Annotated in this window: 181 protein-coding genes, 3 tRNA genes and 4 pseudogenes (1 of these 188 running past the window's edge); 78 read left to right on the top strand and 110 right to left on the bottom strand. The window is 42.6% G+C overall.

Features of this window, described 5'->3' with window-relative positions; genetic code table 11:
• The 4 genes from ACYQ0C_RS19165 to ACYQ0C_RS19180 form a co-directional block, all read right to left on the bottom strand.
• On the bottom strand, positions 1-1,076 hold the 5' portion of the coding sequence (locus ACYQ0C_RS19165; protein ID WP_016277412.1) for a SusC/RagA family TonB-linked outer membrane protein. The gene continues 2,047 nt to the left of window position 1, outside the view; the window shows 1,076 of its 3,123 coding nt (coding positions 1-1,076); the start codon lies at positions 1,074-1,076; the stop codon falls past the left edge of the window.
• A gap of 43 nt (positions 1,077-1,119) precedes the next feature.
• Entirely contained in the window at positions 1,120-2,688 is a 1,569-nt protein-coding gene (locus ACYQ0C_RS19170; protein ID WP_016277411.1) for a BACON domain-containing protein, read from the bottom strand.
• Positions 2,689-3,086: 398 nt separating this feature from the next.
• A complete protein-coding gene (locus ACYQ0C_RS19175) occupies positions 3,087-4,553 on the bottom strand; it encodes a RagB/SusD family nutrient uptake outer membrane protein (protein WP_016277410.1) in 1,467 nt (488 codons plus the stop codon).
• A 16-nt stretch (positions 4,554-4,569) separates the two neighbouring features.
• The gene (locus ACYQ0C_RS19180) at positions 4,570-7,659 is read right to left on the bottom strand and encodes a SusC/RagA family TonB-linked outer membrane protein (protein ID WP_016277409.1); all 3,090 of its coding nucleotides are present in this window, start codon (positions 7,657-7,659) and stop codon (positions 4,570-4,572) included.
• 238 nt (positions 7,660-7,897) lie between these two features.
• Here ACYQ0C_RS19180 and ACYQ0C_RS19185 point away from each other — a divergent pair, with 238 nt between their 5' ends.
• The gene (locus ACYQ0C_RS19185; protein WP_016277408.1) at positions 7,898-8,896 is read left to right on the top strand and encodes a uroporphyrinogen decarboxylase family protein; all 999 of its coding nucleotides are present in this window, start codon (positions 7,898-7,900) and stop codon (positions 8,894-8,896) included.
• Between the two features lie 127 nt (positions 8,897-9,023).
• On the opposite strand, the gene ACYQ0C_RS19190 is transcribed toward ACYQ0C_RS19185, so the two are convergent.
• The 6 genes from ACYQ0C_RS19190 to ACYQ0C_RS19215 form a co-directional block, all read right to left on the bottom strand.
• Complete coding sequence (locus ACYQ0C_RS19190; protein ID WP_016277406.1) at positions 9,024-11,342, bottom strand: glycosyl hydrolase family 95 catalytic domain-containing protein; 2,319 nt, start codon at positions 11,340-11,342, stop codon at positions 9,024-9,026.
• A 10-nt stretch (positions 11,343-11,352) separates the two neighbouring features.
• Positions 11,353-11,565, bottom strand: coding sequence for a hypothetical protein (locus ACYQ0C_RS19195; protein WP_016277405.1), 213 nt, complete (start codon positions 11,563-11,565; stop codon positions 11,353-11,355).
• A 250-nt stretch (positions 11,566-11,815) separates the two neighbouring features.
• Positions 11,816-11,983: a hypothetical protein gene (locus ACYQ0C_RS19200; protein ID WP_016277404.1), complete on the bottom strand. Its 168-nt coding sequence runs from the start codon at positions 11,981-11,983 to the stop codon at positions 11,816-11,818.
• A gap of 43 nt (positions 11,984-12,026) precedes the next feature.
• Positions 12,027-12,146 (bottom strand): hypothetical protein, encoded by a 120-nt coding sequence (locus tag ACYQ0C_RS19205; protein ID WP_397428690.1) that lies wholly within the window; start codon positions 12,144-12,146, stop codon positions 12,027-12,029.
• A gap of 33 nt (positions 12,147-12,179) precedes the next feature.
• On the bottom strand, positions 12,180-13,250 hold the full coding sequence (locus ACYQ0C_RS19210; RefSeq protein ID WP_016277403.1) for an SMP-30/gluconolactonase/LRE family protein: 1,071 nt from the start codon (positions 13,248-13,250) through the stop codon (positions 12,180-12,182).
• A 171-nt stretch (positions 13,251-13,421) separates the two neighbouring features.
• Entirely contained in the window at positions 13,422-15,455 is a 2,034-nt protein-coding gene (locus tag ACYQ0C_RS19215) for a polysaccharide lyase family 8 super-sandwich domain-containing protein (protein ID WP_016277401.1), read from the bottom strand.
• Between the two features lie 405 nt (positions 15,456-15,860).
• Between ACYQ0C_RS19215 and ACYQ0C_RS19220 the strand changes: the two are divergent.
• Positions 15,861-16,170, top strand: a pseudogene (locus ACYQ0C_RS19220) (DUF2200 domain-containing protein).
• Between the two features lie 720 nt (positions 16,171-16,890).
• Positions 16,891-17,115, top strand: a complete 225-nt coding sequence (locus ACYQ0C_RS19225) for a winged helix-turn-helix domain-containing protein (protein WP_016277397.1) — start codon at positions 16,891-16,893, stop codon at positions 17,113-17,115.
• Between the two features lie 141 nt (positions 17,116-17,256).
• Here ACYQ0C_RS19225 and ACYQ0C_RS19230 read toward each other — a convergent pair whose 3' ends face one another.
• Both ACYQ0C_RS19230 and ACYQ0C_RS19235 read right to left on the bottom strand, forming a co-directional pair.
• Positions 17,257-17,445: a hypothetical protein gene (locus tag ACYQ0C_RS19230; RefSeq protein WP_016277396.1), complete on the bottom strand. Its 189-nt coding sequence runs from the start codon at positions 17,443-17,445 to the stop codon at positions 17,257-17,259.
• 316 nt (positions 17,446-17,761) lie between these two features.
• Positions 17,762-18,262 carry a hypothetical protein gene (locus tag ACYQ0C_RS19235; protein WP_016277395.1) on the bottom strand — a complete coding sequence of 167 codons (501 nt, stop codon included), beginning with the start codon at positions 18,260-18,262 and terminating at the stop codon, positions 17,762-17,764.
• A 285-nt stretch (positions 18,263-18,547) separates the two neighbouring features.
• Here ACYQ0C_RS19235 and ACYQ0C_RS19240 point away from each other — a divergent pair, with 285 nt between their 5' ends.
• On the top strand, positions 18,548-19,966 hold the full coding sequence (locus ACYQ0C_RS19240) for an alkaline phosphatase (RefSeq protein ID WP_016277394.1): 1,419 nt from the start codon (positions 18,548-18,550) through the stop codon (positions 19,964-19,966).
• Here the strand turns inward: ACYQ0C_RS19240 and ACYQ0C_RS19245 are convergent.
• Positions 19,963-20,868: a ComEA family DNA-binding protein gene (locus ACYQ0C_RS19245; protein WP_016277393.1), complete on the bottom strand. Its 906-nt coding sequence runs from the start codon at positions 20,866-20,868 to the stop codon at positions 19,963-19,965. The genes ACYQ0C_RS19240 and ACYQ0C_RS19245 overlap by 4 nt on opposite strands.
• Positions 20,869-20,875: 7 nt before the next feature.
• Entirely contained in the window at positions 20,876-22,240 is a 1,365-nt protein-coding gene (locus ACYQ0C_RS19250; RefSeq protein ID WP_016277392.1) for a sodium-dependent transporter, read from the bottom strand.
• A 95-nt stretch (positions 22,241-22,335) separates the two neighbouring features.
• On the opposite strand from ACYQ0C_RS19250, the gene ACYQ0C_RS19255 reads away from it, so the two are divergent.
• Positions 22,336-22,722 carry a VanZ family protein gene (locus tag ACYQ0C_RS19255; protein WP_016277391.1) on the top strand — a complete coding sequence of 129 codons (387 nt, stop codon included), beginning with the start codon at positions 22,336-22,338 and terminating at the stop codon, positions 22,720-22,722.
• A gap of 80 nt (positions 22,723-22,802) precedes the next feature.
• On the opposite strand, the gene ACYQ0C_RS19260 is transcribed toward ACYQ0C_RS19255, so the two are convergent.
• From ACYQ0C_RS19260 to ACYQ0C_RS19280, 5 genes are all read right to left on the bottom strand, one after another.
• Positions 22,803-23,306: an RNA polymerase sigma factor gene (locus ACYQ0C_RS19260; RefSeq protein ID WP_016277390.1), complete on the bottom strand. Its 504-nt coding sequence runs from the start codon at positions 23,304-23,306 to the stop codon at positions 22,803-22,805.
• A gap of 363 nt (positions 23,307-23,669) precedes the next feature.
• Positions 23,670-24,140 (bottom strand): CYTH domain-containing protein, encoded by a 471-nt coding sequence (locus ACYQ0C_RS19265; protein WP_016277389.1) that lies wholly within the window; start codon positions 24,138-24,140, stop codon positions 23,670-23,672.
• Between the two features lie 73 nt (positions 24,141-24,213).
• Positions 24,214-24,345 carry a hypothetical protein gene (locus ACYQ0C_RS19270; RefSeq protein WP_016277388.1) on the bottom strand — a complete coding sequence of 44 codons (132 nt, stop codon included), beginning with the start codon at positions 24,343-24,345 and terminating at the stop codon, positions 24,214-24,216.
• 92 nt (positions 24,346-24,437) lie between these two features.
• Positions 24,438-25,553: a peptide chain release factor 2 gene (gene prfB / locus ACYQ0C_RS19275; protein ID WP_016277387.1), complete on the bottom strand. Its 1,116-nt coding sequence runs from the start codon at positions 25,551-25,553 to the stop codon at positions 24,438-24,440.
• Positions 25,554-25,610: 57 nt separating this feature from the next.
• Positions 25,611-27,416 carry an AMP-dependent synthetase/ligase gene (locus ACYQ0C_RS19280; RefSeq protein WP_016277386.1) on the bottom strand — a complete coding sequence of 602 codons (1,806 nt, stop codon included), beginning with the start codon at positions 27,414-27,416 and terminating at the stop codon, positions 25,611-25,613.
• 213 nt (positions 27,417-27,629) lie between these two features.
• Here ACYQ0C_RS19280 and ACYQ0C_RS19285 point away from each other — a divergent pair, with 213 nt between their 5' ends.
• Positions 27,630-28,694 carry a M20 family metallo-hydrolase gene (locus ACYQ0C_RS19285; RefSeq protein WP_016277385.1) on the top strand — a complete coding sequence of 355 codons (1,065 nt, stop codon included), beginning with the start codon at positions 27,630-27,632 and terminating at the stop codon, positions 28,692-28,694.
• A gap of 12 nt (positions 28,695-28,706) precedes the next feature.
• Here the strand turns inward: ACYQ0C_RS19285 and ACYQ0C_RS19290 are convergent, their stop codons facing one another.
• The 7 genes from ACYQ0C_RS19290 to gltX form a co-directional block, all read right to left on the bottom strand.
• Positions 28,707-29,033, bottom strand: a complete 327-nt coding sequence (locus ACYQ0C_RS19290) for an RpnC/YadD family protein (protein WP_016277384.1) — start codon at positions 29,031-29,033, stop codon at positions 28,707-28,709.
• A 47-nt stretch (positions 29,034-29,080) separates the two neighbouring features.
• Positions 29,081-30,355: a radical SAM protein gene (locus tag ACYQ0C_RS19295; protein ID WP_016277383.1), complete on the bottom strand. Its 1,275-nt coding sequence runs from the start codon at positions 30,353-30,355 to the stop codon at positions 29,081-29,083.
• 6 nt (positions 30,356-30,361) lie between these two features.
• A complete protein-coding gene (locus ACYQ0C_RS19300; protein WP_016277382.1) occupies positions 30,362-31,270 on the bottom strand; it encodes a hypothetical protein in 909 nt (302 codons plus the stop codon).
• A gap of 176 nt (positions 31,271-31,446) precedes the next feature.
• Positions 31,447-34,575 carry a coiled-coil domain-containing protein gene (locus tag ACYQ0C_RS19305; RefSeq protein ID WP_175271080.1) on the bottom strand — a complete coding sequence of 1,043 codons (3,129 nt, stop codon included), beginning with the start codon at positions 34,573-34,575 and terminating at the stop codon, positions 31,447-31,449.
• Positions 34,576-34,652: 77 nt separating this feature from the next.
• Complete coding sequence (locus ACYQ0C_RS19310; protein WP_025077336.1) at positions 34,653-35,141, bottom strand: helix-turn-helix domain-containing protein; 489 nt, start codon at positions 35,139-35,141, stop codon at positions 34,653-34,655.
• Positions 35,142-35,994: 853 nt separating this feature from the next.
• Complete coding sequence (locus tag ACYQ0C_RS19315) at positions 35,995-37,215, bottom strand: 3-deoxy-D-manno-octulosonic acid transferase (RefSeq protein WP_016277379.1); 1,221 nt, start codon at positions 37,213-37,215, stop codon at positions 35,995-35,997.
• Positions 37,216-37,227: 12 nt separating this feature from the next.
• Positions 37,228-38,745, bottom strand: coding sequence for a glutamate--tRNA ligase (gene gltX, locus ACYQ0C_RS19320; protein ID WP_016277378.1), 1,518 nt, complete (start codon positions 38,743-38,745; stop codon positions 37,228-37,230).
• 82 nt (positions 38,746-38,827) lie between these two features.
• Between gltX and ACYQ0C_RS19325 the strand changes: the two genes are divergently transcribed.
• Entirely contained in the window at positions 38,828-40,885 is a 2,058-nt protein-coding gene (locus tag ACYQ0C_RS19325; protein ID WP_016277377.1) for an HD family phosphohydrolase, read from the top strand.
• On the opposite strand, the gene ACYQ0C_RS19330 is transcribed toward ACYQ0C_RS19325, so the two are convergent.
• The 7 genes from ACYQ0C_RS19330 to ACYQ0C_RS19360 form a co-directional block, all read right to left on the bottom strand.
• Positions 40,860-41,330: a low molecular weight protein-tyrosine-phosphatase gene (locus ACYQ0C_RS19330; RefSeq protein ID WP_025018736.1), complete on the bottom strand. Its 471-nt coding sequence runs from the start codon at positions 41,328-41,330 to the stop codon at positions 40,860-40,862. The two genes, ACYQ0C_RS19325 and ACYQ0C_RS19330, sit on opposite strands and share 26 nt — an antisense overlap.
• 7 nt (positions 41,331-41,337) lie before the next feature.
• A complete protein-coding gene (locus ACYQ0C_RS19335; RefSeq protein WP_016277375.1) occupies positions 41,338-42,048 on the bottom strand; it encodes a phosphatase in 711 nt (236 codons plus the stop codon).
• A 48-nt stretch (positions 42,049-42,096) separates the two neighbouring features.
• Positions 42,097-44,559, bottom strand: a complete 2,463-nt coding sequence (gene priA, locus ACYQ0C_RS19340) for a replication restart helicase PriA (protein WP_016277374.1) — start codon at positions 44,557-44,559, stop codon at positions 42,097-42,099.
• A gap of 72 nt (positions 44,560-44,631) precedes the next feature.
• A complete protein-coding gene (locus ACYQ0C_RS19345; protein WP_016277373.1) occupies positions 44,632-45,240 on the bottom strand; it encodes a porin family protein in 609 nt (202 codons plus the stop codon).
• Positions 45,241-45,405: 165 nt separating this feature from the next.
• Positions 45,406-45,627 carry a DUF2795 domain-containing protein gene (locus ACYQ0C_RS19350; RefSeq protein ID WP_002558131.1) on the bottom strand — a complete coding sequence of 74 codons (222 nt, stop codon included), beginning with the start codon at positions 45,625-45,627 and terminating at the stop codon, positions 45,406-45,408.
• Between the two features lie 71 nt (positions 45,628-45,698).
• Positions 45,699-46,262 (bottom strand): cob(I)yrinic acid a,c-diamide adenosyltransferase, encoded by a 564-nt coding sequence (locus ACYQ0C_RS19355; RefSeq protein ID WP_016277372.1) that lies wholly within the window; start codon positions 46,260-46,262, stop codon positions 45,699-45,701.
• Positions 46,263-46,270: 8 nt separating this feature from the next.
• Entirely contained in the window at positions 46,271-46,894 is a 624-nt protein-coding gene (locus tag ACYQ0C_RS19360; RefSeq protein WP_016277371.1) for a hypothetical protein, read from the bottom strand.
• A gap of 759 nt (positions 46,895-47,653) precedes the next feature.
• Between ACYQ0C_RS19360 and ACYQ0C_RS19365 the strand changes: the two genes are divergently transcribed.
• The 6 genes from ACYQ0C_RS19365 to ACYQ0C_RS19390 all read left to right on the top strand — a co-directional run bounded on the left by ACYQ0C_RS19365 (position 47,654) and on the right by ACYQ0C_RS19390 (position 57,332).
• Positions 47,654-50,590 (top strand): TonB-dependent receptor, encoded by a 2,937-nt coding sequence (locus ACYQ0C_RS19365; RefSeq protein ID WP_016277370.1) that lies wholly within the window; start codon positions 47,654-47,656, stop codon positions 50,588-50,590.
• Between the two features lie 27 nt (positions 50,591-50,617).
• The gene (locus ACYQ0C_RS19370; RefSeq protein WP_016277369.1) at positions 50,618-51,889 is read left to right on the top strand and encodes a hypothetical protein; all 1,272 of its coding nucleotides are present in this window, start codon (positions 50,618-50,620) and stop codon (positions 51,887-51,889) included.
• A gap of 12 nt (positions 51,890-51,901) precedes the next feature.
• The gene (locus ACYQ0C_RS19375; protein ID WP_016277368.1) at positions 51,902-53,776 is read left to right on the top strand and encodes a heparinase II/III domain-containing protein; all 1,875 of its coding nucleotides are present in this window, start codon (positions 51,902-51,904) and stop codon (positions 53,774-53,776) included.
• Positions 53,777-53,788: 12 nt separating this feature from the next.
• Positions 53,789-54,988: a glycoside hydrolase family 88 protein gene (locus ACYQ0C_RS19380; RefSeq protein ID WP_016277367.1), complete on the top strand. Its 1,200-nt coding sequence runs from the start codon at positions 53,789-53,791 to the stop codon at positions 54,986-54,988.
• A gap of 89 nt (positions 54,989-55,077) precedes the next feature.
• Complete coding sequence (locus ACYQ0C_RS19385) at positions 55,078-56,865, top strand: glycoside hydrolase family 2 protein (RefSeq protein WP_016277366.1); 1,788 nt, start codon at positions 55,078-55,080, stop codon at positions 56,863-56,865.
• 17 nt (positions 56,866-56,882) lie between these two features.
• Positions 56,883-57,332 (top strand): hypothetical protein, encoded by a 450-nt coding sequence (locus ACYQ0C_RS19390; protein ID WP_016277365.1) that lies wholly within the window; start codon positions 56,883-56,885, stop codon positions 57,330-57,332.
• Positions 57,333-57,466: 134 nt separating this feature from the next.
• Here the strand turns inward: ACYQ0C_RS19390 and ACYQ0C_RS19395 are convergent, their stop codons facing one another.
• The 3 genes from ACYQ0C_RS19395 to ahpC form a co-directional block, all read right to left on the bottom strand.
• Positions 57,467-61,408: a helix-turn-helix domain-containing protein gene (locus ACYQ0C_RS19395; RefSeq protein ID WP_016277364.1), complete on the bottom strand. Its 3,942-nt coding sequence runs from the start codon at positions 61,406-61,408 to the stop codon at positions 57,467-57,469.
• 566 nt (positions 61,409-61,974) lie between these two features.
• On the bottom strand, positions 61,975-62,997 hold the full coding sequence (locus ACYQ0C_RS19400; RefSeq protein ID WP_016277363.1) for a LacI family DNA-binding transcriptional regulator: 1,023 nt from the start codon (positions 62,995-62,997) through the stop codon (positions 61,975-61,977).
• 215 nt (positions 62,998-63,212) lie between these two features.
• Positions 63,213-63,779 carry an alkyl hydroperoxide reductase subunit C gene (ahpC, locus tag ACYQ0C_RS19405; protein ID WP_016277362.1) on the bottom strand — a complete coding sequence of 189 codons (567 nt, stop codon included), beginning with the start codon at positions 63,777-63,779 and terminating at the stop codon, positions 63,213-63,215.
• 556 nt (positions 63,780-64,335) lie between these two features.
• Here ahpC and ACYQ0C_RS19410 point away from each other — a divergent pair.
• Positions 64,336-65,259 carry a magnesium transporter CorA family protein gene (locus ACYQ0C_RS19410; RefSeq protein ID WP_016277361.1) on the top strand — a complete coding sequence of 308 codons (924 nt, stop codon included), beginning with the start codon at positions 64,336-64,338 and terminating at the stop codon, positions 65,257-65,259.
• A 78-nt stretch (positions 65,260-65,337) separates the two neighbouring features.
• Here the strand turns inward: ACYQ0C_RS19410 and ACYQ0C_RS19415 are convergent, their stop codons facing one another.
• The 23 genes from ACYQ0C_RS19415 to prmC form a co-directional block, all read right to left on the bottom strand.
• Positions 65,338-66,549 (bottom strand): PepSY-associated TM helix domain-containing protein, encoded by a 1,212-nt coding sequence (locus ACYQ0C_RS19415; protein ID WP_016277360.1) that lies wholly within the window; start codon positions 66,547-66,549, stop codon positions 65,338-65,340.
• A gap of 16 nt (positions 66,550-66,565) precedes the next feature.
• Positions 66,566-67,966 (bottom strand): DUF4374 domain-containing protein, encoded by a 1,401-nt coding sequence (locus ACYQ0C_RS19420; protein WP_016277359.1) that lies wholly within the window; start codon positions 67,964-67,966, stop codon positions 66,566-66,568.
• A 242-nt stretch (positions 67,967-68,208) separates the two neighbouring features.
• Complete coding sequence (locus ACYQ0C_RS19425) at positions 68,209-70,509, bottom strand: TonB-dependent receptor (RefSeq protein WP_089503723.1); 2,301 nt, start codon at positions 70,507-70,509, stop codon at positions 68,209-68,211.
• A 245-nt stretch (positions 70,510-70,754) separates the two neighbouring features.
• Positions 70,755-73,604, bottom strand: a complete 2,850-nt coding sequence (locus ACYQ0C_RS19430; RefSeq protein ID WP_016277357.1) for a glycoside hydrolase family 2 — start codon at positions 73,602-73,604, stop codon at positions 70,755-70,757.
• Between the two features lie 15 nt (positions 73,605-73,619).
• A complete protein-coding gene (locus ACYQ0C_RS19435; RefSeq protein WP_371327431.1) occupies positions 73,620-76,139 on the bottom strand; it encodes a glycosyl hydrolase 115 family protein in 2,520 nt (839 codons plus the stop codon).
• A gap of 135 nt (positions 76,140-76,274) precedes the next feature.
• Positions 76,275-78,050, bottom strand: coding sequence for a RagB/SusD family nutrient uptake outer membrane protein (locus ACYQ0C_RS19440; protein WP_016277355.1), 1,776 nt, complete (start codon positions 78,048-78,050; stop codon positions 76,275-76,277).
• Between the two features lie 20 nt (positions 78,051-78,070).
• A complete protein-coding gene (locus tag ACYQ0C_RS19445) occupies positions 78,071-81,343 on the bottom strand; it encodes a SusC/RagA family TonB-linked outer membrane protein (protein WP_016277354.1) in 3,273 nt (1,090 codons plus the stop codon).
• Between the two features lie 152 nt (positions 81,344-81,495).
• A complete protein-coding gene (locus tag ACYQ0C_RS19450) occupies positions 81,496-84,375 on the bottom strand; it encodes a two-component regulator propeller domain-containing protein (RefSeq protein WP_016277353.1) in 2,880 nt (959 codons plus the stop codon).
• Positions 84,376-84,702: 327 nt separating this feature from the next.
• Positions 84,703-86,376 (bottom strand): RagB/SusD family nutrient uptake outer membrane protein, encoded by a 1,674-nt coding sequence (locus tag ACYQ0C_RS19455; RefSeq protein ID WP_016277352.1) that lies wholly within the window; start codon positions 86,374-86,376, stop codon positions 84,703-84,705.
• 14 nt (positions 86,377-86,390) lie between these two features.
• A complete protein-coding gene (locus ACYQ0C_RS19460) occupies positions 86,391-89,360 on the bottom strand; it encodes a SusC/RagA family TonB-linked outer membrane protein (RefSeq protein ID WP_257205114.1) in 2,970 nt (989 codons plus the stop codon).
• A gap of 191 nt (positions 89,361-89,551) precedes the next feature.
• Positions 89,552-89,716 (bottom strand): hypothetical protein, encoded by a 165-nt coding sequence (locus tag ACYQ0C_RS19465; protein ID WP_159106263.1) that lies wholly within the window; start codon positions 89,714-89,716, stop codon positions 89,552-89,554.
• 75 nt (positions 89,717-89,791) lie between these two features.
• The gene (locus ACYQ0C_RS19470; protein ID WP_025077020.1) at positions 89,792-90,721 is read right to left on the bottom strand and encodes an alpha/beta hydrolase; all 930 of its coding nucleotides are present in this window, start codon (positions 90,719-90,721) and stop codon (positions 89,792-89,794) included.
• 4 nt (positions 90,722-90,725) lie between these two features.
• Positions 90,726-92,117, bottom strand: coding sequence for a glycoside hydrolase family 28 protein (locus tag ACYQ0C_RS19475; protein ID WP_016277349.1), 1,392 nt, complete (start codon positions 92,115-92,117; stop codon positions 90,726-90,728).
• A 79-nt stretch (positions 92,118-92,196) separates the two neighbouring features.
• Entirely contained in the window at positions 92,197-96,522 is a 4,326-nt protein-coding gene (locus tag ACYQ0C_RS19480; RefSeq protein WP_016277348.1) for a hybrid sensor histidine kinase/response regulator transcription factor, read from the bottom strand.
• Between the two features lie 402 nt (positions 96,523-96,924).
• Positions 96,925-97,009, bottom strand: a tRNA-Leu gene (locus tag ACYQ0C_RS19485).
• 16 nt (positions 97,010-97,025) lie between these two features.
• Positions 97,026-97,098 (bottom strand) — tRNA-Gly (locus ACYQ0C_RS19490).
• Positions 97,099-97,168: 70 nt separating this feature from the next.
• A complete protein-coding gene (locus tag ACYQ0C_RS19495; protein ID WP_016277347.1) occupies positions 97,169-98,161 on the bottom strand; it encodes an aldo/keto reductase in 993 nt (330 codons plus the stop codon).
• Positions 98,162-98,184: 23 nt separating this feature from the next.
• The gene (gene argH / locus ACYQ0C_RS19500) at positions 98,185-99,525 is read right to left on the bottom strand and encodes an argininosuccinate lyase (protein WP_016277346.1); all 1,341 of its coding nucleotides are present in this window, start codon (positions 99,523-99,525) and stop codon (positions 98,185-98,187) included.
• A 12-nt stretch (positions 99,526-99,537) separates the two neighbouring features.
• Entirely contained in the window at positions 99,538-99,942 is a 405-nt protein-coding gene (locus tag ACYQ0C_RS19505) for an SRPBCC family protein (RefSeq protein WP_025018714.1), read from the bottom strand.
• Between the two features lie 96 nt (positions 99,943-100,038).
• Positions 100,039-100,677, bottom strand: coding sequence for an orotate phosphoribosyltransferase (gene pyrE, locus ACYQ0C_RS19510; protein WP_016277344.1), 639 nt, complete (start codon positions 100,675-100,677; stop codon positions 100,039-100,041).
• A gap of 99 nt (positions 100,678-100,776) precedes the next feature.
• A complete protein-coding gene (locus ACYQ0C_RS19515) occupies positions 100,777-101,472 on the bottom strand; it encodes a ComF family protein (protein ID WP_016277343.1) in 696 nt (231 codons plus the stop codon).
• Positions 101,453-101,938, bottom strand: coding sequence for a regulatory protein RecX (locus ACYQ0C_RS19520; protein ID WP_016277342.1), 486 nt, complete (start codon positions 101,936-101,938; stop codon positions 101,453-101,455). Before ACYQ0C_RS19520 ends, ACYQ0C_RS19515 begins: the two co-directional genes overlap by 20 nt.
• Before the next feature lies 1 nt (position 101,939).
• Positions 101,940-102,776: a peptide chain release factor N(5)-glutamine methyltransferase gene (prmC, locus tag ACYQ0C_RS19525; RefSeq protein WP_016277341.1), complete on the bottom strand. Its 837-nt coding sequence runs from the start codon at positions 102,774-102,776 to the stop codon at positions 101,940-101,942.
• A 44-nt stretch (positions 102,777-102,820) separates the two neighbouring features.
• On the opposite strand from prmC, the gene ribD reads away from it, so the two are divergent.
• The 8 genes from ribD (at position 102,821) to ACYQ0C_RS19565 (ending at position 111,791) form a co-directional block, all read left to right on the top strand.
• Positions 102,821-103,888, top strand: a complete 1,068-nt coding sequence (gene ribD, locus ACYQ0C_RS19530) for a bifunctional diaminohydroxyphosphoribosylaminopyrimidine deaminase/5-amino-6-(5-phosphoribosylamino)uracil reductase RibD (RefSeq protein ID WP_016277340.1) — start codon at positions 102,821-102,823, stop codon at positions 103,886-103,888.
• Between the two features lie 112 nt (positions 103,889-104,000).
• A complete protein-coding gene (gene bamI, locus ACYQ0C_RS19535; protein ID WP_016277339.1) occupies positions 104,001-105,398 on the top strand; it encodes a BamI family beta-barrel-assembly machinery protein in 1,398 nt (465 codons plus the stop codon).
• Positions 105,399-105,431: 33 nt separating this feature from the next.
• A complete protein-coding gene (locus tag ACYQ0C_RS19540; protein ID WP_016277338.1) occupies positions 105,432-106,163 on the top strand; it encodes an isoprenyl transferase in 732 nt (243 codons plus the stop codon).
• 11 nt (positions 106,164-106,174) lie between these two features.
• A complete protein-coding gene (bamA, locus tag ACYQ0C_RS19545) occupies positions 106,175-108,817 on the top strand; it encodes an outer membrane protein assembly factor BamA (RefSeq protein WP_016277337.1) in 2,643 nt (880 codons plus the stop codon).
• A 20-nt stretch (positions 108,818-108,837) separates the two neighbouring features.
• On the top strand, positions 108,838-109,353 hold the full coding sequence (locus ACYQ0C_RS19550) for an OmpH/Skp family outer membrane protein (RefSeq protein WP_016277336.1): 516 nt from the start codon (positions 108,838-108,840) through the stop codon (positions 109,351-109,353).
• Between the two features lie 57 nt (positions 109,354-109,410).
• The gene (locus ACYQ0C_RS19555) at positions 109,411-109,914 is read left to right on the top strand and encodes an OmpH/Skp family outer membrane protein (RefSeq protein WP_016277335.1); all 504 of its coding nucleotides are present in this window, start codon (positions 109,411-109,413) and stop codon (positions 109,912-109,914) included.
• 102 nt (positions 109,915-110,016) lie between these two features.
• Entirely contained in the window at positions 110,017-110,862 is an 846-nt protein-coding gene (gene murI, locus ACYQ0C_RS19560) for a glutamate racemase (protein ID WP_016277334.1), read from the top strand.
• A gap of 56 nt (positions 110,863-110,918) precedes the next feature.
• Positions 110,919-111,791 carry a pyridoxamine kinase gene (locus ACYQ0C_RS19565; RefSeq protein WP_016277333.1) on the top strand — a complete coding sequence of 291 codons (873 nt, stop codon included), beginning with the start codon at positions 110,919-110,921 and terminating at the stop codon, positions 111,789-111,791.
• An 866-nt stretch (positions 111,792-112,657) separates the two neighbouring features.
• Here ACYQ0C_RS19565 and ACYQ0C_RS19570 read toward each other — a convergent pair.
• From ACYQ0C_RS19570 to aroQ, 5 genes are read right to left on the bottom strand one after another with little or no spacing between them, the layout of a single operon-like run.
• The gene (locus tag ACYQ0C_RS19570) at positions 112,658-113,896 is read right to left on the bottom strand and encodes an FtsX-like permease family protein (RefSeq protein WP_016277332.1); all 1,239 of its coding nucleotides are present in this window, start codon (positions 113,894-113,896) and stop codon (positions 112,658-112,660) included.
• Positions 113,897-113,905: 9 nt separating this feature from the next.
• A complete protein-coding gene (gene rbfA, locus ACYQ0C_RS19575) occupies positions 113,906-114,241 on the bottom strand; it encodes a 30S ribosome-binding factor RbfA (RefSeq protein ID WP_016277331.1) in 336 nt (111 codons plus the stop codon).
• Between the two features lie 17 nt (positions 114,242-114,258).
• The gene (locus tag ACYQ0C_RS19580) at positions 114,259-114,897 is read right to left on the bottom strand and encodes an O-methyltransferase (RefSeq protein WP_016277330.1); all 639 of its coding nucleotides are present in this window, start codon (positions 114,895-114,897) and stop codon (positions 114,259-114,261) included.
• Positions 114,898-114,915: 18 nt separating this feature from the next.
• Entirely contained in the window at positions 114,916-116,379 is a 1,464-nt protein-coding gene (gene pyk / locus ACYQ0C_RS19585) for a pyruvate kinase (protein ID WP_016277329.1), read from the bottom strand.
• A 32-nt stretch (positions 116,380-116,411) separates the two neighbouring features.
• On the bottom strand, positions 116,412-116,834 hold the full coding sequence (aroQ, locus tag ACYQ0C_RS19590; RefSeq protein ID WP_016277328.1) for a type II 3-dehydroquinate dehydratase: 423 nt from the start codon (positions 116,832-116,834) through the stop codon (positions 116,412-116,414).
• Between the two features lie 66 nt (positions 116,835-116,900).
• Between aroQ and xerD the strand changes: the two genes are divergently transcribed.
• Together xerD and ACYQ0C_RS19600 are read left to right on the top strand one after the other, a co-directional pair.
• A complete protein-coding gene (xerD, locus tag ACYQ0C_RS19595; RefSeq protein ID WP_016277327.1) occupies positions 116,901-117,827 on the top strand; it encodes a site-specific tyrosine recombinase XerD in 927 nt (308 codons plus the stop codon).
• A 158-nt stretch (positions 117,828-117,985) separates the two neighbouring features.
• The gene (locus tag ACYQ0C_RS19600; RefSeq protein WP_016277326.1) at positions 117,986-119,662 is read left to right on the top strand and encodes a tetratricopeptide repeat protein; all 1,677 of its coding nucleotides are present in this window, start codon (positions 117,986-117,988) and stop codon (positions 119,660-119,662) included.
• A gap of 87 nt (positions 119,663-119,749) precedes the next feature.
• Here ACYQ0C_RS19600 and ACYQ0C_RS19605 read toward each other — a convergent pair whose 3' ends face one another.
• The 8 genes from ACYQ0C_RS19605 to ACYQ0C_RS19640 all read right to left on the bottom strand — a co-directional run bounded on the left by ACYQ0C_RS19605 (position 119,750) and on the right by ACYQ0C_RS19640 (position 133,630).
• Positions 119,750-120,262 (bottom strand): DUF4488 domain-containing protein, encoded by a 513-nt coding sequence (locus tag ACYQ0C_RS19605; protein WP_016277325.1) that lies wholly within the window; start codon positions 120,260-120,262, stop codon positions 119,750-119,752.
• Positions 120,263-120,444: 182 nt separating this feature from the next.
• Complete coding sequence (locus tag ACYQ0C_RS19610; protein WP_016277324.1) at positions 120,445-123,306, bottom strand: M60 family metallopeptidase; 2,862 nt, start codon at positions 123,304-123,306, stop codon at positions 120,445-120,447.
• Between the two features lie 105 nt (positions 123,307-123,411).
• Positions 123,412-124,758 (bottom strand): BT_3987 domain-containing protein, encoded by a 1,347-nt coding sequence (locus ACYQ0C_RS19615; RefSeq protein WP_016277323.1) that lies wholly within the window; start codon positions 124,756-124,758, stop codon positions 123,412-123,414.
• A gap of 19 nt (positions 124,759-124,777) precedes the next feature.
• Positions 124,778-126,688 carry a RagB/SusD family nutrient uptake outer membrane protein gene (locus tag ACYQ0C_RS19620; protein ID WP_032942010.1) on the bottom strand — a complete coding sequence of 637 codons (1,911 nt, stop codon included), beginning with the start codon at positions 126,686-126,688 and terminating at the stop codon, positions 124,778-124,780.
• Positions 126,689-126,711: 23 nt separating this feature from the next.
• Positions 126,712-130,101 (bottom strand): TonB-dependent receptor, encoded by a 3,390-nt coding sequence (locus ACYQ0C_RS19625; protein ID WP_016277321.1) that lies wholly within the window; start codon positions 130,099-130,101, stop codon positions 126,712-126,714.
• A gap of 176 nt (positions 130,102-130,277) precedes the next feature.
• Positions 130,278-131,225, bottom strand: a complete 948-nt coding sequence (locus ACYQ0C_RS19630) for a FecR family protein (protein WP_016277320.1) — start codon at positions 131,223-131,225, stop codon at positions 130,278-130,280.
• Positions 131,226-131,692: 467 nt separating this feature from the next.
• The gene (locus ACYQ0C_RS19635; protein ID WP_016277318.1) at positions 131,693-132,760 is read right to left on the bottom strand and encodes a hypothetical protein; all 1,068 of its coding nucleotides are present in this window, start codon (positions 132,758-132,760) and stop codon (positions 131,693-131,695) included.
• A gap of 225 nt (positions 132,761-132,985) precedes the next feature.
• Complete coding sequence (locus tag ACYQ0C_RS19640; RefSeq protein WP_025077151.1) at positions 132,986-133,630, bottom strand: hypothetical protein; 645 nt, start codon at positions 133,628-133,630, stop codon at positions 132,986-132,988.
• A gap of 153 nt (positions 133,631-133,783) precedes the next feature.
• Here ACYQ0C_RS19640 and ACYQ0C_RS19645 point away from each other — a divergent pair, with 153 nt between their 5' ends.
• The 13 genes and pseudogenes from ACYQ0C_RS19645 to ACYQ0C_RS19705 all read left to right on the top strand — a co-directional run bounded on the left by ACYQ0C_RS19645 (position 133,784) and on the right by ACYQ0C_RS19705 (position 146,698).
• Positions 133,784-134,347 (top strand): RNA polymerase sigma-70 factor, encoded by a 564-nt coding sequence (locus tag ACYQ0C_RS19645; RefSeq protein ID WP_016277316.1) that lies wholly within the window; start codon positions 133,784-133,786, stop codon positions 134,345-134,347.
• Positions 134,348-134,453: 106 nt separating this feature from the next.
• Positions 134,454-135,518 (top strand): TlpA disulfide reductase family protein, encoded by a 1,065-nt coding sequence (locus ACYQ0C_RS19650; protein ID WP_016277315.1) that lies wholly within the window; start codon positions 134,454-134,456, stop codon positions 135,516-135,518.
• A gap of 4 nt (positions 135,519-135,522) precedes the next feature.
• A pseudogene (locus ACYQ0C_RS19655) lies at positions 135,523-136,365 on the top strand (YifB family Mg chelatase-like AAA ATPase); the annotation flags it as partial.
• A 77-nt stretch (positions 136,366-136,442) separates the two neighbouring features.
• Complete coding sequence (locus tag ACYQ0C_RS19660) at positions 136,443-138,086, top strand: recombinase family protein (protein ID WP_016277313.1); 1,644 nt, start codon at positions 136,443-136,445, stop codon at positions 138,084-138,086.
• Positions 138,087-138,093: 7 nt separating this feature from the next.
• On the top strand, positions 138,094-139,572 hold the full coding sequence (locus ACYQ0C_RS19665; RefSeq protein ID WP_016277312.1) for a hypothetical protein: 1,479 nt from the start codon (positions 138,094-138,096) through the stop codon (positions 139,570-139,572).
• A 537-nt stretch (positions 139,573-140,109) separates the two neighbouring features.
• Positions 140,110-140,301, top strand: a complete 192-nt coding sequence (locus tag ACYQ0C_RS19670) for a hypothetical protein (protein WP_016277311.1) — start codon at positions 140,110-140,112, stop codon at positions 140,299-140,301.
• Positions 140,282-141,382: a ParB N-terminal domain-containing protein gene (locus tag ACYQ0C_RS19675; protein ID WP_016277310.1), complete on the top strand. Its 1,101-nt coding sequence runs from the start codon at positions 140,282-140,284 to the stop codon at positions 141,380-141,382. Before ACYQ0C_RS19670 ends, ACYQ0C_RS19675 begins: the two co-directional genes overlap by 20 nt.
• Before the next feature lie 54 nt (positions 141,383-141,436).
• Complete coding sequence (locus tag ACYQ0C_RS19680) at positions 141,437-141,871, top strand: leucine-rich repeat protein (protein ID WP_016277309.1); 435 nt, start codon at positions 141,437-141,439, stop codon at positions 141,869-141,871.
• Between the two features lie 129 nt (positions 141,872-142,000).
• Positions 142,001-142,129, top strand: a complete 129-nt coding sequence (locus ACYQ0C_RS19685; RefSeq protein ID WP_016277308.1) for a hypothetical protein — start codon at positions 142,001-142,003, stop codon at positions 142,127-142,129.
• Positions 142,122-142,871, top strand: a pseudogene (locus ACYQ0C_RS19690) (phage Gp37/Gp68 family protein). The gene ACYQ0C_RS19685 and the pseudogene ACYQ0C_RS19690 overlap by 8 nt, the downstream one beginning before the upstream one ends.
• Before the next feature lie 66 nt (positions 142,872-142,937).
• Positions 142,938-144,395, top strand: coding sequence for a DNA primase family protein (locus ACYQ0C_RS19695; RefSeq protein WP_016277305.1), 1,458 nt, complete (start codon positions 142,938-142,940; stop codon positions 144,393-144,395).
• A 229-nt stretch (positions 144,396-144,624) separates the two neighbouring features.
• Positions 144,625-145,536, top strand: a complete 912-nt coding sequence (locus ACYQ0C_RS19700; protein ID WP_016277304.1) for a BT4734/BF3469 family protein — start codon at positions 144,625-144,627, stop codon at positions 145,534-145,536.
• A 4-nt stretch (positions 145,537-145,540) separates the two neighbouring features.
• Complete coding sequence (locus ACYQ0C_RS19705) at positions 145,541-146,698, top strand: DNA primase family protein (RefSeq protein WP_235783283.1); 1,158 nt, start codon at positions 145,541-145,543, stop codon at positions 146,696-146,698.
• A gap of 66 nt (positions 146,699-146,764) precedes the next feature.
• Here the strand turns inward: ACYQ0C_RS19705 and ACYQ0C_RS19710 are convergent, their stop codons facing one another.
• The 8 genes from ACYQ0C_RS19710 to ACYQ0C_RS19745 form a co-directional block, all read right to left on the bottom strand.
• Positions 146,765-147,613, bottom strand: coding sequence for a DNA-deoxyinosine glycosylase (locus ACYQ0C_RS19710; RefSeq protein WP_016277302.1), 849 nt, complete (start codon positions 147,611-147,613; stop codon positions 146,765-146,767).
• A 132-nt stretch (positions 147,614-147,745) separates the two neighbouring features.
• Positions 147,746-147,961, bottom strand: coding sequence for a hypothetical protein (locus tag ACYQ0C_RS19715; RefSeq protein WP_016277301.1), 216 nt, complete (start codon positions 147,959-147,961; stop codon positions 147,746-147,748).
• A 601-nt stretch (positions 147,962-148,562) separates the two neighbouring features.
• Complete coding sequence (locus ACYQ0C_RS19720) at positions 148,563-149,600, bottom strand: putative phage abortive infection protein (protein WP_016277300.1); 1,038 nt, start codon at positions 149,598-149,600, stop codon at positions 148,563-148,565.
• Between the two features lie 294 nt (positions 149,601-149,894).
• Positions 149,895-152,726: a PL29 family lyase N-terminal domain-containing protein gene (locus tag ACYQ0C_RS19725; protein WP_025077145.1), complete on the bottom strand. Its 2,832-nt coding sequence runs from the start codon at positions 152,724-152,726 to the stop codon at positions 149,895-149,897.
• A 66-nt stretch (positions 152,727-152,792) separates the two neighbouring features.
• Positions 152,793-153,263, bottom strand: a complete 471-nt coding sequence (locus tag ACYQ0C_RS19730; protein WP_025077144.1) for a helix-turn-helix domain-containing protein — start codon at positions 153,261-153,263, stop codon at positions 152,793-152,795.
• Between the two features lie 703 nt (positions 153,264-153,966).
• Entirely contained in the window at positions 153,967-154,683 is a 717-nt protein-coding gene (locus ACYQ0C_RS19735) for a hypothetical protein (protein ID WP_016277297.1), read from the bottom strand.
• A 4-nt stretch (positions 154,684-154,687) separates the two neighbouring features.
• Positions 154,688-155,119 carry a hypothetical protein gene (locus tag ACYQ0C_RS19740; RefSeq protein ID WP_016277296.1) on the bottom strand — a complete coding sequence of 144 codons (432 nt, stop codon included), beginning with the start codon at positions 155,117-155,119 and terminating at the stop codon, positions 154,688-154,690.
• The gene (locus ACYQ0C_RS19745; RefSeq protein ID WP_016277295.1) at positions 155,116-155,469 is read right to left on the bottom strand and encodes a hypothetical protein; all 354 of its coding nucleotides are present in this window, start codon (positions 155,467-155,469) and stop codon (positions 155,116-155,118) included. Before ACYQ0C_RS19745 ends, ACYQ0C_RS19740 begins: the two co-directional genes overlap by 4 nt.
• 469 nt (positions 155,470-155,938) lie before the next feature.
• Between ACYQ0C_RS19745 and ACYQ0C_RS19750 the strand changes: the two genes are divergently transcribed.
• Complete coding sequence (locus ACYQ0C_RS19750; protein WP_016277293.1) at positions 155,939-156,223, top strand: winged helix-turn-helix domain-containing protein; 285 nt, start codon at positions 155,939-155,941, stop codon at positions 156,221-156,223.
• A gap of 937 nt (positions 156,224-157,160) precedes the next feature.
• Here the strand turns inward: ACYQ0C_RS19750 and ACYQ0C_RS19755 are convergent.
• The 9 genes from ACYQ0C_RS19755 to ACYQ0C_RS19795 form a co-directional block, all read right to left on the bottom strand.
• On the bottom strand, positions 157,161-157,367 hold the full coding sequence (locus ACYQ0C_RS19755; protein ID WP_016277292.1) for a hypothetical protein: 207 nt from the start codon (positions 157,365-157,367) through the stop codon (positions 157,161-157,163).
• 4 nt (positions 157,368-157,371) lie between these two features.
• The gene (locus ACYQ0C_RS19760; protein WP_016277291.1) at positions 157,372-158,058 is read right to left on the bottom strand and encodes a recombinase family protein; all 687 of its coding nucleotides are present in this window, start codon (positions 158,056-158,058) and stop codon (positions 157,372-157,374) included.
• A gap of 168 nt (positions 158,059-158,226) precedes the next feature.
• Positions 158,227-158,580, bottom strand: coding sequence for a hypothetical protein (locus ACYQ0C_RS19765; RefSeq protein ID WP_016277290.1), 354 nt, complete (start codon positions 158,578-158,580; stop codon positions 158,227-158,229).
• Positions 158,567-159,538, bottom strand: a complete 972-nt coding sequence (locus ACYQ0C_RS19770; RefSeq protein WP_016277289.1) for a zinc-binding metallopeptidase family protein — start codon at positions 159,536-159,538, stop codon at positions 158,567-158,569. The genes ACYQ0C_RS19765 and ACYQ0C_RS19770 overlap by 14 nt, the downstream gene beginning before the upstream one ends.
• Positions 159,507-161,114, bottom strand: a complete 1,608-nt coding sequence (locus ACYQ0C_RS19775; RefSeq protein ID WP_016277288.1) for a hypothetical protein — start codon at positions 161,112-161,114, stop codon at positions 159,507-159,509. Before ACYQ0C_RS19775 ends, ACYQ0C_RS19770 begins: the two co-directional genes overlap by 32 nt.
• A 105-nt stretch (positions 161,115-161,219) precedes the next feature.
• Complete coding sequence (locus tag ACYQ0C_RS19780; protein ID WP_016277287.1) at positions 161,220-161,501, bottom strand: hypothetical protein; 282 nt, start codon at positions 161,499-161,501, stop codon at positions 161,220-161,222.
• Positions 161,502-161,529: 28 nt separating this feature from the next.
• Positions 161,530-161,682, bottom strand: coding sequence for a hypothetical protein (locus tag ACYQ0C_RS19785; RefSeq protein ID WP_159106282.1), 153 nt, complete (start codon positions 161,680-161,682; stop codon positions 161,530-161,532).
• Between the two features lie 96 nt (positions 161,683-161,778).
• Positions 161,779-162,825 (bottom strand): DUF3871 family protein, encoded by a 1,047-nt coding sequence (locus ACYQ0C_RS19790; protein WP_016277286.1) that lies wholly within the window; start codon positions 162,823-162,825, stop codon positions 161,779-161,781.
• Between the two features lie 160 nt (positions 162,826-162,985).
• Positions 162,986-163,168, bottom strand: coding sequence for a hypothetical protein (locus ACYQ0C_RS19795; RefSeq protein WP_016277284.1), 183 nt, complete (start codon positions 163,166-163,168; stop codon positions 162,986-162,988).
• Between the two features lie 452 nt (positions 163,169-163,620).
• Here ACYQ0C_RS19795 and ACYQ0C_RS19800 point away from each other — a divergent pair, with 452 nt between their 5' ends.
• From ACYQ0C_RS19800 to ACYQ0C_RS19810, 3 genes and pseudogenes are all read left to right on the top strand, one after another.
• The gene (locus ACYQ0C_RS19800) at positions 163,621-163,845 is read left to right on the top strand and encodes a hypothetical protein (protein WP_016277283.1); all 225 of its coding nucleotides are present in this window, start codon (positions 163,621-163,623) and stop codon (positions 163,843-163,845) included.
• Positions 163,846-163,980: 135 nt separating this feature from the next.
• Positions 163,981-164,871, top strand: coding sequence for an Rpn family recombination-promoting nuclease/putative transposase (locus tag ACYQ0C_RS19805; protein WP_016277281.1), 891 nt, complete (start codon positions 163,981-163,983; stop codon positions 164,869-164,871).
• 122 nt (positions 164,872-164,993) lie between these two features.
• Positions 164,994-165,701: pseudogene (locus ACYQ0C_RS19810) on the top strand (YifB family Mg chelatase-like AAA ATPase); the annotation flags it as partial.
• Here ACYQ0C_RS19810 and ACYQ0C_RS19815 read toward each other — a convergent pair.
• Genes ACYQ0C_RS19815 through ACYQ0C_RS19830 form a run of 4 tightly spaced genes read right to left on the bottom strand, consistent with a single transcriptional unit; the run spans position 165,698 to position 167,908 of the window.
• Positions 165,698-165,862, bottom strand: coding sequence for a hypothetical protein (locus tag ACYQ0C_RS19815; protein WP_016277279.1), 165 nt, complete (start codon positions 165,860-165,862; stop codon positions 165,698-165,700). The pseudogene ACYQ0C_RS19810 and the gene ACYQ0C_RS19815 sit on opposite strands and share 4 nt — an antisense overlap.
• Positions 165,863-165,916: 54 nt before the next feature.
• The gene (locus ACYQ0C_RS19820) at positions 165,917-166,387 is read right to left on the bottom strand and encodes a radical SAM-associated putative lipoprotein (RefSeq protein ID WP_016277278.1); all 471 of its coding nucleotides are present in this window, start codon (positions 166,385-166,387) and stop codon (positions 165,917-165,919) included.
• A gap of 11 nt (positions 166,388-166,398) precedes the next feature.
• Positions 166,399-167,475: a TIGR04133 family radical SAM/SPASM protein gene (locus tag ACYQ0C_RS19825; protein ID WP_016277277.1), complete on the bottom strand. Its 1,077-nt coding sequence runs from the start codon at positions 167,473-167,475 to the stop codon at positions 166,399-166,401.
• Positions 167,468-167,908: a radical SAM-associated putative lipoprotein gene (locus tag ACYQ0C_RS19830; RefSeq protein ID WP_016277276.1), complete on the bottom strand. Its 441-nt coding sequence runs from the start codon at positions 167,906-167,908 to the stop codon at positions 167,468-167,470. The genes ACYQ0C_RS19825 and ACYQ0C_RS19830 overlap by 8 nt, the downstream gene beginning before the upstream one ends.
• Before the next feature lie 1,420 nt (positions 167,909-169,328).
• On the opposite strand from ACYQ0C_RS19830, the gene ACYQ0C_RS19835 reads away from it, so the two are divergent.
• The 21 genes from ACYQ0C_RS19835 to ACYQ0C_RS19935 all read left to right on the top strand — a co-directional run bounded on the left by ACYQ0C_RS19835 (position 169,329) and on the right by ACYQ0C_RS19935 (position 187,724).
• Positions 169,329-169,883, top strand: a complete 555-nt coding sequence (locus tag ACYQ0C_RS19835) for a hypothetical protein (RefSeq protein ID WP_016277274.1) — start codon at positions 169,329-169,331, stop codon at positions 169,881-169,883.
• 62 nt (positions 169,884-169,945) lie between these two features.
• A complete protein-coding gene (locus ACYQ0C_RS19840) occupies positions 169,946-171,178 on the top strand; it encodes a DUF4934 domain-containing protein (RefSeq protein WP_016277273.1) in 1,233 nt (410 codons plus the stop codon).
• A 175-nt stretch (positions 171,179-171,353) separates the two neighbouring features.
• Complete coding sequence (locus ACYQ0C_RS19845; RefSeq protein WP_016277272.1) at positions 171,354-172,106, top strand: DUF4934 domain-containing protein; 753 nt, start codon at positions 171,354-171,356, stop codon at positions 172,104-172,106.
• Between the two features lie 25 nt (positions 172,107-172,131).
• Complete coding sequence (locus ACYQ0C_RS19850; protein ID WP_016277271.1) at positions 172,132-172,590, top strand: hypothetical protein; 459 nt, start codon at positions 172,132-172,134, stop codon at positions 172,588-172,590.
• A gap of 136 nt (positions 172,591-172,726) precedes the next feature.
• A complete protein-coding gene (locus ACYQ0C_RS19855; protein ID WP_352231736.1) occupies positions 172,727-172,906 on the top strand; it encodes a S26 family signal peptidase in 180 nt (59 codons plus the stop codon).
• Positions 172,907-172,929: 23 nt separating this feature from the next.
• On the top strand, positions 172,930-173,169 hold the full coding sequence (locus tag ACYQ0C_RS19860) for a hypothetical protein (RefSeq protein ID WP_128812199.1): 240 nt from the start codon (positions 172,930-172,932) through the stop codon (positions 173,167-173,169).
• A 426-nt stretch (positions 173,170-173,595) separates the two neighbouring features.
• On the top strand, positions 173,596-174,537 hold the full coding sequence (locus ACYQ0C_RS19865; RefSeq protein ID WP_128812211.1) for a glycosyltransferase family 2 protein: 942 nt from the start codon (positions 173,596-173,598) through the stop codon (positions 174,535-174,537).
• Between the two features lie 4 nt (positions 174,538-174,541).
• Positions 174,542-175,819, top strand: a complete 1,278-nt coding sequence (locus tag ACYQ0C_RS19870; protein WP_016277268.1) for a hypothetical protein — start codon at positions 174,542-174,544, stop codon at positions 175,817-175,819.
• Positions 175,820-175,836: 17 nt separating this feature from the next.
• Positions 175,837-176,247, top strand: a complete 411-nt coding sequence (locus ACYQ0C_RS19875; RefSeq protein WP_016277267.1) for a hypothetical protein — start codon at positions 175,837-175,839, stop codon at positions 176,245-176,247.
• A gap of 16 nt (positions 176,248-176,263) precedes the next feature.
• The gene (locus ACYQ0C_RS19880) at positions 176,264-177,508 is read left to right on the top strand and encodes a DUF4934 domain-containing protein (protein ID WP_016277266.1); all 1,245 of its coding nucleotides are present in this window, start codon (positions 176,264-176,266) and stop codon (positions 177,506-177,508) included.
• Positions 177,501-178,115: a hypothetical protein gene (locus ACYQ0C_RS19885; protein WP_016277265.1), complete on the top strand. Its 615-nt coding sequence runs from the start codon at positions 177,501-177,503 to the stop codon at positions 178,113-178,115. Before ACYQ0C_RS19880 ends, ACYQ0C_RS19885 begins: the two co-directional genes overlap by 8 nt.
• A 48-nt stretch (positions 178,116-178,163) precedes the next feature.
• Positions 178,164-178,580, top strand: a complete 417-nt coding sequence (lepB, locus tag ACYQ0C_RS19890; RefSeq protein ID WP_257463618.1) for a signal peptidase I — start codon at positions 178,164-178,166, stop codon at positions 178,578-178,580.
• Entirely contained in the window at positions 178,577-178,852 is a 276-nt protein-coding gene (locus tag ACYQ0C_RS19895; RefSeq protein ID WP_025077291.1) for a S26 family signal peptidase, read from the top strand. Before lepB ends, ACYQ0C_RS19895 begins: the two co-directional genes overlap by 4 nt.
• A 23-nt stretch (positions 178,853-178,875) precedes the next feature.
• Positions 178,876-179,346: a hypothetical protein gene (locus ACYQ0C_RS19900; protein WP_025077290.1), complete on the top strand. Its 471-nt coding sequence runs from the start codon at positions 178,876-178,878 to the stop codon at positions 179,344-179,346.
• Positions 179,347-179,600: 254 nt separating this feature from the next.
• Positions 179,601-181,643 (top strand): methionine--tRNA ligase, encoded by a 2,043-nt coding sequence (gene metG, locus ACYQ0C_RS19905; protein ID WP_016277261.1) that lies wholly within the window; start codon positions 179,601-179,603, stop codon positions 181,641-181,643.
• 108 nt (positions 181,644-181,751) lie between these two features.
• On the top strand, positions 181,752-182,468 hold the full coding sequence (locus tag ACYQ0C_RS19910; protein WP_081642420.1) for a DUF1016 N-terminal domain-containing protein: 717 nt from the start codon (positions 181,752-181,754) through the stop codon (positions 182,466-182,468).
• A 106-nt stretch (positions 182,469-182,574) separates the two neighbouring features.
• Positions 182,575-183,828, top strand: coding sequence for a site-specific integrase (locus ACYQ0C_RS19915; protein WP_008024682.1), 1,254 nt, complete (start codon positions 182,575-182,577; stop codon positions 183,826-183,828).
• Positions 183,821-184,774: a tyrosine-type recombinase/integrase gene (locus tag ACYQ0C_RS19920; RefSeq protein ID WP_229091420.1), complete on the top strand. Its 954-nt coding sequence runs from the start codon at positions 183,821-183,823 to the stop codon at positions 184,772-184,774. The genes ACYQ0C_RS19915 and ACYQ0C_RS19920 overlap by 8 nt, the downstream gene beginning before the upstream one ends.
• A gap of 5 nt (positions 184,775-184,779) precedes the next feature.
• Positions 184,780-185,796 carry a site-specific integrase gene (locus tag ACYQ0C_RS19925; protein ID WP_008024684.1) on the top strand — a complete coding sequence of 339 codons (1,017 nt, stop codon included), beginning with the start codon at positions 184,780-184,782 and terminating at the stop codon, positions 185,794-185,796.
• Positions 185,797-185,900: 104 nt separating this feature from the next.
• Positions 185,901-186,278, top strand: coding sequence for a PDDEXK nuclease domain-containing protein (locus ACYQ0C_RS19930; protein WP_016274506.1), 378 nt, complete (start codon positions 185,901-185,903; stop codon positions 186,276-186,278).
• Positions 186,279-186,287: 9 nt separating this feature from the next.
• Positions 186,288-187,724, top strand: a complete 1,437-nt coding sequence (locus ACYQ0C_RS19935; RefSeq protein ID WP_016274507.1) for a lipopolysaccharide biosynthesis protein — start codon at positions 186,288-186,290, stop codon at positions 187,722-187,724.
• 33 nt (positions 187,725-187,757) lie between these two features.
• Here the strand turns inward: ACYQ0C_RS19935 and ACYQ0C_RS19940 are convergent, their stop codons facing one another.
• A complete protein-coding gene (locus tag ACYQ0C_RS19940) occupies positions 187,758-188,588 on the bottom strand; it encodes an O-fucosyltransferase family protein (protein ID WP_016274508.1) in 831 nt (276 codons plus the stop codon).
• Between the two features lie 89 nt (positions 188,589-188,677).
• Here ACYQ0C_RS19940 and ACYQ0C_RS19945 point away from each other — a divergent pair, with 89 nt between their 5' ends.
• Genes ACYQ0C_RS19945 through ACYQ0C_RS19975 form a run of 7 tightly spaced genes read left to right on the top strand, consistent with a single transcriptional unit; the run spans position 188,678 to position 196,513 of the window.
• Complete coding sequence (locus tag ACYQ0C_RS19945) at positions 188,678-190,483, top strand: aminotransferase class I/II-fold pyridoxal phosphate-dependent enzyme (protein WP_016274509.1); 1,806 nt, start codon at positions 188,678-188,680, stop codon at positions 190,481-190,483.
• On the top strand, positions 190,480-191,580 hold the full coding sequence (locus tag ACYQ0C_RS19950) for an NAD/NADP octopine/nopaline dehydrogenase family protein (protein WP_016274510.1): 1,101 nt from the start codon (positions 190,480-190,482) through the stop codon (positions 191,578-191,580). The genes ACYQ0C_RS19945 and ACYQ0C_RS19950 overlap by 4 nt, the downstream gene beginning before the upstream one ends.
• Before the next feature lie 3 nt (positions 191,581-191,583).
• Positions 191,584-192,381: a LicD family protein gene (locus tag ACYQ0C_RS19955; RefSeq protein ID WP_016274511.1), complete on the top strand. Its 798-nt coding sequence runs from the start codon at positions 191,584-191,586 to the stop codon at positions 192,379-192,381.
• A gap of 13 nt (positions 192,382-192,394) precedes the next feature.
• On the top strand, positions 192,395-193,411 hold the full coding sequence (locus ACYQ0C_RS19960; RefSeq protein ID WP_016274512.1) for a hypothetical protein: 1,017 nt from the start codon (positions 192,395-192,397) through the stop codon (positions 193,409-193,411).
• Positions 193,384-194,499, top strand: a complete 1,116-nt coding sequence (locus tag ACYQ0C_RS19965; RefSeq protein ID WP_016274513.1) for a glycosyltransferase family 4 protein — start codon at positions 193,384-193,386, stop codon at positions 194,497-194,499. Before ACYQ0C_RS19960 ends, ACYQ0C_RS19965 begins: the two co-directional genes overlap by 28 nt.
• 12 nt (positions 194,500-194,511) lie before the next feature.
• Positions 194,512-195,774 carry a glycosyltransferase family 4 protein gene (locus ACYQ0C_RS19970; protein ID WP_016274514.1) on the top strand — a complete coding sequence of 421 codons (1,263 nt, stop codon included), beginning with the start codon at positions 194,512-194,514 and terminating at the stop codon, positions 195,772-195,774.
• Positions 195,767-196,513 carry a glycosyltransferase family 2 protein gene (locus ACYQ0C_RS19975; RefSeq protein ID WP_016274515.1) on the top strand — a complete coding sequence of 249 codons (747 nt, stop codon included), beginning with the start codon at positions 195,767-195,769 and terminating at the stop codon, positions 196,511-196,513. Before ACYQ0C_RS19970 ends, ACYQ0C_RS19975 begins: the two co-directional genes overlap by 8 nt.
• A gap of 27 nt (positions 196,514-196,540) precedes the next feature.
• Here the strand turns inward: ACYQ0C_RS19975 and ACYQ0C_RS19980 are convergent, their stop codons facing one another.
• Positions 196,541-199,033, bottom strand: a complete 2,493-nt coding sequence (locus ACYQ0C_RS19980) for a YfhO family protein (protein ID WP_016274516.1) — start codon at positions 199,031-199,033, stop codon at positions 196,541-196,543.
• A gap of 84 nt (positions 199,034-199,117) precedes the next feature.
• On the opposite strand from ACYQ0C_RS19980, the gene ACYQ0C_RS19985 reads away from it, so the two are divergent.
• Positions 199,118-199,813, top strand: a complete 696-nt coding sequence (locus ACYQ0C_RS19985; protein WP_016274517.1) for a 5'-methylthioadenosine/adenosylhomocysteine nucleosidase — start codon at positions 199,118-199,120, stop codon at positions 199,811-199,813.
• A 12-nt stretch (positions 199,814-199,825) separates the two neighbouring features.
• Positions 199,826-200,311 carry an S-ribosylhomocysteine lyase gene (locus tag ACYQ0C_RS19990; protein ID WP_016274518.1) on the top strand — a complete coding sequence of 162 codons (486 nt, stop codon included), beginning with the start codon at positions 199,826-199,828 and terminating at the stop codon, positions 200,309-200,311.
• Positions 200,312-200,412: 101 nt separating this feature from the next.
• On the opposite strand, the gene rpsO is transcribed toward ACYQ0C_RS19990, so the two are convergent.
• Both rpsO and ACYQ0C_RS20000 read right to left on the bottom strand, forming a co-directional pair.
• Positions 200,413-200,682, bottom strand: a complete 270-nt coding sequence (rpsO, locus tag ACYQ0C_RS19995) for a 30S ribosomal protein S15 (RefSeq protein WP_005943869.1) — start codon at positions 200,680-200,682, stop codon at positions 200,413-200,415.
• Positions 200,683-200,760: 78 nt separating this feature from the next.
• Positions 200,761-201,702, bottom strand: a complete 942-nt coding sequence (locus ACYQ0C_RS20000) for a DUF5106 domain-containing protein (protein WP_016274519.1) — start codon at positions 201,700-201,702, stop codon at positions 200,761-200,763.
• Positions 201,703-201,896: 194 nt separating this feature from the next.
• Between ACYQ0C_RS20000 and ACYQ0C_RS20005 the strand changes: the two genes are divergently transcribed.
• Positions 201,897-202,814 (top strand): Rpn family recombination-promoting nuclease/putative transposase, encoded by a 918-nt coding sequence (locus ACYQ0C_RS20005; protein WP_175271072.1) that lies wholly within the window; start codon positions 201,897-201,899, stop codon positions 202,812-202,814.
• A 75-nt stretch (positions 202,815-202,889) separates the two neighbouring features.
• Positions 202,890-203,771 (top strand): Rpn family recombination-promoting nuclease/putative transposase, encoded by an 882-nt coding sequence (locus ACYQ0C_RS20010; RefSeq protein ID WP_016274522.1) that lies wholly within the window; start codon positions 202,890-202,892, stop codon positions 203,769-203,771.
• 71 nt (positions 203,772-203,842) lie between these two features.
• On the opposite strand, the gene ACYQ0C_RS20015 is transcribed toward ACYQ0C_RS20010, so the two are convergent.
• From ACYQ0C_RS20015 to ACYQ0C_RS20050, 8 genes are all read right to left on the bottom strand, one after another.
• On the bottom strand, positions 203,843-204,142 hold the full coding sequence (locus tag ACYQ0C_RS20015) for a hypothetical protein (RefSeq protein ID WP_016274523.1): 300 nt from the start codon (positions 204,140-204,142) through the stop codon (positions 203,843-203,845).
• A gap of 11 nt (positions 204,143-204,153) precedes the next feature.
• On the bottom strand, positions 204,154-204,423 hold the full coding sequence (locus tag ACYQ0C_RS20020) for a hypothetical protein (protein WP_016274524.1): 270 nt from the start codon (positions 204,421-204,423) through the stop codon (positions 204,154-204,156).
• A gap of 15 nt (positions 204,424-204,438) precedes the next feature.
• A complete protein-coding gene (locus ACYQ0C_RS20025; protein ID WP_016274525.1) occupies positions 204,439-205,788 on the bottom strand; it encodes a hypothetical protein in 1,350 nt (449 codons plus the stop codon).
• Positions 205,789-205,816: 28 nt separating this feature from the next.
• Positions 205,817-209,248: a BACON domain-containing protein gene (locus ACYQ0C_RS20030; RefSeq protein WP_016274526.1), complete on the bottom strand. Its 3,432-nt coding sequence runs from the start codon at positions 209,246-209,248 to the stop codon at positions 205,817-205,819.
• A 23-nt stretch (positions 209,249-209,271) separates the two neighbouring features.
• The gene (locus ACYQ0C_RS20035) at positions 209,272-210,318 is read right to left on the bottom strand and encodes a FimB/Mfa2 family fimbrial subunit (protein ID WP_016274527.1); all 1,047 of its coding nucleotides are present in this window, start codon (positions 210,316-210,318) and stop codon (positions 209,272-209,274) included.
• 88 nt (positions 210,319-210,406) lie between these two features.
• Entirely contained in the window at positions 210,407-212,107 is a 1,701-nt protein-coding gene (locus ACYQ0C_RS20040) for an Mfa1 family fimbria major subunit (protein WP_016274528.1), read from the bottom strand.
• Between the two features lie 864 nt (positions 212,108-212,971).
• Positions 212,972-214,432, bottom strand: a complete 1,461-nt coding sequence (locus ACYQ0C_RS20045; protein ID WP_016274530.1) for a DUF3868 domain-containing protein — start codon at positions 214,430-214,432, stop codon at positions 212,972-212,974.
• Between the two features lie 12 nt (positions 214,433-214,444).
• Positions 214,445-215,014 (bottom strand): DUF3575 domain-containing protein, encoded by a 570-nt coding sequence (locus ACYQ0C_RS20050; RefSeq protein WP_016274531.1) that lies wholly within the window; start codon positions 215,012-215,014, stop codon positions 214,445-214,447.
• A 429-nt stretch (positions 215,015-215,443) separates the two neighbouring features.
• On the opposite strand from ACYQ0C_RS20050, the gene ACYQ0C_RS20055 reads away from it, so the two are divergent.
• The 3 genes from ACYQ0C_RS20055 to typA all read left to right on the top strand — a co-directional run bounded on the left by ACYQ0C_RS20055 (position 215,444) and on the right by typA (position 222,394).
• On the top strand, positions 215,444-216,049 hold the full coding sequence (locus ACYQ0C_RS20055; RefSeq protein ID WP_016274532.1) for a DUF5033 domain-containing protein: 606 nt from the start codon (positions 215,444-215,446) through the stop codon (positions 216,047-216,049).
• Positions 216,050-216,397: 348 nt separating this feature from the next.
• Positions 216,398-220,525, top strand: a complete 4,128-nt coding sequence (locus ACYQ0C_RS20060; protein ID WP_032941374.1) for a hybrid sensor histidine kinase/response regulator transcription factor — start codon at positions 216,398-216,400, stop codon at positions 220,523-220,525.
• A gap of 66 nt (positions 220,526-220,591) precedes the next feature.
• The gene (typA, locus tag ACYQ0C_RS20065; RefSeq protein WP_016274534.1) at positions 220,592-222,394 is read left to right on the top strand and encodes a translational GTPase TypA; all 1,803 of its coding nucleotides are present in this window, start codon (positions 220,592-220,594) and stop codon (positions 222,392-222,394) included.
• 61 nt (positions 222,395-222,455) lie between these two features.
• Here the strand turns inward: typA and ACYQ0C_RS20070 are convergent, their stop codons facing one another.
• Positions 222,456-223,106 (bottom strand): nitroreductase family protein, encoded by a 651-nt coding sequence (locus tag ACYQ0C_RS20070; RefSeq protein WP_025018853.1) that lies wholly within the window; start codon positions 223,104-223,106, stop codon positions 222,456-222,458.
• 105 nt (positions 223,107-223,211) lie between these two features.
• On the bottom strand, positions 223,212-224,819 hold the full coding sequence (gene pckA / locus ACYQ0C_RS20075; protein ID WP_016274536.1) for a phosphoenolpyruvate carboxykinase (ATP): 1,608 nt from the start codon (positions 224,817-224,819) through the stop codon (positions 223,212-223,214).
• A gap of 260 nt (positions 224,820-225,079) precedes the next feature.
• Here pckA and upp point away from each other — a divergent pair, with 260 nt between their 5' ends.
• Positions 225,080-225,739 (top strand): uracil phosphoribosyltransferase, encoded by a 660-nt coding sequence (upp, locus tag ACYQ0C_RS20080; protein WP_016274537.1) that lies wholly within the window; start codon positions 225,080-225,082, stop codon positions 225,737-225,739.
• A 164-nt stretch (positions 225,740-225,903) separates the two neighbouring features.
• On the opposite strand, the gene ACYQ0C_RS20085 is transcribed toward upp, so the two are convergent.
• Both ACYQ0C_RS20085 and ACYQ0C_RS20090 read right to left on the bottom strand, forming a co-directional pair.
• Positions 225,904-226,908 carry a 2-oxoacid:ferredoxin oxidoreductase subunit beta gene (locus ACYQ0C_RS20085; protein ID WP_016274538.1) on the bottom strand — a complete coding sequence of 335 codons (1,005 nt, stop codon included), beginning with the start codon at positions 226,906-226,908 and terminating at the stop codon, positions 225,904-225,906.
• 23 nt (positions 226,909-226,931) lie between these two features.
• On the bottom strand, positions 226,932-228,779 hold the full coding sequence (locus tag ACYQ0C_RS20090) for a 2-oxoacid:acceptor oxidoreductase subunit alpha (RefSeq protein ID WP_016274539.1): 1,848 nt from the start codon (positions 228,777-228,779) through the stop codon (positions 226,932-226,934).
• A 410-nt stretch (positions 228,780-229,189) separates the two neighbouring features.
• Here ACYQ0C_RS20090 and ACYQ0C_RS20095 point away from each other — a divergent pair.
• Positions 229,190-229,261, top strand: a tRNA-Arg gene (locus ACYQ0C_RS20095).
• A 72-nt stretch (positions 229,262-229,333) separates the two neighbouring features.
• Here ACYQ0C_RS20095 and kbl read toward each other — a convergent pair.
• Positions 229,334-230,524: a glycine C-acetyltransferase gene (gene kbl / locus ACYQ0C_RS20100; protein WP_016274612.1), complete on the bottom strand. Its 1,191-nt coding sequence runs from the start codon at positions 230,522-230,524 to the stop codon at positions 229,334-229,336.
• Positions 230,525-230,686: the final 162 nt, after the last annotated feature.

The following is a 230,686-nucleotide window of genomic DNA, read 5'->3' on the forward strand; positions in this document are numbered from 1 at the left end:
TCAGGACCATACTTCAACAAACCGTTTTTTGTATAATAATTGGCCGAGAACATATAATTAGTTGTCTTGTTTCCGCCACTCACCGACAACGAATGAGTCTGCTGTGTGGTAAAGTCTCTGGTACCTTCTTCCACCCAGTTGATGGCATCAAAGTAATCCCAACGTCCGTTGCTCAACGGTCGGGTATTAAAATTCGGGTTGCCTACCCAAGAAGCCTTTTCTTCCGACCATTCCCTCTTTCCGTCATAGTTCAGACGGCTCTGGTCTATAAAGGCCTGTTCCTCCCATGCGGGAAGACGCTCGGGCATATTGCCCGGTGTATGGAAAGTAAAGCTTCCGTTATATGAAATTTTTGGTTTCCCTTCCGTTCCCGCCTTCGTCGTCACCAATACAACACCGGCAGCAGCACGTGCACCATAAATGGCACAGGAAGCTGCATCTTTCAATACGGAGATAGAAGCAATATCATTGGGATTCACCAAGGTAAGATCTCCCTCCACGCCGTCAATCAAAACCAAAGTCGAAGTGCTGTTGACCGACGAGAAGCCACGGATACGCATACCGGAAGTCTCGCTACCCGGCTGTCCGCCACTACGCAGCACCGTTACTCCAGGCAACTCTCCCTGTAAGGCAGAGAGCACATCTGTAGAAGGCTTGGCAGCGATCTTGTCTCCTTCGATAGCCGACACTGATCCGGAAAGATTTACTTTCTTCTGCATTCCATATCCTACCACGACCACTTCCTGCAAGGTCTGGCTGTCTTCTTTCAATTTAATGACTCCATGGCATTCGGAAGCTTTCCGTTCTAAAGTTTCATAGCCGATATACGAAAAAACCAACGTAGCCTTAGGCGAAACCGTGATGACAAAGTTTCCGTCCATGTCCGTCACCACGCCGTTGGTTGTACCTTTTTCCTGAATAGACACACCAATCAACGGTTCATTGTTCGCCGCATCAATCACTTGTCCTTTGAGTTGAGAAGTCTGCTGGGCATATACACCTATATCCCAAAGGAGCAGAAAACAGCAGCAAAAGAACAATCGCCACCATTCCCAAGAACAATTCTTCTGTTTCATAATTTTAGTATTTTAATGTTTAACAAATTTAGAAAATTCCCCATCAGTCATCCACTGCCTGAGGGTTGTCATTTGATTTTTTTTCATATATCTTGAAGTCTGTCAGATAAAGTTCTTCATCTTTCAGCAAGGCATTGGAGCCAAAAGGATTCTTGCCCACATTGCGATAGATGCCATGCTTGCTGCGGACATTGGTTGTCCCCTTGTCACGCCACATATCAATATGCTCGTTGGTATAATCCATCAGCACCTTGCCGTCGCTGATACGGGTCAGCTTGATTCCATAATAACCGTCCCGGCAGAAATGTGATTCCGTACGCGCCTGTACCCATTCTCCTTCAAAGTCACTCATCGGAACATTATCCACCAATGTGCCTTGATGAGTAGCAGTGCTACGACCGTTATGAATAACCTGTACCCTACGATTACTTCCATCAGCATTAGAGCGCAGCGAAAGAGTAATGATCGGCGCCGAGATATTACTTCCATCATGTCCTTTCAACTGATAAATGTGCGTAAAGGAGGTAGAAGGCTGGAAACCTGCCGGAATCTTGAATTTCCATTCCACGATTTGCCACTCGTCATAGTTTCCATTCACATCCTTGTATTGCGCCTTGTTGCTGCTCACCACACGGGTTTTCATCTCATTGCGCTGGCGGTCCTTCTTTTCCCCACGGTCACCGTCAATCATCTGCTCGTTTTTGTGAACCATGAAGCGGAAAACCGGCTGCCCCAATACCAAGTCCTGAACCACTTCTATGTGCTTACCGTCCACATCTTCTCCTGTATCGGTACTCTTCGGTTGATTAGGATGTTCGGTATATTCCCAACCATACTTTTTCATGTAATCATTCACCACTTTCCATTCACTCCCCAATAATGTTTTATCAGGAGTCATGCTTCCAGTCTGCACATATCCTGCCGGAATCGGTTCTTCCGGAGTCCGATACTGTGCCTGAACGACCGGCACCCTTACTTCTTTCGCTTTTTTATTTTTATCTGTAAACAACAAGGTTGCCTGACGCGGCTTTCCCTCATTGGCAGCAAAGGCTATCGTTGCCCCGGCAGCCGTCTTGTTCTTTACAGTAATCCAGTCTGACTTCTTTCCGTCTTTATCAACAGCCGTACATTCCCAGTCCACTGTGACCGAAGCTGTAACCTGTACTGTCTGTTCTCCCCCATCATAAAATACTTCTATTTCTTTCAAACTGACAGTCAAGTCATGTACATTGGTTTCCTGCTGACTGACAGTCAGCTGCATACTTTCCGCCTTTCCTTCCTTATCTTTAAAGGTTACAATCGCCTTACGGGCAAATCCTTTATTAGGTGCTACCGTAAAAGTAATATCATAGAGACTCTTGGCCTTTTCTGTAATCCATCCGGTAACGCCCGTACCTTCATAAGCGATATCATACGCCCATTTTCCACCTTTAAACATATCAACAGAAACCGTATAGTCGGCACCAGCCGGAGACAACTGGTCAAAACTTCCCGGAGTCACCACCATGTCATAAATTTCTTTTTCATCATCCGATTCGCAAGCATTCAAACCCATAAGCCCCACAACAGCCAATGCGCCTGACACTAAAACATCTTTCACGAGTTTATTCATACTATTAAATTTTAATTATAAAAATATTCATATCATTTTATCGGCAAAGTAAGTATTTACCGCAGAAACAAAGTTCTATTATCACACCTAATAATATCATTATTGTCCCATTCTCTGATCGTGCAGCCTGCTTCACAATAAAGGACCTTCTTTATCCTAATTTTCCATCAAACAATCCTTTTTACAAAACCCATCCGCATTACCAATTTCCAGATGCCATTTGACTAAGGCTTTTCTACCCATTACTTTCTATCTCCAAGCCCTACGGAAATAACTCCAAAGGCCATGGAGATAGAACATATACCTATAAAAGGGATGTAAAGGGTTAATATAAAAGCCGGAGGGAATTAAAGAAAAAAGCCTTTATCACTACCATCCGGCAAAAGAACTATTATTCCTTAATTCCAAGGAGCATTCTGTTCCCAAATGTCACCCATGATATCCATCTGCTTCTGCGGAACAGGCCACAAGTTGCCATCAAATTTACGCATTTTTCCGCTTTCGTCATATTGCACGGTAGGAATCACATCCTTGGCAATATCCCATCGAATAATATCATAATAGCGAATTCCTTCGTACGCCAGCTCCACCCGACGTTCATTGCGGATATTCTCACGAGTCAGTTCTGTTTTGGGAGGCATATTCACACCCGGACGCTGCCGCACGGCATTTAAAGCGGCCAATGCCTTCGGATCACCGCCCTGTCCGCTTTCGAACATGGCTTCGGCATACATCAACAACAAATCGGCATAACGCATCTTCACAATGTGCTGGTCACTCAGTGTCGAAGCTTTGGGTGCCATGATGGTGGGATTCACATATTTCTTAAATGCCATTCCCGTAAAAGGCACCAATCCCTCGGCACGATTGCCGTCATCCTCAAATTTTCCGGTCTTGTCATTACTTACCCAAGGATCGCCTGCTTCGTACATGGTCATCTTGATACGGGGGTCACCTTCCTCGTAGGCGGCACGCAGATTATAACTGGGAAAGATTGTCATACGACTAGCCACCATCTGATCCAGTGCATGGAAATCGTCAGGAGCAGTAAACTGAATGGAAAACATGATTTCCGGATTGTTGATCTGTCCACCAAAAAAGATTCCCGCATAATCATCCGCCAACTTAAACGGATTGGCCGGATCGTGAATAAAATCACCTGCCAGTTTGGCTGCATCAGCATATCGTTGGTCGTTCAACAAAATACGGCATTTCAAGACCACAGCCGAACCTTTCACCGCATGACCATCAGTATAAGCCACATTAGGCAACCATTCGATGGCGAAATCAATATCATCCAACATTTGGCTGATCACCTCGGCACGTGGTGAACGGGGCAACTTCTCAAAGCCATCTCCCAGCTTGGCACTATGCAACATCATAGGTACCGCACCATAATGCACCACCAATTCATTATAATAAAACGTACGTATAAAAAGTGCCTCCGCCTTCAATTTATTAAAATCGACTTCCGAGTACAAATCCCTCACCTTATCAAAATTGTCCAGAAAATAATTGGCCGCGGCAATACCTTTGTACGAGTCATCCCACAAATCATTCAACAAACCTCCGGTAGAGGGATTAATACCTCCCTGCTGAATAGCCGAATGAGCACCACGGGTAACAGCGTTGTCCGACAAACATTCTTGTTCGGTACAGGGACCTCCAGCAGGAACTGCCGAGAAAGTTCCGTTACGGAAACTGGCATAAGCTGCAGTCAACGCCTTATCGGCATCTTTTGTGGTCTGCCAGAAAGTGGAAGTACTAACTTTGTCCAATGGCTGTTTGTCCAAAAAATCTTCGCATGAAGTGAAACCGGCCGCCAATGCCATAGCAATTGTGCTAATCAATATATGTCTTTTCATCTGTATATACTTTATATTATAAGGTTACTTTTAAGCCGAAAGATACCACCTTCGCCTGTGGATAGATAACTCCTCGTGAATTCTTTGCCGTACGTTCCGGATCCAGTCCTTGAAACATGTCGGTGAATGTCAATAAATTGTCACCTGAGAAATACACTCTCACATTTTGGAAACGAACTTTCTCCAACCAGGACTTAGGTAATGTATAACCAATCTGAAGATTCTTCATTCTCAAGTAAGAAGCGTCCTGCAGCCACCAAGTAGAGATGGCTGTGTTAGGCGCATAGTTATCATTAAAAATATGAGGAATCGTATTGGAAGTTCCTTCTCCATTCCAAGCGTCCCTCCAGTACACAGCCGGAACAGAGCCTTGACGGAAAGGAGCAATACCCCATTCTTTCACGTAAGTTTTCTTTCCTTGCACTCCCTGAAAGAAGACAGACAAATCGAATCCTTTCCACGCCGCATTCACCGTAAATCCATAATTGAACTTAGGGAAAGCGCCACCTACAACAACGCGGTCCTCAGGAGTAATCTTTCCGTCACCATTAATGTCTTTGTATTTCATATCGCCCGGTTTGGTCAAGTTACTCAATGGCTTCAGCGCATCAATCTCCGCCTGGTTCTGATAAATACCATCAAACACATACATATAGTAACTATCCCAAGGAAGACCTTCCTGGCGAATGGTTCCGTTGTTGTTGATTTCGCGGGCACCGAACTGTACCAGCTCATTCTTATAAGTTTCCAAGTTGGCGGAAATGCTATAAGTAAAGTCACCGATGCGGTTCTCGTGTCCCAGCACAAATTCCCAACCGGTATTTTCCATAATACCCCTATTCACTGTAGGAGCAGTCACACCAATATGAGAAGGGACCTGCAAAGTGCGGAGGATATCCTCTGTCCTCTTTTTGTAATAATCTACTGAACCATAGATTTTATTATTGAACATCCCGAAATCAAAGCCAAAGTCAGTAGCTGTCGTAGTTTCCCACATGATATCCATATTGGTCAGCGCATTTTGTGTAAGTCCCTGCGTTACAATTCCTCCAAAGTTGTATTTTACGGCACTCAACGCATCCTGATACGGATAATTACCGATGTTCTGATTACCCAACTGTCCCCATGAGCCGCGCACTTTCAAGTTGGAAAGCCATTCCACCTCTTTCAAAAAGCCTTCTTCTGAAGCACGCCAACCACCAGAGAACGACGGGAACAATCCCCAGCGTTTGTTGCTTGCCAGACGTGAGGTACCATCATAACGGAAACTGGCCTCAAACAAATATTTACCCGCGAAATCATAGTTCAAACGACCGAAATAAGACTGGATAGCCCATTCGTAAGCGCTGCCCTCATTGGTTTGCCCTGCTGTAGGAGCCACATCCAATTCCCAATGTACATTGGTAGGAACTCCTGTCCTGTATCCACCCAATTTATCATAACGGAAATTTTCCTGGTTATAACCCAACATAACATTCAGATTATGATTCTTGGCAAAAGTCTTCTTATAATTCAATGTTCCATATAGTGTATATTGCGTTTCAGTTTCTTGACGTACAGTCAATGTATTGACATCACTATTGTACACACTTTCTTGATGATCACCAAAAGCATTCGGGTGAAATGTATAGGCAGAAACCGAAACGGTAAGGCATTTGGCCTGTGTCTGATTATAGCGGACAGAAGCTTTCACCTCAGCATCCAGACCTTCCAAGATCTTTACCTTTGCAAATGCGCTGCCCAGTACATAGTTCTCATCAAACTTCTTTCCACCTCCACTGTAAGCCACCGCCAACGGAGCCTTGTTGTGACCACGACCCGCATAACCGCTGGAAGCGAAACGCCCGTCAGGCAAATAAGGAGTATAATACGGACCTTGGGTAAAGGTGCAAAGAATCAAGTCCTCCGTTTCGTTGTTGTCAATCTGATTGCCACCACTGGTATAAGAGGTAGAATGACGATTGGATTTGGAGAAGTTTATATTGGTACCAAAAGTTACCCGTCCGCCCAGATTTGTTTTCAAATTGACTTGCGCATCATAACGCTTGTATCCAGTTTGAATTACCATACCATCTTGATCCAGATATCCCAAGCCAAAATTATAAGTCGTTCCGTTCTTGCCACCATTCACACTCAAGAAATGCTGTTGCATGGGAGCTGTCTTGATTACATCACCATACCAGTCGTGATTGGGATATTGAGGATCGTTGGGAGCGGCATTCTTATAAGCATCAATCCATTCCTGTTCATAACCTTTAGTAGCAATATCACCACCTGTATGTTCCAATGCTTTATTGAACAAAGTCATGTATTCAGCTGAATTAATGATACGTTTCTGAATGGTAGTAGGCGACTGCCAGGCCATATTAAAACTGTAATCTATATTCAAACGTCCTTCAGAACCATTCTTGGTAGTAATCAAGATAACGCCATTGGCTGCACGCGAACCATAAATTGAAGCAGAAGCAGCATCCTTCAGTACCGTGATATTTTCAATCATGTTAGGATTTACCTTGTCCATATCACCTTCTACCCCATCAATCAAAATCAAAGGATTGCTACCCGCTCCAGAGAAAGTACCTTGACCACGAATCTGGATAGCCGCAGACTCCGCACCCGGATTGGCCGAGTTCTGTACAATTTGCAATCCCGGCACGCGTCCTTGCAACATAGAGGACGCATTGGGAGATACCCGTTTTGTCAGGTCTTCAGCATCCACACTACCTACAGCACCGGTCAAGTTCACCTTTTTCTGCACACCGTAACCCACTACAACCACTTCATCCAGTTGTTTGGTATCTTCCTGCATCACTACTTTCATTGTAGTTCCGATGACCTTCAACACTTGGTCTACATATCCTATATAGGAGAATCTCAATGTAGAACTTTTTTCAACATCAACTTGAAAATTACCCTCAAAATCCGTAATAGTTCCCGATGTAGGATTTTTCTCAGGAACTACCGAGACTCCAATCATAGGTTCGCCTGTAGCATCCACCACATGGCCACTTACTTTGATTGTCTGCGCTGAAAGAGGAATACCGGTCAACAAAGTAACCAAGATGAAAAGAAACCGCCGAAGCGACATGTTTTTTTGTTTTTCCATAATAGTAGTTTTTTATTTTTCCACTACAAAACAATAGAAGTTTCTGCAATTCCTCTTCTAGTATTTCCCCAACATCTATCAATATTAAACCAACTCACAAAAGGCTTTCCAAACGTTTATAATATTGTGTCATTCTTTTAAAGAAACGTTCCAAACCACTAATAATAAGCATCCTACAAATATTTTATTCATAAAAACATTTTATTTTTGCATATCAACAAACAAAAATGGAAGAACCATGAAAACAAATTATCTACTGGCCGCCTGCCTATGTATGACATTGGCAGGACAAGCACAAACCATTTCCAGCAAACGAGAAATAATGGAACGTTTTCTGAATGGAACATTAGAAAAGAACTATGCTCCAGCAGCTTTCTTCATGCATTTTGGTAAGGATGCGAAAACGGGAGAAGCTGCTGTCAACAGCCACATCAACTATTTTGTAGCCACAGGAATGGATATCGTAAAGATACAATTCGAACAAGGCTATGGACGCATTCGTATAGAAAAGCCGGAAGACTGGGAACAAATAAAACCACTACCCCGTAATTTCTTCGCGCCAACCCTAGAAGTGATTGACCGCATTGTGAATATTGCCGGACACGATGCCATGATTTTACCTACCATCTATTCCCCCTTTCAAATGCTGGTACAAACAGTAGGAGCTGCCAACCTGATGAAATATGCCAAAGAAAAACCGGAACAGGTGACGCGTGCCATGGAGATTTTCACCACAGCATTGATACAATTCGCCAAAGACTGTAAAGCCAGAGGTGTGGACGGGTTCTACACACCCTCGCAAGGTGGAGAAGAGAAATTCTACATTGTACCCCGATTCTTTGAACGATTTGTAAAGCCCTACGATTTGCAAGTGATGAAAGAATGCAATCAAGACACCCGGTGCAACATTTTGCATATCTGCGATTATGAAGGAAACTACGATGATTTGAGCCGCTTTGCCGACTATCCGGGGCAAATTGTAAACACCCCCAATATCGTAAATGGCAAGCCTTTCACCTTAAAGGACGGAGAACGACTGTTCAAACGTATTGTGATGGGTGGACTGGACCGGAAAAAGACCATTCACAATGGAACACCGGAAGAGGTGAAAGCCGCCGTGTTGAAGATTAAGAAAAACTATAAAGGACGGCTGATCATAGGAGCGGAATGTACTATCAAACCGGATACCCCTATGGAAAACATACGCACAGCCATTCGGACAGCACACGGGAAGTAACCCTCCACGGTCCTTTCGACTTCCAACAAACATAACATAAAAGCAAAAAAGTAATCGATGTTCGTAAACCAACACAGATTACTTTTTGCCAATATACCGAACAATTCCATCCGTTACATGAGCATTTTCAATCTTTCGGACAAAGAACGATACACTCGCCTTCCGAAGTTTTGAAAACAAAACGATTGCCCGAAACTGTTTCAGCCTTGTCTCCATTCCTCCACAACTGCACCGATTGGCCTTTCCAAGGATTTTCCATTGTACATGGCATCCCTTTTTCGCTAATCAATTCCACAGAGTCTATCACTCCCGACCTCAGACAGGCACTCACCAAGAATGCACCATAAGCACGAAGTTTTTGGAAAGAAGCATCCTGATCCATTATCCAATTGGGAAAGACACGCAACACGCCTTCATAGCTTTGCATCAACATTTCGTTAATGGTTAATGGAACGGCAGCTAACGTCTCAATACCCCCTCCACCTTGTGTTATCCACAAATTGGGATAAACGGTCAGAGAAATACGCTTCTTTAAACGCTTCAACAGATCTGCAGCATCATAGCCCACACGAACCGCTCCAGGAAAACAAGTCTCTATGCCATTATTAAATGTATTTCCCCAGTCATTGGGACGACGCATCTTGTCCTGCCAATGATTGACATCCTCCAACAAAATGGCATTGAATACAGAATCCGTTACAGGTCCTGCCACCCCTCCCGGCAAGACAAGCCCATGAATAGAAACACGATTCAATCCGGAAGGAATATCTTCCACTCCTTCCGGTCCACTCTCCATGTTCCGCAAACTCAAGCGTCCTGAAGCATTCACTGCAACAGGATAGTCACTCAAATGCTCCAATATATCATACCATTTTACCCGTCTGTCGGCATCCACCTGCAAAAAGGCACTCATATCCACCATTCCTTGAAACAACATTCGTACCAATCCCAGTGAAAGCGTGGAATTGAAATCACCCAAACGATGCCGCCACTGTCCTTTATTCCGATGATTGGGCATCACCTCGTTAAAATGGTCCATGTGAATGACATAACGTCCATTCTCCAATTTCAGGTAATCTTCCCAAAAATCGGCACATGCCAACAGATAGGGATAGACCCGAGAGGCATACGTTTTGTCATAAGTACTATAGTAACGCATCAGCATATTGCCTGCACTAAACACCGCATTAATTTTTTGCCCTAAAAACTTATACCCACCGTCAATTGTATTCTCACGAGTAGCATATTTTTCCATCATCTCTTCCGGAGTAAGTGGCCACATAGCGGTACACAATCCTTTAGGACCGATACCTACCGGATAATAAATGCCCCTACAACCCAATAAATCGGCAGCATGTTTCCGTCCTGCTTCCATATAGTCCAACAAGGGCTGGTCAAAATTATCGGTCAAATAAATATGATTGGAAGAGAAACAAGCCCAATAAGGAGCCTGATAATTGTAATTCAAATGATAATCACCACCCCAAGCAGCCTCATCACGCGTTATAAACGGTCCCCATATACCTGGAGCAAACTTTCCGGCACGGGAAGCACAGGCAAACAAGTACTGGGACATATAGTAATAACGCTCCAATTCCTGATCCCCAATGGAAACAGAAGATTCTTGCCAAAAGGCATTCCACCAGTCCTTATGCTCGACTTTCGCCTGCTCCAACCTATCGACTGTCAAGCCCTCCGCCTCAACTACAGCCTTTTCCTTCCATTGAACAGTATCATGGTTCGTATACGCCACAACAGCTATCCATTGCTTTTTTCCCGGCTGCAACACAATCTTTCCTGATTCCGGCAGCTGCATTTCCGGAGTACCCATAGCCAAAGCTATATGCGAAGACCAACGAAGCAATGGTTCTTTTTCAAATGATCGGGTAACCCAATTCACCGGTACTTTCCCTGATGAAGTCACCGAAGTATTTCCTTCCGCTGCCCACAAGCGTGATGACAATTCCAACGGTTCATTGGCCGTCAATTCTATAATCACCCAATTGCGGGTTGCTGCCACCCAGGCGGTCAATTCCAGAACTGTCTTTCCTTTAGTAAACTTCCCTTTTATCTCAGCACTACCCGGCAATTGCTCCACTTGGTAATCGGCACCCGCCAATGCTTCCGCATACAAATCTAATCCGCCCGGCAAAGCGATTCCTCCTGGATATACCGGATATGCCCTCCAAAAATCATTTTTTCCTATATAGAAGCAAAGACTGTCCGATGTACCTCCCAACGTAATACCCAAATCACCATTACCAGCCAAAGCTGCATCCGGTGTTTTGGTAGACGGCACCATTTTGGACGGTGCCGTCAATACCGCTTTGTAACGGTTCAAAGAAACAGCACTTACAAGTTCTACATCGGGAGCAGTTGCGCAAGCCACCAGCAGTCCTCCTACAAACAAGCTCCCTATAAAACGAATCCAATTCTTCCTGTTCATTTCCTCCGCTCTAATTTGTCATTCCGTTTCTTTGCATAAATTCTTCCACTATCTTCACTCCGGCCGATGTTCCGAGACGAGTAGCCCCTGCTTCAATCAAATTGTACCGACGGGCTTCCGCACACAATTTTTCAATATTGGCAACCCCGCCAAAAGGTTTCAAGAAAGTATGATCAATCATACCTGCCAATCGCTCTACTGTTAATGTATGAATATCAATCATTATTATCTATATTTTAAAGTTAAAAGGTTAATATTACTTTGATTGCCTCATTACGCCCTGCCACTGCAAAGGCTTCAGCAATGTGCTCAATCCTAAACCGATGACTCGCAAACTCATCAGCATGCAGCCGACCGGATTTTATCCATTCTGCCAACAGCGTCATGGCTGCTCTCTCTTCGGAACGGGTAGGCCATTGGGCATGTGCAAGGTAAAATGAAGAGGAGCACGAGAGATTTCCAACAAAGGATTTCTAGTCATCACGCCAAGTACAAGCCAATACCCCTTCTTCTGCTGGAACCTCCTTAGGTATCGCATTCTGTATCTCAAAACAATCGACCCGGTCATGCGCCTCATCAGCAAGCGTACCACTCCCCACGCCATACCGGCAGCACCAATACACCAGCTCTGATCCAGCCATATCCCATTAACAGGATTGTTGATAATTCCATTATAATGATTCATTATACCACATAATTCCTATCAGCAAGGCAGCAAGCAAGCCACCCTCCCATTATACCATAGGATTTCCACAATTCCGGCCATACACAGAAAGCAAAGCCTCCGCAAATCGCAGAACCTATAAATGTAGATAGAGTGTTTTCATAAGCCTGTTTTTATTGATTTTCCAGTTCCAGTTGTGCCAATGTGTAAGGTTTATCATGTCCGGCATTCACTTTATCGGGTCCTGTCACTATGTCAAAACAAGAAACTATCAGTTTCCCGTTCCATACAATTGGCTCCCCAGGCTGGTCCAGTCCACCATTACTTCCGTCACAGTCGGGACTTTGCGCTATTCGAGCCACCTTTCCGTCAGGAGTAATACGCGCTATGGCATTCACGGAAAAATCAGCTACATACATATTGCCTTCCTCATCCATACACATACCGTCTGTAGTAGTTAACTGCGTACTGTCCTGTGCCCATACCGTATTGGATACCACTTTTCCTTCCTCATCCAATACAATCTTATGAATGGCTCCATCACCAAAATTGCCTACATATAAATTCCCGGCTTTATCAAACACAATGCCATCCAATCCGTATTGCACCTGTGGATTACGGGTTGTTACTGTAACCAGCAGATTCTTATCCTCCAACGTATTGGTTATTGCTATACCGCAGTCGCCCTCGTTAAAACAATACACTCCACTTACCAAACAATCGGACGGGATGGCAGACAACAAACTTTGAGTGACATATACCTTTCCATTCCGTACACGCACTCCATTGGGATGTTCCATTTGACAAGCCACCGTTATGGTTTCCTGCAACATTCCCTGACTGTCAAATACCAATTTCAGCAAACGTCCTTTGCCACGTCCTTGCTCACTTCCTGACCACCCCTGATTATCACAAATATATAACTCGCCTTTCTCATTGAAAGCAATTCCCATAGGACATGCGACACCTGTTTCCGCCAACACCGGCACATCTATCCATTTAGAAATCTGTTTATCAGGCGTAATCCGCATCAAACAGGCAGGCGTAGCCGGATTGGCAAAATTAGGACAGGCCACTATCAGATTCCCGTCAGGGGCTATTGCCATACCATCAGGAGTGGGACAAATCTCCGGCAACTCCATAAACAATGTACTCACTTGCAATTTTTTACCTGTTTGCCCCTCAGAGCAGCAACCTATCAACAAACAAAGAAATAATCCAATTAACAGAAATGTTGTTTTCATCTTATTATCTATATTTTAGATTATATAGTTTCTTTTCCAGCAAAATTAGGGGAAGTCTTCGGGGTCCGGTTTCAAAATCATTCCAAACATTTGGAATTTTATTCCAAATAGGAAGATACATTCTCCTATTAGTGCATTAGCAATCAACAACATAACAAACCTTTTAAAAAGCTATTTCAACTTGAACGGAGCCTCCAGTTTCTTCTTCAAGCCCTGTACGGTATGCTCTACATAATAAACTCCAGGCTGTTCCGGAGTGAATATTTTTCCCGCCACTACTATTTCTTTCTTTTGGTAAACGGCCACCCAGTACCCTTTTCCGATGGAAGGAACCTGCACCACCTGGGCAGTCGCATCATTGCGAAGGACAATGACTTCTTTCTCCACATCAAACTTTTCCAGCTTTTCTTTCGAACTGCCCGGAAAGACAAGATATTGGTATCGGGCTTCCTTTGGACGAACCCCGTGACGAAGATGCAAAGAAACCACCTCGCCTTCCACTATGGAAGGCTTGTACATCTTCATAAAATCGCACCAACGACCAGTACGCTTTCCAACCTCCGTCACCAAGGTATCCTTACCTATTATTATATAGCCTGTATGGTCGTGGAAAAAGCGCAGCTCTTTCTGTGCGAAGGACTCCTTGCCAATGACCTCCCGCCATCCACTTTTTGTTCGGACAAGGAGTTCCCCCTCTTTCAAGCGTTGGTCCACCGAAGTGGTCACACACAAAGTGGTGTCCGCCTGAATGCCGGTACCCAGACAAACAACAAAATCATCCGCAAACAAGTATGATTTATAAGCCTTCAACCCATCACGGTTCAGTTCCATAACCGTCATACCTCTTTGGCCGTCGCTCAGTCCTCCGACCAGAGAGGTCTTGTTGTTCGTTTTCATTCCCTTTGCCATAGGAATCGGAGCTACATCCTCATAGGAGGTGACACCCGGAATCTTCCGCCAGTCCCAAAACGGAAATACGTCCAGGTATTCATCGCCACGGACATAGAAATAAGTGGCACCGTCACCCAAATAATATCCTTTCAGGTTGTCCTCATTAACTAATTCTGTACCGATGACCCGATTGGAAGACATTTTCACCGTTCCCATCCAATCTTTGCTGCGATGTACAGTATAGTCCGAATCGTCAAAATGCTTATGCCCTACCAACAGATTGCCCGCCTTCGGAAATCCTTTCAGCCCCAAGTCGGCAGCGGCAAATGCCAGTCCGTATGCCTTATGAACCTGCGCATGATGAAAGAACTGACGACCCAACGAGCTGACATCCATATAGCGGTTCCAAATAATCCACCGATAACCTTCGTTTACCAATGAATGAAGGATTGCCAGCTGCTGACGGTCAAACTGATACGATGTCCCTTGAAACAACCGGCTGAAAAAGCTCATACCAGAGATATATGCCAGCCCATAATTGCCAAACTGCTGCTGAGGACCGTGCTGGTGAAAGCTCCAATCGTCCTTGATACCTTCCTTCCTGCCTGTACATATCTCCGAGGCAATGGTATCCCGCGCTGCTTTTGCCAACTGACCGTCATTTTGCAAAAGGGCGCGAATCAGCACATTCCCTGCCAGCCAGACTTTATTCTGTCCGGTCATGCCAAACTTGGCATTCTCCATCACCTTTATGGCAGCCTGTTTCTCCTCTGCCGACAGCTGTTCTTCCAACAGGACGAAAGCCGCTCCCAACGTCTTGGGAAGTCCTATTTGGTTGTACCACCAATTCCGGCACTTTGGTTCTGTCGAAAACCAATAGGCCAGAGCCGAATGAATGACCCGACTTACAATTTCCGACCGATGATAGTCCGTTCCTTCAGCGTAATATAACTTTGCCAGTTCTAGAATACGTTCCGCATGCAGCTTGGGTTCCCAGCCGGAACGTTTCGTATCGGCATAGTTGATGTCCGACCACGAACCGTCCGCCACCTGCTTCTTCAAATAGCCTTTTATCTTGTCCAAATCGAAAGGATAACGCTGGTGAAGTTCCACCACCATCTGGTCGGACATTTCCGTTTCGGGTTTTATCCGGATAAAATCCGCCTGCAAAGAATCGGCCTTTCCAGCAGAAAGCATCAATATGTTTCTATAATTCTTTTTAATTATACCTAGTTCATCCGTCTCAGTCGCCCAAAGCGGAAGAACTGCCAACAAGCATCCGCCTAACAAAATACATCCAATAAATTTGTTCATTTTCATAATAAATTTAAGTAACACTGATATGCAAATATAAAAGGGAATTATCAATTTTGATAGCAATATCGAACCAAAAACTATTAATTTCCTCATCAACTCAGGAGATTGAAGTAAAAGCAGTATCGAAAAGCGTCAAAGAAATAATAAATGTTGAATTGATAAAGAAAAACGATGAATTTAGTGTAGAGCTAGTTCAATGGCTTTCATAAAAGATAAAGTAATAAATGTGCAGTCACTCAAGGAATTAGAATAAACCAAATCAGAAGGTCGATTTCTGATGGCATCGCTTTGAAGAAAAGCAAAAGATGGTAAAATCCCGATTTCGTTTGGAAATCAGGATTTTTTGTTTTTCCAAAGGGACACAAAAAGCAGCAGAATAAGGTATTTGAAATGAAAATCTCCATGATTTATCCATTATTGTCCGCAAAGGTGGAAAAAAAGAATCGGACAAAGCAGGGACTGGATGAAATTATTTGTTGGCTGATCGGATATGACAGGAAAGGATTACAGGAACAGCTGGATAAAGAAGCTTGCTACCTTTTTTAATGAAGCACCGCAAATGAATCCAAACAGCAGGCTTATCAAGGGAGTGGTTTGTGGTTGCCGTGTGGAGGAGATTGAAGATCCTCTGATGCAAAAAATCAGGCCTCTGGACAAACTGGTTGATGAACTGGCTAAAGGAAAGAGAATAGAAAAAAATTTGAGGAGGTAAATTATAACAAGAAGATTTCAGATACTGAATAATCGGAGATGATAATGAAGACATGGTTTCAAGCGCTGTTTTCTTATAATTGGAGAAGCATTTGCCGTTACATGTCGTTGAGACAGCAATAATGATGGGCTGTTTATATTATTCTGCTCAAAGAATACTTTCGGAAATATATTTTGAAAAAGATATCCCAAAATATACCGATAAATGTTTGTAGTCTAAAAAATATATGTATCTTTGAAACGTTCATCTTGATGAACAAAATAATAATAGATAAAAAAGCGTTTAGCTGGTTCTGTATAAGTGAAAAGTCGAAATTTCCTTCTAATGTACCCAAGGACAGCCATACGTTCAACCTGCGATATTTTGCGGGGGGCGTTTTTGTTTGTACCAAGGGCTTCGACTCCCTCACTTATAGACAAAGTTAATGCCCTTCCGCTTTTAATTTAGATGGGTTTGCATATAGGGCACAAGCCTGGAGGTATGATTATGATACAGATAAACAAGTGCAAATCCCTTTCCTTCTTGAAAAGTATTGCCAAACATTGGAACTCCACTGAGAAGAAATTCCTGATATATAATTGATATGTAGGCTTGTGGTGTGTCTATGTATCAGCGGAAATCGGTTTCCCTATGGGAACCTGATCTGTTTCCTATACCCTGATAAAGAGCACAGAATCTGATTGTTATCAACTGATATATAAACATTTAAATGTAAGAAGCATGGACAAAAGAATTGTAGGTGTCAATGCAGGTAATGTATGGCACGCCCTTAATGAAGTGAAAAGAATATCAATTCCGGAACTTGCCAGAAAATTGAACCTGAGTGTTGAAAGTACCGCACTTGCTATCGGATGGCTGGCTCGTGAAAATAAAGTTTGTATACACCGGGTAAATGGACTAATAGAAGTATGTGACGAAAGCCAGTTTGATTTTACTTTCGGATAATTATGTATCCGGAAGGTTAAACCTATCATGTTACTTTAATAGTGGAAGACCGGAATCAATGAATAAGGTTCCGGTTTTCTTTTTTCTATTGTTGGAAGCATACCAAAAAGAAGGAGGGATAAAAGCCCCTCCCTCATTAAGTCATTTTACCCATTCTGCGACCTTGTCCTTGGCATAGAAATAATAGAAAGCCAGTCCAAGCCAACTTGTGATGATGATCAAAACAATAAACAACAGTTTTTTCGCCATATCACCATTTGTTTTCCAGATCTCCATTCCGGCCTTTATGGTAAGTACAAGGCCAATAATCCATATAATAAATCCTATCATAGCTTTATATATTTATTTGTTATTCGGAACAAAGATAATATTTTTTAAAACAATGAACAACGATGCCGGAAAAAAGAAACTGAAATTATTACATCCGGCTTCCTAAAAACTAAATTCGTCTCTGTACTTTCCCAAATGATGGGGCTGGATAGTTACCGTTATTTTTCCGGTGAGCTAGTATGGAATACGTCCTTCTTCCCGTCCGCCCTGCCTTCTTCACGCCCGGTTTGGACCCTATCACAGAGAATGGCTTACCAAGATTATTGTCCGGTTGCCGTACTATACAAGAGACAAAGGAAAAGATTTAGGCATTTTATCATCGACGAACTGCAAAAAGTTCGGCTTCAGTCTCCCAAGTATCATCCGGACGCTTCACTATGCGCTGCCAACGGAATGAAGTAGTTGTAATTTCCGAAAACACCCACTGTATATTCTTCTCATTAACTTCCGTCTGCACGATCCTGTTTCCATCTCTTTTTCCTTCAAGCTGTGTAGCACCTCCCAACTCCGTATATAAGATATCCCATGTCCCGGTATCAGGATTATACATACGTACCGTAGTCGCATAAGCTGCGTCCGGCTGATAATCCTTAATCCGTGCCTTACGCGACGGACAAATAAACACATCCTGAACTGCGGTTCCCTCCAGTACCCAAGCAAATATCCACTCCCCCTGAATATGTCTTTCATCTGCCGTGCCTTGGTGGTCAACCCATTCAAAATCCCATTCACCGACAAACTGCCCATACAGATTATCTCTTTCCGGTATCAAATTACTTTTTCTTTTTGATACCAATACATTTATAAATTCTCCCATACTTTACTTGACTGACTCTAGATAAGACAAATATAAGATTTATAATTAACAATCGCTAATATTAAAACAATTATCTGTATGCGGTATCCATGGTGAAAAAACAGATTCCCCTACTTTCCAAGCAGTTCTTTATATATTACACTTCAAGAATATTTCATTTACATATTTATTGCAAAAGAACGTATTTGGTCATTAAACCTCAATTATTCAAGAAGGAATTGCCAATAAAAAGTCTTTTTTTCCTATATTTGCTAGGCTAAAAAAAACGTCATTAACTCAATTAATATGAAAAAACTATCGTTTATTACCGTATTTGTATTCCTGTCCATCCTTTTTGTACAGGCACAACAAGCGAAGTATGTATTTTATTTCATCGGAGATGGAATGGGTGTCAATCAAGTTTTAGGCACAGAAATGTATCGTGGAGAACTAGAAGGCAAAATTGGTGTGACCCCCTTATTATTCACTCAATTTCCCTATGCAACCATAGCCACGACCTTTTCGGCCACCAACGGAGTGACAGATTCAGCCGCCGCCGGCACCGCTCTTGCTACTGGGAACAAGACAAAAAATGGCGCGTTAGGTGTCAAAAAGGATCTGGAAACCCAAATCAACAGTGTTGCTTCCTGGGCAAAAGATAAAGGATGCCGTGTAGGTATCAGCACCAGTGTCAGTGTAGACCACGCCACTCCGGCCGCTTTTTACGCACACCAAGGACAAAGAAGCAGTTATTACAACGTAGGTCTGGACTTGATTGACGCTAACTTCGACTTTTATGCCGGATCAGACTTTTTAGATCCGACCAACCAAAAAGCCGCCGGTTCAAACTCAGAAAGTCTATATACACTGGTGGACAAAGCCGGCTATACCATAGCCCGTGGTTACAAGGACTATCAGAAAAAAGCAAAGAAATCGGATAAGCTGATTCTTTTGCAACCCGCTACCGCTACTGACAATAGTTCTATCCCCTACGCTATAGACCGCCAAAAAGGCGATATGACTTTAGCAGAAATCACTCGTGCCGGAATCAACTTCTTATCCAAAGACCTATCAAAAGGTTTCTTTTTAATGGTTGAAGGAGGCAAAATAGATTGGGCTTGCCATAGTAACGACGCCGCCACCGTATTTCATGAAGTCATGGACATGGACAACGCTATAAAAGTTGCCTACGAATTCTATGAACAACACCCCGATGAAACTTTGATTGTAGTAACAGCCGACCATGAAACAGGAGGAATCGTTTTAGGGAAAGGTCCGTACACCCTCAACCTGCAGGCTTTGAAATCACAAAAAGTAAGCGAAAGCGGATATACTAAAATAGTAAACGGACTAAGGAAAAAATACAAGAATCAAGTTTCCTGGGAAGTTATCAAACAGTCATTGAAAGATAATTTCGGCTTCTGGGACAGCATTCAACTGAATGAAAAACAAGAAGCGTCTCTGAAGAGAGTATACGATGAATCATTTAGTGGTAAAGAAATAGATTTAACAAAAAGTGAATATCAGCAAGACGAACCTTTGGCCTCTGAAGCTAAAAGAATCCTGGATGACATCGCCTTAGTAGGTTGGACCAGTGGAGGACACTCAGGAGGTTATGTTCCTGTTTTTGCTATCGGAGCGGGCGCCCAATTGTTCCAGGGCCGCATCGACAACACCGAAATCCCGGTAAAAATAGCAGAGGCAGCCGGTTATCCCAACAATTAATCGAAAGTAAGATAATACGATAAACGTTCCAAGTCTTTCTCAGTGAATTCCTCATACAGGGATAATTGGGAAAGACTTTTCAATTTTCCTTTTTTCCTCCTGTATTCCATTATCACCTTTGCCTTATAGAAATTCATATAGGGATGAGAACGAAGTTTGTCAAGCCCCGCCTTATTGGCATTTATCCGATGAATTGATGCGTTTTCCAGTTTAAACCATTTCAGCATATCCTCATTTACATAATCCACTTCTTTCAATTGTGCAGTATCATAAAAACCTCCCAGGCGATTCCGATAAGCCACAATCATGCGTGCAATGCCACTGCCTATCCCCGGAATTTTTTTCAACTCAGTTGTGTCCGCTTCATTCAAATCCACCAAAGTCCCTTCCGGATATTTATAAACCGCCAGCGTATCTTTCCTCATTTTTTTAACGGCATGCAATGTATCTTGTTTCCGCCGGAAGACCTCCGCTATCCGGATGTAGGGTTTTAATATTTTAAATTCCTCGGAAGACAAGCCATAAACACGAGAGAAATCATCCGCAGTTCTGAATTTGCCACCAGCCCTTCGATATTGCAATATAGTATGTGCAATAAAAGGAGGCAGTCCACGTTGCAAAAAGTCGATGGAATCGGCCGAATTTGGATCAAAAGCAGCCAATACCACCTTTCTTTTCTTTGGCTTATCATAGGAATATTGCAGAGATTGCCTTTCCTCCATCTCATGTACTCCGGCCAAAAAATTTTTTATTTCTTCTATTCCCTCTTGATCCTGTTCTAAAGTTTCCTCTTCCTTTACTGGAAAAAGAACCCACATACAGATAAACACAAAAAGCAATGTTAATAAAAAAAGGACAGCTCTGCGCTCACTTTTCGAGAAATAAAAGAAATCTTTCCACATTACAGTTCTAAATCAGACCCAATTCATTAATAAAGATCAAAATGATAGCCACAGGCGCCACATATCTCAACAGGAAAATATACAGATTAAAAAGGCCTGCTTTCAGCTTTCCTCCATTGGTCCATTCCTCATAAGAAACGGAACGTTTCAAGTACCATCCCACAAAGACACATACCAGCAATCCACCCAAAGGAAGCATTATTTTTGCAGTGACAAAATCAAGCAGATCAAAGAATCCTTTTTCAAACAGTGTATATTCCTGCAAGACTCCTAATGACAAGGAAGAGACAACTCCGATGGCAATACACCCGGCAGTTACCAATCTGGCAGCACGTCCACGAGTTAAATTGAATTCCTCATGCAGAAAAGCCGTCACCACCTCGTGCAGGGAAATAGTAGAAGTCAATGCAGCCAAGGCCAACAGGACATAGAACATCACCGAGAAAATATAAGCCAATACCGGCACACCGCTGAAAGCCTGTTGAAACACATTAGGCAACGTAATAAAGATCAGTGACGGTCCCGCATCCGGCTGGAGTCCTACAGAAAAGGCAGCCGGAAAAATAATCAATCCGGCTAAGACCGCCACAAAAGTATCAATAACACCGACACTGAGTGCCGTATTACCTAACTTGGTTTCTTTCCCAAAATAAGAAGCATAGGTAGAAAGGCATCCCATTCCCAAGCTTAAGGAAAAGAAAGCCTGCCCCATAGCCCCTAGAAAAACATCCCCGTTCACTTTACTGAAATCAGGCTTCAGCAAAAATTCCAGACCTTTTTCCGCATTGGGGAGCGACAATGAGCAGCCAACCAAAACCACGATCAGTATAAACAAAACCGGCATCAGCACCTTCGAAGATTTCTCTATTCCATCCTTCACCCCCTTTACTATAATAAAATGAGTAGCCAACAAGAAGATGAACAGCCAAACAAGCGGACGAACAGGATCTTGCGAAAAATTCTGGAAAGCAACAACAAAATCATCCGGCTTTTTATTGGCAAAGCCATCAACTCCCGCTTCCAGTATATATTCCAAAGTCCATCCTGCCACTACCGAATAATACCCTAAAATAAGGAAACCGGCCAAAACACCCAGATACCCCAACCACTTCCAATGAGTTCCCGGCGCCAAGACCTTATAAGCACGGCCTGTACTTGCCTTCGAATGGCGTCCTACCGTGAATTCGGCAATCATGATAGGCATCCCCAACAGAAGGACACACGCCAGATATATCAAGATAAACGCCGCTCCCCCATGATTTCCTGTCTCGTATGGGAATCTCCATATATTGCCAAGTCCTACGGCCGAACCTGCCGCCGCCAGAACAGCTCCAATCTTACTCCCAAAATTTACTCTTTCGCCTTTTTGCATAAAAAACTATCAAATTATTATAAATCAATCCCTATTGGCCTGCAAAAGTATAAAATTAATCGTACTTTTGCGATGAATCACAAAAAAATTAAAGTATGCTATATTATTTTAGAAGATATCCGGTATCATTAGTTATTGTGGCTATCATCTTTTATCTGTCCTTTTTCACTCCTCCCAAAACAAATATGGAGGAAATCCCCTACATAGACAAAGTGGTACATATCTGTATGTATGGAGGGCTTTGCCTCATTTTATGGATAGAATATCTGAGAAGCCATAAGACTATCCACTGGAGTCATGTAGTATGGGGAGGTATCATAGCTCCTATAATCATGAGCGGATGCATTGAACTGATGCAGGCCTATTGCACGGACACACGTAGCGGTGACTGGCTGGATTTCCTGGCAAACAGCACCGGAGCCGGACTGGCTGCACTAGTGGGATATTATATCCTCCGCCCTCTTATATGGCGTAAATTTTAAAAAGAAACGCCGACGATTCTTCGCGAACAGCCGGCGTGATGATAAAAGTCAAAGTTATATAATAAAGATAGAGAGTCAACTTAACGGAAATCTTTCAATTCATTCTGCAACCTCTGACGGGTGAAGAAGATGCGGCTTTTCACTGTTCCCAACGGGAGTCCCAGCTTCTCGGCAATTTCCCTGTATTTAAATCCTGATACATACATAGCAAACGGCACACGGTAATCTTTGGGCAACGCATTCACGATACGATGTATCTCCTTCAAATCATACGCACCTTCTGTAGAATCGAATCCCGATTCCTGCGGAAGATTCAAATGGAACAAGTTATCTGTATGATCGACAAAAGTCTGATCACGCACTGTTTTACGATAATTATTTATAAATATATTACGCATGATGGTGTACATCCATCCTTTAAAATTCGTATCCGGAGTAAACTTTCCTTCGTTGTCCAAAGCTTTAAGTGAAGTTTCCTGCAGCAAATCATTAGCCTCTTCTCTGTCAGCTGTCAATTTAAATGCAAAGCGAAATAATTCGGTTTGTATACTTAGTAAATGCTGTGTAAAGTCGACTGTCTTCATATTAATCTATTTTTAAATTGTTATTCTCTGTTTTTGTTTTCTGCTGCAATATTAACGACTTCTCATAAAAGTCATGACAGAAAAACTAACAACAAAGGGGGTACAAACTATCAAATAACAGTTTTTACCCCCTAAATTAACAGTTAACAGGTGGTTTCGTTTTAACTTTTAATTAGCCGGTTGCCCCCTACCGGTTCCAGCATTGCCTCTTCCACCTTCAGATCATCATTATTACTACTTCGCACCGCTTTTTCACTTCATTCTTCGCCCCCCATAATCAGTCTTCACCTCTCTGTTATCAAGAGAGATCCTTCCATTCCATGGCATATTCAGTTCTGTGTCCGATGGCAACTTCCATATCACCTACCAGCGGGTATAGGGATTCTTCATCAGAAAAGAATTATAATAACGTACATCTCCCGTCACCTCTTTTTCGATGAAATGGGGCTTTTCGAACATTTCATCCTCACTGTTCAATTCCACTTCCGCTACAGTCAAGCCTTCATTCTCACCATAAAACTCGTCCACTTCAAAGATATGCTCTCCGCTTTTCACCAAATACCGGGTTTTATCAATCACTCCGGGTTCACACAGCCTCATCAACTCTCCGGCCTCCTGCAGACTGATTTCCTTCTCCCACTCATAACGGCTGGTACCGGATTCGTTAGCAGCTCCTTTAATCGTAAGATAACCCTTGTCATCCCGAATACGCACCCGGACAGTTCTTCCACGAGCACTACAGATATAACCTTGTACAATATGACTATGCGCGTATGCTTCCTGTTTATAGCTATCGTCTTTTACTAAAAATTTCCGTTCTATTTCTTGTCCCATACCTTTTCAATACATAAAAAAAGTCCCGCACGAGAGCAATCTCAGCAGGACTTTACTATTTCTTTTTCTCTTCTTATCCGTATATGGCATAACCCACCATAATAACAAGGGCCAATACGATCAATCCGATGAACAGGCCTTTTACAATTCTATTTGCTTTCTCTTCTTCCTGCTTGCTATAAGCGGCTTTCTTATTCTTTCCCATAAGTATTTCATTTTTAAGATTAAACTTTCTCCTTTGAATATCCCAAAAGTACAAAGTTTCTAGAAGAAAACAAATAAATTACGAAGAAATTACTAATTCTCCGAACCGGAAAACTCCATCAGGTACGCCTTGATAAAGCCATCAATCTTTCCATCCATCACTCCGTTCACATCCGAAGTCTGGAAATTGGTCCGATGATCCTTCACACGACGGTCGTCAAAGACATAACTGCGTATCTGTGAGCCCCATTCAATTTTCTTCTTGCCCGCCTCCACTTTGGCCTGCTCCTCCATGCGGTGCTGCAATTCCTTATCATATAAGATTGAGCGCAACTGGCGCATCGCATTTTCCTTATTTTTCGGCTGGTCACGGGTTTCAGTATTCTCAATCAGGATCTCCTCCTCCTCACCAGTATATGGATCTTTATATTGATAACGCAGACGTACTCCTGACTCCACCTTGTTCACATTCTGTCCGCCGGCACCTCCCGAACGGAAAGTATCCCAAGACATGCGGGCAGGCTCAATTGTCACTTCAATACTATCATCCACCAATGGCGTGACAAACACAGACGCAAAAGAAGTCATACGCTTGCCCTGAGCATTATAAGGAGAGACACGCACCAAGCGGTGAACACCATTCTCACCTTTCAGATAGCCATAGGAGAAACTACCCTCAATGTTCATTGTCACTGTCTTGATTCCAGCCTCATCGCCATCCTGAAGATTAGCCACGCTCACTTTGTAGCCATTGGTCTCCGCCCAGCGCATATACATACGCATCAGCATGGAAGCCCAATCCTGACTCTCAGTACCACCGGCGCCACAATTGATTTTCAGCACACAGTCCATCTGGTCCGCTTCCTGACGAAGCATATTCTTCAGCTCCAATGATTCTACGGCAGTTATAGCTTTCTGGTAAGCAGCATCAATTTCTTCCTCCGTCACCAACTCATCTTTAAAAAAGTCAAAAGCCAGTTCCAGTTCATCTGCCATGGTCTTTACCTCACGGTAACCGTCAATCCATTTCTGCAGATCTTTCACCTTCTTCATTTGTGCTTCCGCTTTCTTGGCATCATCCCAAAAACCGGGCGCCTGCGTACGCAGCTGTTCTTCTTCCACCTGAACCTGTTTGTTTTCTATGTCCAGATATCTTTCAAGTGCCGCAGTACGCTCTTTTACGTCTTTCAGTTGCTCTATTGTTATCATCTTGAGGATTTTTGCATTTCAGAGTGCAAAGATAGTGGAAATCTATTCATTTTCCCATTATTCTTCGTACATCTTTTCTATTTCGACAGCATAGTTCTTGTTCAACACACTACGTTTTATTTTCAACGTATTGGTCAGTTCACCACGCTCCATACTGAAAGGTTGGGGCAACAAGGTAAATTTCTTGATCTGCTCATAATGTGCAAACTGCTGCTGCAACGTATCGATACGCTCTTTAAACAATTCTATAATTTCCGGTTTCCGCAACAAATCCTCCATACTCTCATAATGAATGCCTTTTTTGTCGGCATACTCTTTCACCAATTTATATTCAGGTATAATCAGAGCAGAGACAAATTTACGTTCATCGGCAATGATAGAAATCTGGTCGATATAACGGTCCACCACCAATTTGGCCTCAATAGCCTGAGGAGCAATATACTTACCGTTCGACGTTTTAAACAAATCCTTGATGCGTTCTGTAAGGAACAAATGTTCATCTTTTATATAACCCGCATCTCCCGTATGGAACCATCCGTCTTCGGTGAACGCAGCCTTTGTAGCAGCTTCTTTCTTATAATAACCATGAGTAATTCCTTCACCCCTGAGCATTATTTCGTTATTCTCCCCTATCTTGACCTGCACATGAGGCATAAGACGTCCCACGGAACCAACTACATGGTCATAATCATTTTCACAAGCCACAGTCGCCGTGGATTCCGTCAATCCATATCCGGCTACCATATTAATTCCTACAGACAGCACAAACTCCTGTACAGCCGGTGGTATAGCCGCTCCCGCCGTAGGAAAAAAACGCCCGTTTTCAATACCAATTGTTTTTTTCAGCAGGCTGTAGATCGTCTTCTCATAAAACTTATATTTCATGTGCAATACAGGCGGAGGGGTCAGCCCTTTGTACACGTATTCCAAATTATGCTCACGTCCTACTTTAATCGCATCCAGCATCAGTTTCTTTTTCAATCCGGTTGTCTCATTGATTTTTTCTTGCACACCGGCATATACTTTCTCCCAAAAACGAGGGACACTGCACATAGCTGTAGGACGAATTTCCTTTATTGTCTTCTGAATATCAGCAGGACGCAAGTTAATTGACAAAGTACACCCCATAGAAAGACACCAGCAAGTCCATGCACGTTCAAACACATGAGTAAAAGGCAGGAAATTCATAATCACATCCTGATCACCTAATTGTGGAAAGCGTTCATTGTGTGCCGGGATAGCCGCCTCATAACAAGAATGATGCAACATCACCCCCTTACTGTCTCCGGTTGTCCCACTGGTATAAAGAATATTGGCAAGATCACCATTGCCCGACTCTGAAATACGTTTGTCCACTTCGGCCTGATGCGGATGTCCCTCACCCAGTTTCAAGAAGTCATCAAAATAAATCGAAGTCTGGTCGCGCTCGTCACGCTTCACCTCTCTGTCGAAAATTATAATCCGTTTCAGTTGACTTCCCAGTTGCATAACTCGGAAAGCCACATCATACTGCAACTGCTCACCTACAAAGATATAACGTATTTCGGCATCGCCTACCATATAATGCACCTGTGCCTCGGAACTGGTAGCATAAAAAGGGACAGTCACCGCCCGAACTCCAAAAGCCCCGAAGTCCACATACAAACATTCCGGCTTGTTTTGAGAAAAGACTGCTATATTTTCCTGTATGCCTATACCTAATTCTATCAGTGCGTTTGAAACAGTTTTTACTGTTGCGGCAAACTGATTCCATGAAACCGGAATCCATGTTTCTGTTTTATAATCACGGTAACGCAGGACTACTCGGTCACCATATTTCCTGGCCTGGCGTTGTATCAGGACAGATAAGAAAGAACTGCTCATTCTAAAGATTTATTTTTAATTCATCGGCAAAGTTATCGTTTAATTTGGAATTATCCCCTATAAACAGGCATTAATTTTCCCAACCAATCAAAGAGTTAGAAGAAATCCGCCGAAAGTTTTAGTTGCATATCTAACTTAATTAACCACTTTTTTCATCACCATTTACCATTCAAAAATAGTATCTTTGCAACACATTAAATTATTAAAATCAAGATGATTGATATAGAATATTACACTTCCGAAGCGACTACATTGCTGAATTCGTTAATCGGTATCCCCTCACTGAGCCGGGAAGAAGAAGCTGCTGCCGACTTTCTGCAGAACTATATTGAAGAAACAGGTATCATGACCGGTCGTTCGGGCAACAACATTTGGTGCATCAGCCCGATGTTCGACCTCAACAAGCCGACCATTCTGCTAAATTCCCATATCGATACCGTAAAACCGGTAAACGGCTGGCGGAAACATCCTTTCACACCGAAAGCCGAAAATGGCAAGATTTACGGTTTGGGAAGCAATGATGCAGGCGCCAGTGTAGTATCCCTATTTCAGGTGTACCGTCATCTTTCCACCACCGAACAGGCATATAATCTGATTTTTCTTGCTTCTTGTGAAGAAGAGGTTTCCGGAAAAAACGGAATAGAAAGCGTATTGCCCCAACTGCCTCCTATCGCTTTGGGCATAGTGGGTGAACCGACAGAAATGCAGCCTGCTATTGCCGAGAAGGGATTAATGGTGCTGGATGTTACCGCATACGGCAAAGCCGGACATGCCGCACGCAATGAGGGAGTGAATGCCATCTACAAGGTGCTGGAAGACATTCAGTGGTTTCGCGATTATAAGTTTCCGAAGGAGTCATCCCTGCTGGGACCCGTCAAAATGAGTGTGACGCAGATAAATGCCGGCACACAGCATAATGTCATTCCCGATACCTGCACTTTCGTTGTGGATATCCGCAGTAATGAATGTTACTCAAATGAGGAATTATTCAAGGAAATAAGCACCCATATAAAAAGCGAAGCGAAAGCCCGTTCTTTCCGTTTGAACTCATCTCATATCAGTGCCGGGCATCCCTTTGTGAAACGCGCGGTAAAACTTGGACGTGTACCTTTCGGTTCTCCCACGTTGTCCGATCAGGCGCTGATGAAATTCCCGTCTGTCAAGATCGGACCGGGTAAGTCTTCACGCTCACATACGGCCGATGAATACATCATGGTTTCGGAGATTGAGGAAGCGATAGGGCTTTATATCGAGATACTGGACGGACTGGTGCTGTAAGCGGAAAGAGCCTTAAAGAGACGCTATTTCCTCCATAGACAGACTGGTAACATGTGCAATTATATCATATGCAATACCGGCCTGTTTCATTTTTGTAGCATTCTTGAAACATTCTTCCTTACGGCCTCTCTCAAGACCCTCTTCAGGACCTTCCTCACGCCCTTTTTTCAAGTGGGTGGACATCACGCTGTACCAGTCGCGGAAATTCTTCAAACTTTCCCAATACCCGCCTAATTCCTTTGAATTGAACTTAGCTATCTCGGCAGCCTCGAAAAGACGGTCGAAGCCGAAATCCGTATAAGGGTTAACGTATTTATCCTGTATGCCTTCTGTTCCCACATCTATCCGAGGTTTAATAAGTTATGATACAGGACAAAAGTTTCCGTTCAATTAAAAAACAGATCAAACTCTTTTTTATACTTTCCAAAAGAGGAAACATAAGGATTAAATTCAACAGATTCCGTGACATCAACCAATTGATTATAATCAGACAGAATCTTTTTCACATCATCTATATCATATCCGTCAGGCATATACACCGGATGTAAATGATCAAAGTCGGACAAATCATTCGTCAACAAGTTGGAGGCTATCCCCTTGCCGGGATCCAGTCCGGGATGAGGGGTAAAGAAAGAAAAAAAGACTTCAATATTGTTTGTTGGAGTCCAGTCCCTGATATAAGGCAATATGTTCTGTAAATAGTTTTTAGACATTCCCGGATACAACACCTGTAAAACCGGCCGTGCTGTTATATGATATCGGGCACATAAATCCATTGCTCTAAACACGGTTTTGGTCCAAATGCCCGAACGGCTTTTCAATGAAGATACAAGGTGTTCATTTTCAAAGCTCTCCACTCCCATAATCAGATGAGTAACCCCGAATTCTTTCAGAACAGATATGGACTGTTCATTCACCCTGTCAATCCTTGTTTCCGCTATCACCTTCTTGAAAGATGACCGGAAGTCACATGCTGCCAGGATATGTGGTGACTGCAAAATATCATCGTCTATGATTTTCAATACTTGCCGATTGGCAAGACGCTTCAAATCGGAACGGACTACCTCGACAGACCTGTGTGAACAAACTCCTGCATTCCAAATGCGGCGTAGTGAACAGAAACTACAATTGTACACGCACCCGAAAGTGATCTCATAACATACCGGATCGTTCCGATAACAATCAAACAAAGGCAAATCCAAAATATCGCCCACTTCGAAATCAATATCATACTGTCTTTTGCCTTCCACGATCCTGTCCAAAGGGAATTGGTCAAACATTCCGGCAGGAGGAGCCCCTTTGATAATTTTGTCAAAACAAAGATAATTCGTTGCTATTCTCTCTGCATTCATGCTGGCAAAGATTCCCCCAAGGATTACATAACATCCCTCGCTCTTGGCTATCTGCGCCAATTTCACGGCATGGGGGAAAGTTGCCGTATTGGATGTGATCAGCACAAAGTGAGGTTGCTCTGCCTGCAAATGCTTAGAGAAAGACTGCTCTGTCCTTCCCTCTACATACAATGAAAGACGGAATTTCTGGTCCAGTTCCAGAAATCTGATTAAATAGGGGAAAGTCAATGCCAACGCGTATTGATGAGAAGTGATTTGGTATTCGCTTGAAGGCTGAACCAGGCATAATCTGTCGGAAAAAACGAGCATAGCGCACTATCTTATATAAGGTGAAGTCTTGGAACTGACGAATTTCTGTATCTGGTCTAGTTCAATGTCAGTAATATTGACCGTCAGGTTCAGCAAGGCCAACAGCTGTCTGATGTGTTGCTTGCCAATGTCCTCACAGCGTTTCAAATCGTCTCCCCAATTTACCTGACGATCCAGGTGGGTATAAAGTTCCCGCCCCTGCTCCAGCTCCATCTTGTACGCATTGTAAAAATCAGAGCCTTTTGAATATACGACACCCGGTTTCGTCCGGTCCTCCCTGGTTACAAGAACCATATTATCAGAGAATTCTCTTTTGAAGATAGAGAAGTGATTTTTCAGATAGACATCAATGTTTAAGGTTCTTCCGTAAAAATAAGCCGCTACGATGGTTGCCAGCAAATCGCATTTTACATTCGTTTGGGTAACCATATTACCCGGAGTCACCAAATTACTGTATGCCGCGTACATCCGACAGACGTTCTGGTTCCGAGGGTCAAGAATATAGATGCAGACATGCATGGTCCGATGCTGTTCTTCACACAAATTCATCAAACTAGGCAGAGTGATGTCTCGGGTGTAGCGTCCGCTTCCCCCGTCATACCACCATTCGTGGGTATTTGTTCTGCATTCGCGGTGATGATTATTGATTTGATAGGGCTGCAATACTTTAAATTCACCTATTTTCATCTTTTTGGGAGATGCCCAAACCAGCAAGCCACCCAATATGACTGCGACAGACAAGGAAGAGAACAAGGTTTCGAGTATGGACTTCCACAGCAAGTATCTGGTCTCACCGGTAGCCAGATTCGGATAAATCACATAATGCAGGACTAAAAAAAGACCACCCAACAATCCAATGATTACTATCCCGAATTTTACCTTGTTGGATATCATTTCTAATTTCTCTAGTTCCATGATAAATCGTTTTTCATTGTTTTTACATTGTATGGTATCAAAGGCAATAAGAAAAGCGAGGAAAGAAACGTCCGTTGCCGGATGCGTATGCTTTCCTCGCTTGAAAATAGTTTGAAAGAGAGGAAGATGTTAACCCATCTTCCTTCTTTATTAATTATTCAGTCAATAGTTAAATACTATCTTTTCTTCACTAGAACATCTGAAATCTTAATCACAACATCATGACCGAAGTAGTCTTTTGCCTTGATTATCAATGTAGAATATACATTTCCTTCAGGATTCTGTGCTGCAGAGTTAGGAGTGAATGTAATACCCGCACCTTTCTTCTGATCTTTATCTTCACCTACAGTTACTTCTGCTGCATATTTAGGAGTAAAGTATTCATTCTTAGAACCGTCCTTGATAGCACCACCTTCTTTAACCTGACTCCAAAGTTCATAAGTAGCATTTTCCAAGTCTTGAATCATCTTGTCACATTTTTCTGTAATCAATTGGTCAAGAGTTGTAGAGTACTTACCGTCTCTCGTGTTTTCAGATTTAATGTATGCAAACAATGTCTGACCGTTTTCCTGTGCATAAGTCAATATCGGAGCCTTCTTATCCACCCAATTGTAATCATTGATTTCAGCCAGACAAGAGAAGATGATATTCTTAAATTCACCACCCTTAACAGTATAGTCTTTCTCACCAAGTTTAGAAGAGATCTGACCGAAATTGTAGGCAACAGTTACAGCATGAAGTTTTTCATTGTCAATGAAGTCTTCAGTAACATTGAACTTATAGTTAGTAGTTCCATCATATTTAACTTCCAGATCTTTTACTTTATCACCTACCTTAGCAGCATCTGCAAATGTGAAGATAAAGTTCTGATCGTAAGTATCAGTTGCGTCTTTCAAACCATTGAATGAAGATACCAGATCTTTTTCACCCTGAGCACCATTTCCAGTCGGAATCATGAACGCATTCAAAGTACCTTCTGCATTCAGCTGGTTAACCTTAGCCTGGAATGTAGACGGGAATGTAGGCAATACTTTCTTGAAGTTTACTGTCAAAGTCTTCAATACCTGACCTCTAGCGTTCTTGAATTCCAGTGTACGAGAGTAAGTCTTGGCATCATCATACCAGTAATCAGCAGTACCTTCAGTTGTGGCAATAGTGATGAACTTAACATCGGCAACTTGTGTGCTCTCAGTAAATTCTTTTTGTTCACCGTCTTTTTTAGCAGCATACTTGATTGTGAATGCCTTCTTGCTGTCAGAACCATAAGCTACAGTATCCACTTCGCTAGCTACATAATCTACAGTTGCTACATTCTTCAACCAGTCACCGAATACGCCGTCAGCTACAGGAGCCATAGAAATTCCAAATACACCGTTTGCAGTCCATGTCTTTTCTACGCTGTATGCGTTCAGTTCTTCAGCAGCGTCGCCTGTCAGTACATAGAATGCTTTACCATCGGGATCAACCAAAGAACCGTCATGATTTACAGCATATACACGGAAACCATATACATCCTTTACATTGCTGTCGATTAAGATTTCAGCCTTACCTTTGGTTGCTTCTACGTTATAAACGGTATTGATACCTTTTATATTCTTTTCAGCAGCATTCCAAGCTTCGATTTCTGAATCGTCAGAAGAAACAGCACGGTCTTTATCCAATACAATGTAGAATGCAGTAGCAGCTTCCATTGTTGCTTTATCCAACTGTACAGTGAACGCTTTCTTCAATGTAACAGGAAGAATGGCTTGATCTTGACGATTATCGCCTTCTACTGTATTGCATTTTTCATTCTTATCATCAAAGATAGGTTCAGAGAAATCCTCAGCATTTGTATTCCATACATATTCTGTCGGAGTCACTGTTTCAGTCTCTTCACTCTTCTCTGCACGGTTATGAATATTAGCAACATCTTTACCATCTACAGTGAAACCTAAGCTTCTTACAGCTTCAGCACCATCCTGTTCAAATGTAAGATTATACTCAGAAACTACATTTCTGGAATAAGTACCCTTTTCTGCATCCAAGGTAGTGTTCAGACTAACTGCATAAAGAATGTATTCAGGACGTTCTGGATAGTTTCCATTTTCATCTTTTGCCTGAGTAGCTGCTTTGAATGCTTCCGCATCGTATTCCTTGTTCATTTCAACAGAAACTTCCCAAAGACCGTTAGCAGAAATACCGCGAGTCAGCAATCCTGTATAAGGTTTCACGTCGCTGACAGAAACCATTCCTTCCATATCAGCACCCTGTGAATTAATCAGCTTAATGTTTTCAGCTGAAATTACAGCGTCTGTAGGAGACACACGGATCAGGAAGTTTTGTGTGAAAGTAGAACGAGCGCCTTTTTCAAAAGAAACAGCACCGGTCAGCTTGTCACCGAAAGTCCATGTTCTTACAGCTTCAGCAGAAAGAAGGTCTAAGCTCCAATTGAAAGCTCCCTCAGTACCAGAAAGGCCTGCCATCAATGAAACATGAGTCACACCTTTATAAATAGCGGCAGACAACACTTCCAACTTGTTATCAATAGTAGAAATTTTTTCAGACAGTTTTCCTGTTTCAGTCTGCAAATCTTCGATAGCCTGCTGAGTTTCAGCTACATCGAAAGCTTTCAGACCGTCTAAAATTTCTTGTTGCTTACCTAAAGCAACCAGAATATCTTCAATCTCACCCTTATTCGCTTCTACAGCAGCGTCATTTGACGCGATGTAGTCTTCCAAAGCCTTTTTCTGAGCCTCGATGGCAGCTTTGTTCTTACCGATTTCAACAGCGTTTGCTTTTACCTCAGCATCCAGTGTAGCCAAAGTACCCGCCAAAGCCTTGTCAGCCTCAGCCAAAGACTTCAATGTTTCTTCGGTAGTCGATTGGAAAGCCTGAAGGGCGATCACCTTACCGTCTACTTCAGCAATAGCGGCAACTGTTTTTTCCACGTCAGCCTTGATGGCAGCCATTTCTTCTTCAGTAGCTCCCTGCAATTTGGCGATAGAAGCTTCCAGTTCACCTTTTACAGTAGCCAATTCGGCAGAAGCAGCAGCGATAGCAGCCTTCTGAGCTTCCAAAGCAGCTTTCTCGGCAGCAGTCTTCGCTTCAGCAATCTTAGCATCCAATGCGGTCTGGGCAGTCTGCAAGCTGGCAATAGAAGCTTCAACAGCTGTTACCTTGGCTGTCAAATCAGTCTTCTGACCGTTTATTGCATCCCAAAGCTCGGTGACATCATCATCGTAGTCTTTACAAGACACAAATGTTCCTGTTGACGAAACCATTAAGGCTCCGAACAGGATTGCACTTAAAAACTTTTTGTTCATAATAGAAAAACTTTAAATTTATAAATTTAAAAAACTAAAATTGGTTATACATATTGAGTTTATTATTAACAGCTGGTCTAATTGGCTGCCGGCATTTGCCGCCGCCTCCTTTCTCTTGACTGGTACAACAGAGGCGACACACCCACCATACGGCTGAAAGCAGAATAGAAAGCGCTCTTCGAGGCGAAGCCACAGCGACGAGGCAGGTCACTCAACGCACAACGGTCCGAGGAGAGCAGCTCCTTGGCGTATTCCACACGGTAACCGTTCAAAAGCTCCTTCAAGTTGCACCCAAAGTATTTGTTCACCACATTGCTCAGATAAGTCTGGTTCGTCTCAAGCAGGTCGCTCAGTCCTTTCAGGGAGAGCGAGGGGTCCAGGAACACCTGACGGAGCTCAAGCTGGTACAATATACCTTTATATATATGGCAGTCCACTTTACGGATCTCAAATTCCTTTCCGGCAAACTCCTCCAGCCAGTGCCGCTCCGCGGCCTTGAGAAGCAAGGTCTTCTGCCGCTCGGAAAAGGCGGTCGTTCGTTTACGTCTTAGAAATAGGTATTCCATCTGCTCTATGTTGTTTTCATTCATGTTGCCGTTCCAAAGCCGCATTTTACCTTTTATAAAAGAGACTTAAAACGGAGTTTTTTGTAGATCTCTTACTAAGAGATCTATCAGATGGAAGTAATACACATTATATCAACGGATTACACAATACATCGGCAGGAATAAAAGGGGATATAAGCGGGGAGGAAATTGATTTTTTTATATAAATCCTTATTTTTTTCTCGAAAAATGTATTAGTTCTCAAAACTTTGCTTATTTTTGCACAGAAAATGTATATCTCTTAGTAAGAGATAGGTGAGTCAGGCAACTCCAGCCAACCGGTAAGTCGCTAAGAATCAACCGGATATTATCCTTCAAATTTATATTCCCCTTTTTTAAAGAAAGCATTCCTGTTTCTTATGCCGGTGATAGAGGAGTGGAGGAAAAGAAGTACCCGTAAAGTTGTGGGGAATATAGCGGACCGGTGTTTCATCCTGCATCAAAAAAACGCACACTTCCACACGTACATACGCATGGGCCTTTACATACGTATGTGTAGCTCTATACGGGCGTATGCGCAGGCCTACACGGACGTATGTGGTTTCCTGCGTGACCTGACGCATGAAATCCCACACGTCCGGCCAAAGAACAGGATGTTTTTTTTAAACATCAAGGGCTTTAAAATAAAGATAACGGCCTTTTAAAAAAAGAACAAGAGCTTTTTAGAAAAGACCACGGGCTTTCTTAAAAACGTCTTGATCTTTTTTACCACTGACAGAATGATAGTTTTTCCAATTGGATATATAAAAAAACAGGTTATAAAGAAGACTTTACTCTATAACCTGTTTTATATGTTCAAATCACGCTGACACAATCAGAAAGGAATGTCTTTCATTATCTTCTCCAATGCTCCGGCATGATGGTTCACATAATCTCCGGCAGCTTTCCCCGCTTGTTTCAAGCAAGTCTCATCCGACAGGAACTGATCCATCAACCGGCTGAAGTCATCATACCCGGTCACTTCGAAACCGCCTTTCTTCTCCAACAAATGTTGCGCTTCACGGAATTTCTTATTATTAGGCCCGAATATCACAGGAATGCCATATACGGCCGCCTCCAGCACATTATGGATTCCCACTCCGAAGCCACCACCGATGTACGAAATCTCACCATACCGATAAATGGATGACAGCAGTCCGTAACAGTCGATGATCAGACAATCGGCCTGTGCCACATTCTCCTCTGTAGCCTCAGTATAGCGGATGCACGAACGTTTCATTTTGTCCATAATCTCCTTCAAGTGGCTGTCGCTCACCACGTGCGGGGCAATAACCAGCTTCATTCCAGGATGCTCATTGAAGTACTTGATAAAGATATCCTCGTCCGGCCCCCACGAGCTGCCTGCGACAAATGTCAATGCCTCCCCCTTGAATTTCTCTACCAGCGGAAGCTGCTTTGCCTGATGGCAGATATCCAGCACACGGTCAAAACGGGTGTCGCCCACTACAGTCACATCGGTCACGCCTATCTTTGACAGCAGCTCCTTCGATACTTCATTCTGTACAAACAGATGGGCGAAAGTTTTCAGCACCTCACTGTATTTCTTTCCATACCAACGGAAGAATATCTGGTCGGGACGGAATATGGAAGACACACTATAAGCAGGGATACCCCTCCGATGCAACTCATTCAAGTAGTTCTGCCAGAATTCGTACTTGATAAAAAATGCCATACAGGGATTGGCCAGCTCCACAAACCGGCGCACATTGCGCGGCGTGTCGAAAGGCAGATAACAGACCAAGTCCGCCCCCTGATAGTTCTTTCTCACCTCATACCCCGAGGGAGAAAAGAAAGTCTGCAATATTTTATATCCGGGGTATTCCTTACGGATGCGTTCTATCAAAGGACGCCCCTGTTCGAACTCACCCAACGAGGCCGCATGAAACCAGATATAACGGGCATTCCGGTCTATCTTGTCACGCAGGGCGTCAAAGACCTCCCGGTGACCTTTCACCATTTTGGCGGGCTTGGCACTGAACAGGCCGGCTACCTTCACTCCGAATAGATAAATATAGATGACTAGGTTATAAATCATGACTACCGGCTATTACTTGAGCACTTCCACAGCCCGACGGATGCGTCGCAATGTTTCCTCTTTCCCTAAAACGGCTGAAATATCAAACATGTGCGGGCCTTTCCCCTCGCCTACCAGCGTCAAACGGAAAGCGTTCATAATATTACCCAAGTGATACCCTTTATCTTCGATCCATTTCATGACCACGGCTTCCTGATTCTCCAGTGAGAAGTCATCCAAAGCTTCCAATACGTCCGCCAGTTCCAGCATACGTTCAGGAGAATCTTCTTTCCAACGTTTCTTGCGGGTCTTCTCATCATATTCCGTAGGAGCGACAAAGAAGAATTTGCAAGTTTCCCACAAATCCTTGATAAAACTTACACGATCTTTCATCAAACCTACCACGGTCACCACTTTATCCATAGGAGCCTCAATGCCATGTTCTTTCAAGAGCGGCATGAAAAGCCCGGCCACGTCCTCATTGCTTTTCTTCAATATATATTCATGGTTAAACCATTTTCCCTTCTCAAAGTCGAATTTCGCTCCGGCTTTGCTGCAACGATGCAGATCAAAAAGCTTCACCAGTTCATCCATGGACATCAGTTCCTGGTCATTGCCCGGATTCCATCCCAGCAGGGCAAGGAAATTGATAACCGCCTCGGGCAGGTAGCCTGATTCACGATAACCTGAAGAAACCTCACCAGTCTTGGGATCATGCCATTCCAACGGGAACACGGGGAAGCCAAGACGGTCACCGTCACGCTTGCTCAGTTTACCGTTTCCATCCGGTTTCAACAACAATGGAAGGTGTGCGAACTGAGGCATGGTGTCTGCCCAGCCGAAAGCCCGGTACAGCAGGACATGCAACGGAGCGGAAGGCAACCATTCCTCACCACGGATTACATGGGAAACCTCCATCAGATGGTCGTCCACAATGTTTGCCAGATGGTAAGTAGGCAGTTCATCCGCCGATTTATATAAAACTTTATCATCCAAAATGGAAGAATTGATCACCACCTCGCCACGGATAATATCATGTACGTGTACATCCTCATCCGGTTCAATCTTGAAACGTACCACATATTGCTTTCCATCGGCAATCAGTGCATCCACTTCTTCTTTTGACAGCGTCAAAGAGTTGCGCATAGACATACGGGTAGAAGCATCGTACTGGAAATTAGAGATTTCCTGACGCTTGGCATCCAGTTCCGCCGGAGTATCGAAAGCAATATACGCCTTACCTCTGTCCAGCAACACCTGTACATACTTCTTATAAATATCACGACGTTCAGACTGACGGTAGGGACCGTAGTTACCACCAAAGCTGACTCCCTCATCGAAGTTTATTCCCAACCACTTAAACGACTCTATGATATATTCTTCCGCACCCGGAACAAAGCGATTTGAGTCGGTATCTTCTATACGGAAAATTAAATCTCCACCATGCTGGCGAGCAAACAGATAGTTATACAAGGCTGTGCGCACACCGCCGATATGCAACGCTCCCGTCGGGCTCGGAGCAAAACGAACTCTTACTTTTCTTTCTGACATTGTTGTTTTATATAAAATACGCTGCAAAATTAATCTAAATTTCCCGATTTTTTCGTATTTTGCGCGCAAAAATACTACGATTATGAGAAGTTTCAAGACCAGCAAACGGTTTTCATATAAAAATTTGATTTATAAAAGCCTTATTTTCATTGCAACCGTATCAGTGATAGTCTATTTTTTACCCAATGAAGGGAAGTTCAACTATCAATTTGATATAAGCAAGCCTTGGAAATACGGACTGTTACAGGCATCATTTGATTTCCCGATTTACAAAAACGACATACAAGTACAAAAGGAACAAGACAGCATCCTGGCGGACTATCAGCCTTATTTCCAGATAGACAAGGAAGCCGAGAAAAATGTCCTTTCCAAACTGAGAGAGGACTACAACAAGACGCTACGCCATTCATTGCCGGGCACGGACTATGTGCGCTATATTGAACGCACATTAAAGGCACTGTACGATAACGGGATCATTGCCGGAAATGACTTGAAGCGTATGGAGGAAGACAGTATCACCGCCATACGACTGGTAGACAAGAATGTAGCGACAAGCCGTTTTATCGATCAGCTGTACACCGTGAAGGAGGCGTATGAATATTTGCTGAACGCGGATACCGCCCACTATAAAAAGAACATATTGCAACAATGTAATCTGAATGATTACATTACACCTAATCTGGTTTACGATGAAGAGAAGTCCGAAGCGGCGCAAAAGGATCTGCTTTCCAATATTTCATGGGCAAACGGCTTTGTGATGAACGGACAAAAGATCATTGACCGTGGGGAAATTGTTGATGAGCAGACTTACAACATCTTGGAATCCTTGCGCAAGGAATGGGAAAAACGAAGCGACTCGGTACAAGAGAAAAGACTGACACTGGCCGGACAACTGCTGTATGTCGGTATCTTCCTGTTCTGCTTCATGGCCTATCTGGAGCTGTTCCGGGCAGATTATTATGAACGGAAAGGAACACTCACCCTGCTGTTTGCACTGATTGTGTTCTTCCCTGTCCTGTCTTCCGTTATGGTGGAACAGAACTTGTCAAGTATTTACGTGGTTCCGTTTGCCATGATTCCGATCATCGTGCGTGTTTTCCTCGACTCACGGACGGCATTCATGGCACATGTCACCATTATTTTGCTTTGCTCTATCACACTGCGTTTCCCGCATGAATTTATATTGTTGCAGGTAGTGGCAGGAATGGTGGCGGTCTATAGTTTGAGAGAATTGTCCCAACGGTCGCAATTGCTACGGACAGCTTTGGTTGTATTTATCAGTTACGCCTTACTGTATTTCGCTTTCGAGTTGATTCACGAAGATGATTTGACCAAACTGAATACGCGCATGTACATCTATTTTATGATCAACGGCATTCTGCTGCTGTTTGCCTATCCGTTGCTATTCCTTCTGGAGAAGACGTTCGGCTTCACTTCGGATGTGACTTTGGTGGAATTGTCAAATATCAACAACAGTTTGCTTCGGGAAATGTCCGAGGTGGCTCCGGGCACTTTCCAGCACTCATTGCAGATGGCCAATCTGGCTGCCGCGGCGGCAAACAAAATTGGAGGCAAAAGCCAGCTGGTACGTACAGGAGCGTTATATCATGATATCGGCAAAATGGTGAATCCGGCTTTCTTTACAGAGAATCAGTCGGGAGTCAACCCGCACAAAAGTTTAAGTTATGAACAAAGCGCCCAGGTTATCATCAGTCATATTACCGACGGGCTGAAACTGGCGGAGAAGCATAATCTGCCCAAAGTAATCAAAGACTTTATCAGTACCCACCATGGACGGGGACTGACAAAGTATTTCTACATCTCGTACAAGAATGAACATCCTGACGAAGAAGTGGATCAAGAGAAGTTCCGCTACCCCGGTCCGAACCCGTTCACCAAGGAACAGGCCATTCTGATGATGGCGGACTCTGTAGAAGCGGCTTCACGCAGCCTGCCGGAGTACACGGAAGAAAGCATCAGCACACTGGTAGACAAGATTATTGACACACAGGTATCTGAAGGGTATTTCAAAGAATGTCCCATCACGTTCAAGGATATAGCAACCGTGAAAGCGCTGTTTAAAGAAAAGCTGAAAACGATGTATCACACCCGTATCAGTTATCCGGAACTAAGGAAGTAAGCAAGCCTGCACAGGCATCTTCCAGTATATCAAGCACGTTCTCGAACCCTTGCGCACCGCCATAGTAAGGGTCGGGGACATAGTCTGCCACCTTGGTACGGCAATAGTCCGTCATGCGATGGATTTTCTTTTCCGTTTCCAGATCGGGGGCACGTTCCATCAAGTCTTCTATATTGCGGTCGTCCATGCCGATGATCCTATCAAAATGATAGAAATCCTCCGTGCAGACAGGACGGGAACGATGGGTCAGATGGTAACCGCGGCGGGAAGCGTGCATCCGCATACGGCTGTCGGGCAATTCCCCTTTGTGATAACTCAGAATTCCGGCAGAATCCACCTCTATCTCGTGTTCCAATCCTTTTTTCTTGATAAGGGTACGCATTATTTCTTCTGCCGAAGAAGACCTGCAAATGTTTCCGAGGCAGACAAAAAGTATTCTTTTCATATATCATCTATAAATGGAGGTATTCTTTAAATGATTTTACATCACGGTTCATGATCAGCTCCTCGGGGAAACCGGTGAGCTGCAACAACTCATACAAGTTATCGTAACGGGCTATATCAAACGAAATATGCGCGTCACTTCCCAAGATGACCGGCACTTCATATTTCTTGCACAAACGGAGAATGGTGAGATTGTTCTCACGGGCATCGGGCTTGTTACGGGTGGGCTTTAAAGAACTGTTATTTATCTCCAATAAAGTATGGTGTTCTTTGGCCGCCACTACCATCGGTTCAAAATGCAACGCCGCCGTACCGTCTCCGGGATGGCTGATAATATGAATAAAAGGATTACGGATAGCCTGCACCATGCCGTGGGTGTTCTCGTCTATCGTACCATGTTTATAACATAGAGAGTGGATGCCCGCAATACGGATATCGAGCATCTTCATATAGTCCTCGTCCAAATCGAGGTTTCCCTGTCCATCCAGAATATTGATCTCAGCCCCCAACAATAGTTCGAGGCCATACATCCGGCGGGGAACCACATGCAAGTTTCTAAAATAAATAGGATGGCAAGTACCGGGGATACCGGGCGAATGTTCCGTTATCCCTAAAACTTTCAATCCCTTGCCGGCAGCAGCTTGCGCCATTTCCTGCAAAGTACTGAATGCATGCCCGCTGGCAATGGTGTGAGTATGTACGTCTAATTCTATCTTCATCTTTGTTCTTGTTTATCTTTTCTATGATCACCCCCTGCATGGGGCCGCTTATTGTGGATCTACATCATAATACACCAGCAGCGAACGGAAGCGTTCATCTTCCAATATGGCACGTTGCACGGCAAGCAAGTAATCACGCACCTTCGCCATAGAGGCAGTCTGCTCCACTTTCACAATCATTTTCTTTATAAATAAGGTCTGGATACGGGCAACCGGTGGTTTGTCCGGCCCTAGCACCCTGTCGCCCAAGCCGGAACGAAGTTGTGCCGCCATGGTGTCCGCCGCCAAATCCAGCACATCCTCTTTGCGGTGTTTCAGATATACATAAATCAAGCGATAGTAAGGCGGATATTTGAACATCTGCCGTTCTGCCAATTGGTCATAATACAACTGCTCGTAGTCATTATACATCACTTGATGAATAACGGGCAAGTCCGGCGATTTGGTCTGAAGGATAACCAGCCCTTGCTTATTTTTACGCCCGGCACGCCCTGCCACCTGGGCCATCAGTTGGAAAGCACGCTCATAGCTCCGGAAATCCGGGTAATTCAGCATGGTATCCGCATTCAAAATCCCCACCACACTGACATGGTCAAAATCCAAGCCTTTGGACACCATCTGGGTGCCAATCAGTATATCGGTCTTTCCCTGTTCAAAATCTGCGATAATTTTCTCGTATGCGGTACGGGTACGGGTGGTATCCAAGTCCATCCGGGCAACTTTCGCCTCGGGGAATATCAGTTTTATATCATCTTCTATACGCTCCGTTCCGAAACCGCGATGCATCAATTCCACTCCGCCGCACGCCGGGCAGGAACGGGGAACTTGATAGGTATATCCGCAGTAATGGCAAGTCAGCTGGTTCAGCCCCTTATGATACGTCAGGCTCACATCACAGTTCTTGCATTTAGGCACCCAGCCGCAGGTATGACATTCTATCATCGGAGCGAAACCGCGACGGTTCTGGAACAGGATCACTTGCTCCTTACGCTCCAATGCCTCTTTTATCTGCTTGACCAATGCCGGTGAGAAAGGTCCCTGCATCCGCTTCTGATGCGCCAGTTCCTTGATGTCAACCCGTTCTATATGAGGAAGCCGGATATCTTTATATCTTTCTTTTAATTCCACCAAGCCATATTTGCCGGAAGTGGCATTGAAATAGGTTTCCACACTGGGCGTAGCTGTTCCCAACAAGACCTTTGCCTTGAACATAGACGCCAGCATGATGGCCGAACTACGGGCATGGTAACGTGGGGCAGGGTCTTGCTGTTTATACGTATTCTCGTGTTCCTCATCTATGATGACCAGCCCCAAGTTACGAAAAGGCAAAAAGATAGAGGAACGAACTCCGAGAATCACATCATAACTCTCCTCTCCCAACTGTTTCTGCCAGATCTCCACCCGCTCGGCATCCGGGAACTTGGAATGATAAATACCCAGCCGATGCCCGAACACCCTTTTCAAACGTTGGGTAATCTGAGTGGTCAATGCGATTTCAGGAAGCAGATACAAGACTTGTTTTCCTGTTTTCAGCACTTCCTGAATAAGGTGGATATAAATTTCCGTCTTGCCGCTGGACGTGACGCCATGCAGAAGACACACATTTTTCTCTCTGAAGCATTGAAGAATGTTACTATAGGCCTGTTGCTGTGCAATATTCAGCGGATTTATATCACCGGTATCCCAGATCCCTTTATCCAACCGCCCTATCTCCTGATAATAAACCTCAAAGATTTTCTTTTCAACCAATCCGTTAAAAACGGCCGCAGAACCTCCCGACTTTTCAAACAACTCTTTCTTTGTCACTTCCTTTAAAGCATACCCCTTGGTTACCCAGCTGGATAATTCCACATACTTCATCAACATCATCAATTGCCTGGGAGCCCGTGACAGTTCATTGAACAACCTTTGCAAGTAAGCCTCATCCGCCTCTTCGTTCGCCAATTTCACCCTTGCCTCAGTACGTGGTTTATAGTTACGTTTCAGTTCCTCTTTGACAAAGATGGCCTCCTTGTCCAACAAAGACTTGATAACAGTCAGCACATTTTTCAGTCCGCTGGCCTTTTCCAACTGGGTTACGCACTGCTCTGTATCCCGGCTCAACAAATCCAGAATTTTCTGCTCTTTCTCCGGCAACGGTGCGGCGGCCTCAAAATCGGGATTATATTCCACCAGCGTTTCACTTTCCAATTTCATGCCCGAGGGGATAGCCGCCTTGTACACATCGCCCAATGTACAAAGATAATACTCCGCCAGCCATTGCCAGAACTCATACTGTTTTGGCAACAATATCGGAGATGAGTCCAGCACTTCAGCTATATCCTTCGTCTCATACCCTTCCGGGGCTGCATAATGCACATGGGTCACTATTGCCGTATAGAACTTTTTCTTTCCAAACGGAACAACGACCCGACAACCAATCTGTACCCTCTCTTCCATCTCTTGGGGAAGGGAATAAGTGTATTGGCTGGCAATAGGCAAGGGCACTATGACATCTACGAACTTTTTCATGGTGCAAAATTACAAAAAAGGAGGCATTCAGTGAAGAATGCCTCCTTTTTATCTTTTATTAAATAAGGTTGTCTAGAACAAGTATGCCAAAGAAACTTGCCAAGTGTTGTTCTTTATCTTCACATCCTGAGTAAGTGGTTTACCATCAAGGATTATATTAGAGTCAGCATAAAGAGTGGCAGTATGTCCCAAAGCAAAATTATAATTCAAGCCAAGCTGTAAATGGCGGATCAGTTTCACACCTGCCCCCACATTGAAGCTGGTGTTGTTCTTCTTCAGATCATAATTCATAAATCCTTTCTTATTACCAATATTGAAACCGAACTGAGGCCCGGCAGCAATATAAGCACCCAACATGCTTCCAAGTCCGAAAGACCATTTCAAATTTACCGGAATCTCAATCGTTTTCAGTTTTGCATCGGTGGAATATCCCTTTGCAGCCAGTTCTGTCTGTGAATACAAAGCCGCAACATCCGCACCAATCCCAATAATGGGCAGAGTGAATTCAGCCATCGGACCAATGAACCAACCGGTTTTATTATCTCCTTTTAAATCTGATTTCGAGAAACTAACCTTTGACAGGTTCAAACCACCCTTTACACCAAAGTGCAACTGAGCCTGAGCAGGAGCAGCCATCATCAAACATACAGCTACCATGAATACACTAATAATCTTTTTCATGTTTGTCTATTTTTAGTTTACGCCACAAAGATAAACACTTTTTCTCTGCTAAATGTTCAATTTATCAGGAAAGTTACATATCAACCTTCTTGACGAACCCTCCCTATAGATAAATAATCAAAATAAAAACGGACAGAACCAAAGATTCTGTCCGCTATGTTTTTTCTAATATTCCTCTTCGTTGAAAAAGAAATCCTCCTTGCTCGGATAATCCGGCCAAATGTCTTCTATACTTTCATAGATTTCGCCTTCATCTTCCATTTCCTGCAAATTTTCGATCACTTCCAACGGAGCACCCGAACGCATTGCATAGTCAATCAACTCATCCTTCGTAGCAGGCCAGGGAGCATCCTCTAACTTCGAGGCCAATTCTAATGTCCAGTACATAGTTTCCTTATTTTTAAAGTAAATACTTTTCTTTCGTTCTCTAATTAGTCGCAAAAGTATAATAAATTATTTCATTTGCAACTTTTATCCCAATAAATTTCTTCTGTTTTAGTTAATTGATTTAACTTTCGGGCCAAAATGAATAAATAATCAGATAAACGGTTGACAAATGCTGTTACACGGACATCTATGTCACATTCCTCAGCCAGCGCAAGAATGCGTCGTTCGGCACGACGGCACACCGTCCGGCAAATGTGCCCAACGGCTGCTCCACGATCACCTCCCGGCAGAATAAAAGCATTCAAAGGAGGAAGCTCATTGTCTATTACGTCAATAGCCTGCTCCAACATCCGGATATCTTCATCCTCTATACGACTTTCCATACGCAACTTGGTCTGTGCCTGATCCGTTGCCAGATACGAACCGACTGAGAATAATTTATTTTGTACATGAAAAATGATTTTCTTATCCTCCTCGTCCGCCAGATACGTTTGCAACAGTCCCAAATGGGAATTCAGTTCATCTACTGTGCCATAGGCCTCAAGCCGTATATGCGTTTTCGGCACCCGGGTTCCACCTACCAATGATGTGGTTCCCTTATCACCTGTTTTGGTGTATATCATACTTTTCTTCATGATTCCAGTTATAAGAAATTTACAATATAATGCTGTTTATACCTTGCTTTATCAAAAAAGACCAATCCTATGTCATATAAATCAAAAGTGATACCCGTCGACTCACTGGCTACAATTTGCTCCCACCATTTCCGTTTTTCCCTCGACTCATGAATTCCTCCGACAATAAAGCAGCTGCGAGGTCCGGCATAAGGAAGTACCAGTTCAAAAACTTCTTTATAAAAAGGAGTATGCCCTATATGCAGACAATCTAATGTATGCACCTCCGACAGTTTCTCCTCCAGTTGGCGAGAGGTCTTTGTCCAATCCCTGCCTTTCAAGGTGACGGAGTCCATAGTATGACACGCAGCCCGCATATATCCTATGGATGCCCCATTACCAATCCCCACTTCAATCAATGACTTTGGTCTGAAATAATTAACCAACCGGAATAGTAAACGGTTCACTTTTCTTCGATAATGTGGTAAATAAGCAGGAAATCCCCTTTCTTTCAATACCCGATAAGCATAGTAGTGATATTTTTCATAAACGACAGAAGTAATCAGAAAAAAATCAGACGGAGAGTGTACTCCGTAACCACAACGATGACGGAAACGACTGCACCAATTCCATATACGATGAAGAAAAAACATATTTCTCAGCTTTATTAAGTGACACAAAGATAAAAGATTACCCGACAATACCGAAATAAAATACTATTTTTATTTTATATACTGAAGATCAAACTCTTACATTTAAATTATAACTCGGTTCATGACCTGTACGCTTTGTCGAACAGGACAAAGGTAGCGATTATTTTAATCTAGCATCACTCTTCCTCAATTTTTTCTCCTCTCCAAAACCGCCATGAACTTCGAGAACTGCGGGAAGGTCGGTTCGCCCATGTAAGCGACGTAGAACTCCTTCTTGCCGCAGTCCTTATCGCCGGACACAACCATCGGATAGACTTTGCGGATTTTTTCTCGGCCTTCAGCGCGGCCGCTTTCTCCTTAATCTGGGCTTCCTACTCCAGCGTAAGATTCTTATCTTCCATTTTTGCGTGATATTTGGTTACAAAAAAGAATTGTATGCTTCTGTGAGAAAAGTTTATAGTTTTATGACTGCAAAGATACAAGTTCAAGTCCGTTGACTCTATTTTCTCTAACAACCAGCTAATTTTCAAATATTTCAAAGAACTATTGCGATTTTTTTAGTGGACACTAATGATATGCAAAAGGTATTTTGAAAGCTTTAAGATATACTCTTGACCAGATATTCTACATTTTCTGACCAGTTTTTAGTCGTTTTTGCCAATAAAAGGACAGTAATATATATATATTGCTTTTATTTTCAACATCTCCCAATTAATTAACCATTAAATTTGCGATATAACCATTAAATTTTATATGCTTATGAAGACAAGATTGCTTATCTTATTATTATTCCTATATGTAGGAGGAAATCTAGTGGCCCAAAATGCTACAATTACGGGTGTTGTCACAGATAATGAGACTAAAGACTTCTTAATTGGCGCAACTGTCATGCTAAAAGGGTCGAATAAGGGAACAATAACAGATGCCAATGGGCAATATACCTTATTTATACCTAAAGGCAAGCAGACAATCCAATTCTCTTTCATTGGATATCAGACACAAGACTTTGATATAGATCTTAAATCTAATGAAGTGAAGACACTGAACCTCGTTATGCGTCCGGATAATCATATGTTGAAGGAAGTAGTGATCAGTGCTCAAGCCAAAGGGCAGACAGCGGCAATTAAAAGTCAGTTAAATGCAACTGGTATTATGAATGCTGTATCTGAAGAAAAGTTGCATGAACTTCCTGATGTAAATGTTGCTGATGCTATTGGTCGTCTTCCCGGTTTAATGATCCAGCGTGATGGAGGAGAGGGTCAAAAAATCATCATACGTGGTTTGGATCCTAAGTATAACTCGATAGCTATTAACGGTATGAATGCGCCATCAACAAGTAGCACCGATCGGAGTACTGACTTGAATATGATTTCACCGGACATGATTGCTGGGGCTGAAGTATTGAAAGCCAGTACGGCCGACAAGGATGCCGACGGATTGGGAGGAACAGTAAACCTAATAATGAAAGATGCCCCAAGAGACTTCAAACTTAATGTAACCGGAGAAACAGGCTACCATTCACAAATTAATGGAATGGGGCGATATAAAGGTGGTATCATGGCGAGCAATCGATTTTTTAACGAAAGATTAGGTGTCATATTTACCGCAAGTGCTGACCAGACAGACCGGAGCAATGATACATTTAATGCAGCTTATAAAGTAAATGGCAATACGCCTACTCCTGGGTTTGATTACACGAAACCATGGATTACAGGGGTTAGTCTGGAATCAAATTTAGAAAAGCGTCAACGCTTTAATGTAAACCTGAATATGGATTTCGACTTGGGAAAAGGGTCTAAACTCAAAATGTCTAATCTCTTTAGTAGAATGAACAGAGATCGTGATATTCGTCAAAAACGTTATGATTTAGAAGGAACCCGATTGAGATTTCAACAAACAGACCGTAATTCACATAATACCAATATTACCAATATGTTGCAAGGCGATTTCAATGTTTTGGGAGCAACTTTGAATCTCGGAGTGGGACGTAGTAGCTCGCGCACAAGAACCCCATACGATCACCAAATGCAATTCCGGCTGAATGCCCCCTTTACAGCCGATATCGATGCATTATCTTATCAACCTCCTTATTTAATAGCTAATTCTAAATTCGTTAAAGAAGATGATCTTACACAATACTATCTGTATGAAACTATTTTTAACACAGAGTTTGCCAAAGAAACAGAATACAGTGCATGGCTAGATTTAAAGAAGCCTTTTAGTTTCGGCGAAAAGGTCAATGGATACATTAAAATCGGTGGAAAATTCCGTCAAAAAGAGAGAAGTCTTGAAACTGCTCGTAGATATAGACGTATGGATTTGTCTGAAGGAGCTGATCCGGTATTCGAGAATATGCCTGATTTAACTCCATCATCTTTCAAAAATACCTATATAGGTATCACTGATTTCTTAGACGCTGATTATAAGCCTCATGATTTTTTAAACAATAAGTATAAGGACTTATGCATTAATTTTGCACTGGATCATAATGCCATGAGAAACTTTTATAATATAAACCAAGATATATATGGTAAGATCCTTACTACAAAAATCCTAAAAGACTATGATGGGAATGAGAATCTTTGGGCAGGATATATTATGGGTGAAATAAATTTTGGCAAGTATGTTACATTTATACCAGGTGTACGCTATGATTTTTCTCACCTGAAGTACAATGCATACAGTGGCTCTAATGTTCCTGACAATGAAGAAAAAGAACATGAGTTTGAATATGAAAAGAGTAATGATTCCGACAAATATGGATATTGGCTACCACAAATCCATTTGCGTGTAAAGCCAACAAATTGGATGGACATCAGGCTGGCATACACTGAAACACTATCAAGACCTGATTATAATCTTCTTGCTCCACGAACAATCATAAAACCGAATGTGAATGAAGTAACATGGAGCCGTACTAATTTAAAGCCTGCTTTATCTCGAAATTATGATGTTATATTGACGTTCTATCAACCGGATTATGGGCTGTTTACTATTAGTGGATTTTATAAAGATATTAAAAACTTTACTTATACTCGCTCTGCCTATATGTTGAATGGTACAGTGACGGATCCTGCTAATTTTGACTTACCTATGAGTTTGTCAGGTGGTAGCATTACCTATCCTTTAAATAGTCCATATAATGCAACGTTGAAAGGATTGGAATTTGATTTGCAACTGCAGTTCCGCAAAATGAGGAATTTCATGAAAGGTGTGGTATTCAGTGCTAATCTTACCCTTATGGATTCTAAAATGAACTACTTTGAAACGTTGAAGTCAAGAATTAAAAATCCGGATTTTACTCCTGGAGGTACTGAGAAGCCATTCCTTCCAACCAACTCTGACATTATATATACAGACCGGTTGTTAAAGCAACCTTCCCTACTATTCAACGTTTCTTTGGGATATGATTACAAAAAATTCTCAGGCAGAATATCTTGCAACTATCAAGACGGAGTGTTGATTGCAGAACAGCACCGCCAAGATGCAGCTGATGTGGAATCTACGCGTCCATTCGTGAAATGGGATATGCAGTTGAAATATAGTTTGACCAGACAATTCTCTCTGTATGCTACTTTATCCAACTTTACACAATCTTCCGATCGTAAACGTCGTGATATAACGAACTATCCGTCCAGAGTTGAATACTATGGTTCGGCTGCATACATCGGCTTTAAATACGACATCTTTAAATAAACATTACTCCACTAAAACACTAAAGTTATGAAACTATATAAAATATATTCTAGAGCTATAGGATTACTTTTCGCATTATCACTCTTATGTGTCGGCTGCGAGAATGAAGATATACTCGATATTAATGATTTGGAAATCTCTCCAAGTAATCCTGAGAGTGTAATTATTGTAGAACCGGATGATGGTATTACGTCGGTCAACGCTTTAACCAAAGCTATTAATGAAAATGGAGATGCAACATATATATTGCGTCGTGACGGAGTTTACTATATGGAAGGCAAGAATGTCTTCAAACATAATGTTGTAATTAAGGCCGAAAATGGTTCTGGCAAAATGCCTATCATACAACCTATTTGTGACGCGCAAGGAGCCTTAAATGCTGATATGATCCGTTTGGAAGGTAACGCCACTTTTGAGAATATCTATATCATAGGTAAAGATGCGGCAACTGGTAATCTCATGCAGCGTTTATTTCGTATTGACGAATCAAATGTGAGACTAAAATTTGACAATTGTTTTATTGACCATTGCAGGAACTTCTGTATTCGTACTGACAATGTCAATAATAAAATTTATCTGAATAACTCTACCATCCGTAATTTAGCTCTCACAAGTGATCCAGCCAATGGCAGATTGATAGATTCACGTGGAAACGAGCAAGATAGTATTGTTATCAATAATTGCTATGTTTATAATAACACTGCCCATATTGTACGATTTGACAATGTAGTCACAAACTATTTTGGAATTAAGCACAGTACATTCTATAATGTTGGGCACCATATACAAATAAACTATGCTATCAAAGTTGAAATAGAGAACAATATTTTCGCTAATGTAGGGTGGAAATCGAGTGCCGAAAGTAATGTGTTTTGGCAAATTTCAATACCCAAGAAAGATGAACGTGCTCAGGATATTAGTATGAGTATTTGCAATAACAATTTATTTTTCTCTGAGGAATTTGAAAGACTGTTTGCCAAATACCCACAGAATTTGAAGCGTACTACACTCTCTGACGATGGCTATCAACTGATAGAAGAAGGTAAACTGACTTTTAAAGATAATTTCTCGGAAGTACTGACTTTTGATTATCCGCCTGTTTTGCCAATGGAATATATTGACAAGTTTTTTGAGAATATGGGAAGTAATATGTCCAAATGGGCAGATCTTCCATTTTATGTTGACGAAGACGGAGTAGAAGGTATTGAAGCAGGAAAGACATTCACATTTCATTATTCAACCTCTTCCAAATCAGCAACAGCTTCCACAACCCAAGGACCTATTGGAGCATCGTTTTAAAACTAAAAGAAAATGAAGAATATACTATTTATATTTTTAGCAGTGTTATACTCTGCTTGCATATCGGCTCAAGAAGGAGATAGTAAGAAGGTTAAAGACAGAGTACATCCCTATCTGATAATGACAACAGAAGATGAATCTGTCATCCGTTCTGCTATACAAACAGATGGAGTGTGGAAGGAATATCATGCCATCATGCTAGAAGAGGCCGACAATATTCTTGGCAAGCCTAATTGCCAAAGAGTTATTCTCGGCAGAAGATTGCTTGAAGTGTCGCGTGAATGTTTGCGCAGGACGTTACTTTTAGGATATGCCTACAGAATGACTGGTGAAGTGAAATATGCCAAACGGGCAGAAAGTGAATTAGACAATGCCGCAGATTTTGTTGATTGGAATCCATCTCACTTTCTGGATGTAGCTGAAATGACTACAGCTATGGCTATCGGATATGACTGGCTTTACAATTTTATCAGTGATCAAACTAAACTTAAAATAGAAAAAGCTATAGAAACCAAAGGTTTGAATCCATCATTAGACAGCCAATATAATAGCTGGCTCTATCGAAATAATAATTGGAATCAGGTATGTAATGGAGGAATAACACTTGGTGCCTTGGCTATTTATGATAAAATTCCAACTCTTGCTGAAGAGTTGATCAATCGGGCTGTTCAGTCTGTTAAACGACCTATGTCCGTGTATGCGCCTGATGGTGCGTATGCCGAAGGCTATTCCTATTGGGGATATGGAACGACTTACAACCTCCTCTTAATTGATGCTTTGGAAAATGTTATGGGAACAGATTATAATCTTTCTCAGGAACCAGGTTTCTTGAATACTGGAAAGTTTATCCAGAACATGTTACTTTCTGATGGCAAATCCTTCAACTATGGAGACTGTTCATCATCTGGTCGCGTAAGTCCTGCTATGTTTTGGTTTGCTGATAGGACTGCCGATAAAGATATACTTTGGAGTGAGAAATACCAGTTTAGCCTGTCTTCTAAAAAGAGTATCAGGTCCTATCGATATGCTGTACTGGCTCTGATATGGGGCGCTTCCACTTCTATGGATAATCTGCCTAAACCAACTCAAAGAATGTGGGTATCGAGTAAAACAACCACTCCTGTTGCCCTTATGCGGACTACTTGGGATTATCAACATGGATTATCCATTGCGCTCAAGGGAGGGACAGCACAATCAGGACACACACATTTGGATGCCGGTTCTTTTATCTTTATCAGTAAGGACACTCGCTGGAGCACGGATTTAGGTCCTCAGGATTACAACTCATTAGAATCCAAAGGCATTGATTTGTGGAATAAGAGTCAGGAATCTGATCGTTGGAAAGTGTTTAGATACAATAACCTGGCTCATAATACACTTTCTTTTGACAATAAATATCAAAATGTGAATGGTTATGCAACGATTACAGATTTTTCGGATAATGAAAACTACATGTATGCTATTGCAGATCTTACAAAGATATACGAAGGTCAAGCAAAGGAAGTAAAAAGAGGAGTAGCTATCGTTGATTCTCACTACGCCGTTGTTAGGGATGAAGTAAAGACATTGGGACAGCCTACTGTTATTCGCTGGAATATGGTGACGGAAGCTCAACCTGCTATTATAGGAGAGCATACAATACAACTATCCCAGAATGGAGAAAAACTGTTATTGGAGGTGGAATCTCCGGCAAAGGTCAGAATGAAAACTTGGAGTGCGACATCACCCAACAGTTGGGATGCTAAAAATCCGGGGGTGACGTTCGTTGGGTTTGAAGCTGAACTGCGGCCCAATACAACAGAAGTATTACAAGTTAAACTCATACCGGAAGGTAATTTCGATTCCAGCAAAGAAATAATGCCGTTAACTGATTGGAAAAATAACTAACAATAAAACTATATGAAGAAAAAGATATTGATTTTGGCAGGACTAGTAATAGGACTACTCTTATCATCATGCAATAATAATAGTAATGATATGATGAGTTCTGTGATAGAAAAAGGATTAAAACGTAGCATTGAACAGTCTGAATTTATGGCTGCCAGTCTGATGGATCAGCCTGACAGGCTTCCAAAAACTACAGAGAAAGACGGAACTCTTGTTACGTCAGATACGCATTGGTGGTGTAGTGGTTTTTTTTCAGGAACTTTATGGATGCTTTATGAAGCTACCGGGAATGAGACACTGAAAAAATATGCAGAAAACTATACGATGCGTATTGAAAAGGAGCAATATGCTTTAGATACGCATGATTTAGGCTTTATGATGAACTGTAGTTTTGGAAATGGCTACAGAATAACAGGAAATGAAAACTATAAAAAAATCCTGTTACAAAGTGCCCGGTCATTGGCAACACGCTATAACGAAAATATAGGAGTTATTCGTTCATGGGATAATAAGCCTAAATGGATGTATCCTGTAATTATTGACAATTTAATGAATTTGGAACTATTAGAAAATGCATATAAATTATCACAGGACTCATTGTTTGATAAGATTGCAAACAGCCATGCTACGATAACTATAACAAATCATTTTCGTCCGGATTATAGTTCATGCCATGTTGTAGATTATGATACCATAACTAATAAAGCGCTCAAGATGGATACCCATCAAGGATATTCAAGTACTTCGGCATGGGCACGTGGACAAGCATGGGGATTGTATGGCTATACAATGATGTATAGAGAAACCCAGAACGAAAAATATCTTCAGCAAGCCATTAACATTGCGAAGTTTATCTTGCACCACCCAAACCTTCCGGAAGACAAGATACCTTATTGGGATTTTGATGCACCTAATATTCCGGACGAACCGCGGGATGCTTCTGCTGGAGCTATCATAGCATCCGCTCTGTTAGAATTGGGTCAATACGTCAATGATGATAAGCTTTCTAAAGAATATCAGTCTGTAGCCGCTCAACAACTGAGAACACTCTCGTCAGACGAGTACCTGGCGGCTCCCCGGACAAATGGTGGGTTTATTCTTAAGCATTCTGTGGGGAATAAACCTCGAAACAGTGAAGTTGATGCTCCACTTACGTATGCCGATTATTATTATGTAGAAGCGTTACTCAGATATAAGAAACTGTTGCAATAGGTATTCGGCCAATTATATAAGAATGCGGGTTAGGACGGTTAAGACAATCCAACCTGCATTTTATTTATAAACAACACTTAATAGCTACCATGAAAAAGAAATTGGTTTATTTGTTTTTACTATTATGGGTCTGCTGCAATCAAGTACAGATTGCACGTGCCCAGTTTGCTATGACAAACGTATATGGACGGAAATATGTACTATTAAATGGGAAATGGGATGTAATCATAGATCCTTATCTGCATGGGCATAAAGACTCTATCTATAAGGATAAACCTTTAAAAAGTAAGTCCGATTTCAAAGAATATGCTTTTGAAGGAGGAGTGCGGCTTAATGTACCGGGTGACTGGAATTCTCAATATCCGGAATTAAAATATTATGAAGGTACAGTATGGTACGCAAGGCATTTCAGTATAAAAAGGAATTCTGACGAAAATGTATTTCTATATTTCGGGGCAGTAAATTACCAATGCACTGTATATCTGAATGGAACCAAAGTGGGGGGACATGAAGGAGGATTTACTCCATTTCAGATAAATGTAACAGACTGTATTGTTTCTGGAGACAATTTTCTTGTATTGGAGGTTAATAACTATAGAAATAAAGATGCGATACCTGCTTTACTCTATGACTGGTGGAACTATGGTGGCATAACTCGGGATGTTATGATTGTGAAAACTCCCCAACTCTATATTGACCATTATTTTATACAGTTAGACAAATATAAGCCGGATCTGATTCATGTCAAAGTGCAACTTTCTGAAAAGCGTATAAATGAAAATATCCGAATTACTATTCCCGCTTTAAATGTACTTCGACAGTTGAGCACAGATAGTACAGGTATGGCGCAGGCTTCCATAAAAGTTAAGCGGTTACAACGTTGGTCACCGCAAACGCCCCAGCTATATCAGGTTCAACTGGCTACTCGCAGCGATACTATTAAAGAGGAACTCGGATTTAGAAATCTTTATGTCAAAGGGAAACAAATTTATCTGAATGGTAATCCTGTTTTTATGAAGGGTATCAGTTTTCATGAAGAAATAGCTCAGAGACAAGGTAGAGCTTTCTCTCAGCAAGACGCAGTAACTCTGTTATCCGAAGCAAAGGCATTGGGAGCAAATTTGATACGACTGGCACATTATCCTCAAAATGAATACATCGTAAGACTGGCTGAAAAAATGGGGTTCATGCTTTGGGAAGAAATACCACTTTGGCAAAATATAGATTTCACTAATAAAGCAACTTTGCAGAAAGCATTGACTATGCATACTGAAATGATAATGAGAGATAGAAACAGATGTGCTTTGACATTTTGGGGAATTGCTAATGAAACCAGTCCCTCCAAGTCGCGCAACAGTTTTCTAAAAGAAATTATAAATAATTGTCAAAAGATGGACACCACCCGTTTACTTACTGCTGCTTTTGATAAGGTGAAGTGGAATGGTGATACCCAAACATTTGAGTTGGAGGATACACTTACAGAATATCTGGACGTTATATCTATTAATAAATACATGGGATGGTATCATCCGTGGCCAATCAAGCCGTCTGAAATTAGCTGGAACATCTGTCCTGATAAACCGCTTTTTATTTCCGAATTTGGCGGAGAAGCATTATACGGCCAGTCTGGAGATGCTACAGTAGCGAGTTCTTGGAGTGAAGAATATCAGGAACAGCTGTATAAGGACAATTTAGAAATGTTTATCTCTATTCCTAATTTGACAGGTATAGCCCCTTGGATTTTGTTTGATTTTCGTTCTCCTTATCGTTTTCATCCGCTCAATCAAAATGGTTGGAATCGAAAAGGGTTAATTTCAGATCAAGGATATCGCAAAAAAGCATGGTATGTGATAAATGAATTCTATAAAAGACATTAACTTTTAAACATCTCACAATGAATATCCATATACTTTTTTTACTGAGTGTTGCAACTATTGCACAAGTATCAATTGTGACGGCACAGCCTACGCCTAGAGTCAATATTTTGTTTTGTGTAGCTGATGATGCAGGTCACATGAGTGCTTATGGAGTTCCATGGATAAATACACCAGCATTTGATACCGTGACTCGCAATGGACTTTTATTTAATAAAAAGGATCCTAATTGCATGGTCAATTTGATTCAAAAGAAGGAACATACTTGCATAAAAGATAGAATGGAAGAAGAAATGACCAGACGATTATTGGATCAAAAAGATCCGCGAATGTATAATAAGGGGGATATTTTTGATAAATATCCGGACACCAGCGAAGCCCATGACTTTTGGCACAGGATAAGGAACGGAGAACGAGTACCGACAGATTGGATTAATATTTCTGATTTTGAAGAAGACTTTCCACAATAAGAGCTTTTCTTGTAAAAAAAGAAAATAAAAGAGTATCTATATGATATTTCATCCGCAGATGACACAGATCTATAATAGTAAATAATTGCTATATCTGAAGAATATCTGCGGATATCAAACTGGTTATTCTGTTCCTATATCTTTTTCTGAATAGAATATTGTTTCGGAGTCATACCAAACTCTTTCTTAAAGCTTTGCCCGAAATAGCGTTGATCTGAATATCCAACCATATAACATATTTCTGAAACAGGATGGGAAGTTTGTTTTAGCAGCTCTGCTGCCCGTCGCATGCGCCTTTTTCTGATTAAATCACTTGGTGACAAATTTGTGATTTCCATAGTTCTTCGATATAAAGTAGAGCGGCTTATATTTAATAAACTAGCCAATTTATCAATATTAAACTCGACATCTGCTATGTTATCTTCTATAACGTTGATGATATTAGCAACGAATTTGTCGTCATCTGATGTGATAAGTACTTCTTTAGGATCCATAATCAACTCTTTCCGAATGTTCTCTTTGATTGCTGTACGTACATCAAGTAGCTGTCTTATTCTTGCATCCAGGCTAGCTACATTGAATGGTTTTGCAATAAACACATCAGCCCCTGCTTCATATACCTTCTGCTCCGTTATTTCAGAAGAAAGTGAGGAAATGAAAATGACGGGTATTGCTGATAATATCTGGTATTCCTTCATTTTGCGACATAACTCAAATTTATAATCGTCTTCTTTTACCACATCAAAAATAACTAGAGAAGGTGTTTTGTCGAGTATGTGCTTTATGCCGGTAGCAGCTGTGTTTAGTGATACGTTAAACTTATGTTGGAAAACAGACTTTATGAAGAGGTCTATGTCTTTGTCTCCCTCATACAGATAAATCACTGGCAAAGTTTTATCCGAATCAATATTCAATTCATCCACAGTTCTATCTTTTTGAACAGTTACAGGTAATAACAGTGATACAGATTGTGCTTTATCCAATGTTTTCATTTCTCTTACACTATAATGGGAGTCGCCTAATAACAAGTCGAAAGTATATTCCCTCATCCGGTTTTCTTCGATATTACGTATGGATAGTTCGCTATGATGCACTTTTAGATAATCGTATGCAATGAAAAAGCGAGTATTTAACTCTTGTACATTAGACTCGCCTTCTCCACTTCGGGATGCAATAATACTTACGTTCAGCCTGTAATCATGGGAGTCAAGCATATATTTCACCTCAAGCCTACCATTATCTATTATATAGGAAATAGCATCTTCCATAATATTATATAGAGCTACTTCTATCTTAGTAATGTCTATGATAGTTGTAACAGAAGTCACGTTTCCTTCTATTGAATAAGTTATATGTTTGGTGGCAAACTCATCTAGAAATAAATTACAAATTTCTTGGATAACAGGAATAACATCCACTTTTGATAACTGTACATCATATTCTCCCAAGGATACTTTTTTGAACTCCATCAACTTCGATACTTGTTCCGACAGTTTGAATACATTGCCTGACATCGTATGTAACATACGCTTAATATCTGTATTTGTCAGCTGATCATAATTTTTTAGTAAATATTGCAGAGGCGCATAAATCAGAGTTAAGGGTACCTTAAAACCATATGACAAACGAGTGTAATAGTCTAATTTCCACTTAGACAAAGCATCCTTGTGCCGCAATTTAGAACCTAAATTAAAGTTTCGGACAACTAATAGTAAAATGCCTGCAACTATGGTTACATATAAGGAGTAGGCCCACCAAGTTCTCCATGGTGCCTTTTCTACCACAATCTCAATAGTCCGTATATTGTCCATCCAGATACCCGAAGCATTAGTTGATTTTACTTTAAAAGTGTATGTGCCGGGAGTTAAATTGGAATAAGAAGCGTTATTTCTTGATGCGTCTGTAATAATCCAATCTTTATCAAAGTCCTCTAACATATAGGCATATTCTATTTTTAGCGGATCTTTATAATAAAGAGAACTGAAAGACAAGGAAAATTGAGTGTCTTTATACGATAGCACTAACTTGCCCGAATTATTAATCTCGTGCAAGCGATTTTTCTTCTCATCGGAAAAACTCTCTTTATTCAGCAGTTTTATGCCGGATATATAGACATTATGCGGATAAGTGTCTGGTGTCAATTGAGTAGGATTAAAAAAGTTGAGTCCATTTACTCCTCCTATGAATATTTCTCCATTGCGGTTGACGCATGTTCCCAAAATATACCATGTCTTTACAATATCTTGATTTACATTCAATTCATAATAGACAATCAAATCTTCTAGATTGATTTTATAAATACCGTGTAAACTAACCGCCCATACATTCTCCATATTATCCTGTATAATAGCCCCAATATAGGAACTCTTTCTTGAATATGGGAATTCTAATCTGGTAAACTTATCTTGCTCAATGTGGTATCTATATAATCCGTTTGCTGTTCCGGCCCATATTCTTTTTTGATGGTCTATATATATTGCCGTTATCCACGATCCACCAAACATATTTCTAGGGTATAATTTTGTACTTATAACTTTCAAATCATCGTCCAGTTGTAGGCGATATAACCCATCATTGTCTGATGAAAGCCAAATGTCTCCATTGCTGTCCCTACAAATGGCTCTGTGTTTGCCTTTCACCTTTTCCGGATAGTCTAATCTGGTGAATATGCCGGTTGAAGCATTGATGCTACCAGCCCCACCTTCGGAGAATGCAAGCCAGATATTATTGTAATAGTCTTTAAATATGGAACGTACATATCGCATTCCATATCGCTCTAATGCAACATTCAGTAATTGATCGTCATAAAAAAGGCATCTTCCCGAATCGAAAAATTTGATTGCGTTTTTTGTGCTGATCAAAAAGGTTTGATCTTTGAATTTGGTAATGCACTGTATTTTGTTACCAGCCATTATGTCATTTGTATTTCTCCGGTCAACATATCGCGTAATAGTATAGTCATTTTTATTGTTCCACTTTATCTTATTAATTCCATTGGATGTGGCCAACCATAAATAATCATCGTCACAGTATATGGAAGAAATAATATTGCTGGATGGAACATTCTTTCCATTTTTACTATGCTTGATGGCATGAAAGTTGGAGGACTCATCATTGTATAAATATACTCCCTCTAATGTACATATCCAAATTCTGGATTTCTTGTCTTTATAAATTTTACTAATCGTGTTTTTCAGTTCGCTATCTCCTGATTTATCTATTAATAATTTATTTTTCAAGACTGCCTTTCCGCTATGGTCATATTCGTATATGGAAATACCATATCCCCTGGTTCCCACCCACACTTGATTTGCATATTCGAAGAAAGAGATAACTTCATGATTATAGGCTATATGCTCAAATCCCGATATTCCCATAGAATCCAAAGTATCTATGTTACTATATAATATTTCTTCGCCACGGCATATCCATAGTTTATTACGGCTATCAATAAATAATTGAACAATTTTGTCTCCACTATATAAAGTATTGCTCTTCGTTTTACCGTCATTTTCAATATGAATGATCACCAAACCTGATTCTGTGCCCAATAAGGCTTCTTGATTGCCATAAATCACCATAGAGGTAATATGATTATTCAGTGATTCCTTATATATGGTTATTTTGTGGATGAAATTCCAGTGATAGTCAAAAAGGAAAACCTCTCTGTCTGTAGCTACAACTTGATAATCACTGTTACACTGATAAGCTATAATATTTTGGGATTTCAACAATGGAGAACAAAGATCACATTGGTTATTTATATAGTTGTAGGCATAAAGTCCTTCATTAGTTCCTATATACAATGTTGTTTTTCTGTGGCTTAAGAAATTAACATAACGGTCGCTTATCATTGAATGAATTAATGGCTGAAGAGAATAACCATCAAAAAGAAAAACGCCGTTATCCAAGCCTAACCACATAAAGCCTAACGTATCTTGTTCAATAGAAGTAATTGTATTATAGAAAAAGTTTCCTTTAAAATCAAAAGACTTTATGTTTTGTGCCATTCCATAAAATGGATAGGACAGCAAAATGCACAATAGTACCAAGATAACTTTACTAATATGTTTCATAGTATACTCAGCTAAAAAACTTTACATATAGGATAGTCGCCTTTATCACACCTATATCTCTTCAGGCTTCTACTAATATGCTATTTCCTATTAAGAAAACAAATCTACTAATTTATATTGTTTCATGTGCTATTCAGAATCTTAAAATGTAAAAAATGTATTTGGAGCTTGAAATAATTCAGGTTGTGATGTCTATTGAGTTTCCCGTTTGTTGGTAAAGAAAGGCTATATAATACCAAAGAAGAGTTTTCTTCCGATTGCGAGACGAATAAAGAGCAACTTGCGGATGTGGAGGATGTAGATTTCCACGAAGTGATCTCACAATTTGTGCCGCCTGTGTTGACGTTTTCGTTTCGGGTGCTTAAAAAGGCAGGGATTAGGGAATGCAAGATTTTTGGGAAAAACTTGTATGAGAAGAAAAAAATCAGGGAGACTCATTTCAAAATCTCCCGTTTTATTGTTGCTTTTGCATACGTTTCAATAATACTCCAATATATATAAAGAAATAAGGTTGGCTCTTTGTGAAGAGTTCAGCCTTATTCTCTTTTTAAAATACATTTCGGTTCTCAATCCTTCCTTTTTATACTACTTTCCCTCACCTGCAAACAAGTAGGAATAATGATTTGCCTGATTTTTTTATCTCCTTTAATCTTATCAATCAACATCTGACATGCGGCTTCCCCCATCTTATAAGTCTGATGCGAAACAGCCGAAAGGCGGGGTACCACATAATTGGCATGTTGCTCATCTGTATACCCGATAAGTGCTATATCTTGGGGAATACGAAGATTATGATTTCTAATCACTTCCATAGCAGCAAACGCCAACGTATCATTCATGGCAAGAATGGCATCGGGAGGTTCAGGAAGTGACAGTAAAGTCTCGGTAGCTATTTTCCCTTCCTCGAAATCAATTTTCCGGCACACAACCAGCTCCTTCTCAATAGGTATCTTATTTTCCCTCAACGCCTCAAGGTATCCATGTTTTCTCTTTCTTACTATATCCAGATGGTTTGCACCACCAATAAAAGCAATCCGTTTGCTTCCATGATCCAACAAATGCTGTGTCGCCATCTGAGCGGAATGTACCCCATCGGCCACCACCGTAGAAAAACGTTCGGGCATACAAACACGGTCAAATAGAACAAGCGGCATATTCATATCATCCAAACCCCGCCAATGGGCATAATCCGTTGTTTCTTGAGATAAACAGCCTATAATACCTTCCACATGCATATTGACCAAATTCTCGATATTTCTTTTCTCGTGCTCGTATGACTCATGGGAAGTGGTGATAATGACAAAATAACCGTTTGCTATGGCAGTATCTTCTATACCACTTAAAATAGACGCGAAGAAATGAGTAACAATATCAGGGACAATTACGCCAATCGTGCGGGGAGTATTTTTCCGAAGGCTCATGGCAAAGGGATTGGGATGATAATTCATCTCTTTTGCCAATTTCTGGGCTTTAGCACAAAGTGCCCGACTGATTTCAGGACTATTTTTCAAGGCACGGGATACTGTAGGTATGGATACCCCCAATATCTGTGCCAAATCTTTCAATGAAGTACGTCTCGATTCTGCCATATCAATGCTGTAAACGATGATTCAGCTACAAAGGAAACATATTCCCACCAATATACATGTAAAAAGTACATTTTTTTAGTGGTGAATCATTAGTGGCAACATTCCGCGCATCCGATCTTCGAATGCAGCGAAAGCAGCCTTGGCACTTTCCCCCATGACTATGACTATCTGCTTACAGAAAACACCGGTCACTATCCAACATCGTTTCTATGATGCTAGATCTTACCCACTAAATCAATGCCAGGTTTCAGTGTCTCAGCGCCTTTCTTCCACTTGGCAGGACAAACCTCACCATCATGAGTAGCTACAAACTGGGCAGCTTCTACCTTACGAAGAAGTTCATCAGCATTACGTCCGATACTGTTGTCCTGAATTTCAGCTAATTTAATTTTACCTTCAGGATTCACTACAAAAGTACCACGATAAGCCATACCGTCTTCCTCAATCATCACACCAAATGCACGTGACAAAGCACCTGTAGGATCTGCCAACATCGGATAAGTGATTTTCCGGATGCTTTCAGACGCATCATACCATGCTTTATGAACAAAATGCGAATCGGTACTTACCGAATAGACCTCCACTCCCATTGCCTTGAACTGATTATACTTTTCAGCAATGTCCACCAGTTCGGTAGGACATACAAAGGTAAAGTCAGCAGGATAGAAGAAGAAAATAGCCCATTTACCTTCAATGTCTTTGTTGGTTACGGTTTTAAACTCTCCATTATAGAATGCCTGAACCTTAAATTCAGGAACTTGTGAATTAATAATTGGTTCCATACTCTTTTTATTCTTAAATTAAAACTAGTCTTTAAATTATAATTATTACATTTACAAAGATAACCGGCTTCAGCACCTTCCACAATACCTAATTATTAGGATTATATAGAACAAGGTTCGCCATAAATAGGTATTGGACAAACGATTTTTTAAGCAAATTTTGCATGTAATCAAAAGAATGCCAAATGCTTTAACAACAACAGTTTCCGTCAGGAGCCTCAACCGACAAGACACAGAACATTAGAACTACGCTATGGTAACAAAACCCGCTATAATAAAAAGGCACCTTGAAAACTGCAATCAATATGAACACAATCATTGCTCCGGCACTGATTGCTTTCCGGTGACGTTCTTAAAAAAAAGTATAAAAGCCTCCTGTTTTCTGACTGTCCTTTAAAGGTTTTATGTACTTTTGCATCGCTTTAAACAAAAAACAATCAATAAAAAATGGACGATTCAATACCACGAACGTGCAATAGTATTAACTGATCTGACAGGGCAATCACTACTCTGAATGCCTCTGAACGGATATAAACGAACGAAAGGAGGCAATAAGATGAGAAAATATCTTTATTGTGAGAATGGCTTTGTAGAAAAGCCACAATGGATGCCAAACTGCTGGGTGAATGTAGAATGCCCCGACCAAAGTGATTTTGAGTTTCTGACTAAAGAATTAAAAGTTCCCGAAGCTTTTTTAGAGGACATCGCCGATATGGATGAACGTCCGCGAACGGATACGGAAGACAACTGGCTACTGACCATTATCCGAATCCCCCTGCAGCAACAGGGAAGCATCCCTTATATCACGATCCCCATCGGTATCATCACAAACAATGAAATCATTGTTACCGTGTGTTATCACTCCACTGAAATGATTCCTGATTTCATTGACCACACCCGACGCAAAGGAATCATTGTGCCTAATAAATTTGAATTGATTTTACGGTTAATTTACTCATCTGCCGTATGGTTCTTGAAATATCTGAAACAAATAAACAATGATGTAGCTGCCGCAGAAAAAGAATTAGAAAGAAGCATCCGTAATGAGGACCTGCTAAGATTGATGAAGCTACAAAAAACATTGGTTTATTTCAATACGTCCATTCGTGGAAACGAGGTGATGGTAGGTAAATTGCAAAGTATCTTCCAGGAAAAAGATTATCAAAACCGCGATTTGGTAGAAGATGTAGTCATTGAATTAAAACAGGCTTATAACACGGTAAATATCTACAGCGATATCTTAACCGGAACCATGGACGCATTTGCCTCCATCATATCCAACAATGTGAACACCATCATGAAACGCATGACCAGTATTTCCATCATTCTGATGGTACCCACATTAATAGCCAGTTTCTATGGAATGAACGTAGATGTACATGTAGATGCATTACCACATGCTTTCAGTTTTATTATTTTGGCTTCCATCATCTTGTCTGCATTGGCTTTCGTTATTTTCAGAAAGATAAAGTGGTTCTAAAAAATCCTGTAACAATATCATATGACCTGTCATTCACGGCAACAGGTCATATGATAAAACTCTTTTCGCCCCCCAATCTTATGACAAAGATATTCCACTTACTCTTAATTTCTTTCTCCAAATTCGTCTTATCCATAAATAGTATCCTGTTAATGGCAAGGTGGCTCCTATCAAAGCTGCTATAAACGTCAGTAAACGGGTAAGCATACCGCCCCAACTACCAACATGTACAGAATAGATCCATCCGCGAATCTTTCCAGCCTTCTCAGCATCTTTATATAAAACGACCTCATCAATCTTACCACTACGAGGATTGAATGTATAACGGTCGGAAGCACGTTGATTACCGAAAGTATTGAAAGAGACATTTGCCACCCCATTTGATAAGGTTATCTGCTTGTAGCCGGGATTATTTAGGGCTAATTGTTCATAAACTTGTTGCCAACAAACATAGGACGAAGAATGAGAAACATTCTTTCCGGATTGGCCGCTACCTCTCCCACCACGCCGGGCTGCCCCACCATGAGCACCTTCCTGCTGTACTTCCACGCCAAACACTTTATAGAAACCTGTCCGATACCATCCAAAAGACCATGTTAGTCCGGTAAGGGCCATAGCCAATAAAAACAACAGCGCATACATACCACCTGCCACATGCAGGTCATACCAAAATCTTCTGAAGCCCCTGCCGACAGATATGCTTAAACTATTTTTCAAGGCTTTTCGTGTACGAGGCCACCAGATAACGATACCCGATATCAAAACCACAACAAACAATAGGGTGCTGACACCTACAATCATTTTTCCCCAGAAAACTCCGTCCTCCGCTTTCATACTGTCCAACAGCCAGCGATGCAGCCTGAACATAGTCACAAAAAATGCAGGACGTTCATATTTACCTTTAATCTCACCAGTATATGGATCCACATACATGGAAGCACGATGAGGGCGTGACAGATTCACCTGCCAGGTACGTTCCGGGTCTGGGAATATACTGATTCCTGTCACAGACACACTGTCGGGCAACGTGAGTTCTACCTCTTCTAATAATCGATCAACAGAAAGTGGAACTGTCTCTACCTTTTTTACATAATAGAGCTCATGCCTGACCAGTTCCATCACTTCATTTTCAAAAACCAACATGGCTCCCGAGAAGCAAATCAAGGAAATGATTAACCCGAAAGGAACAGAAAGCCAAAGATGTATTTGGCGAAATATTTTCTTCATAATTTCTTCCATACGATTCATAAAAAGAGTCTGCATAAGCACATACTGCCCGCAGACTCCCACTATATTATTACAATACTCAGTTCTGAGGTTGCAGTTTACCGACGCCACTGATTTGTGTCGCTTCTATAGAAACACCCTTTGTCACTACCGCACCCACCGGATCTATTTTATAAATAGACGGATATCCTTCTGTTGTAGTTACAGCCATATAGGCATATCCATTCTCCACATACGGAGTATTACCAAAGCCGGAGATCAAATCGGCAGAAGGCAAACCGGTTACATAAGTCAGTTTTCCGGTTTCTCCTTTATATATTGCTAACTGATTAGCAGTGAAACCAGTTTCAGTCAAGGGACGATCATACATCAGCAACAGGAAATAATCTCCCGTAATATGCCAACAACGAATGAAAGATTTACCTCCGGTCTGCGCTTCGATACTATAATAATAATCAGGATCAAACTCTTCTGTTCCAGCCTTTATACGTACTACTCCGGCATCCAAGGTAGTCTGCTGGCGCTTATCCTTCATGGTCTTCGCATAGCTAGGAGAAAATACATAAATATCCCCATTATCTGCCGCCCAAATCGTTTGATAATACTGTGATTTAAAACGCCCGCAAGCATAACTGATCTTATCTGTTTCTATGATTTTTTTATTTGTCAGCGTTTCATCATCAAAAATAGCCACCCAGCATTTATTGGGATATTGCGTCCATTGCAATTCACCTTTTTTATAACTGCTGCTGTTGGAACCACCATCTTCTGTCTTTACCAAATCCTCATTGCCGGGAAGTATCCATTTTCCCCCGTCAGTGGCCGATCCATATTGACTTAACCCCATTGGAATAGCAGCGCTATACAGCTTATTATTTCGTTCCAATATGCCGGCCAATGTTACATATTCTCCATTTCCCAAGAAGTTTTCGGACATATAAGCCTTATTTTGAGTATCATTCGTTGTAAATGTTTCAGCAGATACGTCCAAATAAGAAAGCAAAAACATTTTTGGTAAATATCCATTCTCATCAGCATACGCAGTGGGTCCGTCACCGGTAGACGAGGTCATGATATATTTATCATAAATACCGTAAGTAGTAAACCTCTTTACGGCAAACTCCCCCGAACGAGCCTTTACTTCATTCTTTGAATCCATGATATAAGAACGGGTCGTACCTGCATTTCCTTGATTATAAGTCAGTGCATAAAGATATTGATTCTTGTAAAACACCCATTGAGTTGCGCCATCATTCACAAGACCATTATTCACTGTAGAAACAGTGCCTTTATCCAACGTCTCGGAAGTAAGCAGCACATTCGTGGTATTTCCAGACGCTGTGACCGACGATGCAATAACATACTCACCTTTAGCCTCGGTACCCGAACCGTAATCCGGCTCATGATCCGTACATGCACTCAACGCCATTCCTGCCATGGCAGTAGCAATAAATCCGTTCAATAAGAAATCTTTCTTCATTTTTATTCTTCCTGTTAATTTAAAATTCAATTAATTATAAACTCCTTTTTTCTAATCCTTCAGCAGCTACTAGATAACTCCTAATTATACCGCTGACGCTCCAATTCTGTGCCAGCAACCAGCCATTCAGTGACAGTAATTCGTGGATCAGTGGCAGTGATCGACTAATCAGCATCACTGATTAATAGACAAAGCAGGCTGAAGGGAGGTATGTTCTTATAAAAACCGTCACAAGTTCTTTTTTAATCGCCGAAACAAACACGCAGCTTGCCATAAAAAGCCCGGCCTGCCTTCTGGAGACTAAAATTATCATACAGTTTCTCGTCTGTGAAGTTACGGCATTCCAGTGATACGTTATACCGCCCTTTTTGCAAACTATAAGAAAGAGAGAGATTGTGTGAGAATTGACTCGGTACCACATAGTCCCCCTTATTCGAACCTATTCGGGAAGAATAATAAGTAAAGCTATGCAGATATTGATTATCATAAGATACTGTCAACCTATTGCCTTTCCTTCCTAAATCCCGCCAATAAAAAGTAACATCCGAATCAGCAAACATATAGGGCAGATTCGGCATCCGTTCTTTATAAGCCAGATTTTCCGCACTGCTGGAAATAGATGTTTTCATATTGTCGCGTACATCCATTTTGGTAAAATTACCTCCTACACTCACCCAATTGCCAAAACCGTAACGAGCAGAAACAGTATATCCTTTCGTCAATACTTTACCGTAATTAATATATTTCGCAGCATATTTACCACCACTCAAATCCGCAATATTACGCTGAATATAATCTTTCGTATTCCGATAAATCACTCCACCTTCCATATATACAGAATGCCTGCCAAATGTCCTGTTATAGCTCAAATTAAAATTCAAATTATCACTACTCTCCGGTTTTATACTGATATCTCCCATTTCCAAATCCTCATCTCCAAACATTTCTTCAATAGTAGGCAGACGATATGCTTTTTCGTAGGACAATTTCGCCTGCAAACCGGGTAGAATGAAATAAGTTCCCGCAGCTCCATACCCTATGGAATTCATGTTTCGGGTAGTACGGACATAATCATCTTGATTCGTAGTCGTAGCCATAGGACCTGCCACATACAAACGATAATATTTCCCAAACACTGAGAGGTTCCAATGATCAGACGGCATCAACCGATAGGACAATCCGGAGATATTCTTATGGGTTTCTTTAGCGATGGCATCCTCCGATTCCACCTTAGCCAATAAAGAAGTATTAGAACGGCGGAAAGTATTCAACACATGATTAAAGGTCAGCATGTGTATTTTCGCCAGACGGTAATGAACGGTTAATGTTCCATTCCAATTGTTATTATCCGCCCGTGAATATTGGTTGGATTGTTCACCGGGTGAGTTCATTAATTTCCTATCACCCAACCAATTGTACTTATAGGAAGCTGTATCTATATTTGTCGTTGCATTTTTATTATAATTGGCAGTCAATGCCACATCCAGACCTTTGATGAATAAGCCACGCCTATTATACTCCAATGACGGCATCAACGAATGTACTTTACGATGTTTTTCCCCATAGACTATTTCCTGGCGTACTCCGGTCTGTATCTCCTTATACATATGTGAATAAGTAAAGCCCAACATCAATCTGTCTGCCCATTTCTTATCCACCATGCCAATCTTACCTATAACCGCCTCATTATGATAGGTATCATTAAAGCGCTTCACACGTACCTTTTTATCTTTATCAATTCTTCCGGTTTCAAAGTCCTCTACCGGTGCGTCCACCTGATAATCATTATCCGAATAGTTTTGGAAAGCATTTATTTCGTATGTAAAGCCGTTTTTGAAAGTCTGTCCAAAATTCACATACGATTTATGCGTATGGAACGACCCGTATGAATAGGAGCCATCCAAAAACCAATTACGTTTCTTCTTATTGGTTACAATATTGATAACACCACCTATAGCATCCGTGCCAAATCCTACAGGAACCACCCCTTTATATACTTCAATCCTATCTGCAAAATTCACAGGGATATTATTTAAGCCAAAAGAGCTCCCTACTCCCTCCTGAGGTACACCGTCGATAAATATCTTCACATGTTTGCCACTGAAACCATCCAACATCAATTGCATATCCGAACCTACCCCACCCGACTCACGGAGTTTCATTCCCGGAGCTTTAGCCAAAGCATCACTCAGATTCTTGGTAGAATTCTGGAACTCTTTTGTATCTACAGCTATCGCATTGAATGCGGAACGTTTCACACGGGAAACCCCGTTAGATACCACTACCACTTCATCCAACTCAGTCACCGACGGGGCAATCATTACATTCATCTTAATCCTTTCTCCATGAACCAAAGTTACGGGCTTTTCTATAGTCTTATATCCTATAGCCGAAACAACCAGTGTGTATTTCCCTGCCGGTGCATGGAGATGATAGATACCTTCTTCATTCGTTGTACAGCCATAAGTTGTACCCTTCAAATATACGGTTGCAAAATCTACGACTTCCTGTTTTTCTTTGGATATCACTTTACCGGATACCATTGTCTTAGGTTGTGCAAAGATAGATATCGCTCCGATTATAAAAAAAAGAGAGCCTAAACTGATCCTTTGTAACTGTCTTCTTACCATGAATATCTATAATTCTAAATTCTTACTTTTCGAGAGTGCAAATTTCTATAAAAAGAAAAAAGGGAACAATCACCTGATTTAGGTAATTTGTCCCCTCTTTTTTACGGTATATGCATACCGTGCAATAGCTTTTTATAGGTATTTATGTCACAAACACACTATCGAATCCAGTTCCGGAAATCAAACCATAGCTTCATTCTGAAGCCCTCATCCCCTTTATTAATTTTAATATAAGAAGCTTCTCCTCCTGTTCCCTGAGAGTTGACAGCCGGAATTTCAAATAAGAACGAAATGTCTCCAGCAGGATATTCCTTTACTGATATTCCACGGCTTTCACGGTCACGCTGCTCCTCCGGAGTGAAGACGCGAAAGAAAATGCCGTCAGTTTCCGAATAAACCGTCATCGGTGTTGTCTTTGATTGGAGTGTCGCCCAATAGAGATCTGCATGATACCCTTTGAATTCCGGATAAATAAGCGGATGATAATATTCTCCCGTCACCGTATTGTTGTAGTCCTTCTGCCAGATACCATAATTCGTTCCTTCGATGCGGTTCTTCCATACCCGGTAAGGGCCTTTGCCTAACCAACGCATCCCACTGACGTTCTTTTCAGGAAAAGAGAATGAAAAACCGAAATTATGAACCGGACGGTCAAAGTATGCACCGTCAAACTTGTTCTTTGCTCTGTAGTTCAGCACCAATGCATCCATTCCAAGCAATCCGTCAGGTGCCATTCTCCAGACAATGGAGTCGGCCGCACCTTTATATTTTACGGTATAAATGGCAGTATCACCTTGCATTTTCAGGTTGGCAGAACAGAAAAGCATCTTCATCCCGACCGGGAGAGGACCGTCAGACAATGGTATGATCCTGCCACCATTCTTCACTTCCACTAAATTACCATTCGCCTTGTTGAATGTTGCTGCAACTCCATTCGCCATCAGGGTAACCCTGTTGTTGTCTGTCTGATAACTGGCAGCAGTTGTTGCCGCCGGTTGTAAGTGCCTGTATTCTGCAAAGTACTTACGGTTATTCTTAATAGGAAACGTCCAGTTACATACTGTGTCTCCCGTCGCATTGTAAGCTTCCAATTCCAAAACATCGCCATTGAAGAATTTCTCAGGCAGATCGAAGTGGGCTGTCCCCTTCTCACCAGGCTGGATCGCAGGTAACAGTACGCCGCCCTCCGCCAGGCAGACGGGGCTGTCGGCTACCTGCGGAACAGGTAAACGCATTACCTTCCACTTCATCCGGCATTCGCTTAAGTTGCTGAACAAGTAATCGTTAGTTACATAAAAATCTCCTTTGAAAGAAGAAGTTATTTTTAATGGATGTATTTGAATGGGTGACCATACCTCCCGAACAGTATAAAAGCTGCCTTCTTTTTCGCGATTTGCCCCCACAATACCATCGGGAGCATTAGGTCCGTAAGTGTCCATTTGTCCGGTATCTGTACGGCGGACAGCTTCATCCACATACGCCCAAAGGAAGCCACCGGCAAAAAGTGGATTTGCCTTAAACTTTGACCATAGTCCTTTGAGACCTGCACCCTGTCCACGGTCATAAAGGCCATGCAGGAACTCCGTCATCATAAAAACCTTATGCCCGCGTTCCAACCGATACATGTTATCCGTACCATTAGGGTAATGACGTGTATCCAAGCCATTGAAATCCGCCCACGGATGAATGACGTGACGTTTTTGCGGATCATAGTCGGCAAAACGATTGTCAACAGCAGCATTCCATCCTCCTTCGTTACCGTTTGCCCAAATAAAGATACACGGGTGATTCACATCACGAAACATCATCTCGGGCAGTAACTTTTCTGCTATTTCAGTGCTATAGCTATTCTGCCAGCCACATAATTCATTGAGATAAAGAAGACCTATGGAATCACACGCCTCTAAAAAATGAGTATCTGGTGGATAATGTGAACGCACGGCATTCATATTCATCTGCTTAATGAGCAAAGCATCCTTCAGACTGAGTTCCCGGCTGATTGTCCTACCTGTTTCCGGATCAAAGCAATGGCGGTTAGTCCCCTTCACTAAAAGACGAGTACCGTTCAGATAGATGCCATCTTCAGGACGGAATTCAATGGTACGGAATCCGATGCGCTCCGTAATCTCGTGCACAACATCTCCTGTTGTGGAAAGAAGACGCATCGTGAGCCGGTAAAGGTTGGGATGTTCCGGATCCCATCTCTTGATATTGTTCCAATGTGTGGTAAGTGTTTGTTTCTTTTCCGTCGAAAGTCCGCATACCTGCCGCCCTATAGGAAGCTGTGAATCACAAGAAATGAGTGACAGTTCCACTTGTTGTCCTTTGGAAATATTTTTCAGATATACATCTGTGCGCAACGTACCGTCAGCACGGGCATCCACCGCTATATGTTCTATTTGCGTGCGAGGTTTTGCCGTCAGATATACAGGGCGGTAGATACCTCCGAAAAGCCACCAGTCAGCCCGGCGTTCCGCTGCATTAACTGATTTATCAGCCGACTGCTTCTTCACCGTCACTTCCATCGAATTCTTTTTCCCGAATTTCAGTTTGTCCGTGATATCATAAGAGAAACGATAGAATGATCCCTGATGAACAGGGCCAGCGATAACATCGTTGATTTTCACTTCAGCATCAGTCATAACACCTTCAAATACAATGCTTATCAGTTTGCCTTTCCAAGTGTCCGGAACGTCAAAACGATGACGATAGATGCCGTATTCATCGCAAAAATCATGTTCCCTGTAGGCATCATATTGCTTTTCTTTCTCGCGTTCCTTATAAATATAGTAGCGCCCGTAGGTATAGCCTCCAAAACCTTGCTGTTCCCAGCAAGACGGAACATCTATCTTGCTCCACTTTTGGGAATTCATACCTGAAGAGCACCAGAAATCCCACTTCACGGTATGATCCGGTCCTGTACCGGAAAGATACCTCACTTCTGTCTGTTGAGCTTTTGCCGTGCAAAAGCATAATAAAACAATGAATAGTCCAATAATTTTCTTCATACAATTCATGCTACATTAATAGGTTGGTTGAACAGGAAATACATAGAACATTCTGTCTGGTTTGAAATCAATCATCCATTGATCTATCAGGACATGATCATCCAAAGCAGTAATGGATAAAGTATGCTTTCCTTTTGTCAATTGATGACCGGTTTCACGAACAGCCTGTCCACGGAGCACATTCTGTTTCCATCCTTCCGAACGAAACGGCTCTTTAATAGAGCATATCCGAGGCTTTTCACCATCTATGCTGACACTGAAACGAATGTCTCCTTTATCATTAGGTTGTGTCGGGATTACGGCAGTGCGCAGTATCGCCTCTCCATCCCATAAACAATCAAATTCAAAAGCAATTGACTCTCCCTTTGGTACGGAAACGGCATTCATACTATGTCCCAATGATTGAATCGTCACGACCTCTTTGGATGCGCTTGTATAATCGCAAGCATTAGAAACAATACAATGATCCTTAGCCACTTCTGCCAAAGGTAACGATTTGGGTCTTCTAAAAGAAGCATATTTCTCTATTTCCTTCTCTGTCAGCCATACGGGGACTTCAGGCGGATAGAACACATATAAATCCCGCGGATTATGGCACATGGAGTATTTCCATTTACCACCCGCCAGTTCATTGTTATAGTAATCTGTCAAATCGCGGATTTCCTGGTAAGCCTTGATGCTTTTGGCACAGGCAGCCATTAATTGACTTTCGCGGGTCCATAAAGTCGTGTCGCAGCTTCCCGAAGAGATGCAACGTGCTCTTTGTGCCTCCAGCATCTTTGTGCTCATCGCAGCAGCGCCAAATACAGGATACTTGATTTGGGCAAAGAAAGCATCTTTTCGTTCCTGAGGAATCATTGGTTCCACTTCCGATAAAATTTCTTTAATGGCTTCATAGGATTCCAGATAACGATCCAGTTCGCCGCCGAATTCGGTTAAGCTAAAGTCCGTATTTTTAACCGGAGACCAGCCTTTGGTATATTTCTTCTTGTCCAGTTCCACTTGGTTCCAACCCATAAATTCCGGTTTACGGATGCCACACAGGCGATAAAACTCTAACATGGCAGGCAATAATTTTTCTCCTGCTTCTTTACCAAATTCGCGGCAAAGCCAGTTCTTCTGATGCTCCACAAGAGTAGATGGAGATACGGAATTGATATTCCATGCCATATCCAGAAAGAGTTCCAAATCGTATGCCGCGGGTTTCAAATCGTGCACATTAACCACCCATAGGCGGCGGGCATTGCAATCGTATGCCTGTTTCATTTCACTATAAACCAATCCCGGCTGGGTAGTGCATAGCCACATATAGTCATGCGGACGCCCCCAATAACTGAGATGATAATACACCCCGGCACCTCCGCTACGCTTTTGCTGTTCCTTGTCACTTAAACGGGTCATATAGCCATAGTTGTCATCACACCATATCAACGTGATGTCTTCCGGCAGTTGCAAGCCATTCTCCATGATTTGAAGCACTTCTTTATAGGGGACAAAAGCCTGGGGAATCTTCTCCACATCTTTATTTACATATTTCGACAGCAGCTTGCGCTGGTCGTCAATAACCTGTTGCAGTGCATCGGTCTTTTCCTGAAGGGTCTTGACTCCTTCCATTCCACTGTCGTGAATACCTCGCATGCCCATGGTGTAGAAATTTTCATAAGGGCCTGCCTCTTTCAGCCGTTCTATCCAATAGGATTGTACCCCTTCACGGTTTGTCATGTAATTATAATCACCCCGTTCATTGACTTTCCATTCACCTACATTATTGCGCATCATCGGCTCGCAATGCGAAGTACCGATGAGAATACCGCAACTGTCAGCCGCTTCTTTAGCTCCCGGCACAAAGTAGAACGGAGTCGTAATTCCATGCATCCCCGGCCAAATAGCATTGGCACGAAGGCGCATCAGCAATTTGAAGATTTCTTTATAAGTACGGGCACCAATACGTCCTTTTATATCAGACGGTTCAAAGTTTTTCCAGCTCCAAGGCTGCAAGCTCCAGTCTTCATCATTTAAAAAGATTCCACGATACTCTACCGACGGACTCTGAAAAGTAGAATAATCAGCCGGAAGGGTCAACCGCTCTTTCCTCATCGGTGTCACATCTCCCCACCATACCCATGGAGACACTCCTGCCAAGCGGGAAAGTTCAAGTATGCCGTAAGCAGTTCCCCGACCGTCACTTCCTACAACCAACAACTGATTTCCTCTTATCTTTATAAAGAAAGCGTCTTTTCTGGCAGCAATACTATCCACCGGAATTCCGTCTTTACGGAGTTCTCTTAGGACAGACTTGTTTTTATCCAACTGAATAATATTAATAACCGCCGTTCCGGAAAGAGTTTTTTGAGGTAATACCCCCGTCACCTGTTGCATGTCACCCTTAAACATATCCAGTGCTACCGTCACTACTGGAGAAACAGATTCAGGCAAGGAATAAGTAATAGGACGTTTACCATTATACCAAACGAACTCTTTATTGGCAGCATACACTGTTTCAATACTAACCAACGAAATAATATACGCTATCATCACAGCCAATAGCTGGCATTTATTCTCTAATTTAAGACTCATCAATAATCCTTTCTTAATTAAAATTTAAAAGGGCAGGAATACCACATAAACCAGCATTCCTGCCTTTACACATCTCACGATCTCGTTATCCTACTAATACCCCGGATTCTGATCCTCCGTACTCAACAAATCATTTGCATCAATAACAGCCTGTGGAATGGGCCATAACAGTTTCTCTCCAATTGCAACCGCCGCACTCCCCTTCAATTTGGGATTATACAAATCATTATATTCCACCAGTTTCCCGGTACGCCGCAAATCCATACGCCTATAACCATTACCAAACATTTCGCAAGCCGACTCTTTCAATATAATATCAAGATCAATAGTCGTTACTTCAGGAACCCCGGCACGCTTACGGACTGTGTTCAGACGGGCAAGCGCAGTTGATATATCACCACTTTGCAGATATGCTTCCGCAGCAACAAAAAACAGTTCAGGCAATGTAATGACATGTATATCACGAAAACTTTTACCTGCCGCATATTGCGCTGTTTCACTATCATCAAATTTACGACAAGGATGTACCGCCCAACCCTTTTTCTGTGCATCCGTAAAATCATATTTAGCGATGACACCCGAAGGAAATTCTGCAAGATCCTTAACATAGTTTGACATAGGTTCCATTTCCGCTGTCAAATCATTCTGCGGAATGACGAATGTATTGGTTCTGTTTTCCGGATCTTCAGCACGCCATGCTGCAACAGAAGCCGCATCACACTCCCAATATGCAGGATAATATACGCCTACCATTTTCCCCATTGCCGTTTTTCCATTTGTATAAAACGAGAAGTAATCACCTAAGGGTAATCCATCCTCTTTAAACCCACCTTCAATCGTCCAAGCTTTCTTTACTAGCATTGTTTTCATAAATGTAGCATCATACCGTTTGTCACCCGGCTCAAAATATTTTAAAGTATGCATAAGCGGTCCGAAATTAGAAGTAACTCCTTTCATACCTTCTTCCTGACCACCATAGAATCCATTGTAGAACGATTGCCAACGATTACCGCTATTTTGATCATGCGTACTATCAAAGTCATATTCCACATCAAAGAGGAATTCGGCATTATCGTCACCCGAACGGTCGGCAGCCCACAAGTCTGCAAATTCTGTTGTCAATGAACGCCCGTTAATTACTTCATCGGCATATTTGGCCGCCTCTCTAAAATATTCAACTTTGTTCAAGTCCCAAGCAGCAGAAAGATACGTTTTAGCCAATAGAGCTTTGGCGGACTCTATACTAGCCTCACCTCCTCCTTTGGTAGCAGTAGAAGCCGCCAACTTATTATTGCTGATTACACCTTGAAGTTCATTTATAATGTAATTGTACACCTGTTCAGCCGTAGCACGCGGATATCCCTCGACCACCGTGCTGGCATATTCTGTTACCAACGGTACACCACCATAATTATTAACCAGCAAATAATAATACAACGCTTCAACAAAGCGTCCCTCATCAATTGCTTTTTGTTTGACATCATCACTGACATTCGCTACAGAAGCATAATATTGAATAGCCAAACAAGAACGGATACCCTTGTAGCAATCTGTATAGAATTCCTTGACAATGCTATTCTCCGGAGTAAAATTCTGCCAACGGTGCAAGGCGGCATTTATATCATTACGTCCATCATGATACAAATCCGTACCAGCATTAAAATAAACACACACATTGCTATTATTATAAATCGTTTTCAACCCCGAATAAGCATCATTAACCAGAGACTGAAAGCCGGATGCAGTTGCAAAATATTCAATATCTGTTACAGAACTTTTGTTTTCAGGTGTCAGAAAGTCATCACACCCCGCCAGTACAACTGTCCCTAACAAACATGCCGTATATACTATTTTCTTACATGTATTCATATTACCTAGATTTAATTTGATTAAAACTTAATATTTGCACCAATTTGATAAGTTATTGACGCAGGACCTCCATTTGTCAGATTTGCACTGGCCCATTCGGGATCAAAGCCTTTATAATTTGTGAAACAGAATGGATTAAGTACATTTATATACAAACGCAGATGTTTTACGAAAACCTTATTCATCCATTCTTTAGGAAAGGTATATCCTAATGTAACATTTTTCACTTTTACAAAAGAAGTCTTCTGATAACGTACCGAAGCACTGCCACTCTTAAAATAGCCTCCTCCCGTTTTATCCGAATTATTGGGATAAGGAGCCGAACCGACATGAGCCTCAGCCAACCAGGTTATATCCCCAGTTTCTTTATCTAATACAGGAGTGCCGGCCGGAATATAATAATCAAAACTCATTTTTTGACGTCCGCGGTCATTATAATCCATGTATTGTTCATGAAAATAACTGCGTGACCATTGTCCCTGTTTCGTATAAAGCATGAAAGAGAAATCAAAATCTTTGTATGTTATGGTAGAACTTAAACTTCCGGTCCATTTAGGATCTGTACATCCATAAATCTGCTTGTCGTCATCATTAATCTTACCATCGTCATTCCAGTCATTTACAGCCATCTGCCCTTCGTACCATTGTAATTTGTTAGCACTTTTAGGTCCAAACGTATCATATACTTCCTGCAATGTATAATGCCGGTCGCCATTTACGGTATGCATTGTAACACCATCCGCCGTAATAATACCGGCACTGGTATAGTCGCGCAGAACGTTGAGACGTTCTCCTATAAACCAATTATTGGTAACGTCATCGCCATTAGGCAGTTCCTTTATCTTGCTCCAATTGCGTGCGAAAGACAGATTCATGTCCCAGGTGAAATTCTTGTTGCGGAGAATTCCCAAACTTAAACCTATTTCAATTCCGGTATTTTGTATAGAACCGATATTGGTCGTGATTGAACTTTCACCAGTTTCCAAAGGAACCGTAGCCTTCATTATCTGACCATCCGACAGACGCCGATAGGCATCCGCAGTTACATTGATACGATTCTTAAGAACCGAAAGATCTATACCAAAATTCAATTCCTTAATTTTTTCCCAAATTAAATTTCGGTCAACCAGCCCATTGGCATAGTACCCTTGATATTCCTGACCACCGAGAACTGCATAAGAAGGTCCAGACGCAGAAGAGGAGGTAACATAATCATCCACATTATTATTACCGGTTACTCCGTATGACAAGCGTAACTTAAGATTATCTATCCAATCCACATTTCTCAGGAAATCTTCTTCGGAAGCACGCCAGGCAAACGCCGCAGAAGGGAACCAGCCCCAACGATTATCTTTGGCAAAGCGTGATGAACCATCTGTACGTACCGTTACAGTGGCCATATAGCGTTCTTTATATGCATAATTCAGACGAGCCGCAAAAGAAACCAATGAAGACTCCGTATAAGCAGATTCTACCGTCTTGGTACCGGAACCTTTATCCATTGCATTGTATGACAGCTTGTCATCTGAGATATCTGTAACAGACTGTTTGTAAGTCTCCTTATTCGTATAATACATGGAATACATCCCCATGGCATTCAGTCTATGCTCCCCCCATGTTTTGCTGAAATCCACCTGATTGTCCCAAGTCCAGTCCAAACGTTCTGTATTCACTACCTCTGCCTTATTATATTTCTGCTTTTGATAATAAGCCGTTCCTAAAGGATACTTTTCGGAAACACCGGTACCCATAAATATGCCTTGACGGCCATGATAATAGTTCGGAGAAAAAGTGGTTGTAAACTTTAAGTTATCCATAATATTAAAACGCAGATAAGCATTACCGAAAACATGAAATTTACGGGTTTCATTTTCGTATGCATCAATGTCAAAATCCACCAATGGAGAAGCTGTGGAAGTTAATGACAGTTTACCTACTTTAGCCGGAATGGCCAACAGATTGCCATTTTCATCCCATGGAGAAACAACAGGCGCAAACCAGAAAGCATTATTATAAGGAGAATAAGAATTTGAGGTTTCTGTTATCCAGTCATTTTGTATGCCATGCACCAAGTTTACAGACATTCCTGCTTCAACAACTTTAGACAATTTGCTGTCAAAAGAACCTTTTATATTATAACGCTTATAGTCATTCTTTTTAAAAACATTCTCTTCATTCTGATAGCCTGCACCTAAACGATAACTTGTCTTCTCTGTAGCACCACTTGCGCTAAGGAAATGATTTTGTTGAGAGGCAGTACGCAATACTTGATCAGCCCAATCATAAGTTTTATTGGTTCTCCAACAGTCATACAATGGAGACTCCTTCCACTCCGCACCATTCTGAAATGCAGTCTGCAAATCACCATCTGTAATTTTATAGACAGCATGACCTGTCTCATCCGGAGCACCAGTAGTAAAACGGGCAAAACGATAATCCATCCACTCTGTTGATTCCATAAATTCAGGCATACGGGCTACTTTGCGGATGCCATAATATCCGTCATAGGATATTTCGACAGGCTGTGCCTTATTTTGTCCGGCACCAGCACCTTTGGTAGAAATAATTATAACTCCCTCCGAAGCACGAGATCCGTAAATCGCTGTGGAAGAAGCATCTTTCAGGACATCAATGCGTTCTATATCCTCAGGGTTCAGAAAGTCGATAGATGAAACGACCATGCCATCGACAACATAAAGTGGCCCGCTCGTATTATTAATGGAAGCCTGACCACGAATTTGAATATCAAACTTACCATTGGCACGGCTGTTTGACTGAGTAATATTGACACCGGGAACAGAGCCCTGCAATGCGTCCTCCACACGAACAGTTCCACGTGCGGTCAATTTATCAGAAGAAACAGAAGCCATAGACCCTGTCACGTCCGTTTTCTTCATTGTGCCATAACCTACCACCACGACTTCATCCAGGACCTCTGTATCCTCTGTCAGAATCAAGCTGAAGTTTTTTTTGTCCTTTACTTGAACTTCCAATGTTTTATACCCGACAAAACTGACTTGCAGTATGTCATTCGTCGATACACCGGAGATAGTAAACATTCCATCAAAATCGGTTATTGTACCATTAGCAGTTCCTTTCACCACCACACTTGCACCGATTATAGCCTCACCATTTGCATCTTTCACCGTTCCTTTTATACCATTGACCTGTTGTGAGGAACGGATTGAGAGCGATTCGTTCACTGCATAAATCACAGGGGTTCCGGAAAGAAAAGCTACGCTGAACACAATCGCTACAAGCGATTTTCTGCTTCCATAGAAATTAGATTTCATTAGCCAACCTTTTTAAATTAGACATTAAAGTTTTAACGTCACAAAAGTAATCAGCTATTCATTTTACAGGGATGAAGCATCTCCCGATAAGGTTGAAACATGTTTTCTCCACCTTTTAGGAACATATTTCAACCTTGCCCACCTTGGCATGTTCAAGCGTTTTTGCCCGATTTCATCGAATATTCTGTAGGCTGCATACCAAATTCCTTCTTAAAACAGATAGAAAAATACTTGGGATCATTAAACCCGATCTTATAAGCCAGTTCGGAAATGCGGATATTCGGATTTTCATCCATCATCCTGCAAGCTGCCTTCAGACGGATACTACGTACAAAGCCAGTCGTATTCAATCCCGTCAAGGATTTCAATTTCTTATGCAACGTTGTACGGCTGGTTGCCATTTCATCTACAAACTGCGGAACATCAAAACCGGGATCATCCAAATGACGGTTCACACAGGCGACAGCATCCTGCAAAAACTTTTCTTCATCCGAAGGAATGTTCGTAAAGAACTGCAATTTCAGATGATGCACCTTGTCCGTCTCACCTTCCTGCAAAAACTTACGATTACGCAATAACAGTCTCCGGCGAATCTCCCACCATATCAATACCATAAACAGTATAGCCAATAATACATAAATAAAATAAGCCCACCAAGTAGCCCAGAAAGGTGGTTCAATACTAATTTCCATTTCTCTCACGTCACCCCAGTCACCATTCTCATTCGTTGCCCGTAGCTGAAACACGTACTCCCCTGCAGGCAATTTGGAATAATAGGCAGTCCGGCTGGAAGCGTCCACATAATGCCAGTCAGCATCAAAGCCTTGCAACCTGTACGCATACTTATTCTGCTGGGGACGATTATAAGTCAGCGATGCAAAGCAAATGGTAAAATGGGAATATGAGGCAGGAATAACTAATCTGTCTGTAAAATCGGGAGTAAAAGGAGTAATCTCCTTTCTGTTCTTATCCGGCATCTGTTCCAATGGCCTTCCATCCACCAAGATATCAGTTATGCATAAAGAAATATCAGCCTGTTTCTCTTCCACCACTTCCGAGTTGAAAGTCACAATTCCCCTGCTGCATCCAAAATAGAAAGTACCCTCACGATAGAAAGAAGCATTTTGATTAAAGAAATTATCCGCCAACCCATCGGCAACAGTAAAGATACGTACCCTGCCCTTTTCCTTTCCGGATATGGTCAGCTTTGCCAGCCCTTGATTGGTGCCCAACCACAGATTACCACTATTATCTTCCTGCATACTGCCAACCATATCTCCGGGCAAATTAAACTCCTTATGAACAGACTTGAAACAATCATTTTGCACATCATATAAACAAAGTCCGCTGCCCTCCGTCCCGACCCAAATCCGTCCGCTTCTATCCAACAAAAAACAAAGAGGAGTATTGACCGGCAGCAAACCATTCTCCATACAATAGTTCTTACACTGCAACGATTCCGGACGTTCCATATCCCCTGTAACATGAACAATACCATTATTGTTGGTTGCCAACCATAATGAGCCGTCATTATCCTCCACCATCGTAGTCATCTCCCGGCCAAGCAATTCGTCTGCTCCGGACAAACGATTGAAACAATACTCACGCCCGTCCCGGTAACGCACTCCAAGTCCTTTATAGGTACACAACCAACGGTTCCCCTTACGGTCCTCATGAACCAGATACACTAAATCATGAGGAACAAAACCGCAATTCGAGGTCTTATACTGATGTATTATTTGTCCGTCACGACAAACTATCATCCCCTCGTCATGCACAGCAAGCAATACCTCACGGGTTAACGGGCTATAAGAAATATGATAAGGACGTTTCGAAGGAAACAATGTCACTTTTTTACCTCCATGCTGATAATCCAATCCATAGCCCATACCTATCCAAAGAGCTCCATTTTCTTCCACATACAATGTAGAGATCAAATCTGTAAAAGATTTATCGTTGCCACGAGGATAAATTACATTAAAGGAACGCTTCCGAGTATCGACATGAAAGACACCAGCCCCTTTAGTACCGATCCACATTAATCCGCTTCGGTCCCTAAAGACTGTGTTCACCTCGCGGACAGGAAGATAATGTTTAGAGCCAGATTCTTGATAATTGATAAACTTTCCCTCATCAGCCAGTTCCATCACACTAACCCCCTCTCTAGTGCCCAACCATAGCGAACGTGTCTGTAAGTCTTCATGAATAGAATAAATATAATCAGACGGCAAAGAAGAAACGTTTCGGGCATCGTGTCTATAACCTTCAAAAGAAACCGTTTTCCTATCGGATGAAAAATGGGCCTTATACAGCCCGGCCCCACTAGTTCCTATCCACATCACCCCTCTGGAGTCCTGAAACAAAGCCAAAACAGAGTTCTCCTCATCTAAAGGCGGATAGTGCAAAAATGTATTTTCCTTTATGCAATAACGATAAAGCCCATCCTTCCAGGTGCCTATCAACAAATCACCATTTACATCCTCAAACAACGTTTGAATATTCACAGATTCGGGTACGTCCCCTCTACAATTCTTCCGGGTCATCAAAGCCAAGGTATCCTGCATTTCATCATAATAAGCCATTCCACGGATATACCCCAGATAAACCCGGTTCTCTTTTGTCACATGAATTTCATTCAGCCGTTGTTTGCTGACTCCACCCAGTTTCAATTTTTTCATCTTCCCTGTCCGTTTATCAAGCATACAAAGTCCCTCGTGAGTCCCAATCCAGAGCCGGTGAGAATAATCTTCTTCCACACAAAGCACATTATTATTAACCAGAAGACCGGGGGTATAAAGATTTGATTTATAGGTACGGACCTCGTAACCGTCATAACGAAACAATCCATAGAAAGTAGGAATCCAAATATATCCGTCACGGTCCTGATAAACTTGGTGAACCATGCTATTCGGTAACCCTTCAGGAGTGGAAAACTGTTTGAACTCCAGATCGTCCCAACAAGTCTGAGCTTTTCCCGGGAATATTAATACACTCATTGTCAGAAGCATGAATACTATTCTAAGTGCTTTCATTCTATTTTCTATTAGATTTCATTTAGCAAACTTACAAAAACCTAAGAATTAAATAAAGTTTTCAGAATAAAGATTCATGTATAAGCCTATATATGAGATTACTCCTAATACATAATCTTACAAGAGTCCTCAGACAAAAAGGCAGTCGGTTCGAACCAGAAAGACCTTGTTCTTTTTAAAAAAGATAAGTTCGTTTAAAAAAAAGGACAAGGCCTTTTTTAAAAACGAACTTATGTTATTTACCAACTTTTGCAAGCCAAATAACTTCTCTGCCAATCATCAGGATACACCTTCACCAGAAATCAAACTTCGGCCTGACAGGCACACTTAATTGTAACCGGCATTTTGCCCGAACTCTTCTTTATTGATAATGGCATCCAGTTGAGTCTGAGGAATAGGACGTAGCAAATGATGCTCCTTTATATTCACTTTCGCATCCGGATTGTACGCTTTTACTCTTTCCAACAGCTTACCAGTACGCTTCAAATCGAACCAACGTTGCTGCTCTCCTCCCAACTCACGAGCCCTTTCATCCAAAATAAAATCCAATGTCAACTGTTCTGGCTTTATCTCCATGGCAACTTCCTTGCCGGGAATAGCGGCTCTTCTCCTTACCTCATTGATATAAGATGCTCCAGAAGCATTATCGTTCAAGAATAATTCAGCCTCGGCAGCTATCAGATACAACTCGGCAAGACGAATGACCACACCATGTCTCACACTTCCCGTATAATTCACAGACTCACGAGACGGATCAAGGAACTTCTTGAAAGTCACATTCTGAACCCTATTCTTGATAGAGCCATCGGCATTGTAAATAAAATCCTTATCTATGGTAATATAATCGTGTTTAGCTTCCTCTGCATCGGACACACTATATTTAGTAAAGAAAATAGCCGTATCTCCCGGTGAGATATAAGCACTGTTCGTATTGTTACAAATCCATGCCTGCTGAAACACATCATCATAACGGGCATCCATCTTTTCATCGAACAGGTTCAGATAATACAGCGTAGGCATATATCTGTTAAAGCTGCGACCATATTCTATGGAGCGCGTAACAGGTTTCTTACCGTCTTTATCGAGTACCTGATCATAGCACATCACCCACAACAGATGTGAAGGATTATTACCCGGTGTTCTCCAGATGATAGGTTTCCCGTCAGGACCTTCTTCAATGGAAGTTCCGAATATCTCACTCTTTGTGTACATACAAACAAACACATTCTCTTTTACATCATTACATTTATAAATATCACAAAGGTCCGAATAATCCTCCGCCAAGCTATAATCATAATTGTTCATGACATTACGGGCATATTTCAACGCCTCTTCATAATTTTTATTATACAGATAAACGCGTGCCAGAAACGCTTCGGCCGCACCTTTGGTAGCACGCCCGTAATCAGAAGTGGAAGCCGGCAATTTAGCCACCGCCTCTTTCAAATCGGCTATAATCTGAGTATAAAAATCCTCTTCGGACGAACGGTAAACATAACCTGACGGCTCGGTACATTCTTCTGTCGTTAAATAAACACCTCCCCATGTCTCTACAATATGCCACAGATAAAGAGCCCGCAAGAAATAGGCTTCCCCCATACGGATATCTTTAACCGAAGCTGAAAGTTCGGAGTCAGGCAAACGGTTCAAAGCGGTGTTACAGGTATTCAGAGCCGAATACAAACGCTCCCATTCTTTCGTTATCGCATTGCTGGAACCTTGTAGTGACGAGTTATAATCGGAAAGTTCAGCCTCGGCACAACCATTTCCCCGGGTAAATATATCTGTCCCCAACTCCGTCATTGATGTGGCATATTCCTGCCCATACCAGAAACGCAACGGTGTGTAACATGAATTAATCAGAGCTTCCGCACCCGATTCGGTCTTATAAAAAGTATCAGCGGTCAATCCGCTGGGATTTTCCTCTGTTAGGAAATCATTACATGAACTCAAGGTTGCCGCCATACAGCTGAGCAAACACCATTTATATAATTTATTCATACTTGTTCGCTTGTTTAAAAATCAACATTAATACCAAATACTGCTTGTTTTGTCATCGGATAGCTCAAAGAACCTCCCCGTTCGGGATCATAATTGTCCAAATGGCTGAAAGTAAAGAAATTCTTCAAAGAACAATAGACACGGATGTTAGAAGCATGAATCTTCCCGATCCATGATTTAGGTAACTGATATCCCAAAGTGATTTCTTTAATCTTCAGATACGAACCATCCACGTATCCCAGTGCATTCAATTTGGAAGAATCCGAATAGCTTTTTTCCGGACGGGGAAATTCATTCGTAGGATTCTCCGGTGTCCAATAGTTTACTTTAATACCCGGATCTCCCTGAATACGGTATGATCCGTAACCGTTGGCTTCCGAATGCAACATTTGCCCTTGTCTCCAATACATGAAAACGCGCAAATCAAAGTTCTTGTATTTGAATGTATTGTTCAACCCCATTACGAAATCGGGAGTTTCCGAACCCAAGATGACACGGTCGCTATCATTGTCTATGGAACCATCCTTATTCTGATCCTTTATCTTTATGCGTCCGGGCTTCTCACCATATTTGGCCGCTTCCTCAGCCTCGTCAAGTTGCCAGATACCCATTTTCTCCAATCCATAATGTGTCTTGATGGCATGTCCTACAAACCAGCCGTTACTGATATCACGGTCGGTTCCATCTGCCAGCTCGGTAATTTTCTCTCTATTCAACGTAAACGTATAATCGGTATTCCAAGAAAAATCCTTTTGGTTGAAATTCTGGGTATTAATAACTAATTCCACCCCTTTATTTTCAGTTTTTCCTACATTATCCCATGCTATGGAATATCCGGTAGAACTAGGTACTTTCTTCTGCATCAGCAGGTCTGATGTCTTTTGTTGATAAATATCCAACGAACCACTGATACGGTTATTGAAGAAACCGAAGTCAATACCGATATTAGCCGTTGCTGTTTTTTCCCAGCCCAGATTATAATTCGGTGTCAAAGCCGGATAGTAGCCATAGGCTCCGTTTTCCGTATTATTTATGAGATAAGCATACATGGTCTTTCCCAATCCTCCCTGAGTCTGATAGGCAGAAACAGCACTGTTTCCCGAAATACCATAGCTCAACCGAAGTTTCAAATTGGAAAGTTGTTCTACATTCTTCAAGAAATTCTCTTCATTCATACGCCAAGCCAGGGCCACGGAAGGGAAGAACCCCCACTGATGATCTTTTGCCAGTACAGATGAACCATCCTGACGCAAAGTCACAGTCATCAGGTATTTCTCATTGAATTTGTAGTTGATACGCCCGAAGAAAGATGCCATAGTGGTTTGTACATAACTGCTGGATATCTGCTGACTATCCTGCAAACCACCCAAATTATAAAACAACATAGTGGATGAAATAAGGTTATGCCCCGCACCTTTATATTCCTCGGCCACATTTTTATATAATGCGTTACCAGCCATCAGGCTCAGATTATGTTTTCCTAATGTGAATGAATAAGCCAATGTATTTTCCCACGACCAATTGACGTCACTATGATTGGTAGCGTCCGCCAGCGAGTAATTTCCCGCTCCGTCCAACGTATATGTATCAGCAAAATGCCCTGTACGGATATCTTTCTTGTCAAAGCCAAAAGTCGAAGTCAGTGTCAAGTCCTTGATAATGTTCCAAGTAGCCCCTACATTCCCCACCAAATGGCTGGTCAGCCGGTTATTTTTATAGGCTCCGGGGACTTCCTCGGCTATGGGACTGATGGTCTGTCCGTCATTAAAAGGAAGCACATTGATGGAGCCGTCTTCATTATAGACATCTCCATAGGGGGAGTAATAAATAGAACGGTTGAAAGGATCACGTCTGATGTTCTGATCCAAATAGGTATACACCACATTGGCATTCAGTTTCAAGTTATCAGTGAGCTTATGCGACAAGGACAAGGTTGCGTTATAACGATCCATATTATCCATCTTCACCAAACCGTCTTCGGACATATATTCAAAAGCCAGATTGAATGTTGTTTTCTCCGTACCATTCGAGATATTAACAGAATGGGACATCTGGCTACCCGTTTGCATCAGCATATCCACCCAGTCTACATTTTGATTGGATTTTACCGCATCATAAGCAGAACCGAAAATCTTGGCATCATCTTCGGGACTTGCCCACTGGCCATCCGCGCGATAAGCCTCTCTCTTGAAGTCTGCCCATTCAGACAGATTCATCCTATCGGGATAAGCAGCCACGGAATTGACGGAATAATAACCGTTATATGAAACCTTGGTTTTGCCTACAGCCCCTTTCTTTGTAGTGATCAAGATGACTCCGTTAGCACCGCGAGAACCATAAATAGCGGTGGAGGAAGCATCCTTCAGAATCTCCATAGATTCTATAACATTGGGATTGATATCAATATCTGTCCCATAGGGTACTCCGTCCACAATAATCAACGGAGCATTCGATGCATTCAATGACCGGTTACCTCGAATGGAAAACGACAGGCCCGAACCTGTCTGGCCACTTGATTTAGTCATATCCAGTCCAGCCACTTTTCCTTGCAGGCTTTCCAAAGCATTCGTCGTAGGAACAGCAACAATGTCCGCTTGCTTGATAGAGGTCATAGAACCAGTCAAGTCCCGTTTCTTTACAGTACCATAACCTATGACTACCACTTCATCCAACTCTTCCGTATCTTCTTTCAAAATTACCTTTACCGGAGTTCCCGGCTTAATGACAGCCTCTTGTGAAAGCATACCGATATAACTGATTTCCAATTTTTTCGTGTCCGCAGGGACCGACAAGGAGAAATTCCCCTCGAAATCGGTAATGGTTCCTACGGATGACTTCCCCGCCACTTTTACATTAGCACCGATGACAGGCTCACCGGCACTGTCAAGAACTGTACCTGTCACGGTAACATTCTGTGCATAAACATTCCCGATACTCATCACCAGGAATGAAAGCACAAACAAAATAAACCTACTTTGTTTCATGTTCTTCATTGTTTTCATTTATAGTATCATTTAAAGTTTTTAGCACTGCAAAGATGCCGTACTTCCCATAACTACCATTGCATTATTCGTTCAAAACTTTATAAAATCCGGTTTTGAAGAAAAGAATAAAAATACTCACCGTAGAAACAAATATAAAACCTGTCCCTACGGTGAATATTATAACATTGTTTTTATAAATAAGTAAATGCATAAGTCTGCCCTGTTTCAGGTGCATCATACCAATAGGAATCTTTCAGTCCCACTCCACGCAATAGAGTTCTCTCGCTAATCAGCAATTCCGGATGCGCAGCCAAAGTTTCCATTCCATAGACCATCCAGTAGCGAAAACGCCACACTGTATCAATGTATTACGGGCTATTTTAATAACTTACGTGTCATTCTATAATTAAATGAATAAATATCATCGACTTTTATAATGGAGAAAGAAATCCATTCTCTATCAACCAAGCTTCAGCCAACTCCGGCCATATAACCGTGCTTCCCCTTTGTGCACGCAAAGAGATGGCATGTCCGCCGGCAGGAAACAGATGCAGTGAGGATTTCTCTATTCCCGCTTTATACAAGGCTGTATAATAAGCGATGCTGTTCAAAGGAGAAACAGCCTTATCATTAGAAGCATGAAACAAGATAGCCGGTGCCGTGTTGCCATCCACTTGTTTTTCCAAAGAAAACAAGTTTCTGAGAGCAATATCCTGTTCCCACTTTCCCAACAGATTTGTCCGGCTACCTTTATGAACAATAGCGTCATCCATCGAAATAACCGGAGATATCAATACAGCAAAAGAAGGTTTACAACTATATGCATCCAGTGCATCGCCCACTCTAGACCAGTCTTCATCAATAGCACACAATGAAGCGGCCAGATGACCGCCGGCAGAACAACCCATTACTCCCACTTTATGAATATCTATTCCATATTCCTCCGCATGAGCACGTATATAGCGAAGGGCACGTTGTCCATCCTGCAAAGGAGCTTTGTAAGATTCTATTACATCCGGTGATTGCGGGAAACGATGTATCAGGACAAAAGCCGTTACTCCCAAGGTATTATACCATTTTGCCAATGCGATACCGCTGATTTCATGTGCCAGTTTCACATATCCGCCACCAGGAATGATCAGTACCGCCGTACCGGTACGCTCGGCCTTTGACGGTTCATAAACATGAACAGCGGGAATTCCGACTTGTACCACACGTTCCCTAGCTACAGAATCAGTAAGAACTATACCTTTGCTATTGGGCATATTATTCTGCCACAAAGGAATTATTTTCTGAGCCTGAAGAGTGACCGTCATCAATGCCATCAAAAGAAAACTTAATAAAAATACGAATCTGTTCATTACTTTATACACCTTTAAAATCCTGTCCATTTACCGTTACATTCTCAAAGTGAATGTTTTCAACACCAATTACTTTATTAATCTCAGGTTTCATCACTCCATCAAAAGTACAATCTTTTACAAAGATATCCCGCGCCCGTATTTTATCTTCAAAACCATCCAGATGCAAAACATACTGACTCTTCTTACTTGTGATATTTTCCAAATGAATATTATGAAAATAAGGAAGATACGGTCCGTCGTCCACATGCCAGTATTTCAATTCAAAGCCTAAAATAGACTCCTTACATTCACCTACCCTAATATTCCGGACAAATATGTTTTCCACTTCGCCTCCTCGCATGGCATTTGATTTTATACGGATAATACGGTCGAGTTCAGGACTGTCCATGGTACAATTTTCCACCCATACGTTACGGCAGCCTCCGGTCACCTCACTGCCAATAGCTACTCCGGCATGACCATCCTTCATTCTGCAATGACGGACTATAATATTCTCACTGGGAATATTCCAGTAACGGCCATCTTCATCACGTCCCGATTTGATGGCGATACAATCATCGCCTGTGTCAAAATCACAATCCTCAATCAACACATCCCTACATGATTCCGGATCACAACCATCATTATTATAACCATGACTCTGCATCTTTACTTTTCTGACAGTGATATTCTCGGACAACAACGGATGAATGAGCCAAAACGGCGAACGGTTGATAGTAAATCCTTCCAATAGAATATTCTTACATTTGTAGAGATTAATAAACTGAGGACGCATGCCATTCTCTCGCATAAATACACGTTCTTTAAAAGGAATAGAATCCTCTTTCATTTCATACAGCAATGTTTTCTCATTTATTTTCTTACCATCTTCCTGTACCATACCGCGAATTCTGCTTTCACTGAACCAATTACTGCTATCAGCCTGGCCATCCATCACCCCATTACCGGTGATGGCAATATTAGTTTCTCCATAGGCATAAATCAACGGAGAGATATTGTAACAATCTATTCCTTCTATGCGAGTCTGTACAGTATCAAAAAGGGAAGGATCTGCAGTAAACTTCAAAATTGTACTGTCAGATAAATGAAGGTTTACATTGGACTTCAAACGAATGGGGGCAGTGAAAAATTCTCCGTCGGGAATAAGCACTTTTCCACCTCCCTGCTCGGAACAAATGGCTATGGCCCGATTGATGGCATTTGTATAAAGCGTGTCTTTCACATCATGATAATCAGTTATCACAAAAGTTCTATCGGGAAAAACGGGAGGTATAATCTGATTACTAACCCCGACCATCCTATCCCACGGAGACACTTCTTTTTCATCGCATGAAGATATGGCTGTTGTCAAAAACAACAAAGATGCCAAAAATTGAACGGTTCTTGTCTGCATAGTATTGTATTATGTTTATAATTCTATGCAAATATAAAGCAAGACACCTATGCGGAAGTTGCAGTATTTAGGCTATTAGTTATACATTTTGCCCAGCAATCGGTTTATGCTTCAATTTATACTCCTTTGGGGTACATCCCATTGCTTCTTTAAACACTCTGCTGAAATATTGCGGAGTAGTGAACCCGCTCATATACCCTACTTCGGATACGGTTAATTCATCCTGTTCCAAAAGTTGGACCGCCCGTTTAATCCGCATCGTTTTTACAAAATCTACGGGAGAAACTCCCATCAGCGATTTCACTTTCCGATAGAATACAGTCCGGCTCATACTCATGGCCTCGGCCAGATCATCAATTCTAAACTCAGAATTCTGAATGTTTTCTTCCACACTCTGAAGAATGTTCCGGATGAAATCATCATCGAAATGAGTAACTTGGGGAGTAGAAGGAGCAAGTTGTTCCATAAGAGCAGTGTCCTTCTCTCCTCTCATTTTTGAAGTATAATAATCATACAATATTTGCCTTTGCTTGAGCAAGGAATCTACCCTGGCCTTCAAATAAGCAGAGCTGAAAGGCTTCGTTATGTATTCATCCGCTCCATATTCCAACCCCTGAATCTGATCATTCAACGAAGACTTGGCAGATAACAGGATGATAGGAATATGACAGATATCACTATTTCCTTTCACTTGTTTCAGGTACTCTATTCCATCCATCTCAGGCATCATAATGTCACTGATCACAATATCAGGCAATTCGCTCAAAGTCATTTCAAGCCCTTGACGACCGTTACCCGCTTCAAAAACCACATACTCCCTGGCGAGTACGCCACAGATAAAATGACGAAGTTCTTCATTATCCTCAATAATAAGAATCCGTGTTTCCTTATCTTCCTCTTCTTCTACAAGATTATCAGGTACCACTGTCTCCGATCCGGAATTTTTACCATCGGCCAGAATAAATTCGGCATTGGCATCAGCATCAAACGTATCGCGACTCCCCGGCAGTCTGACAAAGAAACTGCTGCCCTCACCCAATTTACTGTCTACTCTGACTGTACCATGAAGCAGATTCAATAATTCTTTGACCAATGAAAGTCCTATGCCGGTAGACATATTAGGATCAGCCTCATCCAACGTGTCAAAACGGGTAAACAGACGATTGAGCTTTTGGGCATTGATTCCCCTGCCCTCATCTTTTACTTGCAAACACAAAACCTGTTTCTCGCAAGTAACAGACAAGGAGATAGTCTTCTCATCGGGAGTATATTTAAAGGCATTGGACAATAAATTAAAAAGAATCTTCTCCAATTTGTCCACATCCGTATACATAACAAAGGAATCGAGCGGACAAACCAACCTGAAGTCAATACGGTGCTTATGAGCCATAGGGACAAAATTACCGTAGATTTTTAAAATCAAAGGAACTACATCCACTTGCTCCACCAATACTTTCATCTTATCATTCTGTATCTTGCGAAAATCCAATATTTGATTGATGAGCCGCAACATTCTGTCTGTGTTTCTTTTGGCCACTTGCATATTCTCCAGGCCTGCATCAGATAATTTCTCATTACTGATAACTTCGTCAATGGGACTGGCTATAAGCGTCAACGGTGTACGAAGTTCATGGGATATATCAGTAAAGAAACGCAGTTTCAAGTTAGAAATCTGTTGTTCAAAATCTATCCTTCTTTGCAGGTTAGTAATGCGTAACACAATGCAGATCACTACCAACATAATCACCACAGCCAGGGTGATATAGAGCAATACCGCCCAAACAGTTTCACCAAACACAGGGTCAATATGTATGGACAAAGAAGCCACATTATCAACCCATACCCCATCGGCATTAGTCGATTTGACCTGAAACAGATAATCGCCGGCAGGAACATTCACCAAACTAGCAGAGCGATTAGTTCCAAGCTCTATCCACTGGTCATTCAGTCCCTTAATTCGATATGCGTATTTTATAGCCGGAGAGTTAACATAGTCCAAGGCAGCAAAAGTTATAGTGAAATTACGCTCATCCGGCCGCAGGTACTGAGCCTCATCGTTACTATATATGTCCTGCCTGCGAGAAGTATTATTCTGATAAATGTCAAGATGGGAAAAAACGACAGGAGGAACGAAATCACTCTTATGCAACTCATCGGGAGTTATACATAACGCACCATATAGTGATCCTAAAAGCAATTTACCAGAAGATAGCAGAACAGGCTTGGTCTCTGCCATCTGTATCTGATCTTTATACTCCTCGAGCAGATTCAGACCAGCATCAAATTTGGAAATCTTATTTTCTGAAACGATCCATATATTTCCTTCTTGATCCTCTATGCTGGACAGTGACAAATCCGGTAATCGGTCATTAGTGGCATTGTCATGTTTAAAGTTCAATCTTTCAGATAAACCGCTACCATCATCCAGAATATTAATACCACCACTCAAAGTAGTTACCAGCAGTTTGCCACCCTTAGTTTGGGTTATATCCAATATATCATTATTGCTCAAACTGGAATAACGCTCATCACAAACATTATGAAAAAAACGAATCTCTTCCGGACGGGGAAAATCTGTAGAACAAGACAGTAGTCCGCCAGTAGTACCTATCAAGATCACTCCATCAGCCGCCTCATATAAACAACGCACTTTCTCACATACATGAATGGGATAATTATTGAGAATATTACCGTAATGAATAAACTTCAAATCCCCTCCTGCGGAAGCAGACTCAACCAAATTGATACCTCCACCGAAAGTGCCAATCCATATTCTTCCAGACGAATCTTGCAAAATAGAGAATATAGACTTGGAAGAAATGCTGTAAGGATTATCTTTATCGGGCAGGTAACAGGTTACCTGATAGTTGTCCTCCCCTTGAAAACGGAATAAAAACAAGCCGTCTTCTCTAGTCCCCATCCAGATGTTATGATCTTTATCTTCATAAATACAATACACATCGGCATTAAATGAGACAGACTGATCCGCCACTATTTTTCCTTTTTGCGAAATATTTCCTATCCACTGTCCTAACGAATCATAAAGACAGATGTTTCCCGGTTGAGTTTTATGATTCCGTTTCCAACCAATCCATACACGTTTGCGATGATCCTCCATCAACGAACGGGCAGACTCTTTATGTCTGTTGATTATATAATCCAATCCACTTTGATGAAAAGAAAGATATCCTAATTCACTTCCCGGAGTGGCATACCACAGATTTTTATGATGATCAATAAAATAGCTGAAAGCCTGAAATGAGATTGGTACTCTCACTCCTTTCTCATAAACATAAGCCTGTTCCAAAGATCTAGTCATCGGATTATAGAAATATAACTCACCTTCTACAGGATTCACCCAAATACAACCATACTCGTCCTCATGTATAAAAGTACGAGGCTTGGTAAAAGGAACTTCCTTTAACTTAGGATAACTTAATAAGATAATATCCTCAGTAGTACAATCCAAACGAATGACCCCGCCCGTGACTCCCAGCAACCAAAGAATACCTTTTCTATCTTGATATATATCAGGACTAATCTCTACAGGCATTTTATAAAGAGTAAACTTGCCTGTTTCCGGATTATAAAACCGAATCTCTTTTCTCTGTAAAATAGCGATTTTATGGTCAGATAAAGATGTCAATCCGATAATCTCAGACATAGGTTCATCGGGGACACATGGAACTACATTTTGACTCTGATAGTCATATCGGGCAAAAAAGCCTTTTGAAGTAGCAAGATAGATATCATCTGCATTCTCTACCATAAACTTAAAAGGCATAAGATTTGCCATACTCTTCTTCCCTACAATTGTAGTTCCTTTATTTGTCAGAATCCATTCATCTCCATCCTTGTCCTGCATCACAGTATAGATACTGTCTCCTATGTTATTTTCTGTTTTTCCAGTATATAATTGCACTGACTCCGTAGCAGGAAATCTATTTTCATCCAAACGGAATAACTCATTTTGTACACCTACAGCCCATGTTATCCCTTTACGCAATACATACAGTTTTTCAACTGAGTTCTCCCCCCCCTTGTTGAAAAGAAAGGGATCTTCATACTGATAAGTACGGGTATTAAACAGATAACAATGTTTATCATACGTCTGACACCAAATATTATTCAGAGAACTTTTTTCAATATTGGTAAAACGATGATTCGTTATACGTACATCACTTTCAGGATAAGTTTTATAATTAGTAAAAGAATATCCATCAAAACGCTCTAGTCCGTTCCATGTAGCCATCCATATATAACCATTATCATCCTGAATGAAATTCTGAATATTTTTCTGTGATAACCCATCCTGAACTGAATAATATTTAATATCAATCAAACTCTGACCAAACAAAGGCAAGGCAGAAAAATACAACCATATAAGAAGAATTTGTTTCAACATAGTATTTATCTTTTTCAACCACACAAATATCGGAAAAAGATGTCACAAACCAATAACCTGAATAGTTATTATAATGATTAAACCTGTTTTTATAAGAAATTCTACCATAACATTATATCCACCCAGAAGCATAAAATTTCTTCTGGAAACAAATCATGCAAGTGCGCTGAAATTCTTCCTTTACAAAATTGGACAGTTCTTCGGACAAACACAGGATTTTACAGGTACTCCGATTCTTTTCTATTGAATTATTTTTTTTGCAAAGGTACTACTTTCTTTCAAGTAAACACAGGTTTATTACTAAGTGCCCCCCAATTGATTATCTGTGGCATAAAAGTGGTGCAACCCACAAAAATAAAAATCGCAAGCTATTTATAATTAAAAGCTTGCGATCTTATCCTGTACTCGAAGCGGGACTTGAACCCGCACAGCCGCAATGGCCAAGGGATTTTAAGTCCCTCGTGTCTACCGATTCCACCATTCGAGCATCCTCGACGAGAGAGAGCGGAAAACGAGACTCGAACTCGCGACCCTAACCTTGGCAAGGTTATGCTCTACCAACTGAGCTATTTCCGCGTTTTGTTTTAACGGGTGCAAAGATAAGCCATTTTATAATACCAACCAAACTTTACACCCGTTTTTTTATTCACAATCGTAAAATTCCCTCTATTTCAGCCAATTCTTCATCAGTAAAGGCCAGATTATCCAACGCATGAAGATTATCTGCCAGCTGTTTCACAGAGCTTGCCCCCACAATAACAGAAGTCATCCGTTCGTCTTTCAAGACCCATGCCAATGCCATCTCGGCCAAAGTCTGTCCACGACGTACAGCCACCTCATTCAACCGACGTGCTTTCTCCACTTTATCTTCTGTCACTTGATCTACTTTCAAGAATCCGGTAGCACGAGCCGCACGAGAATGTTCCGGAATACCATGCAAATATTTATTAGTCAGCAATCCTTGTGCCAGAGGCGAAAATGCAATAAAACCGGAACCTTGTTCAGCTGCCAACGGCAATGACTCCGCCTCCACAGCACGTTCAAACATACTATAACGATATTGGCTGATCAAACACGGCACACCGGCACTCCTCAATATTTCATAAGCCGCCTTTGCCTGCACAGGTGGATACTTTGAAATACCCACATACAATGCTTTTCCTTGTTTCACTATATCAATCAATGCCTGCATCGTTTCCTCAACAGGAGTCACACCATCGAAACGATGACTATAGAATATATCAAAGTAATCCAAACCGGTACGGTGCAAACTTTGATCAATACTGGCCATCAGATTCTTACGCGAGCTGTTTCCTCCATAAGGTCCATTCCACATTTCGTGTCCTGCTTTTGAGGAAATAATCAGTTCATCACGGTAACCCTGAAAATTTTCCTTCAGGATTTTACCGAAATTAATCTCTGCACTTCCCGGAACAGGACCATAATTATTAGCTAGATCAAAATGGGTAACTCCACTATCAAAAGCGTATTTAATCATATCGGTCGCCACACCGAAATCGTCCACACTGCCAAAATTATGCCACAGGCCTAAAGAAATACGAGGTAAAAGCAGGCCGCTGTTCCCACAATATTTATACTGCATTTTACTATAACGGTCTGCCGAAGGTTGATATTTCATACCATTACGATTTATAATTATTCTTATCTACCCAGAAGGCTTCGTTCAGCCTGTTCCATAACCGAGAAATTGAACCCGTCCACTACTTGCCGCATCAAACTTTCGATCCTGTCATTACACAAATTACCGATACTACCCTCATGAGTATGATGCACCTTCTTGTTATGAGTGAACTTACCGGCCTCTATGTCCAAGCCCACCTTTTTATAAGCATCACGGAACGGCATGCCTTCAGAAGCCAGACGATTGACCTCTTCCACACTAAATATATAAAGGTAACGGTCATCGTCCAGAATATGTTCGTTGATTTTAATCTTGTCCATAATATAGGCAGCCATCTGCAAACACTCCTTCAATTCCCGGAACGCAGGCAAAAAAACTTCTTTTATAATCTGCAAATCACGAAAATACCCCGAAGGCAAATTATTCATTATCATCATAATCTGCTGAGGAAGAGCCTGCAACTTGTTGCATTTTGCCCGTGTCAATTCAAACACATCAGGATTCTTTTTGTGGGGCATAATACTGGAACCGGTAGTACATTCATCCGGAAGTTTCACAAAGCCAAAGTTTTGGCTGCTGAACATACAAGCATCAAAAGCCATTTTTGAAACAGTCCCGGCAATAGAAGCCAAAGCAAATGCCACATTACGCTCCATCTTGCCACGCCCCATCTGCGCATACACCACATTATAGTTCATCGAGTCAAACCCCAACAAACGGGTGGTCATCTCACGGTCGAGCGGGAAAGAAGAGCCATACCCGGCAGCAGAGCCCAACGGATTGCGGTTGCACATTTTGAATGCGGCCTGCAGAAACATCATATCGTCCACCAGACTCTCAGCATACGCGCCAAACCACAAGCCAAAGGAAGAAGGCATCGCTATCTGCAAATGAGTATAACCCGGCATTAACACATCCTTATATTTATTGCTTTGAGAAATCAGTACATGAAAAAGTTGTTCCACCTCTTCGGCCACTTCTTTTAATTCCGCACGAGTAAACAGCTTCAAATCCACCAGCACCTGGTCATTGCGTGAACGTCCACTATGAATTTTCTTTCCGACATCTCCCAACTTACGGGTCAACATCAATTCCACTTGTGAGTGCACATCCTCTATACCATCCTCTATTACAAATTCCCCTTTTTCGGCAGAAGCATAGATATTCTTCAATTCTGCCAACAAGATTTCCAATTCTCCGGCTGTAAGCAGACCAATGCTTTCCAACATGGTAATATGCGCCATTGAGCCCAATACATCGTGTTTAGCCAGATAAAGGTCCATTTCACGGTCACGTCCTACAGTAAAACGATCAATCTCATCGTTTACCCGGACATTTTTTTCCCAAAGTTTCTGTGCCATAATTTGTTTATTTTAATAAGGAATCATTGATAACATCTCGGCCAGTTTATCCACGCCATCCTGTAAAGGTTTAGTCACCATCGCCTTCATAAACATGTTCACTTCTGCGCGAATGGTCACTTTCAGTTTTGCCTGTCCAGACTCTACCGGCAGAATCTGAATCCACAAATTCATCGGAACCGGAGACTTCTCACTCTCGAATTTAATACATTTATAAGGCTCACGCTCTATAATACGCAAAGTGATGCTTATGCCTTGCACTGTAAAACTCAAAGAGTCTCTGTCAAACTCCATACCTTGCACCTTGTCAGCCAGTTTATCACGTACAGATTCCAAGTTACTCAAATCCGACAACTTATTAAACACCTGCTCCTGACTGTAAGGAACATATTTCACACTACTCTCAAATTGTGCCATAATACCTGCTCTATAAAACACGAAAAGAACAATCCGGAAATCCATAAAAATTCCCGAACGGTTCTCTTCATACTATATTTGTTTTAAAACTATAACTTATTTGCCAGCCTCCCAATGAGCCGGATCCTTTCTCCAGTTGTCCAGAACCGGAACATCCTCTTCATTAATATATCCGGTTTTCAAGGCTGATTCCAATACAGCTTCATAAGTAGTCAAGGTAACCAAGTTTACTTTTGCCGCCTTGAATGCTTCAATTGCCACCGGGAAACCATACGTAAATGCAGCGACCATACCAATCACTTCACATCCGTCACGACGGATAGCTTCCACAGCTTTCAAGCTGCTGCCGCCAGTTGAAATCAAGTCCTCAATAACTACGACTTTCATGCCAGGACGAAGTTCACCTTCAATCAGGTTTTCCAAGCCATGGTCTTTCGGAGTAGAACGAACATACACAAACGGCAGGTTCAATTCTTCAGCCACCAAAGCTCCTTGAGGAATAGCACCTGTCGCCACACCGGCAATAGCATCTACCTGACCGAACTTTTCCAGGACAATACGGCTAATCTCAAGTTTCACAAAATTACGAAGAGAAGGATACGAAAGAGTTTTGCGGTTATCACAATAAAAAGGCGACTTCCAACCGGACGCCCAAGTAAAAGGATTAGCCGGCTGCAACTTGATAGCCTTAATCTTCAGTAATTTCTCTGCGAATAATTTTTCTAAAGTCTTCATAACTCAACTATATCTGATAAATATTGTGCAAAAATATAGAAATACATCGAGATAATGAAAAATCGGACAAGGTATTTTTCTAAAAAATAGTTGTTGTTATCAGGATTCCCCTGCCAACGCCAAAGTAAGCACACTGATACGCAACCCGGGTATGTCACGAAAGGCATCGGCGCAGGAAACAACCGTAGCCCCTGTTGTCAGCACATCATCCACCAGCAGGAGGTGCTTTCCCCTCAGTCCGTCGGGAGAAATACAGGCAAACAAATTTCGCACGTTTTCCCATCTTGCATATTGTCCTTTATGCGTCTGTGTATCATTACACCTGTTCCTTATCACGATTTCAGTATCCATCGGAATACCTGTCACCACCGAAATTCCCCGTGCCAGACACTCACTTTGATTATACCCCCTCAAACGTTTTTTACGTTGATGCAACGGGACAGGGACAATCAGATCTATCCCATCGAAAAAATGGGAATGCATCAGTTCGGACGCCATCACCCGTCCCATCACCTCCCCCACTTCCTGATTACCATGATATTTCAGTTCGTACAACAACTGTCGGACATTCCCTCCTTTTGTATAAAAGAGAAAAGAAGTGGCATGTTCCACCGGTATTTTCCCCCAGAAATTACATTCCACAGCATTATCTTTCCATAAATGGAATCGAGTGCGCGGAAGTCCTGACAAACATTTCAGGCAAAGCACTCTTTCTCCCGTCACCAGCTGCCGTCCACAAAGCAGGCAACTACGCGGAAAAAACAAATTCCAAAGATCAGTCCAGATAGACATCATCTCCTCCGGCCTGCTTTACACAACGGCAGACAGCCTCCATTTCAAATCCTTTACCAACAGCAAAACGAATCAATTTCCCATTCCGCTCGTATTCCGTACATGCTTTCACACTTCTTCTTTTCTGCTCGATCAAGCCGGACAGAATCTCCATATATTCCTGTTCATCTATCTCCTCCAGCCCTTCGGCTATAACATCCGCAGGGATCTTCTTCATGCGCAAAGCCTGACTGATTTTCACCCTGCCCCATTGATTAAAACGGTATTTATCACGCACAAAAGCCGAGCAAAAACGCTTCTGGTCAATGTATCTCTCATCTTGCAAATGCCTGACGATTGTCTCCATCATTTCCGGAGCCGCCCCCCATTGCGACAATTTAGTCTCCACATCCGCCACACAACGTTCCATCGAGGAACAATACGCTTCCGCCTTATACCTCAACTCATTCTCACTTAATTCTCCTTTCATCTCATCTTTCCGCTTTTATCATTCTGTCATTTTGAAAGATATCTTTCCTCAATTCTATATTTTTATATTCCAAACCAGCCAGCATATCCACCGTTTGCCCGCCATACTCCCGATTAATCTCAAAGTAAAGCCTTCCGCCAGGCACCAGCATATCTCTGCCCAGCTCCGCTATTTTCCGATAAAACAACAAAGGGTTGTCATCCGGCACAAACAAAGCCAACTTCGGCTCCCATTCCAACACATTAGCACTCATATCCGCCTTCTCCTTTTCTGTAATATAAGGTGGGTTGCTGACAATGACATCAAACCGCTCACCGGCAGGAGAAGCAAGCAGCACATTCCTTCGTTCAAGCGTCACACGAACCCCATTCCGTCTACAATTACGCTCCGCAACCTGCAACGCCTTTTCCGAGACATCCCATGAAACAACCTCCGCCGCTTCCAGATTCTTTGCCAGAGAGACAGCGATGCAGCCGCTTCCCGTACCAATATCCAATATTTTAACCCGGCCATGCTTATGTTCCCGTATCACCCAATCCACCAACTCCCCCGTTTCCGGGCGTGGAATCAACACGTGTTCATTCACCTCAAAGGTAAGACCATAAAACTCTTCCCTACCTATTATATATTGAATAGGTTCCAGTTTTTGCAGACGGACCAGAATATCATCCAACCGTTTCTGCTCATTCACTGAAAAAGTAGTATCTTTGCCTGCATACAATTCAACAACAGACATGCCGAAAACTTGTGTAAGCAGCAACTTAGCCATAGGCACAAGTTCAGAATCGGGATAATATCCCTGCAAGGTTTGTTTTATGTAAGATACAACAGGATTCATAATGTCATTTTATATGCAAAAGTAAGAATTTAAACAAGATCGTTATGACAAAAGATGAAAAATATATTTCCCGCTGCCTGCAACTGGCATACAACGGGCTCTGCAACACAGCCCCCAACCCGATGGTAGGCGCTGTCATTGTGCACCACGACACCATCATCGGAGAAGGATACCACATCCGTTGCGGAGAGGCGCATGCCGAAGTAAACGCCATACGTTCCGTCAAAGACGAAAATCTCTTGAAGGAATCCACCATTTACGTAAGCCTGGAACCATGCTCCCACTATGGGAAGACCCCTCCCTGCGCCGATCTGATTATAGAAAAGAGAATCCCAAAAGTCGTCATAGGCTGCATGGACCCGTTTTCCATGGTAGCCGGCAGAGGAATCGAGAAGCTGCGCAAAGCCGGTATCGAAGTGACCGTAGGAGTATTAGAGGAAGAATGCCGGCACCTGATAAGACGTTTCATTACATTCCACACGTTCAAACGCCCATACATAACCTTGAAATGGGCAGAATCCGCCGATGGCTTTATCGACATGAACCGCACAGAAGGAAAACCGGTCATACTATCCAGTCCGCTGACCAGCCTGCTGGCACACAAGAAACGCGCCGAACACGACGCCATATTGGTGGGGCGCCGCACGGCATTACTCGACAACCCCTCCTTATCCACCCGGAACTGGTACGGCACGCACCCCCTTCGTCTGGTCATAGACAAAGACCTGACCTTACCCCGGGATCTGGAACTTTTCAACGGCAGGATAAGGACATTCGTATTCACCCGGGAATCCCACCACCAGCCAAATGCATTAACAACATACATACCACTGGATTTCAGCAAAGACATCCTGCCACAAATCATGGAAGTCCTATATCAGAACAAAATACAATCACTTCTAGTAGAAGGTGGAAGTATTTTATTACAGTCTTTCATAGACTCCGGCTTATGGGATGAAGCCTTTATAGAAAAGGCTCCACTGTGCCTGAACAATGGGATACAGGCACCCTTCATTCAAAAAAAATACTTTAAATTGAATAAAATATACTTTGGAAGAGAAATGACACATGCCGTCCATCCGCAAATCCGGAGACAAAATGAGGCTGATTGACAGAGAAAAAGGGCAAGTTTATCTATAAATTAATATAAAACTTGTCCCAAAACTTCTGTATAGAAAAAAATCTTCCTACTTTTGCGACTTGTAACAATAGACTCATTTGCAAATGAAAATAAAGTTTTTGACTGTCATCACAAGTCTGCTAGCTGCGGCTTTTATGATTACATCTTGCTTGGACGACAACGAAGTAGAAATAGAATATAGTTCAGAATCAAGCATTACCGCTTTTGCTATAAAAGATAAAATTGAGACTCAATACACCAAAGAGGTCAATGGGAAAGACACAACGCTGACATTCACCGTTGACGGTGCGAAGTATCCTTTCGCCATCAACCAAAAGACAAGACACATCTACAACGTAGACTCCTTGCCCGTCGGCACAGACATCAGTAAAGTCCTAGTCAGTATAAAGTCAGACGGGATTGGAGTTTTCATTGTCGCGGAAGACAAAGATTCTCTGTGGAATGAAACCGACTCCCTGAACTTCGAGAAACCGGTCCAGTTCAAAGTGATGGCTATGAGCGGAGTCTATGGACCTATCTACAAAGCAGAGATAAATGTACACAAACAAGTTCCCGACTCATTGCAATGGAGCTATAGAGGGAACAGCTTCGACAACACCATCCAGGCACAGAAAGCCGTCACACTAGGAGACTATATTTACGTTTTCGCACAGCAAGGCAACCGTGTCGCTGTTACAAGCACCCACATCAATGATGGAGGAACGTGGACGCCTTTACAAACTTTACCTGAAGACATGCTTAACGCAGACTATACTTCCGCCATGGCATGGGGAGACAAGTTATACATACTTGCCGGCAATGACTTATACAATTCCTCCAACGGAAACAGTTGGAGCAAAGTCGGAACTAACGCCCGGTTCAACAAGTTGACCGCCAGTGTTTATTCCGAGTATAACCACAAGTTGTACGCCATAGACACCAACAACCGGTTTATGGAAAGCGAAGACGGTCTGGCATGGGATACGAGCGGAGAAGTTCCGGCCAATTTCCCGGAAAATCAGTCGTCATACGCAGCTTACCCGTTGGTAACCAATAAATTCATAGACCGTATAGTGCTCATGGGTGAAAGCCCCGTTGCAACCGACACAACCTCCACTGTATGGACCAGGCTGACCACAGAAAACAGTTGGGCGGATTATCCTACAGTCGCAAACGACAGCTTTTATTGCCCCAAGCTGGCCAATATAACCATGATTCATTACAACGACCAGCTATACGCTTTCGGCGGTCCGGGCAAAAGTTTCGGCAAAGACATTCCCGCCTTCAGCCGATTCTATGGATCAACCGATCAAGGCGTTACATGGAAACCGGTCTCAAAATATGTATTTTTCCCTACAGAATTCACCGATCTGTATAACCAGGCAAACGGCAACTATTCTTACGTCATAGACAAGAACAACTTCTTATGGATAATATGGAGCCGGAGCGGACAAGTATGGAGAGGAAGAATCAACAAGCTGGGGTTCGATTCCAAAGAATAAAGTCAAAGAGAGTCATATAAAACAGATTGCGACATGCCATATAGAGAGCAAATAAACAAAAGCCGTATCCCCGCCCATGTAGCCATTATAATGGATGGAAATGGAAGATGGGCCAAACAACGTGGACAGGTACGCAGCTTCGGACACCAAGCCGGTGCAGAGACTGTACACATCATTGCAGAAGAAGCGGCCAGACTGGGAGTCAGATACTTGACACTATATACATTCTCTACCGAAAACTGGAATCGTCCGGTAGATGAAGTCGCTGCTCTGATGAGCCTTTTGATGGACTCCATTGAAGAAGAAACTTTCATGAAAAACAACATCAGTTTCCGCATCATCGGTGACACGGCGAAATTACCGGCAGAAGTACTGGAACGGTTGAACCAGTGCATTGAACATACCTCAACCAATACCGGTATGTGTCTGACACTTGCTTTAAGCTACTCTTCCAAATGGGAAATAACAGAAGCGGTAAGACAAATAGCAGCCAAGGTTCAGAACGACAAGCTGGCCATTGACAGCATTGACGACCATTTGATCAGTACGCATTTAAGCACGAACTATATGCCCGATCCGGATTTACTGATACGTACCGGAGGAGAAATACGCCTCAGCAACTATCTGCTTTGGCAATGTGCTTATTCCGAACTATATTTTTGTGAAACATTCTGGCCGGACTTCCGCGAAGAAGAGTTTTGCAAAGCCATTTATGATTATCAGAAAAGAGAACGCCGTTTCGGCAAAACCAGTGAACAAATATAAAGTTAGATAAAATGCTATATCGTATTTCACTTATACTATTAACGCTTACATGCCTATTTTGCTTCTCAGCAGGCAGCTACGCCCAAGAAGCAAACGTAGAAGAAAACGACAATCCAGTCATACTTTATTCCGGGACACCCAAGAAGTATGAAATCGGCGGAATCAAAGTAGAAGGGGTAAAAAACTATGAAGACTATGTATTGATCGGACTTTCAGGACTATCAGTAGGACAGACCATTGTTGTTCCGGGAGACGACATTACCACCGCCGTAAAACGTTACTGGCGTCACGGATTGTTCTCGGATGTACAAATCATAGCCGAGAAAATAGTCGGGGACAAGATCTACTTGAAAATCATCCTGGCCCAACGCCCGCGTATTGCCGACATTCGTTATCACGGGGTAAAGAAAAGCGAGCGCGAAGATCTGGAGGCCAAACTAGGTCTGGTAAAAGGAAGCCAGATTACTCCCAACTTGATAGACCGTGCCAAAATATTGATCAAGAAGCACTTCGATGAAAAAGGATTTAAAAATGCCGAAGTAACCATTGTAGAGCGTGATTTGGCCGACAACAAGGACCAAGTGGATGTTGATGTGATGATTGACAAGAAAGAAAAGGTGAAAGTCCACCAGATCACCATTGACGGAAACGTAGTGTTGAGCGACAAGAAATTGAAACGTGTCATGAAGAAGACAAACGAGAAAAACAAACTCGTCAACCTCTTCCGTACCAAGAAATTCATTGAAGAGAAATACGAAGAAGACAAGCAGCATATCATCGACAAATACAACGAGCTGGGTTACCGCGACGCCCAAATCGTAGTGGACAGCATTTCTCCGTACGATGACCGTACCGTCGATGTGTACATGAAAATAGAAGAAGGTGACAAATACTACCTGCGTAACGTGACCTGGGTAGGTAACACCATCTACGCTTCGGACTGGCTGAACGAACAGCTCCGCATGAAAAAAGGAGATGTTTATAACCAGAAATTGATGACCGAGCGTCTGACCGGTGATGAAGACGCCATTGGCAACTACTACTATAACAAAGGATACGTGTTCTACAACCTTGACCCGGTAGAAGTGAACATAGACGGCGACTCCATCGACCTGGAAATGCGTATTCAGGAAGGTCCCCAGGCCTCTATCAGCAAAGTGCGCATCAACGGTAACGACCGTTTGTATGAAAATGTGGTACGTCGTGAGCTGAGAACCAAACCGGGTGACCTGTTCAGCAAGGAAGCTTTGGAACGTTCTTATCGTGAAATAGCCCAGATGGGACACTTCAACCCTGAAAACATCCAGCCGGATGTCCAGCCGGATCCCACCAACGGTACTGTAGACATCAACTGGAACCTGGAATCTAAAGCAAACGACCAGGTAGAGTTCTCGGCAGGTTGGGGACAGACCGGTGTGATCGGTAAGTTAAGCTTGAAGTTCACGAACTTCTCTATGTCAAACTTGTTCCATAAGAGTGACAACTATCGCGGATTCCTGCCACAAGGCGATGGACAGACATTGACCGTCAGCGGACAGACCAACGGTAGTTACTATCAATCATATAGTGTATCGTTCTTTGACCCATGGTTTGGCGGGAAACGCCCGAACTCATTCTCAGTTTCGGCTTTCTACTCCATCCAGACAGATATCAGCAGCAACTACTATAACTCTGCTTATATGAACAACTACTATAATTATTACAGCGGTTACGGTAGTTATTATGGTGGTGGCTACAACAACTATGAGTCCTACTATGACCCCGACAAGTCCATCCAGATGTATGGAGCATCCATCGGCTGGGGTAAACGTCTGAGATGGCCGGATGACTACTTTACGCTGTCGGCCGAGCTCTCGTACCAGCGTTTCATATTGAAAGACTGGAGTTACCTGTATATCAAGTTGAACAATGGAGAATATATGTCAACCGGTAACTGCAACAATTTGAGTTTGAACCTGACTCTGGCACGTAACTCTACGGACAACCCGATTTTCCCGCGCCGCGGTTCTGAGTTCTCGGCTTCCGTACAGCTGACCCCTCCGTACTCACTGTTCAGCAACAAGGACTACTCGGTATACGGTAAAGATGATTATGACGAAGCGGCCAGCATGTTCAACTGGATTGAATACCACAAGTGGAAATTCAAATCGAAAACCTACACCGCCCTCACAGGTGGCCAGAAATGCCCGGTTATCATGACACGTGCAGAATTCGGTTTGCTGGGTCATTATAACAAGTACAAGAAATCACCGTTTGAAACATTCTATATGGGTGGTGACGGTATGACAGGCTACAGCACCAGCTATGCTTCCGAAACCATAGCACTGCGTGGTTACGAAAACGGTTCACTGACCCCCTACGGTAGTGAAGGTTACGCTTACGTACGTTTAGGCGCAGAGTTAAGATACCCGTTGATGCTGGAAAACTCGACCAGTATCTATGCGCTAGGCTTCATCGAAGGAGGTAACGCATGGACAGACGTAAGCAAGTTCAACCCGTTCCAGCTGAAACGCTCGGCAGGTGTCGGTGTCCGTATCTTCCTGCCGATGATTGGTATGATGGGTATTGACTGGGCATACGGTTTCGACAAGATCAACGGTTCAAGCCGTTACAGCGGAAGCCAGTTCCACTTTATCTTAGGACAAGAGTTTTAATAACTAAAAACAAAGCGATTATGAAAAAGGCTATTCTATTATCTCTATTGTTTGTGGCTTGTGCATTCACAGCCAGCGCTCAAAAGTTTGCCTTGATCGATATGGAATATATCCTGAAGAATATTCCCGCATACGAACAAGCAAACAACCAACTGAATAAAGCCTCACAACAATATCAAAGTGAGGTGGAAGCGAAAGCAAAAGAAGCGGAAACACTGTATAAGGAATACCAGAAAGCCTCGGCTTCCCTGTCGGCCGCACAAAAGACGCAAAAAGAAGAAGCGATTGTGGCAAAAGAAAAGGAAGCAGCCGAACTGAGAAAGAAATACTTCGGTCCCGAAGGTGAAATGGCCAAAAAGCAGGAAGCCTTAATCGCCCCGATTCAAGATAAAATCTATGAAGCGGTGAAACAAATCTCAGAGCAAAAAGGATATGCGGCAGTAGTGGACAGAGGCGCCGCCCAAAGTATTATTTTCGCATCTCCAAGCATTGATATCAGTAATGAAGTGCTCTCAAGATTAGGATATTCAAATTAATTTCCTACATTTGCAACCGATAAACCAAATTTGCAATAACTAATAAAAAATAGAACTATGTTGAAGAAAATTGCTTTACTACTTTTACTTATCGTTCCGATGAGTGTATTTGCTCAGAAATTCGGGCATCTTAAATCTACAGATGTACTTACCATCATGCCGGAATTCACCAAGGCGCAAACTGACATCCAAGCCATGCAGAAACAATACGAGGATGAAATGAAACGCGCGACAGATGAGCTGACCAAAAAATATACCGAATACCAACAGGAACAGGCCAACCTTCCCAAGAACATTCAGGAAAGACGCCAGAAAGAATTGCAGGAATTACAGGAAAAAGGAATGCAGTTCCAGCAGGATGCCCAGCAGCAATTGCAGAAGTCATACGCTGAGATGATGGAACCCATCTACAAGAAAATTGAAGACGCCATCAAAGCAGTGGGCCAGGAAGGTGGATATACTTACATCTTCGACTTGAACAGAACAGAAATTCCTTACATCAACGAAGCGCAGTCCACAGATGTAACTGCTGCTGTCAAAGCAAAAGTAGGAATCAAATAATTAAATTAAAGACCTTTACGGGCACGGGTTACACAGATTTCACAGGTTTCAGCACCGTGATCATCCGTGTAACCCGTGCCCTTATTATATAGCTATACCGCCATGATCCCATCTTCCCCCCTTTCAACCGGCCCTATCGGTGTGTTCGACTCCGGCTACGGTGGTCTGACCATTCTGGACAAGATACGCGGACTGATGCCCGAATATGATTACATCTATCTGGGAGACAGCGCACGCTGTCCATACGGGCCACGTTCTTTTGAAGTGGTTTACGAGTTCACCTTGCAGGCAGTAGGCAAACTCTTTGAATTGGGATGTCCTTTGGTGATACTGGCATGTAACACAGCATCGGCAAAAGCCTTACGCACCATCCAGCAGATCAATCTTCCGGTGATGGACGCCACCCGTAGAGTACTCGGAGTCATCCGGCCCACAGCAGAATGTATAGGTGAAATCACCCGAAGCCGGCACGTAGGCATACTGGCCACAGCCGGTACCATCAAGTCCGAGTCCTACCTTCTGGAAATACATAAACTGTCCCCCGACATTGTGGTGACAGGAGAAGCCTGCCCCATGTGGGTTTCCCTGGTAGAGAATAACGAATACCAGTCGGAAGGAGCCGACTATTTCGTAAAACAGCACATCAACCGGCTGCTGGATAAAGACCCGATGATTGACACCATCATCCTGGGATGCACCCATTATCCGTTATTACTGGATAAAATAAGACAGTTCACCCCCGGACATATCCGCATCATCGCGCAAGGAGAATATGTAGCCCGGAGCCTGCGCGATTATCTGGACCGCCATCCCGAGATGGACGCACGCTGCGGAAAAGGAGGGAAGTGCCGCTTCCTCACTACCGAAAGCGGAAACAAGTTCGAGGAATCCGCCTCCATCTTCTTGGGCCGGCAGGACATAAAGGTAGAAAGTATCGCTCTGGAATAACTTTCCTCCGGTTTATCTGTTATATATACCACCTATAACGCTTAATTCATAAAAACATGTATGCAAATAAAGTAAAGAAGATAGCCGCAGTACACGATCTGTCCGGTGCAGGCCGCGTCTCCCTCACCGTTGTTATTCCTATCCTTTCATCGATGGGCTTCCAAGTCTGCCCCCTGCCCACAGCCGTATTGTCCAGCCACACCCAATACCCGCACTTCTCTTTCCTGGACTTGACGGACGAGATGCCCAGAATCATCAACGAATGGAAACAACTAGAGGTACAATTCGACGCTATTTATACAGGCTACCTGGGATCTCCCCGCCAGATACAAATCGTATCCGAATTCATTGATGACTTCCGCCGGCCCGACAGTCTGGTCATGATAGACCCCGTATTGGGAGACAACGGAAAGCTATACACCAACTTCGACGGGCGGATGATTCTGGAAATGCGCCATCTCATCCGGAAAGCCGATGTCATCACGCCCAATATGACCGAGCTCTTTTATCTGCTTGACAAACCTTATCAGGCAGAGAATACGGACACAGAACTGAAATCCTATCTGCGCGAGATATCAGAACAAGGCCCCGGCATTGTTATTATTACCAGCGTACCCGTTCAAGACGACCCGCACAAAACTTCCGTATATGCATACGACAGGCAGGGAGACCGTTATTGGAAGGTTACTTGTCCCTACCTGCCTGCACACTACCCCGGCACAGGCGATACATTTACCAGTGTGATAACCGGTTCCTTGATGCAGGGAGACAGTCTGCCTATCGCATTGGACCGCGCCACACAGTTTATCCTGCAAGGCATCCGCGCCACATTCGGATATGAATATGATAACCGCGAAGGGATTCTGTTGGAGAAGGTGTTGCATAATCTGGATATGCCTATTCAGGTGAGCAGTTACGAATTGATTTAAGGCAAGACGGAGTGTATTTAGCTCTTTCCATGCCTTCCGTTCTTTTCAGCATCATCCTCATACCCTGAAAAAAACGATTCAGATCTCAAGAACAACCATTTACTTTTGTCGGTAACTCCCTTTTCGTACGGAAACAGACAAATCACCGGAAATCCCCCCTCACTAACAAATACCCCTTAAAAATCCTTCAAATGTTTCAGCCTCTCCGCAAACCCTTTGCTGGTGGGCGTTCCGGCTGATGGATTTCCCCCGCAAATCCTTCAGACCGCTTACAAATCCTTCAGCGTACGGACGAGCACAGATTAGCGTCTTTTGGTTTTACACCCGAAAGAAAAATCGCTTATAAGCTTTAAAATTGTCAACGGAGAACCGGCAATTCCCAAACTTGAATCGCTTTTTATCCATATAAGCCCCTTAACAGATATTGGCAAGATGGAATCAGGCTGTTCACCTGTTACTCATCTGTTCCCGCACGGCAGAGTTTGGTGTCTCAGCCTTTCCAGTTAATCGTTTCACTTAGGTGATGAAGTTTCATCACTAGAGTAATCGAATTGTTTCACTTGAGTGATAAAGCTTCATCACTTTAGTGAAATGATCTGATCGACAGGGGAAAAATCATATACCGACCTTATCAAAACGCCTGTTCCATCCGGATGATTCAGCCCGGCGGAGGGATAAGGAGCCTGATACATACCATACAAAATCAGCCTAAACCTGACCCGGACAAAGCTGAAGGATTTTTTACCGGATGAAACATTTCCGGATCGGATCCTTCAGCCGGAACGCCCACCAGCAAAGGGTTTGCGGAGAGGCTGAAACATTTGAAGGATTTCTAAAGGAAAAACTAAAAGGGGATAAAAAGGGGGCTATTTTCCCAGCAACCGGCGGCTGAGATAACGCACGGGATACCACACGGAAAGGAAACCCACCACCAGCACCGTAATGAAGACGATCACAATATCCCATACATGGACACTGACCGGATAGGCATCCACCACAAAATTGCCGCCGGAGTTGCCGCCTCCCAGCGAAAGCAATCCGAATTCCTGCTGGACGAAACAAAGGATCAGCCCCAGCACCACTCCGACCACCGCGCCTATCAGTGAAATCATACGCCCCTCGAACAGGAATATACGCGTGATGAGCTTGTCACCGGCCCCCAGATTGCGCAATGTCACCACATCGGCTTTCTTATCTATAATGAGCATGGACAAGGAACCTATCACATTAAAGCAGGCGATCATCAGAATAAAGGTAAGGAAAATATAAGAGATCAGTTTTTCTATCTCCATAATGCGGAAAGTATCCGCTTGCTGCTCATACCTGTCCTGCACCCGGAAATCATCTCCCAACATCTGCTGTATCTTCGCTTTTACGCTGCCGGCATCCGCACCGGGCTTCAACTTCAACTCTACCGAACTCACCTCGGTGTCATATTGAAACAGCCGGCGGGCAAATTGCAGGGAGGTCAGGATGTAAGAAGAATCATACTTTTGCTGGTTCACCGCGAAAACCAGTCCGCTGGAATATAAATGGGCGGCATGAAAGCTGGAGGCAGGATTGGCCATATTGACTTTGGCTCCCCGTTTGGGAGCATAAATCTCCAACGGATCGAGGAATTTGATGCCCGTCCCCAGAATGGAGACCAGTTCGATGCCGGGAATGGCATAATCCACCACTTCATCGTGCAACACGAATTGCCCCCGACCGAAAAGAATACTGTCAATAGCTGTCAGATCCTCGAAATTATCTTCAATTCCCTTGATCACCGCCATGGTCTGCCGGTCCTTGTACTGAACCATCGCATTCTCTTCCAGAGATTCGGAAAAGACAGCGACCTCCGGCATCCGGCGCAAAGCCTCTATACGTTGATCCTGTCCGTCAAAGACCTTTCCGGTGACAGCCGTGATTTTCAGTTCCGGATCAAAAGCCGTAAAGAAAGTGGCCACCAGATCCTGGAAGCCGTTAAAAACGGACAAAGTGCATACCAGTGCCAACGTAGCCAAAGCCACTCCGCAGACGGAAATGGCTGAAATGACGTTAATGGCATTGTGCGACTTCTTGGAAAAGAGATAGCGCTTCGCAATATAAAAGGGAAAATTCACCGTCCGGTTCTACTTTTTCAACAGTTCGTCTATACGTTCGGCATAATCCAATGAATCATCCACAAAGAACTTCAGCTCGGGGATGATGCGCAGCTGATGGCGTACCCGTGTGCCCAGTTCGTAACGGATGGCCTTCATGTTATCATTGATATTCTTTACTATTTCCTGACTCCTCCCGGAAGGGAACACGCTGAGATAGACGCGTGCAATACTCATATCGGGACTGATGCGGACCGCACTGACCGATACCAAGACACCATTCATCGACTTGGTTTGAAGCAGGAAAATCTCACTCAACTCCTTTTGGATCAAACGAGAAATCTTATTTTGTCTGGTCGTTTCCATAATTAATCATTATTCATTCAACATTTTCTTATGATCGTCAGCCCGTCGCGCAAGGGAAGAATCACTTTTTCCACCCGTTTGTCGGCAGCCACCCAATCATTAAATTTCTTTATTCCAATCGTCTGAAGATCCGTATGATGCGGCTCCTCCAATACATGTCCGTCCCACAACGTGTTATCGGCAATGATGTATCCGCCGGGCGACAGTTTCTCCAGCACCATCTCATAATATTCAATATACTTCCGCTTGTCACCATCTACAAACGCCAAATCGAAAGTAATGTTCATGGCAGGCAGCAGCTTCAGCGCATCACCTATATAAAATTGAATCTTGCCGGCGTAGGGCGAGCCTTCCAGCCAGGGGCGTGTAAAGTCCTCCTGCTCATCGTTTATCTCGAATGTGTGCAGCATGGCTCCCTCTTCCAGGCCTTCGGCCAGGCAAAGCGCGGAGTAACCGCTGTAAGTCCCTATCTCCAGCACCTGGCGGGGACGTATCATCCGCACAAACATTTTCAGCATACGCCCCTGCAAGTGCCCGGAAGCCATGCGGGGACGTAATAACTTGACGTGCGTATCACGATAAAGAGCCTTCAGATAATCACTTTCCTCATCAATGTGCCGAAGGATATATTCGTCAATAGCGTCCGTTTCTTTCATCGAGTCATCAATTCTTCGTTACAGATAACGGTTACGGTTAGGCAACACATAATCCATGGCATACTTCAACACATCTCCCACTACATTGATCTCAAGGAATGAGGTCCGCGTACCTTGCTTGCCACTGCTCAGATAGGCCACCATGTCGCTTTCACTCAACACGCCGTCATCCAGCAATTTGCGCAAGGCGGCGAAATAATATGCCTGTCCGTTCGCCTTCTCGGGCATATAGATAGCCTCCACTCCGTATGACAAAGCCAGATGGCGCATCGTCTTTTCTTTATAGCAGATGGCCAGTACCGGATATTTGCCACGGAAAGCGGCGATATTGCGTGCGGTACGTCCGCTGAAACTGTCGGTGATAATGGCGCGGATACTCAGTTTGCTGGTAGCCTTCACCGCTTGTTTGGCCAGGAAAGCAGTCACATCATTGGAGTTATCGTCCAAAGGAATACGGATATCGTTCTCCGCCAGCTTGTCTTTCTCGGCCTGTGCCGCAATCTTGGCCATCGTCTTCACGGCTTCCACCGGATATTTACCGTATGCCGTCTCCCCGCTCAGCATCAGCGCGTCCGTGCGGTAGTAAATGGCATTGGCAATGTCGGTCACCTCAGCACGGGTAGGACGCGGATTATTAATCATGGTATGCAGCATCTGGGTAGCGACAATGACCGGTTTCTTGGCCAGGATACATTTCTTGATCAGCAGACGCTGGATGCCGGGAATGCGTTCTTGAGGAACCTCAATGCCCAGGTCGCCACGAGCCACCATGATTCCGTCGGCCACTTCCAGAATCTCGTCAATGTTGTCCACGCCCTCCTGGTTCTCTATCTTGGCGACAATCTTGATGTCACTGCCGTATGCATCCAGTATCTGGCGGATATCCAGTACGTCTTGTTTATTACGGACAAACGAGTGTGCTATGAAATCAATGTCCTTTTCAATCGCATACAGTATATTGTTACGGTCTTTTTCTGTCAGAGAAGGAAGATTGATGCGCACGCCCGGTACATTCACGCTCTTACGGTTGCCCAGAGTGGCTTCATTCTGCACCTCGCACAGCAGATAGTCATCCGTCTTCTCCATCACGCGCAGCTCCAGGTCACCATCATCAATCAAGATATCACCGTCCACCTGAAGATCGTGCACAAAACCGGGATAAGACACAGCAATGCACTCACGAGTGGTTTCCTGTGCAGGATTGCCTACAATCTTCACTTTGTCACCCGTCTGATAAGGGATAGGCTCGCCGCCCGCGATAGCGGTAGTACGTACTTCGGGGCCTTTCGTATCCATCAATATGGCAATGCGGTTGGACACCTCACGTACATTGGTTATCAACTTTTCAAAACCTTCACGCGAAGCATGGGCCGTATTCATCCGGACCACATTCATACCCGCCTTGAAAAGATCTCTTATAAACTCTACCTCGCAACGCTGATCTGAGATGGACGCTACGATTTTTGTTTGTTTCAACATCATAATCTTATCACCTTATATTATACCTAAACTTTTTATTTTCTCATTAACAAGGCTTCAACCGCCAAGCGATAGGAATGAAGCCCGAACCCGCAGATCACCCCCACACAAGCGCAGGAGATCATTGACTTATGGCGGAACTCCTCACGGGTATGCACATTCGAGATGTGTACCTCGACCACGGGAGCTGTCACGGCGCGGATGGCATCCTGCAAAGCGATGGAAGTATGTGTGTAAGCTCCCGCATTCAGGACAATGCCGTCATAGTCAAAACCCACTTCGTGTATTTTGTTGATCATCTCACCTTCCACATTCGACTGATAATAGGCTATTTCAATGTCCGGATAAGCGCGGCGCAGTTCCACCAGATAGTCTTCAAATGAGACAGCGCCATAAATGGAAGGTTCCCGTTTTCCTAATAAATTGATATTAGGTCCATTAATAATTTGTATTTTCATATTTATACTATATCTAAACTTTTTCTACCTTTGCAGGGAATTTGGGTACAAAGGTAGGAAAAAGAAATGAAAAGAACCGAGAAAACAGACAAGATATTGGTGAAATACAAGCAATATTTAAAGTTGGAGAAATCGTTATCTGACAATACAGTAGATGCTTACCTCACCGATCTGGACAAGTTGCTGGCTTATCTGACATTAGAAAATATCAACATACTGGATGTCCGGCTCGAAGACCTGGAAGACTTCTCGGCCGGACTGCACGATATCGGCATCCATCCCCGCTCTCAGGCACGCATCTTGTCAGGCATCCGTTCTTTCTACCGTTTCCTCATCATGGAAGACTATCTGGAAGCCGATCCGACAGAACTACTGGAATCCCCCCAGACAGGCTTCAAACTGCCCGAAGTCATGACCGTGGAGGAGATAGACCAGCTGATAGAAAGCATAGACCGCGGCACCAAAGAAGGCCAGCGCAACAGGGCCATACTGGAAACGCTTTACAGTTGCGGCCTGCGTGTTTCCGAACTCTGCAACCTGAAATTGTCCGAACTCTATTTCGACGAAGGCTTCATCAAAGTGGAAGGGAAAGGAAGCAAACAGCGCCTGGTCCCCATCTCACCGCGCGCCATCAAGGAGATCAGGTTCTACTTCGCCGACCGCAACCTGATGAAAATAAAGCCGGGATTTGAAGATTTTGTCTTTATCAGCAATTTCGGGAAAAACATCTCCCGTATCATGGTGTTCCACATCATCAAGGAACTGGCCGCCCGCATCGGCCTGAAGAAAAAAATCAGCCCGCACACCTTCCGCCATTCTTTCGCGACACATCTGCTGGAAGGAGGTGCCAACTTGCGCGCCATACAGTGCATGCTGGGACACGAAAGCATCGGAACCACAGAAATTTATACACACATAGACCGCAACATGCTACGCAGTGAAATCATAGAACACCACCCCCGTAACATCAAATTCAGAGAAAAAGGTAAATAAAGGTTCTATATCCTAAATTATTTTAAGATAAATTGAAAAAAAGCAGGCTAAGAAGCTAGCACATAATAGAGTTTTTTCCTATCTTTGCCCCCAAAGAGACGCACAAAAACGTACTATAGCGAATTTTACATTACAAACGTTAAATTAATAAAGTAACTATGATTAAAAAGTTGTATTTGCCCCTAGTGGCTTTATTGGTCCTTGCCCTGTCATCCTGCGGCAAGATGGGAGAATTGTCTTCTGACTATTTCACAACTAACCCTGAAGTGCTTGAAGCAGTCGGTGGTAAAGTGCCTGTGACAATCAATGGTAAATTCCCCGAAAAGTATTTCAAAAAGAACGCAACTGTTGAAGTGACCCCCGTTCTGAGATGGAAAGGTGGCGAAGCTAAAGGTCAGCCTGCTGTATTCCAAGGCGAAAAAGTAGAAGGAAACAACCAGACTATCGCTTACAAAGCAGGTGGTAGCTACACTATGAAAGCTTCTTTCGACTATGTTCCCGAAATGGCAAACTCTGAACTTTACCTTGATTTCAAAATCACAAAAGGAAGCAAGAGCTATACTATTCCTTCAGTGAAAATCGCTGATGGTGTCATCGCAACTGCCGAACTGCCTACTGCTGCCAGCTCTAACGCATCTTACGCCAACGATGCTTTCCAACGCATCATCAAAGACGCACAGACTGCCAACATCATGTTCTTGATCCAGCAAGCTAACTTGCGTAACAACCAGTTGAATTCTGCCGACATGAAAGAATTCCACAAGAAAGTGGCTGAAGTAAACGCTGATACCAAGAACTACAAACTGAACAACATCGAAATCTCTGCATACGCTTCACCTGATGGTGGTGTGAAACTGAACACCGGCCTGGCTGAAAACCGTGAGGCAAACACTGAAAAGTATATGCAACGTCAGTTGAAGAAAGGCAAAATCGACACTAATCTGGATGCAAAATACACTGCACAGGACTGGGAAGGTTTCCAGGAACTGGTATCTAAATCAAACTTACAGGATAAGGACTTGATCTTACGCGTTCTTTCCATGTACAATGATCCTGAACAAAGAGAAGCTGAAATCAAGAATATCTCTTCTGTATACAAAACTTTGGCTGACGAAATCCTGCCTCAGTTGCGTCGTGCACGTCTGACTGCCAACTATGACATCATCGGCCGCAGCGATGACGAAATCAACGAAGCATTCAACTCTGATCCTAAAGTATTGAGCGTAGAAGAATTGCTGTATGCAGCTACTTTGACTAACGACAACGCACGCAAAGAAGCTATCTTCAACAAAACAACCCAACTTTATCCGAGCGACTTCCGCGCTTATAACAACTTGGGTGAAATGGCATTCGCTGCCGGTGACGCCGCTAAAGCAGAAAGCTACTTCAAACAAGCTGCTTCCAAGAACGCTAACGCTCCTGAAGTAAACGCCAACCTGGGTCTTTGCGAATTGGTTAAGGGTAACGTTGCAGCAGCTGAAACCTACTTGGGCAAAGCTACAGGCGCTAACGCTGCCGGTGAAGCTTTGGGTAACCTGTATATCAAACAAGGTCAGTATGACAGAGCTGTCAACTCATTCGGTGACGCTAAGACTAACAGCGCTGCTCAGGCTCAGATTCTGGCTAAGGATTACAACAAAGCAAAAGCTACTTTGTCTGCAATCAAGAACCCGGATGCAATGACTGACTACTTGATGGCTATCGTTGGTGCCCGCACTAACAATGCTTCATTGGTAAGCAGCAGCATCAAGAGCGCAATCGCAAAAGACGCTTCAATGGCTGCAAAAGCTGCCAACGACCGCGAGTTCGCTAAATACGCTGACGCTATCAAATAAAGATACGTTTCTCCAAACAGCATGATAATAAAAAGGCATCCGTAAAGCTCTACGGATGCCTTTTTATTATCTATTCCAATTCAGGCATTAGTCACAAACTCTGTACCAAAACTCCGAACCTAAGCCATTCCCTTCCGTCAGCCCGATAAAGAAAGAGACCTTCATCAGACGGTCGTGCAAGAACTCATAAGAGATATCATTCCGGGTACCGGGAATGATATTGGTGTAAGCAGTCTTCAGGATTTCCTCCACATACAGGGTTTCTGATTTCACTGTATAGGTACCCTGATTTGTCACCACAATCCGGTTGTTTGCAGCCAGTACGTTCACAAAAGTCTGGTCGGGAGAAAGGAATTTCATCACAGGCAGCAGTTTCAAATGATAGCCGTCGGCTTTCTGCTCCAACAGGCAAAACTGCCATATACCCGCCAGTTCGTGGCACTTCACCTCCTGCCCCGCAGGCAATACGATTTCCGCCAGCAAAGGAACCTCTTCCATCTGATCCACACCCTCTTCGCGCGCCGCCGAAGACGCATCTTCCTGCGCATTCAGCCGGAAGCAACTTAGCATCAGCAAAAGAAAAAGAAAACTTGTTTTCATGATAGTCAAAATTAAGATTAGTAAATCCGTTAAAATAAGAATGGAGAAGAGAGTGCCACCCTACTTCAATCACAGTAAAACTCAAGTTGCACTTCTTCTCCAAGCTATCCTCTCAAACAAAGTGATTCGCATCACATCTTTTTTACCTCCATTCTTTGTTTTATCTCCATATTTTTTTCAGCTCAAATCTTTTTCACCTCAACTCTTTTCCCGTCTGCCTGCACCGCATAGACCACTACATCAGCAACGGGAATTCCAGACGGCAATGCAATAGTGAATGAATTGGAGAAATAAACCATTGCTCCGTCCCGGTAGATTTCGAAAGCCACCGCCTCATCTCCGTTCTTTATTTTCAGCGTCTGGCCGGTAGCGGTATAAGTGATGCTCTTCGTTATCTTCTGACTCTCCTTGAACTGAGTATAGTATCCCACATCGCCCGGATCCACATCCAGTCCCACATCGCCTGTCTTGCGGTCTTCCAGATACTGGAAAGCATGTTTGGGTTTGGGGAATTGCGACATATATTGCTTGGTGTCGGCAATCATCTGCTCCGTTACGTTGTAGTTCCAGTCTCCATATTGCGAATAAGCCACATTGTCTACCGGCACAAAGAAGCCCCACATCTCAAAGAAATCGGTCAAATCCTGATTGGCGGCCTTACATGCCATCTTGGCGAACAATAATTGTCCCGCCCCCGGGTTCGATTCCACAATGCGGTTCTGACGCAACAGTTTAAACAGGGTTTGCCAGAAGTCCGGTTTAAATCCGCAACGGTGGTAATAGTTCCAAAGCTGCCAGTTCATACGCATGTGGATCTCGGTCGATTCATTCTGATGCGTGGCGTCCCCCATGTTATACCATCCCTGCCGGTTGACAAAGCGGGCCTTTGCCAGTTCGCTCAAAGCCGATCCGCGGGAGCAGTATTTTCCTAATTTATATAAGACATAGTTAGAGAACAGATTGTTGGATGACTCCGTAGAACTGGGCCAGTTGATGGCTTTCTGGTGGATATGGCCTATCTCGTGCCCCGGTCCCCAGGCATTGTCCTTAGCCGCCATCACATTCTCTTTCAACAAGATGTTGTTCAAATAAGTATATACAAAAGCAATCCGATATTCGGAAGCCCACATATAACTTCCTTCGGGCGAAATAGCGAACAAGTGATTGTTCACCTGCGTAGGACGCACATCCTCAATTCCCATCAGTTCTTGCTGCCAGCCCACAATATCGTCCCACAAATTGATGGCCGACAGTATGTCATAGGGCACGGCCTGCTTCATCTTGTCGCGATGGAAATAGAATATGATGTTCTTGCCACGGACACAGAAGTATTTATAATCCGACTTGTCTATCAATTCTTTATACTTGTCGTTTGTCTGATGCCGCGCCAAGTCAAAGTATCCTCCCACTTTTCCGCTGCCGGGCGGGATATGGATTTTCACAGGTTTGGCCGTCGGCGAAGTCAAATCCGTAGTATAGACTACAAACAACATACCGGTCTGCTTGATACCGATTTTGTTCACTCCTTCATTCAAGAAATAAGCATCGCCGCTGGCTGCTGTCTGCTTATACGTTTTCTCCTCGCCAAATCCGGTCTCTTCCTCTCCCACATTCTGCAGGTTGATACGCTGTCCGTGAGTGTCTCCCACCAGGATGATGAGCGAGTCTCCTTTTTCCACATAGATTCCGGTAGGGTTATCCAGGAAGCTGTAATGCTTGGTCATCAGTTTTTCCGACCACACTTCGGGGATGCTGTAGGGAGCGTAATGCTGAATGCGGAATTCCTTTTCGTGCGCATCGTACGTGTTGTTCCGGATGGTTGTCGCCAACTGGCCGAAGTAATCGGGAAGGCGCTCTATATCTGCATCGGTAATGCCTTCTTTCAGTTCTGTACAGGTGAGGTCCTTAAATACCGTCAGCAATTGTCCGTCCAGTTCCTTGTCCTTGTTTCTGCGGTAAAACTCCATCTCGGCACAGCTGACGAAGCCTCCCAGTCCGCTCTTGACCACAAACTTCACCTTGCTTACCCCTTTTTGAGTCCGGGCGAAATCAATCCGGCTTGTAGCTCCCTGCATTTTAAAGTCATACGAGCCATAAAGCTGATACTCGGGTTCGCTTTCCGTAGCCAGATACAAATCGAACTCGCCGAAGTTGCCATTCCCGTTACGGGTATAGTAAAGGATGTAATCCATGTCGCCCTTGTTTTCTCCGAAGAGGAACTCAAGCGTCACAGGCAGTTTGGTATTATACCAGTCGGAATGGTAATGGTTGGCGGGGTCTGTGTCACCGTCAATCGCCCATCCCAGCCCTTGTCCGGGCTGCTCGTCGCTCGCCTTGGCCGCTGTAGGCTTCACCTTGATGTCCGCCTCGACAACGACATCGGAAGGAGAGCCTTCCCGGCTCTTCTGCGTCAGCGTAAGCACGGCGGGTTTGGCCGGGTTGTCCGTTGTGCGGCTGTCGGCAAAGGTTATCGTGGCTTTCCTTTCTTGAAAGCTCTTATTAGCGTCAGCGTAATAATGGTGATCGTAGTCCACCAAAGCCCTGCCGGCTTTTCCGGCGCTTGCTTTCAGCCAGTCCGTCTCCTGAAGGACAGCCGTATAGGGAACATTAGTGGTCACTACCACATCCACTTCTCCGCCGTCGGGGCTGACAAACTCCGGAAACGTCTTTAGCAGGATGGCAGGCCCGTATCCCAGCTGGCTGATTTTTATCGTGTAGTTTTCGATGGTCGATTTTACATCTACGGTGGTGCTTCTCACTTCGGGCTCTTCACTTGCCGCAACGGACAAGGTAATGCTTTTCCCGTCTACGCCTTTTGCCGCCAGGCACCAATCGGCATTCGATTTTACACTCCAGGCGTCACCGGCCAGGTCTGTATGGACAGGAACAACCAGCACTTCTTTCTCCTTTTTGAAATTGTGGCTTAAATCGGCCTCGTCCATCTCAAAGGTAGGAGGTTTCAGCGGCGTGTCATTCTCTTTAGCGCACGAAGAGGCGGCACAAAGACACAACGCCGACAAAAGAAATAAATGGAATATTTTCATATCAGGTAAGGATTTAATGTTATCAAAGGAAAAAGGCTGCCACCTATTTTTTAAAAAGAAAAATACAATGGCAGCCTTTACTGTTAATCTAAAAAATCAAGCGAACTATTCACCATATATCTTCATTTCTCCACAGTTCCAGTAAGAGCCCGTCGTCACATTGCCCGCATTACTTTCCACTCCCGAGAAGCGTAAGTATTGGAACGGAGTTTCCGACTTGAACACACTTGAGTTATACTCTTCATCGCCTCCCGACAACTTCATGCTGACAGTCTGCCACTCTTTCCAGGTCGATCTGTCATTGCTGGTGTACAGAACGATTTTAGTAGGAGCGCCATTCGCGTTTTCAAAACGGCTCCAAAGATCAAATGCGAAGAACTGGATAGGATTAGGCAACTTAAAGTCGATATAATGTCCGTATACAGGGTCAACCACCTGACCGGCCCAGTTGGAATGCCAGTGTTTGCCACTTCCCCGGCCGTCAAACAAGCCCGGCAAGCCCGTACCGTCATTGGCATGTGTCGCGTTGGATGACAACATGTCGAGCGACAGAGGAATTTCGGCGGGGGTATAGATGATACTGAACAGACAAACGCTCTTTTCTTCCTCAATCTGGAAATAAGGCTGCGTGCAGTTTGTCAATCTCAACGGAAGGACATATTCTCCCATATCCAATTTGGTCTTATCCACCACAATCGAGTTATTCGCCACCTTTTCACCTAATCCGAACCGGTTCGTCTCTGTCAGCGTGTAAGCATCGGCAGGCAGCATTTGGAACGAAGTGTGATGCTCTGCATTGTAGGCGTCCAGCAAGTCCTTGTCCGCCTTTACCGTGTACTCAAACTCCCACTTATTGGCCAGAGGAATAATAACCGAGAGGTCCAGTTTCACCTGATCGGGTCCGCTTTTGCTCAATGAAGTGCTGCTGAATCCTGACTTTTCGAAAAAGATAGTCGGGATGATAGGATTGGGCTTCACAAAAATCACATTCTTGTTTTCAGTCACGGTCTTGCTAGAGCTCAGCACCATCGGCAGTACATAATTCGCCTTGGGCAGCTTATAGATCAGCTCGGGGTTGAAAGCCACATCAAACGTACGGTACAGGTCATCGGCCGCGAAATCCATCTTCAACTCTCCGTTCAAGGTATAGCACTCAGAGGGCAATATGCTGTAGTTTGTCACATTCTGGTCGTTATAGGCCAGCAACTGCGCTTCATCCATCATCGTGACAGAGGCATCGGCCACAGCGTTCAGTTCGCTGCCGGCCTTTACTACAGAGACGGTATAATTCGTCAAATCACCGGTGATATAGCAATCCTGCTCTTGCAAGTCGCTGTTTCTAAAATACATGCGGGTGTCATAATCACTCAAGAACTCATCTCTTTTATCTTCACAAGAAGTACCGAGTACAAGCAAGCCGATGAGTGACGCTGCTATTATTCTTTTTTTCATACGATGTTCCTTTTTAATATTACCAACCATAATTTTGAGTAAGGAGTTTATTTCTATCCAACTCGCGCTGTGCAAAAGGATAAAGATAATGATTCTTCTTAAACACTCGTGTTTCAAACACAGTTCTCTGCCAGAAACCTTCGGGAGTTTCGGTGGTCTTCATACCGTCCTCCAACAGACAGGCCGTATTCATGCCATACATCGGTCCGCCATCTGTCTGCGTCGCGATCATCCATGTACGGGTGTCAAAGAAGCGGTGTCTTTCAAACGCCAATTCCACACGGCGTTCTTTACGGCAAAGCTCAATCAGTTCATCGGTGCCGGCATTCGGATAAATCTCGGTAATGGGAGACATGCCCGAACGGTCGCGCAGTTCCGCCCATTTCTCCATCGCCTCCGCTTCATAACCTCCGGGAAGAGCAACTCCTCTTTTCTTACATTCCAACACTGCTTCAATGAAGTTCAGATAAATTTCGCCCAAGCGGAACTCGGGGAAAGTAACGTTACCCCAATTGTTGTTTCTGGAGTTCACGCGATGGTCGTAAAAACGGTTGCACAGATAACCGCTCTTGGGATAGTCGTGCGAGATATTTCCGTTACCACCTTTGGCAAACGAAGTCGTTGTATAAGCGTCTCCATGCAACCAGTGGGAAGCTCCCCAGAATACTGTCACATAAAAACGGGGTTCTCTATCCTTATACATGTTGGGAGCGACAATGTCATAGTCGCCAAAGTTGCTCCACCCGTGCGACGGATAAGTCCAGGTAGTTTTAGCGAACTCATCGCCCGAATAGCCCGACTGTGCGTCAATCACAGGATTACCGGCAGTGTCATATCCTGTAATAGGATAACGGCCGTTATTCATGGCGTAAGCATCCACTTGCTGCTGGGTAGGTCCTACCGCTCCATAACCTCCGATAGAAGTAGGCGCTGTATTCACTCCGATATAGAAACGGCCTACATAGCCGTCGGTAAAGATCAGCTCGCTGTTCCACGTCTCATTCAAGATGCCGGCATAGTTGGCATACGGATCGTTCGAAGGAGAACGGTACAGTGAATACGTGTTTTCATCAAATACCTTGTGCGCCGCTTCAGCCGCCTGCAGCCACTTATTGGCATCATACGTCTGAGGGAAGATATTCTGTCCGGACAGTTCCGGGAAACCTTCGGCAACGGGGTTCTTCACATTATGATACAATGTGTTTCCATTGAACAGGTCACGTGCCGAATACAATTTCAGACGCGAGATCACCGCATAACAAGCACCTCTGGTAGCCATTCCCCAGTCGTCTTTGGCCAGTTCGCTCTGAGTCTGCATGGCCGGATCGTTGGCACAGGCGGTCATTTCACTGACTACGTAGTCCACACATTGATCCCACGTGTTACGAGGGCGGTAGAACGATTCCGTAGTGGCCGAGAAGTCCAGTGTTTCATCTCCCAGCAAGAATACGGGTCCATAATCGCGCATCAGCAAAAAGTAATAGTAGGCACGTGCCCAACGCGACTGGATCTTCCACTTTTCCAGTTCCTTTTTAGTGACCAGCGGATCGCTGCAACGGTCTACATTCTGCATGAAGATGTTGCACTCACGGATACCTCTGTAATAAAAGTCAAATTTATAATAAGGTATGGCCGAAGCATTCCATGAGCCGAAGTTCATCCAGCGATAAGCACGGTCGTAAGCAATGGTACATTCATCCGAAGCACCCAGGTAGGCTTCACCGTCGCCCACGTAGCTGTTGCTGTATCTGGGCAAAAAGGACATGGAATTGAGCCAGTATTGCTTGGTTGTATTACGTGACAACCATATTTTGTCAAAAGTCATCTTTTCGTCTTCCTGTCTGTCCAGAAAGTCTTCACAAGAAGAGCTGACCAACGAAGTTCCTACAAGGATGCAGCACATCCAAAGCGATTTTATTTTAAGTTTCATCTTTTTCATAGATTGATAGTGATTTAGAAATTAGCGTTAAATCCGACTGTCACAACTCTGTTCAAAGGATAACCGGAACCTTGTCCGCCGCCCTTTTCAGGATCCCACAGTTTGAACTTGCTGAAAGTTAGCAGGTTGTTTCCCGATGCATAGAAACGCAGAGACTTGATGAATGTCTTTGTCAAGATGCTCTTAGGCAATGTATAGCCTACTTCAAAGTTCTTCAGACGCATAAAGCTACCGTCTCTCAACCACCAGGTAGAGGTCTTGGAGTTGTTGGAAGCTCCCGCTCCACCGCTACGGCTCAAACGCGGATAGATTACATTGGCATTCTGCTCTGCGGTATTGGTAGACATCCAAACCTTGCCATATACATCTTCATTCACAGCTGCACGTTCCATATTTCCACTGCTGAACGGATTGCTGATGGTAGATCCGCCTACAAAGAAGGAGTTGCGTGCCACACCCTGGAAGAACACATTGACATCCCAATTATTCCACTGGGCACCCAGTCCGAATCCATAAGTGATTTCGGGCAAGTTCGTATAACCGATGGCTACCATATCCTGGTCGTCCACCTTTCCGTCACCGTTCACATCCTGATACTTGATATCACCTACACGGTATTCACCGTAAGTCTGTTCGGGGCTGTTATCAATTTCTTCCTGACTTTGGAACAATCCCAATGCCACCAGTCCAAACGGCTGGAGAGCCCCATTCGAGCCGAACGGTTTTCCTGTTCTGTTCTGGTATTTGTACTGCCAGTCGGGTTCATCGTTATTCACCAGTTCGTTGCGGTTGTAAGTAAAGTTTCCGCGTGCGGTCAGCAACACCTTGCCCACCTGCTGTGAATATTCAATATTGGCATCTATACCCTGGTTCAAGGTTTCGCCCACATTGACATAAGGAATGGTAGAAAGACCTACGATGGCAGGCAGTCCGGCACGTTGCAAGAAAATACCCGTACGTTCTTCTCTAAAGTAATCAGCCTGTACTTTCAGCTTTCTGAATAAAGAAAATTCAATACCCACATTCAGTTTCAACGCCTCTTCCCAGGAAGCCGATAAGTTTTCAATCTCGCCAATACGGATACCTCCGCCGCCATTGCCTCCGTCCGAGCCATAATTCCAGCCTCCGCCACTTACGATACTGGATTCATACACCCAGCGACGCTGGCCGCCGATATCATCATTACCTACTTTACCATAAGAACCCTTCAGTTTCAACATATCCACCGTGTTAGTCAGGGGTTCAAACCATTTTTCATTAGACATCATCCAACCGATGGCCGCTGCCGGGAAGAAACCGAAGCGGTGTCCGCGGGCAAAGTTTTCAGAGCCGTTATAACCTACATTCACTTCGGCAAAATAAGTGTCTTTGTAAGCATAGGTAACACGTCCGGCCAAACCTTGGTTTTTGTAAGGAAGCGAGGTGTCCTTGTCGCCCGCCTGGGTCTTGTTATGTATCTTATGATTATAAAGGAACAAAGCTCCGACGCGGTGCTTTTCGTCAAACAAGCGGCTGTAGTTCAATGAAGCCTCCATATAGGTAGTCATCGTACCGTCACGTCCTATACCATACGACAATTCATTGCTTCCTGTATGCACGGGATCCCATACGCCATCATTGTTATTGTCATCGTATTTCAAGCTTCCGTCCTCATTGCGTCCGCGCGCATGATAGAAAGAAGGTATTTTGGCACGGCGTTGCGCTGTCGTATTCCAGGCATCCCATGAGAATTTAAAATTGGCGGTCAACCCTTCCAACGGTTTCCACAGTTTTCCTATATCCTGTGTCAGGCCGATCAACGACTGTGAGGAGTTCCAGAACTGTTCGCGATAACCCGAGTGCACCAACATGTTCCAAGGATTGAAGCCCGAGTCGGTAGAAGGTCCGGAAAGTGTTCCGTCCGAATACTGCAACGGGAAAGCGTTGGGGGAGGTCCAGAAAATATAATTCCATATTTCACTGTCATTATCGCCAAAGCCCGGTCCGAACTTCTTTTCATAGATATTGGCCAGGTTGATATTCATCGTAGTGCTGGGAGTCACCTTGATATCCATGTTCGCACGGAAATTAAACTTGTTGTATCTGATGGACGAGTCATATCCATACATGTTCCCGGCGCTTTTGTAAATAGAATTTTCATGATAGAAAGATCCTGACACATAGTATTTCACCACATCGCCACCACCGGTCACACTTAAGTTCACGCGTTGGTTCTGTGCCAGGTCGTTGAACATCGAGTCAAACCAGTCTACATTGGGATAAAGGTCGGGGTCGCTTCCGTCACGGTATTTTTGAATATCGCTTTCGGAATAATACTTGCTTTCATACGCCTCGTTATATAGTTCAGCCCATTCTGCCGATCCCAGCATTTTGGGTTTTTTAGTGGGGCTGGTAAATCCGAATTCAGTACGCACATTGATGGCGGGCTTTCCTTCTTTACCTTTCTTTGTCGTAATCAAGATAACACCATTGGCACCACGCACACCGTATACGGCTGAAGCCGACGCGTCTTTCAAGATAGAGAAAGTAGCGATATCATCCGTATCCACCAGGTCAAGGTCGCGTTCAATACCATCGACCAGCACCAGCGGAGTAGATGTTCCCTTGAAAGAAGAGACACCGCGGATATAGAAATCGGCTGCGCTGCTCTTTCCCGGCTCACCGGAACGGGTCATTGAAACCACACCCGCCAACTGTCCTGCCAACGCGGTAGAGATGGAAGCACCCGGCACCATCAGCTTGTTTACGTCCAGTGTAGAGATAGCGCCTACCACGCTTTCCTTTTTCTGGCTACCATAACCCACTACCACGACTTCGTCCAAGGTTTCGGTATCCGGCATCAGCGTTACATTGATTTCTGTCTGGTTGTTGAGGGCTATGTCCTGGCTTTTCATACCGATATAAGAGAAAGTCAACACACCGCCTACCCCTTCTATCGTGATGGAGTATTTTCCATCAATATCGGTGATGGCGCCCACCGAACTATTCTTAAGCCATACATTGGCTCCGATAATGGGTTCTTTGGTATCCCCGTCCGTAATGGTACCTTTAATGACACGTTTTTTAGCTTGCTGAGGAGCGCCCGCTTTCTGTGAAGAGGTCAGGATCACCTCTTTGTCTTTCACCACAAAGTCCACTTTGCTGCCTTTCAATACTTCTCCCAGTACAGTCTCTATCGTACCGTCACAGTTGAAATTGTGTTTTTTCACATCGTCCACATCCTCCGCCTTATAGAAGAAAGTGTACTCACTACTTGCCTCTATCTGCTTCAAGGCCTGTCTCACAGTAATCGCATTGCCTTTTACCTTCACTCTCCCTTGAGCGGCACTAAGCGTAACAGGAAAAAGCATCATGCCAATCAGGGCAATCGTAAAATGCCATTGTTTTAATTTTAAAACTCTCATTTTCTGTAATTTTGATTAAATATTAAGTTAACAAAACATTCCGGTTTCCGGAATCATACATCACCCTCCCCTCAAGCAAGGGGAAGTACTTGTTCACGAAGTGTTTTTCATCATGCGTCTTTCATATATTAATTAGTTATAGTTAAAAAAATCACACGGATCACAGCCGTCCACGATCAATATAGTTCTATCTTTTCCCCGTCTTTATGCCTTATCTCAAGTCCCATGTTTATACAAATCTTATCCAGCACATCCATCAGTCCTTCTTCCCTTCGGATGGTTCCGGTAAACAGCACCTCTTTATTTACCTCATCGCCCAGCGTCACATTAACTTTATAATTCCTGTTGATGAAATGAATCAGGTCCTTCAACGGCTTGTCTACAAATTTATATTTGCCCGTACGCCAGTCATATTCTGCCGAGTCCACTTTTCCTAAAATGATTTGCCCCGTCCGTATATCATAAGCTATCTGCTCATTGGGCTTCATTCTGACAGGGCTATCCAGCTCCGGTGCAGAGAACTCAACCGCTCCGGTAAACAGGGTCACGGTAGTGGTCTCCGGCATTCGCATGACATTGAACTCTGTACCCTTCACCTCTATTGCCGCCTGTCCGGCATGCACGATAAAAGGTTTTCCCTCCATCTTCCTCACATCAAAGAATCCTTCGCCCTCCAGCTCCACTTTTCTGTCTTTCACAAAATCCTTTCTATATCTGATGCTGGCGGCGGCATTCAGCCATACCTTCGAGCTGTCCGGCAGCAATACCATCTTTTTTGCCTCCAGTGGCGCTTCGACAGTGACATAGGATACATGGGTACCGATCAGCCATGCGGCAAACAACGATACGGCAGCGACTGCTGTCCAACCGGCCAGCGTGAAGAAAATTTTCTTTCCGGCAGGAACGGAGCGGCTCTTTTCCTTCCAGCATTCATCTACAATGCTGTTCCACATATCCTGTGGCTCCACCTTCTCTTCCTTGTGCCATTCCTTGCCGTTATGCCATTGCTCCTCAAGCAAAGAGGCCAAAGGCTGCTCTTCCGCCAAGGATTTCCGGTCATCAGCAGAAAGGTTTCCTGCAAACATCCGTCCTATTATTTTCTTCAATTCGTCTAAAGTCATCATCCTATTGTCTTTTTTACCGTTCTATATAAATACTGCCGGAGGAAAAGGACACCCTACCCCCTCTCCGGTATTTTTCTTCGGCCAGGGGGATAATTTAACTTCGTTTAAGAATTTGGGAATAAAAGTGAATGGCTGGCAAACGGTCTACAGACACGTTTCCAGCCTGGAATGAATGGGTTGTATCTTACGAAAAGATCGCGTTTTTTTCCATCATAAGCATTTGCAGCTGGGGTGAAATTGTTTTCAATGCGCTCATGCTTGCTTGGGTAGGATATTGAGCCGGCAATATAGAATTGATTGCCGGGGGTGGTTTTCTATGATTGTTTTATGTGGATTTTCGTGGATTATTTATTTTTCAAAGCTCCCTCTACAAGTATATGCTTCCTCCGAACTTGCATTCTTTGTTCGGATTTGTGAGAATCCGCATTTTATCAAGTCCGTATCTTTACCGAAAATCCGTAATCGTATTATGATTCGATATATTGTTTGATTTGCTCTATAGGTATGGCTAACTGTTTGGATATTTCGTCGATGGACGCTCCGTTGTTGCAGAGCATTTTGACCATTGAACGAATCATCTGCTTGTTCTGTTCTATTTCTTGCTTTTTTCGCTCTATTTCTTGTTTGTTCTGTTCTATCACTTGTTCTTTCTGCTCTATGAGCTGTTCTTTCTGCTCTATCACCTGCTCTTTTTCCTCTATCACCTGCTCTTTTTCCTCTATCACCTGCTCTTTTTCCTCTATCACCTGTTCTTTTTCCTCTATCACCTTATTCTTGAGCATTATTGTCGTATCCCTGTCCTCTATTTCCGAAAGAATCTCGTCCTCTATCTCCATGGCACGGCGAACGGCGGGTGCGGCAGCGGCCTTCAGCAGGCGGTGCACCACATACTTCACTTCCTCGTCCATGTGCTCATCGTTTATTTCCAGATAATGCTCGCTGTCGGGCTGCCGGTATTCCTGGTCGAACACGCTCAGCAGACGTTCCAGGCGGTTGCGGGTACGTCCGGTGAGGAACGGGATCTGGACGATGATGCTGTCATGCGTCAGACTCTCGATGAAAGGGTCGGGAGCAGGGAGCGGATGGTCGTCATAGTCCAGATAGCTGCGCCGCACATAAACCACCGGCTCGGTGAGGTCACCCAGGGGATGTCCCAGGATGTAGATGGAGATGATGGGCAGCCCGTACGTACGTCTTTGTCCGTGCTCGTTCTTCTCTTCGACCATGTTCTCCTTGTTGAGGTACTGCGTACCCAGGTATTGGCGGAAGCGCAAGGTCTCCGTAATCAGCCAGGTCTTTTGCAGTTCGATAAGGACAAGGTGTTCCGAACCGTCGCTCTCGCGAATCTTTGCAGAGAAGTCGATGCGGAAGAGCGAGATGCGTGTCTGCTCCATGGATGTATACTCGTGGCGGCGCATCTCCAGGTCTATGATCTCCTTTTTCAGCAATGCGGAGAGCAGTATCTTGGCCACTTTCTTGTCTTCCATCAGGAATTTGAAAACGGCATCGTAAATAGGGTTGGCTATGATGGTCATAATGCTTATGGTTTGATGATGAAACAAATGTACCTCTTTTTTTTGAATAGCAAGCGGATGGAAAGGTTAAATTCTTCTATCGGAGAGGAATTATGCCGTTCTGCCAGTGAGGCTACCCGAAGACGTAGGGACAGCCCCATGTGTCCGCCCCTACTGTAAATGATAACAGATCACTTGGTTATCACTTTAAAACCGTTACAAAAAACAAGCAAAACCGTTACATTTTCACTGCCATAATTTCAATCGCTTCGATGAAATGGGCGTTTTTTGTGAATCGAATATAAGTTGGAATGTTTCTTTCGTCATATTTTTCTTCAATCTGCTTTTGCGGGTACGGAGTGCTCCAGCCGACGTCCTCGTGCAATATACAAGTATGCGTTTCCGAAATTTTAGGCCGGACAAGATGCAATAGTAAATATTTTCCTTACCTATTTTCGGATAGCTAGTGACGAGTTCCGCTATAAATTCTTTAAAGTGCGTATCCAACTCCCGGTATAGCAAGTCCTGATCATCCGGCTTTATATATTCTCCGGAAGTAATTTCCTTTTGAACTTCCTCCAGTTTCTCTTTCCATGGAGACGAGCTGAATGAACAGATTCCTGTCTCCAGGCTCTCTTTCCTGAAATTGCATACTGCCTCTTTTACTAAAATTTCTTCTCTATGCCCCGGCAGTTCTTCTCCGTGCTTCCTTTTCAGGTATTGACAAGAGCCAAGCCCTCCCAACAAAAGTATAACCATAATGAATCCACTGCCGGAATAGGAAAAAAACGAAGGAGCCTGGCACAATGACTCTTCTACAGCATCCGATACGCACGAACCGCATCCAATGATGATGAAGAGAAACCATATCGCATAAACCCCTTTCCGCATAAACAAACTCTGATTCAAAACCTATAATAAATACGCCCCAGAAAAGGAATTCCCCCTCTCCGATCATAAGTTTTTTTATTTATTATAAAAAAAGTTGTAGTTCCTAAATATTTATCATATCTTTGTTATAAATAGGAAAAAGAACACAAGAAGATGGATGAAAAAAGAGCTATTGCATTGCTAAGACAGGGAAGTCATGAAGCCTTTTCCTCCATCTATGCCACGTATTGGAGTAAAGTGTACAATTTCAGCCGCCTCTATACGGTTTCCACAGACGATGCCAAAGAAGCCGTGCAAAGCGTATTTGTCAAGCTATGGGAAAAACGGGAACTGCTGGATGAAGAAAAAAGCCTGGAAGGACTACTGTTCATCATGACAAGGAACTTCATTTTCGATCAAGACAAAAAACACCTGAACGAGGAGTTATACAGAGACTCCGTGCTACAGGCGTACAATGAAGATTATATCAAACACCATTGCGACCTGGAAGAACAGATTATAGCCAAACAGCTGAGCAAACACATTGACCTGCTGATAGACTCATTGCCGGACAAACAAAAAACAGCCTTCACCCTGAGCCGTAAAAAGTATCTGAGTTACAAGGAAATAGCCATAGAAATGAATATCAGTGAAAAAGCGGTGGAGAAACTCATTACAAAAGCACTGAAATATTTGAAGCAAAACTGCACGCTGCTGTTCATATTCTGTAGCATGTGACAGGAATGTGAAAAAGTGATGTGACAGGGGGCGTTTAACAAAAAAACAACTTGTTTATACCATTCTTTAGCAGTAAAATGCGTATTTTCGCAGAAAATAATTTGAAATGAAAAAAATACCCTTTTACCTTATAATAATATTGCTCCTTTCGGCATGCGGAAAGAAAAGCGCATTTACATTAAAGGGCCATATAAGCGGACTGACTTCCGACACGATTCTTGTTTTCTACCAACTGCCCATACAGCAACTGGATACAATTATTGCGGAAAAAGGAAAATTCACTTATACCATCACCCCGGACACCTTCACGCTTTTCTCATTGATCATGAACAACGGGCAAACCTTGCCCATCTATGCAGACAAAGGAGAAAAGGTGGCCTTAAGCGGAGAGATAGACCAACTACAAATAAAAGGCACAGGCGAGAATGAAAGGCAGGCACAAATCATGCGGCAGCTGAACAACACTCCGGACAACGGACGCCGCCTGGTGGAAGCCGTAGATTCACTGATCAAAGCCCATCCACAATCGTATACCAATATTTATCTGATAGACAAGTATTACGTACAAGACTCCCTGCCCGACTATAGCCACATAGACCAGCTGATAAAGGGACTCAGCGGTGTCATAAAAGACACACCTTATATGATAGACCTTCAGAATAAGTTGAGTGAACAAAAAGAACTGGCAGACCATCGCTACATCCCCAATATCTCGTGCACGGACAGAAACGGAAAGACCGTCAGTTGGAACAGCGTAAAAGGGAAATATGTCCTTCTGGATTTTTGGGCAAGCTGGAACAAAGAAAGCATTGCCGCACAAGATTCTTTGGTATCCGTACAGAAAGCATTGAAAAAAGAAAAATTCGCCATAATCAGCCTCTCTCTTGACCTGGACAAAAAGGAATGGCTGGAGAAGACCCTTCAAAGAGACACCACACAATGGAAACAAGTCTGCGACTTCAAAGGCTGGGACAACTCCGTAGTGAAGCAACAAGGCATCATCCGGCTTCCCGCCAATATACTGATAGGCCCAGACAAAAAAGTGATAGCCCAGGATATACGGGGCAAAGAACTGACAGACAAAGTAAAGCAACTGATAGAACAAGATAAAAAGAAAGAAAAAGCCGCCAAAGAGGCAGAACGCGCTCGGAAGAGACAAAATAAAAAATAAAAGCATGCTGGTAAAAGTCTATGGAGCAGCCGTTCAAGGTATCGACGCTACCATTGTAACTATTGAGGTAAATAGTTCACGAGGTATAAAATTCTTCCTTGTCGGTCTGCCGGACTCGGCTGTGAAAGAAAGTCACGAACGCATTATTTCCGCCTTGCAGGTAAACGGATATAAATTCCCCACCTGCCAGATTGTGGTAAATATGGCTCCTGCCGACATCCGCAAGGAAGGCTCCGCCTACGACCTCCCGCTGGCTATCGGGATACTGGCCGCTACTAAAATTGTTTCGGAAGACAAACTTTCACGCTATCTCATCATCGGCGAGCTGAGCTTGGACGGAAGCCTTCAACCCGTCAAAGGAGCCCTTTCCATCGCCATCAGTGCCCGCGAACAAGGGTTCGAAGGATTTATACTCCCCAAACAAAACGCCCGGGAAGCTGCCGTAGTAAATAACCTGAAAGTATATGGCGTAGAGAATATTAAAGAAGTCATTGAGTTCTTCAATAATGAGCGCACCTTGCAACCGACCATTGTCCATACGCGCGAGGAGTTTTATGAAAGCCAAAGCAACTTTCCATACGATTTTGCCGACGTAAAAGGACAGGAGAGTGTGAAACGCGCCTTGGAAGTAGCCGCCGCCGGAGGGCACAACCTGATTATGATCGGTTCGCCGGGCAGCGGCAAATCCATGATGGCCAAATGCCTGCCGGGCATTCTTCCTCCCCTCTCATTGGGAGAAAGCCTGGAAACGACCAAGATACATTCGGTAGCCGGCAAATTGGGGAAGGACAGTTCGCTGATTGCCATCCGCCCTTTTCGCAGCCCCCACCATACCATCTCGCAAGTAACATAAATATACGATTTGGTGGTGGATAATTTTTTTTTCTATATTTGTATCCGTAACCAATAATATATTCTTTCACTATGAAATGTATATTACTAGTCAGAGTTTCTACAGAAGCCCAATCCTATGAAGAACAGGAAAAGGAGCTATATGATCTGGCTCATTTCTATGGATATAAAGATAAGGACATTTCTTCAATAGCCACAAAAGAAAGTGCTATTAAATTGGATGAAGAAGAAAGATTCGGCCTTAACCGCATGAAAGAGCTGCTTGAAACAGGTGAATATGACTGTGTATTCGCTTGGGAAATCTCACGTATAGCCAGAAGGAAAAAGATATTGTTCAGTATCCTTGAATATCTTACCACCAAGGGAATCCAGCTAATCATCAAAGAGCCAAGAATTAGATTGCTCAAAGATGATAAAACCATTGATGAAGGAGCTGAGACTATCTTCACATTATACGCCCAGCTTGCAGAATCAGAAATGAGGAACAAGATTGCCCGTTTTTCCAGAGCCAAAAAAGAAGGCTTCAACAAAGGTAAGTATATGGGCGGCAAAATAACACTTGGGTATAAAGTTTCCGAAGATGGTTATTGGCAAATTGATGAAGAAGGATCCAAGTTAGTTCGCCTCGTATTTGATATGTATATTTCCGGTGAATACAGCTTGACGGAATTAGGGAAAGAGCTAAAGTCCAGAGGCTATTTCAAGAATCTGTCTGTAACCAACGTGAAAGCAGAGATGTATGGTTTACTAAAGAATCCAATCTATCGTGGCATAAGAACTAGTAACAATATCTATCCCCAGATTATAGATGATGATACATGGGAGAAATGCCGTAAGAAAAGGGAAGAAAACAGGACCCGTTCCAAAGCAAAAACTCCTCACCTATTAACACCTTTAATCCGTTGCTCTTGTGGTGCATCATATTCAGTTAATCTTATGGATGCAACATATTCATGTAGAGTAAAACATAATGCTGTAGAAAAGGGATTACTTCATTCACCGGACATTAATGTGAATGTAATAGAATCATTGGCATGGTACGTGGCTCTCCAAGAATTACATGAGGATATGATCTGTAAACGCAACGATGCAAAAGAAACATACGAAGAGGAAATACGCATCTACAATCAGAAAATAGCCTATTCACGTGGGATATTGGAATCAACCATGCAGAGACGTTCCGACCTTGACGAGAACTATTTTGTCCATGGCCGTTTCACGAAAGAGAAATACGAAGAACTGACAAAAAAGCAGAATGGCATAATAAAGGCAGAGCAGGACAACATAAGAAAATATGAGGCTGCAATCCAGAATATGGAGAAACAGATTCAGGCAGACATTACCTTTGACGACATGCTTGACTCACTCAACCAGTCCTATGACACCTTAAAAAATGGAACGGATATGGAAACCATGAGGAGAATCACCCATAGATACATCACCGATATTAATATTGAACCGTGGAAAGGCAAAGCGACATCCTTCTGGAAAAAAGTGACGATCAGAACTATCCATGATATGGGTAAGAAAAAAAAGATAGAACAGCTCAAGGAACAAGGACTGGATAACATGACTTTTACACTTGTGGGTACGTTCTATGTTAATACTCTCCACAAGAAAGCATATTGGGATAAAGATATGATAAACTGTGTACCAATGGTTTATATAGAACGTCTAACTAGGAAAAGAAAAGATACGAGAATAAATAAGAAATAATTATACCATGGAACATGAATTTATACAAACAAGCAATGAGTATCTGCAATATTTGAGTGACTTAGGAAGATTTGCAGTACAAAATTTGGAAATATCGGCTAGACAAGAAGAATTAATAAAAGATAAGCTTGGAAAAGTTATATTATATATTGTAACAAAGAGAGATTCTGATTCTTCTTTGAAAACCAACAAGGATGTTGCAAAAGCAGAGCATGACTTTCTTGAAATCCCCCTACAAATCAGAAATGAATATTGTAACCGAGTGTACTATGTTCTCAAAGAAAAAACAGATCAGTCTGTTCCTGTCACAGACGGGCTGACAACTGCTATGCAATATATTTTCAGAAAAACACAAAACACATTGTGGGATTCTTATATATCTAGTGTCTGCATATTCATTGTCGAAAACAACCTTCTGCCAATGGCTTCCATAAATTCCCTGAATAAAATACCCTTTATTCCGGATATGAGAATCACAGCAGAACAACTTTATGAGGCCTTAAAAAAAATGAGATACGAGTCCAAAGCACTGGGATTTATTAAATCAATACCCTGTCCCAATGCAATTTTAGATCTTCTCATTGAAAACTTTAAAATGAATAAAAAGAAAAAGTTCATAAAAGCCATCCATGATAACAATTGCGATTTAAGTTCAATACAAAAGATCTGTTACATTAATCTGAAACTTGAACATCTCAGATTTTTATACCAACAAAAAATAGAATTGTCATCGGAGATACTACTAATGGAAGATCCTCCCCAGGAAGAAAAAGGACCGTGCATCATTCTAGACGAAATACAGAAATATGAGAACAAAGTACTTGATCCACTATTTCATGCCCTTTTTGGAATAGATTTAAAATCTATAGATACAGAGAAAAAAGAGTACAAGGCATATAATATGTATTCAATTCTAAGAAATCATTTAAGCAATGAAGAATTGGAAGTTACAGGAATAGAGAAATTCTGTTCCAAATATCTTCAAAGGGGAGCAACCGTAACTATATCCCCGCAGAAAAGCAATGACGAGAACGTTCCATTCCAGTTACCCGAGAAGTATTTTGAACAAACCACAGTCCCTGACCAAAATGCTTATTTCTGTAAACTAAAAGATTGTGTCAAAACCGGAGGAGGAACAAAATTTATGGAATTTATCAACTGGCTGGCAAAAGAAGACAAATATATCGAAGATACTCCTGAAACGAAGGCCACTCTTGCATTCCGTCTGACTGGAATCTGTCCACCTCAAAATCCTGTGGAAAAAATTGAATGGAAAGCAAAAGCGACATATTTATTTTACATAATAAAAAATTTCTACCAGAAAGAAGATAGTAAAAGAGAGAAACTAGAGAAGTTCTTTTCCTGTAAGGACGACCAGTTTAAAAACGTGGCAAGCTTCTCTTCCTATGCAAAAAGAGGGGAAAAAACGACTAAAAATCCTTTTTTACTAAAAATTAGAGAGTTATATCCGAATATAGAAAAATAATTATCCTTTTAAATCGTTAGTCTAAAGTTCAGATTACCAAAGGAGAAGAAAACCCACTTAATCTGTATACGAACACAGAGGTTCAACAACCGATAGTAGTATTTTCTCCTTCCGATAACTTGTTTTAAGCTGAATTAAAACTAAAGTAATTCAAAAAGCAACCATCAAAACCAATATTCCAAGGTCAACCAAGAATATCACAAAATTGCCGCCAACGACTATAATCCAAACATAACACACCACATCAACAAGAGAACGTTTTAGTAACATGATACAATACTAAAACGTTTTTTTCATATAAAAGGAAAAAAGAGCCATATATTATGCCCCACCCGACCCCAATTCGGTTACACCTTCTTGCTATAACCACTTCCACAAGATTTTCATCTTCCAACACCCTATCTAATTTCCAATCAATTAACTTCAAGCATTCTGCTATAACCGTTATAACGCTTCTTACAATTATTCTAACAATTTGATTATTAGGATATTAAATAAACTCTATAGATCTTTGCAGCGTTCAAACAACAATGAAGTATGAAACAAAGTATGAATAACCCGGAACTGCTGCAACTGATGGAGAAGAAGCAAAAGCTCCTTCTTAAAATAAGAGCAGCTATCACATTAGATCGTATGGATCTAGTGAAGGAGTTGTCGTATGAGTTTCAGACCGTCATTGTCGAAGAACATAAATTTAAAAATAAAAAAAATGGAAAAGAGTCTAATTGATGAAGCAGTTTCCACACTGGATCTGCAAGGGTCAAATGTGAAAGAATCCACTGTAGAGGATAAGGATCTACAGGCAGGTGCATCTGCTGGTGATGCACAACAAACTAATTCAGAAGAAAACAAAGATGAAGCCCCAGAAGCAGTACCGATGAAGCTGACATGGGAAATGATCTACTCCTTATCTGTACTGCTTGGAATGGGTTATACTTTCGGGCGTATCAAGATTAACCGTGATATTGATGCGAAACAGGTCAAGAAAAAAATAGCTTCCATTCTGGCCTGCAAAGGTATCATATCTCCATTCCTTGTCGTACCTGCCATTGTTTGCCTAAAAGCGGGACTGGAACTGGAAGACGAAAACGGAAATCCAATCACAGAGGATACCCCGAACCTTGATCTTATCCTTATTGTAATTGACGGGCAGCACCGCATGGAGGCTCTCAGGCAGTTGAACAAGAAACTGAAGAAAGAGGGTAAGACGGAATATGAGGGTTATGTCTATCTTCCTCTTATAAGCGAGTATGATGTTCCCACGTTGTTGAGAGAGGCCAATTCAGCAACGAACCCTTGGGATGGTATGGATTGGGTGACACAACTTCTTGCCACTGCCAAAGAAAAAGGTATATCAACTGAAAAATTGGAGTGGGTAAAGGAGAAAGCCAAAACCGGATCTGATTCCGCTGCATGGTCTTGGGTAAATGGTGGCAAAACCAATTCAAAGACAGTCTGCATCAAGGCTTCGACCAATGATCAAAAACTGGAGGAGCTGGCTGATACTACATCATTTGAAGAAGACAAGAAGCTTTATGAAGCAGCCGCCAAGTCTTTTGAAGGGAATTCAGCCAAGGTTCTCGGTTGGAAAGTATTACCGGAATGGATTTACAAGCAACTGGACTCCCTGATAAAAAGGGATATGAAACGGAGTGAGGCCATGAATCTGTTGGTTGCATTTCTTGAAGGCATAGGAGCTACCAATGCACAGGAAATAAGCCAGATGAAGAAGAGTGCCAATCAGAGCAAGGATAATATGATTATCACCAAGCTGAACGAATTATTTGCTGATTTCAATCTTAAACACTAATCCCGGTTTCCCCATCATGTGAGAGGTGATGGGGATTCCATAAAACAACAAATCATGAAAAATTCTAAAGAAAATAACAATCGGATGAACACTAGTATTGACCTGTCGAGAAGTGAAACAGAGTTATGTTCCAACGCTTTTTATGGAAACAAGACTGTCGAAAAGGTGATACTTCCGGATTATGCGGATACAGTACCGGCCAATCTGTTCAAGGGATGTATAAACCTGAAGGAAGTTACCCTTCCGATGGATCCGGATATCGGTGAGGCAGCATTTGAAGGATGCAAGTCACTGACTGATATTCATATTTCGTTTTATGTAGGCAGTATTGCGACAAACGCTTTCAGGGGATGTCGGGAAAATATCAGATTCCATGCCGACTCATCGGGTATCAATCCGAAAACACTGAAGCAACATATCGAGAAAGAACTGGGACACAGTATCGAACTGTATGATATTTCCGGTAACTTGGTGGTTTCAACAGACTAGGCGAACCGGAAGATATCCACTTTCCACAAGACCGTTTTCATCATGGTTTCCAAAGAGAAGTTATGAAATTGGAAACGGTCTGTGGATTTGAAGAGAACAAGCAATAACATAATTAAAAATTTTAGGATAATGGAAAAAATGAAAATTTCTATTACAGCCCCTTCTATGCCTAAAAACATCCCGGGTGTAGGATATAAGAAACTGAGGGACAGAGGGATAATAGTATTGAATTTAAAAACAATAAGAAACAATGAGTAATAACAGCAAAATCTCATGGACTACAACCACATGGAACGTTACAGCGGGTTGTGATCCGATCAGTGATGGATGTAAGAATTGTTACGCAAGAATGATGGCCGAACGTCTGAAAGCTATGGGACAGGCCAAATATCAGAATGGCTTTATCCCGACTATCCATCCTGAATGTTTAAACGAGCCATTTGAATGGAAAGGGAACAAGCTTGTGTTTGTGGTAAGTATGGGAGATTTATTCCATAAGGATATTCCGTTTGATTTCATCGACAAAGTAATGGAAGTTATCACTAAATGTCCACAGCATACATTCCAGATTTTGACAAAACGGGCAGAGAGGATGTATGAGTATTTTTCAGTTCATACTATTCCTGAAAATGTCTGACTCGGTGTTACAGTCGAGAATCAGAAGATGAAAGGCCGTATTGATTACCTGAAGAAACTGGATGCTCCGGTACGGTTCCTCAGTTGTGAGCCTCTGCTGGAAGACCTGGGAACACTTGACTTGTCTGATATTGACTGGGTTATCGTTGGTGGAGAATCGGGAAACAGAGCCAGAAAAGTGGAAAAGGACTGGATTCTGAATATTAAATCCCAATGTGACGCTTCCACAGGTACAGCTTTATTTTTTAAGCAGTGGGGTACTTGGAGTGCTGACGGAGTGAAACGTAGTGCTAAAGAAAACGGGTGTCTTTTGGACGGAAAAGAATACCACGCTTATCCGACTCCAAGAAAGATAAAACCTTGATTGAGTAATTAACCGATAAAGCCTGAACCCATTTATGGGATAGGGCTTCATCATAAAACATAAAAAATGACTTTAAATGAAATTCTTAAAGAGATCCTTGATAATATTCCGAAAACGGATTTCAAGGAGATTTATGCCGGTGGATTGTACCGGAGACTGGAAAAGGAAACCGATCCTGATGTGAAGAAACTTTTTCAGGAGAAGATCTATTCCATACAGATCACTGATGAGAACAAATCCGTCCTTGTTGTCGAGAAAGTGAGGGAAGTAGCTGAACAATTGGGATATGGCCTGGTGATCAATGAGGGAAAAACGTGCTATCTGTATAACAAAGTGTTCTGGGAACCGATAAACGAGCTTGACCTGAAACATTTCCTAGGCAAGGCTTTCCAGAAAATGGGAGCCGACAAATATACAGCCAGAAATGTGAGGATAGCGAACAAGGTCCATGAACAGGCCTGCTACTCACTTTACAGACAGACAGAACGGGATAAGGGTGTGGTTAAAATCAATCTGACTAATACGACCCTTGTGATTGGTCATGATGGAAACGTGAAGGAACAGGAGCATTCGGCTGATGACTATTTCTTCTATGTCCTTCCTTATGAGTACGACCCCAAAGCGATGTGTCCCATGTTTCATAAGTTTCTGGATGAAGTATTGCCGACCAAAGATGTTCAGGAAGTATTGCAGGAGTTTGTCGGTTGCTGTCTCAATCCCTTCATCAAACTGGAGAAGGCATTGTGTTGTGTAGGTTCAGGATTCAATGGCAAGAGCGTGTTCTTCGAGATTGTGATGGCTCTGCTTGGCGAGGATAATGTCTGCTCCTACAACATAAACTCCTTATGTGATGATAAAGGATACAGCAGGGCAATGATCAGGAACAAGCTTCTGAACTACAGCAGCGACTTCAACGGCAAGATATTCGCTAACGGTATCTTCAAGCAACTGACGAGTGGAGAACCCGTTGAAGCCAGAAGATTATATAAGGAACCGGAGATTTTAAAGGACTATGCAAGATTGGCTTTCAACTGTAACTCCATGCCTTATAGCAGTGATACGTCTTTCGGATTCAGGAGGAGGTTACTGATTATTCCTTTCGATGTGAAGATAGACAAGAGTAAGGCTGACCCTGACCTAGCTAAAAAATTGAAAAGTGAATTGTCAGGTATTCTCATCTGGGCTATCGAGGGTCTGGGAAGATTTATCAGGAATGGAAAAAAACTCAGCAAGTCCTCCACCCTTGAAAATTTGGAGCAGGCATACAAGGAGGATACGGATACAGTGGTCATGTTCCTGAGTGCCAGAATGTGTGTTCCTGATAATGACAACAAAATAGGTCTGACTCCTCTATTCAACAATTATCGGGAATATTGCAGGGATAATAACCAGAAAGCCGAGACCAGGGAAAACTTCAAGATGAAACTGAAAAGCGAGGGTTATGTGGTGGAAGAGGATAACAAGAAAGGTGTGAAGATAGGTATAAACAGTTCTAAGATTAGACTTTCTTTACCTTTTGATTAGATTACTTTTCTTTCCCTACCTCAAAGGGGAAGAGGGGAAAAAGGAGGGGAAATGGGGGAAAAAGGGGTGGAAAAGGCTATTTTTTATAACTTTTTTCAATTCTACTTATCCAGAAATTAGTAAAAAAATAGGTTTTAGAGGTTCCGCTTTCCCCTTTCCCCCCTTCTCTCTCTTGAGGACGGGAAGAAGAAAGATAAAATGAAACATTAACAATTAAAATTTAGAAATTATGATTACAATAACAATCTTCAAACAAAAACCTTATAGTCAGGAATATACAAATCCTCTGACCGGTATAAAATCATTCAGAGTCATGGAATATCCTCCCAACCATGTGGATATTGATCTGGTATTCGATATGATTAAACAGGAAAAACTGAAACCTGAGATTGATGCCATGAGACTCTTCTATGATACTGACCATTCAAAGTATTCCGAACTTAAGGGAAAGTTACCTATCTGTCTTTTTGCCGGAACATTCGGAAGATTCTGTAATGATGCTCTTATTGCTCCTTCGGGTCTTGTAGTTGTTGATTTCGATAAGATTCCGGTTCAAGAAATGGTTAATGTCTGGAATATGCTGGTTAATGATCCTTATACCTATGCTGCATTCCTTTCTCCTTCCGGTAGAGGTTATAAGGTTATTGTCCGTGTTGCCAATAATATAGATAACACCAGTCATAACGAATACCTTGACGCTTTGAAGGAATATTATAACTCTCCATTCTGGGATGACAGTTGTAAAGGAATGTCCAGAGCTTGTTATCTAAGCAGTGACCCTGATCTTTATCGGAACAGGAACAGTATTATATGGACGAAGAGAATTTCATCATCCCCTTCTTCACCAGTTGTTATCCGTGTTAAAACTTATGCTCCGCCTTATGAACATGGGAAGCTGCTGAATTTCTTGGAAGGCGGATTTGACAAGTACCCAATGACACATGGAAACAGACATCAGTCATCTTTTGATAGAGCCAGAGAATTAGCGGAATGGGGTATTCCACAAGAAACAGCTTTCAGGTATCTCTCCCAATTCATAGAACCGGATTTCCCGGAAGAAGAGTTGAAACGTGAAGTAAGAAATGCCTATAAGTGGGTTGATGGTAAAGGTAAAATTGGTAGTAAATATAGAAAAATTTAAGATTATGGATTACAAAAAATTATTAGGGGATATAATCAATGCCATTCCCCAACCGACTATTCCAACCAACAAAAAGGGGACAAATACTGAAATCTGTTACAATATACAGCAGATAGCAATCAAGATCGGTCATCCTTTTCAAATGTTCAGAGACCAATATATTTATTGTTACACTGGGAATCATTGGGTGCGTATTGATGATTTTGATCTGAAAATATTTCTTAGGGAAGCTTTGGGGAGGATGACAAATAATATGGTGGAGGCATCACAAAGGGAAGTGGTGGAAGGATTGTTCAAGCAGTTCCCATATACGGTGATGGGATTTGCGGTAGAGCAGGACAAGGAGAAAATCAACTTTCTGAACGGTACGCTTGAACTTAAAACCGGAAGACTGGTACAACATCAGTATTCGGATTATTTCAGGTATGTTCTTCCTTACCCTTATAACCCAAATGCGACGTGTCAGATGTTTATGAAGTATCTGGACAGAGTATTACCGGACAAGGACGCTCAGAAAGTTTTGGCTGAATATATAGGCTGGATATTTACTTCATTGAAACTGGAGAAGTGCCTGTTCCTCTATGGATCCGGGAAAAATGGTAAATCGGTGTTCGTGGATATTGTGGAAGCTCTTCTAGGCAAGGAGAACATTTCCCATGAGTCTCTATCGGATATGTGTGGAGAAAACGGAGACAGAAGCAGGGCAAATTTATCCGGGAAACTGTTGAATACCTGCTCTGATGTAGCCCCAAACGCTTTCTCGGGGGATATTTTCAAACGTATCGCCAGTGGGGAACCTATCAGCACCAGACAGTTATACAAGGATGTGGCAACACTTACCGATTATGCCAAAATGCTTTTTTGTCTGAACGAGCTGCCGAAAACCAACGACAAGTCCAATGGATATTTCAGGAGGTTTCTTATCGTTCCCTTCAAAGTCCAGATACCCAAATTGGAAGTGGATCCGAAACTGGCTGAGAAGATTGTTTCTACAGAGTTACCCGGAATTATGAACTGGGTGCTTGAAGGTAGAGAACGGTTAATAGCGCAATCCGGTTTTACTGAATCTTCATTATGCCAGAAACAGTTGGAGGAATACCGTTATGGCAGTGGAGTACGGAAAAAGGTGAATCTAATTCTGCCTGACGGATTCAAATTATAAAAAGTAAAAAAAAGGAGACTGAACTATACAAATGTTCGGTCTCCCTTATTTTTATGTAGATGATATTTATTTGACAAATTCTGAGATTACTGACCATTCTTCCAACTTCTTCTCAAAACTCAGTTTACGTGTATTATTGGATGTTGAAGCAAGTAATACAATCTTTCCATCAAAGTCTATTGTGGAGAAAAAACGTTTGAAAAGGAAAGTTGTTGAAGGATGTTTTTTGCTCCCTTTTCCTTTGCCATTCAGAACTATTGTTTTTATACTCGGATGTTCCTTCAAAAAGGATTGTATATCATTAGGAATAAGAGAATTAATGCCATACCCATTATCCGTACTTCCTTTTCTTATTCCACTCTGTACACAATCCCACAAAGCTATATTATGGGAAGTGATGAAATCACGGTTGGACATCATATCATCCTTTTCCTCAAAGAGTGAATACATAATCTTCCAAAACGAATTATGGGCTGTATCACAATAATATGCTTGTTCTCTTAAAGACTTGTCTCCCGGCATAGTCCCTAAAATTAAAACTTTAGGTGAATCTCCTACCCATGCAGATAATCCTATTTTATGATCAGATAGAGGAGTGCTTTTAGGTTTATCATTCTTTATTTTAACTTCTTTGTTTGCCGCCTTCTTTATAGTAATAATATTGGATTTAGTACTGATATAGTTATAGATGTCATTGATTGCTTGGTTTTCTGCACCATTAAGTTTCTTATTCCAATATTGAGCATAATCAGTTTTTAGTTCTTCCTTACTTTTATTCAGAAAAACAACATTCTCTTTGGAGTTGTAATCTTTTAGAAAAGTGAACACCTTATTTAGGGCGTTATATCTACATTTTGCAATGCCTTTACTCTGATATTGCAATTCTATAGCCTTTTGTAATTCATTCGTTGTCATAATTTAGATTTTTATCTTTTCACAAAAATAAGGAAAGTAATTCATTTTAAGAAAAGAAAGCCGCTATACCTTTTTCAGTATAACGACTTTAACAAAATATGAACTATCCACCATTTCCTATGACTTATTCGTTTAGTTTATCCAATCCACTACAGTTTCTCCCTTATAACCCTTTTCCCATACAAACCAAGCATAAGCGATAGCATTCCCATTTGTCTGAGCTGCTGTAAAATCTCCACTTTTGGCTACAATGGCACGGGAAGAAAAGACGTGAATTTTTAGTGGAGGATTGATTTGAAAAAAGGATTTACATCTTTTTCCCTCTAAGAATGTTAGTTTCAGGAACATCCATTAGTGATATAAATCATTATCTTCTCTGATTGTGGTATATATTGTATTTTTCATAGTTAATCCATCGTGTTTGTCGTTATTATCTATGCTGCTATAGTCTTACCTCCCCACTGAAGAGCCATTGCATCCGTTATCAAAACATACTATTCATCCGTATTAGCAAAAAACAAGCACTATCTTTAACTCCATAAGCAAAAAGTCCATTCCCCACCATCCTCCTTGGTACTGTGACTGCTATGGAAAGAGAGAATATCAGCTGTCGGCTACAGTCAGGGAAAGCACAGTATATAGCTAAAGGTGGGAAAGTAGGCAGGAAAACGGGATATCGTAAACCGAAGGAGGAGAAAGCTGAGCAATATTCAGGTGTTTTTAAACTTTTAAGCAAGAATTATCCGATAAAGACGGTATCCAAACTTGAGAAAGTAAGCATCAGTACAGTCCAGAGGTTGAAGAAGGTGTTTTACTTATGAACATGGAGAAAGGTGCAACAAGCCTCTCTTTTGTTCTTCAGAGACCAGTTTCCCGATTTTACCTTTATCAGATTGAATACTATACGCTTATACGATACAAATATCAAATTTCATGTAGAAATTTTACATTAATGAGCTTTTTCATTAAGCCATTTGTTTTCTATTAAAGGTTTATCGCCATCTTTGATATCTTCTGTTGATATATCACATGCTTTTTTTATCAAAGACTGATAATCTTCAGTTAGACATATTTCTTTAAAGAACTCATTATCTTTAAGGTAATTGGCATATTTGTTAACCTCTTCTTCATTTTTGTGGGATATCCAGTACTCCAGTTGATTTATAAAATAGCAGAATAATTCATCATTATTCATCTGGCCTTCAATCAACTTGACATACCTTTTTTGGTCTTTTGGTTCTAAAATATCTTTAGAGTTATACATTACGAATGACACTTCTCTATGTATATATTTAAAATAATTCTTAAAATCAGCAGAAGAAGATAAGCCAATACTACTATTATATTTTTTTCTAAAATCAGAAATTGAAATTTTACTTTCTTTTATGAGATATTCATTTTCAAACGCCTCCCTGCACATTGTAAAAAGATTAGAAGCATTTTTTGCTCTACAACGAGCAATTATAATATCAAGTAATGTGATTTTTTTACATAGAACGTTATGTTGTGTAACTTTTCGATGTAAAATATTATGTTGTGCAAAAATTTGAGTAAAAGTGGCATCAAATGACGCTCTTCTTGCAGCAGTGGTCTGTGATCTAAGGGCTCTGAATGCAAGATATACAGACATTAAAGCGAATATGGAAGTCAGGCAGGTGGCAAAACCTCCCCAATCACCCATTTTAGTTGATATCAGTGTATCCGTTCTTACCCTACATAATTCACCTTGGTTGAAAGTATAAGCAAGCAATCTCCCAAAAACAATGATTGCTGACAATATTCCAATACCAAAAGCTACATTCCATTTATATCTTTTATATTTACGTAAGAGTTTTCCAATACCTTTACTTATGAATCTGTCAAATAGATAAAGTATTGCACTATGAGAAAAAGCCACACCGACAAAAATTAAAGTCACCAGAATGCACCAATAAATCCATTCGATTTCAGTGCCGTTTAAAGTTATAGCTTCATTATTGCTTATCATAGTAATTTATATTTATGAACTGTAAGGTAAAACAATTATTTTTATAACGATGATGGAGTCTGTGATTCATTATCTGGCCTGTTTTGCGATCTCGTCTGTGTTTCTTTTGTTTGATCGTTTTGTAAGACCTCAACATTAAAAGTGAAATTCATAATATTATCTATTTGGGGGTTATTAGAAAAAAATCCCCGACTTTCACAAGCAGGGGATTCCATTATAAATTTAAAGTTTTTCTATTATCTAAGGTCCTCCCACTGGAGAATCACTTATTCTATATAATTTGCTCTGTTAAGATTATCTCTTAACATTGATTGTAATGTCTTGGCTGATACTGAAGCCCCATACATCATTAACTGTTACAGTAATGTCACCAGTTGTATCGTATGCAGGGTTAACAGGTTCAACTTTGACATAACCTTCATAACCATCCTCACCCTCTTGGGTATTCTTGATCTCTTTAACTTTCAAAACTTTGTCATCCTTAGAGGTTATAGTGATAGTTGCATCATCATTATATTTGATCCACTCATAGATGCTGCTGCCTTTCTTAGTAGCATCTGATGGGAACAACTGATACTTGGTACCTGCTGTAGAGTAAGTCTTGGCCAAGAACTTGGATTCAACAATCTTCTGTTGGTCTGTAGCGTCTATTGCAATAGTCTTAGAACCATCAGCGGCAGAAATAGAACCTTCCTTGATCGGACTCTTCATTGTAATAGTGAACTTCTGAGCTTTCTTTTCGTTATCAGAGTAAGCATACTTGCCAACATATTTGGCATCAGCTACTTCAACAACGAACTTCTGACCATAAACCTTACCGTTCTTACCCTTTTGAGCCATCAAGATAGCGTCAGATGCATTAACATTAGTTTGGCCAGGAACAAGGATTCCTTGATTTGCGCCTGACATAGCTGCAAGACCTACGATTTTACCTTCAGAATTTTTATCATCACCATTGATGAAACCATTGGTCTTGAATGTCAGAGTTGTTGCTGTAGCACCTGTAGGAGCTAATTTTTCAGCCAACTTAACAAATCCGTAAGTCAAGTCATACTGCATAGCAACAACATCGTTATCTGCTACATTGTAATCTTTGCTAAAGATGTAAGCTGTACCATCATTTGTACCATTGAACACACCCTGTTGTTTAACCAGGAATGTAGACAATTCAGGAATATTTACAGTGAACGGCAATTTGGCAGTGCTCAGCACATCACCTTTCGAATCTTTGAAACTTACCAATACATAATACTCTTTATCGAATGCTAGATTGGTTGGCCATTCTTGATTCAAATTAACTTTGATAGAAGCTGCATCCACAGCATTTGAAATTATTGCACCATTACTATTTATCAAAGAAACCATGTCTTTGATTGTTTTAGAACCATTTGTACCATCTTGACCATATTGCTTGTATCTTGAAATATTCGTAGGACCATCAGCATTAACCTGATATACATCGTAGTCATAACTACTAACAAATTCTTTCCAATTGGTCAATTCCTCAGCAGACATTGCATCGTACATCTTCTTCAAAGGAGCAGTAAAGTTATCTTTACTCGGAACAGCATTGATTGTCCATGCTTTAGCATCCAATGTAACGTCGGCAGAAATACTTCTTTCAAGACGAATATAAACAGTCTGAGTTACTGACTTGATAGAACCGTCATTAACAAGTTCGATATAATTGAAATAAACAGGGAATGAAGGGATTGTGGCTTTATCAAAATACTTATTAACAGTAAATGTATTACCCTCAATTTTTACGCCCCAGTTTTGTGCTTCAAATTCATCTACGATAATTTGGCTTTTGTAGATTGAAGTCGGTACGTCAAAGTAGAATGTGTTTGTTGCACCTAATTTTACAGAGATATAAGACCTGTCTTCTGGATCTGAATTTGATTTCTCATTTTTACCCGTATAATAGATAGTATTTCCTACATGTGTCAGGTCTTCGTCCTTAACCAAACCATGATCGTCGTCATTAATAAAGGCATTTGCAGCTTTTAAGTCTATATTATTAAATGCCAAATTATAATTTGAGATAAAACTTGGGGTCTTCAAAGCAAAGGCTATGTTCTTTTCAGTCGCATCTTTTACACCATTACCATTTGCATCAATAAAGAAGTTCTGTTTTAAAGCTTGAAGACTTCCAACATCGCTTAACACTTCACTGCTCATAGGAACACTCCACAATCCATTAGCTGAAGCGTCTCTTGCCACTAATCCTTTATATGCTTTAGCTGCACCCAAAGCGATAGGAGCCTCCTTCAACTGGGAATTGATCAAATTCATGGAGACAGTTGACAGGTCAGCAGAAGCGGGAGCTACACGAACAACAAGAGAAGCACCTTCCAGAGAAACCAAAGCCGTTTTTTCCGCCATGCTTCCTGAAACCTTTTGAGAACCATCTTTATCTTTCCATTCCCATTCATACTTTTGTTTAGCATAAAAAGCAGAACTGTTCATTTCATATTTGTTATCAGCAGTTCCAGGGTTAGAGAATGCTGTAAATTGACCGGCGGCATTTAAATAACCGACAATTTCAAGTTCAGTAATAGAAGCGGCAGTAGTAGGTAATTTAACTACTGTAGTGGTTCCGTCCGGGTTTACCACAGTCAAAGTACAGATACCATCAGCTTCAACAGCGGTAACAGGAGCCGCTTTAATAGTAGATTTTTCAAGTTTGCCTGTTTCCTTGTTTACAAAATACCAATAACCATCGTTACCAACTTCAGGTACAATTACAGTAGCAGTTTCACCTTTTTTGGCACAATACCATCCTGTAGGCTCACCATCAATCAACCATTGGCCTTCAGCATCAAGAGTCAACTTGCTTCCGTCTACACCTTTTTCACCTTGTGCACCATTCTTACCGTTAGTGATATTGAATGTCCTGCCATCATTCATAGTGATAGTAAGGCCATCAGAAGTAGGAGTGACATCAGTAATCCACTTACCATTGTCGACAGCAGTCTGTAAAGCTGCAATCTGTGACTTCAGATCGTTCAACGTATTGTCAATACGATCAATGTCATCGTCATAGTCTTTACAAGACACAAATGTTCCTGTCGAAGTCACCATCAAGGCTCCGAACAGGACTGCACTTAAAAACTTTTTGTTCATAATAAAAATTTTAAATTTATAAATTTAAAAACTAAAATTGGTTATACATATTTTATTGCAAAGGACTTAATTGCTTTGTTTTGATTTTGTCATATATTTCATAGGCGTCATTCCGACTGTTTTCCTAAAAGCCGCATAGAACGGACTCTTTGACGCGAATCCGCATTTAGCAGGCATCTCCTCCAGAGTGTAGCATCCCGCACATAGCAGCTCCTTCGCATATTCTATTCTATAGCCGTTTATCAGCTCTTTCAGGTTACATTCAAAATATCTGTTCACCACATTGGAAAGATAGGTCTGGTTCGTATCAATCATATCACTCAACTTTTTCAGAGACAAATCCGAGTTCAAGAATACTTTTCTTATTTCCAGCTGGTAAAGCAAATTCTTGTAAATCAGACAATCAATTTCTCTTTTGCATCTGTTTCTCATGACAAATTCCTCCTCCCAGTGCTTTTCAGCAGCCTTGAAGAGCAGGTCCTTCTGTCTTTGAGAAGTGGAACTTACCTCTTTACGTCTTAGAAATAGATATTCCATAAGTCTTTCCTCCTTTATTTTTTCTCCGCCACGCATCATTGTCGGATGTTATCCGTGGATTTGTTTTTTCCTATTTTTTAATAGGATGAAACGTTATTTCGCTGCAAATATACATACTTTATCGAAACTTTGTGCATTTTTCCTATAAAAAAATATAGAATCCCGTAAAATAATTGTTTGGGAGGTTATTTTCAGGCTGTTATGTGAAGCGGAATTAAACCGGATATACCATATTTAATATGAATCCGCATTTCATAAGCAGACGACAAGCGGATAATTTAATGAATCGTATTCTATGAAAAATAAAAAATCCACCACCGCACAAAAGCAGGCTGATGGATAAATTAAGAACAAAACCTCCGCTACACTTCACAATTTGGCGGATTGATAAAAACATATCTTTCGCTGGAATACAAAATTAATATAATAGGATGAATCTCAAAAAACTCCGCCGACAAAAAAGAAGGAAGGGAAGCACTATGCACTACGCACAATACTTCCCTGTAAAGCATATATGAACTATAAAAAGGAGCAGATACTAAAACGTCAACTTCACCACCACTTTCTCATAATCCGCATCCACCGGCATCCCCTTGATCCGGACAGCATCAGGTTTCCTTACCGATCCTTGATTTTCGGGGAGAACAACAGAATTAGTGGCGTTTTTCCTAGGTATCCCACAATTATATCATCAAAATATTCTCTATGCTGCTATAATCCTGCCTCCCCATTGATCAGCCATCGCATCCGCTATCCCGGGGAAGGTCTTGCTCCTCAGTTTTCTCCTCTCTTCTGCCGACACACCCGAGAAGAATATATCGGTAAACCATTTAGGAGATTTGTTTCCGCTCTTTGAAACATAGACCTCACCTTTCCCGACTATATTTGTAGGTATTAAGAGAGGTAAGTTTTTCAACCACAGACAGGTTTTCTTGCTAGCCTCATGACCAAACTGCCAAGGCTCTATAATCTGGTCGGGTTTTCTCCACCGGCTGCTCATAATGCCCACCGGATTTTCAATAGCTAATTTTTCCACTCCAACCCTTGAAACATCCATGAAGAACCGAACTGCTTCCTCACGGTCTTTGGCTCTATCGGGGAACTTCGGATGTGGTCTTCTCTGTTCTATCGGAAGGTTCTTATCGTCAGGATGATAATACCACCTTGCACCCGAGACAGCAAGAAAAGTGCAGGGAGGATGGGCTATGATTAAGTCCCAGTTACTATCAAGGAAATATTTGATGCCATTCTCCAAAGTTCCACCACGATTGGCTATTACATCAAACATGTCCCCCTTGAAGTGATACTCGGGAAATCCACCGCTGCATTCCTGAAGGTCACAACTATAGGCGTTATGCCCCAATCTTCTAAAAGCCAGACATACAGCCTGACTCTCTTCACATGCTACTAAGACATTCATTGGCTTAATAGGTTATCTTCATTATTAATTTATCCTCACTCAGCCCTATCGTTATATCCTCCACTCTTTCTTCCATCATAATCATCAAATTCTTATAGAATCTAATAAATGCAAGTACAGGGGAATAGAACCGGCTTCCTCTCAGGGTTAAAGGATAAATGACCGGATCGCCTAAGGGTTTAAGATAGAAGTTTGTAATGTTCACGCCGGATGCCATGGCCATGTCGCAGTCTGCAATTTCCTTCAAGTCCAGGTTATAACTGAGGGTCCGGTGATAAATGAGTACAATTTCATTGTCCGCAATTTTCTGATACTCAAATTTCACCAGGCCGCTTGTTATCTCTTCAAGTTCGATATTGACGGTCTCTTCGATTTCTTCTTTGGATTGGTTGATATTACATACAGCTCCGCCTGCTATAAATACGTGGTTCTTCATAATGTTTTAGATTTAGTTTTTCGTGATGTGATTGTTAATGTTATATCCCATTCTTTCATCAAATAGGATTGCAAACCTCTGTATGAATCAACTCTTCTTCTTTCTCTCGGCATAATGGATAAAGACTCCAGAAGTGTAAGATTAATACAGAATCCGGTTTTAAAAGCATCCCCATATTTGCTCCGGAGTAATGCTACGTCTTTTCTGTATTTCTCAGGGACAGGTTGGGGGGATGTCTTGTTGCTGTCTTTTGTTACGATAACACTTGGCACAGCACTCTTTTCCAAGCGATCAGAAGCAGTAGATCTTCGTTCTGCTCCTAATATCCTGTTTATAAATTCAGTAAACATTAAAATTTATATTTCAGGAGTAAGGATTTGAGCTGGCAAGAATAGCATTTTAGCAATTTGGAAAGGAAGAAGAAAGAATAAAAGAAAAGTGTCCTCAAATCAGATTTATAACCATGAATATCGGACACTCTTCTTATGAGTATTGTTTCTTCATTGATAAGGCCTTCAATGCTTTTTTACAGAAAGGATAATATGATGCTGACGTAATACTTAAACAACTAAAAAGTCAGATCCCGTTATTTTCCATACCCTTTTTCTTCATCAACCGGCATCCTGATATAATCATCAATAATTTTCCCAACCCTTTCCCTTTCACCATACCTATTATATATAAGCTGCCAAAACTAAAGAAAGACTTGATTACCATCCTGAACAACAAATACAAAATATATAATCGCTTTTTCATTTCCCTACCTGCCTGAAATGTTATATCTTTGCACCCCGAAAACATAAATCAGAACATATTACAATGGCAACAACCAAGAAAACAACAGCTAAGAAGACAGCAACAACTAAAAAGACTATAACAAAAAAGACAGCCACAAAATCACCTGTAGAAATCATTACTCCTGATATTGTTGGGACCAGTGCGGGCAAGATTTGGAACACACTTAATGAATCAGAGAAAGCATTGACAGAAAAAGAGTTATTGAGCCTGACCAAACTTTCCGGACAATCATTATATCTCGGATTGGGATGGCTGGCACGTGAGGGAAAACTGGAGTCTGATGGTAAGGAATTTAAACTGGTATAGAATTCCAAACAAAACAAATTATCAGCCGGAAACAAGTAATTACCTTCCAATACTCCCTCCGCTATTTAAAGGTGACAATAACAAACATCAAATCCAGACAAAATTATCAAAGTACCTGACAACATTCAAAACCTAAACCCGGCTTTGATTCATTGGTCATCATCGTTTCCTTCTCTCTTTCCACCCTCAAGAGGAAAAGGAGCGGAAGCGGGGCGGGGAATTTATAGAACCTGTTCTTTGATTAATTCTTGAACAGATAAAATTGAAAAGTTATATAAAAACACTATTTCCGACCTATTTCCCCGGACATCCCCGCTCTTCTTTTTCTTGAGGCAGGGGAAGAGAAGATAACAGAACAATAAGACATCAAATCTGTCCGGACTATAACTGAGAAAAAGAAAGCTACAAACCAATCCTGACTGCTACAACCAACAAAAAAAGACTTGAACACCAACAAATATCAATCAACGGTCAGAATAATAAAAGTTCTCCAGTCATTTTTGTTTTGATTACACAAACCCGAATGAAATCAAAAATGAACAGTACCGCAACTCTTCCACATTTTCTTACTCTTTATAACAAACTTGATCCGGGTTAAGTCGAAGACAGGAGTACAGACGAAGAATGAGTGTGGTACATAACCGGAGGATGGAATAATTTATCTACATAAATGCTTATTCTTTAAGCTTTTGTACATGATTTGCACACTTTTTTATTCCACCTTGTCTTACAGTTATGTCATGCATTCCACTTACGTTTCATACTTCCGCCTCCAGCAAACTCCATAACCTGTAATTTCAGATTTTTTCAGAAGACAGTAATAGTAACCTTTTTTCTTTCTCTATATATAGGATACTAGATTTTTTTGGTTGCAAGAAGAAGAAAAAAATTAAAAAGAGAGACCTGTTTGGACCAAGTCTCCCTCTTGTTCATTGTGTCAGAATCCATAGACTGTCTCCTGCAAACGTTCAACCGCCATCCAGTTACAGTCAAGAAGCCTGAATCCGTAACCATCCTCCAGAGTCATCAGATACTCCTCAAAATCATCATACTTCTCCGAGTCACGTTTCTGCTCCTCCGACAGTTTGATCCTTATGATCTCTCCGGTACTGTAATCCAGGAGAATAAGATAGTTGTACTCCATAATTTCAATCCTCTTTTAGGTTATACCTTTTAATCAGTTTATATACCGTTGATTTTGTGAAGGAACAGCCTTTGGAAGATACAAACCCTTCCTGATTCAGGATATTTGCCATTTCATTATAGCTATGGCTCTCTTTCACTAAAATCCGTAATATAGCAACAGCCCTTTTATTGTTGGGGTTATTGTCAGCCTTATCCTTGCAAGTCCTGATACTGTTTTGGATGGCTTGCTCATGTCTATCCATCAGGTGTTCAGGATTACCAAGTTTGAATCCTCTGCTTTTCTTAGCCTGTAATGATGCCTTCGTTCTGGCTGCTATCAATTCTGCTTCGTATTGGGATATAGCCGAAATAATATGCAGTACCATTTTATTAGCCTGTGGGAAGTCGCAAAAGACTATTTCCACATCACTTTCTAACAGGTTGGATAGGAATGAAACAGACCTTGCCAGTCTATCCAGTTTTGCTACTATTAAAATAGCACCGTCCTTTCTACATGACGACAACGCTTCCTTAAGTTTGGGTCTCTCTTTTTTCCGGCCCGATTCAATTTCAATATATTCTGCAACCGGAGTTTTATCACAAAGGTAATTCTGTATTATCTCCCTCTGTGCCTCAAGTCCCAGTCCTGAATATCCTTGTTTTTGTGTGCTTACCCGGAGATAAGCCACATATTGGTTTTCATCCTTCATTGTCATTCGTTTTTTAACAATAGTTCCACTGACAAGATGGTCGTCTAATCTATGGAACCATTTACATTAATACATAAAAAAAGGCTTTCCATGAGATTGCGGGTTCTTATAAAATCTACTCTCTCACAGAAAGCCTGTTATCACATTTTCCGATTTTTCAGAGAACCGCTAATATCTTATAATATTATATGTATCAGAAACTCTCTTTTCATAATCATCGGTTCTCTCCACAAGTTCATCCACCACAGAAACAAGCATATCAAAGTAGATATCCTCTCTTTTATCCCTGATTTCTCCATCTTCACCAAGCAGACAGACTTCAAACAGGTCAGCACCCTCATTCAATACAATCTGAACTTTTCCGGTATGTTTGAATCCGTTGACTTTAAATTCAAGACCACATGCTATTACTTTCACTGTTTCAATCTCAACTCCCCAAGACATTAGAATCGGGAGATTGGATTTCAAGATGGCCCAGATATACTTGGCCAGTTCCAAATCGTAGTTCTTATCTCTTTCCATAATCCAAAGTTTTTCCGTTCATATCTTCTTCATCCTCAACCCAAAACATCCGATAATCTTCATATATCTTTCTATAATCCTCCAATCCGAAATGTGGAAAATTGGTGGAATACATGTCATAAAGATCTTCGGGAGTTAAAGTCGGGTCATTGTTCAGCATATCATAAACCTCATCCTCAAACTCATAGGGACTGAAATATGAATTACTTTGTGTATGGGGATAAGTGTCGGTACAGTCCTCTATGATATGTTCTATAAATCTCAGACACTTCATCAGGTCTTTCTTCACTGTAATCTCCTCATCGGTATGGGCATTGTAGTAACCACATGAGACGTTGATACAGGAAACTTCAAGTCCTTTTTCTTTCAAGGCCAGGATATCGGTCATCAACCCGTTCTCCTCCATGTAACCCCATTTCTCAGGTTCAAGGGCTTCTATAAACTTATCGGAACACAAGCCGGCATATCCTATACTTGTAATCAGATCCGAATCACCCTTTCTGTCTGGTTGGATAACAAACCTTACATCATCGAAGAAAGACATCACCGCCTCAGAACTTCCCTTGCAGCCTGTTTCTTCCTCTCTAAAAAAGACTACTTTCATAGAATCATATTTCTTCAGGCATTCAAGACAGATGAACACTCCATTTTTATCATCGGCTCCCAAATTCTCAAACCTCCTGTTCTTTGGCGAATAACCGAATATGACTTCCCTTGTCTCCACCGCCTTGAAATCCTTTGAATGCTTGCAGTGTGAAACCTGGTCGATATGGCTCACTAAACAGGGATAACTTTCCGATTCTCCCTTTACCACATACAGGTTCCCGAACTTATCCTTTGACACGGATATGTTTCCGGGAAGTTGTCTTATGTAGGAACAGAGGAACTTCACCATCTTCTGTTCCTTTCCGCTCGGGCTGTAGATACTATACAGCCGCTTCAATAATTGTATATTCATGATTCATCTCTTTTTTAAGTTTATAACCGTATGGAAGGTTGGTGCTCGGATTTACTTTATCAAATACATCCTCACCGAACTCCCATACATCTTCATTCTCAATCAATCCATCCAATGTGTCTATACTAATGGACTTCTCCTCATAGATACCTTCCGATTCATTCCAAATATGAATACAGATTATATCATCAAGGCTTTCATACCATTCATCATCATACTCGGAATAATACCAGTTCTTCCGCTTGAATTCATCCTCCGCTTTCTCCATACACTTCTTGCAGCAATAGTATTCCTCCGTTACTTCCGAATACATGGCGTCATCTTCCAGAATATCCGTTCCGCACTCATCACAGCAGACACAATCGTTTTCATGGTGATATTCCTGCCTGGATTCTATCCATACGAAATCATCCAGGTTGTCTGAATCCACCCGGATTTCTATTCCATTCCGATAACAGAGCCTTGTATCATCACAATAGTATTGATGATAACTATCCCATTCTCCATCATCTTCATTATCATCCCCGTAAAGATTAAGGTCCGTTGTATCAAGGTTGTATGAGGTCCCGGAGTTTTCGTAGTTATAGGCTTTGTTCTGATTATAACTATACCATTTGAAAGAATCCTGATAGGAAAGCGTGTCTTCCAGTTCCAGTTCACAATCTATTTCAAATTTTCTGTCAGACAACGAGTTGCCACAAACATCCACAAAGGAATTTGCATCATGACAGGAAGCACCGATCACCTTGTAGCCGTCAATATAATCTTCCTGAATAAGTTTATCCACAAGCAGGCGTTTCAATACATCATCACCCTCCGAGGAATACTGCCTTTCAAGCAGCCTCCATTTCTTGCCGTCCTGATCCGTAACATCGGTAAAAAGAATTGCCCTTGCTACAATCAGCCCCGTCTTGTCTATTATGTATGCAGCCTTGGCTTTTACCGAATCATGATAGAACGAAGTCCTGTTCTCATCCACCATGCATGAACCGAAACTCCCTTTACAATAGTTACTGTCATAGATTCTCCCAAAATCATTGTTGACATGAAGTTCCATATCAGGCGATTTTCCATGAGTATAAGTACACCATTGCTGAGTGAAAACATCCCCTGCAATCCAGTTTACGACACAAGGCGAGAGTAGTTTCCCTATCCCTGTTTCAAGTATAAGCTCCCTCATGAATTTTCCGGCCCTCATCTTGAAGACTCGGTTACGTTCAATGTTGACATAGCGGACCGAACTTTTATCCAGATCCTCACATACACCCTTGCTTTCGTCAGTCTGATATCGGGAGGAATAATATGTCTTGCCTATCAGTTCCACCCTATAAGGCAACTTTTCATCATTCTCTCCTGATTTGATAATGGCTTCAAATACCTTCTTTTGTAGATCAGCCATATTGTATATATGCAGCAGAGTATAGTCGTTATGTTCCCTGCAATATCTGAGCAGTGCAGGATTTTTCAGATGGCCCAGCAGTATCCTGTTCTTTCTTACCGCCACACCATTGTCTCCCTTCTCAAGTCCGAAACGGGCCTTGAATCCTTCGTAACCACAAAAATCATAGTATAACATAGTCTTCTGAATTTTAAATTGTCGGTAAATAAAAAAAGGAGGGATACTTCCTTTCAATCGGAAATATCCCTCCCCGGAATATTATCTCGGTATGTCTCAACCGTTTCAGATGAATGGTATCGTCTCGTCCTCCAGAACTCCCGATTCCACTATCTTCTTACAAATCTCATGCGAAGCTTTGTTCCTCAGGTCATATCCGTAACCTTCACTTCCCATTGTTTTAATCACTTCAACCATACTTCTGAATAAGGTCTGTTGTAGGGTCTTGTGGAATGTGGTAACTGCAATAGCGAACCTTTTCTCATTCCACCCATAGTCGTTCAGGGCATGTTCAAGTTCTTTTGCAGCCTTGAATTCCCTGCTGTTTTCCAGTTCATGTCTTTCCATAATATTCATTATTGTTTATATATTATTCCTATTGCAATGATTTAGAATAAGCACCTTTCTTACATTCATCTATACGTGACTGACATTCATCCGGTAATTCCTTCAGAATCTCAGCACATCTTTTATCAGAACAGCCTTGCGGCAATCTGTCTATGTATGTCATAATATCATTCACTTCCATATCATATATCTGTCAAAGGGTTCAACAAAAAAGGGAGAAAGACCATGTTTGTTATTTCAGTTCTTTCTCCCTTGTGAGTCAATTTATTTTTCAGGTCTAACTCAAAAACCATCCATAGTTCTCAGCATCCTCACCGTTTAAAGCTTTTTGGATACCAATCGCAAAGTCAGTGCAGTTCCGGTTCCTCTCCAAGAACTTGTCTATGTAGGACTGTTTGGCGGCGTCATTAAGAAGCTGCATCAAATCCCAGCATGAAATATTCCCTCTTCCACGTAATCCGAAATTAGGGTTTTCTATATAACCTTTCGTAGCTGCGTTTACATTGGAATCACCTAAAATCACCTTTGGCAGTTCTCCAAGTTGGGATGCAGGTAAGGCTTGATATAGCCTAAGCCTGCCAATTATCTGACAAAACTGTTCCTGTGAAATCTTCGTCCTTCCCAGATTTTCAAGCAGCCTGAGATTTTGTTCGGGATTAAAGTCTTGAAATAGTCTGAGTGCCGAACTGTATATATCTGCATCACTCATTACTTCCAGCCGTCCGGTCAGGCCATCATTGGTCAACATTAGATTTGAACAAACTTTCACTCTCCATCCGATAAAGATTTTAAATTTCTCCGGTGATTTCCGGTTGTATAAGTTCTCCTCATTCAAACTACGTACCCCACCTATGCAAAGATGCACTTCTTCTCCGTTCATCATTCTGCTCATGGAACGGATATGAAAACAGAAAGCCATACGTTGGTAATAAATCGTTTCATCTTCCGGTTTCAGTTCCTCCTTCTTTTTGGTTAATGCTCCCGGAACCCTGCCCAGGATTCTATGTGAGACTCTGATTTCCGTGTTTCCAAAGTTCTCACCCGTAAAATAAGTCCTTGCAGCCTCCTCGATCCGGTGTATGAATGTCTGGTGGCTGATTGTTAGTTGATTGTCTCCAAAACTGGGTACAATGCAATTACTCTCCAGTTCTTCAAGTGTAATACCCGAAGTGTTCGATTCTATGAAATTGGGATGTTCTTCCTGTTCTTCTTCCGATACGATTACAGCATCTTCGATTTCCTCTGTATTAATCACATCCATCATTCTTGTCATCATTCCGATTGTTCCTGGAATGACAGTAAGTTCATTAGTCATTGTTTCCATACTCTTTGTTATTTTTTAGTTGTCAATAAAATCCGGTAAACAAAAAGAAGTCGAAAAGTCCGTTATTTCTTCTTCAAACTCTTCAACTTCTTGATTCCTTTCAGTACCGAAGCTATCACCTCCAGCACCGTTATAACTACGTCCTGTGCCTTGTCATAATTCATTCATCGGACGTATTATCAGTTATTGTCGCCGCAGTATCCGTAGCGACTTTACCCGTGGCGGATTTTTTCTTTCCCAATCTGCCACCATACTTCTCTGCAAGTTCTATTACTACTGAACCTGCCACGATGATCTCCGCTACATTTGCGGCGATCTTCAATGCTTTTACTAAATTTCCCATTTCTCTAATTTTTAATTGATTGTTATTACGTTTCTATTCTCTTATATATTCTTCTCACATATAAGGCTTTGAAGGATTCAAGAAAGGGGAAGAAAAAAAGAAAAGCCGTCATCAAACCTCCTCGATCTGACTTGACTTTCCGACAGACTGCATACTTTGGGTAATCAAGACTAAAGCTGTGAAAACTACTCGTACCGTTGCTGTCCCTCGAATTAAATCTCTAACCATTATCTGAAATTAGAATTAACCCGGTAATTATTTTTATCATTAATGCCTGAAGCTGAAGCACCTTATTCCAATGGTGCTGTATATGCTCCAGGCTTTTTCTCATATATAAGGGTTTGGAAGGTTTCAGGAAGGAGAAAAATAAACGGCCACACTTTGATATATAAATGAAAAGTCCGCAAACAAAGATCCGGGCGCTCTGTTATATCCGGATAAAGGAGCATTGTATGGAAAGAACAGAACTGACTGAGGCTATAAGAAAAGTCTGTGAGATACAAAACGATATCAGAATAGACATGAGGGTGAGAGGTAAGAACTGGTACTTTGATGCCGCATACATATTTCTTGGAGAAAAAGAAGTGTATGTGACGGATACATTATATATAATAAGGATAGAAGAACTGGACACAGAGTCCTTGAACAGAATATATCAAAAGATTGTTCTAAAATAGATTCCTTCATAAGGACAATAAGTTAATTGAAACAACAAAAGTGGCGGTTCGTTGAGAATAGCCGCTTTTATCATTTTATTTTGGAGGTCTTGAGTTTTTTGCCTATCTTTGTAGTAACCCATATATCAGACCATTATGAACAGCAACAATAAAAACCAGATAATCCGTTTTGACTGGGCGATGAAACGTCTGCTCAGAAACAAGGCAAACTTCAGTGTGCTTGAAGGCCTGCTCACCACGTTATTGGGTGAGAGGATCATTATCCAGAGGCTTCTTGAGAGCGAGAGCAACCAGGAGGACGAATATGACAAGTATAACCGTGTGGATATGCTTGCCGAGAACTCCAGGGGTGAGCTGGTATTGATAGAGGTACAGAACAATAATGAATATGCCTACTTCCAGCGTATGTTGTTCGGAACTTCCAAACTGGTCACTGAGTATATCAACAGAGGGGAGAGTTATGACAAGGTCCGTAAAGTATATAGTGTCAATATAGTCTACTTCTCCCTAGGGCATGGCAGGGACTTCGTCTATCATGGAAAGACGGAATTCAGGGGGATCCACACCAATGATCTCCTGGAACTCACTCCATTCCAGAAGCAGACATTCAAGGTGGATACGGTAAGCCAGCTATATCCTGAATATTATATCCTGAAAGTGAACGGTTTTAATCAGATAGCAAAAAGTCCCCTGGAAGAATGGATCTATTATCTTAACACTGGGGAGATACCTTCCACAGCTACAGCTCCCGGTCTTGAGGAGGCTCGTGAAAGGTTGAAACTGGATAGCATGACCAAGGATGAGCTTGCTGCCTATTATCGTCACTTGGATAATATTGTAATCCTTCGTGACAATATCAATACTGAACGGGAAGAGGGCAGGGCGGAAGGGATTGAAGAAGGAATAAATAAAGGAGAAAGAAAAAAAGCAATAGAAGTTGCCCGTTATTTAAAATCATCTGGAACCTCAATAAAGTTAATTATGGGAGCAACTGGATTGACCAAAGAAGAAATTGAAGAACTATAAAACAAGTTTCTCTATATAACACTGTTTAGGAGGAGCATACATTTCGTATAGTTCCTCTTTTTTTTTGCATGATTGGTTGTTTATATAAAGTTCAAAAATACCAATCCACCACCTAATAGTTAATTAGTGTTGTCGCCATGGTAGGCGGCGGAGCCAATCCCCAACCCGGAGAGATCAGTCTTGCCCACAATGGATTGCTTTTTCTGGATGAACTGCCCGAGTTCAACAGAGGCGTGCTCGAGGTGTTGCGCCAGCCTTTGGAAGACAGGCACATTTCCATTTCACGCGCCAAATACAGTCTGGACTATCCCGCCAGTTTTATGTTGGTGGCCAGCATGAACCCATGCCCATGCGGATATTACAATCACCCAACGCGGACCTGTGTCTGCAACCCGGGACAAGTGCAGCGCTACTTGAACCGCATCTCCGGACCTCTGCTGGACCGCATTGATATCCAGATAGAAATCGTCCCCGTCCCCTTCGAAAAGATGGCGGAGGAAAACCGTGCGGAAAACAGTGCCAGCATACGCGGACGGGTAATAGAAGCGCGCAAGATACAGGCACAACGCTTTGCCGCGCATCCGGGCATTTATTGCAACGCACAAATGGAGGCCGGACTGCTCCATCAGTATGCCCGGCCCGATGAGCAGGGGTTGGATTTACTCCGTGCCGCCATGACACGCCTCAACTTGTCGGCACGCGCCTATGACCGCATCCTAAAAGTGGCACGTACCATTGCCGATCTGGATCATAGCGAGCACATCCGTTCCACCCACCTGGCAGAAGCGATCAGTTATAGAAACCTGGACCGGGAAGGATGGGCGGGCTAATTGTCAGCCTCTCCTTCTTTCAATGGAAAAATGACCTGCATCAACGCATCCAGCTCCATGTAGTTCGAAAGCATATCCTCTTCCTTGTCTGCCACATAGCCATCTGTAAGTTCTTTCTTTTCCGGAAAGAAAATATCCCAAATCTTATACCATGCATTCATCACTCACATAAATTAAGGTTTTACCAGAAAACAAACAAGTGAGTGTTTCGTTCGTTATTCTTCCGGTTTTTTCTCTTCTTTCGATAGTTTGACTACCGGAGCAGTGTACTCAAATTGCCCCTCAAACCAGCCATTCCCTTTTTTCAACTGTTTCTTATCCATCTTCTCCAAGGCTATGGAATCCGATTTAAAGGCACCTCCCTTGTTCTCACCGTCCGTATCGTCAAAATAAACCTTCTGCTGATCAATGGCTACAGTGGACAACTCATGGCTCTTGAACTCTCCTTTCGCATTTGTATATACCGTATCGGCATTATCATCCGCATTGTCCCAAGCAGTTCTTACCACCACCCGGATACCCTCCAACGGCACGTCCTCCTCCGAGAGCACCGTTCCCTTCACCTGAAAATCAACGATAGGGCAACCATACATATCCTCGTTTCCGCCCGATCCGTCACAACCCGCAAAGCCCAAGACACTCAACGTGCCGGCCAGTATCCTGCTCACTAATTTTCTTTTTTCCATATCCAGTCTATTTAAAGTTTTTGTATTCTCTTCAGATGGCAGAACAGCAACTCCCCGTTTCCATCACGCAAATGCATACCGCTACCCTTGCAATATCGGAAAAACTGGCAGTCCCCGCACTCCCCTTTACGCATCCATTCACGATCACGATAAGGCTGATACCTGGTGTTCCAAACCTCCATGAAATCATCTTGATAGATATTTCCCTGATGATAATCCGCGCGAATGCTGGGACAGGCAGAAATAGCCCCGTCCACCAATACAGAACCCACCGACACCCCAGCCTGACAGGCAAAGAAATAATCACGCACCTCTCCCTCATAGTTACCCAAAAAGCCCTCGCAACCATAATTCAACCGGATACGTCCTTCCTTGCGCGTACCTTTTATAAAGTCCATCACCCCACGGAAATCCTCGTTGGAAAGTTGTAACTCCTGATCTTTTGCAGCCCTTCCCACGGGGAAAACCGTGAAAAGCCGCCAGCGCCTCACCCCTATGCTCAACAGGAATTCTTTCATCTCTTCCAGCCGCATGTAACTATGCTTGTTGACACAAGTCACTACATCAAAAACAAAGCCGGGCTCTTCCGCCATGATGCGTATGGCCTCCACAGCCCGCTCAAAGCTTTGTGCATTTCCCCTCATCCAGTTGTGATCCGCTGCAAACCCATCCAGGCTGACTGTAGCCGTATGCAACCCCGACGAACGTAAACGGCGGAAGCGTTCGCGTGTCATATACAACCCATTCGTTACCATTCCCCACGGAAAGCCTTTGTCATAAATTGCCCGTCCGCACTCTTCCAAATCTTCACGCATCAACGGTTCGCCCCCCGTAATAATGACAAATACCTTATGAGGATCGGTCTGCCTCGCCACACTATCCAGCACCTTTAGAAAATCTTCTTTCGGCATATCGGGATGGCCGGCCATTTTCTTACAATCGCTGCCACAATGGCGGCAATGCAAATTACACCTTAAGGTGCATTCCCAAAACAATTGTTTCAAAGGATGCCGGTTCACCAAATCATTGTTCAGTTTCCGCGCAATCTCAAGCCCGAGACGATGGCGCAGGGATAAAGGCTCATTCATCACTCTCCCTTTCCTCCAATTTGACGCGGATTTCCTCTCTTCCAAAATAAGTATCCTTAATCGAGACTTCTACAGTGTGTGATTTGAACGAACCGTTTTTCGCACCATCCACATCCTCAAAGGTCAGTTTGGCCTTGGCGGTTTCCAAGTCATCCATCCCTCCTGACAAGTCCTGCTCGGTCCTGCCTTTTGCATTGGTATAGGTCGTATCTCTGACCAGTTCTCCATTTATACCTTTATATTCCAGCACTGTCCGGATACCTTCAATCGGTTTCTCGTCCGCATCCGTCACCAAGGAGCGAATGTAGTGCTTCGCTATAGTGCCGTACATACAAATCAATTCTTCCTCCTCGTCACTACATGCCGAGAATCCCAACAAAACCAATGCCCCGGACAAAAGGCGGTACATCAGTGTTTTCTTTTTTGCATTCATGTTTGTCCTCATATTAAATATTAAAGCCGTTAACAATCAGTCCTTTCTTTTAAAATGCACGAACCTGCAGAAGACTGCACCAATTCTTCAGTAATATTTGTTGGCGGATTCATTATGTACTGAAAGTTGGTGCAATGGCTGATGGAGTAGGGTGCGATACATACAAAAGCCACCATATTTTTAAAATACGCCTTCATCTTTTAAAAATAGATCTTCATCTTTTTTAAAAACAACTATACGTTTTTTAAACACGCCAGCATGTTTCGTGAACAGACCTAGCCTGTTCAGTGAACAAGCCTAGTCTGTTCCGCGCACAGACCTAGTCCGTTCAGTGTACAAACCTAGCTTGTTCATCGCATTCTCCCCCCGCTAAGTCAACATTCCCCTTTCTCCCATCACCCTTTCATTTTATGCAATACCCTCAGACAATCAGCCGGTTAAAACTGAAACCACATCCCCTCACTCCCGTTTCAGCCGTACTGTTGTCTCCTTTCACCCAAAAGGGCAAGTAACAAAATGATCGTCACTGGCATGAGATAGCTGTGAGGTCTGTTTGGTTGTAAAGAAAAGTATGTGGACTTCGTGAGCCAAGTAAGCGGTATTACTTTGCCTAGGAACATATCTTACTTTGCCCACGAAGATATCTTACTTTTTTCAGTGGGATATTTTTCCCTGAAATCGGTTGCCTCGTGTAGCCACAAAAAAACGTACATGAGTTATTCATTAACAAACAAGTTATGTGATGCAGAACGCTGCTTTATCGCCAGTGAAGTCATCTCAGATCGTCTAAGTCGAGGTATGGCGATGAAAAATATGGTATCAGTGAAGTTTCACTTTAGCGCTGGATTCGTAAATTTGCAGTCGACAAAGGCAATTTAACCATGGAAATAGAAGAATCAAAGAAGGCAAGTGACACTAAAAATGGTTGACTTCAAGCCTGAAAGGAGGCTGAAAGGACAATGACAGGGTAATGACAGAAGCCCCTACATAGCCGGAGTTCCCGTCATGAAAGGGAAAATGTCATCCGAAGAAAAGCAACAGTCCCTTATTTTCTGCAGCAAGGCGAAAAACATGCCAATATAACCTCAATTTACAAAAAACGCCCATTTCATCGAAGTAACAAGAATATACGTATAAAAAATGTAACGGTTTTCCCTGTTTTTGTAACGGTTTTCGTCTATTTTGTAACGGTTTTAAAGTAACAACCAAGCATATTTAACATTATCTTCGCAAAAATGAGAAACACAATGAAAACGAAAAGACAGCTTTTTTATACTGATAGTTTGAAAATTGGTAAAATAGATCTTTATACATTAATGATATCCCTCAAACTGAAGATCTGAGTGAAATCTATTTGAGAATCAGAGAAGGACTTCGAAAAGGAACGTTATCAAAAAAAACATTTAAAACAACAAGAACCATGAAAACAACATTTACTCTAATCTTAGTAGCATGCGCGCTATTGGCAGGTTGTAAAAGTACCACAACACCCCTCACACAGGAGGAAGAAAAACTGGTTGGAAAATACTATTTTTCAGAAACAAAAGACCTAGAAAAGATGGTGGAAGGCATGTCTGCTACGTTTCTTATGGAAGGTTATACTGAATATAATTCGGACAGGACGTGCGAAAATGAGGGAACGGTAAAGATCGTTATGGTCTCTAAAAATATAAAAGAGGTTATAATCAATGTTCAATATCAGTTTTCTTCCGAGGGCAATTGGAAAATAGAAAACGGGGAATTGATGGAAGTGGCGAATCCGGAAAGTTTCCGATTCGAACTCAGTAAATCGGATGCCAAGTCGGAAGCTGCTAAAAAAGCGGTTAAAGTCCTTGAGAGAGCTTCCGGGATGATCGCTTCCTTGATTAAGGATTCAATGATGAAATCGGAAAACGCGAAGATAATAGAACTTACCGATACGAAACTGGTGATGGAACAAGACGGACAACAATACACTGCTACCAAAGTGAAATAAGAAATGAAAACATGTGCCGCTTCATAGGAACTTTTCATGTAATATAAGTTAGAACTTTAGTTATGAGAAACTTATTGTATGGCCTGCTCCTTCCCTTTTTATGGGGATGTACAAGCCAAGGTAATAAATCACAAAGTGGATTTGCACTAGAGACATCGGAAGATGTCTCTATGCTACCTATATCTGTAGAAAATGGAATAAACATCAGAGTCGGATCGCCTTTGCCCGAAATAAAAGCTTCGGAACTGATTGACGATTATAAATATATCCCATTGGAAACAAATAGCGAATCCTTTATGGGCCAATTACATAATGTAATATTCTATGAGGACAATCTATATGTACATGATATAGAAGGAAATATGATATGCATATTTGACAGAAACGGACGCTATCTGAATAAAGTAGGCATACAAGGAGACGGGCCGGGTCAGTTCAGTACATTACTACAGGATGTCATAATTGACCCCTTCGCCAAACGCATGATGATATACGACCAAGGATTAGGGAAGATACTTTATTTCTCATTGAAAGGTGATTATCTATTCTCCCGAAATATGCATCTGCGTATAAATGGTGATTTTCAAATGATATCCCCGAATCAGATTCTAACCTACCAAGCTAAATGCAGGCATAATGTTCATTTAGGTGAAATGGATTCTTACCGAATTATCATGTTAGATTCCCTTCTTAAAGTATCAGGCTACGGCCATCTATATGATGACAATACAAATTCCAACTATTCACCTCCAGTATTTCCACACAGCAATGAAGGGGTTTTATATAATCCGATCTTTACAACTGATTTTTATTCCATTACTCCCAAAAGTATAGATTTGAAGTATCACCTTGACTACACCAATTTTGGGAATCCCATAAACCCCGATAAAGTTGCAGAATTGGATGATAGAAAAAAGATTATAGACTATCTGTTTTCTACGACGCATACGATGATTAAGCCTGTAGAAACTGTAGACTTTTTCTTATTCAGAACTTATTCCCAAAGCAACGATAATAGATTCTATACCTATTATGACAAAAAAGCAAAACGCAACCTGTCGTTCCGAAAGATTATACCAGACATAGACTTTGCTTTCGACTATATCCTTTCTAATTGCGATGACTATATAGTAGGAGAAGTGAATATTTCCACATTAAGGACCCTAGCAGAATTATGTAAACAAGGTTCTGTAAAAGGGAAAAAAGAGAACTTGGAAATGATAGAAAAATTAAATGATGATGACAACAGCGTATTGGTGCTGTTCAAGCTTAAACCATTAAAACAACATGAATAAGAAACACTGCCAAGGAATTTATCTGGTGGCAGTAGCGGTCTCGGCCATATCCCTCACTTTTCTAACCATGTTTCCCTTCATACAAGGAAGCTCAAAAGAAACTTTTTAAAGAATTCATTTTATTTACTGACAGAACCGATTAGGGGTAGCTAATTTTTAATAAACTATTGATGATATGCGACATGTAGAAAAACTTATTCTATTTTACTTGGTAGTCATCCTCACCGGATGTCACTTCAAAAAAACAAACGATATTAGCGAAGGGCTAAAAGCCTCAAATTTGTGTGACACGGTTAGTTTCGCCATGGAAACAGAGAATGCGGTAACCATAACCGTACCACCACCTACTGATAATCTGAAGGCCTCCGACCTATTTGAAGACTTCAAATACATTCCTCTAGAGAGTTCTGAAAAATCTTTCATGGGACAATATCAAGGTCTCTGCCTCTATGAAAACCGAATTTTTGTCCATGACATCGAAACCAATATGATCTATATCTTTAACCTACAGGGAAAGTTCATCAATAAGGTCGGAAAAAGGGGAAACGGGCCGGGAGAATTTTTCCAACCGGAATCAATGACCGTTGACCCATTCAGAAAACAATTACTGGTTTATGATACATTTATCAAGGAAATGTTCTATTTCACCCTCGATGGAGATTTTTTGCGCTCAGAACAGATGGCAATTAGGAGTTATCAGAACTTCAAAGTAATAAGTCCCAATTTGATCGCTTTTGGAGTGGGCCGGACACTCGAGAACCCACAGCTAAAGGAAATAAACAAGTACAACATTATCTATACGGACTCTGCATTAAATGTGCGGGGAGGGGTTCATAAAGGGGAAGAAAATTATATTCCACACTTTTCACTCCCTTGTTTCAGCTCGAATAACGGACAAGTCTATTATACCCCCCCCCTACGCTTCTGATATTTATGAATTTGTAGGAGACACATTGGTAAGTAGATTCCATCTGGACTATTCAAAATGGGATAATCAATTTAATCTGGAAAAATTAAAAGAGCTGGAAGCCAATGAAAAGGGAAGATATTATTATAATTCGGTACATGTAAAATCTCCTGTTCTATCCAGCAACCGCTTTCTTTTTTTTAAGACCATTACAGAAGAGACACGCGACAACTTCCATAGCTATTACGACAAAGTGACAGGTAAAATCTTGTCATTCGATATTTATAAAATAGAAGCGGAGAATGATTTAGTATTCACTACTGTACTAGCCAGTCATGGAGATTATTTTATTGGCTATGTATCAGCTGAGGCATTGATTTATTTAAAAGAAGAACGTGAAAAAAAAGGAATTGCAATGAAACCGGAAATTAGCAACATGATTAATAGTTTGTATACGGATGATAATGATGTGATTGTTTTGTTTAAATTTAAACCCATACAGTAAAGAATAAATGAATCAGTTAAAATCATTAGATTTTGAAGTATTGCTTCTTCTCAGAATTATCATTTTATGAGAACTTATAATTTAGCAAATGAAATTACTCAAAAAACGTTTCAGTTAAATCTGGATCAACAACTGAATCCAGAAAAGGAAGAATTGCTATTTCGTCATGGGAGACGAACGAGAAAACTCACTCGATAGCCGTTATATTAGGATTCATTCCTTATCAAAGCATAGAAGGCCGCATTTCTCATGTCTCTATTCACCGAAAGCCTCGGATTACGGAGTGGAATCTTTGGGAGTGAAGCGGATACAGTAGATCGGTTTACAAGAAATTATAACATGAAAAACAAGTTATGTGATGCAGAACGCTGCTTTATCGCCAGTGAAGTCATCTCAGGTCGCCTAAGTCGAGGTATGGCGATGAAAAATATGGTATCAGTGAAGTTTCACTTTGGCGCTGGATTCGTAAATTTGCAGTCGACAAAGGCAATTCAACCATGGAAACAGAAAGATCAAAAAAGGCAAGTGACACTAAAAATGGTTGACTTCAAGCCTAAAAGGAGGCTGAAAGGACAATGACAGAGTAATGACAGAAGTTCCTACATAGCCGGAGCTTCCATCAACAAGGCGTTTCAGCGATAACTGAAAGGAGGAAGGAACAACCGGATTTTATTGCTGTGGCATACAAAATGAAGTTAATCTCAGCATCCCTACAGGTACACGAACGGATAATTATCAATGGAAATCTCCCGTCATGAAAGGGAAAATGTCATCCGAAGAAAAGCAACAGTCCCTTATTTTCTGCAGCAAGGCGAAAAACATGCCAATATAACCTCAATTTACAAAAAACGCCCATTTCATCGAAGTAACAAGAATATACGTATAAAAAATGTAACGGTTTTCCCTGTTTTTGTAACGGTTTTCGTCTATTTTGTAACGGTTTTAAAATAACAACCAAGCATATTTAACATTATCTTCGCAAAAAGAATCTAAGAAAAATAAATGATGCACCGACAATTGAAAGACATATCTATTATCATTCCGTGTTTGAATGAAGCGGCTTGTATTGAGACACTCTATAAAGAATTATCACAAGTATTAGCTTCTTATTCCTACCCCTATGAACTGCTGTTTGTAGATGATGGGAGTACAGATAATACTTTAGAAGTCTTGTCTATCATAACTCAAGCAGACAATCGCGTGCACTGGATAAGTCTTTCTCGCAATTTTGGCCATCAGAAAGCATTAAAAGCTGGAATTGATGCAGCAAAGGGACAAATTGTTATAACAATGGACGCGGACATGCAACATCCACCAACAGTTATTCCCCGAATGTTGGAACTTTGGCAGGAAGGCTATGACATTATAAATACCGTCCGCATGGAAAACCATAAATGCAGCCCATTCAAAAAGCTGACTTCCCAATGGTTCTACCGCTTGATGAATGTCTGGTCGGAAGTCCATATAGTGAAAGGAGGAGCTGATTTCCGTTTACTTGACGACAAGGTAATACGCGTATTGCGTGAGTGCCGCGAAGAGTCTCTTTTTCTACGCGGAATGACAGCGTGGGTAGGATTCCGCCAAATCCAAATACCTTATGAGGCTAATGTACGCTATGCCGGTGAGACAAAGTATTCTTTAAAAAAAATGTTTTCTTTTGCACTATGCGGGATAACCTCTTTCAGCGTCCGCCCTTTGCGGTGGGCAGTTGGCTTGGCCGGATTTTTTGCCTTATTGAGCGTAGCAGAAATACTTTATGCTGCCTATATTGCTTGTTTCACCGAACAAGCTGTTTCGGGATGGGCATCTCTGGCAATACTGATTTCTGCACTTGGTGCGACAATCTTGTTAATGCTGGGAATTATTGGAGAGTACTTGGGAAAGTTGTTCATGCAGTGCAAGCAACGACCGGAGTATATTATAAAGGAAAAATACATGAAAGAATAACCGTATGAAGAAAAAAGAAATTTATATTTATGTAATAATATTGATAGCTGTAAGTATAGCTATCTATTATCCGGTAACTGATTATCCCTTTATGAAAAGTTGGGATGACCAGTGGCAAGTCTTGAATTTCTATACCACAAATGGGTTATCAATGAATAGTATAATATCTATTTTTTCTACATTTTATAATGGACAGTATTCTCCATTAAATCAATTGTACTATACAGCTATTTTCCATTACTTTGGTTTTAATGCCTCTGTCTTTCATTTATTCAGCCTATTATGGCATGTAGGTTATACAATATTAATATTTTGTTTTATCCATAAATTGTTAAATGAATATCATAGAAAACCTGCTCATGCCAATATGTTAATTGCATTAGGAGTTTCTATATCAGTTGCAATACACCCAGTTAACGCAGAAGTCGTATCATGGCTGAGCGCATCAAAAGTTTTGCTGTGTTCCTTTTTTTATATGGCATCTTTATTATGTTATCTATGTTACATAAAAAATGAAAGGACTATTCTTTATATTGGAAGCTTATTTTTTTTCCTTTGTGCTTTCTTCTGCAAAGAGCAAGCGGTTACATTACCATTATGTTTGCTATTAATAGATTGGTTTGTGCGAAGAAATATGCATTCCAAAATGATAATTATAGAGAAGATTCCATTTTTCACGATGACATTATGTATGCTAGCAGTTACTTTTGCTTCTTATCAGGAAACTTTTATAGATGTCGTAACAGACAATAACAATTATCCATTGTTTCAACGAATAATATTTTGCGGGTATGCAATCTGCGAGTATATTCAGAAAACACTTCTACCGATGAACCTACAGTATATTTATCCATATCCGATGAATGTAGGGGATTCTTTACCAGTCCGTTTTTATTTTTATTTACTGATAGTCCCCGCATTAGGATATATAATCTACATGTGTAGAAATCAAAAAATAATTATATTTGGAATATTATTCTTTCTAATACAATTATCGCTTTTTCTACATATCATTCCGTTACCTCGTTTCACTATTACGGCAGATAGATATTTATACATAGCTTCCATTGGCCTGTTATTTATGCTATCATATTATTTTCACTATGCAGTATGGCTATATTGTGCCAAATGGAAATACATTTGTATTCCTACTCTAATTATATTATTAGGAATAATAGGGTGTTATACACGACATTGTAGTCAGAAATGGGAGAGTGAAAAATCACTAAAATATGAAATAAAACAAATATTAGAAGAACGAAAGAAGTTCTATAATTATTAATCTAAAAATTTACAATTATGAAAACAAAACATTTAGTTTTTATGGGAGCAGTTATCTTACTCGCAACAGGTACTGCAAGTAACTTTCAGTGGTCAATAAACAAGTATGGTCTATTATCTGGTTCGTTGTCGAAACAAGTATTAGCTTTAAGTAGCAACGATACATCAGATGGTAAAGATGGGGATACAGATGATACAGGAACGAATGAAAAAACATACAAAGAGAAAAAGTATCAAGGAGAAAAAAGAACATTAACTACGACCACCACAACAACCAAAACCGTTGGAGTCAACATTGGGATTATAAAAGGTGAAACAACTACAGTTAAAACGGAAACAGAAACAACCTATCAATACTTGAATGAATGTATAGGAGAAGGTGATTTAAAGAATTGTATTTCTTCATGGGATTCAACTCCTATACGATAATATTTATGATATATTTATGATAATATATATATATAAATTTCTTTATGTACTCCCAATCATTACAATGATTGGGTGTACGTATAAAGGCAATAAAGCATTGAACAGTTTTACTTTCAAAACAGCTGACAATGCTTCCGTATTACCTTTATCACAAGAGAGTGGATTAAAAATAAAAGTAGAAGAACCTTTGCCTGGAATAAAAGCCTCAGAATTGGTCGAATCTTATAAATATATTCCACTGGAAACTCGAAATGAATCTCTAATAGGATACATCCGGAAAGTTTGGTTCTACAGTGATAGAATTTACGTCCGAGACGTAGAGACAAATATGATTTATATATTTAATCAGTCCGGAAAATACTTGAATAAAATAGGTCAGAGAGGTAATGGACCTGGAGAATTTTCCGACTTGTTGTACGGAATGACCATCGACCCTTTTGCCAATCGTCTATTGGTTTATGACCAAGGAAAAAGAAAAATGAATTATTTTACATTAGACGGAGCCTATTTATTCGATAGAGATGTCCCTATGATTCTTGATAGTAATTTCTCCGTCATGTCGCCAAACAGGATTTTGGTTTCAAATCACAAAAACATTGAAAATGATCATCTCGGGAAGTGGGATTCATATAGAATCATTCAGTTGGATTCTCTTTTACAAATAGCTGGAGGAGGATATGAATACGATGATAACGTACATGCTCGTTATTTATCTCCGGTATTTCCTCCTTCTGGTGAAAATATTTTATACAATCCAATGTTTTCCAATGACTTTTACTCCGTTTCTTCTGCCGGACTCAATCTGAAATATAGTCTTGACTATAGCCGCTTTGAAAATGTGATTGATACCGGCTATGTTAATAAGTTGAACAATGCGGGAGATATATTTGATTATATGGAGTCTACAACTTACGTATTACCGGAATGTATAGAAACATCAAGTTTTTTTTGGTTCAAGACCCACTCACAAAATAATTCAAATGAATTTTATACCTACTATGATAAGGGTTCCAAACTGAATGTATCTTTTCGTAAGGTCATTCAAGATGTAGATTTTATTTACGATTACACAAAGGCCTACTGCGATGATTATATAGTCGGCATAGTTGACGTGCCTACTTTACGGGCATTGTATGATGCCTGTAAGAAAAATCTAGTAAAAGGGAAAAAAGAGAATATGGAAATGATAGAAAAGATGAAAGATGATGACAACAGTGTATTGGTGCTTTTCAAACTTAAACCATTAAAACGATATGAATAAGAAACATAGCCAAGGAATTTATCTGGTGGTAGTGGCGGTCTCGGCCATATCCCTCACTTTTCTAATCATGTTTCCTTTCATACAAGGAAGCATAAAAGAAAATGAGAATAGATATCGAGTAGAACAATTGCCTGATTCCGCCAGCTATATGATGAAAAATTTTAAAAGAGGTTTGGAAGTGGAAGGGTTAGAACTGAATGATGTATCCCTGTACACTCAAGATAAAAACACGTCTTTGCACAAATTAGTAAAAGAGCCAACACTCGTATTTCGCTTTTTTGAAACGAATTGCGAACCGTGCATTCTCGCAGAAATGACTGCCGTGAAAGAATGCACAGACAGTATACAACATAAAGTATTGCTAATAGGCTCGTATGCAACCTATAAGGGAATGAGAGCTTTTTTAGCTGCCAATAAAAAGGATTCATTATTAGCCTACCGGATGAATCCTTTGGATACTTTAAAATGGGAGCCGGACAAATATGAAAGTCCCTATTATTTCATCCTTTATCCGGGCGGAAAAACCTCGCATTTCTTCATGGCGGTACCCGACTACATAAAATATACAAGAAAATATTTAGAAGGAATAACCAACCTGCTGAAATAGAACAGTAAAAGAAAGGAGGAAGTTCTGAGAAAGAAAAAATACATATTTATTTGGGCAACCGTTTTATCGTTCTCTGGCATCATAAAACTTCTGCTTGGCGAGTGGGCAACCGTTCCTACTTCAAGCATGGTTCCCACTATATTACCCGGTGACCTAATATGGTATGAAAAATATAGCTATGGCGCAGTGATGCCTACAAGGATTTCAGAATTGCCTGTGCTCAACCTTCTCTGCCTGATTCCGGCTGTATGGGAAAAAGACAAGATCAGAAATTGGGGATACCACCGTACCCCCGGTTTTAACAAACCGGCACGAATGGACATCATTGTATTCCGCAATCCGCTGGACAGGAACCAACTGCTAACCAAACGCATCATCGGACTTCCGGGAGATACGCTGACAATACGTCGCGATAAAATTTATATCAACGGAAAGGTTATAAAGGATATTGCCCGTAAAAAATGACTTGGGTAAATGCAGAGATAGGATTTCCAACGGACAAAAAGGGAAAATGGACAACGCTGAATTACGGTCCGCTTCCTATCCCCAAAAATGAAGCTGATGAAAGGAAGAATTGCTATTTCGTCATGGGAGACGAACGAGGAAACTCACTCGATAGCCGTTATATAGGATTCATTCCTTATCAAAGCATAGAAGGCCGCATTTCTCATGTACTCTATTCACCGAAGGCCTCGGATTACGGAGTGGAATCTTTGGGAGTGAAGCGGATACAGTAGATCGGTTTACAAGAAATTATAACATGAAAAACAAGAACAAAGTGAAAACAAGTAAAAACATGAGAGTATGCTGCCTCTTAGCATTATGCAGCGTATGTTTCTGCGGATGTTCATTCGCACAGAAAACAGTTGTCAGCAAGAGTGTCGTTTGCGTATCAGACTATGATGCCAATATCAGCTCTACAGAACTGGACAAAGTATGGAACTCCGGGTATAAATACATTTTCTCTATGCCCGACAGTGCAAGGCTGGTAACCTATCAAACACTACAGAAACTGCTTGCCACTCCGGCGTACACCCCCAGCAACACCCTTGTCCTGTGCTCTGACCAAACGTATGAACTAACCAAAGATGCCTGCAATGGCAATGCCACCGTTTCAAAAGCACTAGGCAGCTCATTGTCGCCCAAAGGCATGAAAATAAAAGAATATAAGGTTGAGAAGCCTTCGTCCAAGGAGTACGACTACAAATTTTCATTGACAACAGAACATTAACCCCTCAAAGACCCATTGGCGCGATGACACTTCCCCACGAACCGGGATTCCGCCAATGGGTATATGCCAAGCACTTGCCACTTCCCCCCCCTGCCATGAAAACACTGATGAATTAAACCCATCAGAAAAAGAACGCCCCAACCAGTTTCCACAACTCCGCCACACAATATTTATGCAACAAATAGCTGCATACTTTCTAAAAATCACTACCTTTGCACATTACATTCAGAAAATCATAAGAAAACACTATATACATGGAAAATAAATTCAAAAGAACCACCGTCACATCCGCTTTGCCTTATGCAAACGGTCCGGTGCACATCGGCCACTTGGCAGGCGTATATGTCCCTGCTGATATTTACGTGCGTTATCTCCGTCTGAAGAAAGAAGACGTTCTCTTCATCGGAGGCTCTGACGAACACGGAGTGCCTATCACCATCCGCGCCAAAAAAGAAGGAATCACTCCGCAAGATGTGGTAGACCGCTATCATACCCTGATTAAAGATTCATTCAAGGAATTTGGAATTTCATTCGATGTGTATTCCCGTACTACATCAAAGACTCACCACGAACTGGCTTCCGAATTCTTCAAAACCCTGTATGACAAAGGTGAATTCATTGAAAAAACCTCCATGCAGTATTATGACGAGGAAGCCCGTCAGTTCCTGGCCGACCGCTACATCACCGGAGAATGCCCGCACTGCCATGCAGAAGGAGCCTACGGTGACCAGTGCGAAAAATGCGGAACGTCTCTCTCGCCCACTGACCTGATCAACCCGAAGAGCGCCATCAGCGGCAGCCAGCCCGTGATGCGCGAAACCAAGCACTGGTATCTGCCATTGGACAAACACGAAGGATGGCTGCGCGAATGGATCCTTGAGAACCATAAGGAATGGCGTCCGAATGTGTACGGACAGTGTAAAAGCTGGCTGGATATGGGCTTGCAGCCTCGTGCGGTAAGCCGCGACCTGGATTGGGGGATTCCTGTTCCGGTAGAGGGTGCCGAGGGAAAAGTACTTTACGTATGGTTCGACGCCCCCATCGGCTATATCTCGAATACAAAGGAATTGCTTCCCGACAGTTGGGAAACTTGGTGGAAAGACCCCGAAACCCGTCTGGTTCACTTCATCGGAAAAGACAACATCGTATTCCACTGCATCGTGTTCCCTGCCATGCTGAAAGCGGAAGGAAGCTATATCCTGCCGGACAACGTGCCCAGCAACGAATTCCTGAATCTGGAAGGTGACAAGATTTCCACTTCACGCAACTGGGCGGTATGGCTGCATGAATATTTGCAGGACTTCCCCGGTAAACAGGATGTGTTGCGTTATGTGTTGACCGCCAATGCCCCCGAGACAAAAGACAATGACTTCACCTGGAAAGACTTTCAAGCACGCAATAACAATGAGCTGGTAGCCGTTTACGGTAACTTTGTAAACCGTGCGCTGATGCTGACTCAGAAATATTTCGACGGGAAAGTGCCCGCTTGCGGTGAATTGACCGATTACGACAAAGAAACATTAAAAGAATTTGCAGATGTAAAGGCGGAAGTGGAAAAACTGCTGGATGTGTTCAAATTCCGCGACGCACAGAAAGAGGCGATGAATCTGGCACGTATCGGCAACAAGTATCTGGCTGACACCGAACCTTGGAAACTGGCCAAGACGGATATGGACCGCGTGGGCACAATCCTGAACATCGCCCTGCAACTGGTTGCCAATCTGGCAATTGCTTTCGAACCTTTCCTGCCCTTCAGCAGCGAGAAACTCCGCCAAATGCTGAATATGGAAACATTTGAATGGGACCAGCTGGGACGTACCGACCTGCTGGCAGAAGGACATCAGCTGAATAAGGCCGAACTGTTGTTCGAGAAGATTGAGGACGAGACCATTCAGGCACAAGTGGACAAGTTGCTGGCAACAAAGAAAGCCAACGAGGCTGCCAACTATAAAGCCAACCCGATAAAACCGGTTATTGCCTTTGAAGAATTTGAAAAGTTGGATATCCGTGTAGGTACCGTATTGGAATGTGAGGTAGTTCCCAAAATGAAGAAACTGCTGAAATTCAAGATTGCCGACGGACTGGAGAACCGTACTATCGTCAGCGGCATTGCACAACATTACAAGCCCGAAGAACTGGTAGGCAAACAAGTGTTATTCATCGCCAACCTGGCTCCACGCCAATTCAAGAACGGACTGGTGAGCGAAGGTATGATTCTGAGTGCCGAGAACTTTGACGGTTCACTGGCGGTTACTTCTTTGCTCAGAGAGGTGAAACCGGGCAGTGAAGTGAAATAATATACACCTCAATACAGAAAAGGCTGAAAGCAACTGAAACGTCCGCTTTCAGCCTGACTGTTTTATAACAGACAAAAGAAAATCCCGTCAACAAAGACTAAAGGCGGTATGGAGAATAAAGGAATGGCAGAACAAAAAAAAAATCTTTCTTCTTTTATCCAAGAGATAAAAGAGATTATACTCTCCTCACGTGCCAATGCCGTAAGAAGTGTTGATTTTTGTCGCGTACAGATGTACTGGCAAATGGGTAAACGCATATTTGAAGAGGAACAACAAGGTAAGGAAAGGGCAGATTATGGAAGCTACCTCATCAAAAATTTGGCTAAAGAAATTCAACCGGAGTTCGGGAGTGGATTTTCATATCGTCAATTAGCCTTTTGTAGACAATTCTACAAAACATATCCAATTATGAACGCAGTGCGTTCACAATTAAACTGGACCCAATATAGGCTTCTTATCCAAATAGATAACGAAGACAAGAGAAGTTATTATGAGCATGAAGCGGTAAACAATTGCTGGACAGCCCGTGAACTGGAACGTCAAGTCAATTCCAGCCTCTACGAACGCCTGCTTCTAAGCAATGATAAAGAATCTGTGCTGGCAGTAGCCCGTAAAGAGCGCATTCCCCAATCTCCGAAAGAGGTGATTAAAGACCCGATGGTACTGGAATTTCTCGGCCTTAAATCCCAATCGTCCTATTATGAGAAAGATTTAGAGTCCTCTATCATCACCAATCTGCAAGAATTCCTGTTGGAACTCTTATGCAAACCTTTACATAATAGTTCTTATGCCAACAAATTTATTATGCAAAGTGACTTAAACTAAATCGCAGCTACAAAAGTAATTATAAAAATATAATCATTTATTTCTTTACATAAGAATTTCATTAATTTAAGTGCGGTGATATTGCCACAACTTAAATTAATGACGTATGAATGATCACTCAACAACTTTTGAAGCAGTCACATCCTCTATGCTGAAAATCTTAAAAGAGGATTTTTCTCGTACAGATAGTACATTGGAAGGCTATGCATGGAAATGGAATCAATTAAGGCAGTTCATGGAGAACAATGATTTGCATTCCCTCACCCCTAAAGTCTGCGATGATTTTTTATCTTCTCTTTATGGTTCTAAAGATTTAACTTCATTAAAATCTGGTGACAAGAAATTTTTATCCGCTATCTTACTCCTGAAAAATTACCTCATTACAGGCCAAGTTATTCCAAGAAAAGTTCCGGTAGAATTGAAAGGAGAGATTGGCAGTTTGATGATGCAATATATATTATCTCGAAGTCAAGAACGCTTGTCCGGACACACTATCTACAATCACAAACAAATATTCCATCGTTTCCTTGATTTTCTAACATCTGCAAAAGTAGCCTCCATAGAACAAGTTGAGATTACCCACATCATTAAATATCTTAATACCATTGGTACTAAATATAAATCTGTAGCAAGTATATCCATCCATATTCTACGTAACTTTTTCCGATATCTATATGAACACAAAATTATAGATATGGATTTAGCGGCATTTATTCCAAAAGATAATTATAAGAAACAGCCTAAGCTACCGTCAGCTTACACTTCTGAAGAAATAAAAAAGATAGTGTCTTCTGTGGATAGAAGTACGACTACAGGAAAACGTAATTACTCAATTATTCTATTAGCCACAATGCTTGGTTTGAGGGCTTCTGATATAGCAAATTTAAAGTTTGAAAATATATTGTGGGAGGATAATGCCATACGTTTAATCCAGCATAAAACAAATAAGGAATTAGAACTGCCACTTCTACCGGAAATAGGCAATGCTATTATTGAATATCTACGGTATGGACGTCCAAAGTCCCAGTCATCATATATATTTCTCTTGGCACGTTCTCCCTATACTCACATAAACCAACCGGTCATATCCCAGATAGCCAAGAAATATTTTCTTAAAGCCAACGTAAATATAAAGAACAAGCATCATGGCGCACATGCCCTTCGACATTCCTTAGCGACACTTCTTTTAGAAGAGCAGGTAAAGCTCCCTGTTATAAGCGAAGTTTTAGGGCATGAGAACACGGAATCAACAAGTTATTATCTAAGAATAGATATCCAATCACTGAAAAAATGCTCCCTTGATGTATCACCTGTATGTGAAAACTTTTATACCCAGAAAGGAGGCTATTTTTATGAATAGAAATTTTAAAGGCATTTACGCCTCATTGATAAGAGAGTTTGTGAGCTTGAAGCGCAGTATGGGATTTAAGTATATTGGGGGAGAGTTTGTCCTGACTTTATTTGATAGATTTACTATTGAAAGAAATGAGACTGCAATAGGTATTACCAAGGAGTTGTCAGATGCATGGTGCAAGGAACGTGACAATGAATCCAATAGTTACCATTATCGTAGGTGCTATATTTTAGGTGCTTTCTCTTCGTTTCTTAACAAAAAAGGAATCCGCTCATATATACCAAGAACCCCGTCATTGAGAAATACCTTTATCCCTCATATCTTTTCATCAAAAGAGATAGAACGAATTTTTACGACATGTGATAATATGCAAAGTGGAAATAATGATATGAGATCCTCTTTTTTTATAATGCCTTCACTGCTTCGCATGTTATACGGAACAGGAATACGCATAGGTGAAGCCTTGTCTCTGCTCAATGAAGATATTAATCTTGAGGAAGAATACTTCATTTTACGAGATACAAAAAACGGCAAAGACAGGATTGTCCCATTTTCCACTTCTTTAGCAGAGGTTCTTAAAGATTATGTTGTACATAGAAACAGATTACCCGTAAAGATATCAGATACTACTCCCTTTTTTATCACACTTAAAGGAAGGGCTTGTGACAGGGATAGCATATATCGTCGATTTTGCAAAATACTCATTCAAGCAAACATTCCCAAAGACCGCATACGTCTGCATGACTTGAGACATACATTTGCCGTTCACTCTCTTGCTAAAATGGCTGAAGAAGGTATGGATTTATATTGTTCTTTGCCGATCCTATCAACTTACCTTGGACATCAATCTTTGCGGGCGACGAATAACTATGTTCGGCTTACGTCAGAGATGTATCCCGAATTAATTAGAAAAATAGATATCATTGGTTTTGATATTTTCCCTAAAATGTGACATTTATGAAACCTACAAATTTTTCAAAATATCTAACAGACTTCCTTCTCCGGTATTTGCCCCATGAAAGAGGAGCAAGTACTAATACGATCCATTCATACAGGGACACATTTACCTTATATCTGGTATACATGGAAAGTAAAGGTGTAAAAGCTGAAAAACTGACAATGGAAAGTATAACAAAAGAGAATATCTTGTCCTTCCTTGATTGGTTGGAAACAAAAAGAAGTTGCTGTACATCAACACGTAATCTTCGCCTTGCTGCCATACAATCATTTTTTAAGTACCTCCAATATCAGAGTTCAGACCATCTATACGAATATCAAGAAATAATGGCTATAAATAATAAAAAGAGTGTCAAGCCTATTATGAACTATCTAACGGTAGAAGAGATGAAGATTCTTCTGCAACAACCAGATACGACCAAACCTAAAGGTCGTAGGGATCTGGCGTTATTGTCACTTATGTATGATACAGCGTGTAGAGTGTCAGAAGTAATAAGCCTAACTCCGCAATGTGTTCGATTAGATGAACCATATACTGTAATAATCACGGGAAAAGGGAATAAAAATAGAGTTGTACCAATGCTTGAAGAACAGTTGGATATACTGAAAATATATATGAAAGAGAATGGATTGTTGAGATCAGAATGTCTACAACATCCGCTATTTACAAACTGTTGGGGCGAAAAGCTGACAAGAGCAGGGGTGGCGAATATACTGGATAGATACATCAAAAAGGCAAAGCTACTTCATCCCACGTTAATGAAGGGGAAAATAAGCTGTCATAGTCTTAGGCATAGTAAGGCAATGCATCTGTTACAAGCTGGGGTTAACTTAGTTTATATTAGAGATATTTTGGGGCACGTGAATGTGCAAACTACAGAAATTTATGCAAGAGCGGACTCAAAAGTGAAACGGGAGGCTATAGAAAAAGCTTATATTAAAGTTGTTCAGGAGGTGGATACTAAACCTATGTGGCAAGGAAATGAAAAGTTAATGGATTTTTTAAAGTCTTTCTGATGAAAATATTATGCAAAGTGATGGAGATAAATCTTTTTATAATTACTTTTGTAGCTGTGATTTAGTTTAAGTCACTTTGCATAATAAATTTGTTGGCATAAGAAATGGGAGATGGATTTGCATTCATTGCCCGCCAGAAAAGGATCTTGCTGGAAGATGATGAGTTTTTCATCGACCTGGTATTATACAACCGGCTTATCCGTTCTTTTGTCATTATTGAAATCAAGACGGAGAAGCTGACACACCAAGATTTAGGACAATTGCAAATGTACGTCAACTATTATGACCGCATCGTAAAGCTGCCGGAAGAGAACCCCACTATCGGTATCCTTCTCTGTCCACTTAAAAATGACGCAGTGGTCAAGATGACATTACCCAATGACAGCAATCTCCGTGCAGCCGAATACAAACTCTATCTGCCTGAAGCTAAATTATTGCAGCAAAAGATGGAAGAGTGGACAAAAGCATTCGAAAATAAATAGAAAAGACAGATGGCAGAACAATCTTTAAAGGAAAAGACAGCAAGAGGGCTCTTTTGGGGCGGATTGAGTAACGGCGTACAGCAGTTGCTGAACCTTTTTTTCGGTATATTCCTTGCCCGTATCCTCAATGCCGAAGACTATGGTATGGTGGGGATGCTCTCCATCTTCTCCCTGATTGCAGGGTCATTGCAGGAAAGCGGCTTCACAGCCGCCCTGGCCAATAAAAAGGAAATCTCCCATAAGGATTATAATGCGGTCTTCTGGTTCAGTACGGGGCTGAGTGCCTGCCTTTATCTTATCCTGTTCTTCTGCGCACCGCTCATTGCCCGGTTCTATCATACTCCCGAACTGACCGCTTTAGCCCGGTATTCCTTTCTCGGCTTCTTCGTGGCCAGCCTGGGCATCGCTCATAGCGCTTATCTTTTCCGCAATCTGATGGTGAAACAAAAGGCCATAGCTGTAACGACAGGACTTATTGCTTCGGGCAGTGTGGGGGTAACAATGGCATTTATGGGATTTGCTTATTGGGGGATCGCTACACAAAGTATTGTCTATGTGGGAACTATCAACATTTGCTACTGGTGCTTCTCTCCCTGGCGCCCCACTCTTTCTTTTGATCTTAAGCCTTTGAAGGGAATGCTATCATTCAGCAGCAAACTATTGGCCACCAATATCTTCAATCATATCAACAACAATATCCTGACGGTTATTCTGGGCAAATTCTATTCCGAACAAGAAGTAGGTTACTTCACGCAAGCCAATAAATGGAATTATATGGGATATTCCCTGGTATCCGGCATGGTGAACAGTGTGGCACAGCCTGTTCTTTCCAGCTTGTCCGACGACAGGGAACGGCAGCAACGGGTATTCCGCAAGATGCTGCGTTTCACCGCATTTGTTTCTTTTCCTGCCATGTTGGGACTATCGCTCATAGCTCCCGAACTGATTACGATCAGTATCACAGACAAATGGGCGTCCAGTGCCTCCATTCTGCAATTGCTTTGTGTGGGAGGGGCATTCATTCCGATAACCAACCTGTATTCCAATCTGGTGATCAGCAAAGGTAAATCCAATATATATATGTGGAACACCATTGGTCTGGGCATCATCCAAGTGGCTTCCATGCTTTTGCTTTATCCATACGGCATCCACACCATGATTACCGTGTATGTAGCCATTAATATAGGCTGGTTGCTGGTGTGGCATTACTTTGTGTGGCGGGAAATACAGCTCAATTTGTTTTTGGCTTTGAAAGATATTCTGCCATTTGCCCTGATCGCTACCGGGGTAATGGTCGCTACCTACTATATCACCATTGGCTTCACCAATTTATACTTGTTATTCGCCGGTAAGATTATCATAGCCGGGTTGCTTTACACAGCCATCCTGTGGCTGAGCGGTTCGGTTACTTTCAAAGAGAGTTTACACTATCTCATCAAGAAATAATGGCTGCCACACGCTGGTACTTATTTCCGGAACCTATAACTTCAGGATCTCCAGCGGAGCCCCTCCTATCTGAGCCGCCATATCCGAAAATGAACTCTGGAAAGAACCGTATACCTTTTGTGTACGGGCCAATGTGTACATATCTGCAACCCCCTCCCTGATTCCTTCCAAAGAGCTACGGTCCGCCTGTTTCCCGGAGGAGAATATCCGGTCGCCATACCGTTCTTTCATAACCTGCTTCACTTCCTCCGAATCTGTTGCCAGGTAGATACCCACCTTATCATCCTCTTTTATCTCCTCATCCAATTTCTGATAAAACAACCCGATAGGGCTTTGCCGGATGGAAGCCAGATTATCCGTACGGCGGATATGTACGCCAATCATCTTATCCGGAAAATTCCGGCAACGGCTTTCCACCTCCTCCATAATCTCCTCTACCGGAACAAACAACCGGCTGATCCATGCATAATCGTAGGGCTGGAAAGCGGTGTATGATGCCATATAGACACAGCCGCCTTCCTTAGCCCACCGTTCAAAATCAAAGTGCCGGTTACATAAAGGAGTAATGGAACGCTCGTACAGGCAAGACTTGAAAGTCAGTTTCTGAAACAAAAGCGGGAAATGAAAATTCTTGGAACGCGGCCTGTCCAATAATGCATAATCCAGCCGCGAAGCATCCCGCAAACAGGCAATCTTCCTGTCCACAGGTTTGAACAACCGCCCAAACGGTGCATTCAGCGCCCAGTCCTGAAACCAGACGACACTTAATTCACTATCCGTCTTCGCCGCCAGTGTCACAGCCGAAGCCACCGCACGCATACGGTTGGCCAGTCCTCCTACCGGTACAAATGTAATTTTACCCATTCCTGTTTAAAATTTGAGGCAAATATAAATAACATCGCTTATAAATGCTAATTAATTACTACTTTTGCAACATATATACCTAATTTATTATGCAAGCAATCATTCTAGCCGCCGGCATGGGCAAGCGCTTGGGTGATCTTACCAAAGATAACACCAAGTGTATGATTAAAGTAAACGGAACCTATCTGATAGACCGTCTGCTCTCACAGTTAGATTCATTAAATCTGGAACGCATCATTCTAGTCATAGGCTACCAGGGAGAGAAATTACGTACCCACATAGAGAAACAGAGTAGAAATACTCCGATAGAATATATCTACAATCCTGTCTACAATAAGACCAATAATATCTATTCTCTCTATCTTGCCAAAGAAGAATTGCAAAAGCAAGATACTTTATTAATTGAATCCGATTTGATTTTTGAGGATACACTTTTCCACAAAATTTTAAATAACCCCTATCCCAATCTGGCACTTGTAGCTAAATATGAACCATGGATGGACGGCACGATGGTGCGGCTCAATACTGAAAATGACATCATTGATTTTATCTCAAAAAAAGCGTTCCGCTACGCCGATATTGACAATTACTACAAAACCGTCAATATCTATAAATTCAGTAAGGAATTTCTCCGCAACAGTTATGTGCCATTTCTTGAAGCCTACAGCAAAGCCCTGGGAAATAACGAATATTACGAGCAAGTATTACGGGTGATCACCCTGCTGGAGAGATGCGAACTGAAAGGACTCCCTTTGGAAGGAGAACGCTGGTACGAAATTGATGACATACAGGATCTTGACATCGCTGAAACCATTTTTGCCGAACAAGACCAGTTACAACGCTACCAAAAAAGATATGGCGGATACTGGCGTTTCCCCAAGCTGAAAGATTTCTGCTATTTAGTAAACCCCTATTTCCCACCACAAAAAATGTGTGAAGAACTACAGGCTAATTTTAATGTGCTTCTCCGTGAATACCCTTCCGGCATGGGAGTGAACACGCTTGTCATGGCAAAAAACTTCGGTATCCGGCAGGATTATGTGGTTGTTGGCAACGGAGCCGCCGAAATCATCAAAGCGCTGATGGAACATTCAGATGGCAAAATAGGAGTAATTTATCCCACTTTTGAAGAATATCCCAACCGGCAATCAGAGGAAATCATTGCATTCTATCCACAGAATGCCGATTTTCATTATACGGCAAAAGAACTGATGCTTTTTTATGCGGACAAAGATATCCGCCATTTGCTCTTGATCAACCCGGATAACCCATCAGGTAATTTCATTCCCCTTGATGAACTTATGGATTTGCTGGCATGGACACAGCAGCGAAATATCCATTTGATACTGGATGAATCCTTTGTTGATTTCAGCGAAAAAAGTGTCGGGAACACGCTGCTTAAGAATGAAGTTCTGGAAACATACCCACACCTCACAGTCATTAAAAGTATTTCCAAATCTTATGGAGTTCCGGGATTACGCCTGGGATTAGCCGCATCTTCCGACAAAGAGACAATATCCTTTTTACGAAAAAACATGGCTATATGGAACATAAACTCTTTCGCCGAATTCTATTTACAGATATACAGCAAGTATGATAATGATTATCAAAACGCCTGTAAAAAATTCATAGCCGAACGCCAACGCTTTTTCGAGGTATTGCAACAGGTTGACTTCCTACGTGTCATACCCTCACAAGCCAATTATTTCCTGTGCGAAGTAACTTCCCGCTTCAGTTCCACCAAACTCGTTTCTTTATTGCTGGAGCATAATCTCTTGTTAAAAGATTGCAGTACCAAAACAGGATTCGATGGCAAGAATTACATCCGTATCGCCATACGCGACGCTGAAGACAACAACTATCTGGCTGAAAACTTAAAAAAACTGCAAGCATGAGTATCAATATCTGTATTTGTGGCGGTGGCGGTCTGGGGCACGTCATTGCAGGACTGGCTGCACATAAAGGCTTTAATGTTTCCGTCCTTACCCGGCATCCCGACCAATGGAATCCATCATTACTCATTGAAGATTGCCAGGGAAATACATTCTCCAGCTCATTAGCCTGTGTTACAGCTAACCCGGCAGAGGTCATTCCACACTCTGATATCGTATTGCTCTGCCTCCCCGGATTTGCCATTGAGGAAGAACTTCTCCACATACAACCGTTCTTGCAGGAAAAAACTTGCATAGGAAGTGTAGTCAGTTGCACCGGTTTTTTCTTTACCGCTTATCGGATATTAGGCAAAACGGCTTCACTCTTCGGATTCCAACGTGCTCCATTCATTGCCCGTGTGCAGACCTATGGCCGGAAAGCCCTCCTGTTAGGATATAAAAAGGAATTACAAGTAGCCACCGTAAACATATCAAAATCAGATATCTTGCTACAAACTCTTCAAGAAATGTTAGATACGCCGGTGCGTATGCTTCATCATTTTTTAGAAGCCAGCCTGACCAATAGCAATCCATTACTTCATCCGGCCCGTCTTTATTCACTTTTCCATACCTGGAGTAAAGGAAAAACATATCATGAGATTCCCGGGTTCTATAATAGTTGGGACGAAGAAAGTTCGGAACTCCTCATCGCTTGTGACAATGAATTCCAACAAATTCTGAAAGCACTGCCGGTCCGGATAGAGCCTATTCCTACTTTGTTGGAATATTATGACAGTTATGATGCAAGGTCACTTACCTGCAAGATACGCTCCATCATTGCCTTCAAACACATTCCGGCTCCGATGGAGAAAGTTGAAAAAGGGTTTCTGCCTGATTTCAAAAGTCGGTATTTCACGGAGGATTTTCCATTTGGAATATTGATAATCAAATCAATAGCTGAGATATTAAATATTGATACCCCCAACATTGATAAAATATTGCTATGGGGGCAAGATGTATTAAACAAAGAATATATCCATGAAGGAGAATTAAAAGGAAAAGACCTGCCAAAAACAGGTTACATCAATGCTGATTTGTTTTATAAACTACTAAAAAATTAATGTATGGATAATGAACTAAGAAAGCGATTTAATCCCGATGGTTCCCTTCTCCGTCGCCAGCAACTACGCATGTTAGAGCTTCTGGAGGCCATTGATGTGATTTGCCGCAAGCACCAGATACCCTATTGGCTCAGTTCCGGAACTTTAATAGGTGCAGCACGTCACAAAGGTTTCATTCCTTGGGATGATGATCTGGACATAGAAATGCTTCGCTCAGATTACTTGCGTCTGCTGAAAGTTCTTCCGCAAGAACTTCCGGACAATCTCGCATTGCAAACAAATGAAACAGATCCCAATTACATCTTCATATACGGCAAATTACGTGATAAGGATTCTCATTTGGAAGAAACAAATTCGTATGACCGTATTTTCCATTATACCGGTATCTACATTGATATTTTTCCTTTAGAAAAGATCCCTTATTGTCTGGCTTGGATAGGAGGACACATGCAAGGGCAGATATACAATCAGCTGAATAATAAAAATATAAAAGAAAGCACATTATACAAACGGATTCGCAGGATTTATCGTTTCAATACCCGCATCGGTTTTCCCATCCTAAGGTTCATTGCCAAGTTATTTCCCGGAAAAGAATTACGCCATTCTTTCGGTACCGCCTATTTCAAACCGCGCTATACAGACGATATTTTTCCACTGACAGAAATGGAATTTGAAGGAAAAATGTTCCCCGTACCACGCCAGACAGATGCTGTGCTAAGGAAGATATACGGTAATTATATGCAATTACCGGATTTAGAGAATATACATCCACATTACAACAAACTCGAATTTTACAAATAAAGGAGATTGAATCATGAAACCATTCCTTGTAGATGTACCCGTACTTATATTGTTCTTCAACCGCCCGCAACAATTGTCGCAAGTGTTTGAACAAGTCAGGAAAGCCCGTCCCTCCAAGCTCTTCCTCTATCAGGACGGGCCGCGTGGCGAACGCGACCTGCCCGGCATAAAGGCATGCCGCGAAGTGGTGGACCAGATAGACTGGGAATGTGAAGTGCATCGTAAGTATCAGGAAAAGAATTATGGTTGCGACCCTTCGGAATACATCTCACAGAAATGGGCCTTTTCCATGGTTGACAAATGCATCGTATTGGAAGATGACGACGTGCCTTCCGTATCTTTCTTCACTTTCTGCAAAGAAATGCTGGACAGGTACGAACAGGATACCCGCATCACCATGATTGCCGGTTTCAATAACGAAGAGATCACTCCGGATGTACCATACGACTATTTCTTCGCCTCCACCTTCTCCATCTGGGGATGGGCCAGCTGGAAAAGAGTCATCGACCAATGGGACGAGCATTATACCTTTCTGGAGGATACATTCAATATGCAGCAACTGGAACAGCTCATGAAAGAACGGAAATTCCGTAAAGACTTTATCTACATGTGCCATCGCCATAAAGAAAACAACAAAGCCTATTACGAAACCATCTTCCACGCTTCCATGCTTTTCAACTCGGGACTGGCTATCGTGCCTACCCGCAACATGATCAACAACCTGGGAGCTACGGCAGACTCCACCCACTTTGCCGGCTCTGTCCATACACTGCCCAAAGGCTACCGCCGCATCTTCACCATGAAACGGTATGAAGTAGAATTTCCTCTCAAGAATCCCCGTTATGTCATTGAGAATGTGGCTTATAAAAAAGCCGTTTACCGCATCATGGGCTGGGGGCACCCCTGGATCAAGATAGGACGTTCTTTTGAAGAACTGTTCCTGAACCTGCGATACGGCAATTTCACCATTATCATTAAAGCAATAAAAAACAGAATAAACAAATGGCTGAAGAGAGACCAACACCGGTAAACCCGCTCACAATTTATTTTTATCACACCCGGCTAACCCGCGAAAGTTACGAGGAATGGAAAGACTATAAATTCCCGGGACATATCCTCTACGGACTTCCTTTGCTGGAGAAATACGGCATCCGGTCGGTGATGCATAAATACAAAGCTTTCCCCGGCCGCCTGAAACTGATGCTCTACGCCACCAAAGAGATTCTGTGTTGCAAGGAGCCATACGAAGTGCTCTACGGCACATCCTTTCGCGGACTGGAACTCATCATCCTGCTCAGAGCATTAGGACTCTACCGCAAGCCCATTGTCATCTGGCATCATACCGCTTTAAGAACCGCATCCGGAAAAATAAGAGAACGCATCTCACGTTTCTTTTACAAGGGCATTGACCACATGTTCCTGTTCAGCAAGAAGCTGATTAAAGACTCATTGGCGACCGGAAAAGCACCCGAAGAAAAGCTCCAGCTTATCCATTGGGGACCGGACCTCGCTTTCTATGACCATATCCTACAAGCAATGCCGGACCGGAAACCGGAAGGTTTCATCTCCACCGGAAAAGAAAACCGGGATGTGGACACCATGCTGCAAGCTTTCTGCGCCACCGGACAGCCACTGGACTTGTACATCGCCCCCGCCAATGGAAGTGTAAACTACCGGCAGATCATTGAAAGCTTCTGCCTGCCCGGGTCTGTACAAGTACACTATACGGACGGTGTCATCCCATACTTATTGGCACAGAAAGTGGCACGAAAAAGCTGTGTTGTCATCTGCTGCATGGACTTTCCTTATACCGTAGGCCTTACCACACTGGTAGAAGCCTTCGCTTTAGGCATCCCTGTCATTTGCTCGCGCAATCCTAATTTTGAAATGGATATAGACAAAGAAGAAATAGGGATCACCGTAGCCTACAATGACGTGGAAGGCTGGATAAACGCCATCCGCCGCATAGCCGGCCATCCCGAAGAAGCCCAAAAGATGGGTGCCAACGCCCGGAAGCTGGCAGAAGAACGTTTCAATCTGGAAATCTTTTCCCGCGAAATAGCAGAAAGCTTACTGGAAATATCCAAGATGTCCCCTAAAAAACGTACATTTGCATAAACTTTTATGCACATGAGAGTACTTATCATCAATACGTCTGAGCGAACAGGTGGAGCGGCCATTGCAGCCAACCGCCTCATGGAGGCTTTAAAAAACAACGGAATAAAGGCAAAAATGCTTGTACGTGACAAGCAGACCGACCAGATTAGTGTCGTTGAACTAAAGAAATCATGGTGGAAAGTAGGGCAGTTCATCTGGGAACGTGTCGTTATCTGGCAAGCCAACCACTTCAAGAAACATAACCTGTTTGCCGTTGACATAGCCAATACCGGCACCAATATCACGACATTACCCGAATTCACCCAGGCCGATGTCATTCATCTGCACTGGATCAACCAAGGCATGCTGTCACTGACAGATATCCGGCGTATCATCCAATCCGGCAAACCCGTCGTTTGGACAATGCATGACATGTGGCCTTTCACCGGTATCTGCCATTACGCAGGAGACTGTGACAAATATGCCACACAATGCCACAACTGCCCACTGCTCTACAAAGGAAGCAGAAAAGACATAGCCTACCGTACTTTCCAGAAAAAGAAAAGACTGTTTGAAGGAGCACACGTCACCTTTGTAGCTTGTAGCCGCTGGTTGGAATCATTGGCCAAGAAAAGCGTTCTGATCAAAGGTCAGACCATTACCAATATCCCCAATGCCATCAATACCAACCTGTTCAAACCGCGTGATAAAAAACAGGCCAGAGAAAAATGCCACCTTCCGCAAGACAAGAAGTTATTGCTTTTCGGCTCCGTGAAGATTACCGACAAGAGAAAAGGAATAGATTACCTGGTATCGGCTTGCAAACAAATCGCTGCCTTGTATCCAGATTTCAGTAAAGAACTGGGTGTGGTGGTTTTTGGCAGCCAGGCGGAACAATACGCTTCCCTGTTCCCCTTCCCCATCTATCCGATGAATTATGTCAGCAACGAGAAGGAACTGGTAGATATCTACAATGCCGTCGATTTATACGTCACCCCCTCTTTGCAGGATAATCTGCCCAATACTATCGTGGAAGCAATGGCTTGCGGCATTCCGTGCATAGGCTTCAATGTAGGAGGTATTCCACAAATGATTGACCACCTGCACAACGGCTATGTAGCCGAATATCAGTCTTCCAAGGATCTGGCAAACGGCATTCACTGGGCACTGACCGAAGGAGAATATGAAAGCCTGAGCGAAGAAGCCTGCCGGAAAGCGGTATCCAGCTATTCGGAAAGCACCATTGCCAAGAAATATGTTGAAATCTATAACAAGATTACAGGGAATCATGCATAACCATCATCCTCATCCCAAATTTTCTATCATTACCGTCACCTACAATGCCGCAAAAGTATTGGAGGACACCATACAGAGCATTGTCACGCAGACCTATAAGAACCTGGAATACATTATTGTGGACGGGGGATCAACAGACGGCACACTGGATATCATTCACAAATATCAGGAACATATCACCACCGTTATCAGTGAGCCCGACCAAGGCCTATATGATGCCATGAACAAAGGAATAAAATGGGCAACCGGAGACTATCTTTGTTTCCTGAATGCCGGCGACGGCCTGCACGAGGATGACACCTTGCTGCAAATGGTACATTCCATCCATGGAACAGATTTGCCGGGAGTGCTGTATGGGGAAACGGAAATAGTAGACAGCCAAGGGCATTTTTTACACATGCGCCGCCTGTCCGCACCCGCAACGCTTACCTGGAAAAGCTTCAAGCAAGGAATGCTGGTCTGCCATCAGGCATTCTTCACCCGCCGCGATCTGGTGGAGCCATACGACCTGCAATACCGTTTCTCCGCAGACTTTGACTGGTGCATCCGTATCATGAAGAAAGCGGATGTGCTCCATAACACCCATCTAACCCTTATTGATTACCTGAATGAAGGAATGACCACCCGCAACCATAAAGCCTCGTTGAAAGAACGCTTCCGCATTATGAGCCGTCACTACGGATGGGCAAGCACAGTGACACACCACTTATGGTTCGTTCTGCGCCTGCTCTACAAATAATCCGGAGAGTCTGACTGACAACAGGTCTCAATCCATCTTCCTGCGAGCCTTTCTGACTTGCAAGAAGAAGAACAAGACCAGTACACAGGCCAACACACCCAACGCCACAAAAGCCACCGTTTCCGTAACATGCAGCGATTTCGGGTCGAACTTAAATTCCACTACATGCTTTCCGGCCGGCACATTCATAGCCCGAAGAATATAATCCGCTCTTCCGTGCGACACTTCCACACCATCAATGTATGCCTGCCAACCGGGATAGTAAATTTCCGAGAAGACCACTGTTCCTCCTGTCTGGGAATTAGTCTCATATTTCAAGTCATTAGGCTCGTAAGCAGTCAGCTTGATACTAGCCAGCGTATCTGTTTCAGCCGCCGGTCCCACCTCCGCACGGAACTTCTTATCCACGACAGCCGTTCTTGCCGGATCTATCCGGTGCAAGGCATCTATCTCTTCATTGGCATTGTCCACATACTGCACCTCGTTTACAAACCAGGCATTTCCCAGCGTATAGGGATTCTGCATCGGGACAGTCTTTCCACCTTGCAGCGGAAAAATAAAGTAACGGGTATTCAGCATGTTCAGCACAGGGAATCCGGACGGATCCACCTTCCGCATATCGCCTCCCGCCTCCGAGACAGCCTTGAACACGTCATTCATCTCGGTACTGATATGTTCCTCTATCATTTCCTGATAGCGGCGCAGCTTGGCGGCATGATATCCGCCGATGCTCTTATGCCAATAAGAAGTCGTGTTTTCATTAAACGTATTGCCGGCCAGGTTCAGCACCCGGAAATCCAACGTTTTATCAGCCAGTATCGCCTTATCCGTTTCGGTCGGTTTAAAGGAATTATCCTGCTGCACCTTTTCCACAAACTGTTCATCATACAAATAGCGTTTGTTCACACTCCACATATCTGCCAGACAGAGGACAGCCAATGCCAAAATCGTCGCCTGCGCCTTCAGTTTGCCCATGCCATACCCCCAAAGAACCGCCGCACCTATTATAATAATAAAGAAGCTGCGCCATGCATCCGAAGTAAAGATATGCTGACGGATTTCTTCCAGATTGGCAAGTAACGGAGCCAGTTGATCGGCCGGAATACCTTGCAACGCCTGCATTTCCATGCTTGAGACATACGACGGGAAAAAGAAACCGGGAGCTAATGCAAACAGTAAAGCGATGCCGCCTGTCAATCCCAGACTGATATAAAACGAACGGGCCTGTTCCTTCATCAGTTGCGGACGTGCCATAACCTCCTTCAAGGCAAGGACAGCCAACAGAGGGATGGTAAACTCGGCAATGACCAGAATAGAGGAAACCGCACGGAACTTGTCGTACATCGGGATATAATCCAGAAAGAAATCGGTGAATCCCATGAAATTCTTTCCCCAGGACAGCAGGACAGACAAAACAGTAGCCGCCAAAAGCGCCCATTTCATAGGGCCTTTCACTATAAACAGTCCAAGAATAAACAGAAACATCACAAACGCCCCCACGTATACCGGACCGGATGTACCGGGTTGCTCGCCCCAATACTGGCCTATCTGGCTATAAATGCTATTATACATAGGATTCGCCTTTTCCATCGCCTTCTCATTGGCCGCCAAAGGTACGGAAGCCCCCCCTTTCACATTGGGGACAAGCAAAGAGAACGTCTCGCCGATACCGTAGCTCCACTGGGTGATATAATCTCGTTCCAGACCGCTTTTAGTCTGATTGTGGCTATCCGGCTTCACCAGCTCGCTCTTTCCGCGCATCGTTTCCTTGCTATACTCATACGTATGATACAGGTTGGAGAGATTTATACAAACTCCCAAAATGCCGGCCATCAACAACACACCCGTTGCCTTCAGAAATTGCGGCATTTCCTTCTTCCGCCAGGCATCCACTCCGAACGCAACCGCCATAAAGAGCATGACAAATAAGAAATAATAACTCATCTGCACATGGTTTGACACGATTTGCAAAGCAACAAAAACGGCTGTCAGCAAACCACCCGACAGATATTTCCCCCTATAAGCCAGAACCATACCGGCTATAGTGGGTGGAATATAGGCCAAGGTCACAAATTTCCAGATGTGTCCGGCAGCTATAATGATGAAAAAATAAGAAGAAAACGCCCACAGCACAGCCCCCAGGGAAGCCAGCCAGACCGAGAAATCGAATGCACGCAACAATATATAAAAGCCCAGCAGCATGACAAACACATACCACACATAATCCGGGAGATACAAATGATACAACTTCTCCACTCCCTTCAGGGTATCCGTAGAATCATAACTGGGTGCCATCTGATAAGTAGGCATACCACCAAAAATCGAATTTGTCCAGCGTGTACGCTCTCCCGTACGTTCCAGGTATTCTTTCGCTTCTTCACCGGCACCAATGCCCGCCACAGAGTCGTGTTGCGAAAGGATGCGCCCTTCTGTCACTGCCGGGAAAAAATAGACGAACGAGAGGACAGCAAAGAGGATAATCACTACTATATCAGGTAGTATTCTTTTAAATAAGTTCATAAGTATATCTGTTTATTAACGTTGCAAAGATACGATATACTCTGATAAAATGCGTACATTTGCATCCATAAATAAAGTTGAATTATGAAAATAGGAATTATAACCGCCATGAGTTCCGAGCAGAAACAAGTAGCGCAACTGCTGGAAAACAAGAAAGAATACACCGAAGGTACTTTTCAATATACCGAAGGTACCATTAAAAAGAATACCATCATCCTGATGAAATGCGGCATAGGCAAAGTGAACGCCGCCGCCGGCACCGTAGAGCTGATCTGTACCTTCCATCCCGACTGTGTCATCAGTACCGGTGTGGCCGGAGGCATAGACAGTTGCCTGAAAATAATGGATGTGGTGGTGAGCCGGCAGATTGTATATCATGATGTATGGTGTGGCGAAGGCAATGCGTACGGACAGATACAGGGACTTCCCGCCCGGTTCGAAGGCGACGCCACATTGTTCGATTGCGCCATGTCACTGGACACCCCGACCGCCATTCATGGAGGCCTGATATGCAGCGGCGACAAATTCATCACCGACCGTTCCGAACTGAACGACATTAAGGAAAAGTTCCATGAAGGGCTGGCAGTAGATATGGAATCGGGAGCCATCGCCCAAATCTGCCATATATATAAGGTACCGTTCATCAGTTTCCGCATCATCAGCGATACACCGGGAGCCGACAACCATTGGGAGCAATACACCAATTTCTGGGAAACGATAGCCGACCGTTCCTTCGAGGTCACCCATACTTTCCTTTCCTCATTACCCGCTAATTTATAAAAACAAAATAATATGAAGACAATACCCAGCTTTACCATTGACCACATCCGCTTGCTTCGCGGCATCTATGTATCCAGAAAAGACGAAGTGGGCGGCGAGACAGTCACCACCTTTGACATCCGCATGAAGGAACCCAACCGTGAACCGGCTTTGGGACAAGGCGCCTTGCACACCATCGAGCACCTGGCAGCCACCTACCTGCGCAACCACCCTGTATGGGCAGACAAAATTGTGTATTGGGGGCCGATGGGATGCCTCACCGGCAACTATCTGTTGATGAAAGGCGACTTAAAATCAGAAGATATTGTGGAACTGATGCAGGAAACCTTCCGCTTTGTAGCCGGATTTGAAGGGGAAGTGCCGGGAACAGCCCCCAAGGATTGTGGCAACTACTTGCTTCATGACCTGCCTATGGCCAAGTGGGAGTCTGCCAAATACCTGCATGAAGTACTGGAGCATATAACAAAAGACAACCTGTATTATCCTGCCAAGGAGTAACTTTTTTACCCGTGCAGGCATTCCGGCCCCACAGAAAATAAAAGAAGCCGCTTTCTTTTCAGAGAGCGGCTTTTCTTTAAGTCCTTTTCCTTAGAGATGAATTACTTACGTAATCCAAGTGCCTTAACGATAGCACGATATCTTTCGATATCACGATCCTTCAGGTAGTTCAGCAACGCACGGCGTTTACCTACCAAAGTTGTCAAAGCTCTTTCAGTACTATAATCTTTTCTGTTGAGCTTCAGGTGCTCAGTCAGGTGAGAAATACGGTATGAAAACAAAGCTATCTGCGCTTCAGCTGAGCCAGTATCAGTGTTAGACTTTCCGTACTTTTCAAAGATTTCTTGTTTTTTAGCTGCATCTAAATACATAATTCTTAGATTTTTTGATATATAAAATTTTCATTTAGCGGGTGCAAAGATAGGCATTATCTTTTATACCACAATGAATTAGAGCGATTTATTTTCAAAATAATCTTCTATCTGTTTTACCGACACGTCTTTCAGCAGCACTTTTTTATCCTTATCCAGCAAATAAAGAGTAGGCATTGCTTTCAAATCATAACGCTCTTCGGTCAGCACCGTCAGTTCCTTATCATAGCTGTTGATCCATCCGTCAGGAATTTCATGCCGGTGCTCCGCCCACACTTCATGGTCTTCATCGGGATAGAAAGCCAGGATTCTCACCTGCTTCATGATGCGGGGGCTGTTCAGCACGGCGGAAGCCCTCATTGCCGCCAGTGTCTCGGCACAACCGTGGCAATCCGGATTATAGAATAATAGCAAGGTGTAGGGACTGCGGATATCATGCATACGTTTCTGCGCTCCCGAAGGCAGTGTATAGGTAAAATCGGCGGCAATACTGCCGGGCCTGTTCATGGTAATCAACCGCAAGTCATGTCTGGCCCGGCTCCGGGCAGCCTCATCGGCCAGCGGAGAATCAGCCAGGAAACGGCAGACGGGCTCATAAAGCTCCTCATTCCGGAGAGGGGAGTTGGGATCAAACAAATATCTGCGGAAAGTTTCCACAAAATAATCCCCTATTTTCTTCTCCTGCGAGGCCTGCCGCATCGTCCGGATCAGACAGCTGTCCGACAAAGAAGATGGTACACGGCCCAACAAGTCCATGTAATCTACCAAAGCCTGTTCCGTGACATCCGGCACATGAATACAGGCGGTATCCTTGAAATCAAAATGATCCCAGTAATGCTGTACCACAAAGTTCAGCCGGTCTTCCGGAGCCTGCAACATGACAGGGACTTCCGGCAAAGTGAAAGTGAAAGGCTTGTCAGTACCGGCTGCCGACCGGGCTTCTTGCTTCCTGCCGTTGCAAGCGGCAAAAAGAAGAAAAAGACAACACAAAACTCCTATCCATCCATCCGTTCTTCTCATAGACTTTCTTTATTTAGATATAAAAACCACATAAAACCAGTGACAAAGGTAACAGGTATTCCCCAAAACACAAAATTACACCGGATTTGTTTTTTATGGCATATACCATTAATTTGCCGGACAAACCAAAGCGATTTTCATTTGTAATTGTTATCTTTGTAAAACAGTAGAACAACTAAAAAAAAGAAAGAATTATGGGAAGTGAAGGGTTACATGAACGATACATAAATCCATATACCGATTTTGCATTCAAACTGCTTTTCGGTACGGAGCTGAACAAGGAACTGCTCATCAGCTTCCTGAACGCATTATTGCATGGCGAAGAACACATCAAGGAGATTACCTATCTGAATAGCGAGCACTTGGGGACTCAAGAACGTGACCGCCGTGCCGTTTTCGATATTTACTGTGAAAATGAACAGGGTGAGAAATTTCTGGTAGAGATGCAGAAAGGGGAACAAGCTTTTTTCAAGGACCGAAGCATCTATTACGCCACTTTTCCTATAAGGGAACAAGCAATAAAAGGGAGTGAATGGAATTATCAGCTGAAAGCCGTATATACAGTGGCCATTCTGAATTTTGTTTTCGACGATAAGGACGACGATTACTTCCATCACGAAGTGAAGCTGGTAGATATGCGTACAAAGAAAGTATTCTATGACAAATTGACCTTCATCTACCTGGAGATGCCCAAGTTCAACAAAACGGAATATGAGCTGGAGACGATGTTTGACAAATGGATGTTTGTCCTACGCAATCTATCCCGGTTGATGGAACGGCCTGTAGCCCTTCAGGAAAGAATCTTCGAACGCCTGTTCAAAGCGGCCGAAATAGCCAACTTTGACAGAAAGGAGCTGATAGAATACGAAGACAGCTTGAAAAACTACCGCGATTGGTATAGCGTGGTCTCCACTGCTGAACAGAAAGGGAGAAAGGAAGGGATACAGGAAGGAATAGAAAAAGGGATACAGGAAGGCGAGAAGAAAAAACAATATGAGATAGCCCGCAACCTAAAATCCCTTGGAATAGCCCCCGACATCATAGCAAAGACCACAGAAATGACACTGAAAGAGATAGCAGAGCTGAACACATCTCCATCCGGAGATGAATAAAAAAAGAGCAAGAGCTGAAAACAGTGCCATCCACTTTTTGTAAAAAAGTAGAACAACTAAAAAAAAGAAAGAATTATGGGAAGTGAAGGGTTACATGAACGATACATAAATCCATATACCGATTTCGCATTCAAACTGCTTTTCGGTACGGAACTGAACAAGGAACTGCTCATCAGCTTCCTGAACGCATTATTGCATGGCGAAGAGCACATCAAGGAGATTACCTATCTGAATAGCGAGCATTTGGAGACTCAAGAACGTGACCGCCGTGCCGTTTTCGATATTTACTGTGAGAATGAACAGGGTGAGAAATTTTTGGTAGAGATGCAGAAAGGGGAACAAGCTTTTTTCAAGGACCGAAGCATCTATTACGCCACTTTTCCTATAAGGGAACAAGCAATAAAAGGGAGTGAATGGAATTATCAGCTGAAAGCCGTATATACAGTGGCCATTCTGAATTTTGTTTTCGACGATAAGGACGACGATTACTTCCATCACGAAGTGAAGCTGGTAGATATGCGTACAAAGAAAGTATTCTATGACAAATTGACCTTCATCTACCTGGAGATGCCCAAGTTCAACAAAACGGAATATGAGCTGGAGACGATGTTTGACAAATGGATGTTTGTCCTACGCAATCTATCCCGGTTGATGGAACGGCCTGTAGCCCTTCAGGAAAGAGTATTCGAACGCCTGTTCAAAGCGGCCGAAATAGCCAACTTTGATAGAAGGGAGCTGATAGAATACGAAGACAGCTTGAAAAACTACCGCGATTGGTATAGCGTGGTCTCCACTGCTGAACAGAAAGGGAGAAAGGAAGGCGAGAAGAAAAAACAATATGAGATAGCCCGCAACCTAAAATCCCTTGGAATAGCCCCCGACATCATAGCAAAGACCACCAAGATGACATTAAAAGAGATAGCAGAACTGAACACATCTCCATCCGGAGATGAATAAAAAAAGAGCAAGAGCTGAAAACAGTGTACCATCCACTCTTTCAGATCTTGCTTATTTTATCGGTTTTGCATTTACTTTATCTCAGCCAGCCACTCATGGAATCCATCGTACGGGGTATAGTGCAATACATATTCGGACTGGCTATGACTGATGACCTTCTCCTGGGGAATCCGGTTTACATCGACTTCCGCCCTTGCCAGCCACAAAGCATCTTCCATCACATAACGGCCTAAAGAAAGTTCAGGTATCATCCGGCTCAGATAAAAAGCAGACTGCTCATAAGCATACCACTTGCCATCCTCTTCCCGGTAGATATATATCAAACCGTCATTGCTCAGTTCCCTTTCCAACATCGTTACCACCTCGCACATAATTCTATAGATTAGTCGTTTTTAATCAGCATCATCTCATCGTCCGAACACAGGGTTACCAACCAAGGCCCGTTCAGCAACTTGTTCAAATCCACTTCCACCTTGTCCAGCATGACACCGTAGAAGGAACACACCTCTTTCAGCTTCAATGCCGCCTCACTGAGTTTCTTCAACAACTGGGCCGAACGATGGTAGGCATACCAGCGGCCACCTTCTTCATACAGGTAAACTTCCGATTTACCGCATGATTCCTTGTCCATGATTTCTAACAGGTTGTTCATAACATCCTCCTTTTATTAAGGTATCAGAATTTGGATTGTTTTCCGGATATTCCCACTATAGATATAAAGGGATACATCTTGTTTGCGTGAATATTGGGCTTTCTCCAAAAAGACCCATGTGGAATTGACTTCTTCTATTTCATCACTCGGTGCAGGCCTCCAACTATCCAATGTCACACTGACACCCTCAGGTAAGGTTTCAATCTGCCAGCCATTCTGATTGTTCGTTACAACCCTGATACGGGCGGTATAATAATCTCCTATTTCGGAAGCTGTGATTTTTCCTGCGGTAACACCTAAATAAATATAGTTGTCCGTCGTGATATCCATGATATCCTTATCATCAATGACAATCATTTCTATTTCGGTCTCACTGATACGGTTGTCGGCGTCAGCACTGACAGCCGTTTCCAAATCACCATGACCTGCACCATCCGTCAAATAGTCAATATCAAAGATATACCGGTGATTACGCTCGATATCTCCCAACGGCTCATATCGTACACCCGCACCTTCTTCCGTAATGCGCTTGATGAAATCCAAACGATAATATTTTTTGCTGGAAACTCCATCTTTAGAAGTATAGGTACCCCCCATGACAATAAATGTCTCGCCTTTTCCATCAGCCCCATTGACACCGGCTATTTCCGGAATATATACGGAACCCGTACTGTTGCCTGCAACTGTTCCCACCACCCTTTCGTCCATGGGCTGATTATTGATAATACTGCCCTGCTTGGCGATGGTTCCGGTGTGATTCACCCGATAAACATACATTTCGTCCAATTGGAAATTTGAGCCTTCGGTCCGCACTTCCACTTTTGCCATGGCACGAAGCAGGGAGATATTTCCCTTCGCTCCCAAAGCAACGGCAAACGGAGCGGTCAGTTCGCCATACAGGGGCATATACTGTAGATCGTTGTTTGTAAATGTGCCCAATGACGCCTTTGCTGCATCAAACGAAGTATCTACAGCGGGAGTGTCAACTTCTGCATTCGCTACAATCATCAGCGTTACAGCGGTATATTCTTCGGGCAGTATGATATACATCTGTCCTCCACTTGTCCCGTCCCAACTGATTCTAGGCTTTGTTTCCGTGCCCTCTGTGTACGTATCTCCTTTGCTCACCGCTTCCTTAAAGGCCCCGTCATTAAAGACCCACACCACATACTTGTCAATTGCGGCATCATTACTGATAGCGCGGCTGGAAGGAAGACCGGCCGGCGGCACCATGACCTCAAAAGAGACTTGCACATTCTTGCCTTTCCCGGCTATGATTTCCGCCGTTTGCTCATTCGCTTCCGTACATCCCCACAAGGCTGTTACCAGCAAGAGAAAGAATGCTATATTAAATTTCGTTTTCATAAGTAGCATACGTTTTATTGTTCATCTTTTAGTTCACCGTCACAGTCACTTCACGGTCTTCCGTTTCATTGGCGATACGGAATGCCAGTGTAGTACTTGTTCCGCTTGGCATCTCCTTCAGCATTTTCAGGGTGATAGTCGTTCCTCTTCCCTTGTCGGCATTACCGCTGTCCGGCGTTACCTGCAACCAGGGAGCACCCGGGTTCACCAATTCCCATGTGGCATTGACAGATACAATGCTGATGGTGGTGGTGCTGCCTTTCGCACGGCTAATACTTGCCGTTGGAGTCAATGAGTTGATATCCCATTTGGTCTTTGCCCTGTCGCGGACACAACGGACGGCTCCGGCATAATGAGATTCCGCACGAATATTAGATTGAGTCAGTCCGTGGATATGGCGCCCATTACCTCCACCACCGATCTCTGCCCCATGCAGGAACATTGCACCCGGAATCCATTTGTTATCCTCACTTAGAATAGAAGAGTTCGTCCACAAAAAACTATTTACGGTAATAGAGGACCCTTGTTCTATTGAAATCGTAGAATTGTTTTGGCCTTTAAAAGTAAATCCCTTTGTCGGATCATAAGCACCTGTCAAGGGCAACCATGTAATAGGCTGGCCAGCTACGGGATTATAATAATAATTAGCTCTTTTATTTTCATGACCATAGAAACCCTGTTTTTTTTCAGCCGTTAATTTAGGTTCATTCAAACTCTCATAATTCAAATAAAAACCATAATAACCTGCATTGCTTACATAAGATCCATCATATATAGATATTTCATCAGCATTGCTATCTCCCCATTGAATCTTTGTATCGTTCATGTTATTCACAAAATGAGGAACATACATTACATTAAAACGCCAGTTGTCTTTTTCGCTTGTTAATGTTTTCCAATCAATAGAAAGAACAGCCTCATAAACTTCATATATCTTTGCTGAATCCTTCCCTCCTTTTAATTTACCGTCTTCTTCAAACTTATATTTATTCCACTCCCTGTCCTCTGAATCCCATTCCCTATAATATATAGGCTTCCCATAATCCTTAGAATCTTCTTTCTTTAGAGTTATCTCTCCAATTCTTTCCCCTCGTTTATATTTTTTAACTTCTACTTTTTTACTAAACACGAACGCATCCACCGGTGGCACTCTATATCCCACAGGACACGGGTCATAAATAGTCTTTGAGCCTAAATCTTTTACAGTAGTACTTAACCCATTATTAGTTCCCCACAAATAGCCACCATAACCGGGTATACTGGATAATCCGGTAGGGCTACTATTACCACCACCATACACCAACCGTGTAGGATGCTGGATGGTAGTAGGGATAGCATTATCATCCATTCTTATCGAACCGCCATTCTGTACTCCCCAGCCCTCATAATAATGTACCACCGGTAACACACCGGTATCCTTGAAATTATCATTGGAATATCCGGCACCAATAAACGGGTCTTTACGCCCCCATTGGTAAAGCAATCCCATAGATGCCACGCTGCTATTATCCACAGGCTTATTGCTTAACGCACCCAGGTTACGGTCCAATACATCATAGTCATTCAAGGTCCAATTCTCTACCATGTGTTCATACACTTCCTGTGTATTCGGGTCAATCATGTCGGGAGCTACCCATATATGCCATGACCATACCACTTGATTCCGATCATTAAACGCACCGATCAATGCATTACCTCCCGTTACACCGCCAATGCTGGCACCGTTCAAGTTGACAGTATACTTGATGGAATTGGTATTTGGGTCATAATCGGCATAAGTCATTCTTCCCTGCGTATTAGAGACATAACTACCCGTTCCAGCATCTCTCAGCTGTATCAGTCCGGCTTCTGTTTCCCAAATGACCCCTATCTTGACCGGTGTCAAGGCAGCGTCACCCTCGCCGGGAACAATGTCGATCCCTTCGGGAGCGATACCATCGTTACCGTTGCCTTTAATGGAGACAATCAACTCGTGTTCGCCTTCGTCCACAATGTAGCAGTTTGCCGTAGGAGGCTGAGGCATAATAACCGTAATTTCCTTCTTGATACTACCTGCCACCACATAAAAACGTGTGGTGCGAGTAATACCTCTGTTCTCAAAATTCGGAGTGACGGATACGGTGGTCGTGCTATTAGCGCTGCCACTCTCCTTGTCTATTGTCAACCAACTCAAATCCTGACCGGCAATAGGTTCTATATACCAGCCGTCGCTATAATCCGTCCAGATGTCCAGTGTTTTTGTCGACACATCATTAAACTTTTTGCAGATAATGACACTTTTGTCGGTAGTCAGCGTATACTGATCGGGGACACCGCGCATGTAATCGTCCGCCCACCTGTCTACAGTAACCGTCAAGGCCACTACATCATTCTCCAACGCCTCATCGGGGGTGGGAGTTCCCGGGTTAGCCACCTTTGTAATGTTGAATACATACGAGTGATTGCGGATAATGTCAAAGTCGGCCACTCCACCGCCCTTGTCGTCTTTCATATCGATGCGGTAGTAGTTCATTTTACCGGCTCCTTCTATCCCTTCACCTTCATAGATACCACCTACCACTACCTTCAGCTGCTTGTCAGGGTCAGTGCCGGCGTTCTTTACCTCGGAAAGGTAAATCTGATTCAAGAACCTCTTACCGGTGACAATATAATCCGTATCCTCACTTTCAGGAACCACATACTTCAATGGATCTGTACGCGGACTTGCCGTTTCCGGTATATCTGTCTCCGAGAACTGGATTTGCATATCGCTACTCGGCTTTTGAGTAGGAGCCGCACAATACCCTTTATCATTCACACGATATACATATATTTCTTTCAATTGGAAATTCGTACAATCCTCATCCACCTGAACACCCATTTTAGCCACACCGCGATAAAGATTGCAACTGGCATCGGTAGTAGAGGAAATTGAAATCACACCGGTAGTTCCCCACATGGGCAGTTTGTTATTTTCCAAATTCCAATTAGCTGTAGGATAAGAATAGATGAGATCCTTGTATATTTCGCTTTGTGCCTGTCCGTTGTAACTGGTAAGCAAATCTTCCGCCGTGATGCTCGCAATGCCCTCCTGCTGATTCAGATTGGCCAGCACGACCAATTCCGTACGGCCGGGTGCAAAAAGAATATGTCCGGTCAAGGTACGTACTTGAAGGCCGTCAGGTTGTGAAATCGCCAAGTCAGTAATCACATGATACAGCTTGTCATCCACGAACTGCAACACATAAATGTCATTGGCGTCAATAGAGCGCTGTCCTTCTGTCTCAGGATCCAGATTATCCGGATATGCATTCTCCTCATATCCTCCAATCGCGCGACTTGTTCCCGGCAGGGCAATCGTCAGTCTCACCACAGGAGCACCGGTATCCGGACCCTGTCCTTCAAACGTCTCATCGCTGCACGACGAGCAGTAGAAGCCGCAGAGCACCGCCATTACTATATATGATAACCATCTTTTCATAAATTGCTTTTTTAGTTTCGTTATTACATGTCCATGTCATTGAAGCGCACCACCCAGTCATTGATAATGATGCTGGTCTGGATCCATTTCATGCTCTCGTCCAGGAAGAAAGTCATGTTGTATTCGTCCTGACGGTCCAGATACTCCTGGTTGGTCATGTCATGTCCTTCGGCTTCGGTAAGCAGCAGGTATTTCACCAAGGGGATGGAAAGTACAGGTTCTCCGGTTTCCTTGTTGGTGATGGTGAGGCGGGGGTTGTTTTCAACCACCAGACGGCCTACGGTAATCTGTGCGATGGCTACGCTGATGTTGCTGTCCTCCTCCTCTCCGTCGGCTCGTGTCCCCATGTCCGTGCCGCCCTGCGTACGGTAATAGGGATAATATGTTAATGTTTCGTCCTCCAGCAGCTTGTTGTCATAGTTCATCAGGCCGTTGTCGTCCGTAATCGTAAATTCAAATTTATCCACCTCCACAGTCACTCCGTCCATTTGCTGGAGAATGACGCGTATGGTGTTGGTGTTCTTCACCAGTGGCACGGTCACTACTTGCGAGGTTGCCGCCCGCGAGAAAGATTGCTTGGTCACTTCGCCGTGCCACAACGAAGAGAGTTTGCTGTTCACCATAGCCGTTCCATCAGCCGCACGGCTGTACAGACGGTCCATCTTGCATTGCAGTTCGTCCAGCGAGGATTCTCCTGCCGTAACCAAAGGTACTGAGAATGAAGCCTCATTATTCAGTCCCGCCCAAGTGATCAGATGGTAGTCACCCGGTTCCAAATCCACTTTCATGGTATATCCTTCTTCTCCCAGCACATCGCCTTCTTCTGTCTTCTGATATACCAACTTGCCGTTATCGTCAAAAGCATAAAGTGTCACAGTCTCCACCTCGCGTGAGAAGGCATCGGCATACTTCATGTTATAATCATACTTGAACTTCACTCTGTACTCCACAGAGCAATCTACCTCTTCTTCACCGAGTATGCTGTCGCACGACACAACGGCGCTTCCCAATGTCATGGCCATCATCAGGCTGAAGGAGAATTGTCGGGCGAATGTTTTTACTGTTTTCATGCTTTTGATCATTTTATAATGTTAGAATATAGAAAGGTATAAAGGGGGAGGAGATGAATCCTCCCCCTGTCTGTTATAGTGTTTATTCTTAGAACTCAATGTCGTTGAAACGTACAACCCAAGGAAGGATTTTGGCACTCAACTGCAAATAGAAATTGTTATCAATTTCTTCACCGCTAGGATCTATTTCTATTGTTGCACCACCGATTTCCTCGAATCCAGTAACTTTCAGTACATAGATATTATTTCTCATGATTGCCTTATCCATATACTGATCTCCTTTATTGTGGCAAATGTCAGATGAATAATAATAGCAATGTCCATTTTCATAAGTATCATAAGATGCATCTGCACCATTGTCAGCTTTTACAGCATCAATAGATGTATAAAATTTATTATCGCATTTATAAATGGTACCAACAGGATTACCATCTTTATCGCCAATCTGACCACGGAAAATAATACCTGTCACTAAAGCCGGCACTTGCTTTTCTTTTTTCACAATATTTTCCAAACAATAAGCCAAACGATGACCTACCTCTTTATTATCGTTAGTGTTTTCAGTAGGAAGATCTTGGAAATAGGTCTGTTCACTACCAGCCTCATCAACTTTATCCGCATTTACATTTTTCAATGCGTTATAGAAATATGAGTCAAAAGCTTGGTCGTAATTTGATTCACTATTTTTATTCATTGAATTAGGATCAACCATATAGGCCATATTGTTTTCACCTAACAAGCCTAAAGTTCTGAGGTTTTCCCAGCTTGCATCCGTCAAATGTCTTGCTGTATACACAGAATTTGAAAGATTCACCAATGCGTATTTATCCAGTTTCACTGTCCAGTCAAGATGACCATTAGTAGTTTTAGTATAATATTCAAATTTCGGGAACGACTCAAGAAGAGTAAAAATATGTTCATCTGTCTGACCATAAGTTTCGTCTGTCTTTATAAAAGCTCTTCTGTCTGTTCCATTTTTCCCCTCATGTATCCAAACATCAGAATTACCATTATCCAAATTCTTTGCCTTATGCAAACCTGTCAAATGAGCAGCTTTATTATCGGGATATATATAGTAACCACTTATAGTTTCCGCAATGGCATAATCAGTAGTCTTTACTGTAAGAGGATATAAGTTATTTAATTTAGCAACTACATAATTTATCTTTGAAACGACACGTTCTACCTCTACCCCTTGTTCTGTTGGATTTTCATAGTTATTGGATTCAACGTTTACAGTTATCTCTTCTTTGTTCACCATCATAAATTGACCGGCAGCAGCTATTGCTATATCAGCACCAGTTGTTGTATAAGAACTTTCCACAATCTGTTCATACTTAGATTTTCCAGTTGTTTGTTCGTTGTTGGCGATAGCTTCTATTGCCACTGTCGGATTTAATACAACAAGCACTTTATACAATCCGGAATTTGCCAATGTAAAGAAAGGCTTATAAATGGTTGCTCCAGCAGTCGTAGTTTTATTCAACTGTGCCCCTGTTAAATAACCACCGAATTCTTCTTGAGTAAGATCTCCATTATCATCCAGTCTATTCAAAATTATAACGGCATCTGTTACAGTTGATTCACTTTCGATACCCGGATCCGTTGTACCGCTATTTTCATTATCACCTGCACGTGATGAGTTTGAAGAAGAACTAATCACTAATGAAAGGTTGCCCTTTACTTTCTCCGGTTGTCCGCCATTGTTATTTTCCACAATGTCCTCGTTTGTACATGCTACCATTGCAGCGCATGCCAACATTCCTAACAATAACCCCTTAATTTTCATAATCCTAAGTTTTTAAATTATAAACTCCTTTTTGTAATTTCTATTCTTGTTTGTCGACACTGCAAAGGTAAGTGGCAAACCGCATAAGCCTTAATCGGTATTTTCGGCAAAATAGATTGGCGTCTTTGACAAAATGACTTTAGAGCGCCTTTTGCAGGGCATTTCCGTCATTCATGAATAAAACGCCCTGCTCATTGAAAGAATCGCCTCTTACATTTCACGCAGAAAAACACAGAGAAAGAACAGAAATAAAATGTATCTTTTTTTTATTTGCCTATCCCGATAAGGCACAGTGGTATTTTCAGCAGGATTCCCCCCTGTAGAGGTCATTTCCATCAGGCAATGAAGAAATGGAAGGCACCCTCTTTTTCTCCATAGATAGCGACAATGGCGTATTGGATGTCATTAACCAATAGAAAGTTGGACGCAAAAATGCCCTCATGCCCTCACTTTTACTGTAACTTGTTTATAATGACGTGCTTATTAGTGGTGGTAGCATATTCGTTAGTGAGGGCATTGCCCTCACTAACGAATGCCCAAAAATAAAGGATTCCAACTTCGCTACATGCCTTGTGCATAGGGTGGATGAATGGTTTATAATTGCTTAGCCACCTTGGTGGTTAAGTCTAACCACAAGGGTGACTAAAGTTAACCACCTAGGTGGTTAGACTTAATCACGTCCGTGGTTAACGGATATTGAACTTTCAATTCATCGAAGAAGAACAGTATAAGCCTGTGAATGAATAGTACCCTATAAAATTCAAAATCCGGGAATAGACTCCTCTACCCCGGATTTTACCTTGCGCTTTTCACAAAGAACAAGTTTCTTCTAACATCTTTTATTGTACTGTTTGTTATAATAGGTCATTTTCCAAAAATTACTTCATCTTTACGCTTTTCCGCCACCTCATTCAAGTTGGCGCCGGCTTCGGCAGCTCCCTTGGCTTGCGCCTGTCTGAAAAACGTTTCGGCCGAGTCGAGGTCTCCTTGCAACAGTTTCAGCACGCCTCTGTTGTTCAGCGTCGCACTCGCCTGTGCATCCGCCTTGTCCAGATAACGCGCCGCCTGTTGCAAGTCACCTCGTTGGAGTTCGATAGCGGCAGCGTTTATATTCGCTGTTGGGTCATCAGGGAACATGCGCACTGCCACATCGAACACTTCGTTAAACTCGTCGCTCCCCTTTTCGTATGTCTGGGCCACCAGAAACATTTCCTGCAAGCTCAACTGCTGGGGACGGGTCTTTATAATCTGTTTCGCTTCTTCCACATTGAATCCGCGGACTACATACCGCACGGTGTAATCGGAGTGGCGCAAAGCCGGATAGCAATCTTGCAACAACATGGCATATACCTTTCCGCCATCCAAGGCTTTCATGCGTCCCTCCTTTACATCAAAATCGCTCTCGTTCGTATCTATTATGGACAAAATCTCTTCTTTCAGAGGCAAATTACTCCCGGCCACATAGTCGCGCAGCCCCGCCCAGTCCTCGGGCACGGAATTCACCTTGAACAAATCCGCCTTAAAACCATACTCGTTCATGACATAGCTCTTCAACGCTTCGGCACGGCCCTGAGCCAGACGCGCATTGGCGGTATACCTGCCTTCGGGAGAGGCATAACCCACAATCGCTATTTCGGTAATGGTGGTATTGGCATCATTCTTCACCACATCCACCGTATGCTTGATGGCAGCCAGTTCGGACGGATTACGGCGATAGTCAGGATAAATCCGGGTCTGGTTTACCGGGAAATCCAAATAAGCGCGCCCTTCCTCGGCACGGTTCTTCACCGCCTCGACGGCCGGAGAGACAAATGCCACGGCAGGTTTCACCACATAGCGTTCCAAATGGGCACGGGTCACAAAGGCAGTGCTTTCCTCTTTCTGGCAATCGGCACAGCCGCGCACGGCAGCCAGCAGTTCCAGTTCCGCACCGTTCATCCATTTCTCGTAGGGGATGCGGGCCGAATAATTCACCGTCTGCTCCGTTCCATTCTTGCGGCGGAGAACGGTATAAGCATCCGAAGGGACACTGCGCTCGCGCTGTTGCACAATGGAACGGGTACGTCCATACACCCAGATGGCGGGCAACACCTTGTTAGCACTGTTATCCTGTGTCCTCAAAACCGGAGTCAGCGTGGCCACACGGTTGGAAGAAAGCTCCATGGCAGCCGGCAGCGTGATGTCCATTCCTATCATCACCTGTCCGTTATCACCAATCAGGATGGACGGGTTACCGACCTGTACCTGACCACCCGCCAATGCCTGTGCGCCTGCCGGAGTAGCGGGTATCAACAATATGAGAAGTATATAGCGTATAAGTTTCATAATCCTTTATTTTTAGAATACATAAATCAGATTCAGAGCGGCCTTGGTAGGGCCAAAATAGTTCTTGTTGGATTTCTCCAGCATATCCCCACATTCCTCACACTCGTATTTCTTATAGCGTACATAAGCATACCCCAGACCGATAGTGGCTCCCAGGTTCCAATGACGGCCCAGCACAAACTGATAACCGTAACTGACGCCGCCGCCATAAAAATGCCCCTTATAACGGAAGTCTTTCAAATCATCGAAAGGAGAGAACGGCAGGTCAATACCGGTCGTATTGTATGCGCCCCCCATCAAATGAAAACCGAAGAAATGACCATTGAACTTGTCGCAAAGCCAATAGCGCAACTCGGGTTGTACCATCACCAGCTTCAGCATCTTGCTATCACTGTACTTCCAGGGATTATAATAAAGCGGGATGTCCAGTGTAAGCTTCTTGCTTAACCCTACCTCCACTCCCAGGTTTGGTATGGCGACAGCATCCATCGCCACATTCGTCTTAACAGCTATCTGTCCATGTATAAATAAGGAAGAAGCCAGCAGACACACCAATGAAAATAAAAATCTTCGTATTACCATATTCTATTCTCTCTAGCTAAGTTATTTTTCACATCACAAAGGTAGGCTCTATTGTTTTAACAGGATATTGGCGAATTGATCTTTATTAAGAGGTGGTTTCGGCAAAATGAAAAATGAATAAAAAACAGTCTTACCTCCTGTTTTCATCCGGCCATCCCCTGAAAAACATTCCAACGACCGGACGAAGCACCAACGGCATTTTCCCCACCTGTGGACGAGATTCCTTTCACCTTGACAGAAACACCCCTTTTTAACAGAAAATCACTTCCTCCCCCTCCATATAGCAGGTATTTTCGTCAAAAGGAGGGTGTTTTTATCAAAAAAGCCCAAGAATAATTTGGATATATGAAAAGAATACCTACATTTGCAGCGGATGATAATGGGTCAATCATTCAAACAATCAAAAAGAAACATAAAAATTATAGCTCTATGAAGGCAATTCATTTAATGATTGCCATGCTCGTCATGATGAGTTTGGCATCCTGCTCCGCAGATGGTAATGACCCCGTTGAAAACTCCGTTTCAACGTATCTTTTGGAAAAAACGTATGGCGCCAGAAGCGTCACATACGAGGAAAACAATGCTGATCACTTAAAATTAAGTGAGTTGCCGGCTATCAGCCTTTCTGAAGCCGAGAGAATTTTATCCGCCCTCCGCAAACACACTGACGCTCAGGAAGAACTGGATGTCCAGGCCGCACCCCAAGGAGAACAAACATGGCTGAAAATTGCAATGAAGCAAACGATAGACCATAAATATGCTTTCACTATCCAGCTGAACATGAAATGCTACAGTGACGGAAGCCTGTACTACAGCGGATATCAGTCCGAATGCTCCTCGTCTTTGATAAAATGGTATCTCAAAGGCTTCAGTCTGGCTACCGATCCTGCCACCAAAAACTATAAGTTCGAATCCCAGAGCTATATTTATATGAAAGTAATAGACAATGAGGTAAAATATATGCAGATCCCCGTCACCATAAAGGGTTACTACAATCCCCGGAACCACGAGGCTGCCTTCTCCTATAATTTATGACGAAGCATACAATAATCACTTTATCATAGATACCGCCATCCCCCTTGTCCCGGGCTCGGCATACCTGCTTTACGGAAAAGAGCACAGACAAGGGGGTGTATTTCATTCAAGCGCAATTACCTAGTAATCAGCGGCAAACAAAGTAACATGAATGAAACACCAACCCCTTTCTTTTTCCACCGGACTAGCCGATGCTAGAAAAAGAATATATTCCCATGATTTTTAGTTGGTTATGAAAATATTATTTGCTACATTTGTAGAAATTCCTAAAATAGATTAAGGAATGATATCAGACAGATTGTATATTATAAATCTGGCAACAGGGGAATAAAAGTGAAACAATTTATGATGATAAAATCTTTAATACTCACCTTACTATGTAGTTTTTGCCTAACAACTACTCATGCGCAAAGCTATTTCCGCCAGTGTGGCGTCCAGCTACTCACCCAAAAAGACGGATTGAGCAACAATACATTGACCGGAATCCATCAGGACAAAGCCGGTTTTCTATGGCTGGGAACCGATGTCGGATTAAGCCGCTATGACGGAGTACATTTTCATAATTACAACCTGATCGAAAAAGAGCCGCGCTCCTTGACTCACCTGTATGAGACATCGGACAATCTGCTATGGTCACGCATTACCAACCTGAACCAAATAGCCTGCTTTGACAAGATGCGCGGGAAATACCTGCCACTCACCTCGCCTGCTCCCGAGGTATTGCAGGACATACTGGATATCTGTGTGCTGCAAGACAGACTATACGCCCTGACCTCCAATGCCATCGTAGAATTAAACATTGAGAGAAATACCGATGAAATAAGACTGACCGCACAGCCGCTTACAGATATAAAGGCAAAAGTGGTCAAACTTTATAATAACGAAGACATTCTATGCGCACTGACAGCCGACAATCAGATCCTGCTTTATGACATTGCCGATAAAAGCTGCGAATATATAAACGGCAACGACCTGGGCATTGCCCAAGCCGACGACATTGAGAAAATACATCTATATAATAATAATGTATGGATCTGCGGCCAGACCCAAGGAATCATCTGCTACAATACGGACACAAAAACATCCCGCAAGCTGAATGACAACAGCCAGCCATCCCTCATACAGAATTCGGACATACGCGATATCATCCAAATAGATGAAATCACATTCATCATAGCCACATGGACCTCACTGGCCGCCATAAGGTTTGAAACGGACAACTACCTTCAGTCGCCATTCCGCATCATAGAACTGACCCGGTATGATTCTTACTACGACCCTATCCTCAAAAACAGAATTACCGGCATTCATTTTGACAAGCCCAACAATGTACTTTGGGTAGGAACTTTCGGCAGAGGATTGCTGAAACTGAATTTCAAAGGAAACGAGATCAACCGCATCCCTTTAAACAATGAAATAAGGAATGTGGAAAGCATAGAACAAGATGCCAACGGATGCATCTGGCTGGCCACCGAAAAAAACGGCATCTATAAAAGTACAGAAAAAAGCGTCTCCCCCTACCTGCGCTTTTCCCTATGGGAGAAGAGCAACCCCGGCAACCACTACTGCCTGCACAAAGATAAAAATGGAGAACTGTGGTTCGGCGATGAGCAGGGAAGCATTCTCCGGGTTAATCCTACCACCGGCGCAACGGTGACTTACCAGCCCAAACCCGAGACGGCAGACTCCGACGTGACCGCTTCCATCTTGAAGCTATACCTGAACTCGCAGAACCACTTATGGATTGCCACCGAAAAAGGAGTGATGATCTACAACCACCAGACACACGAATGCATAGCCTCGCAACCTTATGCAAAAGAGTTCAAAGAAGTAACCGCCATGTGCGAGGACGGAGACGGAACCATGTGGCTGGGCACCGAGAAAGGAATACGCCGCGCCGACCGGGAAGGGAAACGGATCAAATTCACCGGCGGCTATGAAAAGGAAAGAGACTTGACCCCCGGAAAAGTATTGGCGCTTTACCTGAACAACTATAACCAACTGTTTATCTCCTATTCCGATAAAATTATCCAAATAGACGGAAAAGAGAAAACCGTATCCTCTACCATGATCCTGCAAAAAGAATTGTCCAACGGACACATAAGCTGCATGATAGATGACAAGAACGGAAATACCTGGCTGGGAACCAATGCCGGCTTTATCACTGTGAACAACAAAAACAATGCATCATATACCTACGCACTGCCGGAAAGTTATTATGATGTATGCCGGCTGAATGACGGGAAATTGCTATGGGCGAACTCTACAGGATTGCTCTATTTCGAACCGCGCGCCTTAAAAGAAAGCTCAAGCAACCGCCGGTTCCGCATCTCCGATATAGATATCAATTACAACAAAGTGGAAATTGGAGAGGAGATAAACGGACAAGTCATTCTGGACAGACCCGCGCATCTGGCAGAGCATCTGTCTTTAGACTACCATAACAACAACTTGATTCTCTATTTAAGTGACTTGAAATACGGCACCTCGCCCAACACCGTGAAATATCGCCTGCTGCCCACAGAGAAAGAATGGAAAACAAGTTATGACGATCAGATAAAGCTCAGCGATATCACTCCCGGAAAATATATGCTGGAAATACGCCCGTCTTATCCGCTGGACAAAGATGAGCAGATAACCCGGTTGTCCATCAGCGTAGACAGATATTGGGCCGCAAGCGGATGGGCCGCCGCCGTATACATCCTGACCGTCATCTTTGTTTCCCTGCTCACATGGATGTACTTTAACCGGAAATTACAAAGACGGCAAGCTTACAAGGCCAAAGAAGTAAAACTGAAAGAGAAACTGGAAGAAGAAACGGAAATAAGAAAGGAAGAAGAGAAAAACCACCAGCTGCGCGACCAGATCAGATATATGCTGGCACAGGAACTACGCACCCCGCTGTCACTCATCACCGCTCCGTTAAAAGAAATGATTGCCCATACGGGCTTTCCCGAATCATTCCTGCAAAAAGCCAGAATGGCCTACCGGAACTCAATCAGCCTGCAGGACATCTGCAACCAGCTGCTGAATATTCATCAGCAGGAAAATTACAGCCCCCAATTAAATGTGGCGCCCTATCCCGCCAGCGCGATAGCCGACACGGTGGTCCGTGCATCGTATGAGCTGCTCAACGTCAGCCCCATCAACCTGCATTATGACAAGGACAACAAAATAAATACAGAAATATGGATTGACCGGAAAAAGATCATCTTCACGCTGAGCAATATACTATCCAATGCTTACCGGCATATCTCGTATTCCGGCTCCATCCGTTTTACTGTAAACACCAGCACGATCAACGGAAAGGATTTCTGCCTCTTCACCATAGAGGATGACGGGAAAGAGATGATAGAAGAATCCTCGGTCATCTTCCTTGGATCGGATAATTACAACCCTCCAAGCAACCGGCTACACCCCGAATTAGGCATTGAAATCATGAAAAAGACAGCACTTGCCCACCACGGCGATATCCAGATCACCCAGGAAAAAAACAAAGGAACCCTGGTGGTACTTTATATCCCCCTGGGCAAACAGCACCTGGAGAATAATGAAAATGTCTGTTTCATCGAACCCGAGACGCTGGTGGAAGATTCCGATAAAGCAATGATCACCGCCGAGGACAAGAAACAGCAAAAAATAGCAAGCAGCATTATCGCCAACCCCATTGACAGTCCCGAAACCAAACTGAAACTGCTGGTAGTAGAAGACCATGCGGATATCCGCCTCTATCTGAAAGTGCTGTTCTCCTCCACCTATAATATTATCATGGCGGAAAACGGGGAAGAAGGGGTAAGAATGGCGCGTAAGGAAATACCGGATCTTATCATAACGGATATCATGATGCCTGTCATGAACGGTTTTGAATGTTGCCGCATCTTGAAAGAGGACCTGAAAACCTGCCATATACCTATTATCCTGCTGACCGCTCTGACGGACGACGCAGATATAGTGAAAGGAATAGAGCTGGGAGCGGACGACTATATTCTGAAGCCTTTCAACCCGGAAATTCTCCGCACCAAGGTGAAGCGTCTGATAAAAAGCCGGGTTGAGCTGAAACAGATTTATACCAAACTGCTGATGCCTTCCGTCACCGACAACAGCCCGCAAGAAGAGAATGCGGAAACGGTCACCATAGAGGACCCGTTCATCACGCAAATACTGAATATTGTCAATGAAAACCTGCAAAATCAGGAGTTCAATGTGAAAAAACTGGCCGAGATGCTGAACATGAGCCAGCCCACTCTTTACAGAAAAGTGAAACAACTCACGAATTTCACCATCATAGAACTAGTAAGAGGGGTCCGGCTGAAACGCTCCGCCGAGTTGCTGAGAAGCCGAAAACACAATGTCCAGGAGGTGGCCGAGATGGTGGGATACAATGACATACCCACCTTCAGAAAGCACTTTGTCGATTTCTATGGCACCACTCCCTCTACATTTAATAACAAAGAAGAGGCGGAAGATAAAAAATAATCGTTAACAGCCAAATATTTTTTGAATTAAAAATCGTACCTTTGCAGCCAAATATATAGGTATAGTATGCAAGACATTAGAAACATTGCGATCATCGCCCATGTGGACCACGGAAAAACGACACTGGTGGACAAGATGATGCTGGCGGGACATTTGTTCCGCAACGACCAGACAAACGGTGAGCTGGTACTGGATAATAATGACTTGGAACGCGAAAGAGGGATAACCATCCTTTCAAAGAACGTTTCAATTAACTACAAAGGAACAAAAATCAATATTATTGATACTCCGGGACACGCCGACTTCGGTGGCGAAGTAGAGCGTGTACTCAATATGGCTGATGGATGTATCTTATTGGTGGACGCATTCGAAGGCCCGATGCCCCAGACACGCTTCGTATTGCAGAAGGCGTTACAGATCGGTTTGAAACCCGTCGTTGTAGTCAACAAGGTGGACAAACCCAACTGCCGTCCGGATGAAGTTTATGAAATGGTATTCGACCTGATGTTCAGTCTGAATGCTACCGAGGATCAGCTGGATTTCCCCGTCATTTATGGCTCTGCCAAAAACAACTGGATGAGTACCGACTGGAAAACCCCGACCGAGAACCTGATTCCGCTGCTGGACGCTATCATCGAGCACATTCCGGCTCCGAAACAACTGGAAGGAACTCCTCAGATGTTAATCACCTCTCTGGACTACTCGTCATATACAGGCCGTATCGCTGTGGGACGCGTGCATCGCGGCACCCTGAAAGAAGGCATGAACATTACACTGGCAAAGCGTGACGGCAGCCTGATAAAGTCCAAAATCAAAGAGCTACATACGTTCGAAGGTTTGGGACGCAAAAAGACAGATGCCGTTTCATCGGGTGATATCTGTGCTGTGGTAGGTATAGACGGTTTCGAGATCGGTGATACCATCTGCGATTTCGAGAATCCGGAACCATTGCCACCCATCGCTATTGACGAACCGACCATGAGCATGTTGTTCACTATCAACGATTCTCCTTTCTTCGGTAAAGAAGGCAAGTTTGTGACTTCACGCCACATTCAAGACCGCCTGACCAAAGAACTGGACAAGAACCTGGCATTGCGTGTACGCAAAAGCGAACTGGAGGACGGTAAATGGATTGTATCAGGACGTGGCGTGCTTCATCTCTCCGTATTGATCGAGACCATGCGTCGCGAAGGCTACGAATTGCAAGTGGGACAGCCTCAAGTGATCTTCAAAGAAATAGACGGGGTGAAATGCGAGCCTATCGAAGAGCTGACAATCAGCGTACCCGAAGAATATTCCAGCAAGATGATTGATATGGTAACCCGCCGCAAAGGGGATCTGGTTTCTATGGAGACACAGGGTGACCGCGTAAACATCGAGTTTGATATGCCTTCACGTGGTATTATCGGTCTTCGTACCAACGTACTGACTGCCTCGGCAGGAGAAGCGATCATGGCCCACCGTTTCAAATGCTACCAACCCTACAAAGGTGAGATAGAACGCCGTAGCAACGGTTCTATGATTGCCATGGAAGGCGGGACAGCCTTTGCATACGCTATCGACAAATTGCAGGATCGCGGCAAGTTCTTCATTTATCCGCAAGACGAGGTATATGCCGGACAGGTGGTAGGTGAACATGTTCATGAAAATGACCTGGTAATCAATGTTACCAAATCGAAGAAACTGACCAATATGCGCGCATCAGGCTCTGATGACAAGGCCCGCATCATTCCTCCGGTCGTATTCTCATTGGAAGAAGCATTGGAGTACATTAAGGAAGACGAATATGTAGAGGTTACTCCCAAGAGCATGCGTATGCGTAAAGTGATTCTTGACGAAACAGAACGCAAGAGAGCCAACAAAAACTGATCCATCTACATTCATATCCATAAAATCCCGAAGGTGTTGCCGCCTCCGGGATTTTTTATCTCTAATCCAGAAACTTCACTTTACCAACCTCCCGTGGTTTGGCAGCCGGCGCCTCATCGGGATATCCGAAAGCGATGGCGTAAAGCAACTCATACCCTTCACTGAATCCCAACTTTTTCATATATTCCGCCGCAGCAGGTGATTTCATGAAGCGCACAGGCCCTCCCAGGCAGCAGGAGCCGATTCCCATTGACCAGGCGGACAAAATCATATTCTCGCCCAACAGGCCACAATCTATCGGTGACATATCATACGCGGGATCATTCGCTATAAACACGACCGTAGGAGCGTTATTGAACATATTCTTAAAACCCGGACGCTCTGCCGCTTTCGGGTTTTCCTGTTTGAATATCTCAGTCAGGCCATTGATAAATTCCGGATTATCCACGACACGGATCTCCCATGACTGTTTATTCATCCCATTAGGAGCATTGATTCCGCATTCTATGATAGTCTGCATCTTTTCACGCTCCACCGCCTCGGGTTTGTACTTCCGTATGCTGCGGCGGCTCATCATCGTTTCTACTACAGGATTTACCTGACTTACGGAAACACTATCCGCAACAGCTTCCGTCTGTCGGGAGCCTTGCGGTGTGCAGCTGCATAATACCAACAAGCCTGCACTTACTAACATTAATCTGAATGATTTCATTTACTTTTATATTTGGTCTGCAACAAATCTAGAAATTTTCAAGCATAAAAAAAAGTGGTTCCTGTATGGAACCACTTTTTATATGTTAAATCTGTAAAATTCAGATTACAACTTCGGACCTGCAGCAACCAACTTCTTACCAGCTTCGTTACCAGTGAACTTAGCGAAGTTCTTGATGAAGCGGCCAGCCAGATCTTTCGCTTTTTCTTCCCACTGAGCAGCATCAGCGTATGTGTCACGCGGATCAAGGATCTTCGGATCAACATTAGGCAATTCTGTAGGAACAACAAAGTCGAAGAAAGGAATAACCTTAGTAGGAGCCTTGTCGATAGAACCGTCCAGGATAGCATCAATGATACCACGAGTATCGCGGATAGAGATACGTTTGCCGGTACCGTTCCAACCAGTGTTAACCAAGTATGCCTTAGCACCGGTCTTTTCCATCTTCTTAACCAATTCTTCAGCATACTTAGTGGGGTGCAATGACAAGAAAGCAGCACCGAAGCAAGCAGAGAATGTCGGAGTCGGTTCAGTGATACCACGTTCTGTACCAGCCAATTTAGCTGTAAATCCAGACAAGAAGTAGTACTGAGCTTGTTCAGGGTTCAAGATAGATACCGGAGGCAATACACCGAATGCATCAGCTGACAAGAAAATAACTTGTTGAGCGTGAGGGCCTTTAGAAACTGGCTTAACGATGTTTTCGATATGATAGATAGGATAAGAAACACGCGTGTTTTCTGTTACGCTCTTATCAGCGAAATCAATCTTACCGTTAGCATCAACCGTTACGTTTTCAAGCAAAGCGTCACGTCTGATAGCAGCATAGATATCGGGTTCGCTTTCTTTATCCAGGTTGATAACCTTAGCGTAGCAACCACCTTCGTAGTTGAATACACCTTCGTCATCCCATCCGTGTTCGTCGTCACCGATCAACTTACGTTTCGGGTCAGTAGACAAAGTAGTCTTACCTGTACCGGACAAACCGAAGAAGATAGCCGAGCTGGTTCCTTCCATGTTTGTATTAGCAGAGCAGTGCATAGAAGCGATACCACGAAGCGGGTTCATGTAGTTCATGATAGAGAACATACCTTTCTTCATTTCACCACCGTACCAAGTGTTCAGGATCACTTGTTCTTTAGTCTTCAAGTTGAAAACAGTAGCAGTCTCAGAGTTCAGACCCAGTTCCTTGTAGTTGTCAACTTTTGCTTTAGAAGCATTGAAACATACGAAATCAGGTTCTCCGTAAGCAGCAAGTTCTTCAGCAGTGGGGCGGATGAACATGTTAGTTACGAAGTGAGCCTGCCAAGCTACTTCCATGATGAAACGTACCTTCATACGAGTTGCAGCGTTAGCGCCACAGAATGTATCAACAACGAACAAACGCTTGCCGCTCAATTCTTTAACAGCTTTAGCCTTCAAGTCAGCCCAAGCTTCTTCAGTACAAGGTTTGTTATCGTTTTTGTATTCGTCAGAAGTCCACCATACTGAATTTTCAGAAGCTTCATTCTTAACGAAGAATTTATCTTTAGGAGAACGACCTGTGTAAACACCAGTCATTACGTTTACAGCACCCAGTTCAGTAACCTGTCCTTTTTCGAAACCTTCCAATCCCGGTTTGGTTTCCTCAGCGAAAAGTACATCATAAGAAGGATTGTGGAAAATTTCCTTCACGTCGGTAATACCGTACTTGCTTAAATCTAAATTTGCCATCTTTAAATGATTTAATTTGGTTATTGTATAATGTTATTTTTACTCTTTATATTCTGAAAGAAGATGTTTTTCAACATCTCCTTGTCTAAGGCGCTACAAAATTAGTGCTTTATTTTAAAAAAAAGAAGCTATTAGAGAAAAAATTCCGTAATAATCAAAGATTTATATTTGTGTAACAAAAATGCAATTCGTACTTTACAAATCTAGAAATTATTTGTTTCTTTGCAGGTTAAAGTCAACAACATAACAAAAGCAGAAATATGAAAATCGTCAATCTCAGTGAAGGCAATTCTCTCCTAAACCAATATGTGGCGGAATTGCGTGATGTACATGTTCAAAAAGACCGTATGCGTTTCCGTAGAAATATCGAAAGAATAGGAGAAATCATGGCATACGAGATGAGCAAAGCACTAACTTATTCCGTAAAGCAGGTACAGACTCCCTTGGGAACCGCCACAGCCAGCACACACGATGACAAAATAGTGATCGCTACGGTATTCCGTGCGGGACTGCCGCTACACACCGGCTTCCTGAACATGTTCGACCATGCCGACAACGCTTTCGTCTCCGCATTCCGTTTTTACAAAGATGACGAGCACCACATAGTAGATGTGCACATCGAATACATCGCCGCCCCTTCATTGAATGACAGAACTTTGCTTTTAGTTGACCCCATGCTTGCCACCGGTGAAAGCATGGAACTAGCCTGGAAAGCTTTCCTGACCAAAGGCAGACCTGCAAAACTACAAATGGCCTGCGTCATTGCCAGCCAACAAGGGGTAGAACACATGGCAGAACTTTTCCCCGGCGATGATGTCACATTATGGTGTGCCGCCATAGATCCTGTTCTGGACGAACACAAGTATATTGTCCCGGGGTTGGGAGATGCCGGCGATTTGTCATTCGGCGAGAAACTTTAAAGCTCGCGCCATCCGGAAAGCCCCGCTTGTCCGCCCGGATAAAAAGACATCCCGATTGTATAAATAACGAATGGTTAGTAACCGGCAGTGATTCACCGCCCATTACTAACCATTCATATTTCAGACAGATCGGCAGATCCGTCCCTGCAAGGAGGATGAAAATCTTATTTCACCTCCCAGATATCATTCGTCATCAGTAATTCCTGGAAATTATGATATTTCTTCTTTGCAGCCACTTCTTCAATCTGTGCGTTAACGGCATCGTCATAAGTAGGAGCTTCCACATCACGAATCACCCCTAATGCAACCGGGAAATCCGGTCCTTCCATCAATGCCAGCTTCAACTGCAAAGTATTGTCCATACAGTGAGCATCGTGCACCAAAATATCTTTTTCCGTCACACCATTCTCACCAAGCTTTACCACTTTCAGTCCGAAACCGTCCTGCATCAGTCCGTATTCTTTTTCCGCACCAAACAACATCGGTTTGCCATGTTCCAGATAAATGGCATTCTTGGAACGGCCTTCTTTCGTATATACCGATTCGTGTGTTCCATCATTAAAGATGACACAGTTCTGAAGAATCTCACATACAGCCGCACCTTTGTGATTGGCAGCAGCCTTCAGAATCTCCACTGTACCGGGACCATCCGTGGCTACCGCACGGGCAAAGAAACGTCCACGCGCGCCAAAACATAATTCAGCCGGATGAAACGGATCTTCCACGGTTCCGTAAGGTGAGGACTTACTGACAAATCCGCGCGGAGAAGTCGGAGAATACTGTCCCTTGGTCAAACCGTAGATACGGTTGTTCAACAGAATCATATTCAAGTCGATATTACGACGAACGGCATGTATAAAGTGATTTCCACCAATAGCCAGACCATCGCCATCCCCCGAAATCTGCCAGACAGTAATCTTCGGGTTAGCCACCTTGCAACCCGTAGAAATGGCTGCCGCACGACCGTGTATCGTCTGCATGGCGTATGTATTCATATAATAAGGAAGACGGCTGGAACATCCGATACCGGAAATAACGGCAGTATCATGAGGAGCCACTCCCAATTCAGCCATCGCTTTGTGCAGCGAAGCCAAGAAAAAATGGTCACCGCAACCCGGACACCAGCGAGGTTGTCCTTTTTTGAAATCTTTTGCTGTATATTCGCTCATAGTCTTTACTTTCTTTACGGTTATTATTTATTTAAGATCTCGGTGAAAGCATCAACTAACTCGCTGACTACGAACGGCTGGCCTTTGACCTCATTAAACTGATAAGGAACAAATCCGTCCACTTTCATACGGAGATATCCGGCAAACTGACCAAGATTCTGCTCAGCCACGACTACCTTCTTATATTTCCTCAGCACTTCTGCCGTATTTTGAGGCAGCGGGTTCAAATGAACAAAATGTGCCAGAGCAACCTTCTTGCCCGCACGGTTCATTTCCTCCATGGCTGAATATAAATGACCGTAAGTTCCACCGAAACCTACTATCAGCAGATCCGCGTCCTCTACGCAACCTTGCACCTGAACATCAGGCACCGGAATCTTAGCCACCTTTTCGGCACGCAGGCGGCACATCAAGTCATGGTTTTCAGGTTCAGTAGAAATAGCGCCTGTATCACTGTCTTTCTCCAAACCTCCCAGGATATGCATATAACCTTCCTGTCCCGGCAATGCCCAATAACGGACACCCGTTTCGGCATTACGCTTGTAAGGAGTATAATTATCCTTCATTTCCGGAGTGACATACGGCGGGTTGATAGCCGGATAGTCTGCCAGATCAGGCAATTTCCATGCACCGGAGCCATTGGCTACAAAGCCGTCAGTCAGCAACACCACCGGAGTCATGTGCTCCAAGGCAATCTTACAAGCATCATAAGCGGCATCGAAGCAGTGAGTCGGAGAAGCTGCGGCAATGACCGGCATGGGAGACTCGCCGTTGCGGCCAAACAAAGCCTGCAACAAATCGGTCTGCTCGGACTTCGTAGGCAAACCGGTAGAAGGGCCGCCACGCTGTACATTAACAACCACCAGTGGCAATTCTGTAATAACAGCCAGGTTCATAGCCTCCGACTTCAGACAGACACCCGGTCCCGAAGTAGAAGTAGCCGCCAACGCACCTGCAAATGAGGCACCGACAGCCGTAGCACAGCCTGAAATTTCATCTTCACACTGAACAGTAGTCACGCCCAATGATTTATGTTTAGACAACTCATGCAAAATATCTGTTGCCGGAGTAATAGGATAAGATCCGAGGAACAAACGCAGGCCTGCTTTCTCGGCAGCAGCGATCAAACCGTATGCCGTAGCCTTGTTTCCGCTGATATCCATGTACTTTCCGGGTACTTTAGATTTGGTTTCCACCTTATAAGTATGATCTACAGACGCATGGGTGTTGTGACCATAATCATATCCGGCGTGTATCACTTTAATATTCGCTTCGGCTATTTGCGGCTTCTTCGCAAATTTCTCGCGCAAGAAGTTTTCAGCAACAGTCAGATCACGGTTAAACAACCAGCAAACCAATCCCAAAGCAAACATATTACGGCATTTCAACATTGACTTGTTATCCATGCCCGTATCTGCCAGACAGTCTTTCACCATCTGTGAAATAGGGGCAGCAATCACATCCTGCTTAATCCCCATCTCTTCAATCGGATTGTCTGTTTTGAAAGCCGCCTTGTCCAGATCTGATTTCTGGAAACAATCTGTATCAATAATGATACAAGCTGTGGGCTTCGCAAATTTGTATTGTGTTTTCAATGCAGCGGCATTCATTGCGACCAATACGTCGCATTTGTCGCCGGGGGTAAAAACTTTACCCGCACCGATATGCACCTGAAAACCTGACACACCGGTCAACGAACCTTGCGGGGCACGTATATCCGCCGGGTAATCGGGGAATGTACTGATATCATTTCCCACTGTAGCCGAAATATTAGAAAAGATATTTCCGGCCAGCTGCATACCATCGCCTGAGTCGCCTGAGAAACGGACCACCACCTGGTCCAACTCCTTGACTATCATTTCATCTGCCATAACTTATTATTTAGGGTTACAAAATTTCACTGTTTGCAAAGTTCGGAAAGTTCTGCCAAAGGACAAAATATTCCGCTATCAAACTACGTTCGAATATCAAAATGCACAAAATTAAAGGTTTATTTAATTACAAGCCAAGAAAAATCAGAGATAAATACCTGTTTAAAAGCATAATTTCTATCATTATGATAACGGATAGAAGCTGTTCGTTTTTACAATTTATTATTTTTATCCATGTTTTATAAACAACATGAAAGTCCATAGCCGGATAAATCCATTATCAGGCCCTCAAAAGCAGGCGAAAAATGACAAAACAGCAAAGAAAGGATTATTTTCTTTCCACTTAAGACATTTTTCAATCTTTCATATTGCCATTTTAACAAAAAGGAGTACCTTTGTAGCCGCAAAGGGGCCTTGTAGTTCAACGGATAGAATAGAAGTTTCCTAAACTTTAGATAGGGGTTCGATTCCCCTCGGGGCTACAAAAAAGCAGTAAACAGTTGTTATACAACCATTTACTGCTTTTATTTTATCCAGATAATCTTTAGAGCCGCTTATTTAATCACCCCAAGTTCCTTGCCCACTTTCATAAATGCGGCAATCGCCTTATCCAAATGCGCCTTTTCATGACCGGCAGACAACTGGACGCGGATACGTGCCTGTCCTTTCGGAACAACCGGATAATAGAAACCGGTCACATATATGCCTTCTTCCTGCATCTTGGCTGCAAAATCCTGAGACAGTTTCGCATCATAAAGCATCACAGCACAAATCGCGCTCTGAGTTGGTTTGATGTCAAAGCCGGCAGCCAGCATCTTGTCACGGAAATAATTCACATTATCCATCAGCTTGGTATGCAAAGCATCACTTTCTTTCAGCATCTTGAACATTTCCAGACTGGCGCCAATGATGGCAGGGGCTACAGAATTAGAGAACAGATAAGGACGTGAACGCTGGCGCAACATATCAATAATTTCTTTCTTTCCGGTAGTGAATCCTCCCATCGCACCACCAAATGCCTTGCCTAATGTGCCGGTAAAGATATCCACATGACCGTACACATTAAATTGTTCGGCCACACCATGTCCTGTAGGACCTACCACACCGGCTGAATGAGATTCATCCACCATTACCAATGCGTCATATTTTTCCGCCAGTTCACAAATCTTATCCAAGGGAGCTACATTGCCATCCATCGAGAATACACCATCTGTAGCAATAATGCGGTGACGCTGCGCCTGCGCTTCCTGCAAACAACGTTCCAGGTCAGCCATGTCGGCATTAGCGTAACGATAGCGTTTTGCCTTACACAAGCGTACACCATCTATAATAGACGCATGATTCAACGCATCCGAAATAATAGCGTCTTCTTCTGTAAACAGCGGCTCGAACAAGCCACCGTTAGCATCGAAACAAGCAGCATAAAGTATGGTGTCTTCTGTTTTAAAATAATCAGAGATGGCAGCTTCCAGTTGCTTGTGCAAATCCTGAGTTCCGCAGATAAAGCGTACGGAAGACATACCGAAGCCATGCGTGTCCATCGCCTCTTTAGCCGCATTGATCAAACGTTGGTTATCTGACAAGCCCAAATAATTGTTGGCACAAAAGTTCAACACATCTTCTCCGTCATTCACCTTGATGTCCGCACGCTGAGGTGTGGTAATGATCCGTTCATTTTTATACAGTCCGGCCGCTTTAATATCAGCCAGTTCCTTCGCAAGGAACTCCTTCATTTTATCATACATAGCTTTGCTTTTTTTATTAAGTATATAAGTTTGAATTAAAAAATCAGTCCTGTTTGACAAAGTTCTTATTTTTTTTCGATATCCGGTTAAATTATAGAGAATTTTTTGATAAAATATGCAGTTTTCTCTCTATCTTTGCTTCCAAAAGGAAATTTATAGCAA

The sequence above is a fragment of the Phocaeicola sartorii JCM 17136 = DSM 21941 genome, assembly GCF_054653615.1.

Coding starts and splice junctions, on each gene's coding strand:
- ACYQ0C_RS19975 (WP_016274515.1), top strand. CDS start 195,767: ATGCATAACCATCATCCTCATCCCAAATTTTCTATCATTACCGTCACC.
- kbl (WP_016274612.1), bottom strand. CDS start 230,524: ATGTATGATAAAATGAAGGAGTTCCTTGCGAAGGAACTGGCTGATATT.
- ACYQ0C_RS19385 (WP_016277366.1), top strand. CDS start 55,078: ATGAAAAAGAAATTGGTTTATTTGTTTTTACTATTATGGGTCTGCTGC.
- ACYQ0C_RS19325 (WP_016277377.1), top strand. CDS start 38,828: ATGAGAAGTTTCAAGACCAGCAAACGGTTTTCATATAAAAATTTGATT.
- ACYQ0C_RS19800 (WP_016277283.1), top strand. CDS start 163,621: ATGGAAAGAACAGAACTGACTGAGGCTATAAGAAAAGTCTGTGAGATA.
- ACYQ0C_RS19770 (WP_016277289.1), bottom strand. CDS start 159,538: ATGAATATACAATTATTGAAGCGGCTGTATAGTATCTACAGCCCGAGC.
- ACYQ0C_RS19565 (WP_016277333.1), top strand. CDS start 110,919: ATGTATGCAAATAAAGTAAAGAAGATAGCCGCAGTACACGATCTGTCC.
- ACYQ0C_RS19600 (WP_016277326.1), top strand. CDS start 117,986: ATGATTAAAAAGTTGTATTTGCCCCTAGTGGCTTTATTGGTCCTTGCC.
- ACYQ0C_RS19990 (WP_016274518.1), top strand. CDS start 199,826: ATGAAGACAATACCCAGCTTTACCATTGACCACATCCGCTTGCTTCGC.
- ACYQ0C_RS19775 (WP_016277288.1), bottom strand. CDS start 161,114: ATGTTATACTATGATTTTTGTGGTTACGAAGGATTCAAGGCCCGTTTC.
- ACYQ0C_RS19635 (WP_016277318.1), bottom strand. CDS start 132,760: ATGACCATCATAGCCAACCCTATTTACGATGCCGTTTTCAAATTCCTG.
- ACYQ0C_RS19245 (WP_016277393.1), bottom strand. CDS start 20,868: ATGTGGAAAGATTTCTTTTATTTCTCGAAAAGTGAGCGCAGAGCTGTC.
- ACYQ0C_RS19790 (WP_016277286.1), bottom strand. CDS start 162,825: ATGGAAACAATGACTAATGAACTTACTGTCATTCCAGGAACAATCGGA.
- ACYQ0C_RS19785 (WP_159106282.1), bottom strand. CDS start 161,682: ATGGAAGTGAATGATATTATGACATACATAGACAGATTGCCGCAAGGC.
- ACYQ0C_RS19645 (WP_016277316.1), top strand. CDS start 133,784: ATGGATGAAAAAAGAGCTATTGCATTGCTAAGACAGGGAAGTCATGAA.
- ACYQ0C_RS19505 (WP_025018714.1), bottom strand. CDS start 99,942: ATGGCACAATTTGAGAGTAGTGTGAAATATGTTCCTTACAGTCAGGAG.
- prmC (WP_016277341.1), bottom strand. CDS start 102,776: ATGAATCCTGTTGTATCTTACATAAAACAAACCTTGCAGGGATATTAT.
- ACYQ0C_RS19675 (WP_016277310.1), top strand. CDS start 140,282: ATGGAAAAGAGTCTAATTGATGAAGCAGTTTCCACACTGGATCTGCAA.
- ACYQ0C_RS19815 (WP_016277279.1), bottom strand. CDS start 165,862: ATGAATGCATGGTATAAGATTTGGGATATTTTCTTTCCGGAAAAGAAA.
- ACYQ0C_RS19935 (WP_016274507.1), top strand. CDS start 186,288: ATGGCAGAACAATCTTTAAAGGAAAAGACAGCAAGAGGGCTCTTTTGG.
- ACYQ0C_RS19830 (WP_016277276.1), bottom strand. CDS start 167,908: ATGAATGCAAAAAAGAAAACACTGATGTACCGCCTTTTGTCCGGGGCA.
- ACYQ0C_RS19925 (WP_008024684.1), top strand. CDS start 184,780: ATGAAACCTACAAATTTTTCAAAATATCTAACAGACTTCCTTCTCCGG.
- ACYQ0C_RS19305 (WP_175271080.1), bottom strand. CDS start 34,575: ATGAACAAAAAGTTTTTAAGTGCAATCCTGTTCGGAGCCTTAATGGTT.
- ACYQ0C_RS20045 (WP_016274530.1), bottom strand. CDS start 214,432: ATGAAACTTATACGCTATATACTTCTCATATTGTTGATACCCGCTACT.
- ACYQ0C_RS20050 (WP_016274531.1), bottom strand. CDS start 215,014: ATGGTAATACGAAGATTTTTATTTTCATTGGTGTGTCTGCTGGCTTCT.
- argH (WP_016277346.1), bottom strand. CDS start 99,525: ATGGCACAGAAACTTTGGGAAAAAAATGTCCGGGTAAACGATGAGATT.
- ACYQ0C_RS20040 (WP_016274528.1), bottom strand. CDS start 212,107: ATGAAAATTAAGGGGTTATTGTTAGGAATGTTGGCATGCGCTGCAATG.
- ACYQ0C_RS19895 (WP_025077291.1), top strand. CDS start 178,577: ATGACTTGGGTAAATGCAGAGATAGGATTTCCAACGGACAAAAAGGGA.
- ACYQ0C_RS19235 (WP_016277395.1), bottom strand. CDS start 18,262: ATGGGAGAATTTATAAATGTATTGGTATCAAAAAGAAAAAGTAATTTG.
- ACYQ0C_RS20035 (WP_016274527.1), bottom strand. CDS start 210,318: ATGAAAACAGTAAAAACATTCGCCCGACAATTCTCCTTCAGCCTGATG.
- ACYQ0C_RS19765 (WP_016277290.1), bottom strand. CDS start 158,580: ATGGAAAGAGATAAGAACTACGATTTGGAACTGGCCAAGTATATCTGG.
- ACYQ0C_RS19680 (WP_016277309.1), top strand. CDS start 141,437: ATGAAAAATTCTAAAGAAAATAACAATCGGATGAACACTAGTATTGAC.
- ACYQ0C_RS19390 (WP_016277365.1), top strand. CDS start 56,883: ATGAATATCCATATACTTTTTTTACTGAGTGTTGCAACTATTGCACAA.
- ACYQ0C_RS19185 (WP_016277408.1), top strand. CDS start 7,898: ATGAAAACAAATTATCTACTGGCCGCCTGCCTATGTATGACATTGGCA.
- ACYQ0C_RS19310 (WP_025077336.1), bottom strand. CDS start 35,141: ATGGAATACCTATTTCTAAGACGTAAACGAACGACCGCCTTTTCCGAG.
- ACYQ0C_RS19445 (WP_016277354.1), bottom strand. CDS start 81,343: ATGAAATCTAATTTCTATGGAAGCAGAAAATCGCTTGTAGCGATTGTG.
- ACYQ0C_RS19360 (WP_016277371.1), bottom strand. CDS start 46,894: ATGTTTTTTCTTCATCGTATATGGAATTGGTGCAGTCGTTTCCGTCAT.
- ACYQ0C_RS19350 (WP_002558131.1), bottom strand. CDS start 45,627: ATGTACTGGACATTAGAATTGGCCTCGAAGTTAGAGGATGCTCCCTGG.
- ACYQ0C_RS20015 (WP_016274523.1), bottom strand. CDS start 204,142: ATGTGCGAGGTGGTAACGATGTTGGAAAGGGAACTGAGCAATGACGGT.
- ACYQ0C_RS19780 (WP_016277287.1), bottom strand. CDS start 161,501: ATGGAAAGACATGAACTGGAAAACAGCAGGGAATTCAAGGCTGCAAAA.
- ACYQ0C_RS19495 (WP_016277347.1), bottom strand. CDS start 98,161: ATGAAATATCAACCTTCGGCAGACCGTTATAGTAAAATGCAGTATAAA.
- priA (WP_016277374.1), bottom strand. CDS start 44,559: ATGAAAAAGTTCGTAGATGTCATAGTGCCCTTGCCTATTGCCAGCCAA.
- ACYQ0C_RS19755 (WP_016277292.1), bottom strand. CDS start 157,367: ATGGAGTACAACTATCTTATTCTCCTGGATTACAGTACCGGAGAGATC.
- ACYQ0C_RS19250 (WP_016277392.1), bottom strand. CDS start 22,240: ATGCAAAAAGGCGAAAGAGTAAATTTTGGGAGTAAGATTGGAGCTGTT.
- ACYQ0C_RS19380 (WP_016277367.1), top strand. CDS start 53,789: ATGAAGAAAAAGATATTGATTTTGGCAGGACTAGTAATAGGACTACTC.
- ACYQ0C_RS19555 (WP_016277335.1), top strand. CDS start 109,411: ATGTTGAAGAAAATTGCTTTACTACTTTTACTTATCGTTCCGATGAGT.
- ACYQ0C_RS19395 (WP_016277364.1), bottom strand. CDS start 61,408: ATGAAACATATTAGTAAAGTTATCTTGGTACTATTGTGCATTTTGCTG.
- ACYQ0C_RS19540 (WP_016277338.1), top strand. CDS start 105,432: ATGCCATATAGAGAGCAAATAAACAAAAGCCGTATCCCCGCCCATGTA.
- ACYQ0C_RS19705 (WP_235783283.1), top strand. CDS start 145,541: ATGGATTACAAAAAATTATTAGGGGATATAATCAATGCCATTCCCCAA.
- ACYQ0C_RS19915 (WP_008024682.1), top strand. CDS start 182,575: ATGAATGATCACTCAACAACTTTTGAAGCAGTCACATCCTCTATGCTG.
- ACYQ0C_RS20070 (WP_025018853.1), bottom strand. CDS start 223,106: ATGAAATCATTCAGATTAATGTTAGTAAGTGCAGGCTTGTTGGTATTA.
- ACYQ0C_RS19425 (WP_089503723.1), bottom strand. CDS start 70,509: ATGGTATCCGGTAAAGTGATATCCAAAGAAAAACAGGAAGTCGTAGAT.
- ACYQ0C_RS19795 (WP_016277284.1), bottom strand. CDS start 163,168: ATGGGAAATTTAGTAAAAGCATTGAAGATCGCCGCAAATGTAGCGGAG.
- ACYQ0C_RS19715 (WP_016277301.1), bottom strand. CDS start 147,961: ATGTTCCTGAAACTAACATTCTTAGAGGGAAAAAGATGTAAATCCTTT.
- ACYQ0C_RS19910 (WP_081642420.1), top strand. CDS start 181,752: ATGGAGAATAAAGGAATGGCAGAACAAAAAAAAAATCTTTCTTCTTTT.
- ACYQ0C_RS19315 (WP_016277379.1), bottom strand. CDS start 37,215: ATGATTTATAACCTAGTCATCTATATTTATCTATTCGGAGTGAAGGTA.
- ACYQ0C_RS20000 (WP_016274519.1), bottom strand. CDS start 201,702: ATGAGAAGAACGGATGGATGGATAGGAGTTTTGTGTTGTCTTTTTCTT.
- ACYQ0C_RS19295 (WP_016277383.1), bottom strand. CDS start 30,355: ATGCTCGTTTTTTCCGACAGATTATGCCTGGTTCAGCCTTCAAGCGAA.
- ACYQ0C_RS19550 (WP_016277336.1), top strand. CDS start 108,838: ATGAAAAAGGCTATTCTATTATCTCTATTGTTTGTGGCTTGTGCATTC.
- ACYQ0C_RS19720 (WP_016277300.1), bottom strand. CDS start 149,600: ATGATAAGCAATAATGAAGCTATAACTTTAAACGGCACTGAAATCGAA.
- ACYQ0C_RS19170 (WP_016277411.1), bottom strand. CDS start 2,688: ATGAATAAACTCGTGAAAGATGTTTTAGTGTCAGGCGCATTGGCTGTT.
- ACYQ0C_RS19605 (WP_016277325.1), bottom strand. CDS start 120,262: ATGAAAACAAGTTTTCTTTTTCTTTTGCTGATGCTAAGTTGCTTCCGG.
- ACYQ0C_RS19195 (WP_016277405.1), bottom strand. CDS start 11,565: ATGATTGATATTCATACATTAACAGTAGAGCGATTGGCAGGTATGATT.
- rpsO (WP_005943869.1), bottom strand. CDS start 200,682: ATGTATTTAGATGCAGCTAAAAAACAAGAAATCTTTGAAAAGTACGGA.
- ACYQ0C_RS20060 (WP_032941374.1), top strand. CDS start 216,398: ATGATAAAATCTTTAATACTCACCTTACTATGTAGTTTTTGCCTAACA.
- ACYQ0C_RS19750 (WP_016277293.1), top strand. CDS start 155,939: ATGGCAACAACCAAGAAAACAACAGCTAAGAAGACAGCAACAACTAAA.
- ACYQ0C_RS19375 (WP_016277368.1), top strand. CDS start 51,902: ATGAAGAATATACTATTTATATTTTTAGCAGTGTTATACTCTGCTTGC.
- ACYQ0C_RS19610 (WP_016277324.1), bottom strand. CDS start 123,306: ATGAAAATATTCCATTTATTTCTTTTGTCGGCGTTGTGTCTTTGTGCC.
- pckA (WP_016274536.1), bottom strand. CDS start 224,819: ATGGCAAATTTAGATTTAAGCAAGTACGGTATTACCGACGTGAAGGAA.
- ACYQ0C_RS19230 (WP_016277396.1), bottom strand. CDS start 17,445: ATGATAGGATTTATTATATGGATTATTGGCCTTGTACTTACCATAAAG.
- ACYQ0C_RS19520 (WP_016277342.1), bottom strand. CDS start 101,938: ATGAAAGGAGAATTAAGTGAGAATGAGTTGAGGTATAAGGCGGAAGCG.
- ACYQ0C_RS19280 (WP_016277386.1), bottom strand. CDS start 27,416: ATGAGCAGTTCTTTCTTATCTGTCCTGATACAACGCCAGGCCAGGAAA.
- ACYQ0C_RS19885 (WP_016277265.1), top strand. CDS start 177,501: ATGAATAAGAAACATAGCCAAGGAATTTATCTGGTGGTAGTGGCGGTC.
- ACYQ0C_RS20030 (WP_016274526.1), bottom strand. CDS start 209,248: ATGAAAAGATGGTTATCATATATAGTAATGGCGGTGCTCTGCGGCTTC.
- ACYQ0C_RS19365 (WP_016277370.1), top strand. CDS start 47,654: ATGAAGACAAGATTGCTTATCTTATTATTATTCCTATATGTAGGAGGA.
- ACYQ0C_RS19840 (WP_016277273.1), top strand. CDS start 169,946: ATGAGAAACTTATTGTATGGCCTGCTCCTTCCCTTTTTATGGGGATGT.
- bamI (WP_016277339.1), top strand. CDS start 104,001: ATGAAAATAAAGTTTTTGACTGTCATCACAAGTCTGCTAGCTGCGGCT.
- ACYQ0C_RS19980 (WP_016274516.1), bottom strand. CDS start 199,033: ATGAACTTATTTAAAAGAATACTACCTGATATAGTAGTGATTATCCTC.
- ACYQ0C_RS19865 (WP_128812211.1), top strand. CDS start 173,596: ATGCACCGACAATTGAAAGACATATCTATTATCATTCCGTGTTTGAAT.
- ACYQ0C_RS20090 (WP_016274539.1), bottom strand. CDS start 228,779: ATGGCAGATGAAATGATAGTCAAGGAGTTGGACCAGGTGGTGGTCCGT.
- ACYQ0C_RS19285 (WP_016277385.1), top strand. CDS start 27,630: ATGATTGATATAGAATATTACACTTCCGAAGCGACTACATTGCTGAAT.
- ACYQ0C_RS19335 (WP_016277375.1), bottom strand. CDS start 42,048: ATGAAGATAGAATTAGACGTACATACTCACACCATTGCCAGCGGGCAT.
- ACYQ0C_RS19435 (WP_371327431.1), bottom strand. CDS start 76,139: ATGATAGCGTATATTATTTCGTTGGTTAGTATTGAAACAGTGTATGCT.
- ACYQ0C_RS20085 (WP_016274538.1), bottom strand. CDS start 226,908: ATGAGCGAATATACAGCAAAAGATTTCAAAAAAGGACAACCTCGCTGG.
- ACYQ0C_RS19625 (WP_016277321.1), bottom strand. CDS start 130,101: ATGAGAGTTTTAAAATTAAAACAATGGCATTTTACGATTGCCCTGATT.
- ACYQ0C_RS19460 (WP_257205114.1), bottom strand. CDS start 89,360: ATGAAACAAAGTAGGTTTATTTTGTTTGTGCTTTCATTCCTGGTGATG.
- ACYQ0C_RS19200 (WP_016277404.1), bottom strand. CDS start 11,983: ATGGCTGGATCAGAGCTGGTGTATTGGTGCTGCCGGTATGGCGTGGGG.
- ACYQ0C_RS19475 (WP_016277349.1), bottom strand. CDS start 92,117: ATGCAGACAAGAACCGTTCAATTTTTGGCATCTTTGTTGTTTTTGACA.
- ACYQ0C_RS19430 (WP_016277357.1), bottom strand. CDS start 73,604: ATGAAGAAAATTATTGGACTATTCATTGTTTTATTATGCTTTTGCACG.
- ACYQ0C_RS19900 (WP_025077290.1), top strand. CDS start 178,876: ATGAAAAACAAGAACAAAGTGAAAACAAGTAAAAACATGAGAGTATGC.
- ACYQ0C_RS19950 (WP_016274510.1), top strand. CDS start 190,480: ATGAGTATCAATATCTGTATTTGTGGCGGTGGCGGTCTGGGGCACGTC.
- aroQ (WP_016277328.1), bottom strand. CDS start 116,834: ATGAAAATACAAATTATTAATGGACCTAATATCAATTTATTAGGAAAA.
- ahpC (WP_016277362.1), bottom strand. CDS start 63,779: ATGGAACCAATTATTAATTCACAAGTTCCTGAATTTAAGGTTCAGGCA.
- ACYQ0C_RS19630 (WP_016277320.1), bottom strand. CDS start 131,225: ATGATGACTTTAGACGAATTGAAGAAAATAATAGGACGGATGTTTGCA.
- ACYQ0C_RS19470 (WP_025077020.1), bottom strand. CDS start 90,721: ATGAACAGATTCGTATTTTTATTAAGTTTTCTTTTGATGGCATTGATG.
- bamA (WP_016277337.1), top strand. CDS start 106,175: ATGCTATATCGTATTTCACTTATACTATTAACGCTTACATGCCTATTT.
- ACYQ0C_RS20005 (WP_175271072.1), top strand. CDS start 201,897: ATGGGAAGTGAAGGGTTACATGAACGATACATAAATCCATATACCGAT.
- ACYQ0C_RS19300 (WP_016277382.1), bottom strand. CDS start 31,270: ATGGAACTAGAGAAATTAGAAATGATATCCAACAAGGTAAAATTCGGG.
- ACYQ0C_RS19355 (WP_016277372.1), bottom strand. CDS start 46,262: ATGAAGAAAAGTATGATATACACCAAAACAGGTGATAAGGGAACCACA.
- ACYQ0C_RS19255 (WP_016277391.1), top strand. CDS start 22,336: ATGCTATATTATTTTAGAAGATATCCGGTATCATTAGTTATTGTGGCT.
- ACYQ0C_RS19860 (WP_128812199.1), top strand. CDS start 172,930: ATGAAAAACAAGTTATGTGATGCAGAACGCTGCTTTATCGCCAGTGAA.
- ACYQ0C_RS19735 (WP_016277297.1), bottom strand. CDS start 154,683: ATGAATGTCTTAGTAGCATGTGAAGAGAGTCAGGCTGTATGTCTGGCT.
- ACYQ0C_RS19740 (WP_016277296.1), bottom strand. CDS start 155,119: ATGAAGAACCACGTATTTATAGCAGGCGGAGCTGTATGTAATATCAAC.
- ribD (WP_016277340.1), top strand. CDS start 102,821: ATGACAAAAGATGAAAAATATATTTCCCGCTGCCTGCAACTGGCATAC.
- ACYQ0C_RS19945 (WP_016274509.1), top strand. CDS start 188,678: ATGCAAGCAATCATTCTAGCCGCCGGCATGGGCAAGCGCTTGGGTGAT.
- ACYQ0C_RS19685 (WP_016277308.1), top strand. CDS start 142,001: ATGGAAAAAATGAAAATTTCTATTACAGCCCCTTCTATGCCTAAAAAC.
- typA (WP_016274534.1), top strand. CDS start 220,592: ATGCAAGACATTAGAAACATTGCGATCATCGCCCATGTGGACCACGGA.
- xerD (WP_016277327.1), top strand. CDS start 116,901: ATGAAAAGAACCGAGAAAACAGACAAGATATTGGTGAAATACAAGCAA.
- ACYQ0C_RS19180 (WP_016277409.1), bottom strand. CDS start 7,659: ATGGAAAAACAAAAAAACATGTCGCTTCGGCGGTTTCTTTTCATCTTG.
- ACYQ0C_RS19225 (WP_016277397.1), top strand. CDS start 16,891: ATGGACAAAAGAATTGTAGGTGTCAATGCAGGTAATGTATGGCACGCC.
- ACYQ0C_RS19985 (WP_016274517.1), top strand. CDS start 199,118: ATGAAAATAGGAATTATAACCGCCATGAGTTCCGAGCAGAAACAAGTA.
- ACYQ0C_RS19345 (WP_016277373.1), bottom strand. CDS start 45,240: ATGAAAAAGATTATTAGTGTATTCATGGTAGCTGTATGTTTGATGATG.
- ACYQ0C_RS19700 (WP_016277304.1), top strand. CDS start 144,625: ATGATTACAATAACAATCTTCAAACAAAAACCTTATAGTCAGGAATAT.
- ACYQ0C_RS19620 (WP_032942010.1), bottom strand. CDS start 126,688: ATGAAACTTAAAATAAAATCGCTTTGGATGTGCTGCATCCTTGTAGGA.
- ACYQ0C_RS19660 (WP_016277313.1), top strand. CDS start 136,443: ATGAAATGTATATTACTAGTCAGAGTTTCTACAGAAGCCCAATCCTAT.
- gltX (WP_016277378.1), bottom strand. CDS start 38,745: ATGTCAGAAAGAAAAGTAAGAGTTCGTTTTGCTCCGAGCCCGACGGGA.
- ACYQ0C_RS19870 (WP_016277268.1), top strand. CDS start 174,542: ATGAAGAAAAAAGAAATTTATATTTATGTAATAATATTGATAGCTGTA.
- ACYQ0C_RS19930 (WP_016274506.1), top strand. CDS start 185,901: ATGGGAGATGGATTTGCATTCATTGCCCGCCAGAAAAGGATCTTGCTG.
- ACYQ0C_RS20020 (WP_016274524.1), bottom strand. CDS start 204,423: ATGAACAACCTGTTAGAAATCATGGACAAGGAATCATGCGGTAAATCG.
- ACYQ0C_RS19650 (WP_016277315.1), top strand. CDS start 134,454: ATGAAAAAAATACCCTTTTACCTTATAATAATATTGCTCCTTTCGGCA.
- pyk (WP_016277329.1), bottom strand. CDS start 116,379: ATGATGTTGAAACAAACAAAAATCGTAGCGTCCATCTCAGATCAGCGT.
- ACYQ0C_RS19450 (WP_016277353.1), bottom strand. CDS start 84,375: ATGAAAGCACTTAGAATAGTATTCATGCTTCTGACAATGAGTGTATTA.
- ACYQ0C_RS19820 (WP_016277278.1), bottom strand. CDS start 166,387: ATGGAAAAAAGAAAATTAGTGAGCAGGATACTGGCCGGCACGTTGAGT.
- ACYQ0C_RS19670 (WP_016277311.1), top strand. CDS start 140,110: ATGAAACAAAGTATGAATAACCCGGAACTGCTGCAACTGATGGAGAAG.
- ACYQ0C_RS19825 (WP_016277277.1), bottom strand. CDS start 167,475: ATGAATGAGCCTTTATCCCTGCGCCATCGTCTCGGGCTTGAGATTGCG.
- rbfA (WP_016277331.1), bottom strand. CDS start 114,241: ATGGAAACGACCAGACAAAATAAGATTTCTCGTTTGATCCAAAAGGAG.
- ACYQ0C_RS19955 (WP_016274511.1), top strand. CDS start 191,584: ATGGATAATGAACTAAGAAAGCGATTTAATCCCGATGGTTCCCTTCTC.
- ACYQ0C_RS19480 (WP_016277348.1), bottom strand. CDS start 96,522: ATGTTGAAACAAATTCTTCTTATATGGTTGTATTTTTCTGCCTTGCCT.
- upp (WP_016274537.1), top strand. CDS start 225,080: ATGAAAATCGTCAATCTCAGTGAAGGCAATTCTCTCCTAAACCAATAT.
- prfB (WP_016277387.1), bottom strand. CDS start 25,553: ATGATAACAATAGAGCAACTGAAAGACGTAAAAGAGCGTACTGCGGCA.
- ACYQ0C_RS19835 (WP_016277274.1), top strand. CDS start 169,329: ATGAAAACAACATTTACTCTAATCTTAGTAGCATGCGCGCTATTGGCA.
- ACYQ0C_RS19805 (WP_016277281.1), top strand. CDS start 163,981: ATGAACAGCAACAATAAAAACCAGATAATCCGTTTTGACTGGGCGATG.
- ACYQ0C_RS19940 (WP_016274508.1), bottom strand. CDS start 188,588: ATGGGTAAAATTACATTTGTACCGGTAGGAGGACTGGCCAACCGTATG.
- ACYQ0C_RS19710 (WP_016277302.1), bottom strand. CDS start 147,613: ATGACAACGAATGAATTACAAAAGGCTATAGAATTGCAATATCAGAGT.
- ACYQ0C_RS19760 (WP_016277291.1), bottom strand. CDS start 158,058: ATGAAGGATGAAAACCAATATGTGGCTTATCTCCGGGTAAGCACACAA.
- ACYQ0C_RS19970 (WP_016274514.1), top strand. CDS start 194,512: ATGAGAGTACTTATCATCAATACGTCTGAGCGAACAGGTGGAGCGGCC.
- ACYQ0C_RS19270 (WP_016277388.1), bottom strand. CDS start 24,345: ATGGGAAAGAATAAGAAAGCCGCTTATAGCAAGCAGGAAGAAGAGAAA.
- ACYQ0C_RS19240 (WP_016277394.1), top strand. CDS start 18,548: ATGAAAAAACTATCGTTTATTACCGTATTTGTATTCCTGTCCATCCTT.
- ACYQ0C_RS19440 (WP_016277355.1), bottom strand. CDS start 78,050: ATGAATACATGTAAGAAAATAGTATATACGGCATGTTTGTTAGGGACA.
- ACYQ0C_RS19455 (WP_016277352.1), bottom strand. CDS start 86,376: ATGAATAAATTATATAAATGGTGTTTGCTCAGCTGTATGGCGGCAACC.
- ACYQ0C_RS20010 (WP_016274522.1), top strand. CDS start 202,890: ATGGGAAGTGAAGGGTTACATGAACGATACATAAATCCATATACCGAT.
- pyrE (WP_016277344.1), bottom strand. CDS start 100,677: ATGAAGACTTTAGAAAAATTATTCGCAGAGAAATTACTGAAGATTAAG.
- ACYQ0C_RS20025 (WP_016274525.1), bottom strand. CDS start 205,788: ATGAAAACGAAATTTAATATAGCATTCTTTCTCTTGCTGGTAACAGCC.
- ACYQ0C_RS19845 (WP_016277272.1), top strand. CDS start 171,354: ATGCGACATGTAGAAAAACTTATTCTATTTTACTTGGTAGTCATCCTC.
- ACYQ0C_RS19730 (WP_025077144.1), bottom strand. CDS start 153,263: ATGGAATATCTATTTCTAAGACGTAAAGAGGTAAGTTCCACTTCTCAA.
- ACYQ0C_RS19965 (WP_016274513.1), top strand. CDS start 193,384: ATGGCTGAAGAGAGACCAACACCGGTAAACCCGCTCACAATTTATTTT.
- ACYQ0C_RS19190 (WP_016277406.1), bottom strand. CDS start 11,342: ATGAACAGGAAGAATTGGATTCGTTTTATAGGGAGCTTGTTTGTAGGA.
- murI (WP_016277334.1), top strand. CDS start 110,017: ATGATCCCATCTTCCCCCCTTTCAACCGGCCCTATCGGTGTGTTCGAC.
- ACYQ0C_RS19215 (WP_016277401.1), bottom strand. CDS start 15,455: ATGAACAAATTTATTGGATGTATTTTGTTAGGCGGATGCTTGTTGGCA.
- ACYQ0C_RS19640 (WP_025077151.1), bottom strand. CDS start 133,630: ATGCGGAAAGGGGTTTATGCGATATGGTTTCTCTTCATCATCATTGGA.
- ACYQ0C_RS19410 (WP_016277361.1), top strand. CDS start 64,336: ATGAGAAAATATCTTTATTGTGAGAATGGCTTTGTAGAAAAGCCACAA.
- ACYQ0C_RS19665 (WP_016277312.1), top strand. CDS start 138,094: ATGGAACATGAATTTATACAAACAAGCAATGAGTATCTGCAATATTTG.
- ACYQ0C_RS19745 (WP_016277295.1), bottom strand. CDS start 155,469: ATGTTTACTGAATTTATAAACAGGATATTAGGAGCAGAACGAAGATCT.
- ACYQ0C_RS19515 (WP_016277343.1), bottom strand. CDS start 101,472: ATGATGTCTATCTGGACTGATCTTTGGAATTTGTTTTTTCCGCGTAGT.
- ACYQ0C_RS20055 (WP_016274532.1), top strand. CDS start 215,444: ATGAAGGCAATTCATTTAATGATTGCCATGCTCGTCATGATGAGTTTG.
- ACYQ0C_RS19695 (WP_016277305.1), top strand. CDS start 142,938: ATGACTTTAAATGAAATTCTTAAAGAGATCCTTGATAATATTCCGAAA.
- metG (WP_016277261.1), top strand. CDS start 179,601: ATGGAAAATAAATTCAAAAGAACCACCGTCACATCCGCTTTGCCTTAT.
- ACYQ0C_RS19580 (WP_016277330.1), bottom strand. CDS start 114,897: ATGAAAGAAACGGACGCTATTGACGAATATATCCTTCGGCACATTGAT.
- ACYQ0C_RS19265 (WP_016277389.1), bottom strand. CDS start 24,140: ATGGGACAAGAAATAGAACGGAAATTTTTAGTAAAAGACGATAGCTAT.
- ACYQ0C_RS19920 (WP_229091420.1), top strand. CDS start 183,821: ATGAATAGAAATTTTAAAGGCATTTACGCCTCATTGATAAGAGAGTTT.
- ACYQ0C_RS19960 (WP_016274512.1), top strand. CDS start 192,395: ATGAAACCATTCCTTGTAGATGTACCCGTACTTATATTGTTCTTCAAC.
- ACYQ0C_RS19210 (WP_016277403.1), bottom strand. CDS start 13,250: ATGAAAACAACATTTCTGTTAATTGGATTATTTCTTTGTTTGTTGATA.
- ACYQ0C_RS19260 (WP_016277390.1), bottom strand. CDS start 23,306: ATGAAGACAGTCGACTTTACACAGCATTTACTAAGTATACAAACCGAA.
- ACYQ0C_RS19400 (WP_016277363.1), bottom strand. CDS start 62,997: ATGGCAGAATCGAGACGTACTTCATTGAAAGATTTGGCACAGATATTG.
- ACYQ0C_RS19615 (WP_016277323.1), bottom strand. CDS start 124,758: ATGAAAAAAAGAATAATAGCAGCGTCACTCATCGGCTTGCTTGTACTC.
- ACYQ0C_RS19880 (WP_016277266.1), top strand. CDS start 176,264: ATGATAATATATATATATAAATTTCTTTATGTACTCCCAATCATTACA.
- ACYQ0C_RS19725 (WP_025077145.1), bottom strand. CDS start 152,726: ATGAACAAAAAGTTTTTAAGTGCAGTCCTGTTCGGAGCCTTGATGGTG.
- ACYQ0C_RS19420 (WP_016277359.1), bottom strand. CDS start 67,966: ATGAAGAAAGATTTCTTATTGAACGGATTTATTGCTACTGCCATGGCA.
- ACYQ0C_RS19875 (WP_016277267.1), top strand. CDS start 175,837: ATGAAAACAAAACATTTAGTTTTTATGGGAGCAGTTATCTTACTCGCA.
- ACYQ0C_RS19370 (WP_016277369.1), top strand. CDS start 50,618: ATGAAACTATATAAAATATATTCTAGAGCTATAGGATTACTTTTCGCA.
- ACYQ0C_RS19175 (WP_016277410.1), bottom strand. CDS start 4,553: ATGAAAAGACATATATTGATTAGCACAATTGCTATGGCATTGGCGGCC.
- ACYQ0C_RS19330 (WP_025018736.1), bottom strand. CDS start 41,330: ATGAAAAGAATACTTTTTGTCTGCCTCGGAAACATTTGCAGGTCTTCT.